Origin of the sequence: Streptomyces vulcanius, assembly GCF_042653945.1 — a bacterium.
Taxonomy (GTDB): domain Bacteria; phylum Actinomycetota; class Actinomycetes; order Streptomycetales; family Streptomycetaceae; genus Streptomyces; species Streptomyces mangrovi.
This window is the reverse complement of the sequence record NZ_JBHSFK010000006.1, coordinates 115,343-346,028: the sequence shown is the minus strand read 5'-3', so window position 1 is coordinate 346,028 and position 230,686 is coordinate 115,343. Positions and strand designations below refer to the sequence as shown.

At 71.0% G+C, this 230,686-nt stretch carries 165 protein-coding genes, 8 pseudogenes and 2 riboswitches (1 of these 175 only partly in view); of the genes and pseudogenes, 68 read left to right on the top strand and 105 right to left on the bottom strand.

Annotation, left to right across the window (positions count from 1 at the left end):
* Nucleotides 1–111: 111 nt before the first annotated feature.
* The 5 genes from ACFPIH_RS12270 to ACFPIH_RS12250 all read right to left on the bottom strand — a co-directional run bounded on the left by ACFPIH_RS12270 (nt 112) and on the right by ACFPIH_RS12250 (nt 5,740).
* Nucleotides 112–1,377 carry a lysine N(6)-hydroxylase/L-ornithine N(5)-oxygenase family protein gene (locus ACFPIH_RS12270; protein ID WP_381174278.1) on the bottom strand — a complete coding sequence of 422 codons (1,266 nt, stop codon included), beginning with the start codon at nt 1,375–1,377 and terminating at the stop codon, nt 112–114.
* Nucleotides 1,378–1,462: 85 nt separating this feature from the next.
* Nucleotides 1,463–2,743, bottom strand: coding sequence for a hypothetical protein (locus ACFPIH_RS12265; RefSeq protein ID WP_381174276.1), 1,281 nt, complete (start codon nt 2,741–2,743; stop codon nt 1,463–1,465).
* 68 nt (nt 2,744–2,811) lie between these two features.
* Nucleotides 2,812–4,086 (bottom strand): MFS transporter, encoded by a 1,275-nt coding sequence (locus ACFPIH_RS12260; RefSeq protein WP_381174274.1) that lies wholly within the window; start codon nt 4,084–4,086, stop codon nt 2,812–2,814.
* Nucleotides 4,087–4,142: 56 nt separating this feature from the next.
* Nucleotides 4,143–5,375, bottom strand: a complete 1,233-nt coding sequence (locus ACFPIH_RS12255; RefSeq protein WP_381174272.1) for an ATP-grasp domain-containing protein — start codon at nt 5,373–5,375, stop codon at nt 4,143–4,145.
* Nucleotides 5,372–5,740, bottom strand: a complete 369-nt coding sequence (locus ACFPIH_RS12250) for a hypothetical protein (protein ID WP_381174270.1) — start codon at nt 5,738–5,740, stop codon at nt 5,372–5,374. Before ACFPIH_RS12250 ends, ACFPIH_RS12255 begins: the two co-directional genes overlap by 4 nt.
* A 205-nt stretch (nt 5,741–5,945) precedes the next feature.
* On the opposite strand from ACFPIH_RS12250, the pseudogene ACFPIH_RS12245 reads away from it, so the two are divergent.
* Both ACFPIH_RS12245 and ACFPIH_RS12240 read left to right on the top strand, forming a co-directional pair.
* Nucleotides 5,946–6,083, top strand: a pseudogene (locus ACFPIH_RS12245) (IS5/IS1182 family transposase); the annotation flags it as partial.
* Nucleotides 6,084–6,132: 49 nt separating this feature from the next.
* Nucleotides 6,133–6,448 (top strand): annotated as a pseudogene (locus ACFPIH_RS12240) (hypothetical protein); the annotation flags it as partial.
* A 43-nt stretch (nt 6,449–6,491) separates the two neighbouring features.
* On the opposite strand, the gene ACFPIH_RS12235 reads toward ACFPIH_RS12240, so the two are convergent.
* The 8 genes from ACFPIH_RS12235 to ahcY form a co-directional block, all read right to left on the bottom strand.
* Nucleotides 6,492–7,772, bottom strand: a complete 1,281-nt coding sequence (locus ACFPIH_RS12235) for a helix-turn-helix domain-containing protein (protein ID WP_381174265.1) — start codon at nt 7,770–7,772, stop codon at nt 6,492–6,494.
* A gap of 891 nt (nt 7,773–8,663) precedes the next feature.
* On the bottom strand, nt 8,664–9,359 hold the full coding sequence (locus ACFPIH_RS12230; RefSeq protein ID WP_381174263.1) for a hypothetical protein: 696 nt from the start codon (nt 9,357–9,359) through the stop codon (nt 8,664–8,666).
* Complete coding sequence (locus ACFPIH_RS12225; RefSeq protein ID WP_381174261.1) at nt 9,359–9,838, bottom strand: transposase; 480 nt, start codon at nt 9,836–9,838, stop codon at nt 9,359–9,361. The genes ACFPIH_RS12230 and ACFPIH_RS12225 overlap by 1 nt, the downstream gene beginning before the upstream one ends.
* 102 nt (nt 9,839–9,940) lie before the next feature.
* Nucleotides 9,941–10,582: a TetR/AcrR family transcriptional regulator gene (locus ACFPIH_RS12220; RefSeq protein ID WP_381174259.1), complete on the bottom strand. Its 642-nt coding sequence runs from the start codon at nt 10,580–10,582 to the stop codon at nt 9,941–9,943.
* A 457-nt stretch (nt 10,583–11,039) separates the two neighbouring features.
* A complete protein-coding gene (locus ACFPIH_RS12215) occupies nt 11,040–12,341 on the bottom strand; it encodes a hypothetical protein (RefSeq protein ID WP_381174257.1) in 1,302 nt (433 codons plus the stop codon).
* Nucleotides 12,338–13,591 (bottom strand): aminotransferase class III-fold pyridoxal phosphate-dependent enzyme, encoded by a 1,254-nt coding sequence (locus ACFPIH_RS12210; protein WP_381174255.1) that lies wholly within the window; start codon nt 13,589–13,591, stop codon nt 12,338–12,340. Before ACFPIH_RS12210 ends, ACFPIH_RS12215 begins: the two co-directional genes overlap by 4 nt.
* A 59-nt stretch (nt 13,592–13,650) precedes the next feature.
* Nucleotides 13,651–14,595: a cupin domain-containing protein gene (locus ACFPIH_RS12205; protein WP_381174253.1), complete on the bottom strand. Its 945-nt coding sequence runs from the start codon at nt 14,593–14,595 to the stop codon at nt 13,651–13,653.
* Between the two features lie 34 nt (nt 14,596–14,629).
* Nucleotides 14,630–16,090 carry an adenosylhomocysteinase gene (gene ahcY, locus ACFPIH_RS12200; RefSeq protein ID WP_381174300.1) on the bottom strand — a complete coding sequence of 487 codons (1,461 nt, stop codon included), beginning with the start codon at nt 16,088–16,090 and terminating at the stop codon, nt 14,630–14,632.
* 422 nt (nt 16,091–16,512) lie between these two features.
* Between ahcY and ACFPIH_RS12195 the strand changes: the two genes are divergently transcribed.
* Both ACFPIH_RS12195 and ACFPIH_RS12190 read left to right on the top strand, forming a co-directional pair.
* Nucleotides 16,513–17,187: a guanylate kinase gene (locus ACFPIH_RS12195; protein ID WP_385876729.1), complete on the top strand. Its 675-nt coding sequence runs from the start codon at nt 16,513–16,515 to the stop codon at nt 17,185–17,187.
* Between the two features lie 61 nt (nt 17,188–17,248).
* Nucleotides 17,249–17,938: a hypothetical protein gene (locus tag ACFPIH_RS12190; protein ID WP_381174249.1), complete on the top strand. Its 690-nt coding sequence runs from the start codon at nt 17,249–17,251 to the stop codon at nt 17,936–17,938.
* A 209-nt stretch (nt 17,939–18,147) separates the two neighbouring features.
* On the opposite strand, the gene ACFPIH_RS12185 is transcribed toward ACFPIH_RS12190, so the two are convergent.
* Both ACFPIH_RS12185 and dmpI read right to left on the bottom strand, forming a co-directional pair.
* Nucleotides 18,148–18,801: a hypothetical protein gene (locus tag ACFPIH_RS12185; RefSeq protein WP_381174247.1), complete on the bottom strand. Its 654-nt coding sequence runs from the start codon at nt 18,799–18,801 to the stop codon at nt 18,148–18,150.
* Nucleotides 18,802–19,181: 380 nt separating this feature from the next.
* Nucleotides 19,182–19,364: a 4-oxalocrotonate tautomerase DmpI gene (dmpI, locus tag ACFPIH_RS12180; protein ID WP_381174245.1), complete on the bottom strand. Its 183-nt coding sequence runs from the start codon at nt 19,362–19,364 to the stop codon at nt 19,182–19,184.
* A gap of 150 nt (nt 19,365–19,514) precedes the next feature.
* On the opposite strand from dmpI, the gene ACFPIH_RS12175 reads away from it, so the two are divergent.
* Nucleotides 19,515–20,420: a LysR family transcriptional regulator gene (locus ACFPIH_RS12175; RefSeq protein WP_381174243.1), complete on the top strand. Its 906-nt coding sequence runs from the start codon at nt 19,515–19,517 to the stop codon at nt 20,418–20,420.
* 20 nt (nt 20,421–20,440) lie between these two features.
* Here ACFPIH_RS12175 and ACFPIH_RS12170 read toward each other — a convergent pair whose 3' ends face one another.
* The 4 genes from ACFPIH_RS12170 to ACFPIH_RS12155 all read right to left on the bottom strand — a co-directional run bounded on the left by ACFPIH_RS12170 (nt 20,441) and on the right by ACFPIH_RS12155 (nt 27,183).
* Complete coding sequence (locus ACFPIH_RS12170; protein ID WP_381174241.1) at nt 20,441–21,121, bottom strand: response regulator transcription factor; 681 nt, start codon at nt 21,119–21,121, stop codon at nt 20,441–20,443.
* Nucleotides 21,118–22,326, bottom strand: coding sequence for a sensor histidine kinase (locus ACFPIH_RS12165; RefSeq protein ID WP_381174239.1), 1,209 nt, complete (start codon nt 22,324–22,326; stop codon nt 21,118–21,120). Before ACFPIH_RS12165 ends, ACFPIH_RS12170 begins: the two co-directional genes overlap by 4 nt.
* A gap of 68 nt (nt 22,327–22,394) precedes the next feature.
* Complete coding sequence (locus tag ACFPIH_RS12160) at nt 22,395–24,635, bottom strand: MMPL family transporter (RefSeq protein WP_381174237.1); 2,241 nt, start codon at nt 24,633–24,635, stop codon at nt 22,395–22,397.
* Between the two features lie 112 nt (nt 24,636–24,747).
* Complete coding sequence (locus ACFPIH_RS12155; protein ID WP_381174235.1) at nt 24,748–27,183, bottom strand: LuxR C-terminal-related transcriptional regulator; 2,436 nt, start codon at nt 27,181–27,183, stop codon at nt 24,748–24,750.
* 340 nt (nt 27,184–27,523) lie between these two features.
* Here ACFPIH_RS12155 and ACFPIH_RS12150 point away from each other — a divergent pair, with 340 nt between their 5' ends.
* From ACFPIH_RS12150 to ACFPIH_RS12125, 6 genes and pseudogenes are all read left to right on the top strand, one after another.
* Nucleotides 27,524–30,160, top strand: a complete 2,637-nt coding sequence (locus tag ACFPIH_RS12150) for an AAA family ATPase (protein WP_381174233.1) — start codon at nt 27,524–27,526, stop codon at nt 30,158–30,160.
* A gap of 159 nt (nt 30,161–30,319) precedes the next feature.
* Nucleotides 30,320–31,201, top strand: coding sequence for a nuclear transport factor 2 family protein (locus ACFPIH_RS12145; protein WP_381174231.1), 882 nt, complete (start codon nt 30,320–30,322; stop codon nt 31,199–31,201).
* Nucleotides 31,202–31,385: 184 nt separating this feature from the next.
* Nucleotides 31,386–32,147, top strand: coding sequence for an SDR family NAD(P)-dependent oxidoreductase (locus ACFPIH_RS12140; RefSeq protein ID WP_381174229.1), 762 nt, complete (start codon nt 31,386–31,388; stop codon nt 32,145–32,147).
* 55 nt (nt 32,148–32,202) lie between these two features.
* Nucleotides 32,203–33,246, top strand: coding sequence for a zinc-dependent alcohol dehydrogenase (locus ACFPIH_RS12135; protein ID WP_381174227.1), 1,044 nt, complete (start codon nt 32,203–32,205; stop codon nt 33,244–33,246).
* Nucleotides 33,247–33,302: 56 nt separating this feature from the next.
* The gene (locus ACFPIH_RS12130; protein WP_381174225.1) at nt 33,303–34,772 is read left to right on the top strand and encodes an MFS transporter; all 1,470 of its coding nucleotides are present in this window, start codon (nt 33,303–33,305) and stop codon (nt 34,770–34,772) included.
* 197 nt (nt 34,773–34,969) lie between these two features.
* Nucleotides 34,970–35,596 (top strand): annotated as a pseudogene (locus ACFPIH_RS12125) (sensor histidine kinase); the annotation flags it as partial.
* Nucleotides 35,597–35,616: 20 nt separating this feature from the next.
* Here ACFPIH_RS12125 and ACFPIH_RS12120 read toward each other — a convergent pair.
* Together ACFPIH_RS12120 and ACFPIH_RS12115 are read right to left on the bottom strand one after the other, a co-directional pair.
* Nucleotides 35,617–36,615 carry a TAXI family TRAP transporter solute-binding subunit gene (locus tag ACFPIH_RS12120; RefSeq protein WP_381174223.1) on the bottom strand — a complete coding sequence of 333 codons (999 nt, stop codon included), beginning with the start codon at nt 36,613–36,615 and terminating at the stop codon, nt 35,617–35,619.
* Between the two features lie 52 nt (nt 36,616–36,667).
* Complete coding sequence (locus ACFPIH_RS12115) at nt 36,668–37,342, bottom strand: sensor histidine kinase (RefSeq protein WP_381174221.1); 675 nt, start codon at nt 37,340–37,342, stop codon at nt 36,668–36,670.
* Nucleotides 37,343–37,461: 119 nt separating this feature from the next.
* Here ACFPIH_RS12115 and ACFPIH_RS12110 point away from each other — a divergent pair, with 119 nt between their 5' ends.
* Together ACFPIH_RS12110 and ACFPIH_RS12105 are read left to right on the top strand one after the other, a co-directional pair.
* Nucleotides 37,462–39,090 carry an IS200/IS605 family accessory protein TnpB-related protein gene (locus tag ACFPIH_RS12110; protein ID WP_381174219.1) on the top strand — a complete coding sequence of 543 codons (1,629 nt, stop codon included), beginning with the start codon at nt 37,462–37,464 and terminating at the stop codon, nt 39,088–39,090.
* Nucleotides 39,091–39,318: pseudogene (locus ACFPIH_RS12105) on the top strand (MFS transporter); the annotation flags it as partial.
* Between the two features lie 52 nt (nt 39,319–39,370).
* On the opposite strand, the gene ACFPIH_RS12100 reads toward ACFPIH_RS12105, so the two are convergent.
* Nucleotides 39,371–39,679, bottom strand: coding sequence for an immunity 53 family protein (locus ACFPIH_RS12100; RefSeq protein WP_381174217.1), 309 nt, complete (start codon nt 39,677–39,679; stop codon nt 39,371–39,373).
* A 69-nt stretch (nt 39,680–39,748) separates the two neighbouring features.
* Between ACFPIH_RS12100 and ACFPIH_RS12095 the strand changes: the two are divergent.
* Nucleotides 39,749–40,871: pseudogene (locus ACFPIH_RS12095) on the top strand (IS630 family transposase).
* A 55-nt stretch (nt 40,872–40,926) separates the two neighbouring features.
* On the top strand, nt 40,927–41,496 hold the full coding sequence (locus ACFPIH_RS12090) for a maleylpyruvate isomerase N-terminal domain-containing protein (protein ID WP_381174215.1): 570 nt from the start codon (nt 40,927–40,929) through the stop codon (nt 41,494–41,496).
* 36 nt (nt 41,497–41,532) lie between these two features.
* Here the strand turns inward: ACFPIH_RS12090 and ACFPIH_RS12085 are convergent, their stop codons facing one another.
* A complete protein-coding gene (locus ACFPIH_RS12085; RefSeq protein WP_381174213.1) occupies nt 41,533–41,961 on the bottom strand; it encodes a hypothetical protein in 429 nt (142 codons plus the stop codon).
* A 139-nt stretch (nt 41,962–42,100) separates the two neighbouring features.
* Between ACFPIH_RS12085 and ACFPIH_RS12080 the strand changes: the two are divergent.
* Nucleotides 42,101–42,376, top strand: a pseudogene (locus ACFPIH_RS12080) (MFS transporter); the annotation flags it as partial.
* A 91-nt stretch (nt 42,377–42,467) separates the two neighbouring features.
* Here ACFPIH_RS12080 and ACFPIH_RS12075 read toward each other — a convergent pair.
* The gene (locus ACFPIH_RS12075) at nt 42,468–43,160 is read right to left on the bottom strand and encodes a M24 family metallopeptidase (RefSeq protein ID WP_381174211.1); all 693 of its coding nucleotides are present in this window, start codon (nt 43,158–43,160) and stop codon (nt 42,468–42,470) included.
* An 82-nt stretch (nt 43,161–43,242) separates the two neighbouring features.
* Here ACFPIH_RS12075 and ACFPIH_RS12070 point away from each other — a divergent pair.
* Nucleotides 43,243–43,383 (top strand): annotated as a pseudogene (locus ACFPIH_RS12070) (hypothetical protein); the annotation flags it as partial.
* 95 nt (nt 43,384–43,478) lie between these two features.
* Here the strand turns inward: ACFPIH_RS12070 and ACFPIH_RS12065 are convergent.
* The 4 genes from ACFPIH_RS12065 to ACFPIH_RS12050 all read right to left on the bottom strand — a co-directional run bounded on the left by ACFPIH_RS12065 (nt 43,479) and on the right by ACFPIH_RS12050 (nt 46,372).
* On the bottom strand, nt 43,479–44,237 hold the full coding sequence (locus ACFPIH_RS12065; RefSeq protein ID WP_381174209.1) for a CbtA family protein: 759 nt from the start codon (nt 44,235–44,237) through the stop codon (nt 43,479–43,481).
* Between the two features lie 22 nt (nt 44,238–44,259).
* A complete protein-coding gene (locus tag ACFPIH_RS12060; protein ID WP_381174207.1) occupies nt 44,260–44,481 on the bottom strand; it encodes a CbtB domain-containing protein in 222 nt (73 codons plus the stop codon).
* A 34-nt stretch (nt 44,482–44,515) separates the two neighbouring features.
* A riboswitch (cobalamin riboswitch) is annotated at nt 44,516–44,666 on the bottom strand.
* Nucleotides 44,667–44,718: 52 nt separating this feature from the next.
* Nucleotides 44,719–45,813, bottom strand: coding sequence for an enoyl-CoA hydratase/isomerase family protein (locus tag ACFPIH_RS12055; protein ID WP_381174205.1), 1,095 nt, complete (start codon nt 45,811–45,813; stop codon nt 44,719–44,721).
* 121 nt (nt 45,814–45,934) lie between these two features.
* Nucleotides 45,935–46,372 (bottom strand): DUF6299 family protein, encoded by a 438-nt coding sequence (locus ACFPIH_RS12050; protein WP_381174203.1) that lies wholly within the window; start codon nt 46,370–46,372, stop codon nt 45,935–45,937.
* 231 nt (nt 46,373–46,603) lie between these two features.
* Between ACFPIH_RS12050 and ACFPIH_RS12045 the strand changes: the two genes are divergently transcribed.
* On the top strand, nt 46,604–46,792 hold the full coding sequence (locus tag ACFPIH_RS12045; RefSeq protein WP_381174201.1) for a DUF5999 family protein: 189 nt from the start codon (nt 46,604–46,606) through the stop codon (nt 46,790–46,792).
* A 19-nt stretch (nt 46,793–46,811) separates the two neighbouring features.
* Here the strand turns inward: ACFPIH_RS12045 and ACFPIH_RS12040 are convergent, their stop codons facing one another.
* Both ACFPIH_RS12040 and ACFPIH_RS12035 read right to left on the bottom strand, forming a co-directional pair.
* Complete coding sequence (locus tag ACFPIH_RS12040) at nt 46,812–47,213, bottom strand: RidA family protein (RefSeq protein ID WP_381174199.1); 402 nt, start codon at nt 47,211–47,213, stop codon at nt 46,812–46,814.
* On the bottom strand, nt 47,210–48,352 hold the full coding sequence (locus tag ACFPIH_RS12035) for an acyl-CoA dehydrogenase family protein (protein ID WP_381174197.1): 1,143 nt from the start codon (nt 48,350–48,352) through the stop codon (nt 47,210–47,212). Before ACFPIH_RS12035 ends, ACFPIH_RS12040 begins: the two co-directional genes overlap by 4 nt.
* 135 nt (nt 48,353–48,487) lie before the next feature.
* Here ACFPIH_RS12035 and ACFPIH_RS12030 point away from each other — a divergent pair, with 135 nt between their 5' ends.
* From ACFPIH_RS12030 to ACFPIH_RS12010, 5 genes are all read left to right on the top strand, one after another.
* On the top strand, nt 48,488–50,107 hold the full coding sequence (locus ACFPIH_RS12030) for an AMP-binding protein (protein ID WP_381174195.1): 1,620 nt from the start codon (nt 48,488–48,490) through the stop codon (nt 50,105–50,107).
* Between the two features lie 15 nt (nt 50,108–50,122).
* On the top strand, nt 50,123–50,935 hold the full coding sequence (locus tag ACFPIH_RS12025) for a PaaX family transcriptional regulator (RefSeq protein WP_381174193.1): 813 nt from the start codon (nt 50,123–50,125) through the stop codon (nt 50,933–50,935).
* A gap of 115 nt (nt 50,936–51,050) precedes the next feature.
* A complete protein-coding gene (cysC, locus tag ACFPIH_RS12020; protein ID WP_381174191.1) occupies nt 51,051–51,632 on the top strand; it encodes an adenylyl-sulfate kinase in 582 nt (193 codons plus the stop codon).
* A complete protein-coding gene (gene cysD, locus ACFPIH_RS12015) occupies nt 51,629–52,549 on the top strand; it encodes a sulfate adenylyltransferase subunit CysD (RefSeq protein WP_381174189.1) in 921 nt (306 codons plus the stop codon). Before cysC ends, cysD begins: the two co-directional genes overlap by 4 nt.
* Nucleotides 52,550–52,551: 2 nt before the next feature.
* The gene (locus ACFPIH_RS12010) at nt 52,552–53,775 is read left to right on the top strand and encodes a sulfate adenylyltransferase subunit 1 (RefSeq protein WP_381174187.1); all 1,224 of its coding nucleotides are present in this window, start codon (nt 52,552–52,554) and stop codon (nt 53,773–53,775) included.
* Here ACFPIH_RS12010 and ACFPIH_RS12005 read toward each other — a convergent pair.
* Nucleotides 53,765–56,050 carry a bifunctional salicylyl-CoA 5-hydroxylase/oxidoreductase gene (locus ACFPIH_RS12005; protein WP_381174185.1) on the bottom strand — a complete coding sequence of 762 codons (2,286 nt, stop codon included), beginning with the start codon at nt 56,048–56,050 and terminating at the stop codon, nt 53,765–53,767. The two genes, ACFPIH_RS12010 and ACFPIH_RS12005, sit on opposite strands and share 11 nt — an antisense overlap.
* Nucleotides 56,047–56,874: an enoyl-CoA hydratase family protein gene (locus ACFPIH_RS12000; RefSeq protein ID WP_381174298.1), complete on the bottom strand. Its 828-nt coding sequence runs from the start codon at nt 56,872–56,874 to the stop codon at nt 56,047–56,049. Before ACFPIH_RS12000 ends, ACFPIH_RS12005 begins: the two co-directional genes overlap by 4 nt.
* Nucleotides 56,875–57,154: 280 nt before the next feature.
* On the opposite strand from ACFPIH_RS12000, the gene ACFPIH_RS11995 reads away from it, so the two are divergent.
* Nucleotides 57,155–57,613 (top strand): ATP-binding protein, encoded by a 459-nt coding sequence (locus ACFPIH_RS11995; RefSeq protein ID WP_381174183.1) that lies wholly within the window; start codon nt 57,155–57,157, stop codon nt 57,611–57,613.
* 4 nt (nt 57,614–57,617) lie between these two features.
* On the opposite strand, the gene argF is transcribed toward ACFPIH_RS11995, so the two are convergent.
* Both argF and ACFPIH_RS11985 read right to left on the bottom strand, forming a co-directional pair.
* Nucleotides 57,618–58,625: an ornithine carbamoyltransferase gene (gene argF / locus ACFPIH_RS11990; RefSeq protein WP_381174181.1), complete on the bottom strand. Its 1,008-nt coding sequence runs from the start codon at nt 58,623–58,625 to the stop codon at nt 57,618–57,620.
* An 82-nt stretch (nt 58,626–58,707) separates the two neighbouring features.
* The gene (locus tag ACFPIH_RS11985) at nt 58,708–59,931 is read right to left on the bottom strand and encodes an arginine deiminase (RefSeq protein WP_381174179.1); all 1,224 of its coding nucleotides are present in this window, start codon (nt 59,929–59,931) and stop codon (nt 58,708–58,710) included.
* 140 nt (nt 59,932–60,071) lie between these two features.
* On the opposite strand from ACFPIH_RS11985, the gene ACFPIH_RS11980 reads away from it, so the two are divergent.
* Nucleotides 60,072–61,268, top strand: coding sequence for an SPFH domain-containing protein (locus ACFPIH_RS11980; RefSeq protein WP_381174177.1), 1,197 nt, complete (start codon nt 60,072–60,074; stop codon nt 61,266–61,268).
* Entirely contained in the window at nt 61,265–62,173 is a 909-nt protein-coding gene (locus tag ACFPIH_RS11975; RefSeq protein ID WP_381174175.1) for an NAD(+)/NADH kinase, read from the top strand. Before ACFPIH_RS11980 ends, ACFPIH_RS11975 begins: the two co-directional genes overlap by 4 nt.
* A 377-nt stretch (nt 62,174–62,550) precedes the next feature.
* Here ACFPIH_RS11975 and ACFPIH_RS11970 read toward each other — a convergent pair whose 3' ends face one another.
* The 8 genes from ACFPIH_RS11970 to ACFPIH_RS11935 form a co-directional block, all read right to left on the bottom strand.
* Nucleotides 62,551–65,115 carry a polynucleotide kinase-phosphatase gene (locus ACFPIH_RS11970; protein ID WP_381174173.1) on the bottom strand — a complete coding sequence of 855 codons (2,565 nt, stop codon included), beginning with the start codon at nt 65,113–65,115 and terminating at the stop codon, nt 62,551–62,553.
* The gene (locus tag ACFPIH_RS11965) at nt 65,112–66,581 is read right to left on the bottom strand and encodes a 3' terminal RNA ribose 2'-O-methyltransferase Hen1 (RefSeq protein ID WP_381174171.1); all 1,470 of its coding nucleotides are present in this window, start codon (nt 66,579–66,581) and stop codon (nt 65,112–65,114) included. Before ACFPIH_RS11965 ends, ACFPIH_RS11970 begins: the two co-directional genes overlap by 4 nt.
* A gap of 119 nt (nt 66,582–66,700) precedes the next feature.
* On the bottom strand, nt 66,701–67,648 hold the full coding sequence (locus ACFPIH_RS11960) for a DUF4232 domain-containing protein (protein WP_381174169.1): 948 nt from the start codon (nt 67,646–67,648) through the stop codon (nt 66,701–66,703).
* Nucleotides 67,649–67,748: 100 nt separating this feature from the next.
* Nucleotides 67,749–68,672, bottom strand: coding sequence for an LLM class F420-dependent oxidoreductase (locus tag ACFPIH_RS11955; protein WP_381174167.1), 924 nt, complete (start codon nt 68,670–68,672; stop codon nt 67,749–67,751).
* Between the two features lie 183 nt (nt 68,673–68,855).
* Nucleotides 68,856–69,395, bottom strand: coding sequence for a DUF6099 family protein (locus tag ACFPIH_RS11950; RefSeq protein WP_381174165.1), 540 nt, complete (start codon nt 69,393–69,395; stop codon nt 68,856–68,858).
* Nucleotides 69,396–69,600: 205 nt separating this feature from the next.
* Nucleotides 69,601–69,927 (bottom strand): nucleotide pyrophosphohydrolase, encoded by a 327-nt coding sequence (locus ACFPIH_RS11945; protein WP_381174163.1) that lies wholly within the window; start codon nt 69,925–69,927, stop codon nt 69,601–69,603.
* Entirely contained in the window at nt 69,924–71,135 is a 1,212-nt protein-coding gene (locus ACFPIH_RS11940; RefSeq protein ID WP_381174161.1) for an AAA family ATPase, read from the bottom strand. Before ACFPIH_RS11940 ends, ACFPIH_RS11945 begins: the two co-directional genes overlap by 4 nt.
* A gap of 127 nt (nt 71,136–71,262) precedes the next feature.
* Nucleotides 71,263–71,643 (bottom strand): cell division protein SepF, encoded by a 381-nt coding sequence (locus ACFPIH_RS11935; RefSeq protein ID WP_381174159.1) that lies wholly within the window; start codon nt 71,641–71,643, stop codon nt 71,263–71,265.
* Nucleotides 71,644–71,889: 246 nt separating this feature from the next.
* On the opposite strand from ACFPIH_RS11935, the gene ACFPIH_RS11930 reads away from it, so the two are divergent.
* The gene (locus tag ACFPIH_RS11930; protein ID WP_381174157.1) at nt 71,890–73,590 is read left to right on the top strand and encodes a hypothetical protein; all 1,701 of its coding nucleotides are present in this window, start codon (nt 71,890–71,892) and stop codon (nt 73,588–73,590) included.
* Between the two features lie 7 nt (nt 73,591–73,597).
* On the opposite strand, the gene ACFPIH_RS11925 is transcribed toward ACFPIH_RS11930, so the two are convergent.
* Nucleotides 73,598–74,116 carry a YceI family protein gene (locus ACFPIH_RS11925; RefSeq protein ID WP_381174155.1) on the bottom strand — a complete coding sequence of 173 codons (519 nt, stop codon included), beginning with the start codon at nt 74,114–74,116 and terminating at the stop codon, nt 73,598–73,600.
* 153 nt (nt 74,117–74,269) lie between these two features.
* Here ACFPIH_RS11925 and ACFPIH_RS11920 point away from each other — a divergent pair, with 153 nt between their 5' ends.
* Nucleotides 74,270–74,836: a MarR family winged helix-turn-helix transcriptional regulator gene (locus ACFPIH_RS11920; protein ID WP_381174153.1), complete on the top strand. Its 567-nt coding sequence runs from the start codon at nt 74,270–74,272 to the stop codon at nt 74,834–74,836.
* 598 nt (nt 74,837–75,434) lie between these two features.
* On the opposite strand, the gene ACFPIH_RS11915 is transcribed toward ACFPIH_RS11920, so the two are convergent.
* A complete protein-coding gene (locus ACFPIH_RS11915; RefSeq protein WP_381174151.1) occupies nt 75,435–77,042 on the bottom strand; it encodes an MFS transporter in 1,608 nt (535 codons plus the stop codon).
* Nucleotides 77,043–77,198: 156 nt separating this feature from the next.
* Nucleotides 77,199–77,849, bottom strand: a complete 651-nt coding sequence (locus ACFPIH_RS11910) for a TetR/AcrR family transcriptional regulator (RefSeq protein ID WP_381174296.1) — start codon at nt 77,847–77,849, stop codon at nt 77,199–77,201.
* A gap of 198 nt (nt 77,850–78,047) precedes the next feature.
* Here ACFPIH_RS11910 and ACFPIH_RS11905 point away from each other — a divergent pair, with 198 nt between their 5' ends.
* Nucleotides 78,048–78,503: a Fur family transcriptional regulator gene (locus ACFPIH_RS11905; protein WP_381174149.1), complete on the top strand. Its 456-nt coding sequence runs from the start codon at nt 78,048–78,050 to the stop codon at nt 78,501–78,503.
* Nucleotides 78,504–78,529: 26 nt separating this feature from the next.
* Nucleotides 78,530–80,746: a catalase/peroxidase HPI gene (gene katG, locus ACFPIH_RS11900; protein ID WP_381174148.1), complete on the top strand. Its 2,217-nt coding sequence runs from the start codon at nt 78,530–78,532 to the stop codon at nt 80,744–80,746.
* Nucleotides 80,747–80,812: 66 nt separating this feature from the next.
* Here the strand turns inward: katG and ACFPIH_RS11895 are convergent, their stop codons facing one another.
* Together ACFPIH_RS11895 and ACFPIH_RS11890 are read right to left on the bottom strand one after the other, a co-directional pair.
* The gene (locus tag ACFPIH_RS11895) at nt 80,813–81,913 is read right to left on the bottom strand and encodes an NAD(P)/FAD-dependent oxidoreductase (RefSeq protein ID WP_381174146.1); all 1,101 of its coding nucleotides are present in this window, start codon (nt 81,911–81,913) and stop codon (nt 80,813–80,815) included.
* 172 nt (nt 81,914–82,085) lie between these two features.
* Nucleotides 82,086–83,264: a pyridoxal phosphate-dependent aminotransferase gene (locus ACFPIH_RS11890; RefSeq protein ID WP_381174144.1), complete on the bottom strand. Its 1,179-nt coding sequence runs from the start codon at nt 83,262–83,264 to the stop codon at nt 82,086–82,088.
* A 124-nt stretch (nt 83,265–83,388) separates the two neighbouring features.
* Between ACFPIH_RS11890 and ACFPIH_RS11885 the strand changes: the two genes are divergently transcribed.
* The 3 genes from ACFPIH_RS11885 to ACFPIH_RS11875 are packed head-to-tail and all read left to right on the top strand — an operon-like array spanning nt 83,389 to nt 87,982.
* A complete protein-coding gene (locus tag ACFPIH_RS11885; protein ID WP_381174142.1) occupies nt 83,389–85,089 on the top strand; it encodes an ABC transporter ATP-binding protein in 1,701 nt (566 codons plus the stop codon).
* Nucleotides 85,086–86,855 carry an ABC transporter ATP-binding protein gene (locus ACFPIH_RS11880; protein ID WP_381174140.1) on the top strand — a complete coding sequence of 590 codons (1,770 nt, stop codon included), beginning with the start codon at nt 85,086–85,088 and terminating at the stop codon, nt 86,853–86,855. Before ACFPIH_RS11885 ends, ACFPIH_RS11880 begins: the two co-directional genes overlap by 4 nt.
* Before the next feature lie 53 nt (nt 86,856–86,908).
* Nucleotides 86,909–87,982 (top strand): iron-siderophore ABC transporter substrate-binding protein, encoded by a 1,074-nt coding sequence (locus ACFPIH_RS11875; RefSeq protein ID WP_381174138.1) that lies wholly within the window; start codon nt 86,909–86,911, stop codon nt 87,980–87,982.
* A gap of 60 nt (nt 87,983–88,042) precedes the next feature.
* On the opposite strand, the gene ACFPIH_RS11870 is transcribed toward ACFPIH_RS11875, so the two are convergent.
* Together ACFPIH_RS11870 and ACFPIH_RS11865 are read right to left on the bottom strand one after the other, a co-directional pair.
* Nucleotides 88,043–88,246 (bottom strand): MbtH family protein, encoded by a 204-nt coding sequence (locus ACFPIH_RS11870; protein WP_381174136.1) that lies wholly within the window; start codon nt 88,244–88,246, stop codon nt 88,043–88,045.
* A 28-nt stretch (nt 88,247–88,274) separates the two neighbouring features.
* Nucleotides 88,275–110,027 (bottom strand): non-ribosomal peptide synthase/polyketide synthase, encoded by a 21,753-nt coding sequence (locus tag ACFPIH_RS11865; RefSeq protein WP_381174134.1) that lies wholly within the window; start codon nt 110,025–110,027, stop codon nt 88,275–88,277.
* A 243-nt stretch (nt 110,028–110,270) separates the two neighbouring features.
* Here ACFPIH_RS11865 and ACFPIH_RS11860 point away from each other — a divergent pair, with 243 nt between their 5' ends.
* The 3 genes from ACFPIH_RS11860 to ACFPIH_RS11850 are packed head-to-tail and all read left to right on the top strand — an operon-like array spanning nt 110,271 to nt 113,263.
* Complete coding sequence (locus tag ACFPIH_RS11860) at nt 110,271–111,266, top strand: FecCD family ABC transporter permease (RefSeq protein WP_381174294.1); 996 nt, start codon at nt 110,271–110,273, stop codon at nt 111,264–111,266.
* 37 nt (nt 111,267–111,303) lie between these two features.
* On the top strand, nt 111,304–112,386 hold the full coding sequence (locus ACFPIH_RS11855; protein ID WP_381174292.1) for a FecCD family ABC transporter permease: 1,083 nt from the start codon (nt 111,304–111,306) through the stop codon (nt 112,384–112,386).
* 4 nt (nt 112,387–112,390) lie between these two features.
* Nucleotides 112,391–113,263, top strand: a complete 873-nt coding sequence (locus tag ACFPIH_RS11850) for an ABC transporter ATP-binding protein (RefSeq protein WP_381174132.1) — start codon at nt 112,391–112,393, stop codon at nt 113,261–113,263.
* A 57-nt stretch (nt 113,264–113,320) separates the two neighbouring features.
* Here ACFPIH_RS11850 and ACFPIH_RS11845 read toward each other — a convergent pair whose 3' ends face one another.
* Nucleotides 113,321–114,274, bottom strand: coding sequence for a methionyl-tRNA formyltransferase (locus ACFPIH_RS11845; RefSeq protein ID WP_381174130.1), 954 nt, complete (start codon nt 114,272–114,274; stop codon nt 113,321–113,323).
* 97 nt (nt 114,275–114,371) lie between these two features.
* On the opposite strand from ACFPIH_RS11845, the gene ACFPIH_RS11840 reads away from it, so the two are divergent.
* A complete protein-coding gene (locus ACFPIH_RS11840) occupies nt 114,372–115,679 on the top strand; it encodes a lysine N(6)-hydroxylase/L-ornithine N(5)-oxygenase family protein (RefSeq protein ID WP_381174290.1) in 1,308 nt (435 codons plus the stop codon).
* Between the two features lie 77 nt (nt 115,680–115,756).
* On the opposite strand, the gene ACFPIH_RS11835 is transcribed toward ACFPIH_RS11840, so the two are convergent.
* The 6 genes from ACFPIH_RS11835 to ACFPIH_RS11810 form a co-directional block, all read right to left on the bottom strand.
* Nucleotides 115,757–116,422: an isochorismatase family protein gene (locus ACFPIH_RS11835; RefSeq protein WP_381174128.1), complete on the bottom strand. Its 666-nt coding sequence runs from the start codon at nt 116,420–116,422 to the stop codon at nt 115,757–115,759.
* Nucleotides 116,423–116,776: 354 nt separating this feature from the next.
* A complete protein-coding gene (locus ACFPIH_RS11830; protein WP_381174126.1) occupies nt 116,777–118,084 on the bottom strand; it encodes a TIGR02679 family protein in 1,308 nt (435 codons plus the stop codon).
* Nucleotides 118,075–122,202 carry a TIGR02680 family protein gene (locus ACFPIH_RS11825; RefSeq protein WP_381174124.1) on the bottom strand — a complete coding sequence of 1,376 codons (4,128 nt, stop codon included), beginning with the start codon at nt 122,200–122,202 and terminating at the stop codon, nt 118,075–118,077. Before ACFPIH_RS11825 ends, ACFPIH_RS11830 begins: the two co-directional genes overlap by 10 nt.
* Nucleotides 122,199–123,455: a TIGR02678 family protein gene (locus ACFPIH_RS11820; protein ID WP_381174122.1), complete on the bottom strand. Its 1,257-nt coding sequence runs from the start codon at nt 123,453–123,455 to the stop codon at nt 122,199–122,201. Before ACFPIH_RS11820 ends, ACFPIH_RS11825 begins: the two co-directional genes overlap by 4 nt.
* The gene (locus ACFPIH_RS11815) at nt 123,452–125,005 is read right to left on the bottom strand and encodes a TIGR02677 family protein (RefSeq protein ID WP_381174120.1); all 1,554 of its coding nucleotides are present in this window, start codon (nt 125,003–125,005) and stop codon (nt 123,452–123,454) included. Before ACFPIH_RS11815 ends, ACFPIH_RS11820 begins: the two co-directional genes overlap by 4 nt.
* 61 nt (nt 125,006–125,066) lie before the next feature.
* Nucleotides 125,067–125,549, bottom strand: coding sequence for an ATP-binding protein (locus ACFPIH_RS11810; RefSeq protein ID WP_381174118.1), 483 nt, complete (start codon nt 125,547–125,549; stop codon nt 125,067–125,069).
* A 145-nt stretch (nt 125,550–125,694) separates the two neighbouring features.
* Between ACFPIH_RS11810 and ACFPIH_RS11805 the strand changes: the two genes are divergently transcribed.
* Nucleotides 125,695–126,576 (top strand): helix-turn-helix domain-containing protein, encoded by an 882-nt coding sequence (locus tag ACFPIH_RS11805; protein WP_381174116.1) that lies wholly within the window; start codon nt 125,695–125,697, stop codon nt 126,574–126,576.
* A complete protein-coding gene (locus ACFPIH_RS11800; RefSeq protein WP_381174114.1) occupies nt 126,573–126,770 on the top strand; it encodes a DUF397 domain-containing protein in 198 nt (65 codons plus the stop codon). The genes ACFPIH_RS11805 and ACFPIH_RS11800 overlap by 4 nt, the downstream gene beginning before the upstream one ends.
* A 13-nt stretch (nt 126,771–126,783) precedes the next feature.
* On the opposite strand, the gene ACFPIH_RS11795 is transcribed toward ACFPIH_RS11800, so the two are convergent.
* The 7 genes from ACFPIH_RS11795 to ACFPIH_RS11765 form a co-directional block, all read right to left on the bottom strand.
* Nucleotides 126,784–128,883 (bottom strand): UvrD-helicase domain-containing protein, encoded by a 2,100-nt coding sequence (locus ACFPIH_RS11795; protein WP_381174112.1) that lies wholly within the window; start codon nt 128,881–128,883, stop codon nt 126,784–126,786.
* A gap of 62 nt (nt 128,884–128,945) precedes the next feature.
* The gene (locus tag ACFPIH_RS11790) at nt 128,946–131,117 is read right to left on the bottom strand and encodes an AIPR family protein (RefSeq protein ID WP_381174110.1); all 2,172 of its coding nucleotides are present in this window, start codon (nt 131,115–131,117) and stop codon (nt 128,946–128,948) included.
* A gap of 89 nt (nt 131,118–131,206) precedes the next feature.
* Nucleotides 131,207–132,793: a serine/threonine-protein kinase gene (locus ACFPIH_RS11785; protein ID WP_381174108.1), complete on the bottom strand. Its 1,587-nt coding sequence runs from the start codon at nt 132,791–132,793 to the stop codon at nt 131,207–131,209.
* 167 nt (nt 132,794–132,960) lie between these two features.
* Entirely contained in the window at nt 132,961–136,131 is a 3,171-nt protein-coding gene (locus tag ACFPIH_RS11780; protein ID WP_381174106.1) for a type I restriction endonuclease subunit R, read from the bottom strand.
* The gene (locus ACFPIH_RS11775; protein WP_385876703.1) at nt 136,128–137,321 is read right to left on the bottom strand and encodes a restriction endonuclease subunit S; all 1,194 of its coding nucleotides are present in this window, start codon (nt 137,319–137,321) and stop codon (nt 136,128–136,130) included. The genes ACFPIH_RS11780 and ACFPIH_RS11775 overlap by 4 nt, the downstream gene beginning before the upstream one ends.
* A 92-nt stretch (nt 137,322–137,413) precedes the next feature.
* Nucleotides 137,414–139,405 carry a type I restriction-modification system subunit M gene (locus tag ACFPIH_RS11770; RefSeq protein WP_381174101.1) on the bottom strand — a complete coding sequence of 664 codons (1,992 nt, stop codon included), beginning with the start codon at nt 139,403–139,405 and terminating at the stop codon, nt 137,414–137,416.
* A gap of 97 nt (nt 139,406–139,502) precedes the next feature.
* Nucleotides 139,503–141,674, bottom strand: coding sequence for an N-6 DNA methylase (locus ACFPIH_RS11765; RefSeq protein WP_381174099.1), 2,172 nt, complete (start codon nt 141,672–141,674; stop codon nt 139,503–139,505).
* Nucleotides 141,675–141,830: 156 nt separating this feature from the next.
* On the opposite strand from ACFPIH_RS11765, the gene ACFPIH_RS11760 reads away from it, so the two are divergent.
* Together ACFPIH_RS11760 and ACFPIH_RS11755 are read left to right on the top strand one after the other, a co-directional pair.
* Entirely contained in the window at nt 141,831–143,057 is a 1,227-nt protein-coding gene (locus ACFPIH_RS11760) for a ParB N-terminal domain-containing protein (RefSeq protein ID WP_381174097.1), read from the top strand.
* Between the two features lie 108 nt (nt 143,058–143,165).
* Nucleotides 143,166–144,770, top strand: a complete 1,605-nt coding sequence (locus ACFPIH_RS11755; RefSeq protein ID WP_381174095.1) for a hypothetical protein — start codon at nt 143,166–143,168, stop codon at nt 144,768–144,770.
* Between the two features lie 132 nt (nt 144,771–144,902).
* Here the strand turns inward: ACFPIH_RS11755 and ACFPIH_RS11750 are convergent, their stop codons facing one another.
* On the bottom strand, nt 144,903–145,373 hold the full coding sequence (locus ACFPIH_RS11750) for an ATP-binding protein (protein WP_381174093.1): 471 nt from the start codon (nt 145,371–145,373) through the stop codon (nt 144,903–144,905).
* On the opposite strand from ACFPIH_RS11750, the gene ACFPIH_RS11745 reads away from it, so the two are divergent.
* From ACFPIH_RS11745 to ACFPIH_RS11725, 5 genes are all read left to right on the top strand, one after another.
* Nucleotides 145,312–145,440 carry a hypothetical protein gene (locus ACFPIH_RS11745; protein WP_381174302.1) on the top strand — a complete coding sequence of 43 codons (129 nt, stop codon included), beginning with the start codon at nt 145,312–145,314 and terminating at the stop codon, nt 145,438–145,440. The two genes, ACFPIH_RS11750 and ACFPIH_RS11745, sit on opposite strands and share 62 nt — an antisense overlap.
* A 225-nt stretch (nt 145,441–145,665) precedes the next feature.
* Nucleotides 145,666–146,028, top strand: coding sequence for an STAS domain-containing protein (locus ACFPIH_RS11740; protein ID WP_381174090.1), 363 nt, complete (start codon nt 145,666–145,668; stop codon nt 146,026–146,028).
* A 158-nt stretch (nt 146,029–146,186) separates the two neighbouring features.
* Nucleotides 146,187–147,410, top strand: coding sequence for a PP2C family protein-serine/threonine phosphatase (locus ACFPIH_RS11735; protein WP_381174088.1), 1,224 nt, complete (start codon nt 146,187–146,189; stop codon nt 147,408–147,410).
* 31 nt (nt 147,411–147,441) lie between these two features.
* Nucleotides 147,442–149,055 (top strand): sensor histidine kinase, encoded by a 1,614-nt coding sequence (locus tag ACFPIH_RS11730; RefSeq protein WP_381174086.1) that lies wholly within the window; start codon nt 147,442–147,444, stop codon nt 149,053–149,055.
* A complete protein-coding gene (locus ACFPIH_RS11725; protein WP_381174084.1) occupies nt 149,052–149,501 on the top strand; it encodes a response regulator in 450 nt (149 codons plus the stop codon). The genes ACFPIH_RS11730 and ACFPIH_RS11725 overlap by 4 nt, the downstream gene beginning before the upstream one ends.
* A 450-nt stretch (nt 149,502–149,951) precedes the next feature.
* On the opposite strand, the gene ACFPIH_RS11720 is transcribed toward ACFPIH_RS11725, so the two are convergent.
* The 4 genes from ACFPIH_RS11720 to ACFPIH_RS11705 form a co-directional block, all read right to left on the bottom strand.
* Nucleotides 149,952–150,173: a hypothetical protein gene (locus ACFPIH_RS11720; protein ID WP_381174082.1), complete on the bottom strand. Its 222-nt coding sequence runs from the start codon at nt 150,171–150,173 to the stop codon at nt 149,952–149,954.
* Nucleotides 150,174–150,387: 214 nt separating this feature from the next.
* Entirely contained in the window at nt 150,388–154,674 is a 4,287-nt protein-coding gene (locus ACFPIH_RS11715; RefSeq protein ID WP_381174080.1) for a DUF6531 domain-containing protein, read from the bottom strand.
* Nucleotides 154,675–154,692: 18 nt separating this feature from the next.
* The gene (locus tag ACFPIH_RS11710) at nt 154,693–154,989 is read right to left on the bottom strand and encodes a WXG100 family type VII secretion target (RefSeq protein WP_381174078.1); all 297 of its coding nucleotides are present in this window, start codon (nt 154,987–154,989) and stop codon (nt 154,693–154,695) included.
* 10 nt (nt 154,990–154,999) lie between these two features.
* Nucleotides 155,000–155,227, bottom strand: a complete 228-nt coding sequence (locus tag ACFPIH_RS11705; protein WP_381174076.1) for a hypothetical protein — start codon at nt 155,225–155,227, stop codon at nt 155,000–155,002.
* 173 nt (nt 155,228–155,400) lie between these two features.
* Between ACFPIH_RS11705 and ACFPIH_RS11700 the strand changes: the two genes are divergently transcribed.
* Nucleotides 155,401–158,118, top strand: coding sequence for a WD40 repeat domain-containing serine/threonine protein kinase (locus ACFPIH_RS11700; protein ID WP_381174074.1), 2,718 nt, complete (start codon nt 155,401–155,403; stop codon nt 158,116–158,118).
* Between the two features lie 435 nt (nt 158,119–158,553).
* Nucleotides 158,554–162,846 (top strand): FtsK/SpoIIIE domain-containing protein, encoded by a 4,293-nt coding sequence (locus ACFPIH_RS11695; protein WP_381174072.1) that lies wholly within the window; start codon nt 158,554–158,556, stop codon nt 162,844–162,846.
* 65 nt (nt 162,847–162,911) lie between these two features.
* On the opposite strand, the pseudogene ACFPIH_RS11690 reads toward ACFPIH_RS11695, so the two are convergent.
* The 5 genes and pseudogenes from ACFPIH_RS11690 to ACFPIH_RS11670 form a co-directional block, all read right to left on the bottom strand.
* Nucleotides 162,912–163,301 (bottom strand): annotated as a pseudogene (locus ACFPIH_RS11690) (DUF3043 domain-containing protein); the annotation flags it as partial.
* Nucleotides 163,302–163,617: 316 nt separating this feature from the next.
* Nucleotides 163,618–164,016, bottom strand: coding sequence for a PIN domain-containing protein (locus ACFPIH_RS11685; protein ID WP_381174069.1), 399 nt, complete (start codon nt 164,014–164,016; stop codon nt 163,618–163,620).
* Nucleotides 164,013–164,291 (bottom strand): hypothetical protein, encoded by a 279-nt coding sequence (locus ACFPIH_RS11680; RefSeq protein ID WP_328779982.1) that lies wholly within the window; start codon nt 164,289–164,291, stop codon nt 164,013–164,015. The genes ACFPIH_RS11685 and ACFPIH_RS11680 overlap by 4 nt, the downstream gene beginning before the upstream one ends.
* Nucleotides 164,292–164,582: 291 nt before the next feature.
* The gene (locus tag ACFPIH_RS11675) at nt 164,583–165,914 is read right to left on the bottom strand and encodes a class I SAM-dependent RNA methyltransferase (protein WP_381174067.1); all 1,332 of its coding nucleotides are present in this window, start codon (nt 165,912–165,914) and stop codon (nt 164,583–164,585) included.
* Nucleotides 165,915–166,029: 115 nt separating this feature from the next.
* Nucleotides 166,030–168,123, bottom strand: a complete 2,094-nt coding sequence (locus ACFPIH_RS11670) for an APC family permease (protein WP_381174065.1) — start codon at nt 168,121–168,123, stop codon at nt 166,030–166,032.
* A 215-nt stretch (nt 168,124–168,338) separates the two neighbouring features.
* On the opposite strand from ACFPIH_RS11670, the gene ACFPIH_RS11665 reads away from it, so the two are divergent.
* A complete protein-coding gene (locus ACFPIH_RS11665) occupies nt 168,339–169,007 on the top strand; it encodes a potassium channel family protein (protein ID WP_381174063.1) in 669 nt (222 codons plus the stop codon).
* Nucleotides 169,007–169,675, top strand: a complete 669-nt coding sequence (locus ACFPIH_RS11660; RefSeq protein WP_381174061.1) for a potassium channel family protein — start codon at nt 169,007–169,009, stop codon at nt 169,673–169,675. The genes ACFPIH_RS11665 and ACFPIH_RS11660 overlap by 1 nt, the downstream gene beginning before the upstream one ends.
* 50 nt (nt 169,676–169,725) lie before the next feature.
* Here ACFPIH_RS11660 and ACFPIH_RS11655 read toward each other — a convergent pair whose 3' ends face one another.
* From ACFPIH_RS11655 to ACFPIH_RS11625, 7 genes are all read right to left on the bottom strand, one after another.
* A complete protein-coding gene (locus tag ACFPIH_RS11655) occupies nt 169,726–170,493 on the bottom strand; it encodes a DUF3159 domain-containing protein (protein ID WP_381174059.1) in 768 nt (255 codons plus the stop codon).
* Between the two features lie 3 nt (nt 170,494–170,496).
* Nucleotides 170,497–170,895 (bottom strand): OB-fold nucleic acid binding domain-containing protein, encoded by a 399-nt coding sequence (locus tag ACFPIH_RS11650; protein ID WP_381174057.1) that lies wholly within the window; start codon nt 170,893–170,895, stop codon nt 170,497–170,499.
* Between the two features lie 44 nt (nt 170,896–170,939).
* A complete protein-coding gene (locus ACFPIH_RS11645) occupies nt 170,940–171,656 on the bottom strand; it encodes a response regulator (RefSeq protein ID WP_381174053.1) in 717 nt (238 codons plus the stop codon).
* On the bottom strand, nt 171,650–174,238 hold the full coding sequence (locus ACFPIH_RS11640; protein ID WP_381174051.1) for a DUF4118 domain-containing protein: 2,589 nt from the start codon (nt 174,236–174,238) through the stop codon (nt 171,650–171,652). Before ACFPIH_RS11640 ends, ACFPIH_RS11645 begins: the two co-directional genes overlap by 7 nt.
* A 314-nt stretch (nt 174,239–174,552) precedes the next feature.
* Complete coding sequence (locus ACFPIH_RS11635) at nt 174,553–175,323, bottom strand: DUF3710 domain-containing protein (protein WP_381174049.1); 771 nt, start codon at nt 175,321–175,323, stop codon at nt 174,553–174,555.
* Between the two features lies 1 nt (nt 175,324).
* Nucleotides 175,325–175,867, bottom strand: coding sequence for a dUTP diphosphatase (gene dut, locus ACFPIH_RS11630; protein ID WP_381174047.1), 543 nt, complete (start codon nt 175,865–175,867; stop codon nt 175,325–175,327).
* On the bottom strand, nt 175,864–176,448 hold the full coding sequence (locus ACFPIH_RS11625) for a PaaI family thioesterase (protein ID WP_381174045.1): 585 nt from the start codon (nt 176,446–176,448) through the stop codon (nt 175,864–175,866). Before ACFPIH_RS11625 ends, dut begins: the two co-directional genes overlap by 4 nt.
* 58 nt (nt 176,449–176,506) lie before the next feature.
* On the opposite strand from ACFPIH_RS11625, the gene ACFPIH_RS11620 reads away from it, so the two are divergent.
* On the top strand, nt 176,507–176,971 hold the full coding sequence (locus ACFPIH_RS11620; protein WP_381174043.1) for a DUF3093 domain-containing protein: 465 nt from the start codon (nt 176,507–176,509) through the stop codon (nt 176,969–176,971).
* Nucleotides 176,972–176,996: 25 nt separating this feature from the next.
* Here the strand turns inward: ACFPIH_RS11620 and ACFPIH_RS11615 are convergent, their stop codons facing one another.
* From ACFPIH_RS11615 to ACFPIH_RS11600, 4 genes are all read right to left on the bottom strand, one after another.
* On the bottom strand, nt 176,997–177,953 hold the full coding sequence (locus ACFPIH_RS11615; protein ID WP_381174041.1) for a hypothetical protein: 957 nt from the start codon (nt 177,951–177,953) through the stop codon (nt 176,997–176,999).
* Between the two features lie 13 nt (nt 177,954–177,966).
* Entirely contained in the window at nt 177,967–178,263 is a 297-nt protein-coding gene (locus tag ACFPIH_RS11610; RefSeq protein WP_003993510.1) for a DUF4193 domain-containing protein, read from the bottom strand.
* A gap of 396 nt (nt 178,264–178,659) precedes the next feature.
* Nucleotides 178,660–179,901, bottom strand: coding sequence for a sensor histidine kinase (locus ACFPIH_RS11605; protein ID WP_381174039.1), 1,242 nt, complete (start codon nt 179,899–179,901; stop codon nt 178,660–178,662).
* Nucleotides 179,902–179,905: 4 nt separating this feature from the next.
* Nucleotides 179,906–180,559 (bottom strand): response regulator transcription factor, encoded by a 654-nt coding sequence (locus tag ACFPIH_RS11600; protein ID WP_003993508.1) that lies wholly within the window; start codon nt 180,557–180,559, stop codon nt 179,906–179,908.
* A gap of 421 nt (nt 180,560–180,980) precedes the next feature.
* On the opposite strand from ACFPIH_RS11600, the gene ACFPIH_RS11595 reads away from it, so the two are divergent.
* Nucleotides 180,981–181,154 carry a hypothetical protein gene (locus tag ACFPIH_RS11595; protein ID WP_381174037.1) on the top strand — a complete coding sequence of 58 codons (174 nt, stop codon included), beginning with the start codon at nt 180,981–180,983 and terminating at the stop codon, nt 181,152–181,154.
* 73 nt (nt 181,155–181,227) lie between these two features.
* On the opposite strand, the gene ACFPIH_RS11590 is transcribed toward ACFPIH_RS11595, so the two are convergent.
* Both ACFPIH_RS11590 and ACFPIH_RS11585 read right to left on the bottom strand, forming a co-directional pair.
* On the bottom strand, nt 181,228–182,043 hold the full coding sequence (locus ACFPIH_RS11590; RefSeq protein ID WP_381174288.1) for an inositol monophosphatase family protein: 816 nt from the start codon (nt 182,041–182,043) through the stop codon (nt 181,228–181,230).
* 29 nt (nt 182,044–182,072) lie between these two features.
* Nucleotides 182,073–183,200 carry a ferrochelatase gene (locus ACFPIH_RS11585; protein WP_381174035.1) on the bottom strand — a complete coding sequence of 376 codons (1,128 nt, stop codon included), beginning with the start codon at nt 183,198–183,200 and terminating at the stop codon, nt 182,073–182,075.
* A 222-nt stretch (nt 183,201–183,422) separates the two neighbouring features.
* On the opposite strand from ACFPIH_RS11585, the gene ACFPIH_RS11580 reads away from it, so the two are divergent.
* The 3 genes from ACFPIH_RS11580 (at nt 183,423) to sepH (ending at nt 187,395) form a co-directional block, all read left to right on the top strand.
* Complete coding sequence (locus tag ACFPIH_RS11580) at nt 183,423–184,661, top strand: MFS transporter (protein WP_381174033.1); 1,239 nt, start codon at nt 183,423–183,425, stop codon at nt 184,659–184,661.
* Nucleotides 184,621–185,949 carry a D-arabinono-1,4-lactone oxidase gene (locus ACFPIH_RS11575; protein WP_381174031.1) on the top strand — a complete coding sequence of 443 codons (1,329 nt, stop codon included), beginning with the start codon at nt 184,621–184,623 and terminating at the stop codon, nt 185,947–185,949. The genes ACFPIH_RS11580 and ACFPIH_RS11575 overlap by 41 nt, the downstream gene beginning before the upstream one ends.
* Before the next feature lie 405 nt (nt 185,950–186,354).
* Nucleotides 186,355–187,395, top strand: coding sequence for a septation protein SepH (gene sepH / locus ACFPIH_RS11570; protein ID WP_381174029.1), 1,041 nt, complete (start codon nt 186,355–186,357; stop codon nt 187,393–187,395).
* A 146-nt stretch (nt 187,396–187,541) separates the two neighbouring features.
* Here sepH and ACFPIH_RS11565 read toward each other — a convergent pair whose 3' ends face one another.
* On the bottom strand, nt 187,542–188,390 hold the full coding sequence (locus ACFPIH_RS11565; RefSeq protein ID WP_381174027.1) for a sulfurtransferase: 849 nt from the start codon (nt 188,388–188,390) through the stop codon (nt 187,542–187,544).
* A 197-nt stretch (nt 188,391–188,587) separates the two neighbouring features.
* Here ACFPIH_RS11565 and ACFPIH_RS11560 point away from each other — a divergent pair, with 197 nt between their 5' ends.
* The gene (locus ACFPIH_RS11560; RefSeq protein WP_381174025.1) at nt 188,588–189,391 is read left to right on the top strand and encodes a VOC family protein; all 804 of its coding nucleotides are present in this window, start codon (nt 188,588–188,590) and stop codon (nt 189,389–189,391) included.
* A gap of 9 nt (nt 189,392–189,400) precedes the next feature.
* Here the strand turns inward: ACFPIH_RS11560 and ACFPIH_RS11555 are convergent, their stop codons facing one another.
* From ACFPIH_RS11555 to ACFPIH_RS11540, 4 genes are all read right to left on the bottom strand, one after another.
* Nucleotides 189,401–190,051 (bottom strand): thymidine kinase, encoded by a 651-nt coding sequence (locus ACFPIH_RS11555; protein WP_381174023.1) that lies wholly within the window; start codon nt 190,049–190,051, stop codon nt 189,401–189,403.
* A 70-nt stretch (nt 190,052–190,121) separates the two neighbouring features.
* Nucleotides 190,122–191,309 carry an alkaline phosphatase family protein gene (locus tag ACFPIH_RS11550; RefSeq protein WP_381174021.1) on the bottom strand — a complete coding sequence of 396 codons (1,188 nt, stop codon included), beginning with the start codon at nt 191,307–191,309 and terminating at the stop codon, nt 190,122–190,124.
* Nucleotides 191,309–191,896: a DUF5998 family protein gene (locus ACFPIH_RS11545; protein WP_381174019.1), complete on the bottom strand. Its 588-nt coding sequence runs from the start codon at nt 191,894–191,896 to the stop codon at nt 191,309–191,311. Before ACFPIH_RS11545 ends, ACFPIH_RS11550 begins: the two co-directional genes overlap by 1 nt.
* A 73-nt stretch (nt 191,897–191,969) precedes the next feature.
* Complete coding sequence (locus tag ACFPIH_RS11540; protein WP_381174017.1) at nt 191,970–195,203, bottom strand: bifunctional acetate--CoA ligase family protein/GNAT family N-acetyltransferase; 3,234 nt, start codon at nt 195,201–195,203, stop codon at nt 191,970–191,972.
* A gap of 175 nt (nt 195,204–195,378) precedes the next feature.
* On the opposite strand from ACFPIH_RS11540, the gene ACFPIH_RS11535 reads away from it, so the two are divergent.
* Nucleotides 195,379–195,660 carry an HPr family phosphocarrier protein gene (locus tag ACFPIH_RS11535; RefSeq protein ID WP_381174015.1) on the top strand — a complete coding sequence of 94 codons (282 nt, stop codon included), beginning with the start codon at nt 195,379–195,381 and terminating at the stop codon, nt 195,658–195,660.
* A gap of 229 nt (nt 195,661–195,889) precedes the next feature.
* On the opposite strand, the gene ACFPIH_RS11530 is transcribed toward ACFPIH_RS11535, so the two are convergent.
* The 4 genes from ACFPIH_RS11530 to ACFPIH_RS11515 form a co-directional block, all read right to left on the bottom strand.
* Complete coding sequence (locus ACFPIH_RS11530) at nt 195,890–196,585, bottom strand: GntR family transcriptional regulator (RefSeq protein WP_381174013.1); 696 nt, start codon at nt 196,583–196,585, stop codon at nt 195,890–195,892.
* 186 nt (nt 196,586–196,771) lie between these two features.
* A complete protein-coding gene (locus ACFPIH_RS11525; protein WP_381174011.1) occupies nt 196,772–197,515 on the bottom strand; it encodes a M23 family metallopeptidase in 744 nt (247 codons plus the stop codon).
* A 13-nt stretch (nt 197,516–197,528) separates the two neighbouring features.
* Nucleotides 197,529–197,692: riboswitch (cyclic di-AMP (ydaO/yuaA leader) on the bottom strand.
* Between the two features lie 189 nt (nt 197,693–197,881).
* Nucleotides 197,882–199,270, bottom strand: coding sequence for a M16 family metallopeptidase (locus tag ACFPIH_RS11520; protein WP_381174009.1), 1,389 nt, complete (start codon nt 199,268–199,270; stop codon nt 197,882–197,884).
* The gene (locus tag ACFPIH_RS11515) at nt 199,267–200,616 is read right to left on the bottom strand and encodes a M16 family metallopeptidase (RefSeq protein ID WP_381174007.1); all 1,350 of its coding nucleotides are present in this window, start codon (nt 200,614–200,616) and stop codon (nt 199,267–199,269) included. Before ACFPIH_RS11515 ends, ACFPIH_RS11520 begins: the two co-directional genes overlap by 4 nt.
* Before the next feature lie 266 nt (nt 200,617–200,882).
* Between ACFPIH_RS11515 and ACFPIH_RS11510 the strand changes: the two genes are divergently transcribed.
* Complete coding sequence (locus ACFPIH_RS11510) at nt 200,883–203,348, top strand: DNA gyrase/topoisomerase IV subunit A (RefSeq protein WP_381174005.1); 2,466 nt, start codon at nt 200,883–200,885, stop codon at nt 203,346–203,348.
* On the opposite strand, the gene ACFPIH_RS11505 is transcribed toward ACFPIH_RS11510, so the two are convergent.
* Nucleotides 203,345–204,415, bottom strand: coding sequence for a CobW family GTP-binding protein (locus ACFPIH_RS11505; RefSeq protein ID WP_381174003.1), 1,071 nt, complete (start codon nt 204,413–204,415; stop codon nt 203,345–203,347). The genes ACFPIH_RS11510 and ACFPIH_RS11505 overlap by 4 nt on opposite strands.
* A 325-nt stretch (nt 204,416–204,740) precedes the next feature.
* Here ACFPIH_RS11505 and ACFPIH_RS11500 point away from each other — a divergent pair, with 325 nt between their 5' ends.
* The 9 genes from ACFPIH_RS11500 to ACFPIH_RS11460 all read left to right on the top strand — a co-directional run bounded on the left by ACFPIH_RS11500 (nt 204,741) and on the right by ACFPIH_RS11460 (nt 219,847).
* Nucleotides 204,741–205,298, top strand: coding sequence for a DUF6082 family protein (locus tag ACFPIH_RS11500; RefSeq protein ID WP_381174001.1), 558 nt, complete (start codon nt 204,741–204,743; stop codon nt 205,296–205,298).
* A 235-nt stretch (nt 205,299–205,533) separates the two neighbouring features.
* Nucleotides 205,534–205,761, top strand: a complete 228-nt coding sequence (locus ACFPIH_RS11495; RefSeq protein WP_381174286.1) for a hypothetical protein — start codon at nt 205,534–205,536, stop codon at nt 205,759–205,761.
* 3,812 nt (nt 205,762–209,573) lie between these two features.
* Nucleotides 209,574–209,960 carry a M67 family metallopeptidase gene (locus ACFPIH_RS11490; protein ID WP_381174284.1) on the top strand — a complete coding sequence of 129 codons (387 nt, stop codon included), beginning with the start codon at nt 209,574–209,576 and terminating at the stop codon, nt 209,958–209,960.
* 118 nt (nt 209,961–210,078) lie between these two features.
* Entirely contained in the window at nt 210,079–210,960 is an 882-nt protein-coding gene (locus ACFPIH_RS11485) for an antibiotic ABC transporter ATP-binding protein (protein WP_381173999.1), read from the top strand.
* Between the two features lie 4 nt (nt 210,961–210,964).
* A complete protein-coding gene (locus ACFPIH_RS11480) occupies nt 210,965–215,101 on the top strand; it encodes an AAA family ATPase (protein WP_381173997.1) in 4,137 nt (1,378 codons plus the stop codon).
* A gap of 33 nt (nt 215,102–215,134) precedes the next feature.
* Nucleotides 215,135–216,379: a citrate synthase gene (locus tag ACFPIH_RS11475; protein WP_381173995.1), complete on the top strand. Its 1,245-nt coding sequence runs from the start codon at nt 215,135–215,137 to the stop codon at nt 216,377–216,379.
* 97 nt (nt 216,380–216,476) lie between these two features.
* Entirely contained in the window at nt 216,477–217,418 is a 942-nt protein-coding gene (locus tag ACFPIH_RS11470; protein ID WP_381173993.1) for a sucrase ferredoxin, read from the top strand.
* An 81-nt stretch (nt 217,419–217,499) separates the two neighbouring features.
* Nucleotides 217,500–219,170 (top strand): ATP-binding protein, encoded by a 1,671-nt coding sequence (locus ACFPIH_RS11465; RefSeq protein WP_381173991.1) that lies wholly within the window; start codon nt 217,500–217,502, stop codon nt 219,168–219,170.
* Nucleotides 219,167–219,847, top strand: a complete 681-nt coding sequence (locus ACFPIH_RS11460; protein WP_381173989.1) for a response regulator — start codon at nt 219,167–219,169, stop codon at nt 219,845–219,847. Before ACFPIH_RS11465 ends, ACFPIH_RS11460 begins: the two co-directional genes overlap by 4 nt.
* A 9-nt stretch (nt 219,848–219,856) precedes the next feature.
* On the opposite strand, the gene ACFPIH_RS11455 is transcribed toward ACFPIH_RS11460, so the two are convergent.
* The 3 genes from ACFPIH_RS11455 to ACFPIH_RS11445 are packed head-to-tail and all read right to left on the bottom strand — an operon-like array spanning nt 219,857 to nt 222,629.
* Nucleotides 219,857–220,912, bottom strand: a complete 1,056-nt coding sequence (locus tag ACFPIH_RS11455) for an ABC transporter substrate-binding protein (RefSeq protein WP_381173987.1) — start codon at nt 220,910–220,912, stop codon at nt 219,857–219,859.
* Between the two features lie 48 nt (nt 220,913–220,960).
* Nucleotides 220,961–221,824 (bottom strand): ABC transporter permease, encoded by an 864-nt coding sequence (locus tag ACFPIH_RS11450; RefSeq protein WP_381173985.1) that lies wholly within the window; start codon nt 221,822–221,824, stop codon nt 220,961–220,963.
* The gene (locus ACFPIH_RS11445) at nt 221,814–222,629 is read right to left on the bottom strand and encodes an ABC transporter ATP-binding protein (protein ID WP_381173983.1); all 816 of its coding nucleotides are present in this window, start codon (nt 222,627–222,629) and stop codon (nt 221,814–221,816) included. The genes ACFPIH_RS11450 and ACFPIH_RS11445 overlap by 11 nt, the downstream gene beginning before the upstream one ends.
* Nucleotides 222,630–222,790: 161 nt before the next feature.
* On the opposite strand from ACFPIH_RS11445, the gene ACFPIH_RS11440 reads away from it, so the two are divergent.
* A complete protein-coding gene (locus tag ACFPIH_RS11440; protein WP_381173981.1) occupies nt 222,791–223,483 on the top strand; it encodes a response regulator in 693 nt (230 codons plus the stop codon).
* Between the two features lie 255 nt (nt 223,484–223,738).
* On the opposite strand, the gene ACFPIH_RS11435 is transcribed toward ACFPIH_RS11440, so the two are convergent.
* The 6 genes from ACFPIH_RS11435 to ACFPIH_RS11410 form a co-directional block, all read right to left on the bottom strand.
* A complete protein-coding gene (locus tag ACFPIH_RS11435) occupies nt 223,739–225,331 on the bottom strand; it encodes a solute symporter family protein (protein WP_381173979.1) in 1,593 nt (530 codons plus the stop codon).
* Complete coding sequence (locus tag ACFPIH_RS11430) at nt 225,328–225,888, bottom strand: DUF485 domain-containing protein (RefSeq protein WP_381173977.1); 561 nt, start codon at nt 225,886–225,888, stop codon at nt 225,328–225,330. The genes ACFPIH_RS11435 and ACFPIH_RS11430 overlap by 4 nt, the downstream gene beginning before the upstream one ends.
* 80 nt (nt 225,889–225,968) lie before the next feature.
* Nucleotides 225,969–226,649 carry a response regulator transcription factor gene (locus ACFPIH_RS11425; protein WP_381173975.1) on the bottom strand — a complete coding sequence of 227 codons (681 nt, stop codon included), beginning with the start codon at nt 226,647–226,649 and terminating at the stop codon, nt 225,969–225,971.
* Nucleotides 226,646–227,791: a sensor histidine kinase gene (locus ACFPIH_RS11420; protein ID WP_381173973.1), complete on the bottom strand. Its 1,146-nt coding sequence runs from the start codon at nt 227,789–227,791 to the stop codon at nt 226,646–226,648. Before ACFPIH_RS11420 ends, ACFPIH_RS11425 begins: the two co-directional genes overlap by 4 nt.
* A complete protein-coding gene (locus ACFPIH_RS11415) occupies nt 227,788–228,312 on the bottom strand; it encodes a DUF1453 domain-containing protein (protein WP_381173971.1) in 525 nt (174 codons plus the stop codon). The genes ACFPIH_RS11420 and ACFPIH_RS11415 overlap by 4 nt, the downstream gene beginning before the upstream one ends.
* A 417-nt stretch (nt 228,313–228,729) precedes the next feature.
* Nucleotides 228,730–230,686 carry the 3' portion of a DNA gyrase/topoisomerase IV subunit B gene (locus ACFPIH_RS11410; RefSeq protein WP_381173969.1) on the bottom strand. Its footprint extends 167 nt past the window's final position, so only the last 1,957 of its 2,124 coding nucleotides appear in the window; its start codon lies beyond the right edge, outside the window; it ends in the stop codon at nt 228,730–228,732.

Below are 230,686 nucleotides of genomic sequence, written 5' to 3'. Positions count from 1 at the left end.
CGCTGCCGTCTCGGGCGCGAGCTCCCCGTCGCCCTGCCGGAGCCAGGCGATTGAAGACACCTCGTGGTGGCCCGGTCTCCGGTGGACGGGCGGGGAGCGCCCTCTTGAGGGCTACTGCCAATCGACCGCGGTCGCGCCCGGGGTGACTCGGTACACCTCGCGGCCCACCACGGAGTTGATGATGGAGGCACCCCGCCACGATGCCAGGCTGAGCACCAGGTCACTGATGCCATGGCTGCTCTGCGCGAACCCCTGGACGTAGACGCGGTGGTCACTCGGGCCATCGAAGTCAACGGAATAGTCGGCATTCGTCTGGAATTCGCCATCCACGATGGCGAGCCGTTCCTGAATTGGCTTCAGGTATTCGGGAACTTGATTACTGTATCCAGTGCAGAGTATGACGAGGTCCGCCGGGACCCGCTCGACCTTGCCCCGGTTCAGGTCGTGCAGGTCGACGACGTAGTGGGAACCCTCTTGAGTGAGGCCAACGGCACGACGGCCGGTGAGGAGTCGATGCCGCATGTCCGACTGGATGACATGGTCCAAGTGGTAGAGCCTTCGGTAAAGGGAACCCATCAGGGAGTCTGTGATCCCGTCGACGCCGGCGTTCCGCTGTTCCCGCAGGATATCGGCGCGGCGTTGCGCGGGCAGCTCGTTGAAGTACCTCAGGAAGTTCGAGGAGAACCATTCGTCGGTGAACGGCGAGTCGTCCAACGGCTGGAAGTTGGGCCCGCTGGAGGTCCATGTCAGTGACGAGGGCAGGGATCGTTCGTCGGACACCATGTGATTGACCACCTCGGCGCCGCTCTGTCCCGCGCCGATGACCACGACCCGCCGCCCCTTCCACTCAGGGCGGAGCGGGACCAGGTCGCTGCTGTGCAGAACGCTCTTCCCCATGAAGGGTTTCGCGAACATCGGTACCTGCGCCTCCGACCCCGACGCGAGCACCAGGGACCGGGTTACGGAAGAGCCGCCCCCGTTCAATGCGATGCGAAATCCGTCGGCGGTCATGGAGACGGATTCCACCCGCTTCCCCCATTGAATGGAGGGTAGCTGCGCGGCCGTCCACTGAAAATACTGCTCGAATTCCCGGCGCGAGCAACTCAACCCGTTCGCCTCCAGGAACCTGAAGGCCCGGCCTTTTTGGACGAGGAAGTTCAGGAAGGAGAACTTGCTCGTGGGGTCGACCAGGGTGACGAGATCCCTGAAGTGCGTCACGGTCAGCTGGGAGTCCGGCAGCATGAGTCCCGAATGCCACCGGAACTCCGGTTTGGAATCGAAGAACTGAAATTTGACTTCAGGTATCGGCTCGGACAGTGCTGCGATGCTCAGGTTGGCCGGCCCGACGCCGATTCCGGCGAGATCGTACTTCTGCATGCCGTCTACTCTCGTTCCAAGAACTGTGTGCCGACTACAGTCGAATGTCCGACTCAGTAGCGCCTTTGCTCTGCCCGATGCGCCGCTACGAACCGGACCGGACCGTGGCCTGTTCGTCCAACGAGTCGCGGAGAAAAGACAGTTTCGAGTAGAAGCTGCGTTCGGCACCAATGCCCTGCTTGGCGATGAAGGTCCTCAGCAATTCGGTCAGCCGGTTCATCTCGGCGTCGATCGACGAGGCGTCCATACCGGCATGCCAACGCGTCTTGAGGTACTCGATCTCGACCTGTCGCAGCTTTCGCCCGCCGGTGTGGCTGATGGTCACCTCGTCGGTCTCGATCCCGAAGTAGTGCCCGGTGACGACGGACTGTATGTTGAGGTCGAATCTGGTGCGACGGAAGGTCGGCAGCTTCTTGAAGCGCAGGTCCGGAAACTCCCGGGCGAGGTACCCCTCGAAGTCCGCCCCGGGGACGTCCACGTCCCAGCGGAACGCCTCTTTGCGCCGCAGCGCATCCTCCGGGAACGTCTTCATCTTGAGGTGGTACTTTCCGTTCGGGCGCTGCTGGAAAGCGTAGTGACCTGATTTGTCGGCGGGCGCCAGCACCTCGAAGTTGTGCTGCACCAGGTGCCAGCGGGTCAGTTCGTAACCCGGGTCCGTGATGAAGCCGGGGAAGTCGCCGTTCTCCACGGCAGCCCACATGCCCTTGGTGAGCGACCAGATGGACGCCTCGTCGAGAAGAGTGATCTTCTGCTCGATCTCGATTCCGTCCTCGTACTCGACGAATCCGTCACTCTCCATCCGCACTCTGTCCTGCATCGCGGTGGAGTGCTCGAATGCCTGCGCCACGAGGTCCGACAGGGGGGTCTCATGTGCGTGATCGAACTGGGCGACCCGGACGAATAGCACGCCGGACGTCCGCACCCGGGCACACATGAGTACCTCGGTGTAGGGCTGTGCGTCCGCCGTATGCGTCCGCAGCAACATTTCGGGCCCGAGGTGAGAGAGGTCGACTCGAAGAGAGCTGTGCTCTTCCTGCCATGCGCCGGTGGCCTCCCGCAGGTACGCGAAGAATGCCGCGGTGAACTCATTGGGTCCCCAGACCCCGACCGGCGCCGGCGGCGGGGCGAGCGTGCCGGTGCGTCCGATGGGGCCGAACAGTGACACGTTCCGTGTGACGGTGTCTTCGGAGCGGAGATACTCCAGAGCACGTGCTTCGTTCCCCGTTTGCGCCGCGAGTTCGGCAACGATCTGCGGTGCGTCAGGAGTCGGCGCAACCGAATACTGATGCGCAACGTCCGCGACGACCAGGTAGCGTGTGACCACCGCGGCCGGGCTTTCATCGCTTGCGGTCAAGTGCGTAGTCATTGCATACCCCTCAGCAGTGCTCGTGCAGACGTTCTCGAACTTCGGGCGAGCCGAACACCGCTCGGTGCTCACTCGGTCACTTTCCCTTCCTGCCCTACACGCTGGCTAGCCGTTGCCTGTTGTCCTTTCACAGAGGCACCGGCCTTCCGGAGACGCAGGACCCACACCACCCAGACCAGCACGGCGCCGGCCATCAGGACCAGACCGGGAACCCAGTACAGGGCGGGACGCATATGGCCGGCGGCGGCGTAGACAGCGGCGGACAGCGGAATCGAACCGGCGATGAACATGCGCATGGTGGAGTTCACACGACCAGCGATGTCGATGGGTATGACGTTCTGCCGGTACACAATGGAAGTGACATTGATGGCACCGGTGGCGAAGGCATGCAGGGCATAACCCACGACCTTCGCGCCTATCCCGGGTATGCACAACACGGCCAAGGAGACGACGTGCAAGGACTGGCAGGCCAGAATGCGTCTCTCGGGGGTGGACCGAGGGAGCAGACGAGAAGCCAGCCGATTGGCGGCCCCCGACAGCAGCGATCCGGCCGTAAGGATCAGTGACGACACCAGGGCCACGAGACCGTACTGCTCGAACAGGGTCACCAGCACGATCTCTATCTGGCCGGAGGCCAGGTTCATCAGCGACAGGCTCGTCACCAGCCAGAAGATCTCGGGACGCCGCAGCCACGCGAGGCCGATGACCAAGTCGGCCTTGAGGGTGGAACGCGACGGACCCGGCCTGGCACGGGGAAGCCCGTGGGCGATACATCCCGCGGCGGCATAGCACAAGGCCGTGCACGCCAAAGCGAACGTCGGTCCGGAGACGGACACCGTCAGACCGCCGACCAGCATGCCGAATGCTCGCGAGTACTCGATCACGGCGCCGAGCCTGGCCGCCGCGTGAGGGCGCTCCGTCCGGCTGAACAACTGTGGGACGAGGACGAACTGCCCGGCGATACTGCTGGCGACACCGCCGAAGCCCGACAAGAGCAACATCACCGACAGGACGGAGAGGTTGTCGGGGGTGAAGGCCACCACCGCCAGACACAATGCCTGCTGGAACTGAGCCGCTATGAACACGGCGGACCTGTCGAACCGGTCGACGACGGACCCGATCAGCGGAGAGACGGCGTAGGCAAGAGCCCGCAGGGCGAAGGTCAACAGGGACGCGGACACCGACCTGCTCTCGGTCAGAACGACGAGAGGGACCACAATGCCGAGTTGCCAGTCAGCGATCTTGGACAGAGCGGAGGAGGTGAGGAGCCTGCGCAGGGTGGCACGCTCGGCGGGGGCGAAGTGTGCCTCGGCACTCGGCTCCGGTCCGGCAGGCTCAGCCATCGCCGGACACCGTGAGGCGGAGTGTCATCCGGGACGCCTCCGGACCGCCGTGGGGCTCAGGTGGCACAGGTGCTCCTCGGAGGCGCGGCACGGTCCTCCGCGCGGACGATGAGGTGCGGCAGGACGGACTCCAGGACTGCCTCCAGCTCCGCGCGGTCCCGGCCGGTGATGACGACCTTGTGCGCGTAGTCGGTCATGTGGCGGCTCCGGGTGGCCCCGGTCTGGAAGGCGAAGTCGTACGCGGCCACTCCCTGCAGCGTCTTCACCTGCGGGACGGGCCGGTCGTCGCCATGAGGGGAGCGGTAGATCCACACCACGCCGGCGGCGTTCGTCACGTCGGGCAGGAGATCGGGGAGCGTCGGTGCGAGGCCGCACTGCAACTCGACGGAGGCGCGGACGATGTTGACGTCGTAGGTCCTGCGAATGGTCTCGTCTATGCTGCCGCCAGCCGGCCGTGCCGCGGCCTCGCAGAAGACGAGTTCGCCACTGGGGCGCCGGATGAACTCGATGTGTGTGACGCCCGATGTCAGTCCGAGGATGCGGATGGTCTCCTCCGCCTCCCGGATCACCTCCTCGCGCACCGGGCCGTCGGTCAGGAGGAAGCTGCCGTTGTAGGCGACGTGCCGGTAGTTCGCGCACGGTGTGAGGTATTCGGACGCCGCGGAGAACAGCACCTTCCCGTCGTGCACCACCGAATCGCAGTGGTACATGGTGCCGTCGACGTACTCCTCGATCTCCAGGCCGTCGCCGTCGAGGGCCAACTCGCGGACGGCGTGTTCGGCCTCGTCCCTCGACTGGACGATTCTGACCTGCATGGCCCCCATGCCCATGCGGCCCTTCACGACGCTGGCTCCCTGCCAGCCGAGCACCGGGAGGGGTTCGTCCGGCGAAAGTTTCACATACCGGGGAAGGCCGGAGTATCCGCCTTCCGCGAGGACGTCCTTCATCAGAAGCTTGTCCCTGAACCGGAGCGTCTCCTCGACCCCCATGCCGCCGAGAGCGAACTCCTCACGGATTCTCGCGACCCGCAGCACATCCTTCTCGTGCAGCGCGACCACGCTGTCGATGCGCTTCTCTCGCGCCAGCCAGCGGGCCACGGTGTCCAGGCGTGCGTCGTCACGCATGTCGAGCACCGCCGTGGTGCCGAACGCGGCCGGTTCGTAGCCACGCACGCCACCGCCGTACACCCTGGTGATCAGATGGCGCTCGGACGCCGGGGCCGGCAGGTAGGAACCGCGCGGGCCGGTCGCCCAGTCCAGGGGGTGGCGGTTGATGAACAGCGTCCTCACGAAAGCTCGGCCCCCCGAGTAGTCGCGCGGGCCGCGGACGACCGCCGTGCCTGTTCGACCCACCTGGTGGGCGATGCCTCGGTCAGCAGGGGCACGCCGAGTTCCGCGGCCAACTGCCGCGATGCCTCGGCGAAGCGCTCATCGCCGCATACGACGACCGCGGGAGACCGGGACGCGAGCACGTCGGCCGCGAGACGTTGCACACCGTTGTCGTGGAGTGAGTCCACGACGAACAGTTCGTCCTTGAAATCTCGCACCGCGGGCACGAACGTATCGGCACGATGGTGCAGGAAAGAGATCGGCTCATCGCTTTCCCGCACACTGTGCAGCATGGCCGGTGAAGCGGCCAATACCACGAAAGTCATGGTTACCCTCCTTGTCCCGTCGCCACACCGGTCGCGACGGACGCGGTCCCAAGCTAAAGGCGTTCACGCGCCTGGCAAGCGTTGTCTTGTTGTCGGCCGGGAACGGGCAACAGCGCGAAGGGCACAAGTGCGGGGCGGAGGTTATGCGTGAAGCCCCTGGTAGGAACGGGTCTGCGAAGATCAGGTTTCGGCCGAGAGGCTTCACGTGCCGTCCAGCATCACCTGCACCGCTGTCCTCGATGTCCGCAGGGGGACCGTCGAGCATCTCGCGATGCTGCTGCGCGAGCACCGCAGGCGGCTCGGCACCCGCAAGAACACCCGCGCTCTGGGCGTCTTCAAGCAGCCGTGAACTCACCGAGCCGGACCGGACGTTCAACGCGGTGATCCGCGGCGAGGCCCAGGCCCGCGAGCGGCTTGAGGAGTTCGACGCCAAGGGGGGTGGCAGGTACGGCAGTATCGCCACCGCCTGGGAACGGGCCTGGAGCGAGTTCGTGCCCTTCCTCGCCTTCCCCAACGAGCAGGCAGCGCTCAAGAGGATCTACCTCGCCACCCTCGCCCTCGACCCCTCGGGGTCGCGGCCGCAAGCGCTGGAGCAACAAGTGGAAGAAAGCCCTCAGCGGGTTCGACCAGCTCTTCGACGGCCGGCTTACCGCCGGCCGGGTGCAAGCCAGTCAGAGCAACAAAAAGCCACTACGCCAAAGGGCCTGAAAACACCCAAATCATAATCATGATATACCCCCGTCACGAGACATTACCGAGAAGGGTTCAGTGGGGGAGGGGGTTGTTTGACGCATTCGATCGCGAAGGCGCGGAGGATCGCGTCGAACTTGTAGTAGGGGGTGCCGCCCGAGATGAGGTGAAGGTTGGTCAATTCGTCCAGGGATCTGCGGGTGGCCGGGATGTCCTGGCCGAGGAGGAGGGAGGCTTCCTGGGTGGTGAAGGGGCCGTGCATGCCGACTCCGAGGAGGCGGAAGACCTGAGCGGCTTGTGGGGTGAGTGTCCGATAGGAACCGTTGAGGAGGGCGCGGAGGGCTGTTGCGTTGTCCGAGCCGGCGGAGAGGAGGGTGAGTAATGGCATGGCGTCGTGGCCCGCGAGTGCTTCCCAGGTGTTGTGTGTTTCCCATCGGGCGGCGGCGACGCGAATGGGCAGGGGGAGCCGGCAGGCGAGTTCGGTGATGCGGCGCATGGTGTCGGCAGGGAGCGGGGAGCTGAGGAGTTGTGTGAGGAGGTTGATGCTTTCGTAGGGTGTCATCGGGCCGAGCGTGACGCGGCGCACTCCGTCGCGGGCTATCAGCCCGGGCATCCGGTTGCGGCTGGTGACGAGTGCCGCGCATCCGGCGGCGGCAGGCAGGAGCGGTCTGATCTGTTCCGCGTCGGCCGCGTTGTCGAGCAGGATCAGCAGGCGCCGTCCGGTGAGCCGGGTGCGGAAGAGGGCGCCGAGGGTGTGGAGGTCGTCGGTGAGGTGGTCGGGGTCCTCGCCGAGGGCCGCGAGGAAGCGGCGAAGCAGTTGGCCGGGGTGGGCCGGGTCGCGGGTCAGGGTGAAGCCGTGCAGGTCGGCGAAGAGCACGCCGTCGGGAAACGCGTGCCGGACGCGGTTGGCCCAGTGCACCGCGGTGGTGGTCTTCCCGGCTGCCACGGGGCCGTCGATGAGGACGACGGGCGCGGAGTTGTCCGTGTTGTCGGAGGGCAGAAGCAGGGTGTCGAGTTGTTCGACAACGTTTTCCCTCCCTACGAAGTCCGTGACGACATGGGGGAGTTGGGACGGTATGGGGGCCTTCGAGGCTGCTGTGGGGGGTTGTCGGGTGCGGGGTGAGCGACGGCCGAGTTCGATGAGTGCGCCGCCTGCTTCGAGTACCTCGTCACAGCGTTGGACGAGGTATTCCGTCGCACGCTTGGTCCCCTTCTCCACGCGGCTGAGGTGGCTTTTGCTGTAGTTCACCTTCTCGGCGAGGCTGGTGAGCGAGATGCCCCGTGCCATGCGCAGCTCACGCAGCGCGACCCCGAACGGCTGGGTCTGAGTCAGCGAAGTCATCGTGGTCAAAATGGTTCCCTCCATGAAGAAACGCTGTGCCGAGGCCCGTGTCGGTGCTCACGGCTGATCTGGCCGCCAAGGGCGTCTCCCCGGTGGAGGCAGCGAGCCTCCCGTCACCCGCGGCAGGCCGAAAGGGACCGCGTCAGGCCGGCGCCGGACCGGAGCGGGGTCGAGGACGGGGCCGCCTCCGCGGGTGATACCGGATGAACTGTGGTCGCGCAGCGGGTCGTTGCCGTCGGCCCTGCCGCGCCGCACACCTCCCCCCGGACGCAGGCGGCCGGAGCGCGGTCCGGCATTCGCGATCCGACCCCGCTGACACGCAGAGGGCGAGATACGCAGCGGCCGAGATATGCAAGGGGGAGTGAGAAATGCGCAATACGCTGTGCAAGTTCCGGTCTCGTTGTTCTCAAACTTCAGCCGGTGCGCGGAAAACGTGTGGCTGGTCGACTGGAATGTCCGATGAGTCGGGCAGTGCGCTATTCACCGATGTCGAATGAAAGTGTGGTCACGTCACTCGACACCGAAAGCGCTCGTCCCGTCGGCAGCGAGTTCGAGGCGCCGTCTTCTTTCCCTTGCCGCGACCGGAATGGACGCCGTTGCGGCGAGAGTCGTTTTCGAGCGGTAGGGCGCCTGTATGACCGTTGAGTCCGGCGGACGGGGCGAAGAGGAATGCGGGGCACGTGAGTGCCGGAACTATATGCGCGTCGGTGCTCGCGCTCAATGCCCAAGGGTGAAGACTGCATGACGCGCCTCTCCCTCTCTTTTCTCATTACGGCTATATGAGTCACTTATTTTACCGTTTGACCGGTCCCGCGATTTGCGCGACGGCATAAGAACGCCGCGTGGTACACACGATGAACTACATCTGACAAACCGATGTGTTCCGAGAAGTTACGGTACCCCGCCGTACCGTAATCTGTCGCGTGGCCCCGGTACTACAGCCGGTGTTGTGACGGAGTGGTCATATTGGCGGTTCCAGTGCAGGACGAGCCGGGTTCTGGCCCCGCGGGCAGCGGCAAGCTCACCATCGAGCGCGTCTACCTGATCACCGGCCTGCCGCCCGGCACGGCGACCCCCAGCCCTGCACCACGTCCGCGACCGCACTTTCCGCGAGGACGACTCCAAGATCCACATCGGTCGCCTCCCACGCATCATGGCCGGCCTGCGCAACCTTGCATCGGCGTCCACCGTCAGGACGGTCGCACCAACATCGCCGCCGCCCTCCGCTGCACCGCCCGCGACTGCCGCAGATCCCTGAACGCGCTGCCGGTACCAGGAGCACCATTTGCGGACCTCGTGCTGGTCGAAACCGACCTCGTTCTTCGCCGCTTGAAAAGTCTCCTCGACCATCCACCGCTGACCCGCGGCGATCACCAGCTCGGCCGGGGTGGTGCCAGGGGTGTGGTGGCACAGGAAGCAGGCGACCTCGCGGACGAGTTCGGCCTTCTTGTTTTTCTTGTTCGGCACGGTGGAGCGTCGGATCAGCAGGGTCCGCTTCAGTCCGGCGAGGGTGTCGGCCAGGCCGACGACGGCGAAGTCGCAGGCGCGCGGCCCCATGGCCCCGTCCGCGCACGAGCGGCGCTCCATCAGCGTCTCGGGAACCCTCGCCCACAGCTGCCGCGCCTCTTGGGGCTGACCTGGGCGTTCTCGACCTGGCCAGTGACACCCGGGTACTGCCTGGCCACCCCGGCGCTCTTGGAGCCCTTCTTGATGTCACCGGTCTCGTCCGCGATCAGCACCGCGTCCTCGGCCCGCAGCGAGTCCACCACGAACTCCCGTACCCGATCGCGCAGTTCATCCGCATCCCAGGACGCACGGGCCAGGAAGTCCTGCAACCGGTCCGGCGAGGCATGCCCGGCCGCCTCCGCGACCTGCCACATGTTCTTGCGCGGCACATCCGACAACAGCCCGCGCACCATCGCCCGCAGATTCTCCCGCGAGGCCGGGCGACAGAACACATTGTCCACCGACGCGCACAGCGCCTCCAGATCCGCGTCCCAGGACCGAACCTCGTTCGCGGTCAACTCATCACGCCGGACCAGACCCGGCGGCAGCATCAGCCCCATGGGCCACCCACGAGTCCGGTCATCGTCACGTCACGTGAACGACCGGCTGCAGTACCGGTGAACTTGGCAAGATCGCCACAGCCGTCACATGTCGGCGCGCCGTCAGGTCCGGCGCAGGGCGGGGAGAAGCACGTGATCGACCAGGTCTGCCACGGTGCCGGTGTCAATGCAGCGACCGTGGAGCAGCACTTGACGCAGCGCCAGCGCGGAGACGAGAGTCGTCAGCAGCTCGACCGGAACGGAGGGCGCGATTTCACCGCGCGCGACCCAGCGCCTGATGACCGACTGCAAGGCCGTCGAGGGCGCCCCCTCCATGGCCTCCACGGCAGCCTCGAGCAGCGCGGTGTCACGCGGCGCTTCGCTGAGAACGTTCGCCAGGAAGCGTGCGCCGTGTCTGTCACCCCATGCGTAGTGCAGCACGCAGGTGCGCAGGTCCTCGCGCAGGGAGCCAGTATCGGGAACCGCCACTTCGTATACCCGGGCCCGCATCGCGGCGATGACCAGGGAGATCTTGTCGGGCCAACGCCGGTAGACGGCTCCCTTCCCCGTCCCGGCCTGCCGCGCGATGGCCTCCACGGTGGCGCCGACAAAACCTCGCAGCACGACGATGTCCACCGTGGCGTGCAGGATCGCCTGGTCGAGTTCCGGGTGCCGGGGTCGCCCCGGTGTCCCCGCCTTCTCGCCGGTCCCGGCTGTCGCCGTTCCGACCGGCCCAGGAGAGCTCTCACGACCCTGTGTGTTCATGTCCGCGTCACCGCCGTCCGGGTACTTGCATCGCTGTGATCATCGTCTGCGTATTCGAGGGCAGCGGGCGACAAGTTGTCTGCTCATGCGGTGCACCTGTTGCCACCGACCCTGGGCCGGCCCGGTGGGCAGCGGTCTGATCACCGCGTCCGGAGCGTCACGTCCTGCCCAGTGCGGTGTCGATTCCGTGGCCGGCCTCCTGACTTCCCGTCAACGCTGCCCTATCTGAACAGCCGGAAACGGGGGCTGGCAACACCGTGCGATTCTCTTGGCGAGAGATGTTCTGTGCACGTCCCGATGGACCACGGGAACCGTATGCGCAGCGACACGCTCGGCGGGCCTGGCCGCGGGCAGCGGTGCACCCGGCAGGACGGTGGCGTCGTGCCGGGTGCGCGTGACATGTGTCGGCCTGTGGGTCCGCCGGTCGTGGCGCCAGATGGCCTGTGGGTACGGGCGCCTACCGCGCCGTCTCCATGGGCTGCTCCGTGTCGTGGAAGCTCATGGGACGGCCCGCGGCCAGGACGTCGGCGATCTTGTCGGCTTCGAGTCCGGCCGTGAGCTCCTGCACGACGCGCCGGTGTCCGTCGACGATGACGAAGGGCGAGGAGACGAGGGCGAGCGGTGACAGACCTCGCGCGATAAGGGCTTGCCCGGCTGGCGTGGTCTCGGGCGGCACACCGGCCCAGTTCCAGGCGTCCTTGGCGCACTCGAAGGCACCGTTGCTGAGATGTATCCCGTTGCTGGTCCGCTCGAACGGCTTGCCGCCCCGCTGCGCCAGCGGGAAGAGGCCGGCCAGTGCGTCTCCCCGCACGCTGCCGGGCAGCGCCAGCGCCGGGTCGGTGACGCCGCAGAACTCGCGACGCACCCGGGGCCACGGCAGCGGGGTCCGGGAGGCGGTGTGGATGGTCAGAGCGAGGGCGTCCGCCGAGTGGAACTCCGCGAGGATGCGCGGCATATGGGCGTTGAGTACCACGAAGGGCAGACCTCCGTGGTACTCCGGATGCGTGATCACCTGAGCGAACAGGGAGTCGCCGACACGGCTCGGGCCGTCCGGGCCCGGGCTGTCGACACCGTGCCGGAGGGTCGCCTCGGTGTTCAGACGGTTCAGCAGGTCGACGGGCAGGCCGAGCTCGTCGATGGCTTCCTGCGCCGCGAACACGGGCAGCTGCTCGATGGGACCGAAGCGCTCCACGCACTCAGGACCGCCGTAGGTCTCCAGGAAGGTCTGCCGCTCCTCCTCGGACATCTGGCCGCGTGCCGCGAGTTCGGCGTAGGCGCCGTGGTGGCGTTCGCCGAGCCGGCGCCTGCGGATCTCCTCGTACGGGATCACCCGGGCGTTCCCGACGCGGTAGCCACACTCGGCGAGCCGCACCGCCACCTCGGTCAGTGCTGTCTCCGAGACGAGGGTGCCCGGTTTGAAGACCAGGACGCCGACGAGTGTGGTGGTGTCCACGGCACTGTCCGGCGCCCCGGAGGCCGACCACATGCCGTCCGCCAGCACCCGTTCGAGACCGGCCGAGGCGCGCTCGTCGGCGTCCGGCACTCGTCTGGCCCGTCGGCGGATCAGGGCCGCCGCCCACCATGTCGGATCGCACGCTCCGGCGTCGCGGGTGTCGACGTGCATGCTCCACGGCAGGCCGCGCACCTCGACGTGCCGGGGCCGGACAGCCTTGACCTCCACGCCGGGAGCCAGGTCGTGCAACCACTGGCGCAGCGTGTCCGGCCGCACCTCACCGGCGACGGTGATGACCTCGCTCATCGGCCGAGATCCTCCTGCGCGCGCGCCATGGCCGTCTCGGCGTGAGTCAGTGTCTCCTCCACGAGCTCGGGCGTGTGCGCCGTGGACAGCGCCCAGTTGTGCCCCGCGTGCAGCAGTGTGCCCTGCGCGGCCATGTGCACGGCGAAGCGGCGCATCCACTTCTGGTCGTCGTCCCGGACCGTCACACTCGGCATGGCGACCGGACCGGTGACCTGCATGGGGACGCCGTTCCGCTCCGCGATGCGCCGCAGCCCCGAGGTCAGCAGCTCGCCCGAGTGCTGCATCTTCTTCACGCCCTCTTCGTCCCGCAGGAGGGTCAGGTTGGCGAGGGCGGCGGCCATGGAGTTAGCCGAGTTCCAGAACGTGCCGGCCAGGAAGATCTGCTCCGACGTCTTCCGTATCGCCTCGGTGCCCATGACGGCCGACAGCGGCCATCCGTTGCCCAGCCCCTTGGAGAAGCAGACGAGGTCGGCGTGGAAGCCGAAGGCGGCGTGCGAACCGCGCAGGTCCAGGCGGAACCCGGCCCGCACGTCGTCGACGACGAGCAGGGTGCCGGTGCGCCGGCAGTGGGTGTTGAGCGCGTCGCGCCACTCGGGCGTGGCGAACTCGGCGTCCCCTGGGATGGGGTGGTGGTACGGCGTGACCACGAAAGCGGCGAGTTCGTCCCCGTGGCGGGCGAAGAGCTCGTCGAGGGCGGCGACGTCGTTCCACCGGACCTGGTGGACCAGCGAGGTGTCCTGACCGGGGCGGCCCTGCCCCGGGTCGGCAGGGCCGTTCCAGCTGTGGGAACCGTGGTACGCGTTCACGACCTGCGCGACGTGTGGACGGCCGGTGTGCGCACGGGCCATGGTCAGGGCGGTCCACGTGGCGTCGGAGCCGTTGGCGCCCCAGGCCGCCCAGGCCATTCCGTCGACCAGGTCGACCAGCAGCTCGGCGAGTTCGACGGTCTTGGCCGTCGCCTGGCTCAGCGTGCTGCCGCGCAGGGCCTGGTCGCGTACAGCGTCGTCGATCTCGGGGCGCGCGTAGCCGTTGATGATCGCCCCGTAGCCGCAGATGTAGTCCACGTACCAATGGCCGTCGACGTCGCGGAGGCGGGCTCCCCGGCCGCAGTCGGCGAACCAGGGCAACTCGTCCGGATCGAGCGCGGAGGGCATCCGGTTGTGGCCCCAGACCCCTCCCGGGATGACTGTACGGGCACGTCGCAGCAGGTCGACGGAGGCGCTGTACCGGCCTTGGGCGGTGTTCGGCATCTGTTTTCCTCTTGGGTGGGCGGGATGGTTCTCGGGCTCTCACATGCGGCCGGCGCGGTTCACCCGGCGCCTGACGAGGCGTAGGGCCGGAGCCGGTCCGCGAGGTGCGGGAAGGACGTGACGAGCTCCTGACCGGTCAGCAGTTCCTGATCGGCGAAGTCGAAGCCCGGCGCCACCACTTCGCTGACGAGCCCCTGGGTGACTCCCTCGGGCAGGGAGCTGGATTTCCACCAACCGCCGGGGCAGGTGAGCACCGGGACCTCGCCGTTGCCCGTGTCCGTGCCGAGTATCCGCTCGTGCAGCACCCCGTCGGGGTCGACCATGAGGTAGCGGATGGGTCCGGGCCCATGGGTGAAGTGGGTGATGTCGGATTGATTGCGGTGCAGGTGACCGACGGGCGACTGGGTGTCCAGGAAGTAGAAGATGGAGTTGGCCAGGAACCGCTTGCCGCGGGGTGTCTCCATCGTTCCGTCGGATTCGTAGGTCTGCCGGTAGTAGCCGCCTTCGATGTGCGGCTCCAGGAACAGGCTCTCGACCGGGGACCGTTGCTTCCGCGGGGTTCTGAGGGAGGGCGACGGCGGAAGGGGACGCATGTGCGCGACCCGGAGCTCCTGCTCGTGCGTCCAGTCGGAACGGCCGGGAACGACGGCCTCGCTGAACAACGTGTACTGGCCGGATGCGGGCAGCAGCGTGTGGGAGACACCCGCTGGCAGTGCATATTGCGGAAGGGCTCCGGCCGCCGGGTCGTCACCGAGCATCGCGGTGGGCGTGCCACCCGAGGAGTCGTGCAGGTGGACCGAGAGCGGGCCGCCGCTGTGGAAGAACAGCAAGGTGTCGGCCGTGGTGTGCCGCCACCGCAGGGCGGCGGCGGGCGGCAGGAGCCTGGTACGGGCCTCGAACGGGGCGCCGGGGGTGTGGTGTGTGATCGGCGGGCCGGACCACCCGCCGGACTCGTCCGGGGTCAGGTTCAGCGCCTTGCACAGGATGGTCATCTCGTCGCGCACAGGGTCCTCGCTCGTGCCGCAGGGTGGGAGGCCGTCAGTACCGGTAGTGGGCGCTCTTGAACGGGCCCGTCACGTACACGCCAAGGGCGAGTGCCTGCTCCTCGGTGAGGGTTGTCAGCCGGGCGCCCAGTGCCGGCAGGTGGTAGCGCGCGACCTGCTCGTCCAGAGTCTTCGGCAGGGTGTGCACACCGGCCGTCAGGCCCTGCCGGGTGTGGAGTTGCAGCTGGGCGAGCGCCTGGTTGGTGAACGACGCCGACATCACGAAACTGGGGTGGCCGGTGGCATTGCCGAGGTTCATCAAGCGGCCCTCGGACAGGACGATGACCGAGTGCCCGTCCGGGAACTGCCACTCGTCGACCTGGGGCTTGACGGGCTGCAGACGCACTCCGGGGACGCGGGCCAGACCCACCGCGTCGATCTCGTCCGCGGTGTGTCCCATGTTGCCGACCACGGCGAGGTGCTTCATCCGGGACAGCTGCTCGGCGGTGACGATGCCGGGGGCGCCGGTCGCGGTGATGACGAAGTCCGCCTGGTCGATCACGTCGTCGAGCAGGACCACGGGATAGCCGCTCATGGTCGCCTGGAGGGCGCAGATCGGGTCGGCCTCCGTCACCACGACCCGGGCCCCCTGACCGCGCAGGGCGTCCGCGCAGCCCTTGCCGACGTCTCCGAATCCGCAGACGACCGCCAGCTTGCCGCCGATGAGGACGTCGGTCGCCCGGTTGAGCGCGTCGACCACGGAGTGCCGGCAACCGTACCGGTTGTCGAACTTCGACTTGGTCACCGAGTCGTTGACACTGATCGCCGGGAAGAGCAACTCCGCCCGGTCTGCGAGACGGTGCAGCCGGTGGGCGCCGGAGGTGGTCTCCTCGCTCACGCCGCGCACCGCCGCGGCCAGGTCCGTCCAGTAGCCCGCCGGGGCTTGCAGCGCCCGCCGCAGCGCGTCGTCCTCCGCCGAAGAGCCGGGAGCGGTGTCCGGGTCCGCCGCGTCGCGTGAGACGGACCCTGCCGCCGCCCGCTCGGCGGCCACTCCGGCGTGTATCAGCCGAGTCAGCCCGGCGCCGTCGTCGAGCAGCAGAGTCGGTCCCCGGCCATTGGGCCACGCAAGTGCCTGGCGGGCGCACCACCACAGCTCGTCGTCCGTCTGCCCCTTCCAGGCGAAGACAGGCACGCCGTCCGCTTCCGGACCCCCTACGGCCAGTGCCGCCGCGGCGTGGTCCTGGGTGGACAACTGATCCGAGCCCGCCCAGCGCACCTGCGCGCCGAGCGTCACCAAGGTCTCCACCAGCACGGCGGTCTGGACCGTCATGTGCAGGAACCCGCTGATGCGAGCGCCGGCCAGCGGACGCTGCGGTCCGTGCTCACGCCGCAGCGCCATGAGACCGGGCATCTCCTGCTCCGCCAGCGCGATCTCACGGCGTCCCATGCCCGCGAGATTCGCGTCCGCGACGGCCAGGTCGGCCTTGTTCCACTTGGGCTCGGGAAATTCTTCCAACCCGGAGTGCTTCTCGGGTTCGGTCACCTGTATCGACACGCTAAGTCCCCTGCTCCGTATTCTCGCTACTCCGGCGGCATGCTCGCTCCCGGATAGTGCGCGGAACTCTTTGGGGCTGCCAAGGGGTTGTCCGGTGTCCATGGACTTGGGCAACGTGACCGCGGGCATCCCTCACGTCATCCGGTGCGACGACCGGCCGGTACCGCGCGGACGAGGGATTTTTCCCCCGGTCGTGCCCATATCCGCGACCGTCCTCCTGGAGCGGGGACCGCGAAAGGCGACAACACATGGACAACAGCCGGAGCCTTCCGAGTGATCGTCTCGAATGGCTAGGTTCCCAAGGGGTCAGGAAGTGTGCCAATCCCGGGCCGATTGTCCGCTCGTCACGCTCCCGTCCTGTTCCGGAAGAAAGAGAAATGGCGATGGCTTCAGAAGAAAACGAGTACCTCGGGGTCCGGCCGTCAGGAATCCTCATGGTGCTCTCCGGGCCGTCCGGTATCGGCAAGACGTCCTTGGCCAAGAGCATGCGGGAAGCCGATCCGACGCTCGGCTACACCTACAGCGTGACGACCCGGGAACCACGGAAGGGAACAGAGGAGCACTACGATTTCGTGAGCCGTGAGAAGTTCCTGAAGATGGTGGACGACGGTGAATTCATTCAGTGGATTCACCCGTCCTTCGATGAGTACTACGGCACCTTGCGCGCTCCCGTCGATGAAGCGCTGACGCAAGGGCGGGACCTGGTGTTCGACTACGTCCCCGAGGGCTACCTCAATCTGCGGCGCTACTACCCGCACAACACGGTGGGAGTCTTCGTGATGGCTCCCACCGTCGCGGAGATGAAGCGCCGTCTCGCCGGCCGCGGCACGGAGGAGGACGCCGAGCTGACCCAGCGCCAGGAGATGGCCATGCGGGACTTCGAGTTCGTCGGTGAGCACGATTACCACGTGTTGAACGATGACTTCGACGAGACGCTCGCGACCCTTCAGGCCATCCGGCGCGCGGAGAAAGCACGCCTGTCGCGCCAACCGGGGGTCCTGGAGGCATACCGGCGCCGCGCCAAGCCCACGCTGCTGCGCTATTACGAGTCCGCCTGACCGCCCAGGGTCTTCGAGAGGGCGGTATGTGCGTTGAGGCCGATTTGCCCTTTCGGTTGGGATGAGCGGCCTGGTTGCGGGCTCGCTGGGCGGCTATGGCCTGCAGTCCCAGGTGCCGGAAACGTTCAACTTCCTCAGCGATGTGCAGGCTCGCGTTCTGATCGACCGCAACAGCCGGGCCAGCGGCCTGACAACGACACAGATCCGCACCAAGGTCAACCCGACCCGCCCGATGAAGCGGTACGTCAACTCCCGTCTCTACCAACGGGTTTTGGGCATACTCCGAGAGGACGAGATCGACCAGGACGAGTTGCCGTCGGACGTGCTCGACGGCCTGAGCAATTACCGGGCGTTGCTCCAGCGCCCGCACTACCTCGACTACAGCGAGATCCTCCGCCTCGCCGCGGACCTGCCGCTCCCGCCACCAAGTACGGGAGGGCCGGCCACCGAACCCGTGGTCAATCTGCGCGCCCACGTGCAGGACACGGTCCGATACGTCGCGGTGGACGAATCCCCTGAGATATGGCTTAAGTTCCTCCGGCGTGGGTTCGCGTGCGTCCGGCATCTTCGGAAGCTCGCTCAAGGGGTCGATCGACCTCACGTACGCCCTTGCCCACTCCAACCAGCGCCGGGTCTGACTCAGAGTGGGCTCGTCCACAACGCCATGAAGCTCACCAATACGACGTTCCAAGGCCGTGCAGTACGCGCCGAGGGCCGCAGACTCCTGCCACCGCCCGGCCTCTTCGCGTAGTGCCTGGACAAGTTGTTCGCGAACAGCCTGTTCTTTCGCCACCTCCACGGCCGCTCGCCAGCGAACTTCGCGTTCCACAATGGCCTGCTGCTCGTCCTGCCTGCGCCGAGCGTCTTGCGCCGCTCGTACCTCGATCTCTCCAAGGACCGCGTCCAGGGCCTCTTCGAGCGCCCGGGTCTTCCGATCTCGCCAGCGCCCGGGCCGGTCGGTCAGGCCATGAGCGAGCTCCACGACGAGGCGAGAGGAGCGGTCGGGATCCGTGGACTGCGGGAACTCCTGCTGACACTGACGGTGTATGCGACACCGTCGACAGCAATGTCCACTCCGCCCTCGCGTGGGTGAAAGAACGAGTGGGCCTTCCGCACCTCGTATCCTCGCCGGACCGCCTCAGCCGACAGTCCCTGCAGCAGCAGAATCGACCTTCGGCGGAGCTCAGACGGCATGACGAGTCGGCGCTCGTCGTCTTTGAGTGCGGTCACGATCGGATGGAGGTTCCCCAGTCGTGAGGGAACGGGAACCGGATCCCCGTTCTCCTTCGGCCGTTGACTCCGCGCATTGGGATGCGGGCCGTCCGCAAGAAACAGCTCCAGCCCCGGCCCACCGTACGGAACCTTTTCGATGCGCTTGCCCGTTGGTTCCAGGCCGTGCCGTTTCGCGTGGTTGACGACACGCCGCCACTCCGTGACCTCGTCGTCATCAGGGTCGGTGATCCGAACGCGGCCCTCGGCGACGAGCCGCTCGATCAACTCATGAGCCTTCGCCCGCCGGGCTCGCGCGACGGGCCTCTCACTGTATGACGTCCGAGGGTTGGCGGACGCTGCCGACTCACTGCCATCAGCGACCGCAGAGTCGTCGTCGATCATCAAGATCCCACCATCCGCAAGGTATCGGCCAAGCGCCAGTCACTCGACATCTAGGCTCCACCGCCCGCGCTGGAAACGAGGCCGTTCGACGAACCCGTACTGCCGTATAGAGCCAAAAGGCGCCCGTCAGCGGTGGGAGTCCCCTGGGATTTTTCTGGGACTTCCGGCCCCATCAAGCGGCACGAACGTGAAATAGCCGAAAGGTCATTCGCGCAGGTCAGCGACCATCAACCGCTCATCGCGGCAGGTCACCGCACTCGCTGGTCCCTTCCGGGACATCTGAGCGGCGGCTGCCGCCACGCCCGCTCCGGCCTGCGTGAACGCGGGGCCGAAGGGGGTGCGGCGGCACCCGTGGGCGACCGCTCGCGGCGCGCGTGGTGTCACTTGTCGGCGGCGAGCCTGCCGCCGACGCCGAAGCTGTCGGTGGGGGTTTCCTCGATGAAGACCATCACCGTCTCGGCCGGGATCCGGTAGGTCTCGACGAAAGCCTCGGTGATCTTCTTGATCAGCTCCCGCTTGAGCTCGACGTCGCGGGGGCCCTGCTGGATGGTCACTGCGGGCATGACTGGCTCCTTCTGATCCTTGTTGTCCTTCTCGACGCCGTGCGGTCCGTGCCGTGGCGCAGGGCCAGTTCACTGCGCCGGGCGGTGTCGATCAAGGCGCACTCGACTCATACACTCATCATGGATCGTGATGAGTGAAGGGGGCGGGGTATGGAGCTGCGCCAGGTCAGGTACTTCCTCGCGGTCGCCGAGGAACTGCACTTCGGGCGTGCCGCCATGCGGCTGCGCATCGTCCAGCCGGCGGTCAGCCAGCAGGTCCGCAGACTGGAACGCGAACTCGGCCTGGAACTGTTCGACAGGACCACCCGCAGCGTCACGCTGACCACCGCCGGGCACGCTTTCCTGCCACGCGCCAGGGCCATCGCGGCGGCCGAGGAAGCGGCACTGGAGACGATGGCCGCGCTGCGCGCCGACCAGCTCACGACCTTGCGCGTCGGCACCAACACCGGTCTCGGCACACGGCTGGAGGGGCTGCTGGCGGACATGGCACACCATGCGCCGGAGATCACCGTGGAACTGCACAGCGTCCCGCCCGCGCCTCGGCTGCAACGGGTACGAGACGGCGAACTGGACGCCGCCTTCGTCCGCGGGGTCGCCCGGAGCCCGGGGCTCGACCTGATCCCGGTGTGGCGGGACGAGCTGGTCGCGGCGTTGCCGGCGTCGCATCCGCTGGCCGCACGCGAACGCGTCGAGATCGCCGACCTGGCCGCCCTGCCGCTGCGCATCGCGCCCCGCCACACCAACCCGCATCTGGTCGACCTGATCACCGGTGCCTGCCGGGCCGCGGGCTTCGAGCCCGTCATGGGCCCCGCCTTCACCACCGACCAGGACACCCTCGCGGCCATCGGCAGCTCCAAGCCCACCTGGACCGTCTTCTACTCCTCCAAGGCCGCGATCCTGCCCACCGCCCGCACGGCCTTCCGCCCGTTCGCCCCGCCGGCACCCGCCCTGCAGACCTACCTCGCCGTCCGTCCGACCACTTCCGCGCGACGCCTGGCTCCCCTGCTGGACGCCTGCCGCTCTCAGGAATCCCTGCCGAGGGGCGAGAACCAGTGAGTCCAGGAGTGACCTTGTTGTCAGGGCCGCGGGGGGTTCGGCTGGACGAGACCGGTCTGGTAGGCGATGACGACGAGTTGGGCGCGGTCGCGGGCGTGGAGTTTGGCCATGGCGTGGTGGATGTGCGTGCGTACCGTCAGGGGACTGAGGAACAGCTGCCCGGCGATGTCCGCGTTGGTGAGTCCTTCGGCGGCCATGGCCATGACTTCGCGTTCGCGGTCGGTGAGTTCGGCGAGGTCCTTGCGGGCCGCGGGGTGGGTGCCCGGCTGGGGGGCGGTGAGGAAGCGGGCGATGAGGTTGCGGGTGGCCTGCTGGGAGAGGAGGGCGTCGCCGACGGCGATGGTGCGGATGCCGGCGACGAGTCCTTCGGCGCCGACGTCCTTGCCCAGGAAGCCGCTGGCTCCGGCGTGCAGGGCCCGGGCTACGTGTTCCTCGGTCTCGAAGGTGGTGAGGATGAGGACGCGGGTGCCCGAAAGGGCGGGGTCGGCGCAGATCGTGGCGGTGGCGGTCAGGCCGTCGGTGCCGGGCATGCGGATGTCCATGACGACGATGTCGGGGCGGTGGGCGCGGGCGAGGGCGACCGCTTCGTCGCCGTCGGCGGCTTCGCCGACCACCTCCATGTCGGGGCGGGAGTCGACGAGGATCCGGAAGGTCTCGCGCAGCAGGGCCTGGTCGTCGGCGAGCAGGACACGGATGGTCATGGGGTGCTGTCCTCGGCGGGAGCGTAGGGGTGGAGGGGGAGTTCGGTGCTGACTTCGAAGCCGCCGGCGGGGCGGTGCCCGGCGTGCAGGTGGCCGCCGATGGACAGGGCGCGTTCGCGCATGCCGATGAGGCCGTAGCCGCTCTCGGGGGTGGATGCGGGGGCGGTGGCGGGGCCGGTTCCGTGGTCGGTGACGGTGATGGCGAGCCGGTCGTGGGTGTAGGTGAGGTCCACTTCGGCGGTGCTGGTGTGGGCGTGCTTGGCGACGTTGGCCAGTGCCTCCTGGACGATGCGGAAGGCGGTGAGGTCCGCTCCGGGGGACAGCGGCTGCGGCGGTCCGTGGGTGGTGAGGGTGACGGCGAGTCCGGCGGCGGTGTGCGCGGCGACCAGGCCGGGGAGCTGGGCCAGGCCCGGGGCGGGCTGCAGCGAGTCCTCGGAGGCGTCGCTGCGGCGCAGGAGTCCGACGGTGGCCTTCATCTCGCGCAGGGCCGCGGCGGTCGTGTCGCCGAGGGCGTTGACCATCTTCTCGGCCTGGGCGGGGTGGCTGCGGATGAGCAGGGCGGCGGTGGTGGCCTGGGCGTTGGCCAGGGCGAGGTGGTGGGCGGTGACGTCGTGGAGTTCGCGGGCGATGCGCATGCGTTCCTCGGCCACACGGTGCCGGGCCTCCTCCTCCCGGGTCCGTTCGGCGTATTCGGCGCGGGCGTGCACCGATTCCAGGTAGGCCCTGCGGAACCGGGCCGTGGAGCCCAGGGCGGACGGCAGCAGCAGCCAGGCGACGGGGCCGAGCACGTTGAGCGCGAGCGCGTCCCCGGCCGGATCGGCGATCAGCGCGGCACCGGCGACGAGCGGCACGGCGGCGAGGGTGACGTTCCGGGTCGTGGTGCGTTCGGTGTGCGCGGCCAGCGAGTACAGCGCGACCATGAGGGGCGCCAGCAGCAGGGCCGTCATCACATAGCCGGCCAGGGCCATACCGGTGGTGCACAGGACCGCGACGGTGGTGACGGGGCGGGGCCGGCTGCGACGCCACAGCAGCGCGGCGCAGGAGACGCCGGCCAGCAGCACGCAGGGCCACCACCGGGCAGGGGCCGCCGCGTCGGAGACGCTGTACATGCTGCCCGGGAAGGCCAGCACGAACAGCACCACGGCCACCGCGGAGTCGACCGTACGGGGGTGGTTGCGGGGGTAGCTCTGCCAGGTGGCGGTCATCGTGCTTCCTGGTGCTTTCTGGTGCTCTGGTCGGATGTGCTGATCATGACGGCCCCTTCAGGCTGCCACTAGTGAACGGGGAGATCCCGGGCGGGGAGATCCCCTCGCTCCGCCTGGTCGGCCGTGCCGGCGGGGACGGCCGCGGCGCGGGTCAGGGCGTGGCCCTCGACGTCGACGTGGGGCACGATCCGCTCCAGCCGCCGGGGCATCGCCCAGGCACGCTCGCCCAGCAGCGCGAGGACGGCGGGCACGATCGTCAGCCGCACGAAGAACGCGTCGAACAGCACGGCGATGGCCATGCCGAACCCGATCATCTTGATGAGCGTTTCGCCGACTCCGATGAATCCGGAGAACACCGAGATCATGATCACGGCGGCGGCGACCACCACGCGGGCACTGTGGCGGAAGCCGGAGACGATCGCCTGTCCGGGGCGTTCGCCCTGGAGGTGGGCCTCCCGGATGCGGGTGACGAGGAAGACCTCGTAGTCCATGGCGAGGCCGAAGACGATGCCGACCATGACGATCGGCATGGTGTTCATGATCGGGCCGGTCTGGTCCACACCCAGCAGGCCGGCGAGCCATCCCCACTGGAAGACGGCGACGACCGCGCCCAGGGCCGCAAGCACCGACAGCAGGAATCCCAGGGCGGCCTTGAGCGGAACCAGCACCGAGCGGAACACGATCAGCAGCAGCAGGAACGCCAGGCCCACCACGAGCCCGAGGTAGGGCACCAGGGCGCCCTGCACTTTCTGGTCACTGTCGATGTTGCCCGCCGTACTGCCGCTGACCATGTACGTCGCGTCGGTGGCCTTCTCGATCGCCGGGCGTTCGCCGCGCAGGGTGTGGATCAGGTCGACGGTCCGCTCGTCGGTGGGAGCGGTGGCCGGTACGGCGGTGAAGATCGCCGTGTCTCCCGCCGTGTTGAAGCTCGCCGCCGAGACGGACACGACGCCCTCGGTGGCACCGATCCTCTGTGCGGTCGCGGCCACGGCGTCCTTGGGGTCCTTGGCCGACCCGGCGTCCACGACGATGGTCAGCGGGCCGTTGAAGCCGGGCCCGAAACCCTTGGCCAGAGCGTCGTACGCACGGCGCTCCGTGGTGGAGGTCGGCTTGGACTCGTCCCCCGCCGTGCCCAGGTGCAGCTTCGCCGCGGGCAGGGCGATCACGCCCAGGGCCGCCACCGCCGCGAGCAGCACCGGCAGCGGCCGGCGGACGACCAGGCGGGCCCACCGGCTGCCCAGGTTCGGCTTGTCCGCGCCGGCGTCGGTGTGTGCGGCGCGGCGTACCGAGCGGGCGAGGACGGCCCGGGGAAAGAAGCCGAGCATGGCCGGGATCAGGGTGACCGCGACGAGCACGGACAGGGCCACGGTGCCGGCCGCGGCCAGTCCCATCTGGGTCAGCGTCGGGATTCCCACCACCGACAGCCCGGCCAGGCCGATCACGACGGTCAGGCCCGCGAACACCACCGACGATCCGGCCGTGCCCACGGCCACTCCCGCCGCCTCCTGCGGGTCGCGGCCCCGGGCGCGTTCCTCCCGGTAGCGGGAGACGATGAACATCGCGTAGTCGATGCCGACGGCCAGCCCCAGCATCAGCGCGAGCGTGCTGGTGGCGCTGGACAGACCCAGCGCGCTGCTCAGGGCGAGGATCGTCGCGGTGCCGATACCGACGCCGATCAGCGCCGTCAGCAGCGGCAGTCCGGCCGCGGCCAGGGAACCGAAGGTGAGGAGCAGGACCACGGCCGCCACCACGACGCCGGCCACCTCGGCCAGGCCGCCCGACGGCTGGGAGGCCAGGACGGAACCGCCGACCTCGACCGTCAGCCCCGCGTCCCGGCCCTCTTCGACGGCCCTCTCCAGCGCCTGCTTCGCGGTGTCGGTGACGTCCTTGGCCTTCACCTCGAAGGTGACCGTCGCGTACGCCGTCGAGCCGTCCTCGCTCACCGTGTCCGCCTGGAACGGACCGGCCGCCCGGACGACCTGGTCGACCTTGCCGACCCGGCTCACGACCTCGTCGATGACGGACCGGTTCCGCTGGTCGGTCACCTGCTGCCCGTCGGGCGCCACGAACACGATCTTCGCGCTCGCGCCCTCGGCGCCGGCGCCGGCGCTCACGCCCGGGAAACGCTGCTCGATGAGGTCGAACGCCCGCTGCGACTCCGTCCCCGGCATCGAGTAGGAGCCGTCCGGTACGGCCGGCGCCAGCGCCGACGCCGTTCCCGCGGCGACGAGCGCCACCACCCACATCAACAGCACGCGCCAGCGGCGCCGGAAGGCCAGCCGGCCCAGTCGATCAAGAAAGACAGCCACAGGAAGGGTCTCCACATCCGAACTCGGGGAACCCTTCCAGGCTGTCCGCGCGGCCCCCGTCCGTCTTCGTGTGGCCGCCGGTACGCCCCTACTGCATGCGCAGTAGACGCGCTCACAGATGGAGTCGCCCGGTGAGCATCGCCATGGCCAGTTCGACCCGTGAGCCGCGGCCCGTCCGTGAGAACAGCCGCGACAGCCGTCCCTCGACGCTCTTCTCGCTGGTGCGGAGGATCTTGGCTATCTCCTTGTTGGTCAGGCCCTCGGAGACGAGTACCGCGAGCAGCCGCTCGTTCTCCTCGGCGGTGGCCTGGCGCCCCGGCACCGCCACCCCGTGCTCGCGCATGAGGGAACGCAGCCAGAACCGGGGCATCAGCGCGTCGAGTTCACCGAGCATGGCGTAGGTCTCCCGCAGCATCGCCGGATCACCCATGCCGTAGCGGATCAGATGAGCCAGCACGGAGCTCTCCTCCAGGGGCTGCTGCCGCTGCTGGGCCAGTCGCCTCGCCGCCCTCGCTGCACCCTGGTCGTCGTGCACGGCCGCGTGCAGGACGAGGCGGGTCATCTCGGCCCGCTCGGTGCCCAGCCTGCGGGCGACCCCCTCCACCTTCTCCAGGCACTCCTTCAGGACCTCCGACCGGCCGACGCGCATCGCCACATCGGCCACCCGCAGCCACAGCAGGTCGGTCCCCGCCACCACGCCGTCCGCCTCGGCGCGGCACACGGCCGCCCGCAGCAGCGACCGCGCCCGCTCGACCTCTCCGTGGACCAGGTCGCGCAACGCCTGGGCGGAGTCGAGCAGATGAGGCAGCATCGGCTGCCTGGCCCGGGCCAGCGCGAGGAGTTCGCCCGCGCGCGTGAGCCTGCCGCCGCACACCAGCTGGACCGCCGCGTGGTGGTACATCGCGCTCTGGACGGCGTCGCAGGTGTGCACACCGGTGACGGCACTCCTGCGCGCCAGGTCCATCGCTTCGCGCGGACGCCCCCGGTGGAGGGCGATGAGCATCCGGCTGGGCAGGCCCAGCTGCCCGGGGGTCCTTCCCGTGTCGGCGAGCAGTTGTTCGGCTCGGCGGATCTCGCCCAGCGTCAGCAGCTCGCCGACCCGCGAGTGCACCTCGGCGGCCGTCGCCTCTCCCGCACGGTGACGAGCGGGCAGGGTGGCCCTGCTGCGGTCCGTCCCGTCCGTGATGCCCAGCCACAACTCCGCCGTCGCGACGAGGAATTCGGCCTTCCATTCGAGCAGTCCGCTCTCGTCGTCCCGCCGCACCGCCCCCAGCAGGTCGCGGACCTCACGCCAGCGGCCGAGCAGCAACAGGGCACACCCGCGGGTGACGGCACGCTCCAGCGGCCCCGCCGAGCCGGGGTGCTGAAGGGTGCCGTCAGCCGCGATCTTCTCGAGCGTGGTGAGTTCGCCCGCCCGGTACAGGGCGGCCAGGTGCGCGAAACAGACGTCGAGCAGCTGGTCCGGGCGCAAGGGGGCGCGGTGGGCCCGCAGTACGAGCCGCAGGGAGTGCAGACCCTCCTCGGGCCTGCCCTGTGCCAGGCAGATCTTGGCGTGCTCCAGCAGCAGTCGGGGCCGCTCCACCGGGTCCGTGGTCTGATCGGCGGCGGCCCGCAGCCACCGCACGGCGCGGTGGTCGTCGTACGCGTCGCCGTTGTGGTGCGCCAACCGCTCGGCGGCTGCCAGCAGTTCGGTCCTCGCGCGGTCGGGGTCCACCAGCCGCCCCGCGGTCGCGAGCTGCTCGGGGAGGTAGGAGGAATCGGCGCAGCGCGCGGTGCCCCGCCACAGCGCGGAGACGGCGATCCGGGCCATGCTCCGCCGCTCGTAGGGGCCGAGCGACGCCCCGACGGCTGCCCCGGCCAGCGGGAGCCGGTACTCCCAGACGGAGTCCGACCGGCGATACCGCAGTACGCCGGCCTCGGCCAGCCGCGCGAGCAGGGCACGGGCCTCCTGCTCGGTGACCGGGAGGGCCTTCGCCGTCAGCCGTGGCACGGCCTCGCCGAGCGGGCCCAGCACGGCCACCGCCTTGGCGACCTCCCAGGCCCGGCCCTCCGTCTCACGGACGGGCAGCACCAGTTCGCCGATGGCGGACGGACACGCGTAGGAGCCGCTGCTCACGAGATGGGCGTGCCGGTCGACCACCCGGACGTGGCCCTGGTCCCGGGCGGTCCTGAGCACCGCGCGAGCCGCGGCGGGCCAGCCCCGGGTGAGCCGCCACAGCCAGTCGACCAGCGCCGGCTCGGCCCTGGCCTCCATCTCGGCGGTGATCATGGCGCCGAGCCGGCGCGGCGACAGCGGGCGCAGGTTCACGTGATGGACCAGACCGTCCCGCCGCAGCCGGCCCGACACCGCGGCGAACGCGGCGCGGGACGCCCGGGGCACGGGCAGCGTGACGGTGCACACGCAGCGCGTGCCCGTACCGTCCAGCTGCCTGATCACGCCTTCCAGCGAGAGCAGCTCGTCCGGGGACAGGTGCTGGAGATGCCTGAGCACCAGGACCTTGGGGCGTTTCCCGTCCGTGGCCGCGCGCCGGAGAAGTCTGTCGACCACGGGAATTTTCGGTGAAGAATCGTCGAAGGAAATGCGCACCATTTCTGGAGGCGCGCCAACGGCCTTCTCCCGGAACTCTCTGTCACGTGCCGACAATTCATCGAGAACGGACCCGAGTTCGAGGGCGGACGGCCCACTCAGCACGACGAGATTCGGGGTTCCGGGCGTGTGGACCGCCGCGACGGTTTCGACGGCGACGCGTTCGTAGGGCGGGACGCTATGCGCTGGCTGCATGAATCCTCGCTGGGCAACCGGGGTCAACCAGATGCTAACCGGCCGCGTCCTTTCCGAGCGACGGTGGTGAGCGACGGTGGTGAGCGGGGGAGGTGGCGCCGTGTCCGTGTCCGGCAGGGACGCCGAACTGTCGGCCGTCGACGAGGTGTCGGGGCGCGCTCTGCTGCTCCTGGTCCGTGGACAGCCCGGTATGGGGAAAACAACCCTGCTGAAGGAAGTCCACCGCACCTGGCGCACCCGCGGCCCCGGCATCGTACGGATTCACTGCTCCGCCGCCGATCCGCGGTGGGACCTGTTCGGCGCGCGTGCGGTACTGAAAGCGTTCCGGAATGCCTTTCCCGGCCTCGGGGATTCCCCGCCGGCCGACGCGATGGCCGCGGTGAACCGGCTGTGCCGACCGGAAAGCTATGGCTCGGCCCGCGCGCGGTCCGCCCTCTTCGTCGAACTGGTACGGCTTTTCGGGCACCTGAGCGGCAACGCTCCCGGCGCGGTACTGGTCGACGACGTGCACGCCGCCCCCGACCCCGCGCTCGTCGTGGCCGCCGCCCACCGCGTCGGCTGCACGGTCGTGGCGACGTACCGCGAGGACGGGTGGGGCACCGGGCCGACCCGTTCGACCTCGCTGAGCAGCTTCGCGGATCGTGTCGTCGAGCTGGGCCCGCTGCCCGACCACCGGATCGACGTCCTGCTGGCCGACGCGGCCGGTGAGCCGCTGGACGAGGCCGTGGCACCCGCGCTGCGCGCCGCGCTGGGCCCGCTCGCCGGAAACCCGGGCACCGTTCTGGACACCTTCGAAGCGCTCCGCCGCGACGGCGGCCTCGTCCGGTTCCAGGGCCATCTGTGCCTGAGCGATCCCGCGGCCGAACCGGCGCTGCCCGTCGGCCACCCCCTGGTGCGGCGGGTCGCGCAGTGCGGTGGCGTCGGCAGGCAACTGCTCGCGCTGACCGCTTCGGCCGGCCGCTTCGCCATGGACGGCCTCCCGGACCTCGCGGCGGCCACCGGCCGCGATCTCGCCGTCTGCGGCCGGACCGTGGACCGCCTCGTCGCCGCCGGAGCCCTGGCGTGCGACGACTACGGGGTCCTGCGCGTCCCCTGCCCCGCGCTGGTCCCCGCCGTACTGCCCGGCACGGCCCGGGCCGAGGCGGCCGAGGTGCACCGCGCGCTCGCCGAACACCTGCTGCGCGGCGACCGCGCACCCTCACCGGACCCGGCCGTGACGGCCGACCACATCGCGCTCGCCGGCTCCGCGCTGCCGGCCGCCCCCTCCGTCGTACCGCTTCTGGAGCGCGAGGCCGCACGGGCCCTCCCGACGTGCCCCACCCGGGCCGCCCGCTGGTACCGGGCCGCCCTGCGGCACGGCGAGCCCGGTGACCCGGCGCACTCGCGCGCCCTGGCCGCCCTGTTGCCGCTGCTGGTGCGGACCGGCGACTACGAGGGCCTCGCCGAGGCCGTGGCCGAAGGGGTGCGTGCCGACCGCCGCGGGGCCGGTCGGCGGTGTGCGGAGCTGACGGCGTACGCCGCGCTGGCCGCCGTCCACACCGGGCGTCCGGTGTCGGCCCGGGTGGGCGAGGCCCTGGCGGACGACCCGGCGTCCCGCGCCGCGCCGGAGTTCGCCGCCCGCTGGTTCACCGGCCGGGAACCGCTCCGGGTGAGCGAGGTGGTCTCCGCCTTCACCTGCCTCCGCCCCGACGGCCCCTTTGCGGACGACTCCCCCCGGAGCGGCCGTTTCGATCCGGTGGCCCTCTTCCGGCGGGTGCTCGGCACGGCGGGCTACGGCGAACCGGTCACCGGCCCGCTGGCGGCCCACGCCCGCATCATGCGGGACTACCGGGACGGGAACTGGGCCGGCATCCCGTCCGGGACCCGCGCACTCGAACTGGCGGGCCCGCCCCACACCCCCGTCCACCACGCCGTCCGCCTGGTCGCCGCGGAGGTCCACTCGACCATGGGCGACTTCGAGCGGAGCGCCGCGTGGCTGGAACTGGCGGGGGACGACTGCCCGTTCCCCGCACTGCGCACCTGGGCCGCGATGGGCCTCGCCTACCGGACCGGGGAGTGGGAGCGCTGCCGGGAACTGGGCTGGGCCTTCTGCGAGAAGCCGGTGGACCAGGCCGACGAGGGGGGCGCGGTGGGCGTCGACTGGCTCCTCGTCCGGCTCGCGTTCGCCCAGTGGGGGGAAGGCGGTCGCCAGGTGCGGCTGCCGCGCCTGCGCGACCGGTCGGAACAGTGGTACGCCCGACTGGGCGGAACGGGGCTACGGGCGGCGACGCTCATCGTCCGCGCCTTCGCCGAACGCGACGTCGTCAGCGCCCACACGGCCGCGGACATCCTGCGCGAGCACGGCGGCCGGAGTGAGCTGATGCGGGCGTGCATGACCGTCGCGTTCCTGGCCGACGACCCGGGTCCCTGGCACCAGGAGGCCCACGACATCGCCCGGAGCCTCGGCGACAGCCTCCATCGGACGGCGATCACGGAGTCGATGCGGGCGTCCGGCACGACTCCGGCCCGCGACGACACCGATCGGGACAGCTCCGCCGCGCTGTCCGGCCTCGAAGGGCGCATCACCGCCCTGGTCGGGCGGGGACTGACCAACCGGCAGATCGCCAGGGAACTCCAGGTGAGTGAGAAGACCGTCGAGAACAACCTCACCCAGGTGTTCGTGAAGACGGGCTGCCACTCGCGGCTTGACCTGGCCCTGGCCGTGATGGAAGGCCGCCTCTCGATGGTCCTCCCGCGTTCGTGAGGGATTCCCCCCGGGAAGCGGCCGTGCCCTCCGGCCAAGTGGACTACTCCACCAGGATGTTCGGCAGAGGCGCACCTCGTGTGACGCGCGGTCTCTCGCGCGAACCCTCCCCCCACTCCCCCACGCCTCCGGGGCTTCGCGCCCCGCGAAAGGAAGATCATGAAGGACCGGGCCAAGGTCGAGGACCTGCTCGTAGTGTCGGATCTGCAGGTGCAGACCTCGGAGACCGCGTGGAAGCACGTCAGGGCCGAGTACGTCGACATCATCGACGACATCCTGGCGACGCTGGCGCCGAGCGGCCCCTACGCGTACACCGTCAGCCCCTCGGTAGAGGAGGGCAAGGAGCTCCCGACCCAGCGCATCGTCACCACGTTCGACGAGATCGCCGCGTCCTACCGCGGCATGCACCGGTACGCCGCCGTGGTGGCGATCCGCCCCGTGGCGGAGATCAACGCCTCCTGGTACACGTTCGTCAGCGGCCGGGGGCGCGGGCGCCTCAAGACGACCGGTGAGGAAAGCGAGCGGCCGGTCATCGTGCTGTTCCCGACGATGGGCTCCGAGGGCATCACCGGTGAGCTGTTCTGGGGCAGGACCCAGCAGGACAGCATGCCGGGGGACGAGGCCGACGGGGTGCTGGCCAGCCGCTACTCCGTGGCCGGACTGCACGGGACCCTGCTCGACGCGTACCGCAAGGGCGATGTCGACGCGATCGTCGAGAAGGCCCACCCCGAGATCCAGGCGGGCCTGCGTGACTACGTGTCGCATTCCGGGACCCTGCCCGAGATGCACACCAAGGACGACCTGCGAGCCCACCTCGAGGCGTTCTACGACGAGTACTCCGTCCGCTCGATCGAGGTCGTCCACCGGCACTTCGACGACTGGTTCTTCTTCCACGAGCTGCGGTGGACGGTCGAGGCGCGGCGCGGCGCGAACGCCGGACAGAGCTTCCGGTACCACACCGCCGAGTACGCCGAGGTGTCGGCCGCCGGCCTCGTCGTCGCTCACATCGGCCATGGCACGGACCAGATCAAGCTCGGCTGATCCGGCGTCCGGACCGCGGTAACCACCCCCCTCAGACCGGGGGCGCCTTGAGCGGAGGCGCCCCCACCGCGCCGCATCCCGTGGGGACGGGAAACGGCGCTTCCTTCGGGCCCGGCGGCCGGGGCATTCCGTCCCGCCGCCGGGTCCGAGGCAGACACAGCCGCCGAGAAGGAGCACCACCACCATGAACACCGGTCTTGAAGGGCGCAGCGTGATCGTCACCGGCGCCGGGAACGGCACCGGCCGGGCGGCGGCCGTGCGGTTCGCGCGAGAGGGCGCGTACGTGCTGGTCGCGGACCTGAGACGGGCGGGTGCCGAAGACACCGTCAAGGCCGTCGCGGACGTGGGAGGCACGGCCCTCGCGGTGGTCGGCGACCTCAGCGACCAGCAGGTCGTGCACCGGGTCGTCGACACCGCCGTCGAAGCCTTCGGCGGTGTGGACGTCCTCGTGCACAACGCCGCGCTCATGGACCAGATGTCGGTCGTCAGCGAGACCGGCGACGCGGAGTGGTACCGCGTCATCGAGGTCAACCTGACGGCACCGTTCCTGCTGACCCGCGCCGTGCTGCCGCACATGATGGCCGAGGGGCGCGGCTCGATCGTCTTCACGGCGGCCGAGGCCGGCCTGCGCGGCAGCATCGCCGGGGCCGCCTGCACCGCCGCCAAGCACGGCGTCATCGGCCTGGTCAGATCACTCGCCGTGACCTACTTCGGCGTCGGCGTCCGTACCAACGCCATCGCCCCCGGCGGCACCGGGACCGACCTCCCGACCGCCGCCCTGCCCAAGGCCCACGGTGACAACGTTTTCGCTCCCCTCTTCGGCGGCGCGGGCCGCGTCGCCACCGCCGAGGAGCAGGCCGCCGCCATCGTGTTCCTCGCCTCCGACGCCGCCGCCCACATCAACGGGACCCTGCTGGCCGTCGACGACGGCTGGTCCGCCGCCTGACAAACCGTCCGCCCCCACTCCCGTAGTCAGCAGCTTCAGAAAGAGAGCTTTCCTCATGGCCACGATGAAGTCCGTCCGCACCGGCGCCGTCGGCAAGGTCGACGTGGTGGACGTCGAGCGTCCCGTGCCAGGGCCCAGGGACGTCCTGGTGAAGATCCGCGCCTGCGGCATCTGCGGCACCGACGTCACGTTCCTGCACATGGGCGGTATGCCGGCCCGCGCGCATGCGGGCGGTGAACTGGTCCCCGTCGCGCTGGGCCACGAGCCGGCCGGCGAGATCGTCGAAGTGGGCGCCGACATCGCCGACCTGAAGGTGGGTGACCGCGTGGTCGTCAACCCGCAGGACGCCCCGACCGGGATCATCGGCTGCGGCGGGAGGTTCGGCGGCATGAGCGAGTACCTGCTCGTCGAGGACGCCGTCGTGGGCAGAAGCGTGGCGGTGTTCCCCGACACCGTGCCCTTCGACGTCGCCGCGCTGAACGAGCCGATGGCGGTCGCCCGGCACTGCGTCAACCGGTCCGGGGCGGGGCCGTCCGACAAGGTCGTGGTGTTCGGTGCCGGGCCCATCGGTCTGGGCGCGGCCATCTGGCTGAAGCTGCGCGGCGTCGCGCATGTCGTCGTCGCCGACGTGCTCCCCGATCGCCTGGAGACCGCGCTGGCGGTCGGCGCCGACGCCGTCGTCGACTCGGCGAAGGAGAACGTGACGGAGCGCCTGACCGCACTGCACGGCCAGGCCGCCAACGCCCTCGGCCAGCCCCGCGCCGGCACCGACATCTACATCGACGCGGCCGGCGCCCCCGCCGTCTTCCAGGCCGCCGTCGACTCCGCGAAGTGGGGCGCCAGGCTGGTCATGGTCGCCGTACAGAAGAAGGGCTCGGACACCGACCTCGGCGGCATGCTCCGCAGCGAACTGACCCTCGTCGCCTCGCAGGGCTACCCCACGGAGATCTTCGAGGTGACCCCGGAGATCGTGGAGCACCACGAGCGCTTCGAGAAGCTGATCAGCCATCGCGTGCCGTTCGCCGAGGCCGACCGTGCCTTCGAGCTGACGCTGACGCCGGGCGCCGCGGAGAAGGTCGTCGTCACCTTCGACGAGTAGCGCGGGACGGCGGAGCCGCAGTCACCCGGAAACCTCTCCTCGACGAAGGCCGTTCCATGTCCGACGCCCCTGCCCAACCCTCCGAAGCCGGGCCTTCCGCCCCGCCGGGGCCGAGCACCGTGGTGGCGGTGCTGGCCTTCGCCGGGATCGTCGTCTCGCTGATGCAGACCCTGGTCATCCCGATCCTCCCCGAGCTGCCCAGGCTGCTCGGCGCCTCGGCGTCGAACACCGCCTGGGCGGTCACCGCCACGCTGCTCGCCGCCGCCGTCGCCACCCCGGTCGCCGGCTGTCTCGGCGACATGTACGGCAAGCGCCGCATGCTGCTGGTCAGCCTCGCCCTGCTGGTGACCGGCGCGCTCGTGTGCGCCCTCAGCGACTCCCTCGTCCCGATGATCGTCGGCCGTACCCTTCAGGGCCTCGCCGCCGCCGTCGTGCCGCTCGGCATCAGCGTCATGCGCGATGTGCTGCCGGCCGAGCGCCTCGCCGCGTCGACCGCGCTGATGAGTGCCTCGCTGGGCGTGGGCAGTGCCCTCGGCCTGCCCGCCGCCGCCTTCGTCGCCGACCGGTTCGACTGGCATCTGCTGTTCTGGACCTCCGCCACCCTCGGCTCCCTCGCCGCCGTACTCGTCACGGTCGTCGTGCCCGAGTCCGGGGTCCGCACCGGCGGCCGCTTCGACCTGGTCGGCTCCCTCGGCATCGCGGCCGGCCTGGTCTGCCTGCTGCTGGCCGTCTCCAAGGGCGGCGACTGGGGCTGGACCAGCCCCGTCACGCTCGGGCTGCTCGCCACCGCGGTCCTCGTCCTGCCGGCCTGGGGCTACTACGAGCTGCGCACCGACCAGCCGCTGGTCGATCTGCGGACCACCGTCCGCCGCCAGGTGCTGTTCACCAACCTCGCCTCGGTGGCGTTCGGCTTCTCGATGTTCGCGATGTCCCTGGTGCTGCCGCAGGTGCTCCAGCTGCCCGAGGCCACCGGCTACGGCCTCGGCAGGTCCATGCTGGACGTCGGCCTGGTCCTGGCGCCGCAGGGTCTGGTGATGATGACGATGTCCGCCGTGTCGGCGCGCCTCACCAGGGCCAAGGGCCCGAAGACGACCCTGATGTGCGGCGCCGTCATCGTCGCCGCCGGCTACGGCCTGAGCCTCGTGCTGATGTCCGAGATCTGGCACATCATGCTGGTCGCCTGCACCATCGGCGCCGGCATCGGCTTCGCCTACGGCGCGCTGCCCGCCCTCATCATGGACGCCGTGCCCGCCTCCGAGACGGCCGCCGCCAACAGCCTCAACACGCTGATGCGGTCCCTCGGCACCTCCTTCGCCAGCGCGCTGGCCGGCGTCGTCCTCGCGCAGATGACCACCGACTTCGGCGGCTACCCGCTGCCCGCCGAGAACGGCTTCAAGGTGGTCATGGCCATCGGCGCGGGCTCGGCCGTCCTCGCCTTCGTCATCGCTTCCTTCATCCCACGCCGGCCCGCCACCGCGCGGGAGCGTCCGGCGGACGCCGCGGAGGTCACCGGGGCGAAGGTCTGACACACCGGACAGAGGATGCCTCGAGCGAGGATGCCTCGAGCGCCGAAGGGAACGAGACCGTGACCAGGACCGTCGTCCTCACCAGAGCCCGCCTCAGGCTCACGGCCGTCCGGGGCCTGCGCACTCTCACCGGCCTGCGCCGGATGGTCACCCACAACCGTTTCGGGGATCTGGGCGCCACCCTGCCGGCCGCGGCCCGGGCGGGAGTCCTCGCGGCGCACAGCGCCGAACTGCGCCGTATCGAAAGGGACCTGCACGACGGCGCCCAGGCCAGGCTGGTGTCGCTGTCCATGCGGATCCGCCTCGCGCGGCACGCGTACGACCGCGATCCGCAGGTCGCGCGCCGGCTGCTGGAGGACGCGCAGGAGCATGCGCAGGCGGCGCTGGCGGAACTGCGGCACATCGTGCGCGGCATCCATCCGCCCATCCTCACCGACCGGGGGCTGGTCGGAGCGGTACGGGCGCTCGCCGCGAACAGCGGACTCGACGTCAGCACCCGCGTGGACGGACTGGCGGACAGGCCCGAGGCCGGGCCGCACGTTCCGGCCGCGGTCGAGGCGGCCGCGTACTTCCTTGTCGCCGAGACGCTGACGAACGCCGCCAGACACAGCGGATCCCAGCGGGCTTCGGTCCGGCTGGAGCGGGTCGGCACCCGGTTGAGGGTCGTCGTACGGGACGAGGGCCGGGGAGGCGCGGACGAGGCCGCCGGCACGGGGCTGCTGGGGATACGCCGCCGGGTCTCCGCACTGGCCGGGACGGTGACGGTGACCAGCCCCGTCGGGGGCCCGACCGTCGTCGAGGTGGAGCTGCCGTGCGTGTGCTGATCGCCGTTCGTACGCCGTGGTCAGCCGTGCAGCGAGCGGTACGCCGCGGCCGCCCCGGGGTGCAGGGCGATGCCGCCCGTGCCGATCAGGCTGCGGACGTCGAGGAACTGGGTGCCGACCGCGTTGCCGGGGACCAGGGCGGTCGCCCGCAGGACCAGTAGGCGGGTGAGCGCCTCGGCGACGCCCCGGGGGAGGTCGGGGCGGCACACCAGGAGGTTGGACACGCCGATGGTGGCGACGCCGCCCGCCCTGCGGTACGCGCCCTGCGGCAACGACACCTCCTCCAGGCCCGAGCCGGCCCGGGCGTCACGGCCGCCGAGCCGGGGCAGCAGCCCTGCCAGCGGCAGGAAGCGAAGGCCGGGGCGGTCGTCGAGAGCGGAGAGGACGGGCAGCGGTACGCCGCCCGCGACGAGCAACGCGTCGACCACGCCCGCCCGCATCGCGTCGGCCGCGTCGGCCAGCGGGAGGTGGCGTACGGGGACGTCGGTGCCGGGGGAAAGCCCCGCGGCGTGCAGGATCCGCTCGCCGAGTACGGCCGCGCCCGAGCCGGCCGCGCCGAGCGAGACGGTGTGTCCGGCCAGGTCGGACACCTCGCGCACGGGCGAGTCGGCGCGGACCGCGAACTGGAGGTAGGTCTCGTACACCCTGCCGATCGCGCGCAGGGGCACCGGGTGCGGGAAGAGCGTGGTGCCCTGGGCCGCCCGTGCGGTGTCGGTGAGGACGAGTGCGAGGTCGGCGCGGCGGTCGCGGAGCAGTTCGATGTTGGTGACGCTGCCCGCGGTGGTGCGGACACGGCAGCGCAGGCGCGGATGGGCCGCTTCGAGTTCGGCGGCGAGGAGGCGGCCGAAGGCCTCGTAGAACGCCGTGGGCTCACCGGTCGCGAAGCGCAGGACACCGCTCGGTCCGGGACGCTGCCGCGAGGTGTCGGCCGCGAGCGCGCCGCCGAGGACGGCGACGGCCGCCGTGCCGAGGGCGGTGCGGAGAGCGGTGCGGCGGTCGACGGGCGGGGGGCGGGTCATGGCGCACCGCCGTCAGGGCTCCACCGGGCGATGGTCTCGCCGGAGCCGCGGTTCACCGCACACCCCCGTCGGCACCATCGGTACCGTCGCCGGCACCGGCCCGCCCCCTCGGCAGGACCGCCCTCGCCCGCAGTCCCCGCGGCCGCGCCGGCCGCAGTTCCAGTCGGCCTCCCCGCCCCGCCAGCAGCTGTTCGGCGATGGCCAGTCCCAGCCCCGTACCCGATGTCCCGTCCTGTCGTTGCCGGCCCGAGCGCCAGAATCTGGTGGTGGCCAGCGCGAGTTCCTCCGTGCCCAGGCCGGGGCCGTCGTCCGTCACGGTGAGGACGGTGAGGGTGCAGCGGAGCGAGATCCCGGCGCCCGGGCCCGCGTACTTGATGGCGTTGTCCAGGAGGATGTCGGTGATCTGGGCGAGCTCGCGGTCCGTGCAGGCGGCCATGGCAGGGGGCGCCGCGGCGGGCCGGAGGGTGAGGCGGGCTCCGGCGCGGTTCGCGACCGGCTCCCACAGGCGGTACTGGGCGGCGGCGACCGCCGTGGCGTCGCAGCGGGCGTCCGAGCCGTCGGTCACCGTCAGCTCGCCGGCCCGGTGTTCCGCGGCGGCGAGGGCCAGCAGGTCGTCGAGGAGGGTCTCCAGACGGTCGAGCTCGGTGGTGACCCCGCTGTACGTGCGGTCGGCGGACGCGGGCAGATGGGTGTGCAGGGCGTCGACGCGGAGCCTGAGCGCCGCCATGGGGTGTGAACTGTGGCGATTGGAACAAGGGTTTCTCTGTCGAATGGGTGACCTTTACCGGTGATGGTCGTTGGGTGAGGTGGCGGGTTCTTCGGCGGACGTGGGACGGGGGTGAAGTGATGGGTGGGCTGCGGGAGATGGCGGCGCCGTTCGTGGCTCTGGGGCCGTCGGGTGTGGCGGTCCGTGACCGGCTCAAGGGTCTGACGGCCGGGGACGAGGAGGTGCTGCGTCTGGTCGGTGATCATCTGGGCATGCTGGCCTCGCGGGATCTGAAGGAGCGGTGCGCGGCGGGGCTTGAGCACGACAGTGAGCGGTGGGCGCAGCGCAAGCGTGCCCTCACCGAGGAGTCCTCGTCCCGCTGGGCCGGGGCGGTCACGAAGGCCACCCACGATCAGTGGGCGCTCGCCCGGCGCGGGCAGCTCGCGTACGTACAGAGCCTGGAGGCGGGGGTGCGCGCGATCGCGCACCGGCTGTCTCTGCCCGTGGGTGAGAAGGGCAGCAGGAAGGCTCCGGGCGGCTACCGCAGCAGGCGGGAGTGGTTTGCCAAGACCCGTCGCCTGCACGTCCTCGAAGACCGGCTCGCCGCCGTACGGGCCGACTGGCAGGCGGGTGTCGTGCGGGTGGTGCGCGGCGGTAAGCGGCTGCTGAACAGCCGCCACCACCTGGACACCGCGCAGCTCACAGAAGAGCAGTGGCGCGCGCGGTGGCGGGCCGGGCGGCGGTTCCTCCAGGCCGACGGCGAGTCCGGGAAGCGGTTCGGCAACGAGACCGTCCGCGTCACCCCCGACGGCGAGGTCTCCCTCAAGCTCCCGGCCCCGCTGGCGCACCTGGCCAACGCGCCGCACGGCCGGTACGTCCTCGCCGCGAGGGTGTCGTTCGCGCACCGGGGTGAGCAGTGGCTCGACCGCGTCACGGCCAACCGGGCCGTCGCCTACCGCATCCACGAAGATGTGCAGCGCGGACGCTGGTACCTGACCGCGTCCTGGACGATCCCCCCGGTCCAGACCGTGCCGCTGGCGGCTGCCCGCGCCACCGGTCTGGTCGGTGTCGACACCAACGCCGACCACCTGGCCGCCTGGCGCCTCGACCGGCACGGCAACCCCGTCGGCCAGCCCCGCCGCTTCGGATACGACCTGACCGGCACCACTGCCCACCGCGACGCCCAGGTCCGCCACGCCCTGATCCGCCTGCTGCACTGGGCCAGACGCCATGGCCTGTCGCTCGCGGTCGAGGACCTCGACTTCACCGCCGAGAAGACCCGGGAGAAGCACGGCCGCCGCAAGCGGTTCCGCAGTCTCATCTCCGGTATGCCGGTGGCCCGGCTGCGGGCCCGGCTCGTCGCCATGGCCGCCGAACTCGGTATCGCCGTCGTCGCCGTCGACCCGGCCTACACCAGCCGCTGGGGCGCCCAGCACTGGCAGAAACCCCTCACCAGCAGCACACGCACAACGACACGCCACGACGCAGCAGCCGTGGCGATCGGCAGGCGCGCCCTGGGGCACCCGGTCCGGCGACGGACGGCACCGCCCCCGCACGACCGGAGTGATCGTGCGGGGCATCGGACCGTCCAGGCCGGACCGGCAACCCCGGGGCGCGAGGGACACCGCCCCCGCATCCCCGGACCACGGACACGATCCGTGCGCGCCGGACGCGGAGCGAACGCGGTCGACCAGGACGCCCAACACCGTTCGGGGCATCCGGCTGAGCACGAGTCCTGGCAACAGGACTCACCCCCGCTCAGCCCCTAGGAACGGTTCAGCGTCGAGAAGTCCGTCTTCTACGTGGCCCTGACCACGGTCGGCGCACCGCTCGGCTGCTATCTGGCGTCCCTGGTCACCGACCGGTTCGAGCGCAAGTGGTGCCTGGTCGCCTTCGGCATGGTGATCGCGGCCTGCGGTCTGCTGTACGGGCTCACTTTCAACCCGGTCCTCATCATCGTGTTCGGCTTCCTGGTGAACCTCTTCGAGCGCGGCTACTGCTCTGACCGCATAGGTTCACCGGTTTGGTGTCTCCGGGTTCTGCGCCGGCTCAGGGAGCGATCGTGGTCGCCCAGGTACGGAACAGAGTGAGGGCCTCGGTGAGGTTTCCGGGGCCGCAGGCGGCGTGGAAGGTCTTCTCGGCGGTCCAGGTCCAGACCCAGTCCTGCGTTGCGCGGTTGATCTCCTGGCGGGGGTACTTGCGTTCTTCCAGGCCGGTCTCCTCCAGGTCGATGCTGACGGTCCAGCCGGGGTTGTCGAGCGTGGCGATCTTCACGCCCCATTCGTGTTCCCAGTCACCGTTGCACTGCTGCGCGTACCAGTTCTGCAGCCAGCCAAGGAGGGGCTCCGGATCGCTCATGGCAGGAGATGCTAAGCGAGCCGCGCGCCGGGCTCGGGCGTGGCTGGTCCCACCGGCAGGGGAGACGCGATGGCGGAACCGGTACGAGTACGCAGACTGACCGACCAGGAGGGGCGGCGGCTGCAGCAGATCGTGCGCCGGGGCAGTACCAGCTCGGTGCGCTACCGCCGCGCGATGATGCTGCTGGCGTCGGCCGGCGGGAACCGGGTACCGGTCATCGCCCAACTCGTCGCGGCCGACGAGGACACCGTGCGCGATGTCATCCACCGCTTCAACGAGATCGGCCTGGCCTGCCTGGACCCCAAGTGGGCGGGAGGCCGTCCCCGCCTGCTCAACGCTGACGACGAAGACTTCGTCGTCGCGACGGCCACCACCCGCCCGATCAGACTCGGCCAGCCCTTCACCCGCTGGTCGATCCGTAAACTCGCCGCCTACCTGCGCAAAGTCCACGGACGCGTGATCCGTATCGGCCGTGAGACCCTGCGCTGCCTCCTGGCCCGACGCGGCGTCACCTTCCAGCGCACCAGGACCTGGAAGGATTTCCACGGACCCGCAGCGAGACTCCAAACTGGACCGCATCGAGCACGTCCTGGAGCACTTACCCGACCGTGTTTTCGCGTTCGACGAGTTCGGGCCGCTCGGTATCCGCCCCACCCCAGGATCCTGCTGGGCGCCGCAGAACCGGCCCCAGCGGATCCCGGCTACCTACCATCGCACCCACGGCGTCACCTACTTCCACGGCTGCTACTCGATCGGAGACGACATCCTGTGGGGCGTCAACCGCCGCCACAAAGGCGCCGCGCAGTCCCTGGCCGCGCTGAGGTCGATCCGCGCCGCCCGACCCGACGGTGCACCCATCTACGTGATCATGGACAACCTGTCCGCTCACAAGGGCGCCACGATCCGGGCCTGGGCGAAGAAGCACCGGGTAGAGCTGTGCTTCACCCCGACCAACGCCTCCTGGGCCAACCCCATCGAAGCCCACTTCGGGCCCTTGCGGCAGTTCACCCTGGCCAACTCCCACCACCCCAACCACACTGTCCAGACCCGCTCGCTGCACGCATACCTGCGCTGGCGCAACGCCAACACCCGCCACCCCGACGTCCTGGCCGCCCAGCGCAAAGAACGCGCCCGAATCCGCAGTGAGAAGGGCATCCGCTGGGGCGGACGTGCCAGATCCCTGGCGGCGTGAAGGAACGACAGCCGCCACAGCCCAGTCGCACAGCACGAACCGCTAGGAGTTCCGCATGAACCATCAGGACGTCGACGCCGCCGTGGCAGAGATGCTGCGGACACTCAGCCCTCATACCGCCGCGGACTGGACGGTGCCGGCGGGGCCGCTCGAATGGACCTGCTGGCAAACAGCAGCGCATATCGGCCATGACCTGCTGGCCTACGCAGGACAGTTGGCAGCACGGCCCACCGATGCCTACCTTCCCTTCGACCTGAACGTCCGCCCCACAGCCTCACCGGCTGAGGTGCTCCAGGCCGCCACCGCCTGCGGCGGGCTACTCAGCAGCGCGTTGGCCGCGGCCGACCCGACCTTGCGTGCCTGGCACTGGGGTCCGTGCGACCCCGAGGGGTTCGCAGCTATGGGCGTGGCCGAAACGCTGCTGCACACCCACGACATCACGCAGGGGCTGTCCGTGGACTGGCTACCACCAGCGCCGTTGAGCGCAGCCGTACTCAACCGGCTCTTCCCTGCCGCCCCGCCCGGAGACCCCACCCAGGTACTTCTCTGGTGCACCGGTCGCGGGGACCTCGACGGCCTCCCTCGCCAAACCTCATGGCGGTGGGAAGCAGCACGATCGGACTGATCGAGCTGGCCCCGGCGAACCTTCCCGGTCACAACACTAGCCAGCCGAACTGACCAAGGTCTCGAAGCCTGAGCTGTCGCAGTAAGACACTGCACGACCCTCAGCCCCGATGTCGCCGCCGACCGCGTTGACGGTGTCATCGAGGATGTCGGTGCCACCGTGTTCCATGCCTGCCCGGTCAAGCCTTTTCGAGGCCTCGATGACCGCATGCCCTGCCGATTCGGTGTTGTCGAACTCGGGCGACTGGACACTCTGTCCGTCACCGGCATCGGCGTCTGCCTCGCCGGTTGTCGTGGCGTGCGCCGTGTCCTGCCAGGACCCCAGCTTGGTGCAGTAATCCCGTTGTCGCTCCTTGGCCTGCGCTGGATCGTCCGACGAACAACTGCTCATCAGGACAGCGGCAACGACAACGACCGCTGCTCGCCTGACTGCTCGTGTAATCCCACTGCTGTGCTGCAAGGACATGCCCTCCCCGAAGCTGCCGCCACAGAGTATGGATCACGAAGGTGTCACCTTGCGCCGATCTCCACGCATCATCAGCACCGGATCGGCGAGGAGTTGAGCAGTACACGGCCAACCCGGTGAACCTATGCGGTCAGAGCACTACACGGCTCTCGCCTACGCCTACTCCCCCGAGCTCTTCGACACGCGGAGCCGCTCGCTGGGCACCAGCGTCTCCTACGGCCTCGGCCGGCTGTCGAACGCCGCCGGTCCGCTGATCGTCGCGGCGCTCTACAACGGCCACGGTTATCAGAGCGTCTTCTACTTCATCGCCGGCACCTGGATGGTCGGCGCGCTGGTCCTGGCCGTCTTCGGCACCCGAACGCGCTCGGCACGCCTCGCCGAGGCGGAGCGGCAACGCGTGAGCGTCCCCGCCTGAGGCGAACAGCCCCGGCCGTCGTGGTGACCGCCGTCGTCCCGGCGGCCACCACGACAGCCAACCTGTTGGGGCGCGGGGCGGCCTTCGTGAGTCAGCCGAGGGTGAGCAGTTCCTCGTAGAAGCCGCCGAAACCGCGTTCCCGGTCGACGAGGTGGATCTCCAGGATCCAGTGGCAGCGGCGGCCCGCCTTGTCGGTGCGGCGCATGCGGGTGTCGTTGCCGGGGGCGACGTACGACTCCACGTCCGCGCCGTCGATCCGTTCGTGCGGGAACTCGCCGACCAGGTGCCCGGCGTGCCAGCCGCCCAGTTCCCAGCCGGCCTCGGCGGCCAGTCGCTCGGCCTCCGCGTAGAGCTGCCTGCCGGTGATGTCGGGGCTGTCGGCGAAGAACCGCTTTCCGGCGGCGAAGACGGTCGCCAGGTCGTCGCGCAGCCGGTGCTTGACCGGGTCGTCGCCGAGGACGAAGGTCCGGCCGAAGTCGGCCTCGTACTCCTCGAAGATCGGTCCGAAGTCGGCGAACACGATGTCGTCGGCGCCGATCAGCCGGTCCGGCGGGTTCTCCTTGTACGGCTTGAGCGTGTTCGGGCCAGAGCGCACGATCCGCTTGTGCCAGTGCCGGGTGGTGCCGAAGAGTTCGTTCGCCAGGTCGCGGACCCGGTCGCTGACCGCCCGCTCCCCCTCCCCCGGCGCCACCAGACCTCGCTTCTCGATCTCCGCGAAGAGTCGTTCGGCCTTGGCCTGGGCGTCCAGCAGTCGTGCCGCGCGTGTGGGTTCGTCGTCCGCCATGGTGGCGAACGTACGGTTCCCCGGCCGTCCCCGGCAAACGAATAGGGCGCCGTTTCCCGCCCTCGGCACGTTCCACACGCGCCTGAGGACGATCCCCGCCGAGCGGCTGTGGGTCAACCCCGACTGCGGGCTGAAGACCCGCGGCCGGCCCGAGACCCGCGCCTCGCCGGAGAACCTGGTCACCGCCGCCCGCACGGTCCGCGGCGAGCTGCCCGCGTCCTGACGCGACGGACGGTCCGGGGCCGGGCGGCGAAGGTGCCGGCCCCGGGGCGTTCTTTTCACGGCGCCGTCGCGACGGTCGCCGCGACGGCATCACGGTCAGCTGGGTGCGGCGACCGTCCGGGCCGCTGTCGCGGTGGCGGGCCTGGGGTTCAGCAGGCGTTCGGCCAGTTCGCCGAAGACGAGCCCGAAGCCTCCCCACAGGGTGATCTGGATGGCCAGCGCGGAGAGCCGGAAGCGCCACAGCACGGTGGCCGGGAAGTCGGCGGGCACCTCGTTGATGACGGGCAGGAACGCGTAGGCCAGGCCGATCACGAGGGCGAACGCGGCCACCGCGGCGACGGTGGCGTACCAGGTGCCCAGTTTCGGCGCGAGGCGCTTGCCGAGGATGGTGGCGCCCACCGCGAGGAGCACGCTGAGCAGCATCATCAGGAAGTACAGGGTGGTGCGCTTGCCGATGGTGTCGCCGTTGCCGACGGCGGGCGGGTTGGCCGGGTACTTCAGGAACGGCACGACGTAGACCGCGAGCAGGGCGGAGCCGGACAGCAGCAGCGCGGTGGCTCGCGGGGTGAAGCGGCCGACGCGGCCGAGCGCGAAGCAGAAGGCGAGGGCGGCGATGCCGCCGAACGCGACGCCGTAGAGCAGGACACCGGTGGCCAGGCCGGCGGTGGACTGCAGGGAGCGGGAGACGATCTCCATCTCGTGCTCGTGTGCGGGTGCGTGCGCCTCCTCGAAGCCGATCGCCTTGTCGACGTTCGGTTCACCGAGGAAGTAGGCGACGATCAGGGCGAGCAGGCCGGCGCCGAGGCCGGCGAGCATGCCCCGCACGAGAAGGTTTCTCACCGTTGCGGAGTTCATGGGTGTGCCGTTTCCCCTCGGGTCAGTGGCAGGGGAAGCCGAGCAGGTGGCGGGCGTCGTGCACCCACTCGTGGACGCCCTCGCCGGAGACCACGGAGGTGGCACCCTGTTCGGCGCCGACGAAGTAGAGCAGGACCAGCATCAGGATGCCGAAGAAGACCGCCCAGGGGACGATCGCGCCGATCGGCAGTTTGGCGGGGAGGACAGGGGTGTTGGCGGTCGGCTGCGCGACATGCTGGGCCATGACAGGCCTCCTCTGGGAGTTCGCGTCCCATCTCGGTGGTGCACTGGACGACGGCTACGGGTCTGACTCGCCCCCCTCTCACCAAAGGGGTGGCACACAGTGGCGCGACCGTGCCGGATTCCCACCGGCTTCCGTTCTGTCGTCGTCGATATCGGACCGACGGTACCGCGTGTCACGAACATGGCCAAGACCGCACCATCTGGCGTGATCTTTTTCGCAGGCCGGGTGAGGGGTCGCTCACCCTGCCGGATCGGGCGCGGTGCCGGGCCCGGCGAGGCCGAGTTCGCGCGCGCCGAGGGGGGCGAAGAAACGCTCGACGGCGGTTTGGGTGACCTCGGCGAGGGTCGCCGGGGACCAGCGTGGGACGCGGTCCTTGTCGACGACCTGGGCGCGCACTCCCTCCACCAGGTCGGCCGTGGTCAGGGCGGCGAGGGAGACCCGGTACTCCTGGTCCAGCACCTGCTCCAGCGTGCCGAGCCGCCGGGCCCGGCGCAGCGCGGCCAGCGTGACCTTCAGGGACGTGGGCGACTTGGCGAGCAGGGTCTCCGCCGCGTCCTTGGCCGCCGGGTCGCCGTGCGCGAGCAGCCGTTCGACGATCTCCTCGACGGTGTCGGCGCCGTAGCAGGCGTCGATCCAGTCCCGCCGCTGAGCCAGCTCTCCGTGCGGCGGCGACTGGGCGTGACGCGCGAGGGCTTCGCGTACGGGCAGGGCGGCGAGGTCGGCGAGGAGGCCGGGGATCGACGCGGACGGTACGAAGTGGTCGGCCAGTCCGCACAACAGGGCGTCGGCGGCACCGATCTGAGTGCCCGTCAGTCCGAGGTGGGTGCCCAGTTCGCCGGGCGCGAGAGCGAGCAGGCGGGTGCCGCCGACGTCCGGTACGAAACCGATGCCGGTCTCGGGCATCGCGACCCTGGACCGCTCGGTGACGACACGGACGTCGCCGTGCGCGGAGATGCCGACGCCGCCGCCCATGACGATGCCGTCCATGACGGCGGCGTACGGCTTGGGGTAGCGGGCGATACGGGCGTTGAGGCGGTACTCGTCGTACCAGAAGGCGGCCGAGGCGGTGCCGTCGCCGTCGCGGGCGTCGTCGTGGACGGCGCGGATGTCGCCGCCCGCGCACAAGCCGCGCTCTCCGGCGCCGGTGACGACCACGACCTCCACGGCCGGGTCGTGCTCCCAGGCGGTCAGGGCCTCGTCGATATGACGGACCATGGTGTGGTTGAGGGCGTTGAGGGCCCTGGGACGGTTGAGGGTGATGTGGGCCGCTCGGCCGGCGGTGTGGAACAGGACGGGTCCAGGTTCGCCTTCGATGTCCTTGGTGCCGGTCATCCGGACACCACCGTCGGGCCGCCGGCCGCTATGAGGCGCATGATCTCGTCGGTTCCTTCCACGAGGGCGCCGGCCGGGCGCGTGCCCGGCCGGCGCCGTCGAGTATGCCGTGCGGGACCGGTCAGCTCTCGGTGAGGGTGACGTCCTGTGCCCCCGCGGCGTGGAAGCGGGGCAGGGGCAGGCCGCCGTGGGGCTCCAGCTCCATCAGCGTGGCCTCGACCTGGGCGGCGCCCGCCTTGAACGTGGCCAGGGCGGGCTTGCCCGTGTTGGCCCAGGCGTGCAGGGCGCCGTCGCACACGGCCCGGGTGCCACCGATGCCGTAGCGGGTGGTGCCGGGGTCCTGCCGGACGGAGGAGCTGACGAAGACGGGTCCGGTGGCGCCGGTGCAGCGGTAGGTGCCGGACAGGGTGATGGTGCCGTCGGGGGCGATCCGGCCGGCCGGGTCGACGGTGACGCTCTCGTCGGGCGCGGCCTGGGCGGCGGTGGCGGCCTGGCCCGGCAGGGCCAGCAGGAACAGGGCGGCGCCGGCGGCTGCGGCGAGGGCGGGACGGAACGGCATGGAGACCTCCTGTTGGTGGGGGCTTCCACTGGTACCGGGCGGGGCCGTGCGCAGGCGTGACCGTCACTCCTTCGGTGGCGAGTCCGCACCGGCCGTCGTCGAACCGTCCTGGAGTTGTCCCGGTGCTGTCACGCTCTCCGGCTGCCCCTGGCGACGGCCGCGGGCGGGGCGCATGGTCTACCCATGCGAGGCCGACCGGAGGGCCGGCCGCCACCGACGTGGAGGTGCGCCATGTGTGCCCAGTCCTCTCCCAGCTTCTCCGGCGACATCCCGCACATCGTCGCCGCCCACCCCGAGCAGGGCTGGAGCCTGCTGTGCGACGGCACGATCGTCTTCGACGACTCCGGCGAGCTCCGCCCCGACGGCCGCGTGGTGGCCCCGCACCGGGTGCCCACCGACCGCCTGGCCGTGGCCGCCTGACGGATCGTCAGAGAATCGCTCATCCGTCCAGCACGGCGAACCCGTCCAGTTCGACGAGGGCCTCCTCGTCCCACAGCCGTACGATCCCGACGACCGCCATCGCCGGATAGTCCCGTCCGGCCGACTCCCGCCACACCCGGCCGAGTTCGGCGGCACAGGAGCGGTAGGCGGCGACGTCCGTGACGTAGACCGTGACGCGCGCCAGATCCGCGGCCGTGCCGCCCGCGGCGGTCAAAGCGGCCAGCAGGTTGGTGAGCGCCCGCGCGAACTGCTCGGGCAGCGAGTCCCCCACGACCTTCCCGTCGGCGTCGAGCGCGGTCTGGCCGGCGAGGAACACCAGGCGGGAGCCGGTGGCCACGACGGCGTGGGAGAAGCCGGTGGGCGGGGAGAGCCGGGGCGGGTTGACGCGTTCGGCCGTCATCGGACGGTCTCCGTGCCGGTGTCGCGGGCCGCATACAACTCGCGGGCGATGATGCCGCGTTGGACCTCGCTCGCCCCTTCGTAGATACGCGGGGCGCGGACCTCGCGGTAGAGGTGTTCCAGCAGGTGGCCTCGGTGCAGGGCGCGGGCGCCGTGGAGTTGGACGGCCGCGTCGACGACGAACTGCGCGGCTTCGGTGGCGAGCAGCTTGGCCATGGCGGCGCGGCGGGGGACGTCGGGGGCGCCGGTGTCGTACGCCATGGCGGCGGCGTAGACCATCAGGCGGGCCGACTCGGTGCGCACGGCCATCTCGGCGACGGTGTGCGCGACGGTCTGAAGGTCCCTCAGCTTCCCGCCGAAGGCGTCCCGTTGGGAGGTCCAGGCGAGGGACGCGTCGAGCGCGGACTGGGCCATGCCGACCGCGAACGCGCCGACGCTGGGGCGGAACAGGTTCAGGGTGGTCATGGCGACCCGGAAGCCGCGGTCGGGTTCGCCGAGCACGTCGGCGGCGGTGACCGGGACCGCGTCGAAGGCGAGGGCGCCGATGGGGTGCGGGGAGAGCATGTCGAGGGGGGTGCCGGTGAGTCCGGGGCGGTCGGCGGGGACGAGGAAGGCGGTGACGCCCCGGGCGCCGGCGCCTTCGGTGGTGCGGGCGAAGACGGTGTAGAAGTCGGCCTCGGGGGCGTTGGAGATCCAGCGTTTCTCTCCGGTCAGCCGCCAGCCGCCGGTGCCGTCGGGCGCGGCGGCCAGGGAGAGCGCCGCGGCGTCCGAGCCCGCCCCGGGTTCCGACAGCGCGAACGCGGCGACCGCGCTGCCGTCGGCGACCCGGGGCAGCCAGCGGTCCCGCTGGGCCGGGGTGCCGTGGGCGTGCACCGGATGCGCGCCGAGTCCCTGGAGGGCGAGCGCGGTCTCCGCCTCGGTGCAGACTTGCGCGAGGGACTCGCGCATCAGGCAGAGGTCGAGGGCGCCCGAGGTGAACAGCCGGGAGAGCAGGCCCAGTGTGCCGAGTTCGGCGAGGAGGGGGCGGTTGACCCGGCCCGGTTCGCCCTTCTCGGCGAGCGGGCGCAGCCGGTCGGCGGCGAGGGCGCGCAGTTCGGCGCACCATGCGGTCTGCGCCGGTTCGAGCGAGAATGCGGGCATCGCCGGTCCCCTCTCCCGTGTCTCCCTCTGTCTCCACTCTGCCCCCCGACGGTATCGCGTCCTGTTGACTGCCGTCACCAACGCGATACGCTCGGTGCGTGAGCCCGGCCCGTCCAGGCAAGGGGGCGAACGTCCATGAACGTCTCGGCGCATGTCGACACCTTCGCGCGCGACCATCTGCCGCCGCCGGACCAGTGGCCGGACCTCCGTTTCGACCTGCCGGAGCTGGGCTACCCCGACCGGGTGAACTGCGCCGTCGAGCTGCTGGACCGGTCCGGCTCCCCCGACCGCCCGGTGTTCCACACCCCGACCGGGCCGTCCTGGACGTACGGGGAGCTGCGCGCCCGGGTCGACCGGATCGCGCACCTGCTCACCGGCGACCTCGGGATCGTCCCCGGAAACCGTGTGCTGCTGCGCGGGCCGACCACCCCGTGGCTCGCGGCCTGCTGGCTGGCGGTGCTGAAGGCGGGCGCGGTCGCGGTCACGGTGCTGGCCCAGCAGCGTCCGCACGAGCTGCGCACGATGTGCGAGATCGCCGAGGTGGGACACGCCCTGTGCGATGTCCGGGCGGTCGACGACCTGGCCAAGGCGGAGGTGTCCGGGCTGCGGATCGTCACGTACGGCGGCGACTCCCCCGACGACCTGCTGAACAGGCCGGCGCCGAGTGGCCCGTACCCCGCCGTCGAGACCGCCGCCGACGACGTGGCGCTGATCGCGTTCACCTCCGGGACCACCGGGCGGCCGAAGGGGTGCATGCACTTCCACCGGGATGTGCTGGCGATCGCCGACACCTTCTCGCGGCATGTGCTGAGACCGCTTCCCGACGACGTCTTCGCCGGAAGTCCCCCGCTCGGCTTCACCTTCGGCCTCGGCGGCCTGGTCGTGTTCCCGTTACGGGCCGGGGCGAGCGCGCTGCTGCTCGAGCAGGCGAGTCCCCGGCAGCTGCTGCCCGCGATCGCCGAACACCGGGTGTCCGTGCTGTTCACGGCGCCCACCGCCTACCGCGCGATGCTCGAAGGACTCGACGCGCACGACCTGACCTCCCTGCGCCGCTGTGTCTCCGCCGGCGAGAACCTGCCCGCCGCGACCTGGCGGGCCTGGCACGAGCGCACCGGGCTGCGGCTGATCAACGGCATCGGCGCCACCGAGCTGCTGCACATCTTCATCTCGGCCGCCGACGAACACATCCGCCCCGGCACCACCGGCGTCCCCGTCCCCGGCTGGCACGCGCGCGTGCAGGACACGGACGGCACGCCGGTGCCCGACGGCGAACCCGGACTGCTCGCCGTGCGCGGCCCGGTCGGCTGCCGCTACCTCACCGACCCACGGCAGCGGGAGTACGTACGGGACGGCTGGAACGTCACCGGCGACACGTATGTCCGCGAGCCCGACGGCTACTTCCGGTATGTGGCCCGCGCCGACGACATGATCATCTCGGCCGGGTACAACATCGCGGGCCCCGAGGTCGAGGAGGCGCTGCTGCGCCACCCGGACGTCGTCGAGGCGGCGGTCGTCGGACGGCCCGACGAGCGGCGGGGACAGGTGGTCGTGGCGTTCGCCGTGCTCCGGGAGGGCGCGCGGCGCGACGCGGACGCCCTGCGCGCCTTCCTCAAGGAGGAGCTGGCGCCGTACAAATGTCCACGCGAGATCGTCTTCCTGGACGCGCTGCCGCGTACCGCGACCGGAAAGCTCCAGCGCTTCAGGCTGCGTTCCGAAGCTCACACCGGCGGTGACACCGATGGTGACCAGCAGTGATACCGACGGCCTAAAATGATCAACGTGTCCGACCAGCCTGCACCTCGGTCTCTCATCGTCACGCTCTACGGCGCCTACGGCCGCTTCGCGCCGGGCCCCGTGCCCGTCGCCGAGCTGATCCGGCTGCTCGCCGCGGTCGGCGTCGACGCACCTTCCGTACGTTCCTCGGTGTCCCGGCTGAAGCGGCGCGGGCTACTCCTCCCCGCCCGTACCGCGCAGGGCGCCGCCGGGTACGAACTCTCCGACGAGGCACGGCAGTTGCTCGACGACGGCGACCGGCGCATCTACGCCACCGCGCCGCCGGGCGACGAGGGCTGGGTACTGGCGGTGTTCTCGGTGCCGGAGTCGGAACGGCAGAAACGACACGTCCTGCGCTCCCGGCTTGCCGGTCTCGGCTTCGGCACGGCGGCCCCGGGGGTGTGGATCGCCCCGGCGCGGCTGCACGAGGAGGCCCGGCACACCCTCCAGCGGCTCAAGCTGGACGGCTACGTCGACTTCTTCCGCGGCGAGCACCTCGGGTTCGCCGCGACCGTCGAGGCCGTCGCCCGCTGGTGGGACCTGGCGGCCATCGCCAAGGAGCACGAGACGTTCCTCGACCGCCACGCGCCCGTGCTGCACGCCTGGCAGCGGCGGCCGGACACCCCGCCCCAGGAGGCCTACCGCGACTACCTCCTCGTCCTGGACTCCTGGCGCCATCTCCCCTACGTCGACCCCGGCCTGCCCGCCCCTCTCCTCCCCCCGGACTGGCCCGGCGCACGCTCGGCGGCCGTCTTCGGGGAACTGCACCGGCGACTGCGGGACGCGGGCGCGGAGTTCGCGGGAGTGTGAGCACCTGTGCACCAGGAGACACTCAGGTAAACCTCAGGTTCCTTAACAGGTCCTCTCAGACTCCTTACCTACCGTTCGAGGCGTTGTACGCCGGTAGGAAAGAGGACTGTTGCGCATGACCACCACGCCGAGGGCCGTCGCTCCGAGGGCCGTCACTCCGAAGGCCCAGGGCGCCACGGTCTGGCTCACGGGTCTGCCGAGCGCGGGCAAGACGACGATCGCCCGGCTGCTGGGCGAGCGGCTGAAGGCCGGGGGCCACCGGGTGGAGGTCCTCGACGGCGACGAGATCCGCCGCTTCCTCTCGGCCGGCCTCGGCTTCTCGCGCGAGGACCGCAACACCAACGTGCAGCGCATCGGCCTGGTCTCCGAAGTGCTGGCGCGCAACGGCGTACTGTCCGTCGTCCCCGTCATCGCGCCGTACGCCGACAGCCGCGAGGCGGTGCGGCTGCGGCACGAGAAGAGCGGGACGCCGTACATCGAGGTGCATGTCGCCACCCCGGTCGAGGTGTGCAGCGAGCGGGACGTGAAGGGGCTCTACGCCCAGCAGGCGGCGGGCGAACTGACCGGGCTGACCGGCGTCGACGACCCCTACGAGGTCCCGGCCGACCCCGCGCTCGTCCTGGCGACGCAGGAGCAGACCCCGGGGGAGTCGGCGGACGCGGTGTACGCGGTGCTGGCGGAGCGGGGGCTGGTGTGAGCGCGGTCAAACTGAAAAAGACCTTCGGGCTCTCCCACCTGGACGCGCTGGAGTCCGAGGCGGTGCACATCTTCCGCGAGGTCGCGGGCGAGTTCGAGAACCCGGTGATCCTGTTCTCCGGCGGCAAGGACTCCATCGTCATGCTGCACCTGGCGCTCAAGGCCTTCGCGCCCGCGTCGGTACCGTTCTCGCTCCTGCACGTCGACACCGGGCACAACTTCCCCGAGGTCATCGACTACCGCGACCGGGTGGTGGCCGCCCATGGGCTGCGCCTGCACGTCGCGTCCGTGCAGGACTACATCGACCGCGGTGTGCTGCGCGAACGCCCCGACGGCACCCGCAACCCGCTCCAGACGCTTCCGCTCACCGAGAAGATCCAGGCCGAGAGGTTCGACGCCGTCTTCGGCGGCGGACGACGCGACGAGGAGAAGGCACGGGCGAAAGAGCGCGTGTTCTCCCTCCGGGACGAGTTCTCCCAGTGGGACCCCCGCCGCCAGCGGCCCGAACTGTGGAACCTCTACAACGGCCGCCACGCACCCGGCGAACACGTCCGCGTCTTCCCGCTCTCCAACTGGACCGAACTCGACGTCTGGCAGTACATCGCCCGTGAGGGAATCGAGCTTCCTGACATCTACTTCGCGCACTACCGCGAGGTCTTCCGGCGGGGCGGGATGTGGCTGACGGCAGGTGAGTGGGGTGGGCCGAAGGCGGGAGAGGCTGTCGAGAAGCGCCAGGTCAGGTACCGGACGGTCGGTGACATGTCCTGCACGGGGGCCGTCGACTCCGACGCGGTGACGCTCGACGACGTCATCGCCGAGATCGCCGCCTCCCGGCTCACCGAGCGGGGCGCCACGCGCGCCGACGACAAGATGTCCGAGGCCGCGATGGAAGACCGCAAGCGCGAGGGGTACTTCTAAGCATGAGCACGATCACCATCGACACCCTGCGGTTCGCCACCGCCGGCTCGGTCGACGACGGCAAGTCCACCCTGGTCGGGCGGCTGCTGCACGACTCCAAGTCGATCCTCACGGACCAGCTGGAGGCGGTCACCCGGGCGTCCCGTGGCGACGGTCCCGATCTCGCCCTCCTCACCGACGGGCTGCGGGCCGAGCGCGAACAGGGCATCACGATCGACGTGGCCTACCGTTACTTCGCCACGCCCCGCCGCCGGTTCATCCTCGCCGACACCCCGGGGCATGTGCAGTACACGCGGAACATGGTCACCGGCGCCTCCACCGCCGAGCTGGCGATCATCCTGGTCGACGCCCGCAACGGCGTGGTCGAGCAGACCCTCCGCCATGCCGCCGTGGCCGGTCTGCTGCGGGTTCCGCACGTCGTGCTCGCCGTGAACAAGATGGACCTCGTCGGCTACGAGCAGGCTGTCTTCGAGCGCGTCGTCGAGGAGTTCGCGGGCCACGCCGCCGAGTCGGGACTGCCCGGCTTCACCCCGATAGCGGTCTCGGCGCTGGCCGGGGACAACGTCGTCGAGCGCTCCGCGCACATGGACTGGTACGCCGGTCCCACCCTGCAGGAGTTCCTGGAGGACGTGCCGGTCGCCGCGGATCCCGCCGACGCGCCCGCCCGTTTCCCCGTCCAGTACGTCATCCGGCACGGCGACGACCGGCTCTACGCCGGCCAGCTGGTGTCGGGCTCGCTGCGGGTGGGCGACCGGGTGACCGTGCTGCCGTCCGGGGAGACCTCCGAGATCGCGGCGATCGACGCGCTGGGCAGGTCCGTCGAGGTGGCGTACGCCCCGCAGTCCGTCGGTGTGCGGCTGGCGGACCAGCGGGACGTCTCGCGCGGCGACATGATCACGGCGGGCCCGGACGCGCCGGCGCTCACCCGGGACGTGCAGGCAGCCGTGTGCCATCTGGCCGACCGTCCGCTGCGGGTCGGCGACCGGGTGCTGCTCAGGCACACCACCAGGACGGTCAAGGCGGTCGTGCGGGACCTCGGCGGCGCCGACGGGCTGGTCGCGAACGACCTGGGCCGGGCCACCCTGCGCACCGCCGAGCCGCTCGCGCTGGACGACTACGGCGTCTCGCGGCGCACCGGCGCCTTCATACTGATCGACCCGGCGGACGGGGCTACCCTGACGGCCGGAATGGTGACCCTGACAGCTCTGCCCGGGCTCAACTCGTAAGCGTCAGACGGGGTTTTGGCGCGTCCGTGCGGCCCGTGCGCGGGGGTCGGCTGCCTGCCAGGTAGGGGGCGGGCCAGTCGGCTCCCGGTCCCGAGTAGCCCTGTTCGGCGGCGGCGTGCAGGGTCCAGTGGGGGTCGTGGAGGTGGGGGCGGGCGAGCGCGCAGAGGTCCGTACGGCCCGCCAGGATCAGTGAGTTGACATCGTCCCAGGAGGAGATCGCACCGACGGCGATCACCGGGACTCCCGTCTCGTGCCGGATACGGTCGGCGAACGGGGTCTGGTACGACCGCCCGAACTCCGGTCGCTCGTCGGCGACGACCTGCCCGGTGGACACGTCGATCGCGTCGACTCCGTGCGCGGCGAAGGCGCGGGCGATCTCGACGGCGTCGTCGGCCGTCGTCCCGCCGTCGGCCCAGTCGGTGGCGGAGATGCGCACGGTCATCGGCCGCTCCGCCGGCCACCGCTCGCGTACGGCGTCGAAGACCTCCAGCGGGAACCGCAGCCGTTTCGCGAGCGAGCCGCCGTAGGCGTCGGTGCGCCGGTTGGTCAGCGGGGAGAGGAAGCCGGAGAGCAAGTAGCCGTGGGCGCAGTGCAGTTCGAGCAGGTCGAAGCCGGCCCGGGCGGCGCGTACGGCAGCGGCGGTGAACTGCTGCCGCAGATCGGTGAGTTGGGCGCGGGACAGCTCGCGCGGGATCTGGCTGCCCGGCTTGTACGGCAGGGGCGAGGCGGCCACCAGCGGCCAGTTGCCGTCGGGCAGCGGCTCGTCCATGCCCTCCCACATCAGCCTGGTCGAACCCTTGCGCCCGCTGTGGCCGAGCTGCACGCCGATCGCCGTGCCGGGTGCCCTGGTGTGCGCGAACTCGGTGATCCGGCGCCACGCGGCGGTCTGCTGGGCGGTGTAGAGGCCGGTGCAGCCGGGGGTGATACGGCCCTCGGGCGAGACGCACACCATCTCGGTCATCACCAGCCCGGCCCCGCCGAGGGCGCGGGCGCCGAGGTGGACGAGGTGGAAGTCGCCGGGGACGCCGTCGGTGGCCGAGTACATGTCCATGGGTGAGACGACCACCCGGTTGCGCAGGGTCAGACCGCGCAGCCGGAACGGGGTGAACATCGGGGGTGTGCCGGGCGGGCAGCCGAACTCCCGCTCCACGGCCTCGGTGAAGTGCGGGTCGCGCAGCCGCAGGTTGTCATGGGTGACGCGGCGACTGCGGGTGAGCAGGTTGAACGCGAAGCGGCGGGGCGGCTGGTCGAGGTGGAGGGCGAGGTCCTCGAACCACTCCAGGCTGGCGCGCGCGGCCCGCTGGGTGGAGGCGACGACGGGCTTGCGTTCCTCCTCGTAGGCGGCCAACGCGCTTTCCAGCGTGGGCTGTTCGGTCAGACAGGCCGCGAGGGACAGGGCGTCCTCGACGGCCAGCTTGGTGCCGGAGCCGATGGAGAAGTGGGCGGTGTGGGCGGCGTCGCCCAGCAGTACCACGTTGCCGTGCGACCAGCGCTCGTTGACGACCGTGCGGAAGGTCGTCCAGGTGGAGTCGTTGGAGTGCAGGGTGCGGCCGCCGAGCGCGTCCGTGAAGATCTTGGCGCAGCGGTCGATGGACTCCCGCTCGTCGAGCGTGTCGAAACCGGCCGCACGCCAGACCTCCTCGCGCATCTCGACGATCACGGTGGAGGCGTCGGGCGCGTAGGGGTAGCCGTGCAGTTGCATCACGCCGTGCTCGGTCTCGGCGATCTCGAAGCGGAAGGCGTCGAAAGCGGTGTCGGTGGCCAGCCAGATGTAGCGGCAGCGGTGCGGGGTGAGCTGCGGCCGGAAAGCGTCGGCGAACGCCTCGCGGGTGGTGCTGTGCACGCCGTCCGCGGCCACGACCAGGTCGTATGTCTCCGCCAGCCAGGCCGGGTAGGGGGCCTCGGTGTGGAAGCGGAGGTCGACGCCCAGGGTGCGGCAGCGGTCGTGGAGGATCTGGAGGAGACGTTTTCTGCCCAGCGCGGCGAAACCGTGTCCTCCGGAGGTCTGGCGGGTGTTTCTGTGGACGATGTCTATGTCGTTCCAGCGGATGAAGTGGTGCTGGAGGGCCTCGTAGACCGGGGGGTCGGCGTGTTCTATGCCGCCCAGGGTTTCGTCGGAGAGGACCACTCCGAAGCCGAAGGTGTCGTCGGGGGTGTTGCGTTCCCAGACGGTGACCTCGCGGTCGGGGGCGAGGCGTTTGAGGAGGGCGGCGGTGTAGAGGCCGCCGGGGCCGCCGCCGACGATGGCGATGCGTTGGGGCTGGCTGGTCGTCATCGGCCCCGCCACTTCGGGGGGCGCTTCTCGGTGAACGCTGCATGGAACTCGGCGTAGTCCTCGCCGTTCATCAGGAGGGCCTGGGTTGCCGCGTCCAGTTCCACCGATGCCGCCAAGGGCATGTCGAGTTCGGCTGTGAGGAGAGCTTTTGTCTGGGCGTGGGCCAGGGCCGGGCCGTCGGCCAGGCGGCGGGCGAGGGCGTGGGCGGCCTCGTCGGTGTGGCCTTCCTCGGTGAGTTCGCTGATCAGGCCGATGCGTTCGGCCTCGGGAGCACGGACCGGGTCGCCCAGCATGAGGAGCCGGGTCGCGTGGCCGAGGCCGACGACCCTGGGCAGCAGGTACGCCGCGCCCATGTCGCCGCCGGAGAGGCCGACCCGGGTGAAGAGGAACGCGAAGCGTGCGGTGGGGTCGGCGACGCGGAAGTCCGCGGCCAGGGCGAGGACGGCTCCCGCGCCGGCCGCCACGCCGTGGACCGCCGCGATCACCGGGAACGGGCACTCCCGTACGGCGCGGACGACCTGGCCGGTCATCCGGTTGAAGTCGAGGAGCTGGGCGGTGTCCAGCGCGAGCGTGGCGCCGATGATCTCGTCGACGTCGCCGCCGGAGCAGAAGCCGCGGCCCTCGCCGGCCAGCACCAGGGCGCGGACCGACCGCTCCCGGGACAGCTCGGCGAGCAGATCGCGCAGGTCGGCGTAGGCGCCGAAGGTGAGGGCGTTGAGTTTCTCCGGGCGGCTGAGCGTGACGGTGGCGACGCCGTCGGTGTGCTCGACGCGGAGGTGTTCCCAGTGCGGGGTGCGCGCGGCGGATCCGGTGAAGGGACTCATCAGGGCGGCCTCCTCGACGGTCACCCCCGAATTTATCACTCATACGTGACTGTCGTCACGATGCCGCGATAGACCGGCCATCACATTGTCACCGGTCGTCAAGAAGGCGGTAACAACGGGATCGAAGGTGCGAGACCGGCCGTTCTCCGGGGTAAGCCATCCGATACCGGGACCGAAGGTTCCGTACGGCGCCCCGGGTGCGCCTCTGCCGGAGGCCGCCGTACCATTCCCGAAAAGTTGAAAGCAGGACCGCCTGATGTCGATCACGGGACCCTGCGCCATGAACGGACTAGCCTTGCAAGATCGCCCCTCCGACTCGGCCGCCTCCTGGCGGATCGCACTGCCGCATTCCGCCGCGGCCGTGCCGGTGGCCCGCGCACTGGTCCGTACGGCGCTCGCCGAGCTGGAGCACGGGGCGGACGGTGACACCGTGGAGCTGCTCACGGCCGAGCTGGTGGCGAACGCCATCGAGCACACCGCCGCCGGGGACGCCCCGATAGAGCTGGTGGTCGAGTTGCGGCCGACCGGCTGCCAGGTCGAGGTGCACGACCACGACCCGATGCCGCCCGGCGACCTCACCCGTCCGTCCGGCGCCGAACCCGACCCCTGGCAGGAACACGGGCGCGGTCTGCTGCTGATCCGCGCCCTCAGCTCGTCGTGCGGGCACCGCCCCACCGAGAAGGGCAAGGCGGTGTGGTTCCGGCTGGCCGCGGTGCCGCCACAGTGGCGGCCGTCGTAACAGGTCAGGCGAGGGTCGCGACCAGCACGGCCTTGATGGTGTGCAGACGGTTCTCCGCCTCGTCGAAGACGACGGAGTAGGCGGACTCGAAGACCTCGTCGGTCACTTCCAGCGACTCCAGGCCGTGGGTCTCGTGGATCTCGCGGCCGACCTTGGTGCCGAGGTCGTGGAAGGCCGGCAGACAGTGCAGAAACCTGACGTCCGGGTTGCCGGTGGCACGCAGGACGTCCATGGTCACGGCGTACGGGCCGAGGGCGGCGATCCGCTCGTCCCAGACCTCCTTGGGCTCCCCCATCGAGACCCATACGTCGGTGGCGACGAAGTCGGCGCCGAGCACCCCCTCCGACAACGACTCCGTGAGCGTGATCCGGGCCCCGCTGTCGGCGGCGAGTTCGCGGGCGCGGTCGACGACCTCCTGGGCGGGCCAGTAGCTCTTCGGCGCGACGATGCGCACGTCCATGCCGAGCAGGGCCCCGGTGACCAGGTAGGAGTTGCCCATGTTGAAACGGGCGTCGCCGAGGTAGGCGAAGGCGATGTCGTTCAGGGGTTTCGCGCAGTGCTCGGTCATGGTGAGCACCTCGGCGAGCATCTGGGTGGGGTGCCAGTCGTCGGTGAGTCCGTTGTACACGGGCACACCGGCGTGGGCGGCGAGCTCCTCGACCTTCGCCTGGCTGTCGCCGCGGTACTGGATGCCGTCGTACATCCGGCCCAGCACCCGGGCGGTGTCCTTCACGGACTCCTTGTGGCCGATCTGTGAGCCCGACGGGTCGAGATACGTCGTGGCGGCGCCCTGGTCGGCGGCGGCGACCTCGAACGCGCAGCGGGTGCGGGTCGAGGTCTTCTCGAAGATCAGCGCGATGTTCTTGCCCCGCAGATACCGCGTCTCCGTCCCGGCCTTCTTGGCGGCCTTCAGCTCGGCGGCCAGTTCGAGCAGACCCCGGAACTCCTCGCCGGTGAAGTCCAGCTCCTTGACGAAATGGCGGCCGGCGAGGGCGGTCGGAACTGTCGCCATGGGGGCGCTCCAGTGGGAGGTACGAGAACGGGACCGTGGAAGTCTATACGATGAATGACATTTCTATACAGCCCCTCGTTCTCTACACGGCACCCCGTTCGACAGGGCAGCTCATACAGCGCGGGCCGCCCCTGCCGCGGCCCAGTTCGCTGCCCGGGATCTCGATCACCTCGATGCCCCGTTTACGCAGGTGGGTGTTGGTGGTGGCGTTGCGTTCGTAGGCGACGACGACGCCCGGTTCGACGGCGAGGACGTTGCAGCCGTCGTCCCACTGCTCGCGCGCGGCCGCGTGGACGTCCTGGACGGCCGTGAGCACCCGGATCTCGCTGAGGCCGAGGGCGGCGGCGATGGCCCGGTGCATGTGCTCGGGCGGATGGTCGGTGACCTTGAGTTCCTTCTCGCCGACACCGGGCTCGATGGTGTACGAGCGGAGCATGCCGAGGCCGGCGTACTGGGTGAAGGTGTCGCCGTCGACCATCGTCATCACGGTGTCGAGGTGCATGAAGGCGCGCCGCTTCGGCATGTCCAGGGCGACGATGGTCTGCGCGGAGCCCACGGCGAAGAGCTTGTGGGCGAGCATCTCGACGGCCTGCGGGGTGGTCCGCTCGCTCATGCCGATCAGTACGGCGCCGTTGCCGATGACGAGGACGTCGCCGCCCTCGATGGTGGACGGGTAGTCGGCCTGCCCCTCGGACCAGAAGGGGAACGTTTCGCCACGGAAGAGGGGGTGGTGGCGGTAGATCGCCTCGAAGTGGACGGTTTCCCGCTGCCGCGCGGGCCAGCGCATGGCGTTGACGGCGACGCCGTCGTAGATCCAGGCGGAGGTGTCGCGGGTGAAGAGGTGGTTGGGGAGGGGGGCGAGGAGGAAGTCGTCGAGGTCCATGACATGGAAGCGCACGGAGGTCGGCTCGGGATGCGCCTCCAGGAACTCCCGCTTGGTCATGCCGCCGACGAGGCTCTCGGCGAGTTCGGCCGCGGGCAGGTCCTCGAAGGCGGCACGGAGGTGGTCGGTGGCGAGCACCCCGTACTCCTTCTCGTCGAAGACGCGGTCCAGGACGAGGGTGCGGGCCGCCGGGACCGCCAGGGCCTCGACGAGGAGGTCGCCGAAGAGATGGACTTCGACGCCCCGGTCGCGCAGCACGTCGGCGAACCCGTCGTGCTCGGCGCGCGCCCGGCGCACCCACAGCACGTCGTCGAAGAGCAGCGCGTCCTTGTTGTTGGGGGTGAGCCTTTTGAGCTCCAGATCCGGCCGGTGCAGGATGACGCGGCGCAGCCGCCCGGCCTCGGAGTCGACATGGAATCCCATGCCTCCATCCTGACCATCGGGACCCGTGTTCACCCGCTGCGGCACCGTTTCCGCAGCCGCCAGTTCTCGTCCCCTTGACGACAACAGTCCCTCCCTATTATCGTCGCACTGACGAAATCAGGACGGGGAGGGGAACACTCATGGCCGACATCACCCGGCGGCTGGGCTGGCGCCATCTGCGCGGCGCACCGACGGCACACGTCCGCCACCACCGCTCCGGCAAGCTGGTGCACGACGGCCCCGGACTCAGCTTCTGGTTCCGCTCGCTGACCGCCGCGCTCTCCGAAGTTCCGGTCGACGACCGCGAGTTGGCCATGACCTTCCACGCCCGTACGGGCGACTTCCAGGACGTGGCGGTACAGGCGACGGTGACCTACCGGATCAGCGACCCGGCCGTGGCCGCCGCCCGGATGGACTTCTCCATCGACCCGGACACCGGGATCTGGCGGGGCGCGCCCCTGGAGCAGCTCGGCACGCTGCTGACCGAGACGGCCCAGCAGCACGCGCTGGACGTCCTCGCCCGTACGCCGCTGTCGGCGGCGCTGGTCGACGGTGTGACGTCGGTACGGGAGCGGATCGCGGCGGGGCTCGCGGCGGAACCGCGGCTGCCCGCCACGGGCATCGAGGTGGTCGCGGTCCGGGTCGTCGCGCTGCGCCCGGAGCCGGAGGTCGAGCGGGCGCTGCGCACCCCGGCCCGCGAGCTGATCCAGCAGGAGGCCGACCGGGCGACGTACGAGCGGCGGGCGGTGGCGGTCGAGCGGGAGCGCGCGATCGCCGAGAACGAACTGGCCAGCAAGATCGAACTCGCGCGGCGCGAGGAGCAGTTGGTCGATCAGCGCGGTACGAACGCGCGCCGCGAGGCGGAGGAGAGCGCGGCGGCGGACAAGGTACGCGCCGAGGCGGAGGCGACCAGGACGGTACGGCTGGCGGAGGCGGAGGCGGCGCGGGCCGTGAAGCTCGGCGAGGCGGAGGCGGCGCGGGCCGTGAAGCTGGCCGAGGCCGAGGCGGCCAAGCAGGTGCGGCTGGCCGACGCCGAGGCGCAGCGCACCGAGCGGCTGGCCGTGGCGGAGGCGGGGCGCACGGTGAAGGTCGGGGAGGCGGAGGCGGTCCGTGCCGTACGGCTCGCCCGCGCGGAGGCCGAGGCGGCACGCGAGGTGGGCGAGGCGCGGGCGCAGGCACAGGCGGCCTGGCTGCGGGTGCACGCCGAGGTCGACGTGGCCACGCTGCACGCCCTCACCGGGACCCGGCTCGCGGAGAACCTGCCGCACATCGACAGCGTGACCGTCTCGCCGGACGTGCTGACCGGGCTGCTCGCCAGGCTGGGAGCGCGGGAGTGAGCCTGGCGCCGCGGGCCGTGCTGGTCCATCGCACCACGGAGTACGAGGAGTTGGTGGCCCGGCACGGCACGCACGGCCAGGCCGCCTTCTTCCTCGGCTCGCGGGGCCGGGCCGTCGACATCGCGGAGGTCGCCGAACGCCACCACCGCACCCGGCGGGCCCTGGCGGAGGTGACGGCGGCGATCCCCCTGACCTGGCGTCAGAGCCGGGTGGAGCGGGCGGACTTGGACCGGTTCCTGTTCGCCCCCGAGGACGTGGTGGTCGTGGTCGGCCAGGACGGACTGGTGGCCAACGTCGCCAAGTACCTGGCCGGACAGCCGGTGGTGGGCATCGACACCGACCCCGGCCGCAACCCGGGCGTCCTGGTCCGCCACCGCCCGAAGGCGGCCCGTACGCTCCTGCCCTCGGCGCTCGCGTCCGGCACGGGCGTGGCCGAGCTGACCATGGTCGAGGCAGTCGCCGACGACACCCAGCGGCTGCTGGCCCTCAACGAGATCTACCTGGGCGCCGCCGGTCACCAGACCGCCCGCTACCGCCTGGGCCTCGACGACGACGGGGGTGTCGTCGAGGCCCAGGCCTCCTCCGGGGTGCTGGTCGGCACGGGTACCGGGGCCACCGGCTGGATCCGCTCGGTCTGGCAGGAACGGGGCCGCGACGACCTGCGGCTGCCCGGGCCCACGGAGGACCGCCTGGTGTGGTTCGTACGGGAGGCCTGGCCGTCCCCGACGACCGGCACCTCCCTGGTCGCCGGCGAACTCCCGGCCGACGGCCGGCTCACCCTCACCGTCGAGTCCGAACGGCTCATCGCCTTCGGAGACGGAATCGAGAGCGACGCCGTGGAGTTGACATGGGGCCAGACAGTCCGGGTGGGCCGAGCGGAAACGGCCCTGCGCCTGATCGGCTGACCGCCACGGCCCGGAGGACACCGCGCCGGCACCGCAGCGAGCGGCGACACGGACCGAGACGCCCCTGCCGCCGCAGGACACCGCACCCTGACCGGCCGGCACCAACCACAGGCCCTCACCCCGGCACCGCCGCAGCGGGCGGCGGTGCCGGGGCGAGACGCCCGTACCGCCGCAGGACACCGCGCCGCAGCTGATCGACTCAGCAGGCGCCAGCCGGAAGCGAGCGCCTCGGCGCCGCAGCCAGCGGCGGCACAGGCCAAGACGCCCCTGCCGCCGCAGGACATCGGGCCGCTGCCCGCCGGGGCACCAGCCGCAGGCCCTCGCCCCGGCGCCGCAGCGGGCGGCGGTGCCGCCGCGGGATGCCGGGGTGTCCGGGTTCAGAGTCGGGGGTCCACCGGTTCCGACTCCAGGGCCAGGACGCCGAACACCGCCTCGTGTACTCGCCACAGCGGCTCGCCCCCGGCCAGGCGGTCCAGGGCCTCCAGGCCGAGCACGTACTCGCGGATCGCCAGCGAACGCTTGTGGTTGAGGAAGCGTCCGCGCAGCCGGGCGAGGTTGTCGGGGCGGGTGTACTCCGGGCCGTAGATGATCCGGAGGTACTCGCGGCCCCGGCACTTGATGCCCGGCTGGACCAGCCGGCCCGTGCTGTCGCGGACGACCGCGTCGAGCGGCTTGACCACCATGCCCTCGCCGCCGCGGCCGGTCATCTCCAGCCACCAGTCGACACCGGCGCGCACCGACCCGGGGTCGGCCGTGTCGACGTACAGCCGTCGGGTGGTCTGCAGCAGACCGGTGGTGTCCTGCTCCACCAGCCGGTCCAGCAGGGCGAGTTGGGCTTCGTGGGACAGCCCGGCGAGGCTGCGGCCCTGGACGGCGAGGATCTGGAACGGGGCCAGGCGGACGCCGTCCAGGCCGTCCGTCGTCCAGCAGTAGCGGCGGTAGGCCTCGGTGAACGCGGCGGCGTCCGAGGCCCGTTCGCGCTGCCGGGCGAGCAGGTCGGTGACCTCGACGCCCCGGCCCGCCGCGCCCTCCAGCGCGGCCAGCGCGCCCGGGAAGACGGCGCCGGACGCGGCACCGACCGCCGCGTACTGCGCGCGCAGAAGACCCGAGGCCTTCAGCGACCACGGCATCAGCTCGGCGTCCAACAGAAGCCAGTCCGTGTCGAGTTCGTCCCACAGACCGGCCGCGCCGACCGCCGCCCGCAACCGTCCGAGGATCTCCTCCGTGACCGACTCGTCGTCGAAGAAGGGGCGGCCGGTGCGGGTGTAGAGCGAGCCCGTGGGGCCGTCGACGCCGAAGCGCTTGCGTGCGGTTTCCGCGTCGCGGCACACCAGCGCCACCGCCCGCGAGCCCATGTGCTTCTCCTCGCACACGACCCGGGCGACACCGTCCGCCGCGTACTGCGCGAACGCCTCCGCCGGGTGTTCCAAGTAGCCCTCCACCCGGCTGGTGGCCGTGGGGGCCATGGTCGGCGGGAGGTACGGCAGCAGACGCGGGTCGACCGCGAAACGGCTCATGACCTCCAGGGCCGCGGCGGCGTTCTCCTCCCGGATCGAGACCCGGGGCTGGCCGTCGTAACGGGTTTCCACGAAACGGCGGCCGCTGACGTCCGCCAGGTCCAGCGGCCGGCCGTCGTGCCCGCCGGGCGCCTCGGACCGCAACGGTTTCGTCGGCTCGTACCAGACCCGCTCCGCCGGTACGTCGACCAGCTCGCGTTCCGGCCAGCGCAGCGCGGTGAGCTTGCCGCCGAAGACGGCGCCGGTGTCCAGACAGATGGTGTTGTTGAGCCAGGTGGCCTCGGGGACGGGCGTGTGGCCGTAGACCACCGCCGCGCGGCCCCGGTAGTCCTCCGCCCACGGGTAGCGCACCGGCAGGCCGAACTCGTCGGTCTCACCGGTGGTCTCGCCGTACAGCGCGTGCGAGCGGACCCGGCCGGAGGTGCGGCCGTGGTACTTCTCGGGCAGTCCGGCGTGGCAGACCACCAGCCGGCCGCCGTCGAGGACGTAGTGGCTGACCAGGCCGTCGATGAACTTCCGCACCTCGGCCAGGAACTCCTCGCTCTCGCCCGCCATCTGCTCGATGGTCTCCGCGAGCCCGTGGGTGTGCTGGACCTTGCGGCCCTTGAGGTGACGGCCGTACTTGTTCTCGTGGTTGCCGGGGACGCACAGCGCGTTGCCCGACCCGACCATCGACATGACCCGGCGCAGCACGGCCGGGCTGTCCGGGCCGCGGTCGACGAGGTCGCCGACGAAGACCGCCTGCCGGCCGTCCGGGTGGACGCCGTCGGTGTAGCCCAACTTGCCGAGCAGCGACTCCAGTTCGTGGGCACAGCCGTGGATGTCGCCGATGATGTCGAAGGGGCCGGTGAGGTGGGTCAGGTCGTTGAAGCGCTTCTCGGTGACGACGGTGGCGTTCTCGACGTCGGCCACGCCCCGCAGGACGTGCACCTTGCGGAAGCCCTCGCGTTCCAAGTGGCGCAGGGAGCGGCGGAGTTCACGGATGTGGCGCTGGATGACGCGGCGCGGCATGTCGGCGCGGTCGGTGCGGCCCGCGTTGCGCTCGGCGCACACCTCCTCCGGGACGTCCAGCACGATGGCGATGGGCAGCACGTCGTACTGCTTGGCCAGGTCGATCAGCTGACGCCGGGCCTCCGGCTGGACACTGGTCGCGTCGACGACCGTGCGGCGGCCGGCCGCGAGCCGCTTGCCCGCGATGTAGTGCAGGACGTCGAAGGCGTCCCGGGTCGCGCTCTGGTCGTTCTCGTCGTCGGAGACGAGGCCGCGGCAGAAGTCGGAGGAGATGACCTCGGTGGGCTTGAAGTGGCGTCGGGCGAAGGTCGACTTGCCGGAGCCGGAGGCGCCGACGAGGACCACCAGGGAGAGGTCGGTGACGGGCAGGACCCGCCCCCGCTTCTCGTTCTCGGAAACCTGTGTCTCGGTCATGCCGCCTTCGCCTCCTTCTCGTTCACGTTCCCGATCTCGAACACGGCCATCTGGGTGGGCGGCCCGACCTCGGGGTCGTCCGGTCCGACGGGCGTGAACTCCACGCCGTAGCCGTGCCGTTCGGCCACCGATCGCGCCCAGGTGCGGAACTCCTCGCGGGTCCACTCGAAGCGGTGGTCGCCGTGCCGGACGTGTCCGGCCGGGAGGGACTCCCAGCGGACGTTGTACTCGACGTTCGGGGTGGTCACCAGGACCGTGCGGGGGCGGGCCGAGCCGAACACCGCGTACTCCAGGGCGGGCAGCCTCGGCAGGTCGAGGTGCTCGATCACCTCGCTCAGCACGGCCGCGTCGTAGCCCTTGAGGCGGGTGTCGGTGTAGGTGAGGGAGCCCTGGAACAGTTCGACCCGCGAGGCCTGCCGCTCCCCCATCCGGTCCAGCTTCAGCCGCCGGGAGGCGATGGTCAGCGCCCGCATCGACACGTCCACACCGACGATCTCGGTGAACCGGACGTCCTTCAGCAGCGCCTGCACCAACTGCCCCTGTCCGCACCCGAGATCGAGGACCCGGGCGGCGCCGGACGCGCGCAGCGCGGCGACGATCGCGTCCCGGCGCTGCACGGCCAGCGGGGTCGGTTTCTCCTCGGTCTCCGTCTCCGCCTCGACCGCGTTGTCGAGTTCCTCGACCTCGCTGTCGTCGGTCTCGGCGAGCCGCACCAGCTCCAGCTGCTCCATCGCCTGCCGGGTCAGCGACCAGCGGCGCGAGAGGTAACGGCTGGTGATCAGATTCACCTCGGGGTGGTTGTACAGCCAGGCTCCACCGGCGCGCAGCAGCTTGTCGACCTCGTCGGAGGAGACCCAGTAGTGCTTGGCGTCGTCGAGGACGGGCAGCAGGACGTAGAGGTGGCGCAGCGCCTCGGCGAGGGTCAGCGTCTCCGACTCCAGGACGAGGCGTACGTACCGCGAGTCGCCCCACGCGGGGAACTCGGTGTCCAGCGGCACCGGGGCGACGGTCACCGTCCAGCCGAGCGGCTCGAAGAGGCGTCGTACGAGCGCCTGGCCGCCCCGGGCGGGCAGCGCGGGCACCTCGATACGCAACGGCCGTGCCTGCCCCGGGAGTTCGGGCTTGGTGGTGCACACGCCTCGCATCGCGCTGGAGAAGACGGCGCTCAGCGCGACGGCGAGCAGCGAGGACGCCGCGTACGGGCGGTCGTTGACGTACTGGGCGAGCGCCGCGTCGGGGGCGCCGCCGCGGCCCTTGCCCTTGCCGCGCCTCACCAGCGCCACGGCATCCACCTCGAGCAGCAGCGCCGCAGTGCAGCGATCGGCGTCGGCCTCGGGGTAGAGGACGTGCGCCTTGCCGTAGGAGGTGGAGAACGCCTGCGATTTCTCCGGGTGCTTGTGCAGCAGGTAGCCCAGGTCGGTCGCGGGGCGTTCGGGGGTGCCGGTGGTGGTGATCGTCAGGAACACGGTGGGTCGCCTCGGAAGGGTTCGGAAGGAGCGAAAGCGCTGGTCGTGCGCTTGTGCGCGGTTCCAACGTACAGAGAAACGGTGTTCGGGGACGGGCATTTTCCCGCGATCGTCCCGCCTTACCGTGCGGCCCGCTTCCAGGCGCCGACGCCGAGTTTTCCGGTGGTGCCGAGGTCGAGGCCGGGGGCCACCGTGACCGGTTCGGCGCCCGGCTTCGCGCGGACGCGGACGTAGGGGACGTTGACGGCCTCGAGTCCCGCTTCCGTGGTGTTGCGCCAGACCAGACCGGAGACAGCGGTTTCCCCGGACTTCAGGGTGATGCGGGTGGGCGGGTCGTCGTAACCGGTTCCGGTGGCGATGCTGTCGCCGCCGTGCAGGACGCGGATTCCGTCGACCGGCTCGCGGTTGTCGTCCAGGAGGGTCAGTTCCGGATAGCCGTCGAGGGGGTAGTCCTGCTTTCCGCAGTTCTCCAGGTGCAGTCCGACCACGCGCAGTCCCATGGCGGCGTCGCCGTCGTCGGCCCACAGCCGGACCCCGGAGGCCGGGCAGGGTCCCGTCTCGGACGGTGCCTCGTCCGCGGGAACCTTGGTGACCTTGGCGACCTTCACCTTCGTCACCGGGGAGGCGCCGGGCGCGAGCACGCCCAGGTCGATGGTTCCGCTCGTGTTCCGGCCGGGCTCGACCGAGGGGACGGTCACCTCCTTGGAGCCCATGACCTCACCGGTGCTCGTCGTGAAGGTGAAGATCACGGTGTAGGTCATGGCGGTGTCGCCGTCGTTGGTGACCTGGTAGGCGGCGGAGATGCCGGAGTCGCCGGGCAGCCGGTCCGCGTGGACCAGCCACGGGGACTCGGTGGGGGTGGGGGAAGCGGTGGGGATGGTGACCGAGGTGATCCGTACGCCGTCCACCGGCGGGTCGGTGACCGCGCCGCGGGGTGCCGGGACGGCCGCGCCGGGACCGCGGGTCGTGTCCGCGTGCTCCGATCCGCACGCCGTGGCCAGGAGCAGGACGGCGGCGAGGGCCGGCAGGCGGGGGCGGCGGGCACGGGTCGGACGGGGTCTGCGCATCCGGTCACCTCATCAGGGGTGATCCCGGACGACTGTGACGGAAGCCATAGTTCCGGTCACAGCCGTGTCACAGATGACCGGACGCGCGGCCCGCGCCGGTCTACACCAGCTGCGACTGCACCTGGGAGGAGAGCAGTTCCAGGTGGTCCAGGTCGTCGAGGTCGAGGATCTGGAGGTAGAAGCGGGTCGAGCCGGTCTCCGCGTAGCGGCCGATCTTCTCGACGACCTCGGCCGGGGAGCCGGCCAGGCCGTTGGCCTTCAGCTCGTCGACCTCACGGCCGATGACGGCGGCGCGGCGGGCGACCTCCTGGTCGTCCTTGCCGACGCAGACGACGAGGGCGTTGGAGTAGGTGATGGCGCCGGGGTCCCGGCCGGACTCCTCGGCGGCGGCCCGCACCCGGGCGAACTGGCGCGCGCTGTCCTCGATCGAGCCGAAGGGCATGTTGAACTCGTCGGCGAACCGGGCGGCCAGCCTCGGCGTACGGCTCGCGCCGTGGCCGCCGATCAGCACCGGGATCCTCGACTGCGCGGGCTTGGGCAGCGCGGGCGAGTCGGTGAGGTCGTAGAACGTGCCGTGGAAGTCATAGGTCTCGCCCGCCGGGGTGGCCCACAGACCGGTGACGATCTCCAGCTGCTCCTCCAGGCGGCCGAACTTCTCCTTCGGGAAGGGGATGCCGTACGCCTTGTGCTCCTCCTCGAACCAGCCCGCGCCCAGACCGAGTTCGACCCTGCCGCCGGACATCTGGTCGACCTGGGCGACCTGGATGGCGAGGACGCCGGGCAGCCGGAAGGTGGCGGCGGTCATCAGCGTGCCGAGGCGTATCCGGCTGGTCTCGCGGGCGAGTCCGGCGAGGGTGAGCCAGGCGTCCGTGGGGCCGGGGAGGCCGTCCACGGAGCCCATCTTGAGGTAGTGGTCGGAGCGGAAGAAGGCGTCGAATCCAAGGTCCTCGGTGGCCTTCGCCACGGTGAGGAGGGTGTCGTAGCTCGCGCCCTGCTGGGGCTCGGTGAAGATACGGAAATCCATGCCCTCCATCCTGCACCGCGGCCCACCCGTCAACCCCATCGGTCCCCTGCGGCCCGGCCCAAGGGACTGCTCCAGGGATGGAGGAGCTGATGGCGGCGCTGAACGCGGATCTTTCGGCGTTGGAGGCGGATTCCCAGTCCAGGGAGAGGACAGGGGAGGACAGCCCCTCCGGGGTCTGGTCGGTCAGCGTTCCGGGAGGGCGCCCTCGCGTTCTCCCCGCTCCTCCCGCTCTTCCCGCTCTTCCCGTTCCGCCCTTTCCTCCCGTTCTCCTCGCTCCCGTTCCTCTCTCGCCGTGAGTTTGCGGAGCATCTCCAGGACACGGTCCCTGGACTCGTCGGCCGCGTCGATGGCCTCCATGCACTGCCAGTAGGTGGCCTGGTCGTCCGCCGAGCTGGCGACTCCGACCAGGGCGATACCGACCTCGCCGAGCAGGCCGCCCAGGTCGAGCAGCGCCGCGCGGGCGTCGTCCAGCGCGGTGAGCTGGGCGGCGAGCAGATCGCCCGGGTCGAGGGCGGGGGCGTCCAGCACGCCGCAGCCCCGCCCGGCCAGTTCCGTGAGCCCCAGCGCCTCGCCGCGCAGTTCGGGCGGTCCCGAGACCGCCAGACGGCTGCCTATCGCCTGTGCCAGCGCCTGTGCCTGCCACACCTCCGTGAGAATCCCCGCCTTCTCGCCACTGCCCGCCAGCGCGCGTCTGCTTTTCAGGATGAGCCGCATCGCGTCCATGCGCCGTCCCCGTCTGTCCCGGCGTGCCTCTGGCACGTCCGCCCGAACTCCCTTGCCCACAGAGAGCGTTCCACTACCCAGAGTGAAGGCCCATGGGGCGAAAAGCCAGAGGAAGACCGAAATCTGTGGACAACAAATCGATTTCGGAGCGCTTTTTGACTCCGGAGAGTGAAAGTGGATCGCGGGACTCCCGGCCGAGCTCTGGCTACGGTGCCGGGAAGCGGTGTTCGTTGCGGTCGATCTTCGCGTCCAGGGCGGCGAGGGGGTCGATGCCGAGCACCTCGCACAGTTGCAGCAGATACGCGAGGACGTCGGCGACCTCGTCCGTGACGCGGTGCGCGGTCTGCGGGTCGGCCATGACGCGGGCCGACTCCTCCGGGGTCAGCCACTGGAAGATCTCGACCAGTTCGGACGCCTCGACGCTCAGCGCGGCGACGAGGTTCTTGGGGGTGTGGTACGGCTGCCAGTTCCGCGCGGCCGCGAACTCGGCCAGTCTGCGCTGGAGCTTCGCCACGTCGAGGTGTTCTGTCACGCTCCCAGGTGTACCACCGTCACTCCCTTCGTCCGGACGGCCCAGGAGGCGTCGCTGACCACGCCGACGGCGCGGATGTGCCCGCGCTCGGCCATCCGCACCGCGAGCCGGAGCAGTCCGGTGCGCTGCCGGGGGTCCAGGCCGCGGTCGAAGTTGTCGGTGAGCAGGGTGAGCGCCTGCATCGCGGAGGGCACCTCGCCGGCGGTGTCCAGGTCGAGGACGCCGGGGCCGGTGAGCATGACCAGGGCGAGAGCGATGTAGCGGAGTTCGCCGTAGCCGAGGCGGGCGAGTTCGGTGCCGGTGCCGTCGCCGCGGTCGAGGACGGCGCGGACGGTGCCGTCGGACAGCGGCTCGGCGCGCAGGTCGGTGACGGGTCCGCAGCAGCCGGCGTCCAGGGCGGCGACGAGCTGTGCGTGACGTCGTACGCACTCCTCCCGGGTGCGCCAGAGCACGTCGGCGAGGTTGTCGCAGCCGCCGAGCAGCCGGCCCGAGCCGGTGGGCACCGGGGCGCCCATCCACTCCGGCTGGGGGTCGCAGGGGAACACGGACCGCAGGGCGACGACCATCTGTTCGGCGGCGGCGAGCACCTGGCGCTGGCCGTCGGTCTTGCCGGCCACGCGCAGCGGCAGCAGCGCGGTGCCGAGCCGGTCGTCGGGGAGCGGGGCGCGGGTGACGGGCGCGGATCCGCCGGTGTGCCAGGCGGCCTGCACGGTACGGCGGCCGGGGTCGCGCAGGGCGGTCCCGAGGAGCACGAGGCCGCCCGCACTCAGCCGCTCCCCCACGATGCGCAGCTCGGGTTCGGCCTGTACGGCGAGGTCGAGGCGGACCGGGCCCTCGGGGCCGTCGGCGGTGCAGCCGATGCGGAAACCGCGGCGGCGCTGGGCGTCGGGCCGGGCGCGGTCGGGTACGCAGGCGACGGGGTCGGGAAACGCCTCGGTGAGCCGCGCGCCGCCGCCGAGCCGCGCGAGTGCCTCGTACGCCCGTACGGCGGTGGTCTTCCCGCTTCCGCTCGGCCCCGCGAGGACGGTGACCGCTCCCAGCGGGAACCCGGCCCGGCGGTGTCCGGCGAACGCGGAGAGCCGCAGCTCGGTGAGACAGGGGCGGAGGGGATGACCGGGCGAGCCCGGTGCCGCCGCAGAACCGGACGGAGAGTCGGATGAAGAGTCGGACGGAGAAGAGGAGGCGGCGGAGGCGCGGGGCGCGGTCATATGCGGACCGTAGGACTCCGGGCATCCGGCGAACCGTTCCGCCCGGTGAGCTTCCTACGATCGGGCGACGGACGGGGACGACCGGGTCGGCCCCCGGGAGAACTCCCCGCCCGTCACACCTGACCGCTCACATTCCCGTGCCCTCCATCATGTCGCTGACCTCGGTGCCCGGCGGGGTGAGGAGGAAGACGTTGCGGTCGACCCGGGTCATCCCGCTGGCCAGGCCGAAGACCACGCCGGTGGAGAAGTCGAGGACGCGCTTGGCGACCTCGGTGTCCGCTCCGGTGAGGTCGAGGAGGACGGGGATGCCCGCCATCACCGTCTCGGCGACCTCGCGGGCGTCCGCGAAGACGTTGACCCGGAGGACGACGAAACGGCGGCGCGTCTCCGTCTCCGAGTCGGGCAGGGAGCGGTGGTTCACCGCGGACGGCCAGGCGTCCCGGCCCCGCAACGGTACGACCTGCGCGAGCCCTTCCCACTGTTCGTCGGTGACGTCGTATCGGTTCACCGGTTCCCCCCGAACTGACTCGCACTCAATGCCTGCACCAGCCAATTCTTACGCCAAGTCACCCGTTCGGCCCAACAGCGACACGGTCCGCGACCGAGATGGGCGTCCGAGGACCGGTTCTTACCGGCCGCACACCGGAATCTTCACGTCCACGAGCAGCACGTTCACCGGCGCGGACTAGCTTCACATGTCGTGCACTTGGCAGATATTCCGCTGGTGGCACCTGCCCGGCGGACACGGTCAGCGGTGTCCGCCTCCCCGGAGCCCCCCGAGCAGTGGCACCGTGTGCTGACCCTGCTCTCCGCCGTCAGTCTCTTCATCGGCACCCGCTCGGTGTGGTCGCAGGCGGCCTCCCACCGGGTGTGGCTGGCCGCCGTCATCTCGGTCTGCTACGCGTCGATCCTGGTGTGCGGGGCGCTCTCGCTCGTCGTCGTGCGCAGGCGGTCGCTGGCGCGGGTCGACCTGACGGTGCTGGTGACCGCCGTCGTCCTCGTGCTGGGCACATGGGTGATGGCTCACCAGGGCGGGGACGAGGCCGTGCTCACCACCCAGGCCGCGCGCGAGCTGACCGCCGGGTCCCCGGTATACGGCCAGCCGTGGCCGTGGCTCTTCGGACACGGAAACGTCGCCTACACCCCCACCGTGTACGGCGGTTACGACTTCACGTACGGCTATCCCCCGCTCGCCGTGCTGCTGACCGCGCCGCTGCTGTGGCTCGGGCACGGCGGTGCCCCGGCGACCGCCATGGCGACCGGCGCGCTGGTGGCCGGCTCGGTGCTGGTGTGGCGGATGCTGCCGGCGCCGTGGCGGCCGGCGGCGACGATGGTGTGCCTCGGTTTCTCGTTCCTGCCGATGTACGGGCGGCAGGGGTACCCGGCGATCCTGGCGCTGGCGCTGCTGCTGCCGGTGGTGGTGCGCTGGCCGCGGATCGGCGCGGGCGGGAGGCTCGGCCGGGCCGGGATCGCCCGGGCGGCGTGTCTGGGCGCGGCCTGCGCGGCGCAGCAACTCCCCTGGTTCGTGGTGCCGTTCCTGCTGGCCGGGATCTACGCGGTGCGCCGCGGTGAGCTGGGTCCGCGGGCCGCGGCGGGCGTGCTGCTGCGCATCGCCGGCGTCGCCGCCACCGTATGGCTGCTGATCAACACGTACTTCCTGGTGCTGGAGCCGAAGGCCTGGCTGGAGGGGATCGCGCTGCCGCTGACGCAGGGCGCGACGCTGCACGGCCAGGGCCTGATCGGGATCTCGCTGTACCTCACGGACGGCAGCGACCGGATCGACTGGTACGGGCACGCGAGCCTGCTCCTCGCGGCGGGCCTGCTGGCGCTGTTCGTGCTGTTCGTACGGCGGCTGGGTCCCGCGGCGACCGTGCTGCCCTGGTGCGCGTTCTTCCTGGCGACGCGTTCGCAGGACGGTTACTACCTGATGATGACGCCGCTGTGGCTGGTGTCCGCGGTCACCGCGCCGCTGTCGGAGTTCGCCGGCGCGTGGCAGCCGCGGCCCCGGCCGCTCGCGGGTCCGCAGCGGCGTACGGCCCGGCTGGCGGCGGCGGTGCTGGTGCTGCTGCCGGCGCTGGCGAGCGCGACGGCAGCGGCGACGGGGACACCTCCGCTGCGGATGCGGGTCGCGGCGGTACGGCACTCCTCGCCGACCGGTGTGTCCCTGCTGACGCTGCGGGTGACCAACACCGGGGGCACCGCCCTCACGCCCCACTTCACCCTCACCACCGGTCAGGGCATGGACCCGTACTGGAGGATCGTCTCGGGGCCGGGCTCGCTGCCCTCCCATGCCACGGCCCGGTACGAACTCCGGCCGTGGCATGGGAGGTTCCACATCCCGGGACCGCACACCCGGATCCGGCTGCGCGCTTTCACGGCGGATCCCCAGACGCTGTCCAGCACGGATGTGGGACCCGCGCTGCGCACCACCACTTCGTCCGCGCCCGGGAACTGACGGCAGGTCAGGCCGTCGCGACGCGGGTGAAGCGGAGCGAGGCGGTGACCGTGGTCACGCCGCGGATCATGCCCATCTGGTTCCAGTCGAGGCCGAACTCGCCGCGGTCCACCGTGAATTCGGCGTTCAGCGTGAGGGCGTCGGCGTCCACGCCGGCCAGCTTCGCGGTGACCGACTGCGGCCTGCTGATGCCGCGCACGGTCAGCTGGCCGGACACCTGCACGGTGTCCCCGGAGCGGAGTTCGGCGGAGCGGACCGTGTAGGTGATCTCGGGGTGGTTGTCGACGTCGAAGAAGTCCGCGCTGCGCAGGTGCGTGTCCCGCTTGGCGTTCTTCGTGTCGAGGGAGGCGGCGGACAGGGTCAGGGTGCCGGTGGCGGTGCCGTCGGCCGCGACCTCGCCTCCGCCGCCGACGGTGGCGAAGGTGCCCTTGACGGTGACCATGCCCCACATCGTCTTGTGCTTCAGGGCGACGTCGGAGGCGCCTGCGTCGAGCTGCCAGAGTCCGGTTTCCACGGCGACGGTCATGGTTCCTGTCCTGTTCGGGAGGTGGCGGTACGGGAGTGCTGAGTGATTCAAATTTGGATGACGCTTACGCTATCCGGTCATCCAAATCTGGACAACCCCTGGACCTCCGGCCATCCCTGCCGTCCAAATTTGGATAACGGTTACACTCAAGTCATGGCCGACCCCGAGGAGCACGCCTCCGACCTGCCTCGATGCCCGAACTCCGGGAGCGGGGAGCTGCTGCCCCCCGAGCTGCGCGGCTGGATGGTCGTACTGGCCGCCACGGGAGCGGTGGAGCAGCGGCTGCGTTCGGTGGTGAAGGAGCGGCTCGACGTCTCGCACGACGAGTTCCTCGTGCTGTGCCTGCTGGCGGAGTTCCCCAGCCTGCGCATGACGCGCGTCGCGGAGCTGCTGGGCCGCCCCAAGACCCGGCTGACCTACCAGGTCGCCTGCCTCCAGCACGCCGGCCTGGTCACCCGCCAGTCGGTCTGCGGCGACAAGCGGGGCGTGGAGATCGCCCTCACGGACAAGGCCCGCCACCTCCTCCGGGAGGCCTCCGGCGCACTCTCCGAAACGGTCACCGAGGCACTGGCCCACGTCATGGGAGCGGAGCAACGCGAGGCGGTACGGGGGCTGTTGTCGGCCCAGGCCGAGGAGACGGCCGAGACGGCCGAGACGGCCCAGACGGCCCAGACGGCCCAGACGGTCGGCGCGGCCGAAACGGTCGGCGCGGCCGAGTGAGCGGGCGCGGGCCGGAAGGGCGGAGGGGGTCGTAGCGCTACGAGGTGCACCGGCGACCGCGGCACCGCGAACCGGGACCGCTGGAACCGGGAACCGAGAACCGGGAGCCGGGGGCCGGGGCAGCGCCGGCGACCGCGGCACCGCGAGCCGGGACCGCTGGAACCGGGAGCCGGGGGCCGGGGCAGCGCCGGCGACCGCGGCACCGCGAGCCGGGACCGCTGGAACCGGGAGCCGGGGGCCGGGGCAGCGCCGGCGACCGCGGCACCGCGAACCGGGACCGCTGGAACCGAGGGCCGGGGGCCGGGGTAGGGCCGGCGGCCCGGACGGCGCCCGCGGCGGGGCCGGGCACCGTCGCCCGACCCCGCGCCCTCCGCCCGACGCCCAGCGAGCCGGGACCGCTGGGGCGTCACGCCCCAGACCGCAGCCCAGACCGAGACCGACGGCCCGCACGGCGCCCGCAGCGGGGTCGGGCACCGTCGCCCGACCCCGACCCCGCGCCCGGCACCGGACCCTCCACCGGCCCCTGACTCCAGCCCCGCCTCCAGCCCGGCACCGGGCCCTCCACCGGCCCCTGGCTCCAGCCCCGCCTCCAGCCCGGCTACCGCACTTCGGTGAGTTCCGAGGGCTCTCGGGTCTCCCGGTCAGTCTCGTCGTTCGTGTCCTTGCGGCGGTTCGGCAGGACCGCCAGGACGATCAGGGTGCCGGCGGCCATGATGACGCCGCCTATGAGGCTGGTGTGGGCGACGGCCTGGGCGAAGGAGTCGTGGACCGCCGCGATCAGGGCCTGGGCCTGCTGGGCACCGCCCGCGGGGTCCTTCGCGATCTGCTCGGCGACGGCGAGGCCACCGCCCACCGAGTCCTTGGCGGTCTCCAGCGCGGCGGCCGGGAGGTGGCCGCCCACCAGGTCGGTCAGCTTGTCGCGGTACGCGGTGGCGAGGAGCGAGCCGAGGACGGCGATGCCCAGGGAGCCGCCGAGCTCCAGCGCGGTGTCGTTGGCGCCGCCGCCGACGCCCAGCTCGGACTCGGGGAAGGAGCCCATGATCGTGTCGGTCGCCGGGGACACGCTGAGGCCGATCGCGAAGCCCAGCAGCAACAGGGAGGGCAGGAAGCCGGTGTACGTCGAGCCGCTCTCGACCCGGGTGAGCAGGAAGACACCGGTCGTGCCGATCAGCATGCCGGCCACGACCATCGGCTTCATGCCCAGCTTGGGCGTCAGCCGCCCGGTGACCGCCGCGCCCGCGAAGACCGCGCCGGCCAGCGGCAGCAGTCGTACGCCGGTCTCCAGGGCGTCGTAGCCGAGGACGAACTGCAGGAACTGGGTCGCGTAGTAGATCGAGCCGAAGGTGCCGAAGAAGAAGAACAGCACCGCGAGCATCGAGCCGGTGAAGGGGCGCGACCCGAACCGGCGCACGTCCAGCATGGGGTGCGGGTGGCGCAGTTCCCAGGCGACGAAGGCGAGCAGGCCGACGCCGGCGACCACGGCCGCGGTGATCGGCCCGGCGCCCCAGCCGAAGTGCGGGCCCTCGATGGTGGCGTAGACCAGCGCGCCGACGGAGACGATCGACAGCAGACCGCCGACGTAGTCGATACGGCCCATGCCGGCCGCCTTCGACGGCGGGACCAGCGCCAGCGCGCCGACGACGGCGACGGCCGCGATCGGGACGTTGGTCAGGAAGGTCGACCCCCAGGCGTGGTCCCGCAGCAGCCAGCCGGCGACCAGCGGGCCGACGGCGATGGCGAGGCCGGAGGTGGCGGTCCAGGCCGTGATGGCGCGGGCCCGCTCGCCCTTCGGGAACATCGCGACCAGCAGGGAGAGGGTGGCCGGCATGACGACGGCGGCGCCGACGCCCATGACCGCGCGGGCCGTGATGACCAGCGCGGTCTCGTCGACCAGGCTGCCCATGACCGAGCCCCCGGCGAACAGCAGCAGACCGCCGATCAGCGCGCCGCGGCGGCTGTACTTGTCCCCGATCGAACCGAGCACCAGCATCAGTGCGGCGTAGGGGACGGTGTAGCCGTCGATGACCCACTGCAGGTCGCTGCTGGACAGGCCCAGGTCGGTGGTCATGTCGGGCGCGGCCACGATCAGCGAGGTGTTCGCCATGACCACGATCAGCAGGCTCAGGCAGAGCACGATCAGCGCCCACCAGCGACGGGCATACGGCCCGCCCATCTTCTCGACGGGGGTGTTGGCGAGGAAGGGCATCGGAACTCCGGAAGGACGAGTTAATTGCACACCGATGTGCAGACTAGTTTGTTGCTCAACGCTGTGCAAATAGAAGCCGTCCCGGCAGCATGGAAAAGCGCACCGGGAACCCTTCGGGTCACACCGGTGCGACGAAGCAAACAGACAGAAAGAAGATCAGTCGTCGGGGTCGGCGTCCGCGGGACCCTCGTCCCACGCGACCTCCGCGACCACGGCCCGCGCCCGTTCCACCGGCACACCGGCCGCGATGAGCGCGGTGACGGCGGTCCGCGTGCCGTCGTCCTCCAGCGCCCCGGTGTTGACCTCCTCCAGGAGCGCGACCTGCATCGCCTCCAGGCCGGCGCTCAGCACGGCGGGCGGCAGCTGGGTCTGGAAGACGCCGTCGCGCTGGCCCCGCTCCAGGATGGCCGTGACCGCGTCGCGGGCCGGCGCCAGGATCTCGGAGACGCGCTCCATGCCCAGGTCACGCCGGGCCAGCGCGAGCAGCAGCCGGTAGCGGTCGCCCACCGGCCAGATCACATGGACGAAGTGGGCGAGGGCCCGCTCGGCCGGCTCCTCCGGGCCCGCCACGGCCGTCAGCGCGCGGCGCAGCGACTCGGACGCCTCTTCCGCGAGCGCCTCCAGAAGCGCCGAGCGCCCCGGGAAGTGCCCGAACAGGGTGCGTCGTACGACACCGGAGGCGCGGGCCAGCTCCTCCAGGGTGACGTCGGGGTTGCGGCCGAGCTCGCGGCGGGCCGTGGCGAGGATGCGCGCCCGGTTGGACCGTGAGTTGCGTCGCTGCGGCTCGCGGGCCACGGGTTTGGTCACGGCCTTGGTCACGGCAGAACCTCGGTGCATCGGTGCGGACGGCGGCCCGCCCATTCTGGCACGGCGCCCCGCACCCCCTCCGGGCACCACCACTCACCACACCCACACCGCTCGCCCCACCCGCACCCACCCCGACACGCCAAACTTGGTGCGCTCGCTTTCTTGAACTCTTCGCGTTTAGCCCACTAGGTTGTCCCCATGACTGCACCCGAGCCCCAAACCGTCGCCGAAGAGCTGCGCGGTGCCGGCCTGCGGGTGACGGCCGCCCGCGTCGCGCTCCTCGAAACCGTCCGGACCGGCGACCATCTCGACGTCGAGGCGATCGCGTCCGGAGTGCGCGGCCGCGTCGGTCACATCTCCGTCCAGGCCGTGTACGAGGCGCTCCACGCGCTGACCGCGGCCGGCCTCGTGCGCCGTCTCGAACCGCCCGGCAGCCCGGCCCGGTTCGAAGGACGCGTCGGGGACAACCACCACCATCTCGTGTGCCGCTCGTGCGGCGTCGTCGCCGACGTCGACTGCGCGGTCGGCCACGCCCCGTGTCTTACCGCGGTCGACGACCACGGCTTCTCGATCGACGAGGCCGAGGTCATCTACTGGGGTCTGTGCCCCGCCTGTTCCACCGCCGGTTCCACCGCAGGTACCGCAGCACTGTGATTCCCCCTGTTCGGAAGGATTCCCCCATGCCCGAGAACCACGACGCCATCGTCACCGACGCAAAGGAGGCGACGACGGGCGGTTGCCCGGTCGCGCACGACCGAGCCCTGCACCCGACCCAGGGTGGCGGCAACCGCCAGTGGTGGCCGGAGCGGCTCAACCTGAAGATCCTGGCCAAGAACCCGGCCGTGGCGAACCCGCTCGGTGAGGACTTCGACTACGCCGAGGCGTTCCGGGGCCTCGACCTCGCGGCCCTCAAACAGGACATCGCCGAGGTGCTCACCGACTCCCAGGACTGGTGGCCGGCCGACTTCGGCAACTACGGGCCGCTGATGATCCGGATGGCCTGGCACAGTGCGGGCACCTACCGCATCAGCGACGGCCGCGGTGGCGCCGGCGCCGGTCAGCAGCGCTTCGCGCCGCTGAACAGCTGGCCGGACAACGGCAACCTGGACAAGGCCCGCCGTCTGCTGTGGCCGGTGAAGAAGAAGTACGGCCAGAGCATCTCCTGGGCCGACCTGATGGTCCTGACCGGCAATGTCGCGCTGGAGCAGATGGGCTTCGAGACCTTCGGCTTCGGCGGCGGCCGCGCCGACGTCTGGGAGGCCGAGGAGGACGTCTACTGGGGTCCCGAGAAGGTCTGGCTGGACGACCAGCGCTACAGCGGCGACCGCGAGCTGGAGAACCCGCTCGGCGCCGTCCAGATGGGCCTTATCTACGTCAACCCCGAGGGCCCGAACGGCAACCCGGACCCGATCGCCTCGGCCCGCGACATCCGTGAGACCTTCCGCCGGATGGCGATGAACGACGAGGAGACCGTCGCCCTCATCGCCGGTGGCCACACCTTCGGCAAGACCCACGGCGCCGGCCCGGCGGACAACGTGGGCAACGACCCCGAGGCCGCCTCCATGGAGGAGCAGGGCCTGGGCTGGAAGTCCACCTACGGCACCGGCAAGGGCGGCGACGCCATCACCTCCGGTCTCGAGGTCACCTGGACCACCAAGCCCACCCAGTGGAGCAACGACTTCTTCGACATCCTCTTCGGCTACGAGTGGGAGCTGTCCGAGTCCCCCGCCGGCGCCAAGCAGTGGGTGGCCAAGGACGCCGAGGCGATCATCCCCGACGCGCACGACCCGTCGAAGAAGCGTCTGCCCACGATGCTCACCTCCGACCTGGCGCTGCGCCTCGACCCGGTCTACGGGCCGATCTCGCGCCGCTTCCACGAGAACCCGGCCGAGTTCGCGGACGCCTTCGCCCGCGCCTGGTTCAAGCTGACCCACCGTGACCTGGGCCCGAAGTCCCTGTACCTCGGCCCGGAGGTCCCGGCGGAGACCCTGCTCTGGCAGGACCCGCTGCCGCAGGCCGAGGGCGAGGCCATCGACGCCGCCGACGTCACGGCCCTCAAGGCCAAGCTGCTCGCGTCCGGGCTGACCGTCTCGCAGCTGGTGTCCACCGCGTGGGCGTCGGCCTCGACCTTCCGCGGCAGTGACAAGCGAGGCGGTGCCAACGGCGCCCGGATCCGTCTGGAGCCGCAGCGCGGCTGGGAGGCCAACGACCCCGACCAGCTGCGCCGCGTCCTGAGCGTCCTGGAGGGCGTCCAGGCCGAGTTCAACTCCGGCGCCAAGAAGGTCTCCCTGGCCGACCTGATCGTCCTCGGCGGTGCCGCCGCGGTCGAGAAGGCCGCCAAGGACGCCGGTGTCGACGTGGAGGTCCCCTTCACGCCGGGCCGTGTGGACGCGACCGAGGAGCACACGGACGCCGAGTCGTTCGCCGCGCTGGAGCCGACCTGGGACGGCTTCCGCAACTACCTCGGCAAGGCCACCCGCCTGCCGGCCGAGTACCTGCTGCTCGACAAGGCCAACCTGCTCACCCTGAGCGCCCCCGAGACGACCGCCCTCGTCGGCGGTCTGCGTGTCCTGGGCGCCAACAGCGGCCAGTCCGCGCACGGTGTGTTCACCGACACCCCGGGCGTGCTGACCAACGACTTCTTCGTCAACCTGCTCGACCTGGGCACGACGTGGAAGTCGACCTCGCAGGACCAGCACACCTTCGAGAGCCGCGACTCCACCACGGGCGAGCTGAAGTGGACCGGCACGCGTGCCGACCTGGTCTTCGGCTCCAACTCCGAGCTGCGCGCCCTCGCCGAGGTCTACGCGAGCGACGACGCGAAGGAGAAGTTCGTGAAGGACTTCGTCGACGCGTGGGTCAAGGTCTCGAACCTGGACCGGTTCGACCTGATCTGATCAACGGTTGAGAAAACCGAAGCCGCCCGGGCCCGGCCCGGGCGGCTTCGGCATGTCCGCTGCCGCTCAGGACGCCGTGTACCCCAACTGCCGCCGCATGTACGGCGTCATCAGTGTCTTCGCCTTGGCCAGTACGGAGGGCCGGCCCCCGAGTACGGCGCTGTCGCCGCCCGGCACCGGCAGCACGGTCAGTCCGTCGGCCGGGCCGAAGGGCACGATGATCGGGGTGCGCCGGACCGGCCGGTAGAGGCGGGGCTCCTTGCGGTGCCTGCTGTGCAGATGGGCGCGGATGTTCCAGGCGGCGAGGTCGGCCTGGGCGAGCGCGGCGGGGGTGATCTTGAGCTCGGAGGCGTCGTTGACGTCGCCGACCGCGAACACGTCCCGGTGTCCCCCGATCCTGAGCGTGCGGTCGACCTTGATGTGCCCGGCCGGGTTCAGCCAGTCGCCGTGCCCGGCCAGCCGCAGCCAGAGCGTGTTGGGGGTGGTGCCGGTGGCCCAGAAGGAGGTGTCGGCGCGGATGACGTCGCCGTGCGCGTCGCGGTAGGTGCCGAAGTCGTTGCCGGGGGACATGAAGGAGTCGAGCCGTACGTCCACGCCGTGGGACTCCAGCCAGGCGAGCGCCCGGCGTCCGGCCCGCTCACTGCCCGTGGCGTGCAGCAGCGACGCCCCGGAGTGGGCGAGGGTGACCCGCGCGTCGGGCCGGGCGAGGCGTATCTCGGCGCTGAGTTCGACGCCGGAGGGGCCGCCGCCGACGACCAGGACGTGGTCGGCGCCGGCGATCTTCTGCTGGTGCCCGGCGAACGCCTTCATCGCGTCCTCGGTGGTGGTGCCGGTGAAGCGGGCCGGTTCGGGGTAGTCGGCGCCGGTGGCGATGACCAGCACGTCGTACGGGAGGCGTTCGCCCGTGGCCAGGGCGACCTGCCGTTCGGCGGTGTCGATGCGGACCGCCTTGCCGACGGCCACCCGGCCGTGGCGCAGCAGCCGGTCGTAGGGGATGAAGGGGGTCACCGACCACTCGGGGCGCACTCCGGCGCGCAGGGAGGCGATACGGTGGAAGAAGACCTCCTTGCGGTCCACCAGGGTGACCCGTGCCGTCCCGTCCAGGCGTCTGGCCAGGCGGACACCCGCGTAGCCACCGCCGATCACCACTACGTCGCCGTCGTGCATACGACTCTCCAGAGCATGTGTGGGGGGAGAGATGTGGGAGAGAGAGTGGCGCGTTGTCTGGACCCCCGTCGGCCACTCGAACTGCGCCGAGCGTATCCCTTGAAACCTAAAGTTTTCGTCGGGGTCTGTGTGCGTTCTGTGAAGCGCGCGTGTGTGCCGGTTACCGCGCCGGTTACCGCAGCGCGGCCATGAACTTCCCCAACCGGCCGATTCCTTCGGCGAGTTCGTCGGCCGACGCCGCGTAGGACAGCCGTACGTGCGTCTCGGCGGTGGCCACGCCGAAGTCCCGGCCCGGGGTGAGCGCGACGTGCGCCTCCGCGAGCGCCCGGCGGCAGAACTCCCACGACGTGAGACCGGTGCCGGTGACGTCGAAGTAGACGTAGAACGCGCCGTCGGGCGGCACGGGGACCGGCAGGCCGATCCGCGCCAGACCGTCGAGGACGAGGGCCCGCCGCCGCCCGAACTCGGCGCGGCGCGCCTCGCAGACGGCGAGGGACTCGGGGGTGAAGCAGGCGAGGGCGGCGTGCTGGGCGGGGGTCGAGGCGCACAGGAAGTAGTTCTGGGCGAGGCGTTCCAGGGCCGGTACGAGGGGTTCGGGGACGACGCACCAGCCGAGCCGCCAGCCGGTCATGCCGAAGTACTTCGAGAAGCTGTTGATGACGACGGCCCCGGGGTCGAAGGAGAGCGCGCTGCGCGGGGCGCGTCCGTCGGCGTCGTGGTCGCCGAGGTCGAGGTAGATCTCGTCGACCACACGCCAGGCGTCGCGCTCGCGGGCCAGGTCGCAGAGGGCGGCGAGTTCGGCGGCCGGGACGGAGGTGCCGGTGGGGTTGGACGGGCTGGCGACCATGAGTCCGCGCGTCCGGTCCGTCCAACGGGCGCGTACGGAGGCGGAGTCGAGCTGGAAGCGGGTCCGCGCACTGGTGGGGACGAGGCCGACGCGGGCGCCGAAACTCTCGGCGATCTGCCGGTTGCACGGGTAGGACGGGTCCGCGATGAGCACCTCGTCACCGGGGTCGACGAGGGCCGCCGCGGCCAGCACCAGGGCGGCGGAGGCGCCGGCGGTCACCACCACCCGGGCGGGATCCACGTCGACGCCGTGCCGTGCGCCGTAGAACCCGGCGATGGCCCGGCGCAGCGCCGGCAGTCCGAGGGACTCCGTGTAGGTCATGGGCCGGCCGCCGTCGAGCGCCTGGCGCATGGCGTCCAGGACGGCCGGGGGCGCGCCGAAGTCCGGTTCGCCGAGGCTGAGTTTGACGACGTGGTGCCCCTGTGCCTCCAGTGCGGCGGCGTGCTTGCCGAACTCCATGGCGTAGAAGGGGGCGACGGACTGGGCGCGCTGCGAGATCCTCATGCGTCCCATGATGAGCGGCTTGTGCCGGCCCCGGCGCATGGCCGGCTCGGCCGGGGGGCATTGACTCCGGGATACGCACTTAGACTAGCCTTGCCTAAGTTGGCCGGTTCCGGAGGGTGGGCTGGTGGGAACAGGAAAGCCGTCAGGACGCGACGTCCTGGCACGCTCGATCAAGCAGCAAGGGCGTCGCGTGACGCTCTCCGCACTGCTCGGGGCGGCCCATCAACTGGGCGAGGTCTCCGTGCCGGTGCTCATCGGTGTCGTCATCGACCGGGCCGTGACCAGGTCGGACGGCGGTCTGCTGGTGCTCTGGCTCGGAGTGCTCGCCGTCGTCTACGTGGCGTTGTCGTGGAGCTTCCGGCTGGGCGCGCGCGCCGGTGAGCGCGCCGCCGAGGAGGCCGCCCACGACCTGCGGGTGGCGCTCGTGCGCCGGGTCCTGGACTCCCGGGGCGGCGCCGAAACGGGGCGGCTGCCCGGTGAACTCGCCAACATCGCCACCGAGGACGCCAAGCGCGTCGGCGCCGTCATCATGGCGCTGACGAGCGGGATCTGGGCCTGTGCGGGCGTCGCCGCCAGCGCGGTGGCCCTGCTGCTGATCTCGCTGCCGCTGGGGCTGATCGTGCTCCTCGGCACGCCCGCGCTGCTCTATGCCGGCCATCTGCTGAGCAAGCCGCTGGAGCGGCGCAGCGAGGCCGAGCAGGACCGCGCCGCGCACGCCTCCGGGGTGGCCGCCGACCTGGTGGCGGGACTCCGGGTGCTCAAGGGCATCGGGGCGCAGCGGGCGGCGGTCGAGCGCTACCGCCGCACCAGCCGTGACTCGCTCGCCGCGACCCTGCGGGCGGCGCGCGCCGAGTCCTGGCAGACGGGTCTCGTCATCGCCCTGACCGGCGGATTCCTCACACTCATCGCCCTGGTGGGCGGACGGCTGGCGCTCAGCGGCGACATCACGCTCGGCCAGTTGGTGTCCGCCGTCGCACTGGCGCTCTTCCTGCTCGGGCCTCTTGAGGTCTTCGCCTGGGTCAACGCCGAACTCGCCCAGGGCCGCGCCTCGGCCGCCCGGGTCGCCGAGGTGCTCGCCGCCGAGCCCGCCGTCGCCTCGGGCGACGCCGCGCCGACAGCTCCGGTGCGCGGGGCCGTGCGGCTGCGCGGGGTACGCCTCGAAGGACTCGACGGCCTCGACCTCGAACTGCCGGCCGGCGAGCTGACCGGCGTCGCCGTCACCGATCCGGCCGACGCGCGGGCCCTGTTGCGCTGCCTGGGCCGCGACGCCGATCCGGAGGCCGGACACGTCGAGCTGGACGGCGTACCTCTGACGTCCCTGGACCCGGCCCTCCTGCGCACCGCGATCCTGGTCTCCGCCCATGACGCCGCGCTGTTCGAGGGCTCCCTCGCGGAGAACGTCACGCCGCTCGCCGACTCCGGGGACCCCGAGGAGACCCAACGCTTCATGGCCGCCGCCTGTGCCGACGAGGTCGCGCGTTCGCTGCCGTACGGCGACGCCACCGACGTCGGGGAGGGCGGCCGTTCGCTGTCCGGGGGGCAGCGGCAGCGGGTGCTGCTCGCGCGGGCCCTGCGGGCCGGACGGGAGGTGCTCGTGGTGCACGACCCGACGACCGCCGTCGACGCCGTGACCGAGGCGCGGATCGCCGAGGGCATCCGTGAGGTGCGGGGCGGCCGTACGACGGTCCTGGTGACCAACAGCCCGGCCCTGCTCGCCGTCACCGACCGGGTGGTCCTGCTGGACCGCGGCCGGGTCGGCGCCCAGGGCACGCACGCCGAGCTCGTGCGCGACGACGCGGCCTACCGGACGGCGGTACTGGCATGACCGAAGAGACCGTGACCACGGGCAGGGAACTGCTGCCCACCGCCACTCCCGCGCGCACCCGTCGGGCCGTACGCGAGCTGGTGCGTCCGCACCGGACGCTGGCCGTCTGCGCGTTCGGGCTGATGGTGGTCGCCACCTCGGTCGGGCTGCTCACCCAGCCGCTGCTGGGCCGCATCGTCGACCTGGTCACCGAGCACCGCTCCCCCGACGCGCTCACCGCGCCCGTCGTCGCGCTGGCCGTGGTCGCGGTCGTGCAGGGCGTGACCACCGCGCTCGGCATGTCCCTGGTGTCCCGGCTCGGCGAGACCGTGCTGGCCCGGCTGCGTGAACTGTTCGTGGAACGGGCGCTGTTGCTGCCCCTGGACCGGCTGGAGAAGGCCGGCTCCGGCGACCTCAACTCCCGCGTCACCCGGGACGTTTCGCGGGTCGCGGACGCGGTGCGCACCGCGCTGCCCGAACTGGCCCGCTCGGCGCTGGCGATCGTGCTGACGCTGGGCGCCCTGGCCCTGCTGGACTGGCGGTTCCTGCTGGCCGCGCTGATCGCCGTGCCCGTGCAGGCGCACACCGCCCGCTGGTACGTGCGCAACGCCGTCCCGATCTACGCCAAGGAGCGGATCGCGACCGGTGCCCAGCAGCAGCAGTTGCTCGACAGCATCGGCGGCGCGACGACCGTACGGGCGCACCGACTTGAGGCCGCGCACACCCGGCAGGTCACCGAACGCTCGCGCGGGGCCGTCGAGTTGACGATGCGTGGCGTCGGTCTCGTACTGCGCTTCTACAGCCGGCTGCACATCGCGGAGTACGCCGGTCTCGCGGCCGTTCTGGTCACCGGCTTCCTGATGGTCCGGTCGGGGGCCGCCTCCCTCGGCACGGCGACGGCCGCGGCGCTGTACTTCCACAGTCTGTTCGGACCGGTCAACACCGCGCTGGTGCTGCTCGACGACGCCCAGTCGGCGACGGCCGGACTCGCCCGCCTCATCGGCGTCGTGGACGAGCCGCCCGCCGAGGAGGCCGCGAGCGGCGACGCCCTGTCCGACGAGGTCACGCTCGCCGGCGTCTCGCACGCCTACCTGCCCGGCCGGCCGGTGCTGCACGAAGTGGATCTGACGGTCCGTCCGAAGGAGCGGGTCGCACTCGTCGGCACCTCCGGCGCGGGCAAGACGACCCTGGCCAAGCTGGTGGCGGGACTGCACCGCCCGACCGCGGGCCGGGTCGACGTCGGCGGCGCCGAGCCGGACGAGTACGGCCGTACGGTCGCGCTGGTCACCCAGGAGGTGCACGTCTTCGCCGGACCGCTCACCGACGACCTGCGGCTGGCCCGTCCGGACGCGACCGACGGGGAGCTGCTGGAGGCGCTGTCCGCCGTGGGCGCCCTCGGCTGGGCCGAGGCGCTGCCGGACGGGATCACCACCGTGGTCGGCGACGGCGGCCACCAGCTGACCCCCGACCGCGCCCAGCAACTCGCCCTGGCCCGGCTGATGTTGGCCGATCCGCCGGTCGTCGTGCTGGACGAGGCGACGGCCGAGGCGGGCAGTTCCGGCGCCCGGCAACTGGAGTCGGCCGCGGAGCAGGCGCTGAAGGGGCGGACCGCGATCGTCGTGGCGCACCGGCTCAGCCAGGCCGCGAGCGCCGACCGGGTCGTCGTCCTGCGGGACGGCCGCGTCGTGGAGAACGGCACCCACGACGAACTCCTCGCCGCCGAGGGGTCGTACGCGGCCCTGTGGCGGGCCTGGTCCGACCAGCGCACCGAACCCCCCGCCCACTGAACCCCGTCACCCCCCGCTGCCCACCTCACCGACCCAACCGTAAGGATCACTCGATGGCCCGTGTCAGAAGAGCCACCCGGCTGACCGGACTGCTCACCTCCGTACTGCTGCTCGTCGGCACCGCCGCCGCCTGCGGCTCCTCCGACGACGACTCCGGCTCGTCCGGCGCCGCCGCCTCGCAGTCCTCCTCGGCGTCGAGCAGCGCCTTCCCCGTCACCATCCAGCACAAGTACGGCAGTACGACGATCAAGTCCGAGCCGAAGCGGATCGTCACCGTCGGTCTGACGGACCAGGACGCGGTGCTCGCGCTCGGCAAGGTGCCCGTGGGCACGACCGAGTGGCTGGGCGGTTACAAGGGCGCGATCGGCCCGTGGGCCGAGGACAAGCTGGGCTCGGCGGCGGCGCCGACCGTCCTGAAGGACACCGGCACCGGGCCGCAGGTGGAGAAGATCGCCGCGCTCAGGCCCGACCTGATCCTCGCCCTCTACTCCGGCCTGACGAAGGCGCAGTACGACAGCCTGTCGAAGTTCGCTCCGGTCATCGCCCAGCCGAAGGCGTACAACGACTACGGCATTCCGTGGCAGCAGCAGACCGAGACGATCGGCAAGGCGCTCGGCAAGGAGGCCGAGGCCAAGACGCTCGTCGCGGGTGTCGAGGACAAGTTCGCCGCGGCGAAGAAGGCCAACCCGGCGTTCGTCGGCGCGACCGGTGTGATGGCTACGCCGTACGAGGGCACCTTCGTCTACGGCAGCCAGGACACCCGTTCGCGGCTTCTGGAGGACCTCGGCTTCGCGATGCCGAAGGACCTGGACAAGGTGATCGGTGACTCGTTCGGCGCCAACATCAGCAAGGAGAGATTCGACCTGCTGAACCAGGACGTCGCGGTGTGGATCGTGCCCGACCTCACCACGGCGGTGAAGAAGCTGCACGACGACAAGGTGTACGGCGACCAGAACGTGGTGAAGCAGGGCCGCGAGGTCTTCATCCAGGAGACCGGCGACTACGGCAACGCGGTCTCGCTGTCGACCGTGCTGAGCATCCCGTACGTCCTCGACCGCCTGGTGCCGCAGCTCGCGGCGGCGGTGGACGGCAAGACGGCGACGAAGGTGGAGCAGCCGGCTTCCTGAACGTCCGGTGTGCACGAAGAAGGGGCGGCCCCGAGGGGCCGCCCCTTCTTCTCGTTCCCCTCAGGCGCGGTCGGCGAGGCTCTTGGGCCGCATGTCCGTCCAGTGGGTCTCGACGAAGTCCAGGCACTCCTGGCGAGCCGCCGGGCCGTGCACGGCCCGCCAGCCGGCCGGGATGTCGACGAACTGCGGCCACAGGCTGTGCTGGCCCTCGTCGTTGACGAGGACGGAGTAGACGCCGTCGGCGTTCTCGAACGGGTTGCTCATGGCTTCGGTGCCTTTCTAACGGAGTGCATCAGTGGTGGTCGTGGCGTGTGTCGGCCCGGCGCACCAGGGCCTGAAGGGCCCGGAACCAGGTCCGGCCCAGGTCGTCGACCGCCTCCTGGGTCAACAGCCCTGCCGCGTACGCCCAGTGGGCGTTGAGCAGCGGGCCGTCGGGACGGTCCTCGGTGAGGGCGTTGAGGGTGAGGGCGTGCGACATCGGCATGCCGGGGTCGGCGTCGAGGTCGGCGGCGTCCTCCTCGGGGGCGTAGGACCAGTCGGCGGCCTCGGCGTGCCCGAAGCGGCCCATGTAGTTGAACTCGATCTGGGGCTCGGCGAGTTGAGACAGCCCTGGTCCGGTCTCGGGGTTGAGGTGGCGCAGGAGTCCGTGCCCGATGCCCGAGGCGGGCAGGGCGGCCAGGTGGCGGCCGATGTTCGCCAGGGCGGCGTCCAGGGCGGGTCCGCCGGCGAGGGCGTCCGCCGGGTGCGGTACGCCCGGGTCGAGCCGTACCGGCACCACGCTGGTGAACCAGCCGACCGTGCGGGACAGATCGGCGTTGCCCGCGAGTTCCTCCTCGCGGCCGTGGCCCTCCAGGTCGACCAGCACCGGTCCGCCGGCCGTGTCCGCGCCGAGCGTCCGGTGCCGCCAGTCGGCGACGGCCAGGGCGAAGGCGGTGAGCAGGACGTCGTTGACGGTGACGCCGAAGGCCGCGGGGACCCGGCTGAGCAGCGGTCCGGTGATCTCGGTGGGCAGGGTCAGGGAGTGGTAGCGGGTGGTGGCGACGGTGTCGCGGGCCGCGTCCAGCGGACGGGCCAGCGGCAGCCCCGCGCCCTCGGCCGACTCGGCGGTCCAGTGCGGCAGTTCGTCGGTGCGGGCCGGTTCGGCGGCGCGGGCGGCGAGCAGCCGCGACCAGCGGCCGAACGACACCTCGACCGGCGCCGGTTCGGGGGTGCGGCCGGAACTGACGGCGGCCCAGGCGCCCGCCAGGTCGGGCAGCAGGACCCGCCAGGACACACCGTCCACGACCAGGTGGTGGACGAGCAGCAGCAGCCGTCCCGGCGCGTCGGGCCCGGCGTCGAACCAGACGGCCCGCACCATCGCGCCGGCGTCGGGGTCGAGCCGGTCGCGGGCGGGGGCGGCGTGCGCGGTGATCGCCGCGCGCAGCGCGGCCTCGTCGGCGCCCCGGACGTCGACCGTGCTCAGCCAGGAGTCGACGTCGGTGTCCTGAGGCGCGGGCACCTGGAGCGTCCACTCCGTGCCGTCCGTGCCGTCCGTGCCCCGGTCCAGGCGGGCGCGGAGCATGTCGTGCCGGTCGGCGACCGCCCGCAGCACGGTGCGAAGGCCGGGTTCGTCCAGGCCTGCCGGGGTGCGGATGAGGGCGGCCTGGTGGTAGGCGGCGATCGGGCCGCCGCGCTCGCGCAGGGCGTGCATGATCGGGGTGAGCGGGACCGTTCCGGTGCCGTCGTCGTGCCGGCGGCGCCGCTCGCTGTCGTCGAGCGGTACGGCGACGGCGGCCAGGGCGGCGACCGTGCGCAGCTGGAAGACCTGGCGCGGGGTGATCCGCAGCCCGCCGGTGCGGGCCCGGGCGACCAGGTGCATGGCGACGATGCTGTCTCCGCCGAAGGCGAGGAAGTCGTCGTCGACGCCGACGGCGGCCTCGGGCAGCCCCAGCACCTCCGCGAAGAGGTCGCGCAGCGCGCGCTCGGTGTCGTTCTCCGGCGCACGTCCCCCGCCGGTCGAAGTGAAGTCCGGCGCGGGCAGGTTGGCCCGGTCCAGCTTGCCGTTGGACAGCAGCGGCAGCCGGTCCAGGACCACCACGGCGGCCGGGACCATGTACTCGGGCAGCGCGGCGGCGGTGTGGGCGCGCAGGGCGGCCTGGTCGGCGGCGCCGTCCGGGACCTCCGCGTAGGCGACCAACTGCCGTACTCCGGGCCGGTGTTCGCGGGCCACGACCACGGACCGGGCGACGGCCGGATGGGTGTCCAGTACGGCTTCGATCTCGGCGAGTTCGACCCGGTAGCCGCGGATCTTCACCTGGTCGTCGGCGCGTCCGGCGAACTCCAGGAGTCCGTCCTCGGTCCAGCGGGCCAGGTCGCCGGTGCGGTACATGCGCTCGCCCGACGTGCTGAAGGGATCGGCGACGAACCGCTCGGCGGTCTGGCCCGGGCGGCCGAGATAGCCGCGGGCCAGCCCGGGCCCGGCCAGGTACAGCTCGCCGGTGGCGCCGGGCGGGACCGGCCGCAGCGCCGAATCCAGCACATAGGCACGGGAGTTGTGGACCGGTCGGCCGACGACGGGCCGCGCGCTGTCGCGGACCCGGCCGACCAGGGCGTCGACGGTGGCCTCGGTGGGGCCGTAGAGGTTGAACGCCTCGGTGTCGCGGAGCGCGGCGAGCCGGGTCCACAGCGCGTCGGGAACGGCCTCGCCGCCGAAGCCGACCACCGCGAGGGGGCAGCCGCCGTCCGATGTGAACAGTCCGCTGTCCGCCATCTGCGCGAGCACGGACGGGGTGACCTCGATGAAGTCGATGCCCTGGTCGCGGACGAACGCGGCGAGCAGTTCGGGGTCGCGGCGGGTCTCGTCGTCGGCGATGTGCAGGGCGTGTCCGTCGAGGAGCCACAACTGCGGCTGCCAGGAGGCGTCGAAGGAGAACGACCAGGCGTGGCCGACCCGCAGATGACGGCGTCCGGTGCGTTCCTTGGCCAGGTCGTGCAGGTCGTGGCGGTGGCTGTGGAAGAGGTTGGCCACACCGCGCTGGGTGACGACGACGCCCTTGGGGCGGCCGGTGGAGCCGGAGGTGTAGATGACGTAGGCGGGGTGGTCGGGGCCGGGGGGCGTGGGTTCGGCCTCCGGGGCGCCTTCGAGATCCGTCAGGCCGATCACCGGGACGTCCGTCGCGGGCAACGAGGTCGCGGGATCCGTGAGGACCAGGACCGGGCGGGCGTCGGCCAGCATGTCCTGGATGCGGGACGGCGGCAGGCCGGGGTCGAGGGGCAGATAGGCGGCGCCCGACTTCATCACGGCCAGGATGGCGGCGATGTGGTCGGCGGTGCGGGGCAGGGCGAGGGCGACGAACCGCTCGGGGGCGGCACCGCGAGCCGCGAGGGCGCGCGCCAACCGGTCCGTCCGGGCGTCGAGTTCGGCGAAGGTCCAGGTGGTCGTGGAATCGGTGACGGCGACCGCGTCCGGCGAGGCGGCGGCCTGTGCGGCGAACAGCGCGGGCACGGTGTCGGGCCCGCCCGGCAGCGCGTTGTCGTTCCAGGTCTCCAGGACCGTACGGCGGTCGGCCGCTTCCAGGAGATCGAGGGCGCCCACCGGCCGGTCGGGCCGCTCGGCCATCGTGGTCAGCAGGGTCACGAGGGCGGCCGTGATACGGCGGACGGCCGGCGCCTCGAACAGGTCGGGGCGGAACTCGGCGGTCAGCCGCAGCCGTTCGGCGGGCTCCACGGCCCAGGCGAACGGGTAGTGGGTGGAGTCCGCGTGCTCACGAATGGCCACGCGGGGTGCGTCGCCGGTGCCGTCGGCGGGCTCGTCGGCTACCGGGTACGACTCGAACACCATGAGGGTGTCGAAGAGTTCGCCGAGCCCGGCGGCGCGCTGGATGTCGGCGAGACCGAGGTGCTGGTGGTCGATGAGCCGGGACTGCTCGTCCTGGAGCCGGGCCAGCAGGGCCGCCGCGCTCTCCTCCGGGCGCAGGCGGACGCGTACCGGCACGGTGTTGATGAACAGACCGATCATCGACTCGGCGCCGGGGAGTTCGGGCGAGCGGCCCGCTACGGTGGCGCCGAACACCACGTCGTCGCGTCCGGTGAGCCGCCCGAGGAGGACACCCCAGGCCGCCTGGACCAGGGTGTTGAGGGTCAGGCCGTGGGCGCGGGCGAAGGCGTCGAGCGTGGCGGTGTGGTCCGGGTCCAGCTCGACGGTGTGGGTGTGCGGGACGAGCGCCGTGCGGCCGGGGTCGGCGGGCGCGAGCCGGGTGGGCTCGGCCAGATCGTCCAGGGCCTCGGTCCAGGCGGCGGCGGAGACGGCGGGCTCCCGGGACGCGAGCAGCCGCAGCTGGGCCCGGTAGGGGGCCGGGGCGGGCAGCTCCCGGCCCTCGTACAGCTTCCACAGCTCGGCGGTGAGCAGGGGCAGCGACCAGCCGTCCAGGAGGAGGTGCTGGTGGGAGAGGACGAGGCGGTGGCGGTCCGCGCCGAGCTTGGCCAACAGCAGTCGCAGCAGCGGCGGTTCGGCGGTGTCGAAGCGGCGCCGCTCCTGCTGGAGGAGACGGTCCCAGTCCTCCGCGGCGGAGTGCTCGACCTGGCGCCAGGGCACCGCGACCGTACGCGGTACGACGGCGACGGGCCGCCCGGAGGACAGGTGCCGGAAGCCGGCACGGAGGTTCTCGTGCCGGTCGAGGAGGCGCTGTGCGGCGGCGCGCAGCCGCTCGGCGTCCAGGGGGCCTTCGAGGTCGTAGGAGATCTGGACCGTGTAGACGTCGGGACCCTCGTCGCCGTCGTCGAGGGCGGCGTGGAAGAGCAGGCCGGCCTGGAGCGGGGAGACGGGCAGGATCTCGGTGCCGGCGGGCAGCCCTGCGAGTTCGGCACGCTCGTCGTCCGTGAGGCCGGCGAGCAGGTCGGCCGGGTCGTCGGAGCCGTCGTCCGGGGTCAGCGCGGCAGCCACACCGGCCAGCCCGGCCGCGGACTTGTGCCGGAAGACGTCACGCGGGCTGAAGGCCAGCCCGGCCGCGCGGGCGCGGGCGACCAGTTGCATGGCGACGATGCTGTCTCCGCCGAGGGAGAAGAAGTCGTCGTCGGGGCCCACCCGTTGGAGTCCGAGGACATCGGCGACCAAGGCGCACAGGGTCTCTTCGAGCGGGGTGCGCGGGCGGGCCTCGGTGACCTCGGCGGCGAAGTCGGGCGCGGGCAGAGCCGCGCGGTCGAGCTTGCCGTTGGGGGTGAGCGGGAGCGCGTCGAGGGTGACGACGGCAGCCGGGACCATGTGGTCGGGCAGGATGGTCGCGGCATGGGCCCGCAGGGCCGCGGAGTCGGCGCCGCCGGTCACATAGGCGACCAGCCGCTCGTCGCGTACGACGACGGTGGCATGGGCGACGGACGGGTGCGCGGCGAGCACCGCCTCGACCTCGCCGGGCTCGATGCGGAAACCGCGGAGCTTGACCTGGTCGTCGACCCGGCCCAGGTACTCCAGCTCGCCGTCGGCACTCCAGCGGGCCAGGTCGCCGGTGCGGTACATGCGCCCGCCCGGCGTCTTCGCGTACGGGTCGGCGACGAACCGCTCGGCCGTCAGCGACGGGCGGCCGAGGTAGCCGTGCGCCAACTGCACGCCCGCCAGGTACAGCTCCCCCGCGACGCCGGGCGGCACGGGCCGCAGACCGGCGTCCAGCACATACGTCCGGGTGTTCCACACGGGGCGGCCGATGGGCACGGTCGTCGCGTCGGGTCCGACCTCGCGGGCGGTGACGTCGACGGAGGCCTCGGTGGGCCCGTAGAGGTTGTGCAGCTCAGCGGAGAGCACGTCGTGGAAGCGGCGGGTGAGGGGAGCGGGCAGGGCCTCGCCGCTGCACATCACCCGACGCAGCCCGGTGCACCGTACGGCGGCGGGCTCGTCGAGGAAGGCACGCAGCATGGACGGCACGAAGTGGGCGGTGGTGACGCGGGCCCGCTGGATCAGGTCGGCCAGCGCGGCGGCGTCCTTGTGAACCTCGGGCGGGGCGACGACCAGGGTCGCGCCGGTGATCAGGGGCCAGAAGAACTCCCACACCGACACGTCGAAGCTGGACGGCGTCTTCTGCAACACCCGGTCGTCAGCGCCGAGTTGATAGGCATCCTGCATCCACAGCAGCCGGTTGACGATGCCCTCGTGCGGGACGACGACACCCTTCGGACGGCCCGTGGAACCGGAGGTGTAGATGACATAGGCGGGGTGCAGAGGGTCGTACGACGTCGGCAGCACGGCCTGCGGGCCGGTGGGCAGGGCGTCGCGGATCACGCACACCGGCCGGGCGTCCTCGACCATGAGGGCCAGCCGGTCGGCCGGGTAGTCCGGGTCCAGCGGCAGATACGCCGCTCCCGCCCGATGGGTCGCGAGCAGGGCGACGACCAGGTCCACCGAACGCGGCAGAGCAACGGCGACCGTCCGCTCCGGCCCCGCGCTCAGACCCGCCAGCACACGCGCCGTGGCCTCCACACGGGCGTCCAACTCCGCGTACGTCAGCCGCTGCTCCTCGAACACGAGGGCCGTGGCGTCCGGGGTGCGGGCGGCCTGGGCGCGGAACAGCTCGGGCAGGGTGAGGTCGGGGACGGCGTGGTCGGTGGCGTTGAAGTCGACGAGGACGCGCGCGCGTTCGTCGTCGTGGAGGACGTCTAGGGAGCCGATACGGCGGCCCGGGTCGGCGGCGATCTGCTGAAGCAGCCGTTCCGTGCGGCGGGCCAGCAGGTCGGCGGTGGCCGGGTCGAAGAGGTCGGCGCTGTACTCGATCCAGCCCTCGATGCTCTCGCCCCGCTCGACGAAGTCGAAGCTCAGGTCGAACTTGGCGGTGTCCTGGCCGACGGACTCGCGGCGGAGATCGAGCCCGGGCAGGGCAGGACCGGCACCCTCGCCTGCCAGGTGGACGACCATGACCTGGAACAACGGGTGCCGGGCCAGGGAGCGTTCGGGGTTGACGGCCTCCACAAGGCGCTCGAACGGCAGCTCCTGGTGGTCGTAGGCGGCCAGGTCGGCCGACCGGACGCGGGCCAGCAGCTCGGCGAAGGTGGGGTCGCCGGAGAGATCGGTGCGCAGGACGAGGGAGTTGACGAAGAAGCCGACCAGGTCTTCGAGGGCCTCGTCGGAGCGGCCCGACACCGGTGCGCCGAGGGGGATGTCGTCCCCGGCGCCGAGGCGGTGCAGCAGCGCGGCCACGGCTGCCTGGGCGACCATGAACATGCTGACGCCGTGCTCGCGGGCCAGGTCGCGCAGGGCGCGGGCCAGGGCGGGCGGGACGGTGAAGCCGGCCGTGCCACCGCGCCCGGTGGACTCGGCGGGGCGGGGCCGGTCGGTGGGCAGGTTCAGCTCGTCGGGCAGCCCGCGCAGGGTGTCCGTCCAGTGGGCGAGCAGGTCCGCCTCGGTCGCGTCGAGCAGGTCGCGCTGCCAGAGCGTGTAGTCGGCGTAACTCGCGGGCAGCGGCGCCCAGTCGGGGGCCCGTCCGGCGGCGCGGGCCGCGTAGGCGGTACCCAGGTCGGCGAGGAGCGGGCGGTCGGACCACTCGTCGGTGGCGATGTGGTGCAGCAGGAGCAGCAGGACGTGTTCGTCGGGGCCGGTCTCGAACAGGGTGGCCCGGAGCGGGAGTTCGCGCTCCAGGTCGAAGAGGTGCGCGGCGTGGGCGTTCAGTTCCTCGAACGGCGCGGTGATGAGCGGGACTTGGACGTCCTCCAGGATCCGCTGGTACGGCATCCCGTCGACCGACGGGAACACGGTCCGCAGCGGGGCGTGCCGGGCGACCACGTCGTTCAGGGCGGACCGGAGGGCGTCCGGGTCGAGGGCGCCGGTCAGCCGCCAGGCGGACGGCAGGTTGTACGCCGTGCTCGCGCCGTCGACCTGGGCGAGCAGCCACAGCCGCCGCTGGGCGGAGGACAGCGGCAGCGGCGTCGGACGCGGCCTCGGGTCGCTGAGCGCGGGCCGGGTCTCGGCGTCGGACGTGCCGATGCGCGCCGCGAGCCGGGCCACCGTGGGCGCCTCGAACACCGTACGGACGCCGAGGTCGGCCCCGAGGGCGGTGCGGACGCGGCTGACCAGGCGCATCGCGAGCAGGGAGTGGCCGCCGAGGGCGAAGAAGTCGTCGTCGGCGCCGATCCGTTCGAGGCCCAGGACATCGGCGAACAGGGCGCCGAGGATCTCCTCGCGCGGGGTGCGCGGCGGGGTGCCGTCACTCGCCGTGGTGCCGAAGTCGGGCGCGGGCAGGGCCCTGCGGTCGAGCTTGCCGTTGGGGGTGAGCGGGAGCGCGTCGAGGGTGACCACGGCGGCCGGGACCATGTGGTCGGGCAGGATGGTCGCGGCATGGGCCCGCAGGGCCGCGGAGTCGGCGCCGCCGGTCACATAGGCGACCAGCCGCTCGTCCCGTACGACGACGGTGGCGTGGGCGACGGACGGGTGCGCGGCGAGCACGGCCTCGATCTCACCGGGTTCGACGCGGAAGCCGCGGACCTTCACCTGGTGGTCGGTGCGGCCGAGGTACTCGACCGTGCCGTCGGCGGTCCAGCGGGCCAGGTCGCCGGTGCGGTACATGCGCCCGCCCGGCGTCTTCGCGTACGGGTCGGCGACGAACCGCTCGGCCGTCAGCGACGGGCGGCCGAGGTAGCCGCGCGCCAACTGCACGCCCGCCAGGTACAGCTCCCCCGCGACGCCGGGCGGCACGGGCCGCAGACCGGCGTCCAGGACGTAGACGCGCGTGTTCCACACCGGGCGGCCGATGGGGACGACGGTCGCGTCGGGGCCGATCCGGATCGCCGTCACGTCGACGGACGCCTCGGTGGGCCCGTAGAGGTTGTGCAGCTCGGCGGAGAGCACCTCGTGGAAGCGGCGGGTGAGGGCGGCGGGCAGGGCCTCGCCGCTGCACATCACCCGGCGCAGTCCGGTGCACCCGGCGGCGGACGGCTCCTCCAGGAACAGTTGGAGCATGGACGGCACGAAGTGGACGGTGGTGACGTCCTGTTCGCGGATCAGCCGGGCCAGGTAGGCGGGGTCGCGATGCCCCTCGGGCCGGGCGAGCACCAGACCGGCGCCGGTGATCAGCGGCCAGAAGAACTCCCACACCGACACGTCGAAGCTGGACGGCGTCTTCTGCAACACCCGGTCGTCAGCGCCGAGTTGATAGGCATCCTGCATCCACAGCAGCCGGTTGACGATGCCCTCGTGCGGGACGACGACACCCTTCGGACGGCCCGTGGAACCGGAGGTGTAGATGACATAGGCGGGGTGCAGAGGGTCGTACGACGTCGGCAGCGCGGCCTGCGGGCCGGTGGGCAGGGCGTCGCGGATCACACACACCGGCCGGGCGTCCTCCAGCATCAGGGCCAGCCGGTCCGCCGGGTAGTCCGGGTCCAGCGGAAGATACGCCGCTCCCGCCCGATGGGTCGCGAGCAGCGCGACGACCAGGTCCACCGAACGCGGCAGAGCAACGGCGACCGTCCGCTCCGGCCCCGCGCCCAGACCCGCCAGCACACGCGCCGTGGCCTCCACACGGGCGTCCAACTCCGCGTACGTCAGCCGTTCCGCCTCGAACACGAGGGCCGTGGCGTCGGGGGTGCGGGCGGCCTGGGCGCGGAACAGCTCGGGCAGGGTCTGCTCCGGCACGGTGTGCGCGGTGGCGTTCCAGTCAGTGAGGACGCGGGCGCGTTCGGCGTCCTCCAGGACGTCCAAGTCCCTGATGGTGCCGTCGGGTTCGGCGGCGATCCGCTCCAGCAGCCGCACCGCGCGGGCGGCCAGACGGTCGGCCGTGGAGTGGTCGAAGAGATCGGTGGCGTACTCCAGGAGCAGGACGACGCGGTCGGTCTCGTCGACGAAGGTGAAGTGCAGGTCGAACTTGGCCATTCCGGTGTCCATGTCGAACCACTCGGTGGCCAGGCCGAGCACGTCGGGGACGCCGTCGGGCCGGTGGTGGTAGCCGAGCATGACCTGGAAGAGCGGGTTGCGGCCCGCCACCCGGGGCGGGTTGAGGGCCTCCACCACCCGGTCGAAGGACAGGTCCTGGTACGCGAAGGCGGCGAGGGACGACTCCCGGACCCGGCCGAGCAGTTGACGGAACGTGAGTTCGTCGCCGGACAGGTCGGTGCGCAGGACCAGGGTGTTGACGAAGAAGCCCACCAGGTCGCTCAGGGCCTCGTCGGTGCGGCCCGCGATGGGTGCGCCGAGGGGGATGTCATCGCCGGCGCCGAGCCGGTGCAGCAGTGCGGCGGTGGCCGCCTGGAACAGCATGAACATGCTGGTGCCGGTGGCGCCGGAGAGGTCGCGCAGGGCGTGGCCGGTGGCGGTGGGCAGCTCCAGGCGGACCTTGCCGCCGTGTCCGGTCGGCTCGGCCGGGCGCGGCCGATCGGCGGGCAGGGGCAGTTCGTCGGGGAGGCCGCGCAGGGCGTCCGCCCAGTAGGTCAGTTGGGCTTCGCCGGTGGGGCCGGCGAGCAGGTTCTCCTGCCAGAGGGTGTAGTCGGCGTACTGCACCGGCAGCGGCGCCCACGCGGGTGCCTCGCCCGCCCGCCGGGCGTCGTAGGCGGCGGTCAGGTCGGCGAGGAAGGGGCGGTCGGACCACTCGTCGGTGGTGATGTGGTGCAGGACGACGGCCACCACATGGTCGTCGGCACCGAGCCGGAACACCTCGCAGCGCAGCGGGAGTTCGGTGGTGAGGTCGAAGGGGCGGCGCTGGGCCGCCTCGATCAGCGCGGGCAGGCCCGCCTCGGTGGCGTCGACGACGGTGAGCGCCGGGTACGCCTCCTCGGCCGGGACGATCCACTGGTACTCGTGTGCCGGGAACACCGTGCGCAGCGCCTCGTGGCGACCCGCGACGTCCCGCAGCGCGGTGCGCAGGGCCTCGATGTCGAGGTCGCCGCGCAGCCGGACGACCAGCGGGAAGTTGTAGGCGACACCGCTGCCGGTGATCTGCTCGACCAGCAGCAGCCGGCGCTGGGCGGCGGCGAGCGGGATTCGGGCGGGCCGGTCGGCGACCGGGGTGACGGCGGCCCTGGCCGGGCTCGCCCCGCCGACCCGGGCGGCGAGCCGGGCCGGGGTGGGCGCCTCGAACAGGTCACGGATGGCGAGTTCGGCGCCCAGTTCGGTGCGGGCGCGGCTGACCAGGCGGGTGGCGAGCAGCGAGTGTCCGCCGAGGTCGAAGAAGCCGTCCTCGGCGCCGACTTCGGGCAGGCCGAGGACCTCCGCGAAGAGCCGGCAGAGCGTCTCCTCCTCGGGGGTGCGCGGGCCGCGTCCGCCGCCGAGGGCGACGACGGGTTCGGCGTCGGGCAGGGCGTTCACATCGAGCTTGCCGTTGGCGTTCATCGGCAGCCCGTCGACGGTGACGAAGGCGGCCGGGACCATGTAGTCGGGCAGTTCGCAGCCCAGGTCCTCGCGCAGGCGGCGCACGAGCGCGCTCGCCTCGCGGGCGGCGGTGGGCTCGTTGGCGTAGGGGGCGGTGCCGCCGCCCGGCCGGAACAGGCCGCCGGTGAGCCTCGGTTCATCGGAAGCGGTGAACACCGCGTCGTAGGTCCCGGTCGTCTCCGACCAGGTGGTGAACACCTGGTGCCCGGTGCGGGCGCCGAGGTCGTGCAGGCTCTCGGGGTCGACACCGCCCTCGACGGTGCGGCCGTCGGGAACGCCGGTGACGCGCAACGGGCCCGCCGTCAGCCGCTGTTGGAGGTCGGCCTCGCCTGCCCAGGCGGCAGCCGGGACCGTGTCGAGGCGGGTGTCCGGCTCGCCCTTGTACAGCACGACGTCGTAGCGGTGCCGGGTCAGCTCGTTGTGGTGGTGGCCGCGCTTGGTGCGCAGGTCGACGCCGTGGCCGAGGGTGGTGAAGTAGTCGGGGTCGACGAGGAGTTCCTTCTCCAGGGCGAGGCCGCGGGTGACGGCCCGCTCCAGGTCGGCCTCGTCCGTGGCGCGGGCGCGCTGGATCTCGGTGTGGAAGGTGCGGGCCAGCCGCAGGTTGCGGACGTCGCCGACGAACAGGGCGCCGCCGGGCACGAGCAACTCCATGGCGCCGTCGATGACGGCGGTGAGGTACTCGATGCTCGGGAAATACTGGATGACGGAGTTGATGACGATCGTGTCGAAGTAGCCGGTGGGCAGCCCGGTGAGATCCTCGGCCGGGCGGCAGCGCAGCTCGACCTTGGCGGCCAGCTCCGGGTCACGGTCGCGGAGTTCCTCGCCGATCTTGCGGATGACGGGCGCGGCGAAGTCGGTGCCCCAGTACGCCTCGGCGGCCGGCGCGAGCCGGGACAGCAGCAGGCCGGAGCCGATACCGATCTCCAGGACGCGGCGCGGGTGCAGGGAGCCGATGCGGGCCAGGGTGGCCTCGCGCCACTCGTGCATCTCCTCGAAGGGGATGGGCTCGCCGTCGTAGGAGCTGTCCCAGCCGTCGTACTGCTCGGTGAAGACGGCGGTGCCGATCTCCTCGTACTCGTCGGAGTAGATCTCCTGCCACTCGCCGACCTGGGCGGCCTCGGCGGCCGACCGCTCCTCCTCGCTGCCGCGCGCGGGGACGACGTAGCCGACGAGCCGTTCGTCGCGGACGACCACAGCGGCCTGGGCGACCAGCGGATGGCGGCTGAGGGCGGTCTCGATCTCGCCGGGCTCGATGCGGTAGCCGCGGATCTTGACCTGGTCGTCGGTGCGGCCGAGGAAGTCGAGGTTGCCGTCGGCGCATCGGCGCACCAGGTCGCCGGTGCGGTACATGCGCTCACCGGGCTCACCGAACGGGTCGGCGACGAAGCGTTCCGAGGTCAGCGCCGGGCGGTCGAGGTAGCCGCGGGCGAGGCCGATGCCGGCGATGTACAGCTCGCCGGGGACGCCCTCGGGGACCGGGCGCAGCCAGGCGTCGAGGATGTGGGCGCGGGTGCCGCGGATGGGGCGGCCGACGGTGGGCGTCTCGCTGTCGAGGGTGCCGCCACCGAGGGTGTTGATGGTGTACTCGGTCGGCCCGTACAGGTTGTAGCCGTACGTCCCCTCGGTGTCGCGCAGGGCCGCCCACACCGTCTCCGGGACGGCCTCGCCGCCGAGGAGGACGAGGGGCGGGACATGGCCCTCCAACAGGCCCTGCTCGATGAGAAGTCGGGCATAGGTGGGGGTGACGTTGACGACGTCGACGCGGTGTTGTTCGCAGTAGGCGGTCAACGCCTCGGCGTCGCGGCGGAGTTCCTCGTCGCAGACGTGCACCTCGTGGCCCTCGACGAGCCAGAGCAGCTCCTCCCACGACATGTCGAAGGCGAAGGACACGGTGTGCGCGATGCGCAGCCGGCGCCCGCCCGCCGCGGCGATGGCGGGTTCGAAGATCTCCTTCTGGTGGTTGAGCTGCATGTTCGTCAGGCCCCGGTAGGGGGTGACGACGCCCTTGGGGCGGCCGGTGGAGCCGGAGGTGTAGATGACGTAGGCGGGGTGTTCCAGGCTGAAGCGGGCGTGCACCGGCTCGGCGGGCAGTGCGCCCAGCTCGGCACGGGTCGCCGGGTCGTCGAGCAGGACGCGCGGCAGGTCGCCGTCGAGGGTCGCGGAGACGGCGGTGGTGGAGAGGAGGAGCAGCGGGCGGGCGTCGGCCAGCATCAGCGAGAGCCGGTCGGCCGGGTGGTCGAGTTCCAGGGGCAGGTAGGCGGCGCCGGTGCGCAGGACGGCGAAGAGCGCGACCACCATGTCGATGGAGCGCCCCAGCCCGAGCGCGACGACCCGCTCGGGGCCCGCGCCCCGGTCGAGGAGGAGGCGGGCCATGCGGTTGACGTCCGCGTCCAGTTCGGCGTACGTCAGGGTGCGCTCGCCGAGGACCAGGGCGCGCGCGTCCGGAGTGCGGGCGGCCTGGGCGGCGAGCAGGTCGGCGATCGTGTCCTCGGGGTCGGGGACCCGGCTCGCCGCCCACTCCCCGGCCAGCGCGGCGCGTTCCTCGGGCAGCGCGGGGTCGAGGGAGCCGACGGGCGCGGACAGGTCAGTGGTGAGCCGGTCAAGGAGCAGGGCGAAACGATCCAGCATGATCTGGGCGCGGTCGGCCGGCACCTGGTCGGGGCGGTGGGTGAGGGTGACCTGAATGCGCCGACCGGGCGTGACGACGAGGTTGACCGGGTAGTGGGTGGCGTCCACGTTGGCGACGGCGGTGGCGCCGTGCCGGGTGCGCAGCTCGGCCAGCCGGTCCTCGGTGTCGTTGTTCCGCAGCACGAACAGGGTGTCGAAGAGTTTCCGGTGGCCGGTCTCGGCCTGGAGCACGCCGAGGCTGAGGTGCTCGTGCGGCATGAGGTCGAGCCGCTCGCCCTGGACCCGCTTGAGCAGGTCGAGGACCGGCTCGGCGGGGTCGTAGGCGATACGGGTGGGGACCGTGTTCAGGAAGAGGCCGATGATGCGCTCGACGTCGGGGACCTCGCTGGGCCGCCCGGCGACGGTGGTGCCGAAGACGACGTCGGTGCGGCCGGTCGCGGAGGCCAGGGTCAGGCCCCAGGCCGCGTTGAGCAGGGTGTTGAGGGTGAGACCGTGGGCTCGGCCGGTCTCCCGCAGCCGTTCACCGAGGGCGGCGGGCAGCCGTACGTCGAGTTGCTCGGGGATCACCGGGTCGAGTCCGTCGGCGCCCGGGACCAGGAGGGTCGGCTCGTCCAGGCCGGACAGGGCGGTGCGCCACGCGGTGGTGGCGTCGGTGTCGTCCTGTTCCTCCAGCCAGGTCAGGTAGTCGCGGTAGCTGCCGGGGGCGGTCAGCGCGGAGGCGTCGCCGGCGGAGGCGTACAGGTCGAACAGCTCGTCCAGGAAGAGCCAGGCGGACCAGCCGTCCCACAGGATGAGATGGCGGCCGATGACGAGCCGGTCGCCGCGCTCCGCGCCGAGCCGCACCAGCAGCAGCCGGAACAGCGGGGGCGCGGTGAGGTCGAAGCGGCGGTTGCGTTCAGCGTCCGTCAACTCGGCGAGCCTGGCGTCCTGTTCGGCGCGCGGCAGCCCGGAGAGGTCGGCCTCCTCCAGCGGGACCTCGGGGTCCTCGACGATGAACTGCACCGGGCGGCTGAGCCCGTCGCTGGTGAACCCGGCGCGCAGGCCGGGGTTGCGGGCCAGCAGGGTCCGTAGGGCGGCGCGCAGCCGGGCGGTGTCGAGGCGTTCGGCGAAGTCGAAGGTCTCGTGGACGGTGTATACGTCGAGGACGGGGGCGCCGTCCTGGGTGTCGTGCCCGGCGTCGAAGGTGGAGTGGAAGAACAGGCCCTCCTGGAGGGGGGCCAGCGGCCAGACGTCCGCGACGGCGGCGGGGGCTGCCAGGGCGTGCACACGGGCCCGCTCGTCGTCGGTGAGGGCAAAGGACGAAGAGGCCCGCGGCCCGGCCGAAGCGGAGATGACGGGAGCCGCTCCGGCCAGGGCCGCGGGGGTCCGGTGGGTGAACACGTCACGCGGGCTGAGGTCGAGGCCCGCGGCGCGCGCCCGGCTGGAGACACCGATGGAGCTGATGCTGTCGCCGCCGAGCAGGAAGAAGTCGTCGTCGGGGCCGGCGTCCTCGATGCCGAGGACGGCGGTGAAGATCTCCGTCAGCAGCCGCTCGCGTTCACTCGCGGGCGCACGGCGTACGGCGGCCCGCTCGGCCTCGGGGGCGGGCAGCGCGGCCTGGTCCAGCTTGCCGCTCGGGGTGAGCGGCAGGGCGTCGAGGACGACGAAGGCGTCCGGGACCATGGCGGCGGGGAGGGCGGCGGCGAGGGCGGCTCGCAGCCCGGCCGCGTCGGGTGCCCCGGCGACGGGGACCACGTACCCGACCAGACGCTGCTCGCGCACGGTCACCGCGGCCTGCGCGACGGCCGGCTGCGCGGCCAACGCGGCCTCGATCTCGCCGAGTTCGACGCGGTTGCCGCGCAGCTTGACCTGGCGGTCGGTGCGGCCGAGGTAGTCGAGGGTCCCGTCGGCGCGGCGGCGCACCAGGTCGCCGGTGCGGTACATGCGCTCACCCGACGTGCTGAACGGATCGGCGACGAAGCGGTCCGCGGTGAGCGCGGGGCGCCGGTGGTAGCCGCGCGCCAGCTGGACGCCGGTGAGGTACAGCTCGCCGGGGACGCCGTCGGGCACCGGGCGCAGGCGGGAGTCGAGGACGCGCAGCCCGGTGTTCCACACCGGGCGGCCGAGCGGCACGGTGGTGTCGTCGGCGCCGTCGAGGAAGGTGTGGTGGGTGACGTCGACGGCGGCCTCGGTGGGGCCGTAGAGGTTGTGCAGCGGGACCCCGGTCAGGGCGTGCCAGCGGGCCGCCGCGTGGCCGGGCAGACCCTCGCCGCTGCTGAAGACGCGGCGCAGGGAGGCCGCCCAGCCCGGGTCGGCGGTCACCTCGTCGGAGGCGAGGAAGGCCTCCAGCATCGACGGCACGAAGTGCAGGGTGGTGACGCGCTGTTCGGCGATGACCCGGGCGAGGTAGGCGGGGTCGCGGTGGCCGTCCGGCGCGGCGAGCACGACGGCGGCGCCCTCGCACAGCGCCCAGAAGAACTCCCAGACGCTGACGTCGAAGCTGGCCGGTGTCTTCTGCAACACCCGGTCTTCGGCGGTGAGTTGATACGCGCCCTGCATCCAGGCCAGCCGGTTGCCGATGGCCCGGTGGGTGACGACGACGCCCTTGGGACGGCCGGTGGAGCCGGAGGTGTAGATGAGGTAGGCGGGGTGGTCGGGGGTCAGCGGCACGCTCTGCTCATCGGTGGAGGCCGCGTCGTACGCGTCGTCCACGCACAGCAGCTCCAGACCGTCCACCTCGGGCAGCCGTACGGCGTCCCGGGCCGTGGTGACGACGGTCCGGGCGCCGGAGTCGGTGAGCATGTACGCGATGCGGTCGGCCGGGTAGTCGAGGTCGACGGGCAGATAGGCGGCGCCCGTCTTCAGCACGCCCAGCAGGGCCACCATCAGCTCCGCCGAGCGCGGTACGGCGACGGCGACGAACCGCTCGGGTCCCGCTCCCCTGGCGCGCAGCCGGCGGGCCAACGCCTCGGCGCGGGCGTCGAGTTCGGCGTAGGTGAGGGTGGTGCCCTCGTGGACGACGGCGGTGGCGTCCGGGGTGCGGGCGGTCTGCGCGGCGATGGCGGCGGTCAGGGTGGTCGCCGGCACGGGGTGCGGCTCGCCCTGCGGGTGTACGGCGTCCCGCTCGGCCGGGGTGAGCAGGTCGAGGGCGGCCACCGTGCGGGCGGTGTCCTCGGCCAGGGCGTCCAGGACCAGGGTGAGCCGGTCGGCGAGGGTCTGCACGGCGTCGGCGGGCAGCCGGTCTGCGTGGTGCTTGAGGCTCAGGTCGAGGCGTCGGCCGGGCTTGACGATGAGGGCCAGCGGATAGTGCACGGTGTCGTGGAAGGCGTGCCCGGCCAGCCGGACGGTGCCGGTGGGGTCGGTGACGTTCGGCTCGGCAGGGTAGTTCTCGAACACCACGAGGGTGTCGAAGAGTTCGCCGCCGCCCGCGTGTCCCGTGGCCCGCTGGATCTCGGCGAGACCGAGGTGCTGGTGGTCGAGGAGGGCGCTCTGCTCCCGCTGGAGGCGTTCCAGGACGGCGCCCAGGGTGTCGGCGGGCGCCCAGCTCAGCCGGGTGGGCAGGGTGTTGATGAAGAGGCCGACCATCGACTCGATGCCGTCCACGGCGGCGTCGCGGCCGGAGACGGTGGTGCCGAAGACAACGTCCTGACGGTCTGTCAGCCCGGCGAGCAGCAGACCCCAGGCGGCCTGCACGACGGTGCCGAGGGTGACGCCGTGCTCGCGGGCACGGGCGGTGAGCCGGGCGGTGGTGCGCTCGGGCAGCTCGACGCGGATCTGGGCGGCCTCGATCGGCCCTGCGGCGGGGGTCTCGACCAGCCGGGTGGGCTCGTCGATCCCGGCCAGGGCGGTGCGCCAGGCTTCGCGGGCGGCCTCGCGGTCGGCGCGGGCGACCCGGGCCAGGTAGGCGCGGTACGGGGCGGCTTCGGGGAGCGGCGCGGGCTCCTCGCCGTAGAGGGCGAGGAGTTCCCGGTGCAGGACGGGCAAGGACCAGCCGTCGGCCACGATGTGATGGAAGGTCAGAACGAGTCGGCTGCGGTCCTCGCCGAACCGGACCAGCGCGCAGCGCAGCAGCGGCGGGCGGGAGAGGTCGAAGCGGAGGGCGCGTTCGTCGGCGGCCACGGCCTCCGCGAGACCGGCGCGGACGGCGGTCTCCTGGGCGGACAGGTCGACCTCCCGCCAGGGCACGTCGAGACCGGTGGTGATCAGCTGGGCGGGGCGGCCGTCGGGGAGCTGGCGGAAGCAGGCCCGCAGCGGGGCGTGCCGGTCGAGCAGCCGCTGGGCGGCGCGGCGCAGGAGATCGCCCTCGACGGGGCCCGCGAGTTCGATGACCTGCTGGACGACGTACGCGTCGTGCTCGCCGCCGTCCACGAGGGCGTGGAAGAAGAAGCCCTCCTGGAGCGGGCCCAGCGGCAGGACCTCGGCGATCGTGAGCGGGTCCCGGCCCTGGAGTGCGGTGAGTTCGTCGGCGGTCGGCGCGTCCCAGGGGGTGCCGGTGGTGTCGTCCGGGTCGGTGGCGGTGCGGGCGACCGTGGCGAGCTGGGCGGCGGTGCGGTGTTTGAAGACGTCGCGCGGGGTCAGCTCCAGCCCGGCGCGGCGGGCCAGGACGAGCAGTTGGATGGCGACGATGCTGTCACCGCCGAGCGCGAAGAAGTCGTCGTCGATGGTGACCGACGGGATGCGCAGGGCCCGTGCGTACAGGTCGCACAGCAGGCGTTCGCGTTCGGTGCGCGGGGCCCGCCCCGAGCTGAGCAGGCCGTAGTCCGGGGTGGGCAGCGCGGCCGAGTCGAGCTTGCCGCTGGGGGTGACGGGCAGCCGGTCCAACGGGACGAGGGCGGCCGGGACCATGTACTCGGGCAGGAACTCGGCGGCGTGCGTGCGCAGCGCGGCCATCAGCGCGTTGACGTTGCGGAACGGCGCCGGACGGTTGGCGTGCGGGTGGTCCTGGCCGGGGCGGTAGAGCGGGCCGGGCTGCTCCTGGCCGGGGCGATGGAGCGGGCCGGCCGAGGTGGCGTCGCCGAGGACGAACACCGCGTCGAGGCTGCCGTCCTCGGCGTCCGCGCTCCAGGTGAGGGCGGCGCGGAAACCGTGCCGGGCGGCGGTCTCGTGCAGCGCCTCGGGGTCGACGCCGGCGCTGCCGGCGGTGGACCTGCTGCTGTCGTCGAGGGTGCCGAGCGCGGCCAGGTCGGGGGCGAGGCGGGCGTTGGGGATGCCGGTGACGCGCAGCAGGGCCGGGCGGTCGATCAGACGTGCGGAGAGTGCCTCGGGGGTGCCGAGCGCGGACCACGGAAGGTCCTGCGAGGTGACGGCGGGCGCAGCGGTGCCGGGGCTCAGGACGACGTCGTACCGGTAGCGGGTCAGCTCGTTGTGGTGGACGCCGCGCTTGATCCGTACGTCGGCGGTGAAACCGTCCAGGGCGGCGAAGTAGTCGGGGTCGACGAGGAGTTCGCCCTCCCAGGCCACGGCCCGGTCGACGGCGGCGCGCAGGGCGTCCTTGTCGCCGTCGGCGTCCGCGCGGCCGGACTCGATCGCCGCGCTCAGGGTGCGCAGCAGCCGCAGGTTGCGTACGTCGCCGACGAACAACGAGCCGCCGGGCGCGAGCAGTTGGGCAGCCGAGTGAAGGACGTCGGTGAGGTACTCGGCGCTCGGGAAGTACTGGATGACGGAGTTGACGACGATCGTGTCGAAGCGGCCTTCCGGGAGTCCGGTCAGCTCGTGCGCGGGACGGGCGAGGAGCGTGACCCGGTCGGCCAGTTCCGGTACGCCGTCGACCTGGGCGCGCAGGGCGCGTACCGCCTCCTCGGAGAGGTCGGTGCCCCAGTACTCGTCGCAGTCGGGGGCGATCCGGGACAGCAGCAGTCCGCTGCCGACGCCGATCTCCAGGACCCGGCGGGGCCGCAGCTCCCGGATCCGGGCGACGGTCGCGTCCCGCCACTCGCGCAGGTCGGCGAGCGGGATGGGCAGCCCGTCGTACATGCTGTTCCAGCCCGCGAAGTTCTCCTCGAAGCCTTCCGAACCGGCGGCTGAGTAGAGGAGTTCGTGCAGGTCCTTCCAGTCGGCGACGGCGTCTTCCCCCTGCGCGGCGACGTCCAGGGAGGGCACGACGTAGGCGGCGAGGCGGCGGTCGCCGGGGCGGTCCTCGCGGACCACGACGGCGGCCTGGTCGACGGCCGGGTGGGCGCGCAGCACCGACTCGATCTCGCCGGGCTCGATACGGAAGCCGCGGATCTTGATCTGGCTGTCTACGCGGCCGTGGAACTCCAGGCGGCCGTCCGCCTTCCAGCGGACCAGGTCGCCGGTGCGGTACAGCCGCTCGCCCGGTGCGCCGAACGGGTCGGCGACGAAACGTTCGGCGGTGAGCGCGGGACGGCCGAGGTAGCCGCGCGCGAGACCGGCGCCGCCGAGGTACAACTCCCCCACCACACCGGCGGGTACGGGCCGCAGCCGGTTGTCGAGGACGTAGGCGCGGGTGCCCGGGTCGGGGACGCCGATGGGCACGATGGTGCCCGCCGGGGTGTCCGGATCGCACAGTCCCAGCGTGGAGTTGGTGGTGGCCTCGGTCGGACCGTAGGCGTTGAACATCATCCGGCCGCGCGCGTACCGGCCGACCAACTCGGGCGAGACGCGCTCGGTTCCGGCCAGCAGGGTTGCCGTGGGCGGCAGTCGGACGTCGTCCGGCATCGCGGCAAGCAGGGCGGGCGGCAGGATCATGAAGGTGATGCCGTGCTCGTTGGCGTAGTCGGCGAGCGGGGCGCCCGGCACGCGGCGGTCGGCGGGTACGACGACCAGCCGGCCGCCGGAGAGCAGGCCGAGGCACAGGTCCCAGAACGCCACGTCGAAGCTGGGCGAGGCGAACTGGAGCACTCTGCTGTGCGTGCCGATCCCGAAGCGCTCGCGTTGTGTGGCGACCAGCTTGGCGACACCGCCGTGGGAGAGCACGACGCCCTTGGGGCGGCCGGTGGAGCCGGAGGTGTAGATGACGTAGGCCGCGTGAGCGACCGTCAGGTCACCGGCGGGGTCCTCGGGGAGGTGCCGGGCGAGCTCGGCCTCGGTCTCCGGGGCGTCCAAGACCAACAGGTCGGTGCCGGGAGGCAGTTCGGAGGCGATCTCCGTGGTCGTCAGGACGCAGACCGGCTCGGCGTCGGCGAGCATGTACGCGATGCGGTCGGCGGGGTAGTCGGTGTCGACCGGCAGATACGCGGCGCCCGACTTCAGCACCGCGACCTCGGCGACGATCAGGTCCGCCGAGCGGGGCACGGCGATCGCCACGACCCGCTCGGGCCCGGCGCCGCGTGCGGCCAGCGCCTGCGCCAACCGGGCGGCGCGGTCGTGGAGTTCGGCGTAGGTGAGGCGGACGTCCTCGTGGATCAGGGCCACTTCGCCGGGGCGGGCGGCGACCTGGTCGGCGAACATCTCCGGCCAGGTGCGGGCGGGGACGTCGTGGTCGGTGTCGTTCCACTCGGCCAGGACGCGCTCACGCTCCGTCTCCTCCAACAGCTCCAGCTCGCCCACGGGGGTGTCCGGGCGGGCGAGGGCGTCGGCGAGGAGTGTGGAGTAGTGGCCGAGGATCCGGTCTGCGGTGCCGGCCTCGAAGAGGTCCGTGCGGTAGGTGAGCCGGAGTTCGACCGACTCCTCGGAGGTCTCCGTCACGCACAGGGCCAGTTCCAGGGGCCCGCCCTCGTCCCAGGGCGCCGGTCCGAAGCCCGTCGCGCACAACAGGGCGCCGCCGCGGCCCGGCTCGGGGGCGAGGAGGCCGAGGAGGTCGGCGGTGGGGAGGCGGTGGGCCTCGGCGGCCTCGTGTTCGGCGGCTACCCGGTCGCACAGCTCGGCGAACGTGGTGTCGCCGTCCACGGCGACGCGCAGCGGCAGGCCCGCGCGCGCCACGGCGACGTCGGCCGGCTGGACCGCCGCGCCGCCGTAGCGGTGCAGCAGGGCGACCTGGGCGGCGAGCAGCACATGGTCGGCCGGGCGGGGCAGCGTGAGCTCCCAGGCCCGGGTGTCGGTCGGCGCCGGCCCCGCCGGACCGTGCGGCAGGGCCAGGTCGACCGGCAGCGCGACCTCCCGCGGCTGCCTGGCGAACCGCCGGCCCCAGTACTCCTGCCCAGAACGCGTGTTACCCGACACAGCTGCCCGTGCCTCCCCTAGCGAGACGGATACCGGCCCAACGGAGCCGCAACCGCTCGAATAGTAAGGTAAGCATTGCCTTACTTGATAGCCCTCCCCGGGGAGAGAGGTTCACCACACAGCAGCTGAGGTTATGCTCGCCTTACCTGTGAATGACCTGCTAACAACGCGAACGACGCACCCTCGAACGGGCGATGACGTGGAGAGAGGCCAGTGGCTCCAGGCAAGAAGCTGCGCAGCTCGGTGCTGGTCGGCGTCGTCGTCGGCCTGCTGGTGCTGTTGTCCCTGCTCTCCGTGGCGCTGGGCGCGCTGAGCATCCCGCTCGACCAGGTGGTCCGTGCCCTGTTCGGGGACGCGTCGAGCAAGATCGTCGACAACGTGATCTGGTCGGTCCGGATCCCCCGCACCCTGCTGGGGCTGACGACCGGCGCCGCGCTCGGTATGTCCGGGGCGCTGATGCAGGCGCTGACCCGCAATCCGCTCGCCGACCCGGGCATCCTCGGGGTGAGCGCCGGCGCGGCCTTCGCGATCGTCCTCGCGGTCGGGGTGTTCGGGATCACATCCGTGTACGGCTATGTGTGGTTCGCCTTCGTCGGGGCGCTGGTGGCGAGCGTGGTGGTGTTCTTCCTGGGCCGGCTGGGCCGTTCCGGGGCGACGCCCGTGAAACTCGCGCTCGCCGGGGTCGCCATCACGTCCATGCTGTCGTCGGCCACGAGTGCGATCGTCCTCACCGACCCGGACGCCCTCGACCGCTACCGCTTCTGGTCGGCGGGCTCGCTGGCCGACCAGGACTCCGGTGAACTGCTGCGCATCCTGCCGTTCCTGGCGGTCGGCGCGGTGTTCGCGCTGGCTTGCGCCCCCGCTCTCAACAGCCTCGCCCTGGGCGACGACATGGCGGCCTCGCTCGGCCGCCGGCTGGGCCTCGTACGGCTCCAGGGCGTCACCGCGATCGTGCTGCTGACCGGCGCTTCGGTGGCCGTGATCGGCCCGGTGGTCTTCCTCGGCCTGGTCGTGCCGCACATCGCGCGCGTGCTGGCCCAGTGGGCCGGCATCGGCCCCGACCACCGCTGGCTGCTGCCGCTGTCCGCCGCCATCGCGCCCGTGCTGCTGCTGACCGCGGACATCGTCGGCCGGCTCGTCGACCGGCCGAGCGAGATCCAGGCGGGCGTCCTGGTGGCCTTCATCGGCGGTCCGTTCTTCATCGCCCTGGTACGTCGACGGAAACTCGCGGAGGTGTGAGGTGCCCGCCCGGTCCGCTCCCCCGGCAGCCACGCCGGTGCCCGCCAAGGCACCGGCGCCGCCATCGCCGTACACCACCCTCCGTGGCCGGCCGTTCCGGCTCGCCGTGCCGCCCGTGTCGGGCGTCCTGCGGCCCCGGTTGCTGCTGACCGGGGTTCTGGTCGGCGTCGCCGCCTTCCTGTTGTTCTGCTGGGGGCTCACCCTCGGCGACTATCCGGTGCCGTTCGCCGACGTGATCCGCGCGCTGTGGGGCGCGGGAGATCCCGGCACGGTCATCGTCGTGCAGGACCTGCGGCTGCCGCGCGCGCTCACCGGACTGCTCGTCGGCATCGCCTTCGGGGTGTCCGGGGCGGTGTTCCAGACGATGACCCGCAACCCGCTGGCCAGCCCGGACATGATCGGGCTGACCCAGGGGGCCGGGACGGCCGTCGTGGCGGCGCTGGTGCTCGGCTGGACCGGCGGTCTCGGCCTGACGTCGCTGGGGCTGCTCGGCGCGCTCACCACCGCCCTGCTCGTCTACGCGCTGGCGTGGAAACGCGGTGCGACCGGTTACCGGATCATCCTCGTCGGCATCGGCGTCTCGTGGATCTGCACCAGCGCCACCGACTTCCTGGTGGCGCGCGGCAGCCGGTTCGAGGCGCAGGCGGCGGTCGGCTGGCTGGTGGGCAACCTCAACGGCCGTACCTGGGACCAGGTGGACACCCTCGCGCTGTCCATGCTGGTGCTGCTGCCGGTCACGCTGGCCATGGGCCGCTGGATGCGCACGCTGCAACTCGGCGACGACGTGGCGGCCGGGCTCGGTACACCGGTCCAGAAGGTGCGGCTCGCGCTGCTGCTGGCGGGTGTGGGGCTGGTCGCGTTCGGTACGGCGGCGGCCGGGCCGGTCGCCTTCGTGGCACTGGCCGCGCCGCAGATCGCCCAGCGGCTCGCCGGGATGGCGTCGCCGCCGCCGGTCGTCTCCGGTCTCACCGGCGCCCTCGTCGTCCTCGGGTCCGACCTGATCGCCCGTGAGGCGATCCCCGGTACGGAACTGCCCGTGGGAATCGTCACCGGCGTGCTCGGCGCGCCGGTCCTGCTCTGGCTGCTCATCCGCGTCAACCGCGCGGGCTCAGGAGGCTGATCGCATGGCGTCCACCGACTCGCGCACCCCGCAGACCGAGACCGAGGCGGGGCAACACACGCCCCCCGGGCCCCGGTTGGCGGCGCACGACCTCCATCTCGCCTACGACGGGCGGACGGTGGTCGAGGGGCTGGAGCTGGCCGTCCCGACCGGCCGGATCACGGCCATCGTCGGCGCCAACGCCTGCGGCAAGTCGACCCTGTTGCGCGCACTGGCCCGCCTGCTGACCCCGCGCCAGGGAGTCGTCGAGCTGGACGGCGCGCCCCTGCGCTCCATTCCCACCCGTGAGTTGGCCCGCAAGCTGGGCATCCTGCCGCAGACGCCGGTCGCCCCGGAGGGACTGACGGTCCTCGACCTGGTCGGGCGGGGCCGCTCCCCGCACCAGACCTGGTGGCGGCAGTGGTCGGCGGCGGACGAGGAGGCCGTGAACGGCGCCCTGGCGGCGACCGGTCTGACCGACCTCGCCGACCGCCCCGTCGACGAACTCTCCGGCGGCCAGCGGCAACGGGCCTGGATCGCCATGGCGGTGGCCCAGGGCACCCCCGTGCTCCTGCTCGACGAGCCGACGACGTATCTGGACCTGGCCCACCAGATCGACGTACTGGACCTGATCACCGACCTCAACCGCCGCGAGGGGCGCACGGTCGTCATGGTCCTGCACGACCTCAACCATGCCTGCCGGTACGCCGATCACGTCATCGCCATGAAGGGCGGCCGTATCGTCGCCGAGGGCGCGCCGGCCGAGGTGGTGACGGAGGAAACGGTGGAACACGTCTTCGACCTGCGCTGCCGCATCACGACGGACCCCGTCAGCGGCACACCGCTGGTGATCCCGCTGGGCCGTCACCACGACGCCACGGTGGTGGCAACCGACTGACGTGGGGGGGGCGCCGCCGTGGGAATCGGCGGCGCCCCCGGTGCGTGCATGGGGTGTTTACGGGCGCGAGGTCAGATAGCCGCCCATCGTGCGGAAGTAGTCCGTCGCGGCGAGTTCCGTGCCGTCCTCGGTGCGGACGCGCCGGACGAGCAGACCGGGATGACGGCCGGTATGGGCTTCGGGGCCGGCCACGACGACCACGCCGTCGCCCTCGCGGATGAAGACACGGCCCGGGGTGCCGCCGTAACGCCCCTCGGAGACAGCTGCGGAAACGATTCTGAGGCGCTCTCCGCGATGGAAGGCGTAGGCGTTGGGGTACGGGTCCGACTGGGCCCGTACGAGCCGCTCCAGGCGCTCCGCGGGCCAACTCCAGTCGATGCGGCTGTCCTCGAGGGACCGCTTGTGGAAGAAGCTGGCCCGGCTGCGGTCCTGCGCCATCCACTGACCCGCGTCCCGACCGGAGGCGATCAGGTCGAGGGACTCGCGCACGATCGGGGCGATGAGGTCCACCGTCCGGTGGAAGAGGTCGGTGGCGGTGTCGGCGGGGCCGACCACCACGGACCGCTGCACCAGGATGTCGCCCGCATCGAGGTCGCCGTTCATCCGGTGCGCGGTGACGCCCACCCGCTCCTCGCCGTTGACGAGCGCCCAGATGATGGGCGAGAAGCCGGCGTAGGACGGCAGCAGCGAGTCATGGACGTTCAGCGTGCCGTGCGGCGGCAGGTCGAACAGCTCCGGCGGCAGCCAGGTACGCCAGTTGTTGGCCACGATGATGTCCGGCCGGGCCTCGCGCACCGCCGCGAGGAGTTCGGTGTCGTCGGGCCGGTTGCGCAGCAGCACGGGGACGTCGTGCTTCTCGGCGAGTTCGGCGACGTTGTCGTCCCAGATCTTCTCGTACGCGTGCTCGCTTTTCGGATGGGTGACGACGAGGACGACCTCGTGATCGGACTCGAGCAGCGCCTGGAGGGTGCGGTGACCCCAGGTCTGGTAGCCGAGCATGACGACCCGCATCGGGTTCTCCCCTTCGACGACTCCATTGCTAGGTAAGGCTAACCTTATCTAACATGTGGCTGCCTGAGGGAGGCGATGCACGGTGAAGTCACCGCTCATGGAATCCGACATCGTCCATGATGTCCTCGGAATAGGGTTCGGCCCGTCGAATCTCGCACTGGCCATCGCAGTTGAGGAACACAACACGGGTCTCCCGGAGGAGGATCGCCTCGCGGCGCGCTTCCTTGAACGCCAGCCCCGGTTCGGCTGGCACCGGGGCATGCTCATCGACGATGCCACCATGCAGGTGTCGTTCCTCAAGGACCTGGTCACCCTGCGCAACCCGACCAGCGACTTCAGCTTCCTGTGCTTTCTGCGGGAGCAGGACAGATTGATCGATTTTCTCAACCAGAAGACACTTTTTCCGCTCCGCGCCGAGTTCCACCAGTACTTCGAGTGGGCGGCGGAGCGGATGGGCCGCATGGTCGAGTACGGCAGTGAGGTCACCGCCGTCGACCCGGTGCGCGACGACGACGGCCGCGTCGCGTACTTCGACGTGGCCGCCCGGGATCCGGAGGACCCGGGCCGCACGGTCCGGCACCGGACCCGCAACATCAGCGTGGCCATGGGCCTCGAACCCCATGTGCCACCCGGCCTGGAACTGACCGATCGCGTGTGGCACAACAGCCAGTTGATCCCACGTGTGACCGAACTCACCGCCTCCGGCACGCCGGTGCGCCGCGCGGTGGTCCTGGGGGCCGGACAGAGCGCCGCCGAGGCGGTCGACTACCTGCACCGCTCCTTCCCCGGAGCGGAGGTCTGCGCGGTGTTCGCCAAGTACGGCTACACACCGGCCGACGACAGCCCGTTCGCCAACCGCATCTTCGACCCGGAGGCGGTGGACGTGTACTTCGGCTCCCCGGCCGAGGTGAAACAGTCCCTGATCGACTACCACCGCTCGACCAACTACTCCGTCGTCGACATGGAGTTGATCGAGGCGCTGTACGCCACGTCGTACCGGGAGAAGGTCGCGGGCCGGGAACGGCTGCGCTTCCTCAACGTCTCCCGCATCCGCGACGTACAGCCGAAGGCGGAGGGCGGGCTGGACATCGCCGTGGAGTTCCTGCCGACCGGTGAGCACCAGGCGCTGGACGCGGACCTGCTCGTCCTCGCCACCGGCTACCGGCCGCGCGACCTGGGCCGGCTGCTCGGCGAGGCGGCCAAACTCTGTCTGCGGGACGACGGAGACGCGCTGCGGGTGGGCCGCGACCACCGGGTGGAGACCACCCCCGACGTCACGGCCGGCATCTACCTCCAGGGCGGCACGGAACACACCCACGGTCTGACCAGCACGCTGCTGTCGACCACGGCGGTCAGGGCGGAGGAGATCCACCAGTCGCTCCTGAAGCGGAGGAGTTCCTTCTAGAAGTCCTTTTCAGGGGAACGTCGCAGGGGTGGGCGCCCGGAGAACCGGGTGCCCACCCCCTCCGCTCCGGTGCCCGTTCAGACCGCCTCCGCCTCGGCCCGACGCCCCCGCAGTGCCTCCACCACCGAGCCGGTCAAGGTGACCGCCGCGCACGTGGAGGCCATCCACCGCACCGCCATCGCATGGTCGGCGGCCGTCCGGTCGGCCACCGCGTCGGCGACCACGAACGGCTCCAGGTCCTGCATCCACGCGTCGGCCGCGGTGAGCAGCACCTCCGTGCGCGCGGCGACGCCGACGACCACCAACTGGTCGCGTCCCAGCTCCTTCAGACGGGCCCTCAGCCGGGTTCCGGCGAACGCGCTGTAGCGCTTGACGGTCAGCACGGTGTCCCCGGTCTGCGGCCTGACCACCTCGGCGACGTCGACGGCATCGGCCTCGGCCGGCGGCTCCGGCACCCCGAACCCCGCTCCGCCCCCTCCGCTCCCTCCGCTCCCGCGCTGTCCCGGAACCCGTACCGCGTAGACGACGGGCACCCCGGCGGACCGTGCGGAGCGGGTCAATCTCCCTATGTTGGCGAGGAGTTCACCGACGGGCGCGCTGTCGCGCAGATCGCGAAGCAAGTACTTCTGCACGTCCTGCACCAGCAGCGCGGTGCGGCGCGGATCGATACTCCACGCCGGACCGTCGACGGGCAGCGACGGCGCACCGGGCATGGCGTACGGGACGATGTCGGGGGACGGCATGGGATCCGCCTTTCGCGGTCGACTCGACGGGGGTTGCGCCCTGCCCTCGGATCCGCGTGCATGCCGGGGCCGCACCCCCGAACCGCCTGCGCGCCGCCGAGCGAACCGTCCTCGCGGCACCGCCACGGGGTCCGGCACCCGGCCCCGCCGCACCGCACGGAGCGCGCACGACTCGGCACACCCCGCACCCCTGGCCCGGGCGCCCGGCCGGAGATCAACGATAAAAGGTTAGGCTAACCTAACCATCACGGCGCGGGGAGGCAATCGCAACCGAAACCCTGCGGAAGCTGCCGACCGGACGTCGAGGGCCACCCCTGACATTTCAGCCTCACCGACGCGTCCCCGCGAGTTCCGTCATGCGGACTCCCCGGCCCGGGAATCGATGACGTCGCGGAGGTCGGCGAGCAGATCGTCGAGAACGGCCTCCTCCTCGACGCGTACGCCGTGTTCGGCGAGAGCGACGGCCAAGGCCGGGTCCCACGCCGTCTCGGCGGGTGAGCCCGTGAGTTGCAGGGCGCCGGCCGGCTCGGCCAGTGCCGCCAGGTAGTGGGCGGCCGTGTAGCGCCACGGCCGCCACGGGACGCTTCTGCGCAGCGCCGTGGCGATGCGCACGCCGCCCCAGTCGAAGTCGCCGTGGTAGAGCAGACCGGATCCCTGGGCACTCAGACCGCGCAGCAGGGTGAGGGCGGCGGCCGAGGGCTGCCCCTGGACGCACACCATGGGCGGGGAGGCCGCGCCGAAGGTGTCGGCGGCGGCGGACAGAACCGCCGGGTTCTCGCACACATGGACGGTGCCCGTCGCCGGAACGGCCGGCGCCGACGGCTGACGGGTGAGGCGGCGCAGCGTCAGAACGACGGGCTCGCCCGCGTCGGCCATCCAGTCCAGGGGCGGGGTACCACGCAGATTGAGGCAGAGGACGGTCGACGACACGTCGTCCTTGAGGAGGCCCCCCGACGCCCATGCCTCCCGTCGCCATTCCGCGCCGGCGCCGTCGGGGAAGCCCGTGAGGACACGGAGTCCGGAGAGGACCAGCGCGGCAAGGGGCGTGCCTTCGTCCAGCGCGTGGGCGCCGGAGAGATGGCGTGCCGCGAACGTCGCGCGTGACGTCGGGGGTACGGCCGGCAGCGAGCGCAGTGCCCGTATGGCTGCCTCCACCAAGGGGCGGGCCGCTTCCGGTGTGCGCGCGAGCCGCCGTACGAGACCGTCCTTGCGGATCCGTTCCGTCCAGTCGGCCAGTTCGGCGTCCAGGGTGGCGAGCGGGGCGTACGCCTGCTCCCAGGCCCGTTCCTCGCCGGCCCGCACCTCGGCGTTCAGGGGCACGGGTCCGGTGAGGGCCACGACGGCGGCAGCCAGGCCGTCCGGTCCGGCGCCGGAGCGGCGCAGGATCGCGTCGACGGTGTCGAGGCGGACGCTGAGGGAACGGCCCGCGCGCGGTGCACGTCCCAGGAGGCCTTCGGCCGCGCGGCGTTGCGGGTCGTCGGGGTGTGCCAGGGTCACCGTGCCGGTGAGCGGCCGGCCGGCTGCCATCCGCTGCCGGACGCGTTCCACGAGCCAGGCGAGGCCGGGGTCGCCGAGCAACCGACCGAGGCGTTCCCTGTCGCCCCGTCCGAGTCCGCCGTCCCGCGGCGCCGGAGACTGCCCCGCCGTGGGAGTCACGTCCACGAGGACTCCTGTTCCGTGGTGTCGCGCTGCACCGGGATCCGCGTCGGCCCGGCGAACGGCTCCGGGCCGCGCCGTCGGTCGTTGCCGTCCCACACCCAACGGGTGACCAGAACGGCGGCGATGTCGTCGACGCGGGAGAGTTGAGCGATGGCGATGCCCGGTACCTGGGGGTAGCAGGCCCATTCCCGCTCGCTGGTCATGACCACGTCGAGGTCGAAGGCGCGCAGCAGACCGAGACACTTGGCGCGGGAGTCGTCGTCCACGCCGGCGAACGCCTCGTCCAGGGTGACCAGGCGTGGGGCGTACGCGCCGCCCGCGCTCGCGTAGTGCGAGGACGCCGCGGCGAAGAGGGGCACGGACGCCGCCAGGACCCGTTCGCCACCCGAGGCGGGGCCGGTGGCCGGTACCCACTTCCCGTGCTGGTGGCGTTCGACGCCGAACTCGTGCCAGGCGCGGTAGTCGAGGGCGGCGGTGAGGTCCTCCACCCAGCTGCCGGTGCTGTCGTCGGCCTGCCGGCGGGCGATCTGTTCCTGGAGGAACGCGCCGACCGCGTCCCTGTCCAGCGGTGACCAGGCGTCGGCGGACTGACGCAGCCGTTCCCGGACCTGGGCCAGTCCCTGCGGGGCCCGGCGGGACGCCCGCCACACCAGCCGCAGTTTCATTCCCGTCGAGGTCGGGCGCTCCTCCAGTTCCCTGTTCATGGCGAGCACCTGCCGTTCGGCGGCACCGATCAGTTCCTGGAGCGTGCCGGCCACCTCGGTGATCAGATGGTTCTGAAGGATCTCGCGCTCGTGCGCGGACAGGATGCGGGTCAGTTCGGCGACCTCGACGGCCAGCGCCTCGGCGAGTTCGGGAACGGCCCGTTCGCGGCCCTGGTAGACGATGTCGACCCGCATGCCGTCCTCGCCCGAACGGGCGGTGGCGGTGTGGCCGTTCCGGGAGAGCGCGTCCTGGAGTCTGCCGAACTCCTCGCTCAGCCGCTTCTGCACCCGCTCCCAGGCCGCGTCCGAGTCGTCGGCGGAGGACAGCTGGGACTCGATGGCGCGGGCGAGCTGGACCGCGGGGGTCGCCGCCCAGACACCGCCGTCGTCGTCCGGTACGCCGATGCCGGGAAGGGCGACGGTGAGCAGCCCCGTCGCGGCGAAGCGCTGAAGTGCCGCGATGGCCCGTTCCCGCGCGGCGGTCGCGTCGGTGACGTCCTCGGCGAGCCGCTCGATGCGGCCCTCGGCGTGGCTGCCGCGCCGGTCCGCGTCACCGAAGTCCGCCCGGGCGCGGCGCCGTTCGCTCTCGCAGACGTGCACGGCGGCGGCTGTCTCCTCCAGCCGCCGCTGGAGTTCGGCGACGGCCGCTCCGACGGTGGATCGGAGGGTGGTGAGGCGCTCGTCCGCCGCGGCGGCGAGCCGTGCCGTCTCCGTCGTGCGCTCCGCGAGTTCGGCGACGCGCTGTCCGGCGCGGTCGGTCTCCGCCTGCTCCCCGGTGACCGCGTGCCCGGCCTCCGCGCGCTCGCGCAGCGCGGGCCACAGCGCCGCGAGCAGAGCGGTGTGGTCGGCGAGCGCCTGGCGTACGGCGCCCAGCCCCGCCCGGTCGGCAGGGAGGTTGAGGGCGCCCGCCGTCTCGGTGAGTTCGGCCGCCGCACGGTCGGCCTCCGCGGCCGCCCGCGCCAGCTCTTCGGCCCGCTCGCCCTGCCGGACACGGGCCCGGTGGGCGGCGTCGGCCGCGGCGGTGACGCGCGCGTGGGCGTGCCGCAGGCCGTCGTCACCCGGTACCGCGGCGAACTCGGCGTCGAGTACTTCGCGACGGTCGGCCACGGCCCGCAGTTCCCCGGCGAGTTGCTCCCGTTCCGACGCCAACGCGGCCAGTTCGGCGCGCACTTCGCCGATCCGGACGCGGCGCGCCTGTTCCCGCGCTCCTTCTCCCACGTACTGGGCGCTGTCCTTCCCCCAGCTTCCGGTCAGCGCACCCACGCGGAAGCGGCCGTCCGTGGAGACCCAGGTGTCGCAGGAGACCTCCTCCGGCCCGTCGCCGTTCTTTCCGGCCAGCCCGATCGAGGCGAGCAGACGCCCGACCGTCTCCTCCCCCACGGCCGCTGCCCGCACGTCCGCGTGGTTGACCGCCGGATTCAGCGCGCGGTCGAGGCCGCCCCCTCCTGGCGTGCCGAGGGGATCGAGCAGCACGTCGTGGCCGTCCGCCGCGACCGCGTTGCCGTCCGGCCTCACCCATGAGTCGAGGAGTCCCGACGCCTCCAACGCCGCTTCCAGCCCCGCGCGTTCGGCCTCGGTGAGATGCGGCCGGAAGTCGACGAGCCGCCACAGGGGGGCGCCGAGGCCCTGGTCCCGGACGGCGGGTGTTCTGGTGTACGGAGCCGACGGACCGCGTTCGCCACCCGCTTCGAGGGCCGCCAGTTCTTCCGTCGCCGTGCGGTGGCGTTCCGCGCGCGCCGCCTCGCGATGGGCCAGAACGGCTGCCCGGTCGGCCATCCGGGAGACGACCGCGCGGTGGACCTCGGCCGCCGCCGCGTGTGCCGGATGGGGGCCGTCCAGGCCGGCCAGCCAGTCCTGGACCGCGTCGAGGATCCCGGGCAGCCCGGTGATCCGCAATTCCACGCACCGGGAGAGATGTTCCCGCACCGCTGTGACCAGCGCCCGCCCCGCCCCGGCGACCTCCTCCCGCGCCTCGGCCAGCCGCTCCCCGCTGTGTACGGCCTCCTCGTCCGCCTCGCCGGCGCGGAGCCGGGCGGCCCGGCGCGTCTCCTCGGTCCGCTCGGCCCGCGTGGCGAGGGCCTCCACATGCTCGACGGCGCGCCGCCTGCTGGCTGTGGCCTCGTCGGCCGCCCGGCGCAGGACCGCGTCGGGGGCTCCCTGCGTCCTGGGCGCCTCCAAGCGGGCCGCCGCGGCACTCTCCGCGACGTGGCCCAGTACGTCGTCCAGGGTCCGCTGAGCACCGGTGAGCCGGTTGTTCGCGGTGGCGAGGCGGCCCAGGGCCCGGGTGTGTGCTTCGGCCGCCGTCCGCCGGTCCGCCTCGGCACGCGTCAGCTCCCCTGCCGTGCGGGAGGCGTCGAGAGCCGCCTGGTCGAGTGCGCGGGCGTCGCGCATCTCGGGTCCGCTCCGCAGCGCGGCGTCCTGGGCGCTCAGCCGCGCGGCCCGCTCGTCGAGTGCGGCGCCCCGCTCCTGGGCCTCCGTCCGGTCCGTCACGGCCTGTTCCCGGTCGCCCTGTGCCTTGATGAGTTCCCGCTGGAGGTTCTCGTACCGGGCGTGTTCGCGGCGCGGCAGGCGGGCCCGGCGCCGCGAGGCGATGCGGGCGTAGCGCCGGTAGTGGTCGAGGAACGCCGACGACGCCTGTTCCGCCTCGCGCGCCGCCCGCAACTCCTCCTTCTCCTCGTCCAGCGATCTGAACGCCTCCGCCGCGTCGGCCACGACCGCCTGGTCCATCGGCGGCAGTGCCTCCGTCAGCGCCCGGGACAGCGCGGCTTCGTTCGGCCGCTTGGACAACTGGGGCTGGCGCAGCTGGATCAAGAGGTCGACGAGTGCGCCGTAGCGCCGCTCACCGAGCCCGAAGAGGGCTTCGTCGACGGCTCGGCGATAGGTCTTCGCGGTGTCGTGGACCATGCCCCGGCCACCGACGGCCTCCGCGAGCCGGTCCCGGGACAGGGCCGTGCCGGTGGCGTCCAGCAGGTGGAGCTCGGCTCCGATCCGCTGGTCCGTCACCGCGAACCAGTGGCGGGCGATACCGCGTCCGGCGACCGCCTTGAGCCCGCAGAGCAGCGTACGGAAGTGCGGCTCGCCCGAGATCTCGTCGAGCCGTCCGAATTCGATCCAGGTATAGCCGAGCCGTTCCGGGTGCGGGTGTTCGCCGCCCAGGAGCAGGTTCCACTCCATCCGCTTGCCCGGGTCGCCGTCGGGTTCCACGCGGCGGGCGGAGAGGTCTCCGTCCAGCAGGAACGGCAGGGTGAGGGCGAGTACCTTCGACTTGCCGGTGCCGTTGTTGCCGCGCAGCAGCAGCCGGCCGTCGCGGAACCAGAACTCCTCCACGTCGTAGTGGAACAGGTCGACGAGCCCGATCCGCAGGGGCCGCCAACGGCCGGGCGCGGGGCTGGGGAGCGCGGGCAGGGCGCGGTTCACCGTTCGTCCTTCACGGTCGTGCCGATCACGCCCGGCGGCGCGGCCGGGCGTCGGGCGGGTCCTGCTTCTCTCACGACGGTCTCACCGACCGCGTACCGCGCGAGGGCGGGCCGTGACACGACACCCCGTGCCGTGCGCTCGACGAGCCTCAGCGCCAGCAGCTTCCTCAGAGCCTGCTCCACGAGCTCGGGCTCGGCTCCCGGCTCTCTCGCCGACTTGGCCCAGAACCCGCCGTGTTCCAGGGCCAGTTCGCGTACCCGGGACGCCAACTCGGCGGGCTCGACAGGTCGGTCGGCCCGCGCCAGATGCTGAGCGAGCAGCAGGGTGATATGACCGTGCGTGCCTTGTTCCGGCATACGTACGTCCGTGAGGTCGTCCAGGGGATCGACCATGGCGATGCCTTCGGCACGGATCTCCGCCACCAGACCGGTCAGTTCACCGATGCGGGCGGTGATGAAGCCGCGCTGCCGTGTGAGGTAGGCGAGTTCGCCGTCGGCCAACTCGTCGTAGTAGAGCACCGGGTCGTCGAGGAGACGGCGGGTCAGCTTCCAGCGGATCGCGCGGAACCTCAGCTCGTCGCTGTCGAGCGCGGTCCGCGCCGTCATCTCCACCAGGCGTTCCTCGAAGTCCTCGGCCCCGATCATGGACGGGCCACGCAGGGACGCCGGCATCCCGGCCAGCACCCGCCGCCGTACGTCGTACAGCACGTCCCCCGATCCGCTGACGTACGCCTCCTCGTCGCCAGCCACCCGCCGCAGCACACCGAACCGCAACAGCAGTCGTACGACGGCCGCGAGGTCGAGGCGCTCGTCGCGCCGCTCCAGGGTGAACGTGATCCCGGCGGCGAGGAGTTCGGGATCGGCCGCCGCCAGGACGACCTGTTCGGCGAGCCGCCCGAGCGCGACCTGCGACTCGCCCCGCTCCAGCGCGGCCAGCGTCAGGCAGAGCAGGACGTAACGGCGGCGGGTGAAGGGAAGGGCGGTCCGGGCGGCCTCGCGTGCCGGGTGGGTGACGTCGGTGAGGGTGCCGGGTGTCTTGCGCAGCCGTGCGGCGTCGGCGTCCGTGCGCAGCGTCCAGCCGACGTTGCGCTCGAACCACTCCCGCAGCTCGGCGGCGTGCCGGCGCACCAGACGGAACTCGTCGGCGTACGGCCCGTCGGCGATGAGCAGCGGCTCCTTCAGCAGGGCTCGCGCGGCCCGCTGCAGATCGGCTTCGCGCTGCCCGTCGAGGACCTCGGTGAGGGGGCCGGTCATCGCTTCTCCACTAGGTCGGCGATGTCGATCAGATGATCGGGACCGCTGAACACCCCGTGCGGGGTGTGCACTTCGGCGGTCGAACCGTCGTCGAGCGCGGTCAGCCGGATCTCCATCGAGCCGTCCCCGCTGGTGGCCGTGGTGGTCGTCGTGCCGGGCCGCCAGGTGGCGAGGGCGTCACCGAGCAGGCTCAGGAACAACTGGAACGCGAGCGGGTCGAGTTCGTCCAGGCTGGACAGCCGGATCGTGCCGCCCGTGGCGAGCCGGGCCCGCGCCGCGCCCGTCTGCTCCGCCTGCCGGGCGGCGAGTTCGGCGAGCCTGCGTTTCGCCTCGCTCCGGTCGGCCACCCGGCGCGGCTTGCCACGCCGTTCGTAGCTGCCGGTACGGCGCAGTTGAGGGCTGATCCGCAACGGGCGGGCCTCGCTCCACGGGGTCGAGGCCGGCTCCGGCGCGGCCGTCCGCTCGGCGAGGGTGTCGGCGTCGACGGTGAGGTGCCGGGAGGAGTGCAGCCCGAACGCCACCCGCCACAGCCGGTGCCTCGCCGCGTCGTCCGGCGCCTGCGCGAACCAGCGCGCCAGCGCCCGGAAGTCGGCCGAACGGTCGGAGCGCCCGGCCCGCCGTTCGTTCAACTGCCTTACGACAGAGAGAAGTTGCGGAATGGAACCCAATGCCCGCCCCCGCAGCAGCCGGGCCTGCGACTCCCGCCCCTCCCCCGACACGAACCACTGCGCGAGCCCGGACCACCGGGCGACCCACTTCTCGTATGCCGTCGCCTCCGCGTGCTCGGCGTCCTCGGGGGCCGCGTCGGCGGCTTCCCGGACGGCGGCGAGCCTCAGCAGCGGCCCGACCCGTCCCTGCTCCTCCAACTCCCCGATCAGCAGGGCGATCCGACCGCCCAGGGTGATCAGATCCTGGATGAACCGTTCCAGATACTGGATCAGCCGGTCCTTGTACGCGAGGAACGCCTCGACCTCGATGTCGTGCAGGTCGATGGTCCGCTGGAGCGACCCCATGAAGGCGCGGGCGTTGTCCGCGAGGTCGGTGAAGCGTGCGGTCAGTACAGCCAGGGCGAGGTACGCCTTGGCCGGATCCGGCTCGTCCTCCGCCGCGATCACGAGCAGCGCCCGCAGTTGCGTGACGATGTCGTGCAGCGCGACCGCCTGGAGTTCCCCGCGCCGCCCGAGCACCTCGTCGTACGTCCCGAGCGCCGCCTCGGCCGCCTCACCGGCCCGGGTGAGCTGGTAGATGAACCGCTTCCGGTAGAAGTCCTCGACCGCCGTCACCCGCGCGGTATCGGGATCGGCCCGCAGATTCCCCCATCCGACCAGACTGTCCAGAGCCTTCACCACGGCCTCGACGTCGACCGGCCGGGTGTCCGCGTCCAGGCCGGCGTACACGTCCTCCGGCCGCAGATGCACGGCGAACCGCTCCTTGGCGGCGAGGAAGGTCCGCATCACCCGCCGGTAGAGGGGGGCGTTGGGGACGGTGAGGTGGGCGAAGGGGGCATAGTCGACGGACGTCGACGCGGGCTCGGAAGTCTGGGATGTCATCGTCGGTCCATTCTTCCGGACCCATGCCCTCACCTGCGCGTGTTGTCCGATATTCGTCGGCTCACGCGGGAAGCGCGAGCACACACTCGGCCCACACCGTCTTGCCCGGACCGCCGGACCGGAGGTGCCAGTCCCAGCGGTCGGCGAGCCCGGCGACGAGAAGCAGTCCCCGGCCGCCGGAGTCCTCGGCGCCGGGAAGGCCGAGGGCCTCCGGCCGGGGCGGCAGTCGTTCGGCACGGGTGTCGGTGACCTCGACCCGGACGGTCCGCGAGTGTGCGGTTGCCCGGAGAAGCAGATGGAAGTCCCGGCCGGACACATGACCGTGCTGTACGGCGTTGGCGGTCAACTCGGCGAGGACCAGCACGATCGCGTCGTGCGGACAGGTGTCGTACGGGATCCCCCAGGCGTCCAGCCGGTGCGCGGCGAGCCGTCGGGCGAGCCGGGCGCCTCGGGGCGTGGAGGTGAACCGCATCTCGAAGGTGTGGTCGAGCAGAGAGTGAGGAGCGGTCAAGTAACCGCTGGGGCTGCCGGACTTGTTCGTCATGCCGACCACGGTCGCGGTGGTGGCGTAGCGTTACCAGTCGTGACGCACCGACGCGGACCGGTTGTACGCACGATGTCGGTACGAGTACGGGACACGCGGCGTGACGACGCTCCGGGGCGGGCGTTGGGCCAGGGAGGCGGTAGTGGTGACCAACGGTACGGGCACGGAAGCGGTGGAGCCGAGTGGGGAGCACGACGACGACACCGGAGGGCAGGCGGCGGCGGACAAGGCCGGGCAGGGTGTGGTCACGGCGTTCGGCCAGAGCATGAAGACCCTGCGGGTACGGGCGGGCATGGAACGCGACGAGTTCGGGCGCCGGCTGGGTTACTCGGCCTCCACTGTCGCGTCGTTCGAACAGGGCCGGAGGATTCCGTCACCGAGCACCATCGAGCAGGCGGACAAGGTGCTGGGGGCCGACGGGCTGCTGACCCTGTGGACGGACCAGGTGGAGCGGGCTCAGTATCCGGTGTTCTTCCAGGGGATGGCGGCCCTTGAGAAGAAGGCCATTGAGCTGCTCTCGTACGACACCCTGGTGGTCAAGGGGCTGCTACAGACCGAGGAGTACATGCGGGCGCTGCTCGCCATGCGTCGTCCCCCTCTGGACCAGGAAACCATCGAGCAGCGAGTGACCGCACGGCTGGCCCGGCAGGACATCTTCGATCGGCGGCCCGCGCCGTTCCTGAGTTTCGTGATGGATGAGTCGGTACTGCGGCACCGGTACGGCGGCAAGGAGGTGCTGCGTGGACAGTTGGAGCACCTCCTCCTGATCGGGCAGCAGCGGAACGTCGAGATCCAGGTCATGCCGACCGAGTGCGAGGACAACGCGGGCGTGAACGGGCCGTTCACGGTCGTCACGCGCAAGGACGGCAAGAAGTTCGTGTACGTCGAGGCACAGCAAACCAGCACCCTGAAGACCGACCCGGAACAGACGGTGATGGCCGCCGCCCGATATGGGATTATCCGATCGCAGGCTCTCAGTCCGCGAGAGTCCTTGGAGTTCATCAAAGGGTTGCTGGGAGAGCTATGAACAACGCTGAGTCCTCGGCCGTCACGTCCGACCTCGCCTGGTTCAAGAGCAGCTACAGCGGAACCGAGGGCGGCGACTGCGTGGAGATCGCAACTGGTACGGGAGTTGTGCACGTCCGGGACTCCAAGGCCGCAGCCGGACCGGTTGTCCGCGTGTCGCGTGAGGCGTGGGCCGGGTTCGTCGGGGCGGCCTGACGGACGCGCGCTGCTACCTCGGCAGATACGGGCTCGGCTTGCCGGACCACGACACGTAGAGCTCGTCACGGGCCCGGGTGCAGGCCACGAACAGCAGGCAGCGCTCCGCCAGCAAGTCGGCCTCGTGCTGGAGACGGTCGACATCGGACGGAGTCACCGCCTTGGGGAACGGCATGGCTCCGTCGTGCACCCCTATGACAGCGACGCATCGGTATTCCAGGCCTTTGAAGGCATGCATGGTGCCGACACTCACCGCGTCCGAAGCGACCTGCGTGTCCCCGCGCAGGCGGACGGCCGGGATACCGGCCGCCGAGAGGGCCGCAACAGCCTGGTCGCACGTCTTGTTGAAGCGAGTGCTCACACCGATCTCAGCCGCCGGAACTCCACTGTCCAGCCAGCCACGGACCCGCGTGACCAGCGCGTCCAGTTCGGCGCCTTGGGAAGGCGCCTCGTAGGTCTCCGGCCCCTGGCCGTGCAGCGCCGAGCGGTAGCCGAGCAGCGTTTCGTGGTGGCTGTCGTCCGCCAGTTCCTCGAACGGGCGCCCGTGGAGGAGTGCCGTGGACCAGCTGAGGATCTCGTGCGTGGAACGGTAGTTCCTGCGCATCTTCGTCGAGCGGCCGGCGACCTTGATCCCGATGGTCTTCAGCGACACCCGGGAGTCGTAGATGCGCTGATGCGGGTCGCCCGCGATGAACAGATCGTCGGGCCGCGCGGGGGCGGCGGCACGCAACAGCCGCCACTGCGCGGGATGCAGGTCCTGAGCCTCGTCGACGATGACGTGCCGGTAGGTCGGCCCAGACGCCTCCAGCAGATCGGCCGCCTCGGCGCAGGTCCCGAGGTACGTGCGCAATCCGTCCACCGCGAGACGGCTCGTGAACTCCTCGACCGTGCGCCACACCGAGGAACGGCCCCTCACAGGCAGGGCGCTCCCCCGCCCCTTCCGCTCGGCGGCCTCGTACTCCTCGCAGGTGCGGAGGTTCTGGGCCAGGATGACGTGCTTGTACTCCTGTGCGAGGAACTGAGGGGTAGCGGTGAACCCAGCAACCGTTGCAGCCTGCTCCCAGCGAGCCTGCTCCTCGGCGCCGCGCAGTGGCCGCCGCGAAGTCGACACGACACGGCCCGCGAAGGCGTCGACGGTCATGATGTCCACCCGGTCGCGCAGCTCCTCGTCCTCGACCAGGGCGGCGACGAGCGCGTTGGTGTACGTGGTCAGCAGGACACGGTCTCCCTCGCGCAGGTGCCGCAGCAGATGGCGTACGCGGTGCAGCGCGACCACGGTCTTGCCGGTACCGGGGCCTCCGGTGACCTGGGCCGGCCCGGAGTACGAGGCTCGGTAGGCCACCTTCTGCTGGGAGGGGTGCAGGAAGACGCGCCAGGCCGCGAAGGGCTTGTCAAGGATGTCGCGGAGCTCGTCCGAGGCGCTGACGAGGGCGATCCGGGTACGGGAGCGGTGAATGGCGGTCTCGTAGTCGGTGGTGTCGACCGGCTCGGCGGACCGGTCGGCCAGGTTGACGGCGACCACGTCGCGCCACACGTCCTCCACCGTGAATCCCGCGGCCAGGTACTCCAGTACCTCCCGTTGGTCCTGGGGAAAGAGCGGTGCGAACACCTCGAGCTGCTCCGGTGTCGTCAGAGCACGGGCCTGACGGAGAGTGGTGCCGTCGACGCCGAGGGCTGCGAGATCCCCGTCGGAGAACTTGGCGAAGAGCCGCTCCTCGGGGGCGGGCGCGATCAGCTCGTAGGCCGGGGTGAGTTCGTCGAGCATGGCGATGTCACGGATCTCGACGGCCTGGGTGACCGTGTTGATGCTCGCCTTCTGCTTGACCGCCCAGGCGATGGCCTTGTCGTGCGGCATCACCCTCAGCAGGACGTAGGTGTCCCCGCTCTCGGGGGCCAGGACGACTCCGCGGGTGCCCTGGTCGATACGGATGGTGCGGATATGGGGATCACGGGCCTGCTTGAGGGACTCCAGTTTCAGGCCCGGGTCCTTGAACAACTGGTCCAGCGTGAGCCGCTCGAACTTCTGCCAGGCGTCGAAGACGCCTTCTTTCACCGAACCCTGAAGCTTGCCGAGTTGGGCGCAGAAGGCGATGTCGAAGGCGAGGCGGGGCATGGGCGGATCTCTCCTCACTCACGGTGCGGGGAGCGCCACCGTCGCGCCCCGCCTGGCTTTCGTCAGTCGCGCACGGACGGCGTCGGTGCGTCCTCGTCCGGCTCTTCGAGTTCACCCAGGGTCCGCCAGGCGAGAGCGGCAAGGGTTTCACCGGAGGCGGTCACCCAGCGGGCGGTGCCCTGGTTGGCCACGGGCCGCTCTTTCCACTCGGCCAGTTCCCACATGCGGGTGATCAGACCGGACGGTGAGTACTGCTTGCCGTCCGCGCCCCAGAGAATCGGCTTGGTGCGGTGGTTGGTCCAGGTGGCGAGACTGCGCTTCTGGTTCTGTGCCAGCCAGTCCCGAAGTGCCTCAGCCTCCAGCGGATAGGCCGTAGTGAGAGTGAGCGGGGTGCCCTCTTCGAGTACTGCCTTGTCGACGAGGACGTGGACCGCGTTGGGGCGGCGGGGCTTGCGCTGCGCCGGTACGCGACGGTACTTGTCCGGCTTCGGCCGGGCTCCCTGCGTGGTGGGCGTCTGAAGCACCTGAGCGACCACTTCCCGGCATCGGACGACGTCGGCGCACACGGCCTGGATCCGCGAGCGGTCGGTGTAGAGGTCGTCGATCGCGGCAGCGACCGCAGGGAGCAACTCCGCGACCAAGTGGGGAACCCGCGCCACCGCTTCTGTCGCCCACTCCAGCGTGGGGTCCGGTTCGTCGATGGCTTCGGTGTCGAGGCGACGGAAAACGAGGTGGGAAATCAGGTACGTACCGTGCTCGGAGAGAGCAGCGCCTCGTCCTTCGTATCGGGAGCGAAGCTGGTGCAGGCTACGCCGTACGGACCGCAGTACCTGCACCGCGTTCCAGAGCAGGTAGGCACCCGGCTGCGGTCGGAAAAGCATGTCGTAGATGCCTTGCGAGCCGCGTTCCCACAAGACGTCTAGGGTGGTGGCCATCCGCGCGGAGTACTGGCTGTCGGGATGGGCGCATGCGAGCGCGCACGCTGCCTCGACCACCGAGCAGCCGGTTTCCTCGGGCGGGTCCAGCTCACTGCGGCGGACGCTGTACTCCAGCCCGAGCTCCGCCCGCATCTCCTCCAGGATCGCGGCCTGGACCGGGTCGAGTGCAATGCGGTCGCGCGGTCCGACACTGTTCTGACGGTTCGTGGCGTCCGTGGTATCCCTGGCGAAGTCCTCGCGCTTGCCGGTGACGATGATGCGCACGCCGATCTGGGCCTCGGCAGCGGTCACGCCGACTGCCATGGCCTCCGCGACGGACCGGACGGTCTGCGCACCGTTCACCACACTGGCGTTGTGCAGTGTCAGGGTCAGCGGCCGGTGCTGCGGCGCGAGCATGCTCTGGTGGGCCTTCTCCACCGCGTCGCACAGCACGGTAATTCCGTTGTTGAAGTACCAGAAGTGGGCCGGTTCCTGGGTCAGGGTCTCGATCAGGGCGTTGTTGATCGAGGTGCGACCGAGCGGGTTGCGGATGTTGAGGTTGAACAGGTTTGATCCGCTCTTGGCCCATTCTGCGATCTCCTCCGCCATGACGACGCCCTGATAGGACTCGTACGGGGAGCTGATCCCGAACCACGGGAAGAGTGTGGCGCTGAGTCGGACCGGTTCGGGTGCGAGGTCCTTGCGAACCGACGCCCACACCTCCGGTGCCAGAATGATCCTGTGGTCGAGGCGTTCGCCGTAGCGGTTGAACGCCTGCTCCCCCGTGACCAGGCCCTGGCGGAATCCCTCACCCGGCTCGTCGGGGCGCATCAGGACCACGACCTGCGTGATGGGCACCGGCCCTCGGTCCATGACGGACTTCGCGTACTCGGCCAGCTGACGGCCTCGCGGGTTGAAGGGGGCGAAATCCTCGTCGTCGATGAGGCGTAGGCCGGCGAAGAGTTCGAGTACCGCCTTCCGGTCGGCCGCCGCTCGCCCCTCCGGGCTCCACTTTCCCTGCACCAGGTACACGTGCGGGTTGGGCCCGTCCACCACCGCGATGGCGTCGATGCCCTGGTCGGCGTGGCCGTCGATGACAGTGGCGGCGGCTTCCGCGGGGCTGAAACCGGTGACGATCCGTACCGCCTGGGCGGTCAGCGCCCGGGACACAAGGCGCGGCTTCCGCTGATCCTCAGACATTCCGTCGAGATCGCCGAGCTCCAGCAGGCTGCTGTAGACGCTCTTCAGGGCATTGCCGACCTGGCGCACCTGGGTGTCCATGTTCGGGACGGCTCCGGCGGCCTGTTTGGCATTCATTTGTTCGTTCCCCTCCCACAGATCGGCCCTGCCGGCGCATGTCCCGGCCTGCTCAACCGATCGTCTTGATCGTGCCATTCAGCCGCCGGTCAGGCGTCCGGTTCGTCCAGGTCCAGCCGGATCAGCGTCAACGCCTCCGCGATCTCGGCCGTCATCTCGTCGTGCGGCCCGAAGACCACGCACAGGTCTTCGTACAAGGGCTCCAGGATGTGTCTGGCCTCGCTTGTGCGTCCCTGCGCGAGCAGCAGCATCCCGATGTCGCGGCGCAGTTCGACGGCCTCTTCGCTGACGTCGCCGTCGACGGACCGTACGACGCCCAGCACTCCCTGCAACGCGGCGAGCGCCTCCGTCACCTGGCCCAGTTCGGCGCGGCAGCGTGCGGCCTGGGCGCGGCAGGCGCGGGCCTGTTCGCCGGTGGTGCCGTTGATACGGCCGTAGGCGTCGGCGAGCGCGTCGAACTCGGGCAGGGCGGTGCGGTAGTCGCCGCCCAGCAGCCGGATCGCGGCCCGCTGGGTACGCAACTCCAGGACCTGTCGGCTCTCGGAGCCGAGCACGCGGGCGGCCGGCTCGATGATCTCGCCGAGCACCTCAGCGGCCTGCGCGAACCGCTCCTCTTCGAGAAGGGCGTCCGAGTGCGCGTACGCCTCCTTGATCTCCTCACGGAGCGCGCCCGGCACCGGAGCGGGCGCGGCCTGTGCGGGCGGCTGTCCGTCTGTGGCCGGGACGCGCGGCCCGGCCTGGGCGCGGGCGCGCGGCGCGTACGGGTTGCGGAAGAGTCCGGTCGGGTCGGGCACGCCGGTCGGCCCGGCCCCGTCCGGTGCGGGTGACGCCCCGGGCGGCGGGAGGAACGGCCGCAGACGCTCGTACACCTCCTGGATGTCGGCGGGCCGCGCTTCCGGCGCCTTGCGCAGCAGGTGCAGGACGAGTTCCTCCAGTGCGGACGGGACGTCCGGGCGCAGCTCGCGCAGCGGGGTGGGAGCCGCGTTGACGTGCTGATACATGAGCAGGTACTCGCTGTCCGCCGTGAACAGGAGCCGCCCGCTGAGCAGTTCGTGCAGGATGCAGCCGAGTGCGTAAAGATCGGTCTGCGGGGTGATCCGCCCGCCGCGCACCTGCTCCGGCGACATGTACTGGTAGGTGCCGATCGGTGTACCGGTGGCGGTCAGTTTCGTCACGTCGGTCCGCAGGATCGCCGCGATCCCGAAGTCGAGGACCTTAACGGTCCCTTCCCGGGTGACGAGGATGTTGCCGGGCTTGAGGTCACGGTGAATCGCCGGCACCTCGTGCGCGTACGAGAGCACGGTCGCCACCTGAGCGACGACGGCTGCCGCCCAGGCCACCGGCAGGGGGCGGCCAGGCTGGATGTACGCGGACAGCGGCACCCCGTCGACCAGTTCCATGACGAGGAACAGCCGCTCGAGGGAGTCGTCGAGGACCGCGTCGTACACCTGCGGGACGCCCGCGTGCTGGATTCGCGCGGTGATCCGCGCCTCGCGCCGGAACCGTTTGGCGAACTCCTCGGCGAGCTGCGGCGACGTGACGGCCTGCTGCCGGATCAGTTTCACGGCGACCGGCCGGTCGAGCACGGCGTCATAGCCGCGCCAGACGTCACCCATGCCGCCGTGGCTGAGCTCCTCCAGGAGTTCATAACGTCCGGCGATTCTCTGCTGCGGCACCTTGCCCGCCCCCGTGGTGTCCTTACGCCGGCACGTGCTTGTGGTGGTGTCGGCCGGCCCTGTATGCCGGGCACAAGTTTTGCGGGCGGGAGGATCTTCCGTCCAGGAAGGCGGGCCGGGTTCCGCTGTTATGGCTGAGATACGGCCCTACCCGCCCCCTTTCCACCTCAGCCCTCTTCGTCCACACCCGCCTCACGGCGGATCATGCGCCACGCGGCGCGCCGTGCGCTGCGGTCCAGGTTGGACTTGAAGTTCCGGTCGGCGCCGAAGTACTGGCGGCCCATTCCGGCGATGGTGTCGATGTGGTCGGCCATCTTGTCGGCGAAGACCTTGTCGAAGACCTTGCCGAAGTTGTCCTCGTCGTTGACGAGGGCCGCGGCCTTCACCTTGGCGTCGGCCCTGGCCTCGTTGAACGGCTTGGCGAGGTCCTCCTCGGTGAAGTCCGTGCCGAACTTGGCGTTGAACTTCTCGATCAGCTCCGACAGGAGCGACTTCTCCTCCTCCTTCGCGCCGCCCTTGCCCTCGCCGAATCCCGGCATCAGCGCCGGGCCCTCGGCAGTGAGCGACACGTCGTGCTCGCCGGTCTTCTCCACCCTCAGGTGGCTGAGGTCCACGTCGCCTATGTCCACGCCTCCGTCGGCGCGACCGCGCAGCCGGGTGAGGAGGTAGCGGCCGTAGAGGTGCAGGCGCTCCAGGTCGGCGTCACGGTAGGACACGATCTGGGCGAGGAAGCCGTACTTGCGTACGTAGTCGTTCAGGTCGGCGCGGAAATCCTCGGCCGTCTTGACGTCGTCCTCGTCCTCGTCGTTGTCGCGCAGCGCCTCGTACCGGGTGACGGCCGGGGAGAGGAGCCGGTACAGCTCGGCGTGGAGCTTCTCCCAGCGGGCCTGCGACCCGGCGGCCTTGTCCTTCGCCTCGAAGTAGGCGTCTGCGAACGCGTCCATCTCCGCTTCCGAGATGATCGGTGCGGACATGACCCGGCTCTGCGCGGTGTAGAGGAGGTTGGGGTCGGAGGGGAGGGTCTGAGCCTCCTCAAAATACGGGCGGAAGGCTTCCTTGATGTCCTCGGCCTCGTTGACGAAGTCCAGGACGGCGAGGTCGCCCTGTGCCTTGCGCTCGGCGGTGCGGTTCAGCCGGGAGAGGGTCTGGACGGCGGAGATGCCGGTCAGCTTCTTGTTGACGTACATCGTGGTCAACAGCGGCTGGTCGAAGCCGGTCTGGTACTTCTCGGCGACCACCAGGATCTTGTACTCCTGCTGCCCCTTCGCGCCGGCCTTCACGGCCTTGTCGTCGGAGCGGGTGTAGCCGAACGCCTTCGGCAGCGCGCTCTCGGCGATCCCGCCGTTCTCCTTCGGCTCGGTGGTCTCCTCACCGTCGATGGTGAGCGAGCCCGAGAAGGCGACCAGGACACCAAGGTCGGGGTACTTGGTGTCGAAGTCCCGGTCCTTGATGTAGCTCTTGATGGCCCGCGCCATCTGGACGGCGGACTGTCGGGAGGCGGTCACGACCATCGCCTTCGCCCGCCCGCCGAGCCGTCCGCGGGAGTGACTGACGAAGTGCTCGACGATCACCTGCGCGTGCTGGGAGACGGTCGAGTCGTGGGTGAGCGCGTGCCGGGCGAGGAGCGGGTTCGCCTTGGAGGGGTCGACCTCCCTCTCGTCCGGGTTCTTGTTCACCAGCTTCCAGTACGTGTTGTACGTGACGTAGTTGCGCAGGGGATCGAGGATGAAGCCCTCCTCGATGGCCTGGCGCATGGAGTACGTGTGGAAGGGGCGGTAGGTGACCTTGCCGTCGATCTGCTCGGGGGTGCCGAAGAGTTCGAGGGTCTTGGATTTGGGGGTGGCGGTGAAGGCGAAGTAGGAGAGGTTGGCCGCCTTGGACCGGTCTTCCGCCCTCTTCATGAGCTGCTCGGTGACGGTGAGGGTGGTCGCGCCGGGGTCCTCCGAGTCCGAGTCCAGACCGAGATCGCGCAGGGCCGCGCGGACGGCCGTGGCGGCGTCGCCGGACTGGGAGGAGTGGGCCTCGTCGAGGATGATCGCGAAGGTCGTGCCCTTGATCTCGGTCGGGTTGCGCTGGATGTAGTCCAGTAGCGCCGGGAACGAGTGCAGGGTGACGGTGACGATCTTGCCCGTGTCGCGGGACAGGGCACGGGCAAGCTGCTCGCTCTTGGCGCCGTGCTTCTCGTCGATCTTGACGACCAGTCCATCGGTCTGCGAGAAGCTCCCCACTGTCTCCCGGAGTTGGGCATCCAGGTTCCGGCGGTCGGTGATGACGATGACCTTGTCGAAGACGGGTTCGCCGGGCTTGATGAGACCGGCGGACAGGGCCTCGGTGTTGAGGGTGCGCGGGTCGGTGTCCGCGTGCAGGTCGGAGAGGCGGTGGGCGAGCCAACCGATGGTGTTCGACTTCCCGGAGCCGGCCGAGGCCATGATGAGGTAGTCCTGCCCGGCGCCGTGAGTGGCGGCGTGAGCGGTCAGCTTCTTGACGACGTCCCACTGGTGGAAGCGCGGGAAGATCGTCGTCTTCGCCGTCTTGCTCTTCGGCTGGTGCGCGAACCGGTGGAGCAGGTCGAGCCAGTTGTCCGGCTCCCAGACCTGCTCCCAGAGGTACGAGGTCGAGTATTGACCGAAGGCAGCGGGGGCGGGGTTTCCGGCACCGCCGGGGCGACCGGGGCCCTCTGACCCGGTGTTGAACGGAAGGAAGCGCGTGTTCTTCCCCTTGAGCTGGGTGGCGACGAAGACGACATCCGGGTCAACGGCGAAGTTCGCGATGACGCGACGCGTGAAGATCAGCTCGGTCGGGTCGCGATCGGTCCGGTACTGCTCCTTGGCGGACTCGACCCCCTGGCCGGTGAGGGGGTTCTTCAGCTCGGCCGTGGCGATGGGGATGCCGTTGAGAAAGAGCGCCAGGTCGAGCTCGTTGCCCCGGTCCGCCTGCTTGGTGGCATAGCGCAGCTCGCGGACGACGGTGAGGCGGTTGGCTCGGTAGCCGTCGAGAACGGACTCGTCGGGAACGAGGTTCGGCTTGAAGTAGGCGAGGCGGAGGCGGACGCCACGGTCCTTGACGCCGTTGCGCAGGACATTGAGCAGGCCGTCATCGCTGATGGCTTTGTCGAGACGCCTGGCGAAACCGACCTTGGTCTCGTTCAGGTTGCCGTAGACCGTCTGGAGCTCGTACCACTCGTCCGGCTGGGACTCCTTGATGAAATCGAACAACTCGTTGGTGTCGAGCCCGAGATCGGCCGTGTAGTTCTGGGGCGGCACCTCACGCCATCCGCGGCCGCAGAGGGCGGCGACTATCGCGGCGCCGAACACGGACTCGTCGTGGATGGGGCTCATACGGTGACTCCGTCCGTTACGTTGCGTCCGCTGGCGGTGGATACGTCGAATTGGCCGGTTACGGCGGCGGTGATTAGGGCTTGGCGGCGCTCGGCGAGAAGGTGTAGCTGATGCCTGACGAGGTCGATCAGGCGGGCGGTCGAGGCAGCGGACTCGTCGACCTCTCGCACCAATTTCATTTGTTGATCACGAGACGCTCGCGGTACAGGCCAAGCCTTAATGTCTTCACCTCGAAGCTTGACCATGGACTGTGACGACCCACGCGCAACTGACTCGATGAAGGAACGGACACGCCCACTCAAACCCACTTGAGCGATAAAGTCGGCGCTTACGTCTTCAGCGAGACCAACCCGGTAGATCAGATCAGGCAGGAGAAGTCTTTCGACTTCATCGCCCACGACGGCAACATCACCGACGAGATTCGGCGTGTTGGCGCGGGTCACCAGTAGGTCCCCACGTTTGATCAGATACGAAGAATTCGGCGTAACGCCATCCGGAAGCCGTTTATGCTCCACGGCAATGAAACGGCCACGCTTCACGGAACTCAGCTTCAACACCCCCCAATCATTGGGGTGCTGGCGAGGAACGGCATCACACTGGGGACTCTCCCCTTGTTCGATCCGAGTCGTGAACCTACGCAGGGGGACCGTTCCCTCTGCCTCGAACAGAGCCTCTACAAGCCCATCTCGCACTGCATTTTCGCGCTCACTAAGGCGATCAGCGAGCACACGCAGGAGTGTAACGATTTGGTCGATCCTCGCCGTCTCAGCGTCGAGGAAGTCGGCAATGCGACGCTGCTCCTCACATAGAGGAAGCATCACCTTCAGCGAACGAAGCCAGTCGTTATCAATTTCGACCTGGTTGGGCCTGACCCCGCGCGAGAGCGAGGCGAACTCGGCCGTGTATACGCCCGAACGGAACAGCCAGTTCAGAAAACGGGGTTCTTCACCGTGGGTGGGACGAAAACAGATGTAGTGACCCGAGACGATCCCGCGAAAAGGAGAGATGCCAACTGCACCTTGCCATGCCTTCATACGGTTCACCACTAGCCAGCCAGGATGCACGAGCTGGTAAATGCTTCGATCCAGCGCCGCCTTGTTGAAGTTGTCGTCACGCCCCTCACGCTTGACCACACCATGCTCGCGATACACGCTCAGGAGAGCTTCATCCGGATGGTCAATGTCCTTCACTCTTTCGAACATCGACCATAGGGGAGCTGCTCGCCATGAGGATGGCCACGTGACGGGGGAGCCATCAGACAGGCGGTTCTCGGCGATGCCACTCACTCTGCCACCTCACTCAGCAGCCCCTGAATCTCCGCCTCCAGAGCCTTCAACTCCGCGTCGATCTCTGCCAACGGCCGCGGCGGCTCATACACATAGAAGTGCCGCGTGAACGGGATCTCGTACCCCACCTTCGTCTTCGTATGGTCGATCCACGCATCTGGCACATGCGGGTGCACCTCCCTCTTCAGGTACTCCTCGACGTCCTCCCCCAGAGGCACGTTCTCGTAGTCCCGCAGCTCCCCGTCTGGCTCCGACTCACCCCTGACGAGTTGCACCTCGCCCTCCGGGTCCCGGACACCCACCATGTCCCGTACCGCCTTGGCGAACGGCGCGCCCGCCGGCCAGAGCAACCCAGCCGCCACCACCGCGTCCTTCAGCGCGATCAGCGCCTCCGACTTCGTCGCCCATGACGAGCCCGTCAACGTACGCACCGCGCTAACGAAGGCGTCCGCGTCCGCCAGTTTCTGGACCGGCTTCGCCGCCGCCAGTGCCGTCAGCGTCTCCTCCGTGACCTCGAAGCGCAGCTTCAACGGTCGCTCGACCGTGACGCGCTGGTAGCCGAAGGCCTCGTTGTCGAAGACCTTGACCTTCCCGTGGAGCGGGTGCTCCGGGTCTGCCGCCGCGCCGATCGCCTCCCCGTACAGCCGCGTCACGTCCGCGATGTGCTGCTTGCCAAGCTCCTTGCGCTTGTCGCCCAGCGACTTGCGCATCTTCTGCCACTGGTCGCGCGCATCCAGAAGCACGACCCTCCCCTTATGATCCGGCGCTTTCCTGTTCGTCAGGATCCAGAAGTACGTGGAGATACCGGTGTTGTAGAAGAGCTGGTCCGGCAGGGCCACGATCGCCTCAAGCCAGTCGTTCTCCAGGATCCAGCGGCGAATCTCCGACTCACCCGATCCAGCCGCGCCCGTGAACAACGGGGAGCCGTTGAAGACGATCGCGATGCGCGAGCCCCCGCCCCCATGGACGTCCACCGGCTTCATCTTCGAGATCATGTGCTGAAGGAAGAGGAGCGAGCCGTCGTTGATACGCGGCAGGCCCGCGGCGAAGCGGCCGGCCTCGCCCAGGTGCTCGTGCTCGTACTCGACCGCTTCCTTGACCTTCTTCCACTCCACGCCGAACGGCGGGTTGGCCAGCAGGTAATCAAACTTCTCCCGCTTGTGGCCGTCGTCGGAGAAGGAGTTGCCGTAGGCGATGTTCTCCGGGTCCTGGCCCTTGATCATGAGGTCGGACCGGCAGATCGCCCAGGACTCGGGGTTGAGTTCCTGCCCGTACACCTCGACCGTGGCGTCCTCGTTGTACGCCCTGATGTGTTCCTCGGCTGCGCTGAGCATTCCTCCGGTGCCGCACGCCGGGTCCATCACGGTACGCACCACGCCCGGCAGGCTGAGCGCGTCCCCGTCAGGCGCGATCAGCAGGTTGACCATGAGCTTGATGACCTCACGCGGGGTGAAGTGCTCACCGGCCGTCTCGTTCGACTGTTCCGCGAACCGGCGGATCAACTCCTCGAAGATGTAGCCCATGTTGTGGTTGGGCACCTTCTCGGGGTGCAGGTCCAGGTCGGTGAACTTGCCGATGACCTTGTAGAGCAGGTCGGCATCGTCCAGCTTCCTGATCTGCTGTGCGAACTCGTACTTGTCGAGGACCTCGCGGGCGTTGTCGGAGAAACCGGCCACGTAGATCTGGAGGAGTTGCGCCGTGTTCTGCGGATCGGCGGCGATCTTCTTCAGGGTGAGATCGCTCTTGTTGTAGAAGGAGTGTCCCGAGGCACGGCGCAGGAAGTGGTCCGTGTCGATGTCCTGGTCCTCGAAGCGAGCGACTTCCTCGGCGACCTTCTGACGAGTCGGCTCCAGGACGCATTCCAGTCGACGCAGCACCGTGAACGGCAGGATGACCTTGCCGTAGTCGGACTGCTTGTAGTCGCCGCGCAGGAGGTCGGCGACGGACCAGGCGTGGTTCGCCAGCTCCGTGTGCTTACTGCTGTTCAAGGGATTCCCCGGTTTCCTTCCGAACCCTCCCGCCCAACGGAGCGGGTGCGGACAAGTGTGGTCTATCGGCAAGCGCCAAGGCATGGATCAGGACGAATCAGCCGTCCATGAGCTCCGACCCAGGTGACGGCGGAATCAGCGCGCCTCCCGTCAGGCCCCCCGCCAGAAGCCCCGCCGTCTCCTCCGCCAGCCGCGCCGCCTTCTTGGCCTCGGCTCTCAGTGCGTGGACACGCCGGAACGCCTCGCCGTAGCGACGCTGTTCGTCGAGGGGCATCAGGGGGATGCGTAGTCGCCCCGGCGCGACATGCAGGACCGTGCTGCCGGTCGACGCGCCCGCGATGTTGTCCTCGGACGCCAGGAATCCGGCAAGGAACCAGGGGTCCAGGCGGGCCGGGTCCGGGCGGAGGAGGTGGACGTTCAAGCCGAGGAGCGCTCCCTCGTCCCGTTCGTCCGCGACCCGGGCCATGGGGCCGGTGCCGCCCGCGACCGCCCGTATGAGGACGTCACCCGCGACGATGACTGGTGCGGATTCGGCGCGCAGCTCGGCCGGGGCGGCCGAGGGGGCCGTACCCCTCGCGATGTCCGCCCCCGTGAGGACCGACGGAAGAGGAGAGGAGAGGGTGCCGCCCTCGGCTCGCGGCGCCTTCGCGTCAGGCGAGGTACGCAGCAAGGTCAGCGCGCCGCCCCGCGCGAGATCCGACGCGGTCGCCGTACGCCACTCCTTCACGGACGCTCCCGCCGCTGCCCAGCCGTTCCGGCCCACCGCCCGGACGAGTGACTCGGCGGCCTCGGCCAGCTCATGGCGCCGGACATCCGCGCGCGCGGCCAGTTCGGCCGGGTCGACGTCCGTCCGGGAGATGCGGACCTGACGGGCCGGGGTGAGATCGACGAGGTCGTCGAGGAGGTCGACGACGGCCACCGCACGTGCGGTGCCGGGCTCACCAGTGAAGGTGTCAGGGGCCGTGCTGAACGCTTCCCAGTGGGTGAGCGTCCGCGTCGTGAGGGCGGTCCAGTCCATGGGGGTGCGCGCCGAGCCCGTGCGGGTCGTGGCCGTCGGTCGGCGGCCCGGCTCACCGCTCGCCGCGTCTTCCTCGGCTGCCCCCGCCGCGTCGACGAACAGCACGGACTTCCGTTCCGTACCACCCGGCTCCGGCCGCTGCAACACCCAGATCTGCAACCCCACATGCAGCGGCGGTGCGGCCCCGGCCGGAAGCGCGACGACAGCCCGTACGGCGCCGCTGCGCACCAGTTCCGCCCGAATCCGCCGCCCTGAGGCACGAGTCGCGGTGGCGGGCGGGAGGATCAGCACCGCCCAGCCGCCCGGAGAGAGGTGGGCCAATGCGTGCTGGATCCAGGCGAGTTCGGATTCCGCGCGCGCTGGGACGCCATACGCCCAGCGCGGGTCGTAGGCCAGTTCGTCGTGGCCCCAGTCGCGGTCGCCGTAGGGCGGATTGCACAGCACCGCGTCGACCATGAGACCGGGGAACGCGTCGGCGCGCAGGCTGTCACCGCCACGGACGGTGATATCCGCTTCGGGAGCTGCCAGCAGCAGCCCGACCGTGGTGCGTTGGGCCTGGAGGGGCAGGGTGTCCTGGCCGTAGAGCCCGGTCGCGCCGTGCCGGGCGGCGGACTCCAGCAGGGTGCCGCTGCCGCACGCCGGGTCCAGGATCCGCACCGCGGTGCGGCGCAGCAGCCGGGCGGCCAGGTCCGCCAGTGGGGTCGGAGTCCGGTAGGTGCCGCTCGCAGCGCTGTCCTCCAGTTCCCGCTCCGCGATGACGCCGAGCGCGGCCCGGCCTCCCTCGTCCCGCACGCACCGGAGCAGAGCCCGCAGGGCCGCGCTGTCCGTGGGCGCGAAGCGGACGGACTCCGCGCCGGGAACCGTGTCCGCGAGCGCGGCCACCTGGGTCGCGGCGCGAGCTGCGAGATCACCGTCCGTGAGTTCAGTGAGCGCCGTCAGATCCTCGGGGGTGCGGCGTGAGGCTGCGAGGACGACCGGCAGCAGGGCCGTTCCGCCGGCTGCCCCACCCAGCGCGTGCAGACGCAGAGCCGTGCGGAACTCCTCCCGGGGGTCGGCGGCCTGATGGTGACCCCGAGAGGTCAGCCAGGCCTGCACCGCCTCCAAGTCGTACAGCGGGCTGCTTTCGGTGCCACCGGACGGGGGCGGGAAGTCGTCATGCCTACGGCGCCAGTTGCTGACGGTGGCGCGCGTGACCCCGGCGATGCGCGAGATCTCGGCGGCCGTCACGTGGGCGGCAGATGGCTGCGGCATGGCGGAGTGCCGACCTTTCTCCAAGGCGAGGAACTGTTAACACCATACAGCAGACGTCAAATCTCACAACGTATTTGACGATGCTTTCACGTACATGCTTACCTGTTAACGCTTCCACTCGAAGCGGAGGCCTTACGTCCTTGAGGGGGACCAGCCATGCGCCTGACCATGCCCACGACCGCCGCCGAAGGCACTCAGCTCACCGTGATGCCGTTCCGGCCCGACGCGGTGATCGGCACGATGGGGCTGCCGACGCTGCTCCAGCTCGTCCCGTCCCCGCGGACGGAAGAGGACACGCGGGCCCTGAAGTACGCGTCCGGCACCCTGCGCCGGCACGCCGAGGTACGGGCCCTCGTCCAGCGCATGCTCAAGTCCACCCAGAAGGGCCGCAACGTCACCTCGTACGCCGCGTACATCGCGTCGGGAGTCAACGGCGAGTACGGCTCGGGTTGGTCCACTCCCCCGATCACCCTGTGGCTGGACGGGCAGCCGGGGGCCGTGAGCGACGAACTGGTCCCGGGCAGCGGAATCCGTACCGTCACCGTGCTGCCCGGCTCCCCCCTCGTCGCCATCGACGGCGAAACCCAGGTGACCGCCTGGCACGAGCTCTACGACAACCCGGAGCGCTTCGGCATCACATACGAGAAGCTCACCACCGTGCGACTCCCGTACGAGCTGTACTTCGGGCTCACGGTCGAGGCCGCGCGGCAGATCTTCTACGACCGCAACGTCGAGGGCGTACCGGTGGCCAAGAACCTGGCCATGTCGATGGATCAGCGAGACATCGGAACGCAGCTCGCCCATCGGATCGGCGAGACGGTGAAGGTCGAGCACGAGGGGGTGATCATCCCGTTCGGCAGGCTGGTGCAGGGGCGCAAGCGTCAGCTGACGAAGAGCGACCCGGAGCTGATCACGCTGTCCGCCCGGCGTGTTCTCGTGATCACCGCGCTGCACGGGCGGGCCGGGCTGGCCCTGACGTCCTCCACCCTGCACGACGACGGACTGCCGCAGGGGATGGACGCGGAGCAGGCCGCGCGGCGGCTGGTGCCGCTGCTGTCGGAGCTGGTTACGCGCCTGTATCCGCATCTCGTGGCCCGTACGGCCGTTTCCGCGCCCGCGGTGCTGGCCGGTATCGGCATCGCCGTCCACCAGGCGACCGGCTGGGCCGCCTCAGGCAGGACACTGACCGAGGACGAGCTGTTCGCGCTCCTGGAGCCGGTGCGGTGGGAGCGCGAGGCGTCGTACTGGGACGGCGTGGCAGCCAGCGCCAACGCCTCCGGGGTTCTCAACTTCGGTGGCGGCGCCAAGGATTCGGGCGGCCGTGTCGCGGACGCGTTGCTGCACCCCGACACCGAGTACGGGCGCCGGATCCGCGGCTGGTAACCGGGCTCGCCCTCTCCGAACTGCCTTGTATCCGGGCTGGGTTGGGCCGATCTCATGGGAAAGAACGCCGGAGTTAGGATGCCCGTGCTGGTCAATCAAGGAGGTGCCATGGGGGACATGGAGAGGCCCGAACTGCTGCCGGACTGCGAAGTGCCGGTCCGCCGCAGGCAACCGGACGATCTCGTCGAGACCTGTCTGGTTCGCCTCGCCGACGACTCGCTCGGCGACAACTGGCGCATCAGCAGCCTGCAGGCATGCATGATCCGCGGTGGTTCGGCGCTGGCAGCGGCATCGTTCATGGTGGAGGCCGAAGGCCCCTGGCGTGACGACCTGCGACGCATCGCCAAGGTGTCCAAGGTCGGCCTTGAGCGGCCCGCCTTCACGCACGCGGAATACACCGTCGGGCTCTGCTACGTCGCGGGTACCAAGGGTCTCCCCGCCGGGCTGCGTCACCGGGCGGCGGACACGCTGGTACAGCGCGCGAACGAGGTCGGCTACGCGGAGGCGCGGAGTCTTCTGCCCAGGAACGGCTGGGGCTGGCTCGCGGACGCGGTCCGCGAGGGTTGGGCCGTATGGACCGCGCACCTGTTCGCCTCCGACGAGTCCGCCGCTCTCGCCACCCGTCTGAAGGTCGCCCTGGCACTCGCCGAATACGATCACCCAGCCGGATACGTACCCGAATCCCTTGAACGACTTGTCGCCCACCCTCAGGCCCCGAGTGCGGACCGCCTGGCTCTGGCGGCTGCCGTGGCCCGTCGCGCTCCTAAGGACGGCGTGGCCCTGCTCCGGAGTCTCGCGTCGGATCCCCTCGTCCAGGCAGGGCACCGCATGCAGGCCATCGGACTACTGGAGGACATCGACTCGGTGAAGGCCGAGGAGATGCGAGCCTTGCAGACCCGCCTGCCGTCCGGCCGTGCCGCTCGCGATCAGCACCGAGAGGCCACCGAGCACGCAGAGCGGGAAGCGGCCGCTCGACGGGATCGCGAGACTCCAGAAGCCGTGGCGGTGCGGCTTGAGTCCAGGATCGAGGAAATCCTGGACGACCTGGTCGGCCGCGCCTCGGCGGATTGGCTGGCCGACCAGTTGGACGACCACATCGCGGAGGCAGACGGTGAGGGCGTCGCCCAGGACATCGCCGATGTCTGCGGCGTGGCCCGCGCCGAGGACCTCGCATCTTCCCTCGATCTGCTGGAGGCCCTCACCCGGATCAGGTACGGCGACGAGACATGCCCGACCCCAGACGTCTCCGGCCTCGACATAGCGAGCGACAAGAGCATTCCCCGGCTGACCCGCCAGGAGCTGGAAGAGTACGCACGCGGGGAAGGGGAACGAGCCTGGCGCTTCTGGCAGGAACTCGTCGGGGAGCACGGCTGGGACGAAGACCGGTTCGAAGAGCTCGACGACAAGTCGATCGAGGTGAACCAGGATCTGGCCGACGCAGTCCGCCAGAAGGCCGGCGATCACCTGCGCGAACTGCAGCAGCACCTGGTCTGGGAGCTGTGGCCTGCCTTGACGAGTGCCGCGAGGGAACGGAACTATCCCGCCGCTCGCGGCCAAGTGGCAAACGCGCGTCTCCTCGCAGACGAGGCCGAACATGCCGAAGCGCTGTGGAGGGAATCGACGGTCCGCTCCTATTCGTTCGACCCGCTGACCTTGTCCTGGCCTCGTGATCTCTGGCTGATCCTCGAGGAATGGCGGAGTACCAGGCGATGAACCGGTTCGGGCCGCGGTTCTCCTGTACTGACGGCCCGCCAGAACAAGCCCAGGGGTGCGCCCTTCGAGCGTCAGCGTCATCGGAGCGGCTCCGCCGGGAGGAGGTCGCACAGCTCACCGAGGACCCGGCGGTCAATCCGCGCGACGGACACCGCCGACCGGCGCATCGGCCAGGGCGATACGGGCGGTGATGCTCTTGCCGGACGGTTCGAGGCGGACCTGGAACGCCTGGGCGACGGCCATGACGATCTCCAGGCCGTGCTGGCCGACTCGTCGCGGATCGACCGGGCGGGCGACGGGCTGCACACGGGCACTGTCCCGTACGGTCACCTCCACCACGCCGTCCGCGATGCACAGGTCCATCCACAGCGGCCCGGGAGCGTATTTGCGGGCGTTGGTGACCAGTTCGCTGACCACCAGTTGCGTGAGGTCCACGGCCCGGGCGGAGACGTCCACGCCGTGGTCCGTGCGGGCCCGGCTGAGGAAGTCGGTCGCGTGGTGGCGTGCTTCCGCGATACAGGTGTCGTCGCCGCCCAAGGAGATGGCGGTACGCAAGGGAGCGGCGGTACGCGAGGGTACGGCGGTGCCCAAGGGGCTGGCCATGTCCAAGGGTACGGTCGTACTCGAGGGGCTGGCCGTGCCCAAGGAGACGGCTGTGCCTGAAGGGTGAGTGCTCGACTCCCCCGCGCCGTCGCTGTAGCTGTCGCTGTCGGCAGACCCCACTCTTTGTCACCTTCGTTCCCGTTGTCCGCTCGCGCCTACCCTGCGCGATGCGTCGCATGCTCTTCCTACGCGAATTGCTCGCTTGTTCGAGCGCGGCTCCCCGTAGCATCTGGGCTGGATTCCGGCACAGGATCCGGAGCGAGTCGAACCAGCGAGCGCAGTCGAGGACACGGTGACAGACACACACCCAGCCCAGCCCGGCCACCTGACGGTCAGCCACTCCACCGTCGACGGCGTCCGGATCGTCGCCCTGCACGGCGAACTGGACCACGGCGCGCGCGATCGCGCAGGGGAGGCGCTGATTCCCCCGGCCGCCGGCACACCGCCGCGGACCGTCGCCGATCTCTCCGGCCTGACCTTCATGGACTCCAGCGGCATCAACGTGCTCATCGCCGCCCACCGTGCGGCCGTGGAGGCTCAGGGCTGGCTGCGCGTGGCCGGTACGCAGCCGGCCGTGCTGCGCGTGATGCAGCTCGTCGGCATCGACGCCCTCATCCCCTGTCACCCCACCGTGCGCCAAGCTCTGGAGAGCTGACCTCCGGGCAGGACAGGACGACCACTTCGCGCCACATCGGCTGTACTTGAAGTGAAGGAAGTGAAGGGTCGATCGACCGGTGTGGTTATCCTCTCGACTGTCGTCGTCCGACGATGTCACTCAGACATGCGACGCGTGTGGGTAGGAAGGTCAGAACCATGATGTCGTCGCCCGCCGAGGAGGCCGAACCGCCGTCGCGTACACGGGGGGACGGCGTCGCGGAGTGGGAATGGCGGGAGCCGTCCGTCCTGTTGATCGAGGACGACCCCGGCGACGCGCTGCTGGTCGAGGAGCTGGTCGCCGACAGCACGCTGAAGATGCGGCTGCGGTGGGTGCGGTCGATGGCGGAGGCCGCCGACGTGCTCACGGCCCAGATACCCGACTGCGTGCTGCTCGATCTGCATCTGCCCGACGCGCACGGCCTGGAGGCGGTCTCCCGGGTCAAGGCGCACGCCGACCAGGTGGCGATCGTGGTGCTCACCGGGCTCGCCGAGGAGTTGACGGGGCTGGCGGCCGTCGCCGGCGGCGCGCAGGACTATCTGGTCAAGGGGCGGGTCGAACCGGAGCTGTTCGGGCGGGCGGTGCGCTACGCGATACAGCGCAAGCAGGCCGAGCAGTCCGCCGTGGCGCTCCAGGCCGGTCGGATGCGGGCGCAGGAGAACGCCCGCCTCGAACGCGGGCTGCTGCCACGCCCGTTGCTGCGCGGCGGCGACGTCGACGTCGTGGCCCGTTATCTTCCCGGCCGGGCGCAGACGCTTCTGGGCGGCGACTTCTACGACATCGTGCAGAGCGCCGACGGCACGGTGCACGCGCTGGTCGGGGACGTCTCCGGGCACGGGCCGGACGAGGCGGCCCTGGGCGTCGCGCTGCGGATCGCCTGGCGCACGCTGGTGTTCTGCGGCGTCACCGGCGCCGAGCAGGTCGGACGGCTGGAGGAGATCCTGCTGGCGGAGCGCGCCCGGGACGAGGTCTTCGCGACCCTCGTCAGCCTCGCCGCCGTACCGGGTGAGCAGCTGGCCCGGGTGGTACGGGCGGGCCACCATGGACTGTTGCTGCGTACCGGCCGAGATGTGGAGTGGGCGGAGCCGCCCGGCGGCCCGGCGTTGGGGGTGGTACCCGCGGGAGCGTCGTGGCCGATGGCGGAGTTGGAGGTGCCGGCGGGTACGGGAGTGGTGATGTTCACCGACGGTCTGTTCGAGGGATACGTGGGCCGGGGTGCCGAGCGGCTAGGAGAGGCGGGGCTGCTCGCGATCGCACGGGAGGAAGCCGCTCTGGCGCCGGAACCGTTCGTCGACCGGCTGATCGAGCGGGTCGGCGGACTGGCCGAGTCACAGGGCGGTCTGGCCGACGACGTGGCCGTGGTCCATCTGTGCTGGAACTGACCTGGTGGGGCGAGCGATGTCGGAGCGGAGGATGACGGAAGTGGCGGGCAACGGGGCCTGGATCGGACGCCGGCTCACCGTGCAGGGCTGGTTCTACCTGGCCCAGGCGCTCATGATGCTGGTGGTGGTGATCGGCACCGTGATCGGTGCGAATCTGCTGGCCGGAACGGCGCGCATGACCGACCACTTGCTCCAGCACGTCCAGCCGGCCCAGACCGAGGCGTACCAACTGCAGGCGGCCCTGGTGAACCAGGAGACCGGCATCCGGGGTTACGCCATCGCCGCCGACCGCCAGTTCCTGAAGCCCTACACCCAGGGCAAGCGGGACGAGGCCCGGGCCGCCGCCCGTCTGCGCACCCTCCTTGCCGACCGCCCCGCACTCCTCGCCGGTCTCACGGCGGTCGAGCGGGGCGCCGCCGACTGGCGGAGCGGCTACGCCGAACCGCTCGCGGCCTCCGTCACCCCCGGCCGGCCGCAGCCGATCAACCAGAACTCCGCGGACCGCGGCAGGGAGAGCTTCGACGACCTCCGTGGCCTGTGGACGAAGCAGAACGCGGACCTGGCGCAAGCGGTCCGCGACGGCCGGGCCGAGCTGGCGCACGAGCGGACGGTGCGCAACCTGGTCCTGAGCGGCATGGTCGTCGCCTTCCTGGTGACCGGGCTCATGCTCGCGGTACTCGTAAGGCTGCTGGTCACCCGCCCGCTGGAGGCGCTGCGCGAGGTGTCCCGGCAGGTGGCGGACGGAGACTTCGACCATGTCATCACGGGCGGCGGCCCGGCGGACCTGGCCGCGGTGGCCACCGACGTCGAGGGCATGCGGCAGCGAATCGTCGCCGAGCTGGCGGCCTCCCGCGGCCAGCGGGACATCCTGACCCGGCAGGCCGCCGACCTGGACGCCCAGGCCGTCGAACTGCGCCGGTCCAACGCCGAGTTGGAGCAGTTCGCCTACGTCGCCTCGCACGACCTTCAGGAGCCGCTGCGCAAGGTCGCCTCCTTCTGCCAGTTGCTGGAGAAGCGGTACGGCGACCAGCTCGACGAGCGGGGCCTGCAGTACATCGACTTCGCCGTCGACGGCGCCAAACGCATGCAGGTCCTCATCAACGACCTGCTCACCTTCTCCCGGGTCGGCCGCGTCAACGACGCCCAGCTGCCCGTCGGTCTCGGCCAGGCCCTCGACAAGGCGCTGACGAACCTGACGGCGGCCGTCGAGGAGTCCGGCGCCCGCGTCGACCGGCCGGACGGCATGCCCGAGATCGTCGGCGACCCCATGCTGCTGGCCATGCTGTGGCAGAACCTGGTGGGCAACGCCCTGAAGTTCCGCCACCCCGACCGCCCGCCGCACGTGACCGTCACCTGTGACCAGGACCCCGACGACCCCGGCTCCTGGCGGCTGTGCGTCACCGACAACGGCATCGGCGTCCCCGAGCAGTTCGTCGACAAGGTCTTCGTCATCTTCCAGCGGCTGCACAGCCGCGACGCGTACGGAGGCACCGGCATCGGCCTGGCCCTGTGCAAGAAGATCGTCGAGTACCACGGCGGCAGGATCTGGATCGACACCGGCCGCACCGAAGGCACTCGCTTCTGCTTCACTCTCCCGTCCGCCGCCGCGCACACCGAACAGACCGAGAAGAAGGCCCTGACATGACCACCCCTCCCACCGCCCCCATCGACGTCCTGCTCGTCGAGGACGACCCCGGTGACGAGTTGATGACCCGTGAGGCGTTCGCGGACAACAGGATAGGCAACGTCCTGCACGTCGTGCGGGACGGCGAAGAGGCGCTCGACTTCCTCTACCGGCGCGGCGCGCACGCGAACGCGGTGCGGCCCGGCCTCATCCTGCTCGACCTCAATCTGCCCAAGTACGACGGCCGCCAGGTACTGGAGAAGATCAAGTCGGACCCGGAGCTCGCCCACATCCCGGTGGTCGTCCTGACCACCTCGGCGGCCGAGGAGGACATCCTGCGCAGCTACAGGCTGCACGCCAACGCCTACGTCACCAAGCCGGTCGACCTGGACCAGTTCATCGCCGCGGTCCGCCAGATCGACGACTTCTTCGTCCAGGTCGTACGCCTGCCCCGCGACGGCACCTGACCACCGGCAGCCACCCCACAGTTCACGCAGGGCCGGCAGGGACTCCGCCACGATCTGCTCCTGGATGGCGGCGCACAGGAGGTCAGGACCCCTTCGCGACCGGCTCCAGAATCGCCACGCACTCCACGTGATGCGTCATCGGAAACATGTCACCGCGACTGGACAACGAAGAAGTGCAGGTCCGACGCGTTTTTCGGGTCGAGCAGAAGGCACCCAGGCGCGCGGAGCGTCAAATGAGCGTCACGGCTTTCCGCTGACTAAGCCGGCAGACCAGGCGCCGCACTCGCATCGACACCACGATCCGTCGCCCATCCACCGGCAAGCCCATGGATGCCATGCAGCCGTCCCGTCGGCTCCCGCGCACACCGGGAACGGCACCGGCGCATCCCGAGTCCGGACGGACACCCGGATAGCCTCGCCTCCTTGACAGACCCCCACATCTCCCCAATATCAGTTGACACCCCGGAACGGTCCAAAATGAGATGGGGCGTCGACCCATTTGTCATCCTCGTGCCATTCGCAACTGTTGGCGAGGACATGGGATTGGCCGTGGTTCAGAATGAATAGTTTGAACGGCTCGACAGGCGTGTGCTCGATGCGAAGACGGTCGCGTTCCGCCCCGAAATCAGCTTCTTCGATTGATAGCGAAGGGAGCTGGGTGGCGATATTCATTTGCCTAACATTGGAGAAAAGTACCTCGACGCGCACATCTTGATCATGCCTGGGCATGCTGCGCAGAAGGAGTCGAGAATAACTGAATCCGTATGCCCAGATTTTGAATCGTCGATCCCAGTGGACGAGCTCCATTGAGTGCTCCAACTAGAACATCTCACCGTTAGGTGAATTTAGATAGCCCTCGGTGACACCAGGACTGAACTGAAAAGTACTAGCCTTCCCGGAGTGCCACGAAATCAGGAACTCTCATCTGCGAAGTTACATCCTTTCCGCCATACCAGAAGACAATTGAGTCCCAGGCTCTCCTTTCGCGCCGAATTGACTCCCCGACAAGATACATTTCATGTTGGGTTGTGATCCATTTCTTACCGACCTGTCCTTCTTTGTAGAAATCTTCGAAGACCTCCTGCAAAGACCCCCTCCGGCCCGATGCCATGCGGAATCCATCAAGGACGATGTGTATCTGTGTTTCCGGTTGTTCGAGCGCCACGTGTCGCACAGACGCGATCGCGCCTTCGAGGCTTTGATCAAGGAAGTGAGTATGCCCGTGCTTGTCGGCGAAGTTGCGCAGATCACCCTCCTCCCGCAGCCCCAGCGTGATGCTCTCGCACGGTGCCAGCCCAAGAAAATCGCACCATGATTGTGGGTTGCGAGGGTAGGCGCTGGCATTGAGTGAGGGAGCGAGACCGAGCGGGTCCTGGCTGAGGTACCGGCCTGTATCGGCGTCGTAGTGTCTGTGGTGGTTGTAGTGAAGCTCAGTCTCGGGGTCGAAGTACTGTCCAGGAAACCGCAGCGGAGTGTAGGTGGTGCTGTCGCTGCTCCAGTTTGCTGCTCCCCAGAGGGTGGTGCGGGTGCGCCAGGCGATTTCGCCCTGTTCGTCGATCAGTTCGCTCGGGGTGCCGACCAGGTCCGTGACGATGGCGAAGAAGCGGGCGTCGATTTCCTGCTGTGGGGCCTCCGCCGCGACGGTGCGTTCCATCTGGGACAGCGGGCGCAGGCCCTGGTGGTCCCAGGTGAGGGTCACAGGGTTGGGGAGGTCCGCGGACGTTGTCGTCTGTTCGCAGAGCTTCGTGCCGTCCCAGGTGAAGTCCACCCGCTCCACGACTCTTTCACCGTCCTGCGCCAAGCGGAGTTTTGCTGCGCGGCGACCCAGGAGGTCGTAGGTGTAGCGCCAGCGGGTGCCGTCGGGGGTGATGGCCGATGTGAGGCGGTCTTCGGCGTCCCACTCGTAGCGCCAGGTGTCCGGCTTGCGGGACAGGCGGGTCTTCTGGCGCAGGGTGATGCGGCCCAGGGCGTCGTGTTCGTAGCGGACTCGGCCGGCTCGGATGATGCGCGTACCCACGTAGGAGCGGGCGCCCATCGCATCTGCGCCCGGGTGGTCCGATGGCCAGGACGCCTCGGTCTGGTTCCCCGCCTCGTCGTAGGCATACCGCTCGGTCCAGTCGGCGGCGTGGACCGCCGTCACCCTGCCCGTCGCGTCCAGGTCGAAGCGGCGGGAGCCGGACAGGTGGTCCTCTATGCCGATCAGGTTGCTGTCGGCTCGGTAGGTGTACGTCCGATGCTGGACCCTGTGGCCCCCCGCGCCCGTCACCGACTGGGTTGTCAGGCGGCCCAGTGCGTCGAAGGTGTGCTCCAGGGTGACCGCGCCACCGACCTGGCGGGTCAGCTCGCGGCCCGCCGCGTCGTACGTGAAGTCGATCGCCCTGCCCGAGGCCACCATGCCCGTGCGGCGGCCCGCCGCGTCGTACGACCACGTCGTCTCGGCCCCGGTCGGGGTGGTGCGACCTGTGCGGCGGCCCAACGCGTCGTACGTGTACTTCACCGTGCGGTCGTTGACCGTCTCCGAGCACAGACGGCCGTTGCGGTCCCGCAGCAGCGTCAGCGTCGTACCGTCGGGACCCGTTGCCTGGGCCAGTTGGTCGGCCAGATCGTAGGCGTACGTGGTGACTCGGCCCGCAGCGTCCTTGCGAATCACCTGGCCGAGAGCATCACGCTCGAAGGACGTCACCTCGCCGAGTGCGTTCCGCCGTGACACCAGGCGGCCCGCCGCGTCGTACGCGTACCTCAGGCTGCGGTCGTCGAAGTCCGTTTCCGTCACCAGGCGGCCGGCCGCGTCGTACTCGTACCTCCATATCAGGCCCTGTGGGTTCCTGACCTTCGTCAGGCGTAGTTCCGTGTCGTGGTCGAACTCGTAGCGGACGCCGTCCGGGCCCGTGCGGGCCGTGAGCAGGTCGAAGTGGGTGTACTCGAAGTGGGTGGTGCCGCCGATGGCGTCGGTGTGGCTCGTACAGTTGCCTTCACCGTCGTAGGTCCAGGATTCCTCGGCCCCGTCCGGGTCGGTCCGGCGATCAAGCTTGCCCTCGACGGTCCAGGACAGACGGGTTATGGCGCCCAGGGGGTCGGTGATCGTGACGATGCGGCCGAACGGATCAGGTTCGTACCGGGTGGTCGCTCCCAGCGGGTCGGTGACGGCGACGGGCACACCGGCGGCGTTGCATTCGACGTGCGTCGTGTTGCCCAGGGCGTCCGTGGCCGATGTCAGGTTGCCGCGACTGTCATAGGCGAAGCGGGTCGTCGCGCCGGAAGCGTCGGTGACAGCCGTCAAGTTGCCGCTTGCGTCGAACTCCCTGACGACTTGGGTGCCGCTCGGTTCGGTCACCGTCACCGGCAGGCCCTGGTCGTCGTAGGCGACGGTGATCTCACGGCCGTCGGGGCGCGTGATTGTCAGCGGGCGGCCCTCTTGGTCGTACGTGTAGGCGACAGTGTGGCCGAGCGGGTCGATCATGGTGAGGGGCCGGTGGAACGGGTCGTAGGTGGTGTGGGTGGCGGCGCCGTCCGGGCGGATCTCGGTGACCACCTGAAGCTTGTCGTTGATCAGGTGCCGGCTTGTGTGTCCGAGAGAGTTGGTCGCCGTTGTGACCTTGAGACCCGTCACCGGGTCGGTGTCGCCGTAGGTGTAGGTGTTCCGCATGTGACCGGCTTCGCCGGTCTGGTAGGTGCAGCGGTCCTCGTCGTCGTACTCGTAGCGGTACGACGAGCCGTTGGTGTCCGTCCATGCGGTGATTCGGCCCATTGCGTCGTTGGTGAACCGTGTGGGGACACCGCAGGAGTTCGTTACCGAGGAGAAGTGGCCGTGTTCGTCATAATCGAAGCGGAGCAGTTCCTGGTCACTGCCGTCCTCGGCCGCACCCACCAGGTGGAGGGCGGTGATGCGCTTGCCTTCCGTGGTGATCTTCACGCAGTAGCCGGCCGAGTGCCGAATCGCGATGGGGGCGCCGTCCGGGTCGTAGGCGTACGTCAACCGCTGGGTGCCTGCGCGGTCGGTGACGTGCACCAGGAGCGCGATGCCGCGGCCGTCGGCGCCTGGGGCCGCGAAGTCCCATCTACGGCCCGTGTCGGGGTCGGTGACGGTGTAATCGCCGTTGGTGTCAACAGTCAGCGGTAACAAGTCGCCCTCGACGGGCAGCGAGGCGACTTCCGGAGTCGGGTGGGGATAGGAAAGCAGCGCCCCGTCTTCGCGTACGAAGATGACACCCTCGGCGTCGATCTCCAGTCGCTGGTCCGCCGTCGAGGTCCAGGTGGGGCCGAACCAGCGCCCCGCGTGGTAGGACGACTCAAAGTGGCGGGAGAACACCAAGGGGAGTCGAGCCGGCAGGGTCAAATCCGTTTGCGGAAGGGCCATCCGCCCGGTGGCCAGGTCGACCGGGTCTCCGCAGAACAACTTGCTTTCGTGTTTCCTGGCGACATCGCCGAGCGCTGACCTGACGCTCCGTCGGGCCAACCCCGTCGCGGCGCCTCGCGCCGCCCCACGTACTGCCTTCAGAGCTGCGGTACGTGCGGCTGCACCGCCATACCGGCCGGACGCAGGCGTGGCACTCGAACCACCGGGCGCGGGTATCGCAGCGCGTATGGCCTGCGCACACCGCTCCTCCGCTTCGGCCGCAACCCGCGCCGCCTGTCGGGCCACCGTGGCGGCGTCCTGCCGCTCCCGTTCGGCCTGGGCGGCGTAAGCGCCGACCCGTCCGGCGGCTGCGCGGACCTCCGGGCGTTGGTACTGGGTGTACCTGAGCGCGAACGACTCGTCGAGGTCACGCCAGTTGCCGGTGTACCAGAACCCCGGGGCGAGCGTGCAGAACTGCTGTAACGCGGCCTTGTACTGGGCGTCCGCCTGCAGGCCCCGGCTCAGCGCGGCGCGGGACTCGATCTTGGCCTGCTCAAGGGTCTGCGCGTAGGCGCTGAGCGCCCTGCCGCAGCTTTCGTGAGATGGCCCCAGAACGGCTGCCTGCTGCGGGAGTTGGGCAAGCCGCTGCTGGAACAGCGGCGCGTAGTCCCCCTGCATGCGCAAGTCCGCGCTGTTGGCGGCGACCTGACCGAGGCGGCTGGCGTGCTGCTCGGAGTACTCCGCCTCGCGCAGCAGACGTGCCGCCAGGGTCTGGATCTGGGCGGGATCGCCGGGGACCGGGTCCTGCGCCAGGTCCAGAACGCTCCAGTCCTCCATGCTCAGGCGCCCCGCCGGTCAGCTGCCCGCGCCGCCCGCCAGTCGTGTGTCGAGTTCCTGGTGGCCGCTTACGACGTTGTTGAGGAAGCCCGCCATCCCCTCCAGGCCCTGGATCATGTTCTGGGCGCCGGTCGTCCACTGCTGGTACGACTCCTGGAACCTGGGCGACGCCATCTGGGTGCGGAACTCGCCGGCCACCAGCTGGTCGACCATGGCCTTGAGGGCCTGGAGCTTCTCAGTCATCTCCGTCTGGCCGCTGATCAGCCGCGACGCCGTCTGCTGTACGCCGTCGTAGCCGACACTGACATCCGCCATCGGTTTCTCCTCACATCTCCATGGCTCGGTCGCCGAAGACCTGGTCGAGGTCGAGCGCGCCTTCCGCCAGGCCCGCGAAGAGTCCCGCAACCGTATCGACTGACGCGACGAGGCTGGTTCGGGCTGTGGTGACGGCGTTGAGGAAGTCGGCGAGAGCCTGTGCGGCCGACCCGCCGGTCATCGTGCTGATTGCATCGGCCACAGGGTGCGGCACCGAAAGCTGGAGGTCGGAGCGCATGCGGGTCAACTCCCGCGCGACTAAGTCCGCTTCCTGCAGATCGCAGGCGAATCTTTGAGCCATCGACCCGGATCTCCCCCGTGAGACCTCGACTGCGCGTCACAACTGGCTAACCTACTGTCAGGTTAGCGTACGGGGCGCCGACCGGTAAGCGATCCGACAGGAGCGCGGTTGTGACGGGGACGGATTCCTCCCAGACGGGACAAAGACTGGTCGCAGGGCGCTATCGGCTGACGGAGGTGCTCGGGCGGGGCGGCATGGGGGTCGTCTGGCAGGCCACCGATGAGCTGATCGGTCGCACCGTGGCGGTCAAGGAACTCCGCGTCCCGCAAGGGCTGCCCGAGAGGGAGCGGGCGGCGTTCGGCGAGCGGGCGCTGCGCGAGGCCCGCACCGCCGGGCGGATCCGTCATCCCGGGGTGATCGCCATCCATGACCTGATCCCGGACACGGCGCAGGCCGACGCGGCCTATGTCGTCATGGAGTTGGTGGAGGCGCCCTCGCTGGCGACGGTTCTGGAGCGGGACGGCGCCCTGCCCGAGCGGCGCGTGGCACGCTTGGGACTGCGGGTGCTCGAGGCGCTGGACGCCGCACACGCAATCGGACTGGTGCACCGGGACGTCAAGCCCAGCAACATCCTGGTCCTGCCCGACGACGAGGTGAAGCTGGTCGACTTCGGCATCGCCCACGCCCTCGACGACACCCGCCTCACCCGCACCGGCGTCGCCGGCTCCACCGGATACATCGCCCCCGAACTGTTCGAGGGCGAGCCCCCCACTCCCGCAGTCGACCTGTGGTCCCTCGGTGTCACGCTGCACCACGCGGCCACCGGCAGCAGCCCCTTCGAGCGCGGGTCCACCGCGGCCACCATCCGAGCGGTCCTCCACGAGGACCCACCGCCGCTGGACCGTCATCCTTCGCTGTCCCCTGTGATCGGGGCCCTGCTCGTCCGGGACCCGGACCGGCGCATGGACGGCCGTGAAGCGGCAGTGGGTCTACGCTCTGCCGTCACCTCAGCCCGGAACACGGCCCCCGAACCAGTGAGACAGGCCCCCCGGCCGGACGAAGCCACCGGCCGACCCGCCACATGGCAGAACCGCCCCACCGGCGTGCACGCCCGCCTCAGCAACCCCGGGAGACCGAGAGCCAGAGCGGACACGACGGGCCAGGCATCCGCCGCGGGCAGAGACACGGCCACCGGATCGCCGAGGCAGCCCGGGTCAGCGAACGGTGGCGCTGCCGCCTTCCGTCGCCCGGCGGCCCAGCGCGCCAACGGTGGCAGCCGACCGGCCACATGGGAGGACCGACCCACCACTGTCCGGTCGGATACGGCACCGGCGAGACGGTCGACGGCGCGAGCGCAGGCGATTGGGCCGACAACGACCAGCACGACGGCTGATGACGCCGAGCGCTACGCGATTTATTCGGCGAAGGCCCTCCTCAACAGTACTTTCCGCCTCGTCCTGGCTTTGCTGAGCGCTTGGACCTTCTGGAGGCTCTTCCACGACCTGTTGGCGTGGCCGACTCCCGTCACCGTCGTGGAGGTCGTTTTCCTGTCCTACCTGGCACAGGCATACGTGTCCACTTGGTGGGACAGCTTCGCGCTCGGCATTGAGGGCATCCTCCTCTCAGCGAAGCGCGGCAATGCTTCGGTGGCCTGGGAGCACATCGATGAGATCGTCCTCGTCCCCCAGCCGCACACCGAGCTCACCCACCGGGACAGCCGGACCGCCATCACGCTGCGCATGGCCGCGACCACACCGGCCGACGTCAGGAAAAAGTCTCCGTTGCGGGGCGTCGATCGCACCGGCGCCGGAAGCGCCTTCGCCTGGAGCATGGGCGAAGTGAATCACTCAGTCGACGAGCTGAGCACAGCATTCCGCGCAGCCGCGCCGCTCCACGTCACCGTCGCAAGCCCGTCCGAGCCGGACGTCGAGGATCTGCGGTATCACGGCGCTCGTCGTACCTGGCCGATGTGGTTGTCCCTCCTGCTTGCGGGGATCCTCGTGGCAACGTACGCCTTCCACGATGACGGAGGCCCGGTTCAGCTCGAGAAGACCGGATGGGACGGTGTGGTGGAGTTCAGTCCCGACGGCGCGACTCTGGCAAGCGGCAACTCCGACTACGGCATCGAATTGTGGAACGTCGCCACTCGCAAGAGGACCGCCACCCTCATGGGACAGACAGGGAAGATCACGGCGTTACGGTTCGCCCCCGACAGGAAACTGCTGGCCGTCGCCGACGACGGCCACTACGACCACACCATCACGGTGTGGGACATGCCCTCGCGAGCCGAGCGCAGGACCCTGTCCGTGGGCGAGGACACCTCGGTGGTGTGGCTGGCCTTCAGTCCCGACAGCCATACACTCGCCAGCGTGAACGACGACCGGACCATTGTGTTGTGGGACGTCCGATCGGGCCGGAAGACCCGCACAATCCCCCAGAAGACGTCGCGCGCCTTTCCGGTTGAATTCAGTGCGGCAGGCTTGTTTCTCAGTGGCCTCGACAGCGCGAAGCTGCCACACCGGTGGTACCTCCCCACCGGCCGCCCTGTGTCCCCTGCCGCCGGCGACGCGGACTGGGCCACAATCGCGGGTTCCACCGTCTACATACTGGACGGTTCCGGATCGATCAAGCGCGTGCTGACCGGTCACACGGGCAAGATCACCGACGTTGACCCTGCGAAGGACGCCGGCCAACTGCTGGCCACCAGCAGCGAGGACCACACCGTACGCATCTGGCGCGCCGACACCGGCAAGATCTCGCGGAAACTGACCCTGGACTGGGACAACGGCCGCACGGCCGATGCCGTCGCCCTCAGTCGGGACGGAAGGACACTCGTCTACGGGAGTGGCTCAGCCCTGTGGATCTGGGAGACGGGCGTCGACGCGTAGGTTCGCTGTCGGCTCGGTCAACGGAATCGGCCGGCCGTCAGCGGCGAGCCTTGGAACCCCAACTCGTAACGTTCTACCGGGGCTTCACTCCAGACGGCGGCTGGCTAACCTGTTGTCAGGCCGGCGTACGGGGCGCTGGCGGGCAGCGGTTCCGATAGAAGCGCGACGTTGGCGGGACGGACTCCCAGGCGGCACGGCGGCTGGTGGCACGGCGGCACCGGCTGGAGGAGGTACTCGGGCGGGGCGCGCGAGCGGGCGCCCCCCCACCCCCCCCCGCGAGGCTCACATCGCGGGGCGCGTGCGCCACTCCGAGGTGTTCGCCATCCATGACCTGGCGCCCAGGGCCGGCAGTCGGCCAGGTCCGGAAGACCGCAGTGAGTTCGTGAAGGGCACGTCCACCAGACCGGAACGGCCGACACCACATGGAGGCGGAGCATGATTCTCCGGTTGACCGTTCAGGACGCCGACGCGGGCACCCGCCAGGACGTCGAGGTGGTCGCCGGCCCCGACAGCAGTACGGCCTCGCTGCTCGCGGCCTTACCGGTGGCCGTGGGTGACAGGCGGTGTTTCGTCGGATCGGTTCCGCTGGATCCCGAGGCCGGCCTGGCGGAGAGCCCTTTGATGCCCGGAGCGGTGATCAGCGTGGGGGCGCCGGGGCCGGCCTTCCGCTCCCCCTCCGGCGAGGGGGTCGGCGTGCTTCGGGTGACAGCCGGTCCGGACGCCGGGCTGACGGCGGCGCTGGGTCCCGGGACCCATACCGTGGCCAGAAACTCGACGGCCGCGGTGTGTTTACGGGATCCGGACGTCTCCCGCCGCGAGCACATCCGGCTGGAGGTCGCACCGGACGGCCGGGTCTTCGTCGTGGACCGGGGCTCGACCAACGGGACCTTCATCGACGGCAGAAGGGTCACCCGCCGGGCCGCGCTCACTCCGCAGAAAACGCTCCAGGTGGGTGCCGACGAGCTGCGGTGGACACCCGTGTCGAGCGGCGCCCAGCGGACCACGCTCAGTGCGGACGGACGGCTGGACTTCGACCGTGCGTTCAGCCCGGCCCCGGCGGTCCCTCGTACGGAGGTGACGTTGCCGGTGCAGCAGACCGTGACGGGCAACGCGAGCCTCACAGGGTGCGCGACGGCCCTGCCAATACTCGGCGCCCTGGTCCTGGCCATGGTCATGGACCAACCGAAGATGGTGTTCCTCGCCCTCCTGGGCATCGTGGGCTACCTGATCATGGACAGCAACCAGGACAAGCAGCAACAACAGCGCGAGGCCGGCCATGCGGCGGCGAAGACCGCCGCCCAGGAGAAGATCGACGCCCACGTCGCCGAAGAACTGCGCGTGCGTCGGCTCCTGGCACCCGATCCGGCCAAGATCACCGGCATGGCCACGGGTGCCCGGCCGGACTTGTGGTCCCGGAGAGCGGACTCGCCGCACGGACTGGTGCTGCGCGTGGGAACCGCCGATCAGCCGGCGTCCGTGGATCTGCGCGGCGAACCGTGGGAGGGCTTCGAACCCCCGTTGCTGCACGAGGCGCCGGTCACACTGGACCTGCGGGTCACCGGCGTGCTGGGGGTGGTCGGTTCCCGGCGGCACATGCGGGCGCTGACGGATTGGCTGGTGTTGCAGCTGGCCGCCCTGCGCGGGCCGGCCGATCTGCGCATCGTGGTGATCGCGGCCGACGGCCACGACGGACTGGCCTGGGCCCGGTGGCTGCCGCACGTGGACGCCGGGCCGGCGGCCGATGTTCCGTGCGTCATCGGCAACACCGGCACGACGCGCGCCGCGCGGGTGAAGGAGCTGCGGCAGCTCGTCAGCGCGCGCCGCGAGCAGGGCACCCGCGACTCACGCACACAGTTCGGCGACGAGGTCGTGGTCATCCTGGACGGTGCCCTCGCCCTGCGCGAACTTCCCGGCCTGGACGAGGTGCTGCGAGACGGGCCGTCGGTCGGTGTCTATCTCGTGTGCGCCGATCGGCGCGGCATGAACGAGTGCCGCGGTTTGTGTGAGATGACCGGCACCACCCTCCGGCTCACCCGCACGCCCGAAGAACACGCCATTACCGTGACGCCTCACACCCTCGACGAAGCCGCAGCCGAGCCGCTCGCCCGGGCGCTGGCCCCGATGAGGGACCGGCTCACCCTCGGCTCGTCGAGCAACGCCGTACCCGGCTCCGTACGCTTCCTCGATCTGCTCGACATCGAAAGACCCACCGCCGACGACGTCCTCGCCCTGTGGGGGCACGGGCAAGGACCGCGTACCCGGGTGGTGCTCGGCGCGGACGCCGCAGGCCCGGTGGCCGTGGATCTGGCCGGTCAGGGACCGCACACCATGCTCGGCGGCGCCACCGGAGCGGGGAAGAGCATTCTGCTGCAGACCCTGGTGACCTCGTTGCTGCTGGCCAACCGCCCCGACGAACTCAACCTGGTGCTCGTGGACTTCAAGGGAGGCAGCGCCTTCCTGCCCTTCCAGCACTGCCCCCACGTGGTCGCCCTGATCCGCTCCACCGGGGAAACCCCCGCCGACATCTTCGATGACGCCGCCGCGACCCGGGTGCTGGCTTCCGTACGCGCCGAGGTCAGCCGCCGCGAGTCCCTGCTCGCCCGGTACGACGGAGAGATCGACCGGTACTGGAAGAAGCGCCGCACCGACACCACTCTGCCGCCGCTTCCGCGCCTGGTGATGGTCTTCGACGAGTTCGCCCGCGTCCTTGAGAGCTCACCGGACTTCCTCAAGGAACTGGTCAACGTCGCTGCCAAGGGCCGTTCGCTGGGCATGCACCTGGTTCTGGCCACCCAGTCCCTGCAGGGGAAGCTGTCGCCGGAGCTGAAGAACAACATCTCGCTGCGCGTCAGCCTGCGGCAGAACGAGGCCGCCGACAGCACCGAGGTTCTCGGTGTGCCCGACGCCGCTGCCATCCCTGGCTCGCTGCGCGGACGCGGCCTGATCCTGTGCACCACCGACGAGGCGCGCATCCCGCAGGTGTTCCAGTCCGGCTATCTGGGCTCCCCGCCGCCCTCCGGAGCGGCGCAACCCGTCGCCGTCCGTACCCTGCGCTGGGACCAGCTCGGAACGCCGCGTCCGGCCGAACATCTGACCCGCGTGGAGTCGCCCACCGACCAGGAGCTGGCGGTGGCCGCCATCGAGGGAGCGGCCCGGCGCCGGGGGCTCGTCGCCCCCTTCCGGCCCCTGCTGCCGCCCCTGCCCGTGGCGTTGACGCCGGAGGAACTCGCCGGCCGTCAGACCACCGCGCCGCCCGCCACAGCCGTGCCCTTCGGTCTGGCGGACGAACCCGCGGAGCAGGCCCAGCCCGCCCAGTACCTCGATCTGGCGGGTACGGACCGGCTCATGGTCGCGGGCGGTCCCCAGTCGGGCCGCACCATCTTCGCCCGGACGCTCATCAACGGCCTCGTCACCCGGTTCCGGCCCGATCGGGCTCATCTCTACGTCATCGAACACCACCCTGCCGGGCTGGCGGACTTCGCGGAACTGCCGCACTGCGGCGGTGTCTTCTCCCCTGCCGAACCCGACCGCATCCGGCGCCTGGTCGCCTGGCTGGACGAAGAGGTCCAGCGCCGGTCCACAAGTGACCCCGCCCAGGGCTCGGACAGGCCACATATCGTGGTCGTCATCGATGGCTGGGAGCACTTCGAGGACCACGGCGCCCCCGCCTTCACCGAGACCTCACTGCTGACCGCGCTGCGCGGCATCATCGCGGCCGGCGCTCCGCTCGGGGTGCACATCGTGCCGCTCGGGGGTCACGACATGCTCAACCACAAGCTCCCCACTTACTACACCCGCCGCCTGCTGCTCCCCTTCCCCAAGGAGGAGACCCGCCGAGCCCACCTGACCTCCCGCATGACCAGTCCGCCCGCCCTGCCCGGACGGGCGATCGACGCCGCGAGCGGACGCCACATACAGATCTGCCGACCGGACGCGCTCCCCGCCGACCTGTCATCCCGCTTCACCGACCTCGACCCCGCCCGTCTGCCCCGCGAGTTCCCCGCACTGCCCACCAGGATCACGCTCGACGAACTGCCGCCGCCCGCGTCGCCGTCCTCACCGACCTGGATCCCCCTCGGCATCGGCGGGCCCCACCACAGCACAGTGGGCATCGACCTCATCGAGGGAGCCCACATGCTGCTCCTCTCAGGGCCGCCCGGCTCCGGCCGCACCACCGCGACGGCCGCACTCGCCCACTCGCTACGCCGAGCCGGCATCGGCGTGCTCGCCGTCGCCCCGCCCCGCTCCCCCCTGCCCGGCCTGCTTCCCGACGACCCGGGCGTACGCGTCCTCACCGGCATCTCCCACAAGGACGCCGACCTCCGAGAAGCCGCCCAGGTCTTCGGTGACGGCCCCTATGCCCTGATACTCGACGACGCGGACCACATCACGGTGCTCCCCACCCAGCAAGGGTTCGCCGACGCGCCCACCCTGCTGGACGACATCGCCCGCCTCTCCGCACGCGGCCGCCAGGCCCTCGTCCTCAGCGCCGACGCGACCCCCGTGCTCACCGGCTTCCCCAGCCCACTCACCCGCCTGATCAACACCATCCTGGCGACGGGCCACCGGCTCCTGCTTACCCCGGCCGGCCGTCCCGCCGCCGTGGCCCACAGCATCACCCTGGAACCGGACCAGTACTTCACCGCGCCACGCGGCCGGGGATATCTCTCCTCGAGCCGGGCCCCGATCCTCCTCCACCTGGCCACGGCCCCCCAACGCCTGCTCTGATCACAACAGCGGCTTTGGACCAGCACCCGCAGCCGCTGCCCGACCCGGTGAAAGCGTCTGCGCGCTCAGGGCCGCTCTCCGCGCTTGACCTGCGGCCTCGGCAGCCGGAGCCGGCGCATCTGCAGGGAACGCGTCAGGGCGTAGGTGACCGCGCCGTGCGTGTTCTCGTCCGGGATGCGCTCCTTGAGCCGCTTCTTGAGGCGGATGCCCCTGACGGCCGCGTCCAGCACCATCAGCGCGATGAAAATCAGCCCCGGCAGCAGCGAGGTGTTCTGCGTTGCGGGTATCGGCGCCACGCTCAGCGCGAGAATCACCACAGCGAGCGGCAGGAAGAACTCCGCCGCGTTGAACCGCGAGTCCACCCAGTCCCGGGCGAACCGGCGAACCGGGCCCTTGTCCCGGGCCGGCAGATACCACTCGTCGCCGCCGGCCAGCGCCTGACGTTGCCGCTGCATCTGCCGGCCCAGCACCCCGGTCAACCGATACCGCCCCGCAACCAGCCTTGCTTCTCCAGAACCCTTCCCCGTCACAGCCCAACTCCTCGACGTTGAGAAACCGCACCAGCAGGACGACCAACACGGCAGGGCCGTTCGCACCAGCGCCATCACAACTCAGGATGATCGCTTGCATGCCGGCATTCCTGCTCGTCCGGCGGGCCCAGGGTCAGCCCTTCCTTGTGGACTTCCCACGTGAACTCCGCGCCACGCAGGTAGGCGCGCGCACCGCGCGTCCGACATCGGCCAGAGCGCCAAGGGGTGCGTGCTGGGAGAATCACACCTTCTCGGCCACCACTCGCGGATGCTCCACAGTAAGCATCTCGATGTCTTCCACATCGGAGGTCAGAATCGTTACCCGGCCTGGATGAGCCAAGGCCGTCGCGCAGAGCATGGCGTCGATGGCGTACTTGTGGCCATGGGCGCCCGCAGCCCGAAGGAGAGCCGCTGCAGACTGGGCAATCGCTTGAGTGACCGGCTCGACGCGCAGGCGGGACAGAGTCCACTTCAGGGCAGCGTCGTTGATCCTCGGGTGGATAACCTCGACCAGCACCGCAGCCGACGTGATCACCGGGAGGTCCGCCTCGCGGCCGGCCGTCAGCCACTCGTGGACATCTCGGTTTCGTTGGACGGCCTTCGCCAAACCCTCACTGTCCAGGATCAGGGCACCACTCACGCGGCAGCCTCGGCCCCGGGCTGGGATCCGGTGAGCTTGGCTCGTTTGGCCGCTACGGCCTCCGGATCGGCCGGGCCGTGGACCTTGTCAAAGTCCGCAATCAGCTCGTCCAGGTTGTCACGCTCGATCTGGCGCTGCGCGGCCCGCTCCAGATATGCGGAGACTCCACGCCTGCCCACCCGCTCGCGGATGGCCTGCAGCGTGCCGGCAGTCAGGGACACCGAGATACCGCTACTGGGGCCGTCTCCTGGGAGGAAGTCAGCATCGTCAACCATGAGGTCATTTTGGCATTCGAAATAGCATAGCGCTACCCGGTTGTGGATCCACATCCAAAAGCGTCCGCCCGGCAGCCTCCGTGGACGCGGCCGGGCCGAGGTGATGGGGCTTCAGAATGTGCGTCATTTGAGCGTCAGCAGTCGGAGGAATCGCTCTGATGCTGCCAGCGAAGGGATCGTCGTCCCCTGCTGAAACCGCAGGTCAGGCTGTTTCCGACAGACAGCGCCACCCTTCACACGTTGCACGCCCGGAAACGCGTCGAGCAGATGACAGATTCCAAAAACCGCAGGTCAGGAGCTCTTTCCGGCAGGCTCCAGAATCGCCACGCACTCCACATGATGCGTCATAGGAAACAGATCGAACGCCCGAAGAGTCCGCACCCGGTACCCCCCGTCCGCGAAGTACCCCAGGTCGCGGGCCAGCGCGGCCGGGTCGCAGGCGACGTAGGCGATCTTGCGCGCCCCCAGGGACACCATGTGCTCGACCGTCTTGCGCCCGGCGCCCGCCCGCGGCGGGTCCAGGACGATCAGGTCGACCTCCGTGATGCCGGTGCGCGGCAGGACCGCCTCCACCTTGCCCTGTTCGATGCGTACGCGGTCGAAGTCCGCCAGGTTGTGGCGGGCGTCCTCCACCGCGCGCTTGCCGGACTCGATGCCGAGCACCGCGCCCTTCTCACCGAGGCGGTCGGCCAGGGCGCCGGCGAAGAGGCCGACGCCGCAGTACAGGTCCAGGGCCATGTCGCCCTTGCGCGGCAGCAGACCCTGCATGACCGCCGTCACCAGTGTGTCCGCCGCCTGCGGGTGCACCTGCCAGAAGCCGCCGCTGCCCACGCGGTGCGTACGCCCGTCCGCGCGCTCGCGCACGAAGGGGCGCCCATGGACGCGGTGCACTCCCCCGTCCTTCTCCTCGACCCTCATCACGGACACCGGCCGGTCCAGTTCCACGATCGGCAGCCGTGCGCCCGGCCGCGGCGTCAGGATCACCTGGCGGTCCTGCGACCCCGTCGCCGCGATCGCCTCGACCGACGCCATGCCGCTCCAGTCCCGCTTCTCGATTCCCAGTTCGGTGACGCCGGGAGCCGCGATCATGCAGTGGTCCACGGGCTCGACCTCGTGCGAGCGGTGCCGGCGCAGACCCGCGTGTCCGCCGTCCGGGTCCACCGCGTACTGCACCCGCGTACGCCACTGCGGCACCTGCCCGGCGGGCAGCTTGTCGCCCTCGGCCGGCATCACGGTGCCGTCCCAGCCGACGTCCTCGGGGGTGAGTCCCGCGAGTCGCCGGAGCTGCTCGGCGATCACCTCGCCCTTGAGCCGGCGCTGGGCGCCCGGCTTGGCGTGCTGCCAGTCGCAGCCGCCGCAGCCGCCGGGACCGGAGAAGGCACAGGGGGCCTTGACCCGGTCCTTGGAGGCGGTCAGGATCTCCACCGCGTCCGCGCGAAGGAACCGCGCGCCCTCCTCGCCCTCGGTCACCCGGGCCACGACCTGCTCGCCGGGCAGCGCGTGCCGGACGAACAGCACCTGGCCCGAGTCGGTGCGGGCGATGCAGTGGCCGCCGTGCGCGACGGGGCCGATCTCGACCTCGTACTCGGCCCCCACCAGCGATTTGTTCGGTTCTGCCTGCATGGCGGGGTGACTCCACAACGTCGAACGAGGAACGGCCGGACAACAGCCCACCAGTCTACGTTGCTGTCGTCCGGCCGTTCACCACGAACCCGTGCGGGAGCAGGGCTCGCGAGCCCTACGACTCCGGGGTGGAGTCCGAGGAGGATTTGGAACCCGAAGTGGCCGAGCCGGACGGCTCCTTGGGCCGCCCCACCTGCGCGGGCCCCCGCCGCACCGCCCCCGGGGCGTTCCAGTCCTGCCGCCTGCGGGCGCGGTTGCGGGCCGCCTCGGAGGACTCCAGCTGGTAGGGGACGGACGTGACCATGACGCCCGGGGTGAACAGCAGACGGCCCTTCAGCCGCAGCGCGCTCTGGTTGTGCAGCAGGTGCTCGTACCAGTGACCGACCACGTACTCGGGGATGATCACCGACACCGCGTCCCGCGGCGACTCCTTGCGCAGCCCCTTGACGTACTCGATGATCGGCCGCGTGATCTCGCGGTACGGCGAGTCGAGGACCTTCAGCGGTACGTCGATCCCGCGCCGCTCCCACTCCTCGCGGAGCACCTTCATCTCGGCCGGGTCGACGTTGACGGTCAGCGCCTCCAGGGTGTCGGAGCGCATCAGCTTGGCGTAGGCGAGGGCACGCAGGGTAGGCCGGTGGATCTTGGAGATCAGGACGACCGAGTGCACGCGGGACGGCCGTACGCTGTCGTCGCTCGGGCCCTCGGGGGCCGCGATCTCCTCGGCCACCCGGTCGTAGTGCTTACGGATCGCCGTCATCGTCGCGTAGAAGATCACCATGCCGAGCAGGGCGACCCAGGCGCCATGGGTGAACTTGGTGACGAGTACGACGACCAGGACCAGGCCGGTGAAGAAGGCGCCGAAGGTGTTGATCGCGCGGGAGCGGACCATGTGGCGGCGCTTGGCCGGGTCGGTCTCGGTGGCCAGGTGGCGGTTCCAGTGCCGGACCATGCCGGTCTGGCTGAGCGTGAAGGACACGAACACGCCGACGATGTACAGCTGGATCAGGCGCGTGGAGTCCGCGCCGTAGATGACGATCAGGAGCGAGGCCGCGCCGGCCAGGAGCACGATGCCGTTGGAGAAGGCGAGGCGGTCGCCGCGGGTGTGCAGCTGGCGGGGCAGATAGCGGTCCTGGGCGAGGATCGAGCCGAGGACGGGGAAGCCGTTGTAGGCGGTGTTGGCGGCGAGGAACAGCACCAGGGCGGTGGCCGCCGCGAGCACGACGAAGAGGAAGCTGCCCTTGCCGAAGACGGCCTCGGCGACCTGGGTGATCACCGGGTTCTGGACATAGTCCGCGCCGACGCCGACGCCGTTCTTCAGCAGGTCGGTGGCCGGGTTCTCGGCCATGCGGACGTCGGTGGTCAGGGCGAGGACGATGATGCCGCAGAACATGGTGACGGCCAGCAGGCCCATCGCGGCCAGCGTGGTCGCCGCGTTCTTCGACTTGGGCTTGCGAAAGGCCGGGACGCCGTTGGAGATCGCCTCGACACCGGTGAGCGCGGCACAGCCGGAGGAGAAGGCCCGCAGCATGAGGAAGACCAGTGCGAAACCGGCCAGGCCCTGATGCTCGGCCTTGATCGTGTACTGGGCGGTCGGCGCCCGCATCTGGTCGTCGAGGACCAGGCCCCGGAACGCACCCCAGGCGATCATGATGAAGACACCCGCGACGAACACGTACGTCGGGATCGCGAAGAGGTTGCCCGACTCCTTGACGCCGCGCAGGTTCATCAGCGTCAGCAGGACGACGACGGCGACCGCGCAGGCCACCTTGTGCTCGACCACGAAGGGGATCGCGGAGCCGAGGTTCTCGATGCCGGAGGCGATGGACACGGCGACGGTGAGGACGTAGTCGACGAGCAGGGCGCTCGCGACGGTCAGGCCGGCCTTGGCGCCGAGGTTGGTGGTGGCGACCTCGTAGTCACCGCCGCCACTGGGGTAGGCGTGGACGTTCTGCCGGTAGGAGGCGACCACTGTGAACATCAGTACGACGACCGCGAGGGCGATCCACGGACTGAAGTGGTAGGCCGACACACCCGCGATGGAGAGGACCAGCAGCACCTCCCCGGGCGCGTAGGCCACGGAGGACAGCGGGTCGGAAGCGAAGACGGGCAGGGCGATGCGCTTCGGCAGGAGCGTTTCTCCGAGCCGATCACTGCGCAGTGCGCGCCCGATCAGGATCCGTTTGGGCACGTCGGTCAGTTTGGACACAACAGAGGATCGTAAGCCTTCGAACTGGGGCGCGCCCACCCTCCCCCGGGGTGAGCCTGGTGCCGGGGTGCTGTGTCCGCCTCACGAGGGAAATCGGCCACGCGTCGGGGGTGCCCGGCAAGGACCGCGCATGTGTAGCTTGGTCGACGGTCTGAGACCCTGTTCAAGGCAAAGACAGAAAAACCTACTGATTTCTTGACCTCGGAAGGACGGGCGTGCACATCGTCATCATGGGCTGCGGCAGAGTGGGTTCCGCTCTCGCCCAGACCCTGGAGCAACAGGGGCACACGGTCGCCGTGATCGACCAGGACCCCACCGCCTTCCGACGACTGGGCTCCGGTTTCGGCGGCCGTCGCGTCACCGGGGTGGGCTTCGACCAGGACACCCTGCGCGAGGCGGGCATCGAGGAGGCCGGCGCCTTCGCGGCCGTCTCCAGCGGTGACAACTCCAACATCATCGCCGCCCGCGTGGCCCGCGAGATGTTCGGCATCGAGAACGTCGCGGCCCGCATCTACGACCCCCGCCGTGCCGAGGTCTACCAGCGCCTGGGCATCCCCACCGTCGCCACCGTCCGCTGGACGGCCGACCAGATGCTGCGCCGGCTGCTCCCCTCGGGCGCCGAACCGCTCTGGCGCGACCCCACCGGGGGCGTCCAGCTCGCCGAGGTGCACGCCGCGCCCTCCTGGGTCGGCCACAAGATCAGCAGGCTCCAGGAGGAGACCGGGGTCCGGGTGGCGTTCCTGACCCGCCTCGGCGAGGCGATCCTGCCCAGCTCACAGACGGTGCTGCAGGAAGGCGACCTGGTGCATGTGATGATGCGCACCGACGAGGTGGAGAAGGTCGAGGCCTCGTTCTCCGAAGGCCCGCAGGAAGGCGGTCAGTGATGAGGGTCGCCATTGCCGGAGCCGGCGCCGTCGGCCGCTCGATCGCGGGCGAGCTGCTGGAGAACGGCCACGAGGTCCTGCTCGTCGACAAGGCGCCGACCGCCATCTCGGTCGAGCGCGTCCCCCAGGCGGAGTGGCTGCTGGCCGACGCCTGCGAGATCACCTCCCTCGACGAGGCCGCGCTCCAGCGCTGCAACGTCGTGATCGCCGCGACCGGAGACGACAAGGTCAACCTCGTCGTCTCGCTCCTCGCGAAGACGGAGTACGGCGTTCCGCGTGTCGTCGCCCGTGTCAACAACCCCAAGAACGAGTGGCTGTTCAACGAGTCCTGGGGCGTCGATGTCGCCGTCTCCACCCCGCGGCTGATGTCCGCCCTGGTCGAGGAGGCGGTGAGCGTCGGCGACCTGGTCCGGCTGCTCCGCTTCAGCCACGGCGACGCCAACCTCGTCGAACTGACCCTCCCCGAGGAGTCGGCCCTGGCCGGCACCCAGGTCGGCGACGTGGAGTGGCCGGAGGACACCTCCCTGGTCACCATCATCCGCGGCACCCGGGTCCTGACCCCGACCCGCGAGGACTCCCTGGAACCCGGCGACGAACTGCTGTTCGTGGCGGCCCAGGCCCGGGAGGAACAGCTGGAGGACCTGCTGTCGGTCCGGCGCGAGGAGTAGTTTTTAGCTTGGGCCGAAGCGGGGGTCTGGGGGCGGCAGCCCCCAGACGCCTAGCCGTCCCGCCGGTGCCGACCACCTACCTCGGCACCCACCTCAGCGGCAGCCTTACGCTCCGCTTCCGCCTTCTCCTCCGCCTCCATCTCGGCGAAGACATCGATCGGCGCGGGCGCCTTCGCCAGGAACACCCAGGTCAGCCAGACGGCCAGCAGGAACGGCGGAATCTTCAGCGCGACCAGGACCCAGCCCAGCTGTGCGGTGTTGGCCCACCAGTACAGCGGGAAGAGGATCGAGCACTTGGCGAGCAGGATCAGCCCCCACGCCCAACTGGCCTTGGCGTACGCCTTCTTGCGGCCCGGGTTGCGGGTGCGCCAGGAGAGGTTCTCCTTGAAGACGGGGCCGAGCATGAGCCCGATCAGCGGGACCCCGCACAGGGTCGTGATGATGTACGCCAGCGCGAGGCCCAGCGTGTAGAGCATGCCGGGGAGGTAGAAGTCCTTGGCGTTGCCGGTCATCATCGCGAAGACGACACCGAAGGCCACGCCGAAGACCCCGCTGAAGGCGTGCTTGACCGTGTCCTTCCTCACCAGCCGGATCACGACCAGGACCAGCGACACCGCGAGCGCGGCGATCGCGGACATGTGCAGATCCTTGTTGATCGTGAAGATGGTGACGAACAGCAGGCCTGGCACCACCGTCTCGACCATGCCCCGGACGCCGCCGAACGCCTCGAACAGCGCGGCCTCGGTCACCGCCCGGGCGTCGGCCGCGGTGGTGTCCTCCGCGGTCGTGTCTTCGGTCGGCTTGTCGAGCGACGTCACCGGCTACTCCCTACCGAGGGGTCTCAGTTCGTACTTCGGGTTGAAGAGCACCCGGCGGCCCCGGCTCATGGAGATCCGGCCCGATGCGATGAGCTTGCGTCCCGGTTCTATGCCCACTATGGAGCGCCGCCCGAGCCACACCACGTCCAGCGCGGCGCTGCCGTCGAACAGCTCGGCCTCGAGGGCCGGGACTCCGGCACGCGGCCGCAGGGTGACCGTGCGCAAGGTACCAGTAACGGTGACGATCTGCCGGTCCTGGCAGTCGCCGATCCGGACGCAGCCGGCCGTCTCCGCGTCCTCCCTCAGCTCCTCCGACTCCAGGTCCTCCTGGGACGTGGAGAGCCGGTCCAGCATGCGCCGGAATCGGCCCACCGGCTTTTCGGAACGAGGCACAGCACTCATAACTGAAGGGTACCGGGGAGCACCGACACGACCGTACCCCCGTACTAGCGCTCGAATCTGTAACCCATGCCCGGCTCCGTGACGAAGTGCTTCGGATGCGAGGGATCCGCCTCCAGCTTCCGTCTCAGCTGGGCCATGTACACCCGCAGATAGTTGGTCTCCGTCCCGTACGACGGCCCCCACACCTCCTGCAGCAGCTGCTTCTGGCTGACCAGTCGCCCGGTGTTGCGCACCAGCACCTCCAGCAGATGCCACTCGGTCGGCGTGAGCCGTACGTCCTTCCCGGCCCGCTGGACCTTCTTCGCGGCGAGGTCGACGGTGAAGCCGTCGGTCTCCACCAGGACGTCGTCCTCGTCGCCCCCGGCCGGTTCGGCCCGCCGTACGGCCGCCCGCAGCCGGGCCAGCAGCTCGTCCATGCCGAAGGGCTTGGTGACGTAGTCGTCGGCGCCCGCGTCGAGCGCCTCGACCTTCTCGTCCGAGGAGTGCCGGGCGGACAGCACCAGGATCGGCACCCGGGTCCAGCCACGCAGCCCCCTGATCACCTCGACGCCGTCCATGTCGGGCAGCCCGAGGTCGAGGACCACCACGTCCGGATGACGCGCGGCGGCGAGCCTGAGGGCGGTGGCGCCGTCGTGGGCGGCGTCGACCTCGTACTTGCGCGCCCTGAGGTTGATCACGAGGGCCCGGACGATCTGCGGTTCGTCGTCGATCACGAGCACCCTCGTGACGGTCTGGGGGGTCCCCCCAGCAGGGCTCACCATGAAGCCTGCCTTTCCGGTTCTGCCGTTCGTTCCGGCGCCGCGGCACGGGCCGCGGCGCCCTCGCCGGGGGCGTCCGGCCGCCCGCCGGCCGCGCGGAGCGTGAGCACCATGGTCAGGCCTCCGCCGGGCGTGTCCTCGGCGGCGAGGGTGCCACCCATCGCCTCGGCGAAGCCGCGCGCGACCGCGAGGCCGAGGCCCACCCCCGCCCCCCGCGGGGCGTCACCGTACCGCTGGAAGGGCTCGAATATCCGCTCCTTGGCCTCGTCGGGGACGCCGGGCCCGCGGTCCACCACCCGTACCTCGACCCGGTCGGACATCGCGCTCGCCGAGACCAGCACGGGCCGGTCGGCGGGGCTGTACTTGACCGCGTTCTCCACCAGGTTGGCCACCGACCGCTCGAGCAGCCCGGCGTCGACGGCGACCATGGGCAGCGTCTCCGGGATGTCCAGCTCCACGCTCTCCTCCGGGTCGGGAACCCCGCCGAGCGCCATCGGCACCACCTCGTCGAGGTCGATCTCCCGGATGATCGCGGTGACCGTGCCGGTCTGGAGGCGGGACATGTCGAGCAGGTTGCCCACCAGGTGGTCGAGCCGGTCCGCGCCCGCCTCGATGCCTTCGAGCAGCTCCGCCCGGTCCTCCTCCGACCAGGCCACGTCGTCGGATCTCAGGCTCGACACGGCCGCCTTGATCCCGGCGAGCGGGGTGCGCAGGTCGTGGCTGACGGCGGCCAGCAGGGCGGTGCGGATCCGGTTGCCCTCGGCCAGCGCCCGGGCCTGCTCGGCCTCCTCCTGCAGGCGCCGCCGGTCCAGCACGACGACCGCCTGCGCGGCGAACGCGGCCAGCACCCGCCGGTCCTCCGCGGGCAGCACCCGCCCGGTGAGCGCCAGCGCCATCCGGTCGCCGACCGGCACGTCCACGTCCGCGTCCTCCGGCCGCTCCACCGGGCGCCCCTGGCCCACCCGGCCGGCGCAGCTCCAGGGGGCCCGGTCGTCGGCCCGCTCCAGCAGCGCCGCCGACTCCATCCCGAAGGTCTCCCGCACCCGCTCCAGGAGCGCCTCCAGGCTGGTCTCGCCGCGCAGTACGTTGCCCGCGAGGTAGGACAGGATCTCCGACTCGGCTCTCAGCCGGGCCGCCTGGTGGGTGCGTCTGGCGGCCAGGTCCACCACCGAGGCCACCGACACCCCGACCCCGACGAAGATCACGAGGGCGACGATGTTCTTGGGGTCGGCGATCGTCCAGCGGTGCAGGGGCGGGGTGTAGAAGTAGTTCAGCAGCAGGGAGCCCAGCGCCGCCGAGGCCAGCGCGGGCAGCAGTCCGCCGAGCAGTGCGGCCGCCACGGTGACCGCCAGGAACAGCAGCATGTCGTTGGCGAGCCCGAGGTGGACGGTGTTCAGCAGCACCGCCAGGACCGCCGGGCCGATCACACCGACCAGCCAGCCGGAGATGATCCGGGCCCGCCCGAGCCGGGCGCCCCGGGCCACCGGCAGCCCCCGCCCCTTGGCGACCTCGCCGTGGGTGACGATGTGCACGTCGAGGTCGGGCCCCGACTCCCGGGCGACCGTCGCGCCGACGCCGGGCCCGAGGACGTACTGCCAGGTCTTGCGGCGCGAGGACCCGAGGACGATCTGGGTGGCGTTGGCCCCGCGGGCGAAGTCGAGCAGCGCGGCCGGGATGTCGTCGCCGACGACATGGTGGAAGGTGCCGCCCAGGTCCTCCACGAGGGTGCGCTGGACCGCCAGCTCCTTCGGGGAGGCGGAGGTCAGCCCGTCGCTGCGCGCGATGTACACGGCGAGCACCTCGCCGCCTGCGCCCTTCTCCGCGAGCCGCGCGGCCCGCCGGATGAGGGCGCGACCCTCGGGGCCGCCGGTCAGCCCGACCACGATCCGCTCCCGTGAGCCCCAGATCGCCGAGACCCGGTGTTCGCTGCGGTACTCGGTCAGATAGGCGTCGACCCGGTCGGCGACCCACAGCAGAGCCAGCTCGCGCAGCGCGGTGAGGTTCCCGGGCCGGAAGTAGTTCGACAGGGCCGCGTCGACCTTGTCCGGCTGGTAGATGTTGCCGTGCGCCATGCGCCGGCGCAGCGCCTGCGGGGACATGTCCACCAGTTCGATCTGGTCGGCCCGCCGGACGAACTCGTCGGGCACGGTCTCCTGCTGCCGTACGCCGGTGATGGACTCCACCACGTCGCCGAGGGACTCCAGGTGCTGGATGTTGACGGTGGAGACCACGTCGATCCCGGCCGCCATCAGCTCCGCCACGTCCTGCCAGCGCTTGGCGTTGCGCGAGCCGGGGACGTTGGTGTGGGCGAGTTCGTCCACCAGGGCGACCTGGGGGCGGCGGGCGAGGACCGCGTCCACGTCCATCTCGGTGAAGGTCCCGCCCCGGTACTCCAGCTCGCGGCGCGGCACCTGCTCCAGGCCGTGCAGCATCACCTGGGTGCGCCGGCGGTCGTGGTGCTCCACGAACGCCACCACGCAGTCCGTGCCGCGCTCCACGCGCCGATGGGCCTCGGACAGCATGGCGTACGTCTTGCCCACACCCGGTGCCGCGCCGAGGTAGATCCGAAGCTTGCCGCGTGCCATGGCCTCATTGTCTTCCAGTAACTGCTGCGTAGGCAGCGTCGACCTTACGGCCAACAGTTCCGACAAAAGGGACGAGAAGGGGAGCGGTGGGCGCCTTTGACGCAACCCTGACGCCGTGGACGTGTCTCACGTGTCTCGGGAGACACAGCCTCCGTCCTCCCTCCTCATCCCTTCATCGGACGAGCCCCCCGAATCGGTTCACAGCACTTCGGGATTCCCGACTGGGCGATTCCCGTGAACGAGACTCCCGCGAACGCGAAGGGGCCGCACCCCCTACGAGGTGCGGCCCCTTCGAACCGTTTTGAACCGTACGGTCAGCGGACCTCCGTGATCTCCGGTCCGCGCTGCAGCTGGCCCATGCCGCCGGAGAAGCGGGAGCCCTCCTCCTCCTGCTGCTGGACGCCCTCGGGCACCATCTGCGCGTCGTTCGGGAGCTTGAGGACGATCGGGTCGCGGGGCGCCATCGGGCCCTCGCCGCGGACCACGACCGTGTCGCGGAAGATCTGCTCGAGAAGCCCGGCGGCCTGCGGCTGTACCGCGCCCTGGCCCGAGATCACCCCGCGCAGGAACCAGCGGGGACCGTCCACGCCGACGAAGCGCACGACATGGAAGCCGCCCGTGCCGTCCGGCAGCTGGACCGGTACCTGGGCCCGCAGCTCCCAGCCCAGCGGGCCCTCGACCTCGTCGATGATGCCACCCTGCTGGGTGATGCCGGAGCCGATCTCCTCGCGCACCTCGCCCCAGATGCCCTCGCGCTTGGGGGCTGCGAAGGCCTGCAGCTGGATGGCGCTGTCACGCAGCACGACGGTCGCCGCGACGATCGCGTCGCCAGCGACCTCGACGCGCAGTTCCATGCCGTCGACGCCCGGCACGAACATGCCGCCCAGGTCCACCCGGCCCTCGGCCGGGTCGCGGACCTCGGAGTCGTCCCACGGCCCGTCGGGCCGCGGCTCCGGCTCGAGCCGGACGCGCTCACGCTCGCCCGTTACCTTTTCGTCCGCCTCAGTGTCGACACTGTCGACGACCTGCTCGGCCTCGCCGGCCGCGTCCTCGGCGGCACCCTTCTTGTTGCGACGTCCGAACACGTCACTGTCCTTCCCGGTCGGATACGACCGAAGCGTATCGATACCCACCCACACTGCCGCCCAGGGCGGCCTGACCGCTTGCATCGCCCACCGCGGCATGCCCGCCGGTGGACCCGAAGCCCCCCGCGGCCCGTGCCGAATCGGGAAGTTCCGCGACCTCCTGGAAGCGGACCCTCTCGACCTGCTGGACGACCAGTTGGGCAATCCGGTCGAAGCGCTCGAACCGCACGCGCTCGCGCGGGTCGAGATTCACCACGATCACCTTGATCTCTCCACGGTACCCGGCATCAACCGTCCCCGGGGCATTCACGAGCCCGACTCCGCACCGGGCGGCAAGACCAGAACGTGGGTGCACGAAAGCTGCGTACCCCTCGGGCAGTGCGATCGACACCCCCGTGGGCAGTACGGCCCGCTCCCCCGGCGCCAGTTCACAGGCTTCGGTGGTCCGCAGATCCGCCCCCGCGTCACCGGGGTGCTCGTACGCCGGAAGCGGTACGTCGGGGTCGACGCGCCGGATCAGGACGTTCAGGGGAGCAGACGTCACGGGTTCACCTCGAAGGCACGGGTGCGCCGGATCTGGTCCGGGTCGTCCATGGCGGCCCGGATCTCTTCCTCGCGGCCGTGGTTCACGAAGTGCTCGACCGCGACCTCGACGAACAGGGCGTCGGCGCGGACGGCGACCGGCCCTTCGGGACCGCCGATCCGCCCGGTGGCGGTCGAGTAGATCTTCCGCCGGGCCACGGCAGTCACCTCGGCCTCCAGATGGAGCGTGGTGCCGACCGGAACGGGCCGTACGAAGTCGGTCTCCAGCCGGCCCGTGACGGCGATGGTCCGCAGCAGCCAGTTCAGCGAGCCGAGCGTCTCGTCGAGCGCGCTGGCCAGCACACCGCCGTGGGCGAGGCCGGGCGCGCCCTGGTGGGCGGGCTGCACGGTGAACTCGGCCGTGACGGTCACCCCCGCGCCGGCCCGCGCCGCCAGATGCAGCCCGTGCGGCTGTCCTTCGCCACACCCGAAACACTGTTCGTAGTGGGCACCGAGAAGCTCACCGGGCGCGGGAGCATCGGGGTGCCGAACGGGTTTCACGGCGTCGGCCGGCGGTTGAAGAGCTGCGGAAGTACCACTCACAGCCGCAGACCTTACCCGCGCGTCCGCCGTATCCGGACACCGTGCCAAGCTAGGCCTCATGCAGCTTTCCGCCACCCCGTACGAAGAACGTCTCACCGCTCCCCGCTCATGGTGGCTGGTCTCGTTCCTCGTGGGCGTCTCCTTCGCCCTGATCCTGCTGCCCTTCGGCACCCTGCCCCTGCTCGGCGGTCTGGTCGGCGGCACCGCTTTCGCGGCGGTCATGGCCAGTTCGTACGGCTCGGTACGCATCCGTGTCGTGGGCGACTCGCTGATCGCGGGCGAGGCGAAGATCCCGGTCACGGCGCTGGGCGACGCGGAGGTGCTGGACCCGGAGGAGGCTCGCGCCTGGCGTACGTACAAGGCCGACACCCGGGCGTTCCTGCTGCTGCGCTCCTACATCCCGACGGCGCTGCGCGTGCAGGTCACCGACCCGGACGACCCGACGCCGTACCTGTACCTGTCGACCCGGGAGCCGGAGCGGCTGGCGGAGGCGCTGCGGACGGCGCGGGAGGCCGTGGCCTAGCAGCGGCCCAGGCGAAACCTTTACCTCAGTACCCGAGCTCCCCAGGCTTCCCGTGTCTGCCGGGGAGCTCTGTCATGTCCACCGGGTCCGCGGGTCTCTCCAGTGGCGGGAGCTCCTCCAGTGCCTCCCAGGGGACCTGGGCCCGGCGCAGGTCGGCGCGGATCCTGGCGGCGAGCCTTCTGGTGTCCCGCCGGTTCATGGCGGCACCCACCGCGGCGCCCACCAGGAACGGCATCAGCATCGGCAGGTCGCGGACCATGCGCTTCATGATCTGCTGGCGCAGCTCGCGCTTCATCTGGCCGCCGAGCGCGGAGTTGATCGAGGAGGGCTTCAGCGGGTCGATACCGCGCTCGCCCGACCAGGAGCGCAGATAGGCGGTGCTGCGGTCCTTCAGGCCGCCGGGGGGCCGTACGCCGTACACCTCGTGCAGTTCGGCGATCAGTTTCAGTTCGACCGCCGCGACCCCGGTGATCTCCGCGGCCAGTTCGGCCGGCATCGCGGGCGGTACGGGCAGCATGGCCGCCGCGCCGACGCCCGCCCCGACGGTGGACGTGGCGTTCACGGCGCCCGCCACGAGCTTGTCGGCGATCTGCTCGGGGCCGAGGCCGGGGAACTGCCTGCGGAGCGTGGCGAGGTCCCTCACGGGGATCCTCGGGGCGATCTCGATGATCCGGTCGGTGAGGTACCCCAGCCCCGCCCTGGCGCGGTCGCCGCCCCTGCGGACGCCTTCCCGGGCCAGAGTCCGGGCCCGGGCCCGCACCACCGCGGCCCGTCGCTGTGCGACGGGCGCGGTGCCTTGCGTCGGCGCCGGGAGGTCAGCCCCGTCGCCGGTCGCTTCGAGCGAGGCCGATCCGTCGGGGACCATCCCCGTACCGGAAGAGCCTCGCTCGTCGTCACGCACGCCGTGAGGGCCGTCGGACGGCCCCTTGTCCGCTCCCGGGAGCCGGAAGCGGCGCTTCCGATGGGGGGTCGAGCCAGTCACGGCCGACCCCTTCTCAGTCGCAGTCGCGGCAGATCGGCTGGCCGTTCTTCTCCCTGGCCAGCTGGCTGCGGTGGTGCACCAGGAAGCAGCTCATGCAGGTGAACTCGTCCTGCTGCTTGGGCAGCACCCGGACGGCCAGCTCCTCGTTCGAGAGGTCGGCTCCAGGAAGCTCCAGGCCCTCCGCGGCCTCGAATTCGTCGACATCGACGGCGGAGGCCGACTTGTCGTTCCGCCGGGCCTTCAGTTCTTCAAGGCTGTCGGAGTCAACGTCATCGTCGGTCTTGCGTGGGGTGTCGTAATCGGTTGCCATTTCGCCTCTCCCCCTCTGGGTGTCTGCGGTGTCTCCAGCGCACGTAACGCGTGAGAGGCCGGACTTGTGCCCGCCTCGAGGCGGAGATTTTGCCTCACATCAAGGTCTGTTACTCAATCGACACCCAACCGGACTCCTCACGAGTGATCGGCTTGGATGGCGATGGGGACCGTACACGGTCCGAATGCCGCACTTCAAAGGCGTCTCACCGTGTACTTCCCGTGATCAAGACCCCCGAAAACCCGGATTTTCCGGGCTTTACGACGTTCTGCATGATCACGGAGAGTGTATGGCTGGAAATTCGCCCTTGTGATCGATCACACACGGGAGCCCCGGAGAGGAGCCCTGAGAATTCCGCGCAAAGCGAACATCCCCGTGTGTGTCGGCGACATGATCTCAGACAGGTAGCGCAACCCGCATCATGAGCCCCCCTCCCTCTCTCGGCTGGGCCGTGATGTGCCCGCCGTGCGCCCGGGCCACGGACCGCACGATGGACAGCCCGAGCCCGACCCCCTTGTCACTGCCCGTGCGCTCGGTGCGCAGCCGCCGGAACGGCTCGAAAAGGTTGTCGATCTCGTACGCCGGCACGACCGGCCCGGTGTTCGACACGACCAGGATCGCCTGGCCGTGCTGGACCTCGGTGGTCACCTCCACCCAGCCACCCTCCGACACGTTGTACCGCACCGCGTTCTGGACCAGGTTCAGGGCGATCCTCTCCAGCAGAACACCGTTGCCCTGGACGACCGCCGGTTTCTGCTCTCCGCGGATCCGCACGCCCTTGGCCTCCGCCTCCGCGTGCACCTGGTCGACGGCCTGCTCGGCGACCTCGGCGAGGTCGACCGGCTTGCGCTCGACGATCTGGTTGTCGCTGCGGGCGAGCAGCAGCAGACCCTCCACCAGCTGTTCACTGCGCTCGTTGGTGGCCAGCAGGGTCTTGCCGAGCTGTTGCCACTCCACGGGCGCGTTCGGGTCGGACAGGTGCACCTCGAGGAGCGTGCGGTTGATCGCCAGCGGCGTGCGCAGCTCGTGCGAGGCGTTGCCGACGAAGCGCTGCTGGGCGGTGAACGCCCGCTGGAGGCGCTCCAGCATGTCGTCGAACGTGTCGGCGAGCTCCTTGAGCTCGTCGTCCGGGCCGTCCAGCTCGATCCGCCGGGACAGGTCCGAACCTGCCACCGCGCGGGCGGTGCGGGTGATCCGGCCGAGCGGGGACAGCACCCGCCCGGCCATGGCGTACCCGAAGGCGAAGGCGATCACCGCGAGGCCGAGGAGGGCGAGGAGAGAGCGGCTGAGCAGGTCGTCCAGGGCGTGCTGCCGCTGCGCCGCGTCGCACTGCTTGAGGAACTCGGTGAACTGCTCCTGGTTGGCCGCCGTGTCCAGCTTGGGGCAGGTGGAACTGGTGATGTTGAGGCTGCTCCCGCTGATCTGGAAGGACTGCCCGCTGCCCTCGTGAAGAGCCTGTGCGGCCAGCAGATAGATGATCGAGAGCAGAAGGATGCCCGCTATCAGGAACATGCCGCCGTACAGCAGCGTCAGCCGTATGCGGATCGTCGGGCGCAGCCAGGGGAGGGCGGGTTCCATCCTCCTGGGGTCCCAGGTGGGCTTCGGAGGGGCCTGGGGCGGGGCGGGGGTGGCGGCCACGGGATCAGATCCGGTAGCCGGAACCGGGCACCGTGACGATCACCGGTGGTTCGCCCAGCTTGCGGCGGAGCGTCATGACCGTCACGCGGACCACGTTGGTGAACGGGTCGGTGTTCTCGTCCCACGCCTTCTCCAGGAGCTGCTCCGCCGAGACCACGGCGCCCTCGCTGCGCATCAGGACCTCCAGGACGGCGAACTCCTTCGGCGCGAGCTGGACCTCCTTGCCGTCACGGAAGACCTCGCGGCGGTTGGGGTCGAGCTTGATCCCGGCCCGCTCCAGGACCGGCGGCAGCGGCACGCTGGTGCGCCGGCCGAGGGCACGCACGCGTGCGATCAGCTCGCTGAAGGCGAAGGGTTTGGGAAGGTAGTCGTCGGCGCCGATCTCCAGGCCCTCCACCCGGTCGCTGACGTCGCCGGAGGCCGTGAGCATCAGCACGCGGGTGGGCATGCCGAGTTCGACGATCTTGCGGCAGACGTCGTCGCCGTGGACGAGCGGGAGGTCACGGTCGAGGACGACCACGTCGTAGTCGTTGACGCCGATGCGCTCCAGAGCGGCCGCACCGTCGTACACGACGTCGACGGCCATGGCCTCCCGGCGCAGTCCGGTGGCCACCGCATCGGCGAGCAGTTGCTCGTCCTCGACGACGAGTACGCGCACGTCGCTTGTCCTTCCTGTGTCCACCCGCGTAGCGCTCCGTGAGCGCACGCGAGCAGGGGTTCTGGTGAGTGTGGTCTTCCATCCTGCCCTTTTCGGCCATAAGTCGGCGGTAAGGCGGTGCGCGCACCATGAAGAACGGGTGTGAAGCCCGGGAATGCGAGATTTTCTCGTGCGGTTGAGGTTTCCGTGGAAGGGAGCGGGGGGAGGACGGCTTTACACCCCGCGATCACGCTCTGCATGTGCCACAACACCATGTGGTACTCCGCGGTCCGCTTTCCGCAGAGCGGGCGTGGGTGTCCGGCACCGTCGCCGCCCGGCAGGGCAGCGCTGTCGGGCATCCGCTGGAGACGTGATCGCCCCTTCCCGAAAACGGCACACCCCCGTGCCACCGACCCACGACCCAAGGACGAGGGGGCGCAGCATGGACGCTTTCACCGCAGGACTTCTGCAGCGCATAAGGGCGACCGAGTCCGACCTGACGAGGGCTCGTGACGAGGGCGACGACTTCCTCGCCGAGGTGGAGCAGGCAGAGCTCGAAGACCTGCGCCGCCTCGCCGCCGAACACGGTGTGGAGGTAGGCGCAGCCAGCGTCTGAGCGGTACCGCGCGCATGACGGAGGGCCCCGGCGAATCCAGCGCCGGGGCCCCTTCGCGTCTGCCGTGCCGGAGTCAGTCGTGCCAGGCTCCGAAGTCCTCCAGGAGGCGCTGGAGGGGCTCGAAGACGGCCGGGGTGGCGGCGATCGCCAGATCGTGTGCGGGGCGCTCTCCGGGGCGTCCACCGGTCAGCGCGCCCGCCTCCCGGGCGATGAGGTCGCCCGCGGCGAGGTCCCAGGGGTGCAGTCCGCGCTCGTAGTAGCCGTCGAGGCGGCCGGCGGCCACGTCGCACAGGTCGACCGCGGCCGAGCCGCCGCGCCGGATGTCCCGCAGCAGGGGGATCAGCCGCTGCGCCACGTCGGCCTGGTGGGCGCGGACCTCGGTGACGTAGTTGAAGCCGGTGGACACCAGCGCCTGGTCGAGGGGGGCCGCGGGACGGCAGGACAGCTCCCGCTCGCCGTCCCAGGCACCGGTCGCCCGGGCGCCCCGGCCGCGTACCGCGTGGTACGACTCCGCGCGCATCGGGATCTCCACGACCCCGACGACGGTCTCGCCGTCCTGTTCGGCGGCGATGGAGACGGACCAGGTGGGCAGTCCGTAGAGGTAGTTGACCGTGCCGTCGAGCGGGTCGATCACCCAGCGGATGCCGCTGCTGCCCGTGCTGGAGGCGCCCTCCTCGCCGAGGAAGCCGTCGTCGGGGCGCCGCTCGGCGATCAGGCCGGTGATCAGTTTCTCCGCGGCGATGTCCATCTCGGTGACCACGTCGATGGGGCTGGACTTGGTGGCGGCGACCGCGAGGTCGGCCGGCCGGCCGTCCCGCAGCAGCTCACCGGCGCGCCGGGCGGCCTCGCGGGCGAGTTCGAGCAGGTTCTGGTGCAGGGGGTCGGTCACGTCGTGCAGGGGGTCGGTCACGTCGCTCCTCACGCGTACGGGCTGTCGGCGCCCGCGGCGGCGGGCCGGGGCGCGCGGGCCGGGCAGCAGCCGACCGGGCAGAGGTCGCGGCTCGCGCCGAGGGCGCCCAGCGCGCACGGCGTGACCTCCTGGCCGCGCTCGGTACGCGCGCGCTCCAGGACGAGGTCGCGGATCGCGGCGGCGAACCGCGGGTCGGCGCCGACGGTGGCCGAGCGGCGCACCGGCAGCCCCAGTTCCGCGGCCCTGGCCTTCGCCTCGGTGTCGAGGTCGTAGAGGACCTCCATGTGGTCGGAGACGAAGCCGATGGGCGCCATCACGACCGCCGGGACGCCGGCTGCGTGCCGCTCCTCCAGGTGGTCGCAGATGTCCGGCTCCAGCCAGGGGATGTGCGGGGCTCCGGAGCGGGACTGGTAGACGAGCTGCCAGGGGTGGTCGACACCGGTGCGCTCGCGGACGGCGTCGGCGATCAGCCGCGCGACGTCCAGGTGCTGCCGTACGTAGGCCCCGCCGTCGCCGTGGTCCTCCACCGGGCCGGAGCTGTCGGCGGAGGCGGTGGGGATCGAGTGGGTCGTGAACGCGAGGTGGGCGCCGTCGCGGACCTCCTCGGGGAGGTCGGCGAGGGCCTCGACCACGCCGTCGACCATGGGCTCGAGGAAGCCCGGGTGGTTGAAGTAGTGCCGCAGCTTGTCGACCTTCGGCAGCGGCAGGCCCTCCGCCTCCAGCGCGGCCAGCGAGTCGGCGAGGTTCTCGCGGTACTGGCGGCAGCCCGAGTAGGAGGCGTAGGCGCTGGTGGCGAGGACGAGGATCCTGCGGCGGCCCTCGGCGGCCATCTCCCGCAGGGTGTCGGTGAGGTACGGGGCCCAGTTGCGGTTGCCCCAGTGGATCGGCAGGTCCAGGCCGTGGTCGGCGAAGTCCTTGCGCAGGGCGTCCAGCAGGGCGCGGTTCTGGTCGTTGATGGGGCTGACCCCGCCGAACAGGAAGTAGTGCTGCCCGACTTCCTTGAGGCGTTCCTTGGGGATGCCGCGCCCTCTCGTCACGTTCTCCAGGAACGGAACCACGTCGTCCGGGCCTTCCGGGCCGCCGAAGGAGAGCAGGAGCAGGGCGTCGTAGGGGGTGGCATCGAGCGCGTCTGGCATGAGTCGATCCTGCCACCCGCCGCTGACGGGACGCGCGTGGGTCGGCACGTGGGAAGGCCCCGCGCGGGGGCGTGCACGCCGGGTGCTCTAGGTTTGCCCAACTCGTAAGCTGTATGAGCTGCCTTCGCGCCTTACCGAGCGTGACCCGGCACTACGAGCCGCTTTTCCTCCCGCCGCGCGGAGCCGCCACGCGCGCGTGAACCGGACCCACCGGAGACCTCCGTGCCCAGCCCCTACCGCGCCCTGTTCGCCGCTCCCGGCTCCAGGGGCTTCTCCGCCGCGGGGTTCGTCGGCCGGATGCCGTTGTCGATGATGGGCATCGGCGTGGTCACGATGGTCTCCCAGCTCACCGGGCGCTACGGCCTCGCGGGCGCCCTGTCGGCGACCATCGCGCTGTCGGCGGCGGTCGTCGGACCGCGGATATCCCGCCTGGTGGATCAGCACGGGCAGCGCAGGGTGCTGCGTCCCGCGACGCTGGTCGCGCTGGCCTCGGCGGCCGGACTGCTGCCGGCCGCGCACTTCGGGTGGCCGGACTGGGTGCTGTTCGTGTGCGCCGCGGGCATCGGCGCGGTGCCGAGCCTCGGCGCGATGGTCAGGGCCCGCTGGGCGGCCGTGTACCGGGGCACTCCGCAGCTGCACACCGCGTACTCCTTCGAGTCCGTGGTGGACGAGGTGTGCTTCATCCTCGGGCCGATCATCTCCATCGGGCTGTCCACCGCCTGGTTCCCGGAGGCGGGGCCGCTGCTGGCCGCGTGCTTCCTCGCGGTCGGCGTCTTCTGGCTGACCGCCCAGCGGGGCACCGAGCCGGAGCCGCACCCGCGCGGGCTGCGCGGCGGCGGCTCGGCGCTGCGCTCGCCCGGGCTGCAGGTCCTCGTGGCCACGTTCGTGGCGACCGGGGCGATCTTCGGGGCGGTCGACGTGGTCACCGTCGCCTTCGCCGACGAGCGGGGCCACAAGGGCGCCGCGAGCGTCGTCCTGGCGGTCTACGCGGCCGGATCCTGCCTCGCCGGGCTGATCTTCGGTCTGCTGCGCCCGGGCGGACCGCCGGAAAGGCGCTGGCTGCTGGGCGTGTTCATGATGGCCGTGAGTATGATCCCCCTCCTACTGGTCGGAAACTTGCCGTTTCTGGCCGTGGCGCTGTTCCTTGCGGGTCTGGCCATCGCACCCACGATGATCACCACCATGTCCCTCATCGAAGAGCACGTACCACGCGCACAACTGACCGAGGGCATGACCTGGATCAGCACCGGGCTCGCGGTCGGGGTCGCGCTCGGGTCCTCCGTCGCGGGCTGGGTCATCGACGCGGCCGGGGCGCGGGCCGGGTACGGGGTTCCGGCGGTGGCCGGGGCCGTCGCGGCCGTGGTCGGTTTCCTGGGGTACCGCCGGCTCAGCAGGCCGGCGCCGGGGCGGGGAGGCACCGTTGAGCAGCACAGCGAGCGGGAAGAACGGCACGTGGCGTAACTGGGGCGGCAATGTGTCCGCGCGTCCCGCGCGGGAGGTCACGCCCGCCTCCGTCGACGAGCTGGCCGCGGCCGTGCGCAGGGCGGCCGAGGACGGGCTGCGGGTGAAGGCGGTCGGCTCCGGGCACTCCTTCACCTCGATCGCCGCCACGGACGGGGTGTTGATCCGTCCTCAACTGTTGACCGGGATCCGCGAGATCAACCGCGACGACATGACGGTCACGGTGGAGGCCGGCACACCGCTCAAGAGACTCAACATGGCTCTCGCGCGCGAGGGTCTGTCGCTCACGAACATGGGCGACATCATGGAGCAGACGGTGTCCGGGGCCACCAGCACGGGGACTCACGGCACGGGCCGCGAGTCCGGTTCGATCGCCGCGCAGATCAAGGGTCTGGAACTGGTCACCGCCGACGGTTCGGTGCTCACCTGCTCCGAGAAAGGCACCGACGAGGAACGCGCCGTTTTCGCCGCCGCCCGGATCGGTCTCGGCGCGCTCGGCGTCGTCACCGCGATCACCTTCGCCGTGGAGCCGGTCTTCCTGCTCACCGCGCGCGAAGAACCCATGCCGTTCGACAGGGTTCTCGCCGACTTCGACGAACTGTGGGCCGAGAACGAGCACTTCGAGTTCTACTGGTTCCCGCACACCGGCAGCACCAACACCAAGCGCAACAACCGCAGCGCCGGCCCCCGCAAGCCGGTGGGCCAGGTGGCGGGCTGGGTCGAGGACGAGTTCCTCTCCAACGGGGTCTTCCAGGCGGCCCAGTGGGTGGGCCGCGCCGCGCCCGCCACCATCCCGACGATCGCGCGGATCTCCAGCAGGGCGCTGTCCGCGCGGACTTACACCGACATCCCCTACAAGGTCTTCACATCACCGCGCCGGGTGCGTTTCGTGGAGATGGAGTACGCCGTCCCGCGCGCGGCCGTCACCGGGGCGCTGCGCGAGTTGAAGGCGATGGTCGACCGCTCGGGCCTGCGCGTCAGCTTCCCGGTGGAGGTGCGCACCGCGCCCGCCGACGACATCACTCTGTCCACCGCCTCCGGCCGGGACAGCGCGTACATCGCCGTCCACATGGTCAAGGGCACTCCTTACCAGCGGTACTTCACCGCCGCCGAGGCCATCCTGACCGCGCACGAGGGCCGGCCGCACTGGGGCAAGGTGCACACACGGGACGCCGAGTACTTCGCCCGGGTGTATCCGCGCTTCGGCGAGTTCACCGCCCTGCGCGACCGGCTCGACCCCGATCGCCGCTTCCAGAACGACTATCTGCGGCGGGTGCTGGGGGCATAAGGAGCAACGCTCCCGATTCCGGGATTCCGTGAAGTGCGCCACGTCCAAGATCGCGGAAAGCGCTTCACGGGTCGCCAAGTCCCACCTCTTGCCAGGAATTGGGTCGCGTGCCAATCCACGCACGTGGCCCAAATGGAGTACTGTTGCGAGCCCTGGGCCCGGTCTCCCCACAGGGTGTCCGCGGCCTTGCTGGACCGCCAAGAGGGGGGCTAGTTGCACAGGGTGACGGCTTTAGTCACTTAGCGTGGCGAATAGGTAACCGTGTCATAACGGCGATCAAGGGCCCGCGCCCGACACGCCGGGCAACTCGGCAAGGTTGTGGCAGGCTGCACCCGGGCAGGCCACACTCGTCTAGCGGAAGCAGCGACGCACGTGACGTCGGCAGGCACCACCCGGGAGGTCCCCATGCCCGAACTGCGTGTCGTGGCCGTCTCCAATGACGGCACACGGCTGGTGCTGAAGGCTGCGGACAGCACGGAGTACACGCTTCCGATTGACGAGCGTCTGCGCGCCGCCGTACGCGGCGACCGTCCCCGCCTCGGCCAGATCGAGATCGAGGTGGAGAGCCATCTCCGCCCCCGCGACATCCAGGCGCGCATACGTGCCGGTGCGACCGCGGAAGAGGTCGCCCAGATGGCGGGCATTCCCGTCGACCGGGTGCGCCGCTTCGAGGGCCCCGTGCTGGCCGAGCGTGCCTTCATGGCCGAGCGAGCCCGCAAGACGCCCGTCCGACGCCCCGGCGAGAACGCCGCGGGACCCCAGCTCGGCGAGGCGGTCCAGGAGCGGCTGCTGCTGCGCGGCGCCGAGAAGGACACCGTCCAGTGGGACTCCTGGCGCCGTGACGACGGCACCTGGGAAGTCCTGCTGGTCTATCTGGTCGCGGGTGAACCGCACTCGGCGAGCTGGACGTACGACCCGCCCCGGCGGCTCGTCCAGGCCGTCGACAACGAGGCGCGCTCGCTGATCGGCGAGTCCGACGACCTCTCCGCGCCGGAGCCCAGCTTTCCGTTCGTCCCGCGTATCGCCCGGCTGCCGCGCGACCGCGCGATGGACCGCGCCCTGGAACGGCCGAGCCTGCCCGCCCAGCCGTCCGAGCCGGCCGAGGAGGGCACCGGTGAACGGGAGCGGGACTCGCTGACCAGCCTGCTGGAGGCGGTGCCGAGCTTCCGGGGCGACATGGTGGTCCCCGAGCGCCCGGTGGAGGCCCCGGAGGAGCCCGACGACGAGCAGGAGCCCGCCGCCGAGGAACCGCCGGCGCCCGCCGCCTCCGCGGGTTCCGCGTACGCGGACGTCCTCATGCCCCGGTCGGTCGGCAGCCACCGCGACCGGCTCATCGGCGCCACCGACCGTCAGGCCGAGGCGGACGGCGTCCGGCCGGGCCGGCGCGCGGCCGTGCCCAGCTGGGACGAGATCGTGTTCGGGACCCGGCGTAAGAAGCAGGAATAACCGGAGCAGCGGAAGTGGTGCGCCCTGGGGCAACCTCACCCGGGCGCACACCTGTTCATCCGACTCGGTTCGCACACCGGTTGATACGTACGGGAGGGCCGCACCCGCTCGGTGCGGCCCTCCCGTACGTCCGTATGCGACGCAGGTCACTGCGGTTCGGGGCCCACCGCGACCGGCCGGGACGGGTCGGAGGACCACTCCGACCAGGACCCCACGTACAGGTCCGCCGGGATGCCGGCCACCGCCAGCGCCAGCACCTCGTGGGCGCCGGAGACGCCCGAGCCGCAGTACACGCCCACCTCGGCGCCGTCCGCGCCCAGCGCCTTGAAGCGGTCCTGCAGTTCCCCGGCGGGCCGGAACCGGCCGTCCGGGCCCACGTTGTCGGTGGTGGGCGCGGACACCGCGCCGGGGATGTGCCCGCCGACCCGGTCGATCGGCTCGACCTCGCCCCGGTACCGCTCGCCCGCGCGCGCGTCGAACAGCACCCCGGAGCGGGCGAGCGCGGCTGCGCCGTCCGCGTCGAGAAGGCCCGCGGCGCCCGGGACGGGTACGAAGTCGCCCTCCACGCGCGCGGGGACGTCGACCGAGAGCTCGCCCCGCCACTGCGGCAACCCGCCGTCGAGGACGCGCACGTCCGGGTGACCCGTCCAGCGCAGCAGCCACCACGCGCGTGCCGCCGCCCAGCCCTGGCCGCCGTCGTACACGACCACCGGCCGGCCCGCCGAGACACCGGCCCGGCGCATCGCGGCACCGAACCCGGCGAGGTCGGGCAGCGGGTGCCGGCCGGCGGCGCCCGCCGCTCCCGCGAGCTCACGGTCCAGGTCGACGTAGACCGCGCCGGGCACGTGCCCGGCCGCGTAGGCCGCCCGGCCGTCGAACGGCGGCTCACCGGCCGCCTTCGCCACACTGAGCTGCCAGCGGACGTCCAGGACGACGGGCGGGTGCTCCCCCGCCAGGTCGACGGCGAGTTCGGATGCGGAGATGATGGCTTCCATGGCCACCATCCTCGCGCACGGGGTGGCCCCCTCGCTGATGTCCGGCTACTCTGCTCGGCCGGACAGGCTCGATCACGAGGCGTGCGGGATCGAGCACATGCCGTACAGGCGATCGACATACGGCGACAACCGCACGGATACCGCCGAGAAACCCCCCATCAGGCATCCTCGTGGTACGAGGGCCGAGGAGAGTGACGATGACCGAAGCACGTGGGTCGGCCGGCCAGAACGGCACAGCACATGCTCGGTACGCACCCGGCACACCCTGCTGGGTGAGCCTGATGGTGCACGGGTTGACGGCGACCCAGGACTTCTATCACGAGCTGTTCGGTTGGGAATTCCAACCCGGCCCGCATCAACTCGGCACATACATGACCGCGCTGATCGACGGCCGTGAGGTGGCCGTGATCGGCCAACTCCCCCCGGACCGGCACCTGCCCGTCGCGTGGACGCCCTACCTCGCCTCGGACGACGTGGACGTGACCGCCGAGACAGTGCGGCTGTGCGGCGGCACCATCGGGGTCGGGCCGCTGGACGCCGCCGACGCCGGGCGGCTCGCGATCGGCTCCGACCCCTCCGGCGCGGTCTTCGGCATCTGGCAGGCGGCGGCCCGCCCCGGCACCGACATCTCCGGCGTCCCCGGCACACCCGCGTGGAACGAACTGCTCACCTACGACACCGCGAGCATCACCAAGTTCTACGAGACGGTGTTCGGCTACGAGGAGGAGGCGGAGGTCTCCGCCGACTTCGACTACGTCAGCCTGCTCGTCGCCGGGCGCCCGGTCGCCGGGATCCACGGCATGGGCACCGCGCTGCCCCGGGACCGCGGGCCGCACTGGAAGACGTACTTCGAGGTGGCGGACGCGGACGCGGCCCTCGCCCTCGTCACCGGCCTCGGCGGGCACGTCGTCGGACCGGTCCGGGACAGCGCCCACGGGCGCGTGGCGACCGTGACCGATCCCGAGGGGGCGCGCTTCGCCCTGATCGAGGGGCCGCGCTGAGGAAGGCTCTCAGACCTCCTGCTGCACCGGCAGCACGTCCGGTGACAGGGCCGCGGCCCGGGCCGAAGCCGAGGTCATACGGCGCCGGTGATGGCGGCGGCACAGGACCTCGTAGCCGACGGTGTCGGCCTGGTCCACGTCGCCCACGACGACCTGGGCGCCCTCGACGACCATGACACCGCCGACGGTGCGGGCGTTGTGGGTGGCACGGGCGCCGCACCAGCACAGGGCCTCGACCTGGAGGACCTCGACGCGGTCCGCGAGTTCGACCAGGCGCTGGGAGCCGGGGAACAGCTTGGAGCGGAAGTCGGTGGTGATGCCGAAGGCGTACACGTCGACACCGAGGTCGTCGACCACGCGCGCGAGCTGGTCGATCTGCTCCTCGGCGAGGAACTGCGCCTCGTCCGCGATCACATAGTCCGCACGCCCGCCCTGCGAGAGATGGTCGACGAGGTATCCGTACAGGTCCTGGCCGTCCTCGACCTCGACGGCGTCGGTGACCAGACCGAGCCGGGAGGACAGCTTGCCCTGGCCGGCGCGGTCGTCACGCGTGAAGATCATGCCCTGCAGACCGCGCGCGGAGCGGTTGTGCTCGATCTGGAGAGCCAGCGTCGACTTCCCGCAGTCCATGGTTCCGGAGAAGAACACCAGCTCGGGCATGGGAAGTTGGGCACCTTTCGGCGGGAGATGTCGGCGTGGGATCTCGGTGGGCGACGGGGATGTGCGGGTGTCAGGAGCGTACTTCGAGCAGGGGGACGAGTTGCTCGGCAGGGGTCATCGAGCCGTGGTTGCCGACCATCGCGGACTCCTTGGGCTCCCGCTCGGAGGCGATCAGCAGGACGTCGTCCCGGGCTGCCGCGATCACGTCGCCGAGGCGGTCGTACACCCGTTCGTCGATCCGCGGCCCGAACCAGCCCGCGGCGATCGCCTCGTCCCGCGAGGCCACCCAGAACTGCTCCCCGAGGACCTCGCGCCAGCAGGTCAGGACGTCGCCTGCGGCGCCCGGTACGGCGTAGACATGCCGGGCGCGGCCCTCGCCGCCGAGCAGGGCGACGCCGGCGCGCAGCTCCCAGTCCTCGTCGAAGTCGATGCGGTGCAGCTCGTCGAAGGGCACGTCGACCATTCCGTGGTCGGCGGTGACGTAGAGGGCGCTGCGCGGGGGCAGTTGCCCGGCGAGGCGCTGGACCAGCCGGTCGACGTACATCAGTTGGCCGCGCCAGGTGTCGGAGTCGACGCCGTAGCGGTGGCCCGCGCCGTCCAGTTCGGCGTAGTACGTGTAGACGAGGGAGCGGTCGCCGGCGGCGAGCTGCTCGGCGGCGAGGTCCATGCGCTCCTCGCCGGTCAGCCGCCCGTGGAAGCTTCCGCCGCTGAGCGCGACCTTGGTCAGCGGGGTGTTCTGGAAGACGGGCGACGAGACCTGGGCGGCGTGCACCCCGGCCCGGTCGGCGAGCTGGAAGACGGTGGGGTACGGCTGCCAGGTGCCCGGTGCGGTCCACGGCTGCCAGCGGAGCTGGTTCATCAGCTCGCCGGTGGCCGGATTGCGCACGGTGTAGCCGGGCAGGCCGTGGGCGCCCGGCGGGAGGCCGGTGCCGACGGAGGCGAGGGAGGTCGCGGTGGTCGCCGGGTAGCCGGCGGTGAGCGGGCGTCCGGTGCCACCACGCGAGCTGCCGAGGAGGGCGTACAGGTAGGGCGCCTCGTCGGGGTGGTCCTTGATCTGCTCCCAGCCGAGGCCGTCGACCAGGAAGACGCAGTTGCGGTCGGCCGGGGTCAGCTCCGGGATCGCCGCGGTGGTGCCGGGTACGCCGAGGCCCGCGGCCAGCGTGGGCAGCAGGTCGGCGAGGGACCCGGTGCCGTACTCGGGGACGGGGGCGGAGGCGACGGCGAGCGGTTCCGGGTGGTCCCAGACGGACTGTGCCATCAGCGGGTGGGGTCCGCGGTCGCCTCGGAGACGGCCTGGGCGAAGGCGAGCGTCTGGCGCACCGTCTCCGGGCCGTCGCCCGCCTCGCTGACGCGCAGGCTGAGGTCGTCCGCCGTCGAGCTGCCCGTGTACCCGTGGTCCGCGTCGCAGTTGGGGTCGCCGCAGGCGGCGGGCTCCAGGTCGAGGCGGGACACGGCGCCCCAGCCGATGGTCAGCACGACCTCGCGCGGCAGCGTGCCGACCGTGTAGGACTCCGGGTTCGCGACCACGCGGCTGACCACGACCGAGGAGATCCGGCCGAGCTTCACGGACTCCGTGGAGGTCGTGGCGTACGGCGTCGGGGAGGTGGAGTCGGCGGCCTGCTCGTCGGTGTGGCTGACGATGAAGCGGTTGCCGGTGAGGACCAGCACGGTCACGTGCCTGCGAACCTCGTTCTGATCGAACGTGGTCTCCTGGTGGACCATGTACGACGTGATGGGCTCGCCGCCCACGGCGGCCTCGACGGCCTCGGCCACGAGGGTCGGGTAGTAACCGCTGCGCTCGATCGCCGCTCGCAGCCCCTGGGTCGTCGTACTGGTCTTGGCCATGCGTCCATCCTACGGGGACCCACTGGCTGCGAGGCACCGGTCGTGAACGGTTCCCCGGGGTGCGGACGAGGGCTCAGTACACCGGGAGCGTGCGCGGGCCGAGGTCGTCGCGAGCCGGGGGCGGGGCGAGGCGGACGGAGGCGCCCAGGACGCTGAGGCCGTGCGGGGCCACGACGACCGGTTCCAGGGTGACGGCGACTACCTCGGGGTGGTCGTCGACCAGCCGGGAGACACGCAGCAGCAGCTCCTCCAGGGCGGGGGTGTCGACCAGGGCCGAGCCGCGCCAGCCGAAGAGGAGGGGGGCGGTGCGGATGGAACGGATCAGGGAGGCCGCTTCGCGGTCGGTGACCGGGACCAGGCGGTGCGCCATGTCGCCGAGCAGTTGGGAGGCCGCCCCGGCGAGACCGAAGGACAGCACGGCTCCGGCCGCCGGGTCGATCACCGCGCGGACGACCGTGTCCACCCCGCGCGGGGCCATCGCCTGGACGACCGGGCGGATCTCCCGGGGGTCGCCGAAGAGCCCGGTCAACTCGGCGTACGCCCGTCTCAGTTGGTCCTCGTCGGCGAGGTCGAGGCGGACGCCGCCCAGGTCGGCGCGGTGGCGCAGGTGCGGGGCGGTGGCCTTGAGGGCGACGGGGTAGCCGAGCGCGCTCGCGGCCCGTGCGGCCTCGTCGGAGGTGGGCGCGGGGGCGGCCCGGCGGGGGTGGATGCCGTAGCGGCCGAGCAGGTCGCAGGTCTCCTCGGTGCCGAGGGTGAGTCCCTGTCCGCGCGCGAGGAGCCCTTCGATCATCCGGGCGGCGCCCTTCTCGTCGATGTCCTCGTACTCGGGCACCCTGCCGGGGTCGGCGGCCTCGCGCCGCCACTGGGCGTATTTCACCGCTTCACCGAGGGCACGGACGGCCCGCTCGGCGGCGGGGTAGGCGGGGATGAGGCGGGTGGCGTCAGAGGCGCCGAGGGGGTCTTCGGCGAGGTCCTGGCCGGGCGCACCGGCTCGCCGACCGGCGGAGACGTGGGCCCGCTCGTCGATGGACGCACCGGCTCGCCCACCCGCCGAGGCACCGGCAACGCCACCACCGGCGGAGGCACCGGTCACAGCGGCACGGGAGGAGGCACCCGTCACGGCACCACCGGCCGAGGCACCCGTCACGGCGCCACCGGCGGACTCGCCCGGGGCATCCGTCCGGGCTCGCGCGAGGGCCTCGCTGGCGGTATCGGCCGGGGCATAGGCCTCAGCTCGGGTGCGGCCTTCGCCGGCCCCGTCGCCCGGAACAACGGCCCGCGCTCCGGCGAGGGCTTCACCGGCGCCTTCGACCGGGGCGTCTGCCCGGGCTCCTGCACCCGCTCCCCCTCCGCCCGAGGCGGCCGTCCGGGCGTGGTCGGCCAGCGGCGGTTGCGGCCCTCCCGTCGGCGTCGCCGTACGCGCGTGTGGCGCCTGTGCGCGAGGTGCGGTGCTGGTCGCGGCGGACAGCGCTGCCGCGAGGCCGCCGAGTTCCACGTGGACGACGAGCACCGGCTTGCCGGGAGCCGCGGCGGCGGCCGAGCGCAGCGCCTGGGCGAGTTCCGCGTCGTCCGGCGAGATCTCGCCGATCGCGGGTATCGCGGTCACCACCACCGCGTCGCACGAGTCGTCGGCCAGCGCCCGCGCGAGGGCCGCGTGGAAGTCGTCCGCCGACGCCTCCGTGGTCAGGTCCAGGGGCGGCAGCGGGTGCAGCCCCTCGGCGAGGCACGCGTCGTACGTCAGCAGGCCCAGCGACTCGGAGTTGCCGAGGATGGCCACCCGCGGGCCGGCCGGCAGCGGCTGACGGGCGAGCAGCAGGCCGGCGTCGACGAGTTCGGTGATGGTGTCGACGCGGATCACGCCGGCCTGGCGCAGCAGCGCGGAGACCGTCGCGTGCGGGAGGCGGATGGCGCGTACGGCGTGTCCCTGGGGGGCGGAGCCGGAGCCCTGGACGACCACCAGGGGCTTGGCCGCCGCCGTACGCCGCGCGAGGCGGGTGAACTTGCGGGGGTTGCCGATGGACTCGAGGTACATGAGGGCGACGTCGGTGTCCGGGTCGTCGAACCAGTACTGCAGGACGTCGTTGCCGGAGACGTCCGCGCGGTTGCCGGAGGAGATGAAGGTGGAGACGCCGGTGGTGCCGGTGACGCCTCCGCCGCGCCGGTGGAGGCGGGACAGCAGGGCGATGCCGATGGCTCCCGACTGGGCGAACAGGCCGATGCGGCCGGGGCGGGGCAGTTCCGGGGCGAGGGAGGCGTTGAGCCGGACGTCCGGGGAGGTGTTGATGACGCCGAAGGCGTTGGGGCCGATGATCCGCATGCCGTACGCGCGTGCGTGCCGGACGAGTTCGCGCTGGCGCTCCCGCCCGTCGGGGCCGCTCTCGGCGTAGCCGGCGGAGAGGACCACCAGGCCCTGGACGCCGTGTTCGCCGCACTCGGCGACGACTTCGGGCACGTGCTCGGCGGGTACGGCGACGACCACGAGGTCGACCGGCTCGGCGATGTCGCGCACCGAGCGGTGGGCGGGGACGCCGTCGAACTCCTTCAGGTCCTCGGGGAACGCCTTGTTCACGGCGTGGAGGCGGCCGGTGAAGCCGGCCTGGCGGAGGTTTCCGAGGACACTGCGGCCGACTCCGCCGGCGGCCCGGCCGGCGCCGACGACGGCGACGGAGCCGGGTGCCAGCAGCCGTCGTACGGAGTGGGACTCGGCGCGCTGTTCCCGGGCGCGCTGCACGGCCAGGGAGCGCTCGGTGGGTTCGAGGTCGAACTCCAGGCGGACCACGCCGTCCTCGAAGCTGCGCTTCTGGGTGTAGCCGGCGTCGGTGAACACCTTGATCATCTTGCTGTTGGCCGGAAGCACCTCGGCGGCGAACCGGCGGATGCCGCGCTCGCGCGCGACGGCGGCGATGTGTTCGAGGAGGGCGGAGGCGACCCCGCGGCCCTGGTGGGCGTCCTGGACGAGGAAGGCGACCTCGGCCTCGTCGGCGGGCGCGGAGGCGGCCATGCCGTCGGCGCCAATGCGGTCATAGCGTACGGTTGCGATGAACTCGCCGCCGACCGTGGCCGCGAGTCCCACCCGGTCCACGAAGTCGTGGTGCGTGAAGCGGTGGACGTCCTTCGCGGACAGTCGCGGGTAGGGCGCGAAGAAGCGGTAGTACTTCGACTCGTCCGAGACCTGCTCGTAGAAGCTGACCAGGCGCTCGGCGTCATCGACGGTGATGGGGCGGACGCGCGCGGTGCCGCCGTCGCGCAGCACCACGTCGGCCTCCCAGTGGGCGGGGTACTCGTGCCGGTCCGAGGCGCTCTGCATGGGGCCCAGCGTACGGCTCGCGTCCGACAACGGCGCGAGGCAGTCTTGGGGACGGACGCCGGATCGAGGCCGCGATCCGACAGCCGTGACGGGAGGGGCGACACGACCCCTCCCTCCCACGCTTCACGTGTGGAACACTGGTCTAGACAACCTGAACACCGAAGGGCAGCAACACATGGCTGAGCGCCGCGTCAACGTCGGCTGGGCCGAGGGCCTCCACGCCCGCCCCGCTTCCATCTTCGTCCGAGCCGCCACGGCCGCAGGCGTCCCGATGACGATCGCCAAGGCAGACGGCAACCCCGTCAACGCGGCGTCCATGCTGGCCGTCCTCGGCCTCGGCGCCCAAGGCGGCGAGGAGATCGTCCTCGCCTCCGACGCCGAGGGTGCGGACATCGCCCTCGACCGGCTGGCGAAGCTGGTCGCCGAGGGTCTCGAGGAGCTCCCCGAGACCGTCTGAGTCACCCGCGCAGGCCGCGTCGCCCTCCCGGGGGCGGCGCGGCCCTGCCGTTTTCGCGCACGCTTTCGGGGGTTTCGGTCCCGGGCTCCGGGGAAATTACCCGCGGCATACGCGGAAATCCGCGTGCGGGCACACGAAAGGCGCACCTCAGAAATTGAAGGCGCGCACGGAATAAGGCAGCGGAAATACAGCTCCGCCGAATATCCCTTCTTTGTATACGGCCCCCGTGTTAATGCCGCAGACCCGTCATGTTTACGGCAGGTTGCGAAGTCCTCACACGGTCGGCGCGTTCGGTGCCGCCGGAGAAGCGCAGCCGGTGTGCGAGCGTCGCGCGCTCGGTGTGCAGCGCCGTGACCGTCCGCGCGCGCTCCCCGTCGCCGCGCGCCACCGCGTCCACGATCGCGCCGTGCTCGGCCCAGGACTCCACGGGGTTGGCCGGCGCGTCCACCGCGTACATCCAGGCGATCTTGTGCCGCAGCTGGGTGAGCGTGGACGTCAGGGCATGGCTTCCGGAGGCCTGGGCGAGCGTCTCGTGGAACCAGCTGCCCAGGGAGCGCAGATCCTCGCTGTTGCCCCTCCTGGCCCGCTCCTGGCCCAGCCGGACGAGCCCGCGCAGCACCTTCAGATGGGCCTCGGTGCGCCGCTGCGCCGCCCGGGCGGCACCGAGGGGCTCCAGGAGCATGCGCATCTCCAGCAGGTCGGCGGCCTCCTGCTCGGTCGGTTCCGCGACGCACGCGCCCGCGTGCCGCCGGGTGACGACGAAGCCCTCGGCCTCCAGGGTGCGCAGCGCCTCCCGGACGGGAACCCGGGAAACGCCGTAGCGGCGGGCGAGGAGTTCCTCGGTGAGTCGGCTGCCGCGCTCGTAGACACCCGCGACGATGTCGTCCCGGATGGCCGTGCACACCGAGTGCGCCGGAATACGCATGACCGACCTCCGCCTTAATCCCCGTGAAACGTCGACGATTGACGTGTTCAGTGACTCTATTGCAATGGGACGGAATTTCCGATGGCGGGCCGGAATCCAGGGATATTTTTTGGACAGCGGGGTCGCCGAAACGACGAAAGCCCCGGCCGGAGGGGCCGGGGCTGCACGATCTGTCGCCGTGTGTCGTCAGACGTTCACGCCGTGCTGGCGGAGGTAGGCGACCGGATCGATGTCCGAGCCGTACTCCGCGGTGGTGCGGGCCTCGAAGTGCAGGTGCGGGCCTGTGACGTTGCCGGTCGCGCCGGACAGGCCGATCTGCTGACCGGGAGTCACCTGCTGGCCCACCGAGACCCCGATGGACGACAGGTGGCCGTACTGGGTGAACGTGCCGTCGTTCATCCTGATGACGATCTGGTTGCCGTACGACCCTCCCCAGCCGGCCTCGACGACGGTGCCCAGGCCGACCGCGTGCACGGTGGTGCCGGTCGCGGCGTGGAAGTCGATGCCGGTGTGGCTGCCGGAGGACCACAGGGAGCTGCTCGCGTGGTAGCCGGTGGAGATGTAGGAACCGGTGATCGGCGGCACGAAGGTGTTCAGCCGCTTGCGTTCGGCCTCCCGGGCGGCACGCACGCGTGCCTCGCGGTCCTCCACGGCCTTCTTGGCCGCCGCCTCACGCGCGGCCTCCTCGTACGCCGCCTCCTTCTGGACGGCGACCTGGTCGTCGACCTGCTCGGCGGCTGCTTCACCGGCGGCGACGACGGGCGTCAGCCCGGTCTCCTCGGGGGTGGGCTCGGCGGCGAAGGCCGGAGTGACGGCGACAGTGGCCATGACACCGGTGGTGGCGAGCGTCGCGACGCCCGCCGCACGGATGGTGGTGCGCTGCATCCGGCTGGGGCGACGGTGCTTCCCGGGGGCGCAGGTGAACGCCATGTAGTTGAGCGGTCCTTTCCTTCCCTCTCGCCTACCGGGTTAGCTGACGGGTTCGGAGCAGGAAGGTCTCCTACGGACCCCCTCGCGACTGGCGCGGGCGTCCGATTCACCCCAGGGACTTCATGGGTCCCCGGCTCCCCTGGCTCGCGCCGTACGGGGACTCGGCGATGACTGTCCGGTGCCGCGGCTGCGGCGCACTGCCTGACGAACAGCCCGCCTGACGCTAAGCGGGGCCCCTTTCAATCCCCAAGTGGATCGCGGGTTTTGTAGCGCATCCCACAGGGCAGACGTGCAACCTCTGGCTCAATTCGGGCATCTGGGGGCCCTCGACCGCGCTCCCGCCGCCCAGGACCCCCACACGCGTGGCTACTCCGCGGGGACGACCTTCACGTCGCCGATCCCGAGCGCCTCGACGGGCTCCTTGATCTGCGCGGCGTCGCCGACGAGGACGGTCACCAGACGGTCCACCGGGAAGGCGCTGACGGCCGCCGCGGTGGCCTCCACGGTGCCGGTGGCGGCGAGCTGCTGGTACAGCGTGGCCTGGTAGTCGTCGGGCAGGTACTGCTCGACCTGGTCGGCCAGCGTGCCGGCGACGGCCGCCGCGGTCTCGTACTTCAGCGGGGCCACACCCACCAGGTTCTGCACGGCGACGTCCCGCTCGGCGTCGGTCAGTCCCTCGGCGGCGAGGGTGCGCAGCACCTTCCACAGGTCGTCCAGGGCGGGACCGGTGTTCGGGGTGTCGACGGAGCCGCTGATGGCCAGCATCGAGGCGCCCGAGCCGTCCGGCGCGGACCTGAGGATCTGGCCGAAGGCGCGCACGCCGTACGTGTAGCCCTTCTCCTCGCGCAGGACACGGTCCAGACGGGAGGTGAGGGTGCCGCCGAGGCAGTAGGTGCCGAGCACCTGGGCGGCCCACACGCGCGCGTGGCGGTCGGCGCCGATCCGGCCGATCAGCAGCTGTGTCTGGACGGCGCCGGGGCGGTCCACGATGACGACCCGTCCGGCGTCGTCGGCCGTCACCGACGGGACCGGCCGGGGCTGGGCCGGGGAGCCCGTCCAGGCGCCCAGGGTGTCGCCGAGGAGCGCCGCCAGGTCGACGCCGGTGAGGTCGCCGACGACCACGGCGGTGGCCGTGGCGGGCCGGACGTGCCGCTCGTAGAAGGCGCGTACGGCCGCCGAGTCGATCTTCTCGACGGTCTCCGCGGTGCCCTGGCGCGGGCGCGACATCCGCGTGCCCGCCGGGAAGAGCTCCTTGGAGAGCTCCTTGGCGGCCCTGCGGGAGGGGTTGGCCAGCTCGTGCGGGATCTCGTCCAGGCGGTTGCGGACCAGACGCTCGACCTCGCTGTCGGCGAACGCGGGCGCGCGCAGGGCGTCGGCGAGCAGGCCGAGCGCCTTGGGCAGGCGGGAGGCCGGCACCTCCAGGCTGATGCGGACGCCGGGGTGGTCGGCGTGCGCGTCGAGGGTGGCGCCGCAGCGCTCCAGTTCGGCGGCGAAGTCCTCGGCGGAGTGCTTGTCGGTGCCCTCGGAGAAGGCCCGCGCCATGATCGTGGCGACGCCGTCCAGGCCGGCCGGTTCGGCGTCGAGGGGGGCGTCGAGGAGTACCTCGACGGCGACGACCTGCTGGCCGGGGCGGTGGCAGTGGAGCACGGTCAGGCCGTTGTCCAGGGCGGCGCGTTCGGGCGCCGGGAACGCCCACGGCTTGGCCTCGCCCGCCCGGGGCTGGGGGTGGAAGTCCATCGTGGCGAGCTCGCTCACTGGGCCGCCTCCTCGTTCTCGTCCTGGTCGGCGGGGGTTTCGGGGGCGGTCGGCTCGTAGACGAGCACCGCGCGGTTGTCGGGGCGCAGGCGGGCCTTGGCGACCTCCCGCACCTCCTCGGGCGTGATCTCCAGCACGCGCTGGACGGCCGTGAGGGCGAGCTGCGGGTCACCGAACAGGACGGCGAAGCGGCACAGTTCGTCCGCGCGGCCGGCGACGGTGCCGAGCCGGTCGAGCCACTCGCGCTCCAACTGGGCCTGGGCGCGCTCCATCTCCTCGGCCGTGGGGCCGTCCTCGGCGAACCGGGCGAGCTCCTCGTCGATGGCGGTCTCGATGACGGGCACCTCGACATCCCCGGACGTCTTCACGTCCAGCCAGCCCAGGGAGGGCGCCCCGGCCAGCCGCAGCAGGCCGAAGCCGGCCGCGACGGCCGTACGGTCGCGGCGCACCAGCCGGTTGTAGAGCCGGGAGGACTCGCCGCCGCCCAGGACGGTGAGCGCCAGGTCGGCCGCGTCGCTCTCGCGCGTGCCGTCCTGCGGCAGACGGTAGGCGGCCATCAGGGCGCGGGCCGGGACCTCCTCCTCGATGACCTCGCGCAGCTGCCCGCCGATGACCTCGGGCAGCGAGCCGTCGCGCGGCTCGGGCTTGCCGTCATGGGCGGCGATGGAGCCGAAGTACTTCTCGACCCAGGTGAGCGTCTCGGCGGGGTCGATGTCGCCGACGACCGAAAGGACCGCGTTGTTGGGCGCGTAGTAGGTGCGGAAGAACGCGCGCGCGTCCTCCAGCGTCGCCGCGTCCAGGTCGGCCATCGAGCCGATCGGCGTGTGGTGGTAGGGGTGGCCCTCCGGGTAGGCGAGGGCGGTCAGCCGCTCGAACGCGGTGCCGTAGGGGACGTTGTCGTAACGCTGCCGGCGCTCGTTCTTCACGACGTCGCGCTGGTTCTCCATCGACTCGTCGTCCAGCGCGGCGAGCAGGGAGCCCATGCGGTCGGCCTCCAGCCAGAGGGCGAGCTCCAGCTGATGGGTGGGCATGGTCTCGAAGTAGTTGGTGCGCTCGAAGCTGGTGGTGCCGTTGAGCGAGCCGCCGGCGCCCTGGACCAGTTCGAAGTGGCCGTTGCCCTTGACCTGGGCGGACCCCTGGAACATCAGATGCTCGAAAAGGTGAGCAAGGCCGGTACGGCCCTTGACTTCGTGGCGCGAGCCGACGTCGTACCAGAGACACACCGCCGCGACGGGGGTCAGGTGGTCCTCGGAGAGCACCACGCGCAGGCCGTTGGCCAGGCGGTGCTCGGTCGCTGTCAGGCCCCCGGAGCCTGCCTGGGCTGTGGCCGTGTGACCCATGGGCATGTACGTCCTTCCGATCGCGGACGCGGTCGTGGAAACCGCGCGGTTCCTGCCGGTCCTGTCACTGTATGCAAGCGTGCGGTGAGTGGGCGAAGTTCCCGGAGGTCGTACGCCGAGAGCGAGAATCCGGGACACGGAGCGGGGACGGGGATGGCGTACCCTGCGGGCAATCATGAGAGGTCTGGGTCCTGGGCCCGTCTTGTCAGTGCCACGGTCCACAATGGACCGCGTCAGATCCCGTCACACGCCCCAACAAGGAGCCGGCAGCGATGGCCCGCCGCAGCACGAAGACCCCGCCGCCCGACGACTCGTTCGAGGAGCGGATCCTCGACATCGACGTCGTCGACGAGATGCAGGGCTCCTTCCTCGAGTACGCGTACTCGGTCATCTACTCCCGCGCCCTGCCGGACGCCCGCGACGGCCTCAAGCCGGTGCACCGCCGCATCGTCTACCAGATGAACGAGATGGGCCTGCGGCCCGAGCGCGGCTATGTGAAGTGCGCGCGCGTCGTCGGCGAGGTCATGGGCAAGCTGCATCCGCACGGCGACGCGTCGATCTACGACGCCCTGGTGCGGATGGCACAGCCCTTCTCCATGCGCGTGCCGCTGGTCGACGGCCACGGCAACTTCGGCTCGCTGGGCAACGACGACCCGCCGGCCGCCATGCGGTACACCGAGTGCCGTCAGGCCCAGGCGACGAGCCTGATGACGGAGTCGATCGACGAGGACACGGTCGACTTCTCGCCCAACTACGACGGCCAGGAGCAGGAGCCGGTGGCACTGCCCGCCGCCTTCCCGAACCTGCTGGTCAACGGCGCGTCCGGGATCGCGGTCGGCATGGCCACCAACATGCCGCCGCACAACCTGGGCGAGGTCATCGCGGCGGCCCGCCACCTGATCCGCTTCCCCGGCGCGGATCTGGACGCCCTGATGAGGTTCGTCCCGGGCCCCGACCTGCCCACCGGCGGCCGGATCGTCGGCCTCTCCGGCATCCGGGACGCCTACGAGACCGGCCGCGGCACCTTCAAGATCCGCGCCACGGTGTCGGTGGACACGGTCACGGCCCGCCGCAAGGGCCTGGTCGTCACCGAACTGCCGTTCACCGTCGGCCCCGAAAAGGTCATCGCCAAGATCAAGGACCTGGTCGGCTCCAAGAAGATCCAGGGCATCGCCGACGTCAAGGACCTCACCGACCGCGCACACGGCCTGCGCCTGGTCATCGAGATCAAGAACGGCTTCGTGCCGGAGGCGGTCCTGGAGCAGCTGTACAAGCTGACGCCGATGGAGGAGTCCTTCGGCATCAACAACGTGGCACTGGTGGACGGCCAGCCGCTCACGCTGGGCCTCAAGGAGCTCCTGGAGGTCTACCTCGACCACCGCTTCACCGTGGTCCGCCGGCGCAGCGAGTTCCGCCGCACCAAGCGCCGCGACCGGCTGCACCTGGTGGAGGGCCTGCTGACCGCCCTCGTCGACATCGACGAGGTCATCCGGCTGATCCGCTCCAGTGACAACAGCGCGCAGGCCAAGGAGCGCCTGATGGAGCGCTTCTCGCTGTCGGAGGTGCAGACCCAGTACATCCTCGACACCCCGCTGCGCCGGCTCACCAGGTTCGACCGGATCGAGCTGGAGGCGGAGAAGGAGCGGCTCAACGCGGAGATCGCGGAGCTGACCCGGATCCTGGACTCGGACGCGGAGCTGCGCAAGCTGGTCTCGGCCGAACTGGCCGCGGTGGCGAAGAAGTTCGGCACCGAGCGGCGTACGGTCCTGCTGGAGTCGTCGGGCTCCACGGCCGCCACCGTGCCGCTGCAGGTCGCGGACGACCCGTGCCGGGTCCTGCTGTCCTCGACGGGTCTGCTGGCCCGTACGGCGAACGGCGACCCGTTCGCGGAGGCCTCCGAGGACATGGAGGGCAAGCGCGTCAAGCACGACGTGATCATCTCGGCGGTGCCGGCCACCGCGCGCGGGGAGATCGGCGCGGTCACCTCGGCGGGCCGGCTGCTGCGGATCAACGTCGTCGATCTGCCGCAGCTCCCGGACACGGCGGCGACGCCGAACCTGGCGGGCGGTGCCCCGCTGTCGGAGTTCGTCTCCCTGGAGGGCGACGAGACGCTGGTCTGCCTGATCACGCTGGACGAGTCGTCGCCGGGCCTGGCGCTCGGCACCGAACAGGGCGTGGTCAAGCGGGTGGTGCCCGACTATCCGTCCAACAAGGAGGAGCTGGAGGTCATCACCCTCAAGGAGGGTGACCGGATCGTCGGCGCGATCGAGCTGCGCACCGGCGAGGAGGACCTGGTCTTCATCACCGACGACGCCCAGCTGCTGCGCTACCAGGCCGCGCAGGTCCGCCCGCAGGGCCGGCCGGCGGGCGGTATGGCGGGCGTCAAGCTCACCGACGGTGCGAAGGTCATCTCGTTCACGGCCGTGGACCCGGCGGCGGACGCGGTGGTCTTCACGGTCGCGGGCTCGCGGGGCACGCTGGACGACTCGGTGCAGACGACCGCCAAGCTGACCCCGTTCGACCAGTACCCGCGCAAGGGCCGGGCCACCGGCGGTGTGCGCTGCCAGCGGTTCCTGAAGGGCGAGGACTGTCTGTCCTTCGCCTGGGCGGGCGCCGTCCCCGCGAAGGCGGCCCAGAAGAACGGGCTGCCCGCCGAACTCCCGGAGATGGACCCGCGCCGCGACGGCTCGGGGATCTCGCTGGGGAAGACGGTGGGCGTGGTGGCGGGGCCGGTCTAGGCCTCGGGCGGGTCGTCGTCCTGCGGGCCGCGCACATAGCGCAGGACGCCCCACATGCCGTGTTCGTCGGCGGTGTGCGGGGCGTCGCTCTCGCAGGCCCGGAGTTCCTTGGTGAGGGCGGGGGCGTCGATGCCGGAGCCGATGAGGACCAGCTGGGTGAGGCGGCCCTCGGCGGCACCGGGGCTCGGGCTCCAGGGCTCCGGGTAGAAGCGCAGGAACCGGCCGACGGCGTGCACGGCGTACCGGTTCATGACGTCGTGGGCGCCGAAGTCGACGTACCCCTTGATCCGGTAGAGGCCCTCGGGCCTGGTGTCGAGGAACGCCGTCAGCCGGCGCGGGTCGAGGGGGACTTCGGAGACGAAGGAGAGGGTGTCGTACATGGCGTGCAGATGCCCCTCGTGCCGTTCCTGCCCGTGCTCGTGGAGGTCGTCGAAGGACAGTTGCCCGATGCGTTCCTCGTTCGGCCGGCAGTCGAAGAGGAGCTCGGGGTCCACCCGGCCGTAGGTCGCCGGGACGACGGCGGCGTGGTCGGTGAGGGAGCGCACGAGCGCCAGGACTCGCTCGGCGTCGGGCGCGCGGTCGAGCTTGTTGACGACGACGAGGTCGGCGAGGGCGAGATGGCGGTCGATCTCGGGGTGCTTCGCCCGGGTCGCGTCGAACTCGGCGGCGTCGACGACCTCGACGAGACCGGCGTACACGATTCCCGGGTGCTCGCTGGCGAGCAGCATCCGCACCAGTTCCTGGGGTTCGGCGAGACCGCTGGCCTCGATGACGATCACGTCGATGCCGGTGGCGGGGTGGGCGAGCCGCTCCAGGTAGACGTCGAGTTCGCTCGCGTCGACGGCGCAGCACAGGCAGCCGTTGCCGAGCGAGACGGTGGAGTCCCCGAGCGCGCCGGCCACGGCCATGGCGTCGATCTCGATGGCCCCGAAGTCGTTCACGATCGCGCCGATCCGGCTGCCGCCGCTGCGGTGGAGGAGATGGTTGAGCAGGGTCGTCTTGCCGGAGCCGAGGAATCCGGCGAGGACGACGACCGGGATCTGCTGCGGACTGCGGCTCTGCGTCACCGTGCGACCTCTCTGACACCTACGCGTGCACCGGCTCACGGCTCCGGCGCGCGTACGAGGATGGAATGCGGCCCCAGGATACGAGCCGTGGGAAAGCCCGTGAGGTGAACGGTTGTCAGCAGCACGCGCGGGGCAGACGTCGGAATAGGCGCCCTGTCGTGCGACCCTCGCTTCCCTCTGTGCGCCTCCCCTCCGCCTCCCCCGCCGATCAGAGCCGCTCGGCACCCTGGGAGACGGCAAGCGCCGCCCACCGCTCGCCGGTCCCCGTCAGCCCACCCGCACCCCGACGACCGGCGCACGGCCGCCCGAATCGGGAGTAATTGACATGGCCACACGGAAGTCGCGGGTACGGGCACTGGGTCCCGTCGCGGCGGCGGGCCTCGGCATGGTTGCCGGGGCCTTCGCCGCACTGACCGTACAGCGCAGCACACTCGACGCCCTGCGTCTGCGGCTCGAGCACCTGGAGCGGTCGGTCTCGACGCCGCCCCACGCCAACCTGGCTCATCAGCAGCGGCTGCACTGGGAACTGCTGAGCAAGGCGATCGACAGCCCCGAACTCGCCGAGGTGCTGGACATCTTCGAGGTCCCCGCCTCTCCCCAGAAGCGACGGCAGTACCTCTTCGCGAACGCCCTCTACACGAATCTGCTGTTCTACTACCGCATCGGCAACCTCACCCGCGAGGAGTTCCACGGCCGGATGCGGGGCCTGCTGCAGAACCCGGTCGTGCGCGAGTACTGGTACGCGACGCAGGGCCAGCGGGCGACGCTCCCCGACGGCTCCGAGGAAGCCGACCTGGGGCGCATGGTCGACGAGTTGCTGCGGCAGCTGGAGGAGGCCGACATCGACGAGTGGTGGGTGGTCGGCGAGCCCCCGGGCGAGTAGCGGGCGCGCGCCCGGAGGTTCACGCCGTCGGCCCATAACGAACGGGTGAAGTCCGGCGTTGTCCCAGGCGCGGCTGGGGTTGACTCACACGTGATCGCGCAGGGCGACCCCATGAGACCGTCGTTCTGCCGCCGGATGACGAACGCGCCCCACAGGGTCGCCTTCTCGCCCCGCAGCCTCCGTGCGCAAGCTCGTCAGCGTTGAAAGTCAGAGGAAACCAACAGTGAGTCAGATCATCCGTCGTATCGGTGTGCCCCCTAGTGAACGGGGGAGCACGGGAGGAGGCAACTGCCCTGACATCTTCGAGTTGTCCGACGGGAGCTTCGCCGTGATCGGCAGGGACGCGACGGAGAAACTCGACGGGGAGCTTCCGTCCGACGCCTCGCGCGCGGACTACGAGCGCATCGTCGTCATCACCCGCGAAACACTGCTGCGCGCCAGGGCCGACATCCCTGACGCGTGAGCGCACCTTCCGGGCCCGGCGGGTCCGGAAGTCGAGCGCATACCAGGTCCGGTGCCGGGAGGTGCCGGGCCTGCCGCGTTCCCGGGGAGCCGATGGCTGTGTGACGGAAGCGGATGCGTGCCGGGTTTGTATCGAGCATGCTGTATGTCCCTCGTCGGCGGTCCTGTTCCCGTTGGGTGGCGTCTGTCGGAGGGGTCGTGTGGGACCGCCCTGGGCACGGCCGGGCGGAGAACGGTGGGGGAACGTTGGGGACGTCGCCTGAGGAAGAGCGGCACGGGGAGCTCGAACCGAGAGCGCAGGGGCGGCCGCCCGGCGGGCCGGAGCTCTCGGCGACCGAGGCCGGCAGACGGCTCGCCGAGCTGTTGCACGACGTGCTGGGCCCCACGTCGGACAGCCTCTCCCCGGTGCGGAAGATTCCGACGTTCACCGAGCTGGACCGGTTGCTGCGGCTCGCACGGCGCGAGACGGGACGGCGCCTGAGCCGCGCACAGCGCCAGGAGCTGGACCTCGCCCATCTGCGCGCCCTGGACGCGGCCGGTTCGCATCTGCCCGAGCTGTTCCTGACGGAGCAGGCCTGTCAGGCCTACCAGGCCGAGTGCGAGCGCGCTTGGTCGGCGGAGCGGCAGGTGAAGAAGGAACTGGTGCGGACGCAGAAGCTGCTGCACAAGGCCGACATGCTCAGGGCCACGGCCGTGGCCCAGCTGGCACGGTCGCAGCGGGAGCGCGACGACGCGTCGGCCCGGCTGGCGCACGCCCGCAAGCAGCTGATCGAGGTCGAGACCGAGCTGGCCGAACAGAAGGCGCTGCTGCGCGGCAGGATCGGCACGCTGCACAGTGCCGTCAACCGCGTCGGGCGGCAGCGCCGGCATGCCGAGCAGAGTGCCGACACCGCTCGTCTGCAGCTCGCCGACGTACAGCGGAAGCTGCTGGAGGAGATGGCCGGGCGGGAGGCGGTCGAGGAGGAGCTGGCCCTGGTCGCCGCCGCGCTGCGGCAGGTGCGCGCCGAGCGGGACGCGGCCCGGGCGGCCAACGAGCAGCGGGACAGTGAGAGCGCGGTCCTCGCCGATGCCGACGCCGCCGTTCGGCGGGCCGAGCGGCGGCTGTCGCGGGCACTGCTGCCGGAGACCGGCTCCGACGACGGGGACGTGTTCGGGCCGGGCGACGACGAAACCGACGCGGTGGACGACGCCGTAGCCGGACCGGAGGACGCCGGGGCGGAGGGCTCCGGGGCGGCCGCCCGCGAGCACCGGCTGCTGGAGACCGCCCTCTTCGGCACGGAGACGGCCGTCGCCGATCTGCTGGCCGAGCTGGCGGACGAGGGGGACACGGACGCGGTGCACCAGGTGCTGTCGGCTGCCGCGGGCCGGCCCGGCGACCAGGTGGCGGCGCTGATCCAGGCGCTGGGGGACGCCGGGTACCGGCCGCCGCACCTGGAGCAGTTGTTCCGGCACGCGTCCGAACAGCCGCCCACGGCCGTGGTGGAGCTGCTGCGGGAGTTGGAGAGGGCCGATGCGACCGCCGAGATCGGAATGCTGCTCGACACCGCCGTCCTGGCCGACGCGCGGGGCCTGCTGAGCCATCTGCTGTCGTCGGAGGAGCTGCGGCCGTACGCCACGCGGCTGTTGGACGCCGCCGTGCACCCGCGGTCGATGAGCGATGTCGCCGATCTGCTCGTGGTGCTGGAGCGGGAGGACCGGCAGCCGGAGGCGGACGGTCTGGTGCGTGACGCGGTGACGCGTCGCAGTCCACGCTACGTTCTCTCACTGCTCCGGCGGTTCTCCGGCCTGAGGAACGAGCAGCGGTATGTGACCGTGGCGATGGAGGCGGCGGCCCGGCGCAGGCCCACCGCGGTCGAGTTCCTCGCGCGCGCTCTGACGAACGCAGGCCGGAGCGACGTCGCCGCGCGATTGCTCGGGCGGGCGGCGCAGGCTCCCGTCGACACCGTCGCCGAGACCGCCGCTCGCCTCGCCGCGGGCCCGCCCGCCCACCGTGAGCTGGAGTGGCTGCTGACCGAATTCCGCTCGGCGCGGCCCGACCAGTTGGAGCAGTTGGCGAGCCATCTCGGTGCCCGGTCGCCGGCGGCGCTCGGCACCCTGCTGGCCCACCTCGGCAGGCATGCCCCGGCCGACCTGCTGGTTCTGTGGGCCGCGCTCGCCGAGAGCAGGCTGCCCATGGCGACGGCCTCGCCGGACGGGCCCCCGGAGGACGCCGTGGACGTGCTGTTCGAGTACGTCGCGCGACGCCCTGCCGGCGATGTCGTGGAGGTGGTGGACCGGCTGTTCCCGCACCACCCGCGGTTGTCGCACCGTCTGGTCGGCCGGGCGGTACGACGTCCCGCGGAGCGGGCGGCCGAGATCCTCACCGGTCTGGCGGACGCGGGGCTCGACGACGACACGCTCTGCCCGGCCGCCGGCGACGGGGCCGGCTCCCTGACGCGGTTCCTCGACGTGGCCGGGGCCGTTCACGAGCGTCGCCACCGGCGTCTCGCCGCCTCCCTGGCGCACCACGCGGGCGGCCGGGTGTCGTTCACCGCCGCCGATCTCGCCTCCGTGCTGCGGTCGCGCAGGCCCGGCTGGCTGGTCCAGCCGCTCCTCACGGGAGCGGGCACGCGGTTCCCCGCGCTGGTGGCGGAGCTGGCCATGGAGCTCTACCGGCAGGGCCTCGGGCCGTATGTGCAGCTGATGCTGAGCACTGTTCCCGCGCGCGCCGACACGGTCGTACCGCTCGCTCATGACTTCTGGTCCGACGAGTTGCGGCAGGACGCGTGCTGGCTGCTGTCCCGGTGGGTGGCGACGGAGTCCGTGGAGCAGCTCGCCAACGCCCTCTGCGACAGCGCGCAGGGGGTCCGGGACGAGCTGATGCTGCAGATCGTGCTCCAGCGGCCGGGGCAGCCGTACGCCGCGGTCGTCACGGCGCTGACCGCCCGGAACCACGGTCATCTGGGCGTGGCTCTCGTCGCCTGCGCCGCGCAGGCGACGGTGGCCTCGGCCGTGGCCTGCGCGGCGGCCCTGGAGGCGGCCGGACGCGCGGGGCAGGCGCGGTGGGTCCGCGCCCGGGCCGGCGCGCCCCGGTCCGGGAACGGCTGTCCTCCCGCGGGGTCACCGCGGGAGCTCGTCCAGGCCGTCGCTCATTTTCACACGACGGGCATGCCCGGGGCGGCCGCCGAGGTGCTGTTCGCCACCCTGGAGGGGGGCGCCGCCATGCCGTGGTACGACGTCCTGCGGGACCTGCCGGACGCCGCCATGGAGGAGACCCTGCGGCTGCTCGTCGCCCACGCGTCCCGTCAGGTGCTGGCCGCGGACGGCGCCCAGCTCGTCGGCGTCCTCACGCTCCTGGAACACCGTCCGGAACTGCGCGCGCGCTTCCTCCAGCCGCCCCCGGAGGACGCCGTCGGGTATCTGGAGACGCTGGTCGTCGCGCAGGGCCTGCTGCCTCCCGGGTCGCCCCTCGCGCGGGACGTCCTGAGCTCCGCGGCCGCCCTGCCCGACGAGCGCGACGTGATCACCATCGCGCGCCGTGTGATCGGCGCCGGGGCGGTCGGCTGCGCGCAGCAGCTGATCTGGTGCGCGCTGCGGCAGCGCCCCCTCGAACGACTCGCGCCCGTCGTCCGGTTCGCGGTCGCGGCACGTCTGGTCGAGGGCCGTGCGGCCGTGGAGCGGGAGCTCGAACCGCTCCACCCCGGCGACCTCAAGGCTCTGCAGGCGTGTCTCGCCGAGGCCTTCCGCCCGGAGTTCGATCTGGACATCGTCCGGGCCAGGCCGCCCGCCGCCGACGCGCCCGCCGGTGGGACGTCTGCCGAGGACGCGACCGCGCTGGTCCTTCCCCGGCACATCTACGACCGGATCATCGAGCACGCCCGGACGGATTATCCCGACATTGCGTGCGGTGTGGTCGTCGGGGCGAACGGCCGCGCGCGGCGGCACGTCCCCATGGAGAACGCGGCCCGCTCCCCCACCTTCTACGAGATGAACCCAAAGCAACTCGTCGCGCTGTACCGGGAGATGGACGACCTCGACGAAGAACTCCTGGTCATCTACCACTCGACGCCGCTCCCCGAGGCGCAGCTGTCCAGGATCGACATCGCCTACGCCAACGAACCCGGCGCGCACTATGCCGTCGTCTCGCCCGAAGGGCCCCTGCTGCGCGCCTACCGCGTCGTCGACGGGGTGGCGACCGAAACCGGGGTGCAGGTGATCTGAACAGCACGCACGGGAGTCGATGTGGGCGCGATGTGGGCGTAGATCGGGACAAGCCGCTGTCCGGGAGGCCGTTGTCGGGTAGACCAGTAGGACGCTGGTGTCGCTGATCGGGGGAGCCATGGCGCGGGTTGTCGTCGTGCACGGTGTGGGGCAGGAGTTCCGGGGGCCCGAGTCGATGGGCCTGGAGGCGGGGGCCGCGCTGCGGGACGGCGTACGGCTGGCGGGCGGGCCACGGCTCGAGGCGCGGGACGTGGTTTGTGCGTTCTACGGCGACCTGTACGTCGAGCCGGGCACCCGGTCGGCCGATCCGCCGGACTGGGACGAGACGGACGTGGCCGACGGCATCGAGGCCGAGCTGCTGCGGGCGTGGTGGGAGCGGGCGGCGGCGATCGAGCCTGAGGTCCTCGGGCCGGACGCCACCGGTCAGCGCGGCCCGGTGGGATACGGCGCCTCGCGGCTGCTGCTCTCGGACCGGGTCCGGGCGGCTCTCGACGCGCTGAGCGCCTCCCGGTTCTTCGCCAAGGTGTCCGACCGGCTGCTGATCCTCGCCCTGAAGCAGGTGCGCCGCTACCTGACGGAACCCGGGCTGAGGCTCGCGGCACAGGCGCGTGTCGGGGCGGAGATCGCCGACGACACGCGCGTCCTCGTGGCCCACTCGCTCGGCTCGGTGGTCGCCTACGAGGCGCTGTGCGCCCACCCGGACTGGCCGGTCACCGACTTCGTCACCCTGGGCTCGCCGCTGGGCACGCGCGGCGTGGTCTTCGACCGGCTGCTGCCTCCCCCGGCCGAGGGGACGGGCGCCTGGCCCGGCGCGGTCGAGCGGTGGACGAACGTCACCGACCGCGGGGACATCGTCGCCCTGGTCGACCGGCTGGCCTCGCGCTTCGGGGACCGGGTCGACGACGTGTCGATCAGCAACGGCGTACGCATGCACGACCTGTCGCGCTACCTCACCGCGCCGAGTACCGGCACCGCCGTCTCGCAGGGGCTGAAGGGCTGAGCGCGTGGCAAAGGCGGAGCGCAGGTTCCTCATCGCCGTGGGCGCCGGCACGTACGAGGATCCGCTGATCGACGACCTTCCCGGCGTACCGCACGATGTCGCGACGGTACGCGAACTGCTGGAGCCCATGGGCTACTCGCTCGCCCTGCCCGAACTGGCGGCCGATCCGGGCCGGGACCTGGCCGAGCGCGTCGAGGAGTGGGCGCTGTCCGCCGAACTCGGTCCGCGTGACGTCGTGGTCGTGTACTTCGCCGGGCACGGGGTCAGGGCGGCCGACCGGCGGCACTACCTCCTGTGCGCGACCAGCAGGGCCGGACGCTTCACCACGGCGCTGGCCAGCGAGGAACTGTGCCGTCCGCTGATGACCAGCGCGGTCGGACATCTGCTCGTCATGCTCGACACCTGCTACGCGGGGGCCGGCACCGGGGACGCCGCGAAGCTGGCCGCGGAGCTGGCCCACGCCCAGCGCGACACGGCCGGACGCTGGATGATGGCCGCCGCCCGGGGCAAGGAGCGGGCCCGGGAGAACGCCTTCGTGCCGGCGCTGGCCCAGGTCCTGAGGAATCCTCAGGCGGGCGCGCGGCAGGAGTTCCTGGGGGTCCCCGAGGTGACCGCGTGCGTCAACCAGATCTTCCGCACCGCGCACCCCCACCAGCACGCCAGTCACTCCACCGTGGACGGCAAGGGGCAGGCGCCGTTCTTCCGCAACCCGGCCCACCTCCCCGGTCTGCCCGCCGACGACCTGGACGTCGAGACCCTGACCCGGCTGCGCCGGCAGACCCGCGGCCACTTCGAGACGCGGGGCCGTGGCGTCGAGCACGCGAGCGACCCGGGCGACTACTTCACCGGCCGCACCTCCGCGCTGGCGGCGCTGGCCGCCTGGCTGGCCGCGCCACGGCACGACCGCAAGGCCCGGGTGGTCACCGGCAACCCGGGGTCGGGAAAGTCGTCGCTGCTCGGCCGGTTCGTGATGCTGGCCGACCCCGACCACCCCGCGCGCGCCGCCACCGCCTCGCGGGCGCTGCCCCCGCCGGGGCTGCCGGTCGTCCGGCTGCACGCCAGGCGCGCTCTGCTGGAGGAACTGGCCGCCGATCTGGCCTCGGCGGTCGGTCTGGGCCGGGGCGTCGACTGCGAGGAGCTGCTGCACGCGCTGGGCGAGCGAACCCGGCCGCTCGTCGTCGTGGTGGACGCGCTCGACGAGGCGGGCACGGCGGGCGACACCGCCGAAGGCAGCCGCGTGGCCCGGGAGTTGCTGCAACCGCTGAGCACCCTGCCGGCCGTCCGGCTGGTCGTCGGCACCCGACGTCCGCTGATCCCCTCGCTGGGCAGGGCGGTGGTGCCCCTCGACCTCGACTCCGCGGCCTACGCCGGCCCGGACGACGTCGGCGCGTACGCGACCGCGCTCCTCCTGGACGCCGCCGATCCCGACAGCCGCTCGCCCTACAGGGGGCGTCCGGAAGAGGCGGCCGAGGTGGCCGCGGGCATCGCCCGACGCGCGGGGAACTCCTTCCTCGTCGCCAGGATGACGGCACGGGCGCTGGTGCAGGGCCAGTTCACGGTCGACACCGGGCGTCCGGAGTGGGAGAGGGAGCTTCCCAGCGACGCCGGCCAGGCCTTCGCCGCCTATCTGGCCCGGTTCGGCCGCCACCGCGCGAAGGCCGAGCGTCTGCTGCGCCCGCTGGCCTACGCGCAGGGGGAGGGGCTCCCCTGGTCCACGGTGTGGGCGCCACTGGCCGAGGCGCTCTCGGGGGTGCCCTGCCCCCAGGACGACCTGCGCTGGCTGCACGAGGAGGCGGGCGCCTACCTCGTCGAGACGGCGACCGCGTCGGGCTCCGCCTACCGGCTCTTCCACGAGACCATGGCGGAGCATCTGCGCGACCCCGGCAGCGAGGTCTCCGCGCACCGGGTGATCGCCTCGGCCCTGCTGCGGCAGGTTCCCCACGACCCCCGCTCCGGCGCCGCCGACTGGTCGGCCGCCCATCCCTATCTGCGCGACCACCTCGCCACCCACGCCGCGGCGGGCCGGTGCCTCGACCTGCTGCTGCACGACGGCGGGTTCCTGGTCCACGCCGCTCCCGCCCAGCTCCTGCGCGCCCTGCACGCCACGAACTCCGACGAGTGCCGGCTGAGGTGCGCCGTCTACCGGGCCTCCGCCGCCGTCCACGCCTCGGCCGGTCCCCGTCCGCGTCGCGACATCCTCGCGATCGACGCCGCGCGCTACGCGGAGGACGACCTGGCCCGGGAGCTGGCCAGGGGCCTGTCCTGGCGGCCCCGGTGGGCCACCGGGTCGCTGGTGCATCCGGCCCTGCACGGCACTCTCGCCGGCGTTGGGCCCGACGTGGCGGCCGTGGCGAGCACCACGATCGACGGACGTCCGCACGTCCTGACCGTCGCTGACGGCGGAGTCGTACACATCTGGGACCTGGCCGACGGCACCCTCCGCGACAGCCTCGACTGCGACGCGGCCCCCGTCCTCGCGTGCACCGCCATCGACGGACGTCCGCACGCCCTCGTCGCGCTGACCGACGGGCCCGTACACGTGCGGGACCTGACCGACGGCACACTCCGTACCGTCCTCGACTGCGGCACGGCCCTGGCCCTCGCCTGCACCGTCATCGACGACCGGCCGCACGCCGTGGTGGGGAACACCGTCGACGTCCGGGTGTGGGACCTCACCGACGGCACTCTCCGCGCCGCTCTCGGCCACAGCGGCCTCGCCGAGTCCCTCACGTGCGTCACCGTCGACGGACGGCCGCACGCGGTGGGCGGGAGCAGCGGCGGCGTCAGCGTGTGGGACCTCGGCGACGGCAGCCTGCGGCTCTCCCTCAAGGGCGCCAAGGGGGTGCGTGCCGTCGCCTGCACGACGCTCGACGACCGCCCTCACGCCGTCACCGCGGGCACCGACGCGACCGTCCGCGTGTGGGACCTCACCGACGGCTTCCTGCGCACCGCTCTGCACGGCCACAGCAACATCATCAACGCCGTCGCCTGCGTCACCGTCGACGACCGGCCGCACGCGGTCACCGCGGGCGACGACGAGGTGGTGCGCGTCTGGGACCTCACCGACGGCACGACGAGGGCCACCTTCCACGGCCACACCCATGCCGTCCGCGCCGTCGCCTGTACGGCGGTCGAAGACCGGCCGCACGCGGTCACCGCGGGCACGGACGGGATCGGGCGCGTCTGGGACCTCACCGACGGAACGCGCCGGGCCACCCTGCGCGGCCACACGAACTGGGTCCGGGCGGCCGTGTGCACGACGATCGACGAGACGTCCTGTGTCCTCACCGCGGGCATCGACGCGGTGGTCCGCGTGTGGAACCTCGCCGCCGGCTCCCTGCGCACCACCCTGCACGGCCACACCAGCAGCATCAACGCCGTCGCCTGCACCACCCTGGACGGACGTCCGCACGCCGTCACCGGTGCCGACGACGACGTCGTACGGGTCTGGGACCTCACCGACGGCTCGCTGCGCCACAGCCTGGGAGGCCATACGAACTGGGTCCAGACCGTCGCGTGCGCCACCGTCGACGGACGACCGCACGCCCTCACCGCCGACGACTCCCCCGGAGTGCGCGTCTGGGACCTGACCGACGGGACGACCCGCGGTGTCCTGTCGGTGGAGGGCGACGAGAGCGTCGTCGAGTCGATCGCGTGTACGACCGTCGAGGGACGGCCGCACGCGGTCACCGGCGGCAGCGACGGCGCCGTCCGCCTCTGGGACCTCACCGACAACTCCCTCCGCGCCACGCTGTGCGGCCACCACGCCTGGATCCGGGCCGTCGCGTGCACGGTCATCGGCGGTCGGCCGCACGCGGTCACCGGGGGCAGTGACGGCGCCGTCCGCGTCTGGGACCTCGTCGACGGGACGCTCCATGCCGCTCTGCGCACCCCTGCCGTCGTCACCGACGCCCTCACCTGCACCACTCTCGGCGGCAGACCGCACGCCGTCGTCACCGGCACCGACGCGGCGATCCGCCTCTGGGACCTGGAGCTCCAGCAGCTGAGGGACACCATCGCCCTGCCCCTGCCGGCCGGGGCGGTCGCCGCCGAGGGAAGCAGCCTGGTCGTCGGCATGCGCAACGAGGTCGTCGTGCTGGAGATGACACCCGACCCTGTACCGGACTTCGGTCAATATTGACGCAATCAATGTCCGGAGCGCTACGGTGATCCCATGCGCGATCAAGAAATCGGCCCGGACCGACGGCTCACCACCCAGGAGGCCGCCGAACTGCTCGGCGTGAAGCCCGAGACCGTGTACGCGTACGTCAGTCGCGGGCGGCTGAGCAGCCGCCGGGCGCACGGCGGCCGAGGGAGCACCTTCGCGGCCGAGGAGGTCGAGGTGCTCGCGCGGCGCAACCGGCGGCAGGGCGGCGGGAGTCCGGGGACCGGCGCCGACCCGGCCGTACGCACCCGGCTCACGCTCATCGACGAGAACCGGTACTACTACCGCGGCGTCGACGCGACCGAACTGGCGGCCCGGCACTCCTACGAGGAGGTCGCCGAGTGGCTGTGGACCGGGCGGATGCGCCCGGGGGCGACGTTCACCGCACCCGAGGCCTCCGTGGCGGCCGCCCGCCGCGCGGTCGACGCGCTGCCCGAACACAGCGGCCCCACCGACCGGTTGCGGGTGGCCGCCGTCGCCGCCGCGGTCGCCGACCCGCTGCGGTTCGACCTGTCCGAGGACGTCGTGCTGGGCACCGCGCGCAGCCTCATCCCCACACTGGTCGCCGCCCTGCCGCCCAAGCGGTCCGCCGGCGCGGACGAGGGGTCCCTGGCCCGGCGCCTGTGGGCGCGGCTCAGCGGGCGGCCCGCCGAGGAGGCGCCGCTGCGGGTCCTGGACACGGCGCTCGGGCTGCTCGTCGACCACGACCTGGCCACCTCGACGCTCGCGGTGCGGGTCGCCGCGTCGGCCCGCGCGCACCCCTACGCGGCGGTCTCCGCCGGGCTGGGCGCCGTCGAGGGTCCTCTGCACGGCGCGGCCGGCGGGCTCGCCCACCGGCTGCTGCTCGACGTGCTCGACCGGGGCGACGCGGGCCCCGTGATCGCCGAGGAGCTGCGGGCCGGGCGCCGGATCCCGGGACTCGGCCACCGGCTCTACACCGGCGAGGATCCACGCGCGCGTGCCCTCTTCGCCCTCCTGGAAAACCTCCCCGAGGCCGGCTCCGCCCTGGCCGCGGCCCGTGACGTCGTGGCCACCAGCGCCCGGCACGCCCCGCTGCACGCCAACGTGGACCTGGCGCTCGCCGTCCTCACCGTGTCCAGTGGCATGGAGCCGGAGGCGGGCGAGACGGTCTTCGCCGTCGCCCGGACGGCGGGCTGGATCGCCCACGCCCTGGAGGAGTACGGGGAACGGCCCCTGCGGATGCGGCCGAGCGGGCAGTACGTGGGGGCGAAGCCGCCGCAACCGCTGCCGTAGCAGGGCGCCGCCGCACAGCCCTTGGCGGGCGACCTCACAGCCGTCCACAGGCGTGCGGGGAAGTCACCCGGCGGCAAGTCAGGTTAGGCTCACCTCTGTGAGTACGTGCACGGCCGTCTCGCGGGACCTCGACGAGCCCATGTCCGGTACCGCGGCCACGGCAACGACCTGGCTCCTGCTGGAACAGCCCGGCCCCTGGGGTGCGAACGCGCTGGTCTCGAGCCACCTCGACCCCGCCCTGGGCCGCGCCCTGGAGGCCGCGGCGCGGGACACGGGCGTACGGGTGGTGCTCATCCGGCGCCCGGGGCGTCACGCGGACTTCGGCACGCCCCCGCTGCGCCGGGTGTACGCCGCCCACACCGCGCCCGGGCGGGTGTGGCTGCGCAGCGCCGAGACCCACGACCCGCACCGGCTGCTGGACGTCGACTTCGCCGCACTCGGCCGGGGCGACCACCGCAGCTTCGACACGGCGCTGCGGGGCGGGCCCCACACCGGCGACCCGCTCGCGCTCGTCTGCACCAACGGCAAGCGCGACCGCTGCTGCGCGCTGCTCGGCCGCCCGCTCGCCGCCGAACTGGCCGCCTCGGGGGTGGAGGGCGTCTGGGAGGTCACTCATCTGGGCGGCCACCGCTTCTCCCCCACCGTCCTCGTCCTGCCGTACGGGTACGCGTACGGCCGTGCCGAGGCGCACACCGTCAAGGAGGTCCTGCACGGCGTCCAGGAGGGACGGATCGTCGTGGAGGGCTGCCGGGGACGGTCGGTGTGGGAGCGGCCCGGACAGGCGGCGGAGCTGGCCGTGCGCCGGGCGGTCGGCGAGTTCGCGGCGGAGGCGCTGGACGTCGTCCGCACGACGGGCCGGGCACCGCGCTGGGAGGTGACCGTCGCCCACACCGACGGCCGGCTCTGGCGCGTCGAGGTGGCCTACGGCGCGTCCCTGCCGCCCCGCCCGGAGAGCTGCGGCGCGTCGGTCCTCGGCTCGCCCGCGCGGATGGACGTGCTCGCGGTACGCGAACTCACGCACGCGGGCGTGACGGGCTGAGCTGCCCCTGAGCGGGCCGGGACGAGATCCACGCCACACACCCCTACGGCTGCACCGGGCCGCCCACGTACCGTCTGGGGTATGAGCCCCTCTCCCCCCGCCCGCCGACTGCGTCTCGGCATGCCGCGGCGCGTGTTCTCGCAGGTGCTGCTGATGCAGCTGGCGATCGCCGCGGGGGTCGTGGTGCTCGCCACCGGTCTGTTCCTCGCCCCGCTGAGCGCTCAGCTGGACGACCAGGCGATGCGCCGCGCACTGGCCATCGCGCAGACCACCGCGGCGGTGCCGCAGATCGCCGAGGACCTGCAGCACACACCGCCGACGGTCGGCGGGCCGGTCCAGCGGGAGGCGGAGCGCATCCGCAAGGCCAGCGGCGCGGAGTACGTCGTCGTCATGGACCTGCACGGCACGCGCTGGTCGCACGCCGACCCCAAGCAGGTCGGCGGCCATGTCTCGACGGACCCCCGCAAGGCCCTGGAGGGCCAGGAGGTCATGGAGATCGACAGCGGCACGCTGGGCCGCTCCGCGCGCGGCAAGGTGCCCCTGCGCGACAGCGACGGCCGGATCATCGGGGCGGTTTCCGTCGGCATCGAGTACAACAGCGTGCGCGCCCGGCTGCTCCACGCGATCCCGGGGCTGCTCGCGTACGCGGGCGGCGCGCTCGCCGTGGGCGCCCTGGCGGCCTGGGTGATCTCCCGACGGGTCCAGCGGCAGACGCGTGACCTGGCCTTCTCCGATATCTCGGCGCTGCTCGCGGAGCGCGAGGCGATGCTGCACGGCATCCGGGAGGGCGTCGTCGCCCTGGACCGAACCGGCAGGGTCCGGCTCCTCAACGACGAGGCACAGCGGCTCCTGGGCATCGGCGACGAGGCCGTGGGCGGTTCACCCGACGAGGCGCTGGGAGGGGGACGTACGGCCGATGTCCTGGCCGGCCGGGTGCCCGGCACCGACCTGATCGCCGTACGCGGACAGCGCGTCCTGGTTGTCAACCGCATGCCGACCGACGACGGAGGCGCCGTGGCCACCCTGCGCGACCGCACCGAGTTGGAGCAGCTGGGGCGCGAACTCGACTCGACGCGCGGTCTGATCGACGCGCTGCGCGCCCAGGACCACGAGCACGCCAACCGCATGCACACGCTGCTCGGGCTGCTGGAGCTGGAGATGTACGACGACGCGGTGGACTTCGTCGGAGAGGTGGTCGGCGACCACCGGGTCACCTCGGAGCAGGTGACCGAGAAGATCGAGGATCCGCTGCTCGCCGCCCTGCTGGTCGGCAAGGCGACCGTCGCCGCCGAACGCGGCGTCGCCCTGTGGGTGTCGGACGGCACCCGGCTCCCGGACCGGCTGGTCGACCCGCGCGGGCTCGTCACGGTCGTCGGCAACCTGGTGGACAACGCCCTGGACGCCGTCGCGGGCACACCGCACGCGCGCGTGGAGGTCGAACTGCGCGCGGAGGGCCGTACGGCCGTCCTGCGCGTACGGGACACCGGCCCCGGGATTCCCGCGGAGCACCGCGAGTCGGTCTTCACGGAGGGCTGGTCCACCAAGAAGCCGCCCGCACACGGACAGCGCGGGATCGGGCTCTCGCTGGTCCGCAGACTCGCCGAACGGCAGGGCGGCACCGCGACGGTCGGCGAGGCGGCCGGTGGCGGCGCGGAGTTCACCGTGGTGCTGCCGGAGGCATTGTCCGAGCCCGCCATGGAACCCGTGCTCGCCGCACAGACACGACACGCCGTCGAGGAGGAGTCGCGATGATCGAGGTCCTGGTCGTGGACGACGACACCAGGGTCGCCCAGGTCAACGCGGCCTACGTCGAGAAGGTGCCGGGCTTCCATGTCGCCGGCGAGGCGCACAGCGCGGCCGACGCGCTGCGTCAGCTGGAGTCGCTGCCGCGGCTGGACCTGGTCCTGCTGGACCACTATCTGCCCGACGAGACGGGCCTGGAGGTCGTCCAGGAGATGCGCCGACGCGGCCACCAGACCGACGTGATCATGGTGACGGCGGCGCGGGACGTCTCGACGGTGCAGGCCGCGATGCGGCAGGGCGCCCTGCAGTACCTGGTGAAGCCTTTCGCCTTCGCGGGCCTGCGCGCCAAGCTGGAGGCGTACGCCGAGCTGCGGCGCACCCTCGACGGCGGCGGCGAGGCCGAACAGGCCGACGTGGACCGCATCTTCGGCGCGCTGTCGGCGCCGTCGGAGCCCGGGCTGCCCAAAGGGCACTCCCCCACCACCGCCGAACTGGTCCGCCAGTCCCTGATGAACGCCGAAGGGCCGCTGTCGGCGCAGGAGATCGCCGACCGGACCGGGGTGAGCCGCCAGACCGCCCAGCGCTATCTGAAGCTCCTGGAGCGCACGGGACGGGCCCGGCTGACCCTGAAGTACGGCGACGCGGGCCGCCCGGAACACCGTTACGTGTGGGCGACCCGCGGTTAGGCGGCGGGTTCAGCCGGTCGCCTTGTCGACGAACTCCGTCGTGTAGGTCCTGCTCAGATCCACGTCGGCGTTCTGGATGGTGGGGTTGAACGCCTTGAGGACCTTCTCGACGGTCTCGGGGCCGTTCTTGGGCATCACGCCGTCCGTGGTGAACATGGGCAGCGTGTTCTTGATGGCCACCGCGTACAGCAGCTTGTTGCCCTGCGAGTAGTCGGCCGGCATCTTGTCGGCGATCTGGCTCGCGCTGTGGGTCGACATCCACTTGAGCGTCTTGACGAACGCGTTGGCGAGCTTCTGGACGGTGTCCTTGTGACTGTTGACCCAGTCCGTCTGCATGTACAGACTTGACGACGGGTACGGCCCGCCGAGCGCCTCCTCCGAACCCTGCGGGGTGCGCATGTCGACGAGGATCGTCCCGGCCTTCTTGTCGAGGACCGTCGCGACGGTCGGGTCGGTCGTCATGCCTCCGTCGATGGCGCCCTGCTGGAGTGCCGAGACGAACGTCGGCCCCGCGCCCACGGCGACCGGGGTGAACTCACTGACCTTCACACCGTTCTTGACGGCCAGGTACTTGGTGAGGAAGTCGGTCGAGGAGCCGAGGCCGGTCACCCCGAGCTTCTTGCCCTTGAAGTCCTTGGGCGAGGTGATGTCGCCCTCCGCCTTGGTGGAGACGATCTCCACCTCGCCGGGAGCGTGCGAGAACTGCACGACGGACTCGACCTCCTTGCCCTTCACCTGGAGGTCGAGGGTGTGGTCGTAGAAGCCCACGGCGCCCTGGACCTGCCCGGAGACGAGCGCGGTCTCGGCCTGCACACCGGCCGGCTCGCTGAGCATTTCGACGTCGAGGTCCTCGGCGTCGAAGTAGCCGAGCCGCTGGGTGAGCATCGCGGGCAGGTAGATGACCTTGTCCAGGCCACCGACCATGATCTTGACCTTCGTGCCCTTGCCGTCGCCGCCGGAGCCGGTGGACGCGGTGCTCGCCGCGTCGTTGGCACAGGCGGTGAGGGAGGAGAGGGCGAGCAGTCCGGCGGCGGCGAGGGCGGTGTGTCTGGCGGAGAAGCGCATGGCGGGGTCACGTCCTTGTGATGAGGGGGTGCGGCTCTGAGCAGGGGGTCAGCTGTCGGAACCCGACGGCTTCCAGCGGAAGATGCGGCGCTCGGCGAAGGTCAGCAGCCCCTCGGCGACGAGGGCGACGACGGCGAGGATGACCATCGCCGCGTACACGCCGGCCGCGTTGAAGGTGCCCTGGGACTGCGCGACGAGCAGGCCGATGCCCTTGGTCGCGCCGATGTACTCGCCGACGATGGCGCCGATGAGGGCGAAGCCGAAGCTGACGTGGAGGCTGGTGAAGATCCAGGACGTGGCCGAGGGGATGACGACCTGAAGGGTCACCCTGCGGTCGCTCGCGCCCAGGATGCGGGCGTTGGCGACGAGGTTGCGGTCCACCTCGCGGGCGCCCTGGAAGGCGTTGAAGAAGACCGGGAAGAACACCAGGACGACGGCCGAGGCGACCTTGGAGGCGGGACCGAGCCCGAACCAGATCACGAAGATCGGTGCCAGGACGATACGGGGTATTGAGTTGAGCACCTTGATGTATGGACCAAGTACATCCGCGAGGAAGGTGATCCGGCCGAGCGCGATACCGCACACGACACCGGCGACCACACCGATGACCCAGCCGACCAGCGCCTCGTAGAGCGTGTACCAGATCTGCTCGCCGAGGGAGCCGAGCGCGGTCCCGTGCGTCACCCAGGTCCAGATCTGGTCCCAGATCTTGGACGGCATCGAGAAGTTGAACGGGTCGATGGCCTCGGCCCGCGAGAGCAGCTCCCACAGACCGAGGACGGCCACCAGGAGCAGGACCCGGGAGACACCGACGACGATCTTGCGTCTGCGAGCGGCACGCGCGCGCGTGTGCGCGCGATCCGGCGCCTTGACCGTGTCGGCGACGGGAGTGGTGAGGACCTCAGGCGACATGCGCGGCACCTCTTTCACGGGTGATGCGGACCTCTTCGCCGAGGGACTCCCAGATCTCGCGGTAGATCTCGATGAACCGCGGCTCCAGACGTACCGACTCGACCTTGCGGGGCCGCGGCAGGTCGATCTCGAAGACCTGCTTGACGGTGGCGGGCCCGGCCGTCATGACGACGACCCTGTCGGCCAGCGCGATGGACTCCTCCAGGTCGTGGGTGACGAAGACGACCGAGGCGCCGGTGCCCTCCCACAGTTCGAGGAGTTCGTCCGACATCAGTGCCCGGGTCTGCACGTCGAGTGCCGAGAACGGCTCGTCCATGAGCAGGATCTCGGGGTCGTTGACGAAGGTCGCGGCGAGGGCGACGCGCTTGCGCTGACCGCCGGAGAGCTGGTGCGGATAGCGGTCCTCGAAGGCGGCGAGCCCGACCCGGGCCAGCCATTCGCGCGACTTCCGCTTCGCCTCCGCCTTGGGCACACCGCGGAAGCGGGGACCGGCCATGACGTTGGACAGGACCGTGCGCCAAGGGAACGTCGCGTCCTGCTGGAAGACGAAACCGACCTTGTCGCCGACGCCGCGCACCGGCTGCCCGGCCACCAGCACCTCGCCCCCGGTCGGCTCCTCCAGACCGCTGACCAGGGTCAGTGTGGTCGACTTGCCGCAGCCGGTCGGCCCGACGACGGCCACGAACTCGCCGTGCCCGACGGTCAGGTCGAGATCCCGGACAGCCGTGTGCAGGCCCCCCGAGGGGGTCTTGAAGACCTTCTTCGCGCCCCGCAGCTCAATGGCGGGACTGGTGTGTGCGCTCATGGCCGGGGACGGTAGATGTGACCCGGGACACGGCATCAGCCTTGTGAGCGCATGCGGTTCTTTTGCTTTCAAGAGGGTGTTGTGCTCGTTTTGCGCGCGCTACAACAGCGGAGCCGAAACACAGGCTTAACGCCCGCCCGGCCTTGACAGAAAGAGGCCCGATGATTGACGTCCTGGTCGTGGACGACGACTTCCGTGTCGCCGAGATAAACGCCAAGTACGTGGGAAAGGTTCCCGGGTTCCGGGTGGCCGCCCGCGCGCACAGCGCCGCCCAGGCGCTGGCCTCCGTGCAGCGCGGAACCATCGACCTGGTCCTGCTCGACCACTACCTTCCCGACGGCACCGGTCTCGAACTCGTCCACCGCATGCGGGAGCAGGGCCACGGCACCGACGTCATCATGATCACGGCGGCCGGCGACGTCAGCACCGTGCAGACCGCGATGCGCCTGGGCGCCCTGCACTACCTGGTGAAACCGTTCACCTTCGCCGCCCTGCGCACCCGCCTCGACTCCTACGCCGCCCTGCGCCGCACGGTCGACCGGGTGGGCGGCCGGGGCGTCGCCGGCCAGGAGCAGGTCGACCGGATCTTCAGCGCCCTGCGCACCACCCCGGCGCCGTCCTCCCCCGGCCTCCCGACCGGCCACTCGGAACCCACCACCGACCTGATCTGCGCCGTCCTCCACGGTGCCGACCACCCGCTCTCGGCCCACGAGGTGGCCGCAGAGACCGGCCTCAGCCGCTCCACCGCCCAGCGCTACCTCCGCCACCTGGAACAGTCCGGCCGCCTCCGCCTCTCCCTCAAGTACGGCGACACGGGCCGCCCGGAACACCGGTACGCCTGGGTGGCCCCGTAAGGCTCCGGTACGACGAGGTGGACGCCGGCCGCCGGGACCTGTCCGGCGGATCAGGCCGGAGGAAAGCAGCGGCACCTCATCAGCGCACCTGGGCGGGGCCTGGTGCGTCCAACTGCAAGGCGGAGGAAGGCGTCGACGCGATGGGGGTCCCCCCGCTCGAGCGAAGCCGAGAGTGGGGGGAGTCGGCAACCGACGACAACGCCGCAGGTGGGCGTGCCGGGCCCGGCGTCTCCTGCATGATCCGCCGGACGGGCCCTAGACCGCCCCCGCCCCCGTCAGCGACCGCACCTCGGTCTCCGCGTGCTTCGCCTCGTCCGCGATCTCCGCCGAGGTGACCGTGCCGAGCCAGCCCGCGAGGAAGCCCAGCGGGATCGACACCAGACCGGGGTTCTGCAGCGGGAAGTACTGGAAGTCCACGCCGGGGAAGAGCGACTCGGGACTGCCCGACACCACCGGCGACAGCACCACGAGCACCAGCGCCGGCACCAGCCCGCCGTACACCGCCCACACCGCGCCCCGCGTGGTGAAGCCCCGCCAGAACAGCGAGTACAGCAGCACCGGCAGGTTCGCGGACGCGGCGACCGCGAAGGCGAGCCCGACCAGGAAGGCGACGTTGAGGTCACGGGCCAGCAGCCCGAGGGCGATGGCGACCACGCCGATCCCCACGGCGGCGATCCGCGCCACCGCCACCTCGCTGCGGGGCTTCGCGTGCGTGCGCCGCAGGGAGGCGTAGAGGTCGTGCGCCACCGACGCCGAGGAAGCGAGCGTGATCCCTGCGACGACCGCAAGGATCGTGGCGAAGGCGATCGCCGCCACGATCGCGAACAGCACCGTCCCCCCGGTGGAGTCGGCCCCGCCGCCCAGGTCGAGCGCCAGCAGCGGAACCGCCGTGTTCCCTGCCGCACTCGAGGCGCGTACGGTCTCCGGCCCGACGATCGCAGCCGCCCCGAAGCCGAGCACGATCGTCATCAGATAGAACCCGCCGATGAGCCCGATCGACCAGACCACCGACCGCCGGGCGGCCCGCGCCGTCGGCACCGTATAGAAGCGCGACAGGATGTGCGGCAGCCCCGCCGTGCCCAGCACCAGGGCCAGCGCCAGGCTCATGAAGTCGAAGCGCGACGTCCAGTCCACGCCGTACTTCAGCCCCGGCGCCAGGAACGCCGCACCGTGCCCGCTGCGCTCGGCCGCTGTCAGCAACAGCCGGTCGAAGTCACCGTGGAAGCGCACCAGGACGAGCACGGTGAGCGCGACCGTGCCGCCCAGCAGTAGCACCGCCTTCACGATCTGAATCCACGTGGTGGCCCGCATCCCTCCCAACGACACATAGATCACCATCAGCGCGCCGACCCCGATGACGGCCCACGCCTGCGCCGCCTCCCCGGTGTTCCCCAGCAGCAGCGCGACCAGACTGCCCGCCCCCACCATCTGCGCCACCAGATACAGAACGGACACGGTCACCGAGGAGGTTCCCGCCGCGATCCGCACCGGCCGCTCGCTCATCCGCGCCGCGACCACGTCGGCGAGCGTGAACCGCCCGCAGTTGCGCACCAGTTCGGCGACCAGGAACAACACCACCAGCCAGGCCACGAGGAAGCCCACGGAGTACAGCAGCCCGTCGTAGCCGAAGAGCGCGATGAGGCCGGAGATGCCGAGGAAGGAGGCGGCCGACATGTAGTCGCCCGCAATGGCAAAACCATTCTCCATCGGGGAGAACAACCGCCCGCCGGCATAGAACTCCTCCGCCGAACCGTGCCGGTCGCGACTCACCCAGGTCGTGATCCCCAAGGTGACTGCCACGAAGGCGCTGAACAGCAGCAACGCCAGCGTCTGATGATTGCCGGTCACGATGCGCCGCCCCTTGCCCCACGGGTCAGTTCCTGGGTGTCCCAGCGCAGTTCGAGCGCCGCCCGGTCCCGGCGCAGCCGCGCGTGCCGGGCGTAGGCCCAGGTGAGCAGGAACGTGCTGAGGAACTGTCCGAGCCCCGCGAGTAACGCCACGTTCACCGCACCGGCCACCGGCCGGGCCATGAACCCGGGCGCGGTCGTCGCGGCCACGACGTACGCCACGTACCAGAGGAAGAACCCCGCGACCGCCGGCCCCACGAACCTCCGATACCGGCTGCGCACCTCCTGGAAGGCCGCGCTGCGCTGTACCTCGAGGTAGACTTGGGCCGCCGCCACATCGCCCTCCCGCTCCCGACGGGCCGCCGGAACCTCGGCCGCGGGCGGGTTCACCAGACCCGGCTCGCCCCAGCCGGACGCCAGCGCGTCGTACCACGGGTCCTCGTACCGCACCTCCCCGGACGTCTCACCGAAACTCGGTCCCGGGGCAGGGTGATGGTGCTCGAACGGTCTCTCGGGACCGTCTCCGCCGCCGCGGACACGATCGTTGCTTGACTGCATGCCCAAGGATGGACAGAACGGGAAGATCCCTGACTCTTCTTCCCTGAATGCTTCACCCCATCAGGTGACCAAGGGGCCGTTCACCCCGCCGGTGGCCGTACCAACCCCTTTCCGTACGCGTAACGCACCGCCTGAGCGCGGTCCTTGAGTCCCGTCTTGGCGAACAGGTTGTTGATGTGGGTCTTCACCGTCGCCGTGGACACATGCAGCCTCCGGGCGATCTCGACGTTGCTGAGGCCGTCGGCGATCAGCAGCAGTACCTCGGTCTCCCGGGTGGTCAGTCCGTCCGGTGGGGCGGCCGGCGCGGCTGCCTCCGGTTCAGGTACCGACAGACGCTCCAGCAGCCGCCGCTGGACGCTCGGCGAGAGCCCCGCGTCCCCGGACAGGACGCTGTGCACGGCGCGCACGATCTCGTCCCCGCCCGCGTCCTTGGTGAGATAACCCCGTGCCCCGGCTCGCAGCGCCGGGAACAGGGACTCGTCGTCCGCGTAGGTCGTGAGCACCACGACCTGCGTCCCGGGGTGCTCCGCCCGAATGCGCCGGGTCGCCTCCACCCCGTCACAGCGGGGCATACGCAGGTCCATCAGCACGACGTCCGGGGCGAGTTCGGCGACAAGCCGCACCGCCTCCTCGCCGTCCCCGGCGGCCCCTACGACCTCGACCCCCGGAAGCAGCCCGAGCAGCATCACGATGCCCTCCCGGACGATGGTCTGGTCGTCCGCGACCACCACCCTCGCCGGCTTCTCGGCCTCCTCCGTCATACCGGCACCTTCAACGTCACCACGAACCCCTCCTCGTCCGGACCGGCGTCCAGCGACCCGCCCAGCAGTTCGGCGCGCTCCCGCATACCCAGCAGACCGTATCCGCCGCCGGCCCCGGCAAGTTCGCCCGGCGAACCTCCCGAGTCCCGTACGTCCAGCCTCACTTCACCAGGGCCGTACTCCAGCGCCACGCGCACTTTCGCTCCCGGAGCGTGCTTGCGGACGTTCGTCAGGGCTTCCTGGGCCACCCTGCGCACCGCCTGCGACGCCTCCGCCGACAGCGCTCTGCGTTCACCCCCGACAGTGACCTCTGCACCGTCGGCCGCGTGGACGAGATCGCGCAGGAAGTCCTCCAGCGGCGTCATGTCACCGCGCAGCGCGGAGAGTGCCTGTCTGGTCTCCTCCAGGCCGTCGCGGGCCATTCCGCGTGCCGCCACCACCCGGTCGAGGATCTGGCCGCGGTCCGCCCCTCTCTCGATCAGCAGCCGGGCGGCCTCCAGGTGCACGAGCTGGGCCGACAGGCTGTGGGCCAGGACGTCGTGGATCTCCCGGGCGATCCGGGCGCGCTCCGCGAACGCGGCCGACTCCGCCTCGGCAGCCCGCGCCGCCCGCTCCTGGGCGAGCAGCCGCCGGGTCTGGCCCCGGGCTTCGGCGTCCAGCCGCAGTGAGTATCCGGCCAGCGCCATCACCGCGATGATGGCAGCGGTGACCAGCACCGCGTCGTCGTTCACCACCGCAAAGAAGCTGAACCCGGCCGCGGCCACCGGCAGCGCGGTGACCAGGGGCATCCGCTCCACCGACGCGACCGCGCATCCACAGCACACGATGAGCGCCGCGGTCCCGAAGCCGCCGGCCTCGGCCGCGACCGCGAGCCCGAACAGCAGGACCACAACCCCCAGGGATGGCCACAGCCGGTGGTCGAGCGTCGCCCGGAAGAGTCCCCAGCCCAGCGCGCCCGCCACCAGCACTCCGGCGACGCCCGCGACCACGACCCACCCACGGCTGTCCTGGAAGGTTCCCCACGCCACCGCGGCGGCCCCCAGCAGTCTGATGGTCCAGGCGAGCAGACGCTTGGGCCGCGTGCTCTCCCTGCGGCCCAGCGCCTCCCGAGAGGGCCAGCGGGTCCAGACGTTCTCCGTCACACGCGCTCCTTCCACGCGGACCGGGCCACGTGCTCACCGTACGCCGTGCCGTGCGCGGGAGTCGGGCGGAGCAACTGGCCGCGCCACACCAGGATCCCGGAGCGGACCAGCAGGGTGGCCGCAAGGGCCAGCATCAGGGCAGAGCTGTCCTGGTGGATCCCCAGCATCGCGCCGAGAGCGAAGACGCCCACGCGCAGGCCTATGCCGACGATCCAGACGGCCACGCTCGCCTTGGTGCTCTTGCTCCACACCGCGCCGTCCGGCTCCACCCACATCCGGGTGGTCCAGGCCCAGCCGGCGCCCATCGCCAGGCCGACGACCAGCTCCGCACCGAGCATCACGGCCGCAGTGGTGTGGTGGTGGGGGTCGAGCAGATCGGGCTCGCGAAGGGCTATCACGGCCAGAACCACCGGGAGGACCCACCACCGCCGGTCCGTGTCGACACGGCTCGCACGGAACTGCCGCACGATCACCAGCGCCACCACGGCCACGATCGCCAGTACGTTGACAAGCCCGGACATCACAGCCTCCGTGAGCGGGAAGGGAGCGGACAGCGAGCGCTGCCGACGCCTTCGAAGCTACGGAAAATCGCAGGTCGAGAGATCGGAGCCAGGGTGGATCACGGGTGGATTCCGAAGACACGGGCTCTCCACCCATGGGTGGAGAGCCCCGCGGAACAACGCTGATCACAGAGGCCCCGGAGGGCCCGAGCCGCGGTGGCTTCGGTTCGCCGGGGCCGCGGTCCGACAGGGGTCAGGATCCGACGGGGACGGGGACGGGAAGCGCGGGGGGACCGAATCCGATGGGGGCCGGATCTGATCGATCCGGCCCCCATCGGCCTCGGCCTCGGCCTCGTGGGCCGCACTCTCCCGACCTCTCACACCCTGCTCTGCGGGCCGAACGGCACCCGAGAGCACGGCGTGGGCCGAGCGCGGCGACTACGCGTCGATGCGGGACCGGTCCAGCGTCGCCGCCGAGCTGGAGATGAACTCCTTGCGCGGTGCGACGTCGTTGCCCATGAGCAGGTCGAAGACCTGCTCGGCCGAGTCCAGGTCGGAGAGGTTGATCCGGCGCAGGGTGCGGTGGCGCGGGTCCATCGTGGTCTCGGCCAGCTGGTCGGCGTCCATCTCGCCGAGACCCTTGTAGCGCTGGATGGAGTCCTTGTACCGGACGCCCTTGCTCTCGAACTCCATGAGCTTGTCGCGCAGCTCACGGTCCGAGTAGGTGTACACGTACTTGTCCTGGCCCTTCTTGGGCTGGACGAGCTCGATGCGGTGCAGCGGCGGCACCGCGGCGAACACCCGGCCGGCCTCGACCATGGGCCGCATGTAGCGGTGGAACAGCGTGAGCAGCAGGGTCCGGATGTGAGAACCGTCCACATCGGCGTCGGTCATCATGATGATCTTGCCGTAGCGGGCCGCGTCGATGTCGAAGGTCCGCCCGGAGCCGGCTCCTATGACCTGGATGATCGCGCCGCACTCGGCGTTCTTGAGCATGTCGGTCACGGACGACTTCTGGACGTTGAGGATCTTGCCACGGATCGGCAGCAGCGCCTGGAACTCGGAGTTCCGGGCGAGCTTGGCGGTGCCGAGCGCGGAGTCCCCCTCGACGATGAACAGCTCGCTGCGGTCGACGTCGTCACTGCGGCAGTCGGCGAGCTTGGCGGGCAGCGAGGAGGACTCCAGAGCCGTCTTCCTACGCTGTGCGTCCTTGTGCTGGCGCGCGGCGATGCGCGTGCGGGCGGCGGCCACCGCCTTCTCCATGACCACGCGGGCCTGAGCCGCGGCATCACGTTTGGTGGACGTCAGGAACGCCTTGAGCTCCTTGGCGATCACGGTGCTCACGATGCGCCGGGCCGCCGAGGTGCCGAGGACCTCCTTGGTCTGGCCCTCGAACTGCGGCTCCGCCAGGCGGACGGTGACGACAGCGGTCAGGCCCTCCAGAGCGTCGTCCTTGACGATGTCGTCCTCGGCGACTCGCAGCAGCTTCTTGGTGCGCAGCACCTCGTTCATGGTGCTGGCCACAGCCTGCTCGTAGCCCGCGACATGGGTACCGCCCTTGGGGGTGGCGATGATGTTCACGAACGACTTCAGTGTCGTGTCGTAGCCCGTGCCCCACCGCATCGCGACATCGACGACGAGCTCGCGGGTGACCTGGGTGGGGCTCATCTGGCCGTGCTCGTCCAGGACCGGGACCGTCTCCTTGAAGGTGCCCTCCCCCGTGAAGCGGAGGACGTCGCAGACGGCCTTGTCGGTGGCCAGGTACTCGCAGAACTCGCTGATGCCGCCGTCGAAGCGGAAGGACTCCTCGCCCTTGCTGCCGCCCTCGCCCAGGCCGTACTCGTCGCGTACGACGATGGTCAGGCCCGGCACCAGGAACGCGGTCTGGCGGGCGCGCTGGTGGAGGTTGTCCAGTGAGAGTTTGGCGTCCTTGAGGAAGATCTGGCGATCGGCCCAGTAGCGCACGCGCGTTCCGGTGCGGGCCCTGGCGATCTTCTTCGTCTTGCGCAGACCGCTCGCCGCCTCGAACTTGGCGTCGGCGCCGCCTACGGCGAAGGCACCCGGGACACCGCGTCGGAAGCTGATCGCGTGCGTGTGGCCGCTGCGGTCCACCTCCACGTCGAGGCGGGCGGAGAGGGCGTTGACGACGGAGGCGCCGACCCCGTGCAGACCGCCGGAGGCGGCGTAGGAGCCGCCGCCGAACTTGCCGCCGGCATGCAGCTTGGTCATGACGACCTCGATACCGGAGAGGCCGGTCTTGGGCTCGACGTCGACCGGGATGCCCCGGCCGTTGTCACGCACCTCCACGGAGGCGTCGTCGTGGAGGATCACCTCGATGTGGTCGCAGAAGCCCCCGAGGGCCTCGTCGACCGAGTTGTCGATGATCTCCCACAGG

Excerpts from the sequence above, each read along its gene's own strand:
- ACFPIH_RS11895 (WP_381174146.1), bottom strand. The coding sequence starts at position 81,913 with ATGCACGACGGCGACGTAGTGGTGATCGGCGGTGGCTACGCGGGTGTC.
- ACFPIH_RS12190 (WP_381174249.1), top strand. The coding sequence starts at position 17,249 with ATGAGCGGCCTGGTTGCGGGCTCGCTGGGCGGCTATGGCCTGCAGTCC.
- ACFPIH_RS11710 (WP_381174078.1), bottom strand. The coding sequence starts at position 154,989 with ATGGCGGATGTCAGTGTCGGCTACGACGGCGTACAGCAGACGGCGTCG.
- ACFPIH_RS11645 (WP_381174053.1), bottom strand. The coding sequence starts at position 171,656 with ATGGTGAGCCCTGCTGGGGGGACCCCCCAGACCGTCACGAGGGTGCTC.
- ACFPIH_RS11955 (WP_381174167.1), bottom strand. The coding sequence starts at position 68,672 with ATGGATTTCCGTATCTTCACCGAGCCCCAGCAGGGCGCGAGCTACGAC.
- ACFPIH_RS11750 (WP_381174093.1), bottom strand. The coding sequence starts at position 145,373 with ATGGCCAGCCCCTTGGGCACCGCCGTACCCTCGCGTACCGCCGCTCCC.
- ACFPIH_RS11465 (WP_381173991.1), top strand. The coding sequence starts at position 217,500 with ATGAGCCCCTCTCCCCCCGCCCGCCGACTGCGTCTCGGCATGCCGCGG.
- sepH (WP_381174029.1), top strand. The coding sequence starts at position 186,355 with ATGCCCGAACTGCGTGTCGTGGCCGTCTCCAATGACGGCACACGGCTG.
- ACFPIH_RS11820 (WP_381174122.1), bottom strand. The coding sequence starts at position 123,455 with ATGACCGGCCCCCTCACCGAGGTCCTCGACGGGCAGCGCGAAGCCGAT.
- ACFPIH_RS12115 (WP_381174221.1), bottom strand. The coding sequence starts at position 37,342 with ATGGCGGCGCTCAGGCTCCGCGTCGACGCCCTGCACACCCATCTGCCC.
- ACFPIH_RS12005 (WP_381174185.1), bottom strand. The coding sequence starts at position 56,050 with ATGACGACCAGCCAGCCCCAACGCATCGCCATCGTCGGCGGCGGCCCC.
- ACFPIH_RS11995 (WP_381174183.1), top strand. The coding sequence starts at position 57,155 with ATGAACGGACTAGCCTTGCAAGATCGCCCCTCCGACTCGGCCGCCTCC.
- ACFPIH_RS11555 (WP_381174023.1), bottom strand. The coding sequence starts at position 190,051 with ATGCCCGAGCTGGTGTTCTTCTCCGGAACCATGGACTGCGGGAAGTCG.
- ACFPIH_RS11905 (WP_381174149.1), top strand. The coding sequence starts at position 78,048 with ATGACTGCACCCGAGCCCCAAACCGTCGCCGAAGAGCTGCGCGGTGCC.
- ACFPIH_RS11550 (WP_381174021.1), bottom strand. The coding sequence starts at position 191,309 with ATGGCACAGTCCGTCTGGGACCACCCGGAACCGCTCGCCGTCGCCTCC.
- ACFPIH_RS11640 (WP_381174051.1), bottom strand. The coding sequence starts at position 174,238 with ATGGCACGCGGCAAGCTTCGGATCTACCTCGGCGCGGCACCGGGTGTG.
- ACFPIH_RS11950 (WP_381174165.1), bottom strand. The coding sequence starts at position 69,395 with ATGGACGCGATGCGGCTCATCCTGAAAAGCAGACGCGCGCTGGCGGGC.
- ACFPIH_RS12030 (WP_381174195.1), top strand. The coding sequence starts at position 48,488 with ATGAACGTCTCGGCGCATGTCGACACCTTCGCGCGCGACCATCTGCCG.
- ACFPIH_RS11515 (WP_381174007.1), bottom strand. The coding sequence starts at position 200,616 with ATGCCCATGGGTCACACGGCCACAGCCCAGGCAGGCTCCGGGGGCCTG.
- ACFPIH_RS11535 (WP_381174015.1), top strand. The coding sequence starts at position 195,379 with ATGGCTGAGCGCCGCGTCAACGTCGGCTGGGCCGAGGGCCTCCACGCC.
- ACFPIH_RS12055 (WP_381174205.1), bottom strand. The coding sequence starts at position 45,813 with ATGACCGGCACCAAGGACATCGAAGGCGAACCTGGACCCGTCCTGTTC.
- ACFPIH_RS11755 (WP_381174095.1), top strand. The coding sequence starts at position 143,166 with ATGGGGGACATGGAGAGGCCCGAACTGCTGCCGGACTGCGAAGTGCCG.
- ACFPIH_RS11705 (WP_381174076.1), bottom strand. The coding sequence starts at position 155,227 with ATGCGCTCCGACCTCCAGCTTTCGGTGCCGCACCCTGTGGCCGATGCA.
- ACFPIH_RS12065 (WP_381174209.1), bottom strand. The coding sequence starts at position 44,237 with ATGAACTCCGCAACGGTGAGAAACCTTCTCGTGCGGGGCATGCTCGCC.
- ACFPIH_RS12185 (WP_381174247.1), bottom strand. The coding sequence starts at position 18,801 with ATGATCGACGACGACTCTGCGGTCGCTGATGGCAGTGAGTCGGCAGCG.
- ACFPIH_RS11455 (WP_381173987.1), bottom strand. The coding sequence starts at position 220,912 with ATGCGCTTCTCCGCCAGACACACCGCCCTCGCCGCCGCCGGACTGCTC.
- ACFPIH_RS12170 (WP_381174241.1), bottom strand. The coding sequence starts at position 21,121 with ATGACCATCCGTGTCCTGCTCGCCGACGACCAGGCCCTGCTGCGCGAG.
- ACFPIH_RS11730 (WP_381174086.1), top strand. The coding sequence starts at position 147,442 with ATGACGGAAGTGGCGGGCAACGGGGCCTGGATCGGACGCCGGCTCACC.
- ACFPIH_RS12060 (WP_381174207.1), bottom strand. The coding sequence starts at position 44,481 with ATGGCCCAGCATGTCGCGCAGCCGACCGCCAACACCCCTGTCCTCCCC.
- ACFPIH_RS11475 (WP_381173995.1), top strand. The coding sequence starts at position 215,135 with ATGCGCGATCAAGAAATCGGCCCGGACCGACGGCTCACCACCCAGGAG.
- ACFPIH_RS12145 (WP_381174231.1), top strand. The coding sequence starts at position 30,320 with ATGAAGGACCGGGCCAAGGTCGAGGACCTGCTCGTAGTGTCGGATCTG.
- ACFPIH_RS11485 (WP_381173999.1), top strand. The coding sequence starts at position 210,079 with ATGGCGCGGGTTGTCGTCGTGCACGGTGTGGGGCAGGAGTTCCGGGGG.
- ACFPIH_RS12140 (WP_381174229.1), top strand. The coding sequence starts at position 31,386 with ATGAACACCGGTCTTGAAGGGCGCAGCGTGATCGTCACCGGCGCCGGG.
- ACFPIH_RS11980 (WP_381174177.1), top strand. The coding sequence starts at position 60,072 with ATGGCCGACATCACCCGGCGGCTGGGCTGGCGCCATCTGCGCGGCGCA.
- ACFPIH_RS12100 (WP_381174217.1), bottom strand. The coding sequence starts at position 39,679 with ATGAGCGATCCGGAGCCCCTCCTTGGCTGGCTGCAGAACTGGTACGCG.
- ACFPIH_RS12250 (WP_381174270.1), bottom strand. The coding sequence starts at position 5,740 with ATGACTTTCGTGGTATTGGCCGCTTCACCGGCCATGCTGCACAGTGTG.
- ACFPIH_RS11970 (WP_381174173.1), bottom strand. The coding sequence starts at position 65,115 with ATGACCGAGACACAGGTTTCCGAGAACGAGAAGCGGGGGCGGGTCCTG.
- ACFPIH_RS12025 (WP_381174193.1), top strand. The coding sequence starts at position 50,123 with ATGATCAACGTGTCCGACCAGCCTGCACCTCGGTCTCTCATCGTCACG.
- ACFPIH_RS11925 (WP_381174155.1), bottom strand. The coding sequence starts at position 74,116 with ATGACCGTCGCCGTGGAAACCGGACTCTGGCAGCTCGACGCAGGCGCC.
- ACFPIH_RS11875 (WP_381174138.1), top strand. The coding sequence starts at position 86,909 with ATGGCCCGTGTCAGAAGAGCCACCCGGCTGACCGGACTGCTCACCTCC.
- ACFPIH_RS11500 (WP_381174001.1), top strand. The coding sequence starts at position 204,741 with ATGGCCACACGGAAGTCGCGGGTACGGGCACTGGGTCCCGTCGCGGCG.
- ACFPIH_RS11450 (WP_381173985.1), bottom strand. The coding sequence starts at position 221,824 with ATGTCGCCTGAGGTCCTCACCACTCCCGTCGCCGACACGGTCAAGGCG.
- ACFPIH_RS11680 (WP_328779982.1), bottom strand. The coding sequence starts at position 164,291 with ATGGTTGACGATGCTGACTTCCTCCCAGGAGACGGCCCCAGTAGCGGT.
- ACFPIH_RS11940 (WP_381174161.1), bottom strand. The coding sequence starts at position 71,135 with ATGACCGCGCCCCGCGCCTCCGCCGCCTCCTCTTCTCCGTCCGACTCT.
- ACFPIH_RS12000 (WP_381174298.1), bottom strand. The coding sequence starts at position 56,874 with ATGAGTCCCTTCACCGGATCCGCCGCGCGCACCCCGCACTGGGAACAC.
- ACFPIH_RS12235 (WP_381174265.1), bottom strand. The coding sequence starts at position 7,772 with ATGACTTCGCTGACTCAGACCCAGCCGTTCGGGGTCGCGCTGCGTGAG.
- ACFPIH_RS11890 (WP_381174144.1), bottom strand. The coding sequence starts at position 83,264 with ATGAGGATCTCGCAGCGCGCCCAGTCCGTCGCCCCCTTCTACGCCATG.
- ACFPIH_RS11415 (WP_381173971.1), bottom strand. The coding sequence starts at position 228,312 with ATGTCCGGGCTTGTCAACGTACTGGCGATCGTGGCCGTGGTGGCGCTG.
- ACFPIH_RS11440 (WP_381173981.1), top strand. The coding sequence starts at position 222,791 with ATGATTGACGTCCTGGTCGTGGACGACGACTTCCGTGTCGCCGAGATA.
- ACFPIH_RS11915 (WP_381174151.1), bottom strand. The coding sequence starts at position 77,042 with ATGCCCTTCCTCGCCAACACCCCCGTCGAGAAGATGGGCGGGCCGTAT.
- ACFPIH_RS11695 (WP_381174072.1), top strand. The coding sequence starts at position 158,554 with ATGATTCTCCGGTTGACCGTTCAGGACGCCGACGCGGGCACCCGCCAG.
- ACFPIH_RS11660 (WP_381174061.1), top strand. The coding sequence starts at position 169,007 with ATGAGGGTCGCCATTGCCGGAGCCGGCGCCGTCGGCCGCTCGATCGCG.
- cysC (WP_381174191.1), top strand. The coding sequence starts at position 51,051 with ATGACCACCACGCCGAGGGCCGTCGCTCCGAGGGCCGTCACTCCGAAG.
- ACFPIH_RS12130 (WP_381174225.1), top strand. The coding sequence starts at position 33,303 with ATGTCCGACGCCCCTGCCCAACCCTCCGAAGCCGGGCCTTCCGCCCCG.
- ACFPIH_RS12045 (WP_381174201.1), top strand. The coding sequence starts at position 46,604 with ATGTGTGCCCAGTCCTCTCCCAGCTTCTCCGGCGACATCCCGCACATC.
- ACFPIH_RS11840 (WP_381174290.1), top strand. The coding sequence starts at position 114,372 with ATGGAATCCGACATCGTCCATGATGTCCTCGGAATAGGGTTCGGCCCG.
- ACFPIH_RS11445 (WP_381173983.1), bottom strand. The coding sequence starts at position 222,629 with ATGAGCGCACACACCAGTCCCGCCATTGAGCTGCGGGGCGCGAAGAAG.
- ACFPIH_RS12090 (WP_381174215.1), top strand. The coding sequence starts at position 40,927 with ATGAACCATCAGGACGTCGACGCCGCCGTGGCAGAGATGCTGCGGACA.
- ACFPIH_RS11530 (WP_381174013.1), bottom strand. The coding sequence starts at position 196,585 with ATGCGTATTCCGGCGCACTCGGTGTGCACGGCCATCCGGGACGACATC.
- ACFPIH_RS11675 (WP_381174067.1), bottom strand. The coding sequence starts at position 165,914 with ATGCAGGCAGAACCGAACAAATCGCTGGTGGGGGCCGAGTACGAGGTC.
- ACFPIH_RS11735 (WP_381174088.1), top strand. The coding sequence starts at position 146,187 with ATGATGTCGTCGCCCGCCGAGGAGGCCGAACCGCCGTCGCGTACACGG.
- ACFPIH_RS12265 (WP_381174276.1), bottom strand. The coding sequence starts at position 2,743 with ATGACTACGCACTTGACCGCAAGCGATGAAAGCCCGGCCGCGGTGGTC.
- ACFPIH_RS11565 (WP_381174027.1), bottom strand. The coding sequence starts at position 188,390 with ATGGAAGCCATCATCTCCGCATCCGAACTCGCCGTCGACCTGGCGGGG.
- ACFPIH_RS11745 (WP_381174302.1), top strand. The coding sequence starts at position 145,312 with ATGGCGGTACGCAAGGGAGCGGCGGTACGCGAGGGTACGGCGGTGCCC.
- ACFPIH_RS12210 (WP_381174255.1), bottom strand. The coding sequence starts at position 13,591 with ATGCCGAACACCGCCCAAGGCCGGTACAGCGCCTCCGTCGACCTGCTG.
- ACFPIH_RS12035 (WP_381174197.1), bottom strand. The coding sequence starts at position 48,352 with ATGCCCGCATTCTCGCTCGAACCGGCGCAGACCGCATGGTGCGCCGAA.
- ACFPIH_RS12270 (WP_381174278.1), bottom strand. The coding sequence starts at position 1,377 with ATGCAGAAGTACGATCTCGCCGGAATCGGCGTCGGGCCGGCCAACCTG.
- ACFPIH_RS11620 (WP_381174043.1), top strand. The coding sequence starts at position 176,507 with ATGCAGCTTTCCGCCACCCCGTACGAAGAACGTCTCACCGCTCCCCGC.
- ACFPIH_RS12215 (WP_381174257.1), bottom strand. The coding sequence starts at position 12,341 with ATGAGCGAGGTCATCACCGTCGCCGGTGAGGTGCGGCCGGACACGCTG.
- dmpI (WP_381174245.1), bottom strand. The coding sequence starts at position 19,364 with ATGCCCGCAGTGACCATCCAGCAGGGCCCCCGCGACGTCGAGCTCAAG.
- ACFPIH_RS12225 (WP_381174261.1), bottom strand. The coding sequence starts at position 9,838 with ATGGGGCTGATGCTGCCGCCGGGTCTGGTCCGGCGTGATGAGTTGACC.
- ACFPIH_RS12165 (WP_381174239.1), bottom strand. The coding sequence starts at position 22,326 with ATGACCGCCACCTGGCAGAGCTACCCCCGCAACCACCCCCGTACGGTC.
- ACFPIH_RS12075 (WP_381174211.1), bottom strand. The coding sequence starts at position 43,160 with ATGGCGGACGACGAACCCACACGCGCGGCACGACTGCTGGACGCCCAG.
- ACFPIH_RS12195 (WP_385876729.1), top strand. The coding sequence starts at position 16,513 with ATGGCTTCAGAAGAAAACGAGTACCTCGGGGTCCGGCCGTCAGGAATC.
- ACFPIH_RS11880 (WP_381174140.1), top strand. The coding sequence starts at position 85,086 with ATGACCGAAGAGACCGTGACCACGGGCAGGGAACTGCTGCCCACCGCC.
- ACFPIH_RS11460 (WP_381173989.1), top strand. The coding sequence starts at position 219,167 with ATGATCGAGGTCCTGGTCGTGGACGACGACACCAGGGTCGCCCAGGTC.
- katG (WP_381174148.1), top strand. The coding sequence starts at position 78,530 with ATGCCCGAGAACCACGACGCCATCGTCACCGACGCAAAGGAGGCGACG.
- ACFPIH_RS11510 (WP_381174005.1), top strand. The coding sequence starts at position 200,883 with ATGGCCCGCCGCAGCACGAAGACCCCGCCGCCCGACGACTCGTTCGAG.
- ACFPIH_RS11430 (WP_381173977.1), bottom strand. The coding sequence starts at position 225,888 with ATGCAGTCAAGCAACGATCGTGTCCGCGGCGGCGGAGACGGTCCCGAG.
- argF (WP_381174181.1), bottom strand. The coding sequence starts at position 58,625 with ATGGCGACAGTTCCGACCGCCCTCGCCGGCCGCCATTTCGTCAAGGAG.
- ACFPIH_RS12040 (WP_381174199.1), bottom strand. The coding sequence starts at position 47,213 with ATGACGGCCGAACGCGTCAACCCGCCCCGGCTCTCCCCGCCCACCGGC.
- ACFPIH_RS11720 (WP_381174082.1), bottom strand. The coding sequence starts at position 150,173 with ATGAATATCGCCACCCAGCTCCCTTCGCTATCAATCGAAGAAGCTGAT.
- ACFPIH_RS11525 (WP_381174011.1), bottom strand. The coding sequence starts at position 197,515 with ATGGCGTTCACCTGCGCCCCCGGGAAGCACCGTCGCCCCAGCCGGATG.
- ACFPIH_RS11810 (WP_381174118.1), bottom strand. The coding sequence starts at position 125,549 with ATGACGAACAAGTCCGGCAGCCCCAGCGGTTACTTGACCGCTCCTCAC.
- ACFPIH_RS11985 (WP_381174179.1), bottom strand. The coding sequence starts at position 59,931 with ATGGGATTCCATGTCGACTCCGAGGCCGGGCGGCTGCGCCGCGTCATC.
- ACFPIH_RS11610 (WP_003993510.1), bottom strand. The coding sequence starts at position 178,263 with ATGGCAACCGATTACGACACCCCACGCAAGACCGACGATGACGTTGAC.
- ACFPIH_RS12050 (WP_381174203.1), bottom strand. The coding sequence starts at position 46,372 with ATGCCGTTCCGTCCCGCCCTCGCCGCAGCCGCCGGCGCCGCCCTGTTC.
- ACFPIH_RS11760 (WP_381174097.1), top strand. The coding sequence starts at position 141,831 with ATGCGCCTGACCATGCCCACGACCGCCGCCGAAGGCACTCAGCTCACC.
- ACFPIH_RS11650 (WP_381174057.1), bottom strand. The coding sequence starts at position 170,895 with ATGAGTGCTGTGCCTCGTTCCGAAAAGCCGGTGGGCCGATTCCGGCGC.
- ACFPIH_RS11795 (WP_381174112.1), bottom strand. The coding sequence starts at position 128,883 with ATGCCCCGCCTCGCCTTCGACATCGCCTTCTGCGCCCAACTCGGCAAG.
- ACFPIH_RS11765 (WP_381174099.1), bottom strand. The coding sequence starts at position 141,674 with ATGCCGCAGCCATCTGCCGCCCACGTGACGGCCGCCGAGATCTCGCGC.
- ACFPIH_RS12010 (WP_381174187.1), top strand. The coding sequence starts at position 52,552 with ATGAGCACGATCACCATCGACACCCTGCGGTTCGCCACCGCCGGCTCG.
- ACFPIH_RS11560 (WP_381174025.1), top strand. The coding sequence starts at position 188,588 with ATGACCGAAGCACGTGGGTCGGCCGGCCAGAACGGCACAGCACATGCT.
- ACFPIH_RS11715 (WP_381174080.1), bottom strand. The coding sequence starts at position 154,674 with ATGGAGGACTGGAGCGTTCTGGACCTGGCGCAGGACCCGGTCCCCGGC.
- ACFPIH_RS12220 (WP_381174259.1), bottom strand. The coding sequence starts at position 10,582 with ATGAACACACAGGGTCGTGAGAGCTCTCCTGGGCCGGTCGGAACGGCG.
- ACFPIH_RS11845 (WP_381174130.1), bottom strand. The coding sequence starts at position 114,274 with ATGCGGGTCGTCATGCTCGGCTACCAGACCTGGGGTCACCGCACCCTC.
- ACFPIH_RS11835 (WP_381174128.1), bottom strand. The coding sequence starts at position 116,422 with ATGCCGTCCCCCGACATCGTCCCGTACGCCATGCCCGGTGCGCCGTCG.
- ACFPIH_RS12135 (WP_381174227.1), top strand. The coding sequence starts at position 32,203 with ATGGCCACGATGAAGTCCGTCCGCACCGGCGCCGTCGGCAAGGTCGAC.
- ACFPIH_RS12110 (WP_381174219.1), top strand. The coding sequence starts at position 37,462 with ATGGGTGGGCTGCGGGAGATGGCGGCGCCGTTCGTGGCTCTGGGGCCG.
- ACFPIH_RS12175 (WP_381174243.1), top strand. The coding sequence starts at position 19,515 with ATGGAGCTGCGCCAGGTCAGGTACTTCCTCGCGGTCGCCGAGGAACTG.
- ACFPIH_RS12230 (WP_381174263.1), bottom strand. The coding sequence starts at position 9,359 with ATGGAGCGCCGCTCGTGCGCGGACGGGGCCATGGGGCCGCGCGCCTGC.
- ACFPIH_RS11725 (WP_381174084.1), top strand. The coding sequence starts at position 149,052 with ATGACCACCCCTCCCACCGCCCCCATCGACGTCCTGCTCGTCGAGGAC.
- ACFPIH_RS11850 (WP_381174132.1), top strand. The coding sequence starts at position 112,391 with ATGGCGTCCACCGACTCGCGCACCCCGCAGACCGAGACCGAGGCGGGG.
- ACFPIH_RS12085 (WP_381174213.1), bottom strand. The coding sequence starts at position 41,961 with ATGTCCTTGCAGCACAGCAGTGGGATTACACGAGCAGTCAGGCGAGCA.
- ACFPIH_RS11595 (WP_381174037.1), top strand. The coding sequence starts at position 180,981 with ATGGACGCTTTCACCGCAGGACTTCTGCAGCGCATAAGGGCGACCGAG.
- ACFPIH_RS12120 (WP_381174223.1), bottom strand. The coding sequence starts at position 36,615 with ATGACCCGCCCCCCGCCCGTCGACCGCCGCACCGCTCTCCGCACCGCC.
- ACFPIH_RS11790 (WP_381174110.1), bottom strand. The coding sequence starts at position 131,117 with ATGAATGCCAAACAGGCCGCCGGAGCCGTCCCGAACATGGACACCCAG.
- ACFPIH_RS11920 (WP_381174153.1), top strand. The coding sequence starts at position 74,270 with ATGGCCGACCCCGAGGAGCACGCCTCCGACCTGCCTCGATGCCCGAAC.
- ACFPIH_RS11545 (WP_381174019.1), bottom strand. The coding sequence starts at position 191,896 with ATGGCCAAGACCAGTACGACGACCCAGGGGCTGCGAGCGGCGATCGAG.
- ACFPIH_RS11870 (WP_381174136.1), bottom strand. The coding sequence starts at position 88,246 with ATGAGCAACCCGTTCGAGAACGCCGACGGCGTCTACTCCGTCCTCGTC.
- ACFPIH_RS12260 (WP_381174274.1), bottom strand. The coding sequence starts at position 4,086 with ATGGCTGAGCCTGCCGGACCGGAGCCGAGTGCCGAGGCACACTTCGCC.
- ACFPIH_RS11800 (WP_381174114.1), top strand. The coding sequence starts at position 126,573 with ATGAACAACGCTGAGTCCTCGGCCGTCACGTCCGACCTCGCCTGGTTC.
- ACFPIH_RS11585 (WP_381174035.1), bottom strand. The coding sequence starts at position 183,200 with ATGCCAGACGCGCTCGATGCCACCCCCTACGACGCCCTGCTCCTGCTC.
- ACFPIH_RS11960 (WP_381174169.1), bottom strand. The coding sequence starts at position 67,648 with ATGCGCAGACCCCGTCCGACCCGTGCCCGCCGCCCCCGCCTGCCGGCC.
- ACFPIH_RS11815 (WP_381174120.1), bottom strand. The coding sequence starts at position 125,005 with ATGACATCCCAGACTTCCGAGCCCGCGTCGACGTCCGTCGACTATGCC.
- ACFPIH_RS11540 (WP_381174017.1), bottom strand. The coding sequence starts at position 195,203 with ATGCAGAGCGCCTCGGACCGGCACGAGTACCCCGCCCACTGGGAGGCC.
- ACFPIH_RS11780 (WP_381174106.1), bottom strand. The coding sequence starts at position 136,131 with ATGAGCCCCATCCACGACGAGTCCGTGTTCGGCGCCGCGATAGTCGCC.
- ACFPIH_RS11425 (WP_381173975.1), bottom strand. The coding sequence starts at position 226,649 with ATGACGGAGGAGGCCGAGAAGCCGGCGAGGGTGGTGGTCGCGGACGAC.